A 230,686-nucleotide genomic window follows, 5' to 3' on the forward strand; every position below is an offset into this window, starting at 1 on the left:
ATCGCCGTCATGCGAAAACTCATCGTCATCGCCAACGCCAAAATCCGCGACGCCAGACCTAAACTCCCAAATCAACAAGTGAGTTGATGACGTGGGCGTTCAAAGATAGCTCTGCCGCGTCCCGGTCTGTGCGGAGCGCTCGATCGCCTCGAGCATCCGGTGCCTGACCAGCGCGTCGGCGAAGCTCGGGACATGGTCGGTGCCGAGCTTGATGTCGCTGCGCATCAGCGCATAGGCATGGGCCAGCGTGTAGAACATGTCGGATGGCGAACTGCCGGAGACGATGCGGTAGCTTTCCGGGACCGGCAGATCCTCCAGCCCGCCCGAAGCGGCCGTGCCGCGGATGCGGAAATCGCCATATTGCAGCCGCCCGCTCTCGCCGGTGATGACGAGATCGCCCATGCTGCCATTGATCTCCCAGAAGAAATTCGCGACCTGCGACGAGCCCGAGCGGTAATGCACCGAGGCGACGGCACCGTTCTCGAGGATACCGCTGATCGCGATCTGGTCGTCGATCGTCTTCGCGACCTCCTCACCCGTATCGGTGCGTCTCACCACGGGGAAACGCGTCGCCAGCGTCGCCGAGAGCTCACGGAACTCGCCGAGGCACCAGCAGAAGCCGTCGATCGCGTGGCCGAACTGGACGGTCAGCATCGAGACGCCGTTGCTGCGGTCGAGCCCATAGACCAGGCGCGGCTCGATCGTCGCCCCCCAGGCGCCGGCGGAGGCCGTGAAGGTCGACGAGATCACCTCGCCGATTCGGCCGGAGGCGACGAGGTCGCGGATATAGCGGATCGTCGGCGAGGCATGGCCCTGCAGGCCGACAAAGGCGGGCACCGCCTTCTCCTGCGCCAGCGCCGCCATCTGCTCGGCCTCCTCGCGGCCATTGCCGAGCGGCCATTCGCAATAGACCATCTTGCCGTGGTCGAGCGCGGCCCGCACCAGCTCGAGATGATAGGGCACGCGCACCGCGACCACGACGAGATCGACCTCGGGGCGCTTCACCAGCAGGGCCGGGTCGTGGAAGAACAACGGCACGCCATGGGCCTGTGCGGCTTCGGCCGCCGATTCAGGCCGCGAGGTCGCCAGCGCCCGGATTTCATAGCCGGGCACGAGCTTGAGAGCCGGGACATGCGCCCTGCCAGCCCAGGAGCCTGGCCCGCTCAAGCCGATGAAGCCGAGCCCGATATCATCCGCTGCCATGCGCTGTGATCCGTCTGATGGAAGGCCGCAATCCGCGCGGGATCACCGCGCGAGCGGTCGGAAAGCGGCCCTGTGCCCGCTGGCGAGCTTGATAACAGCCCCCGCACCATCAGAGAAATCGAATGTTTATCGGCATTATGATCGAAAACATCGATAGTCGACGAGGTCGCCGACCGATCTCACCGGCGCCTCGGCCAAGGCGAGCGCTGATACGATCGGATCAGATTACGCATTCGCTATCAATATTTTAGAGCTGGATCCGATCAGATTGATTCAACCTGATCATTCGGGTCTAGGGTTTCGCAGCTGCCATTCGACGCTGCCACTCGGCCAGGAAGCGACGCAGATTCGCCTCGGGCGGCTCCGCCAGGGTCGTGGGCGCGTGCTCGATCGCGGTCGCGATGCCCTGCATGTGGGCCGTCAATTGCGCCCAGTCCGGCCGCGCCCAATTCGCCGTCGGCACGACCGAGAGGACATAGACGAGGTTGTAGCGGCCGGTGCGGGTCAGCCTGCTGAAGCTGTCGGGCTCGGCCATCGCCGCGAGCGCTTCGACGATCTGCATCTGCCCGGCATCGGGGACGCCGCCATCGCGCAGCGCAGTGACGATGCGCTGGGCCGTGGCCGTCCGGTTCTGCGCGGTCGACCCGTCGAGCAGCCGCACCGAGGCGGCGATCTGGGCCGCGTCGCTGGGCTGGGCCTGGACGGTCGGGAGCGGCTTCGCCGCGCGAAACCGCTCGTCGAAGCTCAAACCGGTGAGACGCTCGATATCGGCAACGCTGACGCGGTAGAGATCCGGAATGAACGGCACCCGCTCGCGCTTCTCCCCGGCATCCGAACTTTGCCGGATGAGGAAGGCGTCGACGACGAGGGCCCCGTCCGCGCTCGGCGAGACCGCGATCTTCCAGAAGGCGCGCGGCAGGCGGACATCGCCCATGGCGTCGCGCACGACGACGGGATCATCGTCGCGGAAGACCGGGCCCGAGAAGACCGCGATGCGGCCCGCGCTCTTGTTGTGCTCGGTCAGCACCCAGCGCTCGAGCTCGCTCCAGACGCCGCGGTTGAAATTGTCGAACTGGACGGTGATGTTGGGGAAGACATTGACATTGGCCGAGGCGCGGCTGTCGACGAGATCGTCGCCGCCGGTGAAGAACGGCCCCCAGGTCGCCTCCTGCCGGGTCACGAGATGGCCGCGGTCGAGGTCGTTCTCGGCGAAGACGGCCGGCGTCAGCTGGTCCCGCGCGGGCACGCGCGGATCGCCGACGAAAGCCTCCACGCCACGTGGCAGGACGAGCAGGCTGCGGCGGTCGACATTGCTCGCGGTCACGACCGCCATCCGCCGCGCGCTGTTGAAGACGACGCTGTAATTGACATAGTCGAGCGGCCGGCCTTCGGCGAAGGCCACAGCCTTCACCTCCGGGGAAAGACCGGGCAATGCGAGGCTGGTGCCGAGGAATTCAGGCTGGTAGCCGGCCAGCGCCGGATTGGCGGCCGAGGCCTCGGCCTGCACCCGGGTCTGTTCCTGCGCCTTGGCATAGGCATCCGCGCTCGGCGGCCGCACCAGCTCGCGCAATCCTTCGGGAACCGAGTCGATCCTGATCTGGCCCTGGGCGACCTCCCGGCGCAGGAAATCGGTCGCAAGATCGAGCTGCCCCTTGAGCTCGGCGGCTCCGTCGATCCGCTGCCTGACAGACTGGAGCTCCTGTTCGGACAGCGCCCGCAGGCGCTTGTTCGCCTCCAGCTCGGCATTGGTGAGGGCAAGCTGGTCGACGCTGGACCGCCACGCGAGATAAAGCGCGATGGCGATGGCCGAGACCAGGACGGCGGCAGCGAAATAAAGAAACGAATGGTTGCGCGTCTGATTGCGTTCGCTCGCCGCGATGAATTCGGCGATCTCCGGATCGGTACGTCGGTATTCCGCCGCCTCGGCCAGCGCCCGTCCAGTCAGGCAATAGCCAGGCTGCTTGCCGGAATTGCGCCATTGCCGCGCCAAGGCGCTAAGGCGCACCTGCTCACGGCTGGCCTTCTGCGTATCGGACACCGCAGGAGCTGGGCTCGGCGCGGGAACCGGCTGCGGTGCCTCTGCCACCATCGGCGGAAGGGGTATCGCCAGAGCCTCTTCGATAGCCGACAGCGCCGCTTCGGGATTCGTCTCGGGCGCCATGGCCACGGCGGCTCCGGCCCTCCCCCGGCGGGGAGCCGCCGCGACGGTCGTTTCAAACCTCGGCGGGGCTGCAACTGGTGGCGCGACCGAGGCCGTCGCTGGCGGGGCCGGAGCCATTGGCGCAGGGGCCATTTGCGGCCGGACCGGCGTGGCAGGGGCTGAACCTGCGGTGGCGGGCTCAACCGGGACAGCGGCCCCGACCATCGGCTCGGGCGACGGCCGATACTCCTCGATGACCGGCAGCGTCGCCACGGCCTCGCTGGAGGGAGACAGCACCATCAGCTGCGCCGACCAATAGTCGAGCAGATCCTGGGCGGCGCGCCGTTCGCCATCCTCCGAGAGGATCGCGCCGGTCGCCTTGATGCGGTCGGAGAAGACGCGCAGGTCATGCAGGCCGGGACCGAGCCCCGTCCCGCTGCCTGACTTGCGGCGCAGCGGCCGCGTCGCCTGGATCAGCTCGACATGCTCGCGCCGCAGGGCGGCGAGCGGGCCGGACGTGTCGTCGAACGAGGATTGCATGGGTTCCGGGGTCATGCGTTCAGAAGTCATGGCAGCGCCGCCCGCAGGGTTTGCAATGTCGCGCGCAGGCCGGCGAGCTTGTCGAGCTCGCTCTCGAGCTGAGCGCCGGTCGCGGTGGCCCGCTCGCCGGCCAGGGCGAGATAGTCGAGCATGGCGGCGTAGAGGTCGGCTGTCGCGTCCGGCTGCCTTTGCACGGCAGCGGCGATCGCATCGCCGACCGTGTCGGCAAGCTCCCGCTCCTTCTGGTGCAGCGCCGTGTCGGTATCGAGCAGGCAAAGCGTCCGCACGACCGTGCGCGCGGCCGTCCATTGCTCGTTGACCGGCCCGAGCCAGGCATCGTCCGGGTTGGAATTATCTGATGGGATCATGTCGCGCATGTCGTCGAGCGCATCGCCCGCCTTGATCCAGCGGGCATGGACCTCCTGCCGATGGGCGAGCGCGACCCGGCAGCGCAGGATCGCCGGCGCGATCGCGCTGATCGCAGTGGCCAGCCCGGCCGAGGCGGCCGCGTCGCGCAGCGCCACGGCAACCTGCTCGAATGGCAGGGACGCGGCATAGGCCAGCAGGTCCTCGTCGAAGCGGCCGGCGGTCGCGTCGAGAAAATGCTGCAGGACGTTGCGGGCCGAACGGATGGCGTTGAAGTCCTTGGCGGCGAGCGCGCTGTTATAGGGACCGAGCGCATTGCCGAGCCCGGCGACCCAGCGCGCCTCGATGGCGTCCGGCCTCGCCTCCGACAGGCGCGCGAGCAGGGCGGTGCCGGTCTCGACCGCCTCTTCCAAAGCATCGACATGCTCCTGCGAGGTCGCCAGGAAGAAGGCGCTGGGTGCGGTCTCGTTCTCCAGCAGCGGCATGACCGTGCGCGAATGCTGCTCGAGCTGCTGCGCCGAGTTGCGCATCGCCTTGAGCACATCGGTCCGCTCGACGGAATCGGCGGCGGCTGTGAGGAGCCGTCTCAACCCCTGCGCCGCGGCGTCGCCGTTGGGCGGAGCCAGCCTGGCCTGCTGCGGCCAGGCCGTCGTGATCGCGGTGACCGGCGGGGCGATGTCCTCGAACTGCCTGAAGGCCTGGCGCATCGTCTCGGTCAGCCGGCAGCGCAGCCGGTCGTTCATCTCGATGCGGGTCGCCGCGCCGATCAGCAGATCTACGAGCATGCCGTGCCGGCGCGAATGGTCGACGCATTTATCCGCCATGATCCGCTGCGGCTCGCGGTCGTTGACGATCTCCAGAATGATGTTCTCGCCATGGACGCTGTCCATGACGCGTTTCATCTCGGCGAACTGGAAGCTGTCGCCGATCGCGTTCTTCACCCCGCTGAGATCGATCCCGTCGAAAGGCAGACCCATCAGCGTCCCTACCCGTTCAACTATGCTCAACCCAGAAAGGCGGCGTGGCCCGCGGCAACGAGATCCGCACGGATCAGATGCGCGGGTACGCCCTGGTTGAATTGTGGCGTTCCCCAGGCCGGATCGCCGAAATGATGCAATGCGACGAGCGCCCAGTCCATGTTGAACACCGGCGAGCCCGAGGAACCGCTTTCCGTATTGGTGGAATAGCGCAGCCGTGGCCGGTCGGACGGCGGCGGCAGCGGCAGGACGGCCTGGGTGTCGATCGCCAGCTTCATCGGGCCGCCATCGGGATGCTGCACGATGATCAGCGGCGCGCCCTGGGCGGGATCGGCCGCCTTTGCAGGCAGCGCGACCCAGCCGCGCGGTTGTCCGCCCAGGGCTTCCGCCCCGATCGGACGGGCCAGGCGCAGCAGGGCGAAATCGAGCTCGGTCGCGGTCGGCGCCGGAGTATCCGGCATCTGCGTCAGCTCGGCCGGCGCATAGGGCCGATGATAGACGACGCCATCGGCATGGAGCGGGACGCGGGTGCCCTCGTCCCGCCCGCCGTCCGGGCGCTCGGCATAGTCGAAGCGGCAGGCGATCTTGCCGACAACCCCACGGGCCACGGCCTTCTCGACGACATGCCAATTGGTCAGCACCGCTTCGGGGCCGATCAGGAAGCCGCTGCCCGCCGCGCCATCCTCGATCTCGATGCGGCAGACCTGGCGCTGCGTCCGCATCAGATCGAAGGCCCAGGTCCCGATATTGAGCTGCTGCAGATGCGGCTTGATATTGCGCTGCAGGCCGGGAGCGAAAGCGCCCTCGGCGACGGCCGGTCCCGGCGCGCCGCTCTCCTGCAGGTCGAAGACCGGCGGGCTCTGGCCGGCGAGGCCGATGATCTCCGGATAAAGCAGCGCGATCTGCAGCCTGACATCGCCGCGCTTCGGGCGCTCGCGATAGACCTCGGCCAGGAACTGGCTGGTCGCGCCTTCCTGCTCGAGCGCACGCAGGAGCTCCCGGATGGTCCGGCCAAGGGGCATGCCGCGGCCGACCCAGTGGACATAGAGCTCGTCGCCGGTGGTGAGACCGACGAGGCGTTCGAGATCATAGTCGCTGAGCGTGCCGGCAAGCAGCGCTGTCAGGTCGTCGATCTGCTTGGGCGTCAGAGCCATCTCGCCACTCCGGCAGCTTAAGGCCGGCTCGGGCGACGCGCCCGCGCCCGGCGGCCGACGGCTTCCCCGCGGACGGTGTTGAACTGGTCGGCGGCGAGCAGCGCGGGATCGAAGACGACGCCGGTCTTCGCCGCGATCTCATGCAGCGGCCGCATCACCGCGACGAATTCCGCGGGCACGACGAACTCGAAATCGACATCCGACAGGTCCTGCTCGAGGACGAAGCCATAGGTGGCGAGGCCATCCTCGGTGCGCGCCGCGATGACCTTCCAGTAACTGCCCGGGATCTTGGCGCGGAGCACGGCGCCGCCATCGCCGACGCCGACGAAGACCTCGTCGCTATCGGCGAGCACCGGGCCGGCCAGCACGCAAAGGCGCTCGCTGGCGGCTTCCGAAAGAACATGGTTCTCGAGATCGCCCCAATTATCCTCGCCATCGCTCGAGCGGTTGAAGCCGGCGACCTGCGGCGAGCAATTGGTGACATGGAAGCTGTCGCCATTGGCCCGGCGCACCTCCTGATAGCTGCGGCCCCAGGCGACATCGTCGCGGCGCACGATATGGCCCTTGTCGAAGGCCTTGCGATCCTTGGTGAAGAAGACGTCAGGGAGCTGGAAGGCAGCATCGAGCCGGCTGTCGAAGAACCATTTCTCCTGGTCGTTCTTGCCGAGCCCGCTCAGGCCCCTGCGGGTATAGTCGCCGGCCGGATCGGGCTTCTTCAGCTTCGGCTCCTTGGTAACGTTGGAGGCCGTCACGAAGGCGAGCCGCCGCGCGGCATGCATGCGCAGCGAGAAATTCTGGTAGGAGAGCTCGTCGCCGCCATTCCTGGTCTTCGCGAGCACAGCCTGGTTCGACGCGGTCGGCATCGGCACCGCAAGCACCGCCCTCTCATCGGCGCCGGCATCATCTCCGCCGAGGAAGGCGGGATCATAGCCCTTGCGCGAAGCGTAGTCGGTGTCGTGATCGGGCTCGCGCAGCGCCTCGGTCTCCGCAGCCATCACGACGCTTTCGGCCGCGCCCGTGACGGTGGCGCCGACAAGACGCGGCTCGCCGAAGGACAAGGTGATGCGCAGCGGCACGTCCAGCGTGATCGCTCCGCCCGGCAGGCCCGTCATCGTCACCCCTCCGCCCGATGCTGTCTTGCTGTCGGCCGCGTCATCCCGGCGCGGCGCGGCATCCGCGGCGGGCTGGGCCGCCTCGCTCGCATCGGCGCGCAGCCACCAATCGCCCCAGATATTGGGACCACCGGAGGGCGTGCCGGCGAACCTGACGCCGGCGGCCACGACCCGGCCGTCCTGCGCCAGCGCGGCGCTCGGAACGGCATAGTTCTTCTGCATGTACTTGCCGCCGAAATGCAGGCCGAGGACGCGGCCATTGGCGAGATCGAGGATCGCCGAGCCGGAATTGCCGCCGAGCGTCGAGCAATCATGCGCGGCGGCATCGACGATCTTGCCGAAGCTGCCGACCCGCACCGCCCCCTGCAATTCGCCGGGCTGCAGGCGCTTCACGCCGAAGGAGCCACGAAACAGGCTCTGCTGCTCGGCGCTGGGATTGCGGCCATCGAAGGCGGGATAGCCGATGACGTAGATGTCATGGCCGGCCGGCAGCTCGCGGGCGTCGTCGAGCGAGAGTTCGAGCGGCGTGATCGTCGCCGGCAGGCCCTCGACCTCGAGGATGGCCATGTCCCAATAGGGGTGGATCATCCTGATCTTGCGGATCTTCAGCACCGCCCGGCGCGCATTGTTGAGCTCGCGCAGAAAATCGATCTCGGAGCCGACACCGGGCATGAAGCTGACGCTGCGCTCGCCAAGCCCGGCGGCAAAGATCTCGGCGACGTGCCGGTTGGTCATCAGCAGGCCGGCGCCGACGACGAAGCCGGTGCCACCATAGGGAATGCCGGGAATATTGACGAGCTCGACGCGGCCGATCGCGGGGATCGAGGCCATGATACGGTTCTTCAGGACAGCATCGTCGGACAGCTGGGTCCAGAGCGCGTGGGTCGAGGTGAAGCTGCCATTGACGATATCGATCACCGGCCGGATGTCGGATGCGATCAGCGCCTCCAGGCCGAAGGCGATATCGGGTGCCATCTCGGCATCGGGGCGGCGGAGCGATTCCAGCGCGGCGCCGGGACCTGCCTGACGCTCGAGCCCTTCGAGCCCCGCGGGGCGCTCCTGGCTGCCGGCCGTCAGGTCGCTGACGAGTTGCTCCGCGCCGCCATGCTTCTTCGAGACCATCTCAAGATAGGCGCGGAGCTGGTCCGCATCGACGTTAGACATCCTGATCTCCCCCCAAAGATGATGACTGCAATGCCGAGTGCCGACTGTGACTTATGTCTCACTTCTCCGGGGCCGCCGGCGGCTCGAGCGCACCCGGCCGGCCAACCAGCCAGGCCAATCGATCCCTTGCCGTCTCGGTGCCACGGGCCGGCGCCTCCTCGAGGGAGGTCGCAGCCACCGCCGTCTTCAGCAGCGCGAGGCTGATCTCGGCGTCGCGCCGCGACCAATCGACCGGCAGCAAGGCCGCCTCGGGCCCGAGCCGCCTGACCGCGAGATCGCGAACCGACGCGCCGCGCGACAGCTCGGCGACGGTTTCCGGCCCCTCTTGCAGCCCCTCTCGCAGCCCCTCTTGGCCGAAGCCCAGATCGAAATCGGCCTTGAGCAAGGCTCCAGCATCGACGATGCCGGCGCCCATCTCGGAGGCGTCCCAGCCGGCGGGGGCGCGCGAGGTGGCGCGCAGCAGGCGGCGGAACATCGCCTGCACCGTCTCGCCGCGCTTACGCGCCTCGCCGACGACCTTGGCGCGGCCGTGATGCGCGAGCCAGCAGGCGGCGACGCCAGCGGTCAGCGCAACGGCGAAGCTGGTGCCCTGCCCCTGGCCGGCATCGCCGGTCTGGGCGGCGGCCCGGTAGACGTTCTGGGCGGGGGCGGAGATGTCGACCGCCCCGCCGTGGCATGAGCCCGGCCAGGGCTTGTCATGCGCGTCGGTGCCGCCGACGGCGATGCAATCGTCGTAGCGCGCCGGCCAGACCACCTCGGAGACGCAATTGCCGGCGGCCGCCAGGACGATGACATCGGCGGCGACGGCGCGCTCAAGCGCGCGCCAGAGCATGAAGGAAGCGATGCCGCCGAGCGACATGGTGATGACATGGGCGCCGTTGGCGACGGCATGGTCGATCGCCTGGGCGACCGAGACCTGCGAGAGGCGGATGACGCTCTGGATCGCGCGGATCGGCATCAGGCTGGCGGCGGGCGCCGTGCCGGCGACATCGAGCGTTTCCGGGCTGACCGCGACGCTGGCCGTGGCCGTGCCATGGCCGGGATTGCCTTCCGGCGACATCGGATCGGTCGGGTCGGTCGGCGTCTTGCCGTCGCCGAGCAGGTTGAACGGCTTGACGATGTCGATGCCGCGCAGCTCGGCATGCTTGGTGAGCCCCGTATCGGGCTGCGCGATCACGATGCCCTTGCCCTGGCTCGGCCGGCCCTTGGCCTTGGCGAAGGCCCAGGCCGCCGGCACGGCCATGGTGTCGAGCGCCCAGCGCTTGCGCGCCTTGAGATCGGCCTCCTCCGCGACCCAGCAGCCCGGCAGCAGGGTATCGACGCTCTCGATCGCGGCTTCGTCGGGCGGCGACAGGCGCTGGATGGGCATGACGGCATGGATGATCTCGGGCTCGGCAACGGCGAGGCCGTAAGCGGCGACGAGGGCGTCGGCCGCCGCGAAGGCCGCGACGGCGTTGAGGAACCGGTGATTGGGCAAGGTCAGGATCGCCTCGCCGGTCGGCTGCCGCTCGATCTGCGGATACAGGGCCGCGAGATCGCGCTCGATGGCCGCCAGTGAGTCGGCCGGCTCGGCCGGGCTCGGGAACAATGCGAATCGGGCCGGGGCCTCGGCGGGCGTGCGCGCGACGAGCGCGGCTGTGACGAGGGCTGCGGTCTGCGTCGGCGTCGCCATGGTCGTCCCCTTCCCCTTCGACGAGAAATCAGCAGAAAGCGCGCTGGGTCCGAGACCGGACCCAGATCGTGAACCGGCCTCGCTCCGTTCGGCTCAGAGCAGCGACGCAATGTTGGCGGGAGATTCTGCGGTTGCGCGGGGCCAGGCCAGAGCGACCGCCACGCATCGACATGCCGATCAGGTCAGCTCGGTTCAGCAGCCGCTGCCGGCGCATGACGGCCGGCGAAACAGCAATAGCGAGGCGCATCGGCAATGGCTCCTCCGACCATCACGGCGCTGCGCTCCGAGACGGCCCCTTGTCAGAGTCCAAGCAATTATGACTTCAATTTATGTAGTTTTTTACACAATCCTAATCCAGACTAAACACGAGCGTCGAAAGGCGCAACTGTTCGGAAGTTGCGCCGCGAGGAGAGCGTAGCAGCTGGAGATATATACCGACCCAGCGGACAGCCGGATCATCACATTATTCGACTAAGAAAATCGCGCGCAGTGCGTCCGCTCGATCAACGCTTGATTTCACTGCTTTCAACAATGCGCACGAGGCCAAGCGAAATCACAAGGGCACTGGAAATCCGTAACTCCAACGATTCCCGCCGTGTTCAGCACCGCGACCACGAAACGACCTTGGTGAAACTGGCCCAGTCTTCGGGGTCGACCCAAGCTGACGCTGCTCTAGCGCGGCAATCTTTGCAACAACGTATTTGAATTGCTGGCGCGGCCTACGGGAGTCGAACCCGTCTCCCCAGCGTGAAAGGCTGGTGTCCTAACCGATAGACGAAGGCCGCGGGGCTTCGGTCGCAAATCAATGCAACCCATCGGAAGCGGCGCGAGCTATAGTGCGACAAGGCGGGCTCGGCAAGCCCGAGTTTGGCAATCTCCTGGCCATGCACAGCCGGGTGTGGCGGGCGGCCGGTCAAACCACCCGGGCGAGGTCGAGGATACGCAGCTCGGCCGTCTCGTTGCCGCCCCAGCGGTTGAGGCTGAGATTGGCGGCGAGATGGACCGTCTCGCCCCGCGCAGCCTGCAGCGCCTGGCCGAGCGGCTCCGCCGCAGCGCGGAAGGCAATGCCGCCGATCGTGGCGCCGTCGCCGCTCCTGAGCTTGATGCGGATATGACCGCCGCTGCCGATCTCCATCACGTCGACCAGCCGGTGCGAGGGGAAGACGAAGGCCGGCTCCGGGCAGCCCGCGCCAAAGGGGCCGGCCTTGTCGATCTCGGCGAGGAGACGCGGGTTGGCGCCGCCGGCGCTGAGCGCGGCATCGATCAGCAGGGCCTCGCTCTCGCGAGTGCTCGCGACTTCGGGCGCCAGACGCTGGGACAGGAAGTCGTGGAAGCCGGCACCCTGCCCGGCCGCCAGCGTGATGCCGGCCGCCATGGCGTGGCCGCCGCCCTTCACCGCCAGGCCCGCGTCGACGGCGGCGCGAACGGCCCGGCCGAGATCGACCCCCGCGACCGAACGGCCGGAGCCGGTGGCGCCGCCCTCCCGGTTGAGCGCCAGCGCGAAGGCCGGGCGGCGGAAGCGCTCCTTCAGCCGCGCCGCGACGAGGCCGACAATGCCGGGATGCCAATCCGGGGACGAGGCCAGCAGCACCGCGAGTTCCGGCGTCTTCATCAGCGCGTGGTCGGCCTGCGAGACGGCCTCCTCGACGGCGCGCTTCTCGATCTCCTGCCGCTCCTGGTTGAGGCGGTTCAGCTCGGCGGCGATGCTGCGGGCCTCGACCTCGTCCTCGGTCAGGAGCAGGCGCGCACCCAGGCCAGCATCGCCGATGCGCCCGCCGGCATTGATTCGCGGGCCGATCAGGAAGCCGAGATGCCAGGGCTGGACCGGGCCATCCAGGCCGGCGACATCGAGCAATGCCGCCAGGCCCGGCCGGCTGCGGCCGCGCATCATGGCGATGCCCTGGCGGACGAAGGCGCGATTCAAACCCTTGAGCGGCACGACATCGGCCACGGTCGCCAGGCCAACGATATCGAGCGCGGCAAGCAGATCCGGCTCGCTGCCACGGGACGCCCAGAAGCCGTGGCGGCGCAGCGCCCGATTGGTCGCGACCAGGGCCAGGAAAACGACGCCGGCGGCGCAGAGATGGCCGAGGCCGGAAAGATCGTCCTGCCGGTTCGGATTCACCAGCGCGGTGACCTCGGGCAGATGCTCCGGGGCCTGGTGATGGTCGAGCACGACGACATCGAGCCCGAGCCGACGCGCCTCGGCCAGCGGCTCATGGCTGGTCGTGCCGCAATCGACCGTCACCAGCAGCGTCGCCCCCTCGCCCGCCAGCATGCGGATGGCCTCGCTATTGGGGCCATAGCCTTCGATCAGACGGTCGGGGATGTGGATGCGCGGGCGGGCGCCGGCCTCCTTCAGGAAGCCGGCCAGCAGCGCCGAGGAGCAGGCGCCGTCGACATCGTAATCGCCGAAGATCGCCACCTTCTCGCCGGCCTGGGCGGCGCGCGCCAGGCGTTCGGCCGCCGCGTCCATGTCGATCAGCGTCGAGGGATCGGGCAGCAGGTCGCGCAGCTTCGGCTCGAGATAGCGGTTGGCCTCGGCGGCCTCGACCCCGCGCCCGGCCAGCACGCGCGCGACGATGTCGGGAATGCCCTCGATCTGCGCCAGCGCCTCGGCCCGGCCGAGACCCGCCGCATCGAGCCGATCGCGCCAGAGGCGACCAAGCACGGACTTGGTGACGCCGAGAAACGGGCGCTGGGCGGTGACGTTCATGTCCATGGGGTCGCGCAGCGCAGGGCCCTCGTCAACCAAAACCACCCCGTTTGCCGCGGCCATCCACTGCGCCATAGTGACTCAACGAGAACAAAACAGGGGAATGTACTCATGCCTGACGACGCCGACGTCATCGTCATTGGCGCCGGTCTCGCCGGCCTGGTCGCGACCGCGGAGCTCGCCGATGCGGGCCGCAAGGTCATCCTGCTCGACCAGGAGCCGGAACAGTCGCTCGGCGGGCAGGCCTTCTGGTCCTTCGGCGGGCTGATGCTGGTCGATTCGCCGGAGCAGCGGCGGATGCGCATCCGCGATTCGCGCGAACTCGCCTGGCAGGACTGGCAGGGATCCGCCGGATTCGACCGGCCGGAGGATGAATGGCCGCGGCGCTGGGCGCAGGCCTATGTCGATTTCGCCGCCGGCGAGAAGCGCGCCTGGCTGCATCAGCAGGGCATGCGCTGGTTTCCGATCGTCGGCTGGGCCGAGCGTGGCGGCCATCTCGCCAACGGGCATGGCAACACGGTGCCGCGCTTCCATGTGACCTGGGGCACCGGGCCGGGCGTGCTCGAGCCTTTTGTGAGGCGGGTGCGTGAGGCGCAGGGGAAGGGGCTGGTCTCGCTCCGCTTCCGGCATCGCGTCACCGGGCTTTCCGTAAGCCGCGGCAAGATCGACGGGGTCGAGGGCGAAATCCTGGCGCCGAGCGAGGCCGCGCGCGGTGCTCCGAGCTCACGCGAGGTCGCCGGCGCCTTCGCGCTCGAGGCCCAGGGCGTGATCGTCACCTCCGGCGGAATCGGCGGCAATCACGAGCTGGTCCGGCAGAACTGGCCGAAGCGGTTGGGCGAGCCACCGAAGCGCCTGCTCTCCGGCGTGCCCGCCCATGTCGACGGCAAGATGCTCGGCATCGCCGAGGCGGCCGGCGGGCGGCTGATCAATGGCGACCGGATGTGGCACTATGTCGAGGGCATCCATAACTGGGGCCCGCTCTGGCCACGGCATGGGATCCGCATCCTGCCCGGCCCGTCCTCGCTCTGGTTCGATGCGCGCGGCAACCGCCTGCCAGTGCCCTGCCTGCCCGGCTTCGATACGCTCGGCACGCTCGAGCACATCATGGGAACCGGGTTCGACTATTCCTGGTTCGTGCTGACGCGCAGCATCATCGCCAAGGAATTCGCCCTGTCCGGCTCGGAACAGAACCCGGACCTGACCGGCAAGAGCTGGCGCAAGGTGATCGAGCGCGCGACCAAGGGCATTCCCGGCCCGGTCCAGGCCTTCATGGACAAGGGCGAGGATTTCATCGTCGAGAGCGATGTCTCGCGGCTCGTCGCGCGCATGAACGAACTCAGCGGCGACAGCCTGCTCGACGAGGCGCATCTGCTCGGGCAGATCGAGGCGCGCGACCGCGAGATCGCCAACCCGTTCGGCAAGGACCTGCAACTGACCGCGATCCGCGGCGCCCGTGCCTATCTCGGCGACCGGCTGATCCGGACCGCCAGGCCGCATCGCATCCTCGACCCGGCCCATGGTCCGCTGATCGCGGTCAGGCTCAACATCCTGACGCGCAAGTCGCTGGGCGGGCTGCTGACCGACCTGTCGGCACGCGTGCTCGGTTCCGATGGCACGCCCCTGCCCGGCCTCTATGCGGCCGGCGAGGCGGCGGGTTTCGGCGGCGGCGGGCTGCACGGCTATCGCGCGCTCGAAGGCACCTTCCTCGGAGGCTGCATCTTCTCGGGCCGCATCGCCGGCCGGGAGGCGGCGAAGGCGGTCGGCTGAGCCCGGACATCCGGGCCTATTCGCATATCGCCCGCGCCGGGCTGGCAGTGGCGGGCTTCCTCGCCACGGCGATCGCGCTCACCGGCTGCTAAAAGGGCCGCCACCGTTTTCTTGATCCGGCCCCGCGCCTGGTCATGCGCGACACCCGATCCGGCGCGATCGGTACGGCGCTCGCTTGGGCGGAATCGCTCCGCCTGGATATTCCCTGTTCAGATAGGTTTTGCCGATCAGAGCAGCATGTTGCAGCAAAGCCGCGCCACGGCCTGGGCCCTGGTCCTGGCGCCGAGCTTGCGCTTGGCATTCTCGACATGGGCATGGGCCGTCGCCTGCGAGATGCCGAGCCTGTCGGCGATCTCGGCATCCGACAAGCCGTCCGCGACGAAGCAGAGGCAATCGCGCTCGCGCCGGGTCAGCTTGGGCGGCACAGTCAGCGGGCCGGCGAGCGCCGCCATGCGGTCATGCGCCATCAGCGCCGCGAGCGTGATCGCCCGGATCTCGCGCGGCGCCAGGTCGAAACGCTCGAAGGCCATGCTGACGACGCCGACGCGGCCACCCGGCTCATGGCAGGGCACGGCGAGCCCGTCCGCGAAACCGAGCTCACGCGCCAGGTCCAGCCCGCGCCAATTCTCGAGATCGGGAAAGCCGGGCGCGCTCCAACGGAAGGCGGAGTGACGCCGTGCCGGCGCGAAGATGACCGGGTTGCCGCGGTCGAGCCCTTGCCTGGCATAGGCGTCCAGCCATCCCGGCGGTGAGAACTGGGCGTAGCGACGGCCGGCCTCGACCATGCGACCGGTCGGCAAGGTCTGCGAACGGGGAAACGAGCCGGCGTAAAAGCCCCTTGCGCCGAAGGGTTGCAACGCATTGCGCAGGCTCAGCCCGACTGCGGACGGCGTTTTCTCGGCCTCAAACCCGGCGATCAGTTCGAGAGCCTGGACGAGCACGGAAGTCACGGGCAGCCATCAATTAGGACCTGCGAAAATGCAGATCGCGATCGATACTATCGATTAACCGTGGCTTCGTCGATGACCTTAGGTCAGCAGCAGCGCGCGTGCGCGCAGCACCCGGCATCGTCTCGCAACGTGCCGGGCTCATCTTGCGCGGACCGCTCAGCGCTCGGCCGAGGCGGCCCAGATATTCACGCCACCCTCGCCGGCATGCCGGTCGATCAGCGCCAGTTCCTCGGCGGTAAAGTCCGGATTATCGAGGGCCGCGACGCAATCGACGACCTGCTCCGGCCGGCTCGCGCCGATCAGCGCCGAGGTGACGCGCCCGCCGCGCAGGACCCAGGCGATCGCCATCTGGGCGAGGCTCTGGCCCCGGCCGGCCGCGATCTCGTTCAGGGCCTTGATGCGGTTCAGGTTGTCGTCGCTGAGGAAGCCGTCGCGGAACGAGGGCGCCTTCTTCGCCGCGCGGCTGCCCTCGGGCACGCCGCCAATATACTTGTTGGTCAGCATGCCCTGCGCCAGCGGCGAGAACACGATCGAGCCGATGCCTTCCTGATCGAGCGTGTCGAGCAGCTTGTCCTCCTCGATCCAGCGATTGAGCATCGAATAGCTCGGCTGATGGATCAGGCAGGGCGTGCCGAGCCGCTTCAGGATCGCGACGGCCTCGCGGGTGCGCTGCGAATTGTAGGAGGAGAGGCCGACATAGAGTGCCTTGCCCTGGCGCACGGCGGTGTCGAGCGCGCCCATCGTCTCTTCGAGCGGCGTGTTCGGGTCGAAGCGGTGCGAATAGAAGATATCGACATAGTCGAGCTTCATCCGCTTCAGGCTCTGGTCGAGGCTGGACAGCAGGTATTTGCGGCTGCCCCATTCGCCATAGGGGCCGGGCCACATGCGATAGCCCGCCTTGGTCGAGATCACCATCTCGTCGCGATGATCAGCGAAGTCTCGGCGCAGGATCTCGCCGAAATGGGTCTCGGCCGAGCCTGGCGGCGGGCCGTAATTATTGGCGAGGTCGAAATGGGTGATGCCGAGATCGAAGGCGGTGCGGCAGATCTGGCGGCCGGTATCGCCCGGCGTGGTCTCGCCGAAATTATGCCAGAGGCCGAGCGAGATCGGCGGCAGCATCAGGCCGCTGCGACCGCAGCGGTTATATTTCATCGTGTCGTAGCGGTTCGCGCTCGGCATCGTTCCCCCCAAATCCGGTTGTCGAGTCAGGCCGGCACCCTGCAACCTCCGGCGCGCGGAAGCCATAGCGCGCCGGGACTGGCAGCGATGTCGGACCGGTATGGTAGCGGGATCATCGCACCGGACATCCTTTCCGGCCCGATGATCTTTGTTTCGCATCGGCTTCTTCCGAAAACCGGAATCCACTTTTCGGGCCGATGCGCCGCCCTGCCCTCAGTCGAGCTTGAACTTGCCGAATTCGCGATGCTCGCCATAGATCCGGCGGACCGTGCCGGTGATCGAGCGATAGACGATCGTCTCGGTCTCGATCACATCCTGGCCGAACTTGACGCCGGAGAGCATGCCGCCATCAGTGACGCCGGTGGCGGAGACGATGACGTCGCCCGAGGCCATCTCCGACATGTCGTATTTCTTGTTGGGGTCGAGGACGCCCATGCCGCGGGCGCGCTCGCGCTTCTCCTCTGTGTCGAGGATGAGCCGTCCCTGCATCTGGCCGCCGACGCAGCGCAGCGCCGCCGCGGCGAGCACGCCCTCGGGGGCGCCGCCGATGCCGAGATAGAGATCGATGCCGGTCTTCTCCGGCTCGGTGCAGAAGATCACGCCGGCGACGTCGCCATCGGTGATCAGGCGGATCGAGGCTCCGGTCTTGCGCACAGCCTCGATCAGCGCCGCGTGACGCGGGCGGTCCATGATCAGGGTCGAGATCTCATGCGGCTTGACGCCCTTGGCCTTGGCCAGCGCGTTGATGTTGTCGGCCGGCGAGGCGTCGAGATCGATCAGGCCGGGCGCATAGCCGGGGCCGATCGCGATCTTGTCCATGTAGACGTCCGGCGCGTAGAGCAGCTGGCCGGCGCCGGCCATCGCCATGACGGCGATCGAGCCGGGCATATCCTTGGCGCAGAGCGTGGTGCCCTCGAGCGGGTCGACCGCGATATGCACCTTCGGACCGGTGCCGAGGCCGACCTTCTCGCCGATATAGAGCATCGGCGCCTCGTCGCGCTCGCCCTCGCCGATGACGATCTCGCCGTCGATCGGCAGGCGGTTCAGCTCGCGCCGCATCGCATCCACCGCCGCCTGGTCGGCCGCCTTCTCGTTGCCATGGCCACGCAGGCGGGCGGCGGAAACGGCGGCGCGCTCGGTGACGCGCACCAGCTCCATGGAGAGGAAGCGTTCGATGATCTGGGCGGAGGAGATGGTCAGTTCGGACATGCGGCGATTTCCTTTATCTGGCATCGGGCCTTTGGCGGCAGGCAGATGAATGGCAGCCCAACGGGCTTGCCATGCGCGCTGCCCTATTCCCGTTCGATCCGTATCACCTGCGGAGGCTCGGCAATGTGACCATCGGCCGTGACCTTGTCGAGCGCGGTGCGGATGGCGGATTCGCTGGTCGCGTAGGTGATCAGCACGACCGGCACCGGAGCGCCGGAGCGTCCTGCCGGATCGCGGGCGGCCGCCGCCTCGGAGCGACGCTGGACGATGCTCTCCAGCGAGATATCGGCCTCGGCCATGCGGGTCGCGATCGCGGCGGCGGCGCCGGGACGGTCGGCGACGGCAAGCCGCACATAGTAGCCGCCCTCGTGGCGCTGCATCGGCGCGCGCGTCGGCTTCTCCAGACGCGCCACCGGCAGGCCGAAGGGCAGCCCGGCCGTGCCACGCGCGACATCGGCGATATCAGCGACGACGGCCGAGGCGGTCGGGTCGCCACCGGCGCCCGGACCGACCAGCGTGATCTCGCGGACAGCGTCGGCGTCGATGGTCACGGCGTTGGTGACGCCCATGACCTGCGCGATCGCGGAGGATTTCGGCACCATGGTCGGATGCACGCGCTGCTCGATACCGGTCTTGGTGCGCTCGGCGACGCCGAGCAGCTTGATGCGATAGCCGAGCTCGTCGGCCATCTTCAGGTCGAGCGGCGTGATCGAGGAAATGCCTTCGACATGAATCGCTTCGGCGTCGATCTTCGTACCGAAGGCGAGGCTGGTCAGGATGGCGAGCTTATGGGCGGTGTCGTAGCCCTCGACATCGAAGGTCGGGTCGGCCTCGGCATAGCCGAGGCGCTGGGCGTCCTTCAGGCAGGCCTCGAAGGTCAGCCCCTCCTGCTCCATGCGCGAGAGGATGTAATTGCAGGTGCCGTTGAGGATGCCGTAGAGCCGGGTGACATTGTTGCCCGAGAGCGCCTCGCGCAGCGTCTTCACCACCGGGATGCCGCCGGCCGAGGAGGCCTCGAAGGCGAGCGCGACGCCCTTCTCTTCCGCCAGCGTCGCCAGTGCGACGCCGTGATGGGCGAGCAGCGCCTTGTTGGCGGTGACGACCGACTTCCCGGACGAGAGTGCTGCCTCGACCGCCGCCTTGGCCGCCCCGTCGGACCCGCCGACCAGTTCGACCAGGCAATCGATCTGCGGGGAGCGGGCGAGCTCGACCGGATCGTCGAACCAGGTCAGGCCGGAGAGATCGATGCCGCGGTCGCGGTTGCGGTCGCGGGCCGAGACCGCGGTGATGCGCACGGCGCGGCCGCTGCGGGCAGCGAGCGCATTCTCCTGGCGTCGCAGGATGCGCAGGACGGAGGAGCCTACCGTACCGAGGCCAGCGATACCGATGCGCAGGGGAGCAAGATCGGAGGTGGAAGCGAGCGTCGTCATGTCGCCGGGGTCGCATGCGGCAACGGACGAGTCAACGGAGCCGGTGCGCAGAGCGCCCCCGAGCCCCTCGCGTCGCCCGCAGGTTCAGGGACGAAGCGCCGAGACGACATAGGCCTTGATCTTGCCCTCGATCGGCCCGTTGCCGAAGCGGCGGGTCAGGGCCTCGGCCGCGGCCCTGGTCGCCATATCGAGGCCATCATCGGGCGAGCGCGCCTCGATCTCGCTGCGCAACGGCGTGCCCTGACAAAAGGCGGTCGCGACGTCGAGCGCGGAACGGCCCCGGCTCACGCGGCTCAGCGGCTCGATCGTGATCGCCTCGAAACCTGCCGCGCTCAGGTCCAGGCGAATCCGCTCGGGGTCGTGATAGCCATGCGGCGTGCGCTCCATGAAGCGTGGCGGGTCCTCGGGGAAGACCGGCTGCAGCGCCTCCTGGACGACATACGGGAACTCGTTCTGCGCAATCCTGTCCCAGGCGTTGAAGAGATAGTGCCCGCCGGGGTTCAGCACGCGAAAGACCTCGCGATAGGCCCGGATCCTGTCCGGGAAGAACATCACGCCGAACTGGCAGGCCACGACATCGAAGCTCTGCTCCTTGAACGGGAGAGCCAGCGCATCCGCCTGCCGCCAGTCGATAGCAACGGCCGCATCCTGCCGCGCGGCGGCCCGGTCGAGCATCGCCTGATTCAGGTCGGAGGCCGTGATATGCACCCGCCCATCCAGACGGGACACCATGGCCCGGGTCAGCGCCCCCGTACCGGCAGCGACCTCGAGGATCCGCAGCGGCTTCAGCCCGGCGACGCGCTCGGCGAGATCGGCCGCATAGGTTTCGAAGAGCAGCGGAACCAGCAGGCGGTCGTAGATTTCGGGAATCGGGCCGGCGAAGACCTTGTCCGACGTCGTCATCGCACGCTCCTGTCAGGCAGGACGGTCTGTTGCGACGCCGGAGGGGCGATCGCTCAACCGTCGACATGTCCAGGGGCGGCAACCATACGACCGAGCGGGCTCAGGCGGAACGGGCGGCGGCTGTAAGAAAAGCGACCCAGCGGCCAGGGTCTGTCTAATCGAACCTGCAGACCACTTCCGCCGCCAGCCGGCGCAGCTTGCCCTCACCGAAGGTCAGGTGCAGGCGCAGGACCTGGCTGCCGAAGGCGGTGGTCTTGATGGTGCGTAGCGCTTCCAGCGTGTCGCCGGTCCAGGTCGTGGAATTCTCGATCTTCGGCTGCCAGAACCAGGGCTTTGGCGGCACGATCTCGATCGTCTTGATGACGTCCTCGGCCTGCGCCTGCGTCATGCCATTGGGCAAATAGCGGCTGGCGATCTCGGTATCGTCGCCGCCGCATTCGCCGGAACGGGTCGCGGTCAGGACATCCGCGACCAGCTTGGAATTGGTTTCCGGCGTGCGACCGCGCGAATAGTCGAAGGTGACGATGAGGCAGACCAGCGCGAACAGGCCGATGACGATACCGATCAAGCGGCCTTTGATCATGCGTAGTCCCTGCCCTCTTCAGCCCAGCGCCGTCTTAAAGCGCAATGGTGCCGGGCGGAAGCGGCAATGCTGACGCGGGCTCAGGGTCTGTCCTCCCATTGGAGGACTGACCCTGGAGCATTTCCGCGCTTCTCCGAATCGCGAAAATCCTCTATCCCTTTGTTTTGACGCATTTTCTTGACGCGAACCGGTGTCCACTTCGCTCGAAAATGCTCTAACCCGCCTTCGGCATCTGGATGACGTTGTGCAGCAGCTGGTCGGCGCTCTTCAGGAAGCGGCCGACATTGCGCGCCGCCTGGCGGATGCGCTGCTCGTTCTCGACGATGGCGATGCGGACATAATCGTCGCCATGCTCGCCGAAGCCGATGCCGGGCGCGACCGCGACCTCGGCCTTCTCGATCAGCAGCTTGGAGAACTCGAGCGAACCGAGATGCCGGAATTTTTCCGGGATCGGCACCCAGGCGAACATCGAGGCGTTCGGCGCCGGGAAATCCCAGCCGGCTTTGCCGAAGCTCTCGACCAGCGCGTCGCGGCGCTTGCGATAGACCTCGCGCATCTCGCGGATGCAGTCGTCCGGGCCATTCAGCGCCGCAGCGGCCGCGACCTGGATCGGCGTATAGGCGCCGTAATCGAGATAGGATTTCACCCGCGCCAGCGCCGCCAGCAGCCGCTCGTTGCCGACAGCAAAGCCCATGCGCCAGCCGGCCATCGAGAAGGTCTTCGACATCGAGGTGAACTCGACCGTGACGTCCATCGCGCCCGGTACCTGCAGCATCGAGGGCGGCGGGTCCTTCTCGTCGAAATAGACTTCGGCATAGGCGAGATCCGAGAGCAGGATCAGGTCGTGCCGCTTCGCGAAGGCGACGAGATCGCGGTAGAAGTCGAGCGAGGCGGTATAGGCCGTCGGGTTCGCCGGATAGCAGGTGACGAGCGCGATCGGCTTCGGCACCGAATGCAGGATCGCCCGCTCCAGCGCCGGAAAGAAGGCCGGGGTCGGCTCGGCCGGGACCGAGCGAATCACGCCGCCCGCCATCAGGAAGCCAAAGGCGTGGATCGGGTAGCTCGGATTGGGCACGAGCACGACATCGCCAGGGCCGGTGATGGCCTGCGCCATATTGGCGAAGCCCTCCTTCGAGCCCAGGGTCGCGACGACCTGCGTCTCGGGATTGAGCCTGACGCCGAAGCGGCGCTCGTAATAATGCGCCTGGGCGCGACGCAGGCCGGCAATGCCCTTGGAGGCGGAATAGCGGTCGGTGCGCGGCTTGCCGGCGGTCTCGACCAGTTTCTCGATGACGTGCTTGGGCGCCGGCAGGTCGGGATTGCCCATGCCGAGGTCGATGATATCGACGCCCTTAGCTCGCTCGGCTGCTTTGATCTTGTTGACCTGTTCGAAGACGTAGGGCGGCAGACGTTTGATGCGGTGGAAATCGGTCATTTCGAACAGGTCCTTTGCCGGGATCGGCTATCCTCTACTGTTGCTTCGTGCCGAAAAGTGGACGCCGGTCTTCGGCGGAAACCATGCGACAACAAAAAGCGACAGCACCGGCCGTCCAGACCGATGCCATCACACGCAGATCAGATCTTGCTCAGGCAGACCAGATTTTTGCGCGGACAGTCCTTAGCACCGCATCTTCGGTCAGGGCAGTTAAAAAAACGCAAGATTCGACGAAAGAGCGATCCACTGGCCTGGAAGCCACAGCTGGATCAGCGGACCGGACATTTATCCACGCCGCTGATCCAGCTCCTTATTTCGCAACCTGGTTGCCGGGCCCACCCGCCTAGTGAACAGGCGCCGGAGCCGGCGGCGGGGTGGAGCCGAGCTGCTGGGCCTGCGTGCCGGCGGCCTCGTTGGAGATGCGCTTGGCCTCCAGATCGGTTTCCAGCTTCTTGAACTCGTCAGGCAGCTTGCGCGGCGCGGTGCGGGTCACGCTGCTATTGACCGGGATGTAATCCGCGTCGGCCCGGCGCGTCTCCTTGACGAAGGGCTTCGATTCCTGCGCCGTCGTCGCCATGCCCGTCGCCTCGGCAATATCCTTGGAGCAGCCGGCCATCGCGAGGCCTTGCGCGGCAATGGCGAGCAGCAGCGCCAGGCGCTTCGTCATATTCATGTAGGAGTGCATTGGCAGGTCCGGCGCGTTGCAGAATTCTTTTTTTATACCATATCGTTTAGGTCCTTACTGGGACCAAAATCGGAAGCAAAGGGCTTCTGCAGAAGAAACGGCCAGGGGAGACGAGCCATGTGCCCGCCAGCGGACGACAAGTCGAAAGGTGCGAACGGCGCCGACGACACGCTGGCCCCGGATTTCGACCAGCTCGCCCAGAACATGGGCCGCCTGATGGAAGAGGCCGGCAAGGTCACCGCCGCCTATCTCAAGCCGCTTGAGCGTGGCGAAGCCAAGACCGGAGCGGCCGACGAGGTCAGCGAGATGGTCAAGACCATCGGCCGCGTCGCCGAGCGCTGGGTCAGCGATCCGCGCAGGATCATCGAGGCACAGGCCTCGCTGACCACCGACTTCATGACGCTCTGGAGCAACACGCTGAAGCGCGCCGGCGGCGAGGATGCGCCCGCCGTGGCCGAGCCGGACAAGCGCGACGCGCGCTTCGCCGATCCGGACTGGTCGGCCCATCCGATGTTCGACTTCATCAAGCAGGCCTATCTGATCGGCTCGCGCTGGGCCGAGACGATGGTCGACAAGGCCGAGGATCTCGATCCGCATACGCGCGAGAAGGCGCGCTTCTACGTCAAGCAGATCGCGAGCGCGCTCTCGCCCTCGAATTTCGTCGCGACCAATCCGGAGCTGCTGCGCGAGACCCTGCGCCAGAATGGCGAGAACCTGGTGCGCGGCATGAAGATGCTCGCCGAGGATATCGAGGCCGGCAAGGGCGAGTTGAAGATCCGCCAGTCGGACGCGCGCGCCTTCGAGGTCGGTGTCAATATCGCGACCACGCCGGGCAAGGTGGTCTACCGCAACGAGATCATGGAGCTGATCCAGTACGCGCCCGCGACCGAAAAGGTCTTCAAGCGGCCGCTGCTGATCGTGCCGCCCTGGATCAACAAGTTCTACATCCTCGACCTCAATGCCGAGAAGAGCTTCATCCGCTGGTGCGTGGCGCAGGGGCTGACGGTCTTCTGCATCTCCTGGGTCAATCCCGACGAGCGCCATGCGGCCAAGGATTTCGAGAGCTATATGCGCGAGGGCATCTTCGCGGCGCTCGACGCGATCGAACAGGCGACCGGCGAGAAGAAGGTGACGACGATCGGCTATTGCGTCGGCGGCACCCTGCTCGGCGTCACCCTCGCCTATATGGCCGCGACCAGGGACAAGCGCATCGAGAGCGCGACCTTCTTCACCACGCAGGTCGATTTCTCCAAGGCGGGCGAGCTCTCGGTCTTCGTCGACGAGGACCAGATCAAGTCGGTCGAGGAGCAGATGGCCCAGCGCGGCTATCTCGACGGCTCGCGCATGGCCGGCGCCTTCAACATGCTCAGGCCGAACGACCTGATCTGGTCCTATGCGGTCAACAACTACCTCAAGGGCAAGCTGCCGACGGCCTTCGACCTGCTCTACTGGAACTCCGATTCGACCCGGATGCCGGCCGCGAACCACTCCTTCTACCTGCGCAGCTGCTATCTGGAGAACAGGCTCTCCAGGGGCGAGATGCGGATCGCCGGCAAGCCGCTCGACCTCAAGGCGGTGACGATCCCGATCTACAATCTCGCCGCCAGGGAGGACCATATCGCGCCGGCGCAATCGGTCTTCATCGGCTCGCAGCGCTTCGGCGGACCGGTCGACTACGTCATGGCCGGCTCAGGCCATATCGCCGGCGTGATCAACCCGCCGAGCAAGATGAAATACCAGTACTGGACCGGCGGTCCGCTCAGCGGCTCGTTCGAAGAGTGGACGAAGAGCGCGACCGAGCATCCCGGCTCCTGGTGGCCGCACTGGATCGAATGGATCAAGGCGCAGGCGCCGAAGCAGGTGCCGGCGCGCGAGCCGGGCAGCGGCAAGCTGACGCCGCTCGAGGATGCGCCGGGCAGCTATGTGAAGATCCGGGTGTAGCGCCCTCCAGGACAGGCGCCGTTCCGTCGGGAGATGCCAGGGTCACGTCCGGGCATGATGTACAAAACAAAAAGCCGGCCCGAGGGCCGGCTTTTTTATGCCGAACGGCGTTCGCTCAGTACTTGCGCACGACCGGGGGCGCGGGGATCGTTTCCGTCGGGTCGTCCCAGCGATAGGTGATGCCGGCCGCGACGACATGGACATGCGGCTTGGCCTCGGCCGTATAGAGCACGGCGCCCTGCTGCGGATGCGTGCCGGAATAGTTCACGCTCGCATTCTGGACGTGGAGATAGGTGTAGCCGACATCGAGCTTGATCTTGTTGGTGACCTGATAGCTCAGGCCGGCGGACAGCCAGAGGCGGTCGTTATCAGAGATGAAGACCGTGCGGTTCTCGTCGTTCACGGCCGAGAGCTCGTAGCCGACACCGGCGCGCAGGGTCAGATCGCGGTTGTACTTGTATTCGAGGCCGGCCGAGAAGAACCAGCTGTCGTCATACTGGAAGTTCAGGCTGGTGAAGGGCACGCCGAAATTGCTGGCGACGATCGGAATGCGGCGGAAGCGGCTCCAGTTCGTCCATTCGACGCCGAGATGGGCCTGCCACTGCTCGTTGATGACCTGGGAGAGACCGAACACGACGGAGTCGGGCAGGTTCAGGTTCGCCTCGATCGGGTTGGAGCCGGCTGCCAGGATCGGCGCCACCGCGACCGGCGTCTTGAAGGTGCCGTCCAGCGTATGATGGATCATCGAGCGGTAGGCGAGGCCGATATTGGTTCCCTGCCATGGCGTCAGCGTCACGCCGAACTTGTAGCCGAAATCGACCGAGTCGCCTTCGAGGATGGTGTTTGGCGCCGTCGCGGTGATGCCGGCGGCCTGCTTCAGGTTGGTCTTGATGTACTGGACCTGGAAGGCCGCGCCGACGGCGAGCCAGTCATTGACCTGATAGCCGATCGTCGGAGAGACGTTGATCGTGGCGACGCGGGCCGAGCGGCCATAGATCTGGGCCGCCTGGAAATTATTCTCCGGCTTCGAGCGCAGGCCGTAGGGAGCGCCCGTATGCATGCCGATCCAGAGGCGATCGGTGAGCTGCCAGGCCGAATAGGACGCCGGGACGAAGCCGCCATCGCCGCCGATCTCGCCCGTGCCGAGCGCGCTGCCGCCGGCGGCGGTGATCGGAACGGTCGCTCCGCTCGGCAGCCGCACGCGGGTGATCGAGGTCGGCTCATAGCTGGCGCTGGGAGCGATATAGGTGAAGCTCCAGTAGCTGGTGCGCCCCGGGAACATGGTGATGGTCGCCGGGTTCCAGGCCATCGCGCCCATGCCGATGCCGCCGGACGCGGCACCCGCGAAGGCCATGCCGAGACCTTCCGCGCTCGCGCCGCTGCGCAGCGAGAAGGAGCTGGCTGAGGCGGCGCCGGCAACGAGAAGAGCAGCGACCGAAACGGTCGCAGCGGCAGTGTAGCGAGCGAAGCTCTTCATCGAAGATCCCATCCCAGGCATCGGTTGGCGTTTCTTTCAGGCAAATCACCTGCTTCGATCCGGAGCATGCCGCGCCCGGTTTCTTGCCGCAATCCCGCCTTGAATGCCGCAAAATTGCCGTCCCCCTTCTCGTTAACGCTTCGTCAGCCCTAAAAAACGCGCAAAATGCGCGGTTTTTCGCTGGTGGCGGGAGAAAGCGACTCGAAAAGGATCGTTTACATACGAACTATCATGGGTTTTTGAGTATGATGCTCCCGAACCAGGCAGCAGCGCTGCTTTGTTGATCTGGGCGCTTTCGGGGCAGTCGTTGCATTCGCGCAACAATCTTGCGGTCTGCGCGATGCAGCCGGGCCATGCAGCGGAACGGGCTTGCCTCGCCGGGCCTGGCCGCACAGGATCGCGCCACCTCACCGGAGCCTCCGCTGGACGCTCTTTATATCGATTGAAACGGGGGAAACGACGTGAAACTGGTTCGTTATGGCGCATTCGGCGAAGAGAAGCCGGGGCTGCTGGATTCCACTGGAACGCTGCGCGACCTGTCGGGACAGGTTCCCGACCTCGCCGGCAAGGCCCTGGGCTCGGCCTCGCTGGCGAAGCTCAAGGCGCTCGATCCGGCCTCGCTGCCGGCCGTGGCGGGCACGCCGCGCATCGGCGCCTGCGTCGGTGACGTGCGCAACTTCATCGCCGTCGGCCTGAACTTCGCCGATCACGCAGCCGAGACCGGCGCCGCCATCCCGGCGGAGCCGATCCTGTTCAACAAGGCGCCGAACTGCATCGTCGGCCCGAATGACGACGTGATCATCCCGAAGGGCTCGGTGAAGACCGACTGGGAGGTCGAGCTCGCGATCGTCATCGGCGATGGCGGTTCCTATATCGCCGAGAAGGACGCCATGGCGGCGATTGCCGGCTTCTGCGTCTGCAACGACGTCTCCGAGCGCGAATTCCAGATCGAGCGCGGGGGCCAATGGGCCAAGGGCAAGGGCTGCCCGACCTTCGGTCCGCTCGGCCCCTGGCTGGTGACCACCGACGAGATCGCCGATGTACAGGATCTCGGCATGTGGCTCGAGATCGACGGCGAGCGCGTCCAGAACGGCTCGACCAAGACCATGATCTTCGGCGCCGCCTATCTCGTCCACTATATCAGCCAGTTCATGCGGCTCGATGCGGGCGACGTCATCACCACCGGCACGCCTCCCGGCGTCGGCCTGGGCTTCAAGCCGCCGCGCTTCCTCAAGGGCGGCGAGACCGTGTCCCTCGGCATCGACGGGCTCGGCACGCAGAAGCAGAAATTCGTGCCCTACAAGGGCTGAGGCTTCCGACGCGACGGGTTCGAGCGGGCGACGAGGCCCGCTGGGACCACGATATCAGGCCCGCGGTCGCGACGACCGTGGGCCTTTTTCATGATTCGACCTGGTCGGGTGGTTGCGCCGTCGCGCAGGGTGCAGATCTCAAAAAGACGCCGCCATGGCTGCTTGACCCAGCCATGACGGCGTTGTGTCCACGTCGCGAATCATGTCGCTCAAGCCTGCCGCAAGTGCTGCACATGCAACGTAGACGAGTCCGCTGCCCCTAGGAGGCCCGCAGGCGCCCTCGAAGGCTACTCCCATTTGGGGGTGTATCGCTGGCGCAAATGGGGTCAACTGAGTGGTGTGAACCACGGTTCACGACACCCTGAGCCGGCTCGTCACGCTCTTGCGGCCAGCAAAAAGGCCCGGCCTTTCGACCGGGCCTCGTCTGGATGGCCGCAATCAGAGCTCAGCCTTCAGCGAGGCCGAGCATCAGCCGGATGTTCTGGACCGCCGCGCCCGAGGCGCCCTTGCCGAGATTGTCGAGCTTGGCGACGAGCACGGCCTGGCCGAGTTCGTCATTGCCGAACACCCGCAGCTCGAGCTGGTTGGTGTCATTGAGCGATTCCGGCTCGAGCTTGCCGTTCGCCTCGGCCGGCATGACCTTGACATAGGTCGAGCCGTCATAGCGCTCGGCGAGCGCGGCATGGAGATCGGCCACCTTGGGCTTGGCCGGCAGCGCGTCGAGATGCAGCGGCACCGAGACCAGCATGCCCTGCCGGAAATTGCCGACGGAAGGCACGAAGATCGGCCGCCGCTCCAGCCGCGAATAGAGCTGCAGCTCCGGCAGGTGCTTGTGCTTGAGGCCGAGGCCGTAAAGCTCGAAATCCGGCGCCGTGCCGGCCTCATAGGACTCGATCATGCTCTTGCCGCCGCCGGAATAGCCGGAGACGGCGTTGACCGTGATCGGATGGTCCTTGGCGAGCAGGCCGGCATCGACGAGCGGGCGCAGCAACGCGATGCCGCCGGTGGGATAGCAGCCGGGATTGGCGACGCGGCTGGCATTGGCGACGGCCTCGGCATGGCCGGGCGCCAGCTCGGCAAAGCCGTAGGTCCAGTCCGCCGCGACGCGATGGGCGGTCGAGGCATCGACGATCTTGGGGGCGTCCGAGCCGAGCTCGTCGGCGAGCGCGACGGATTCCTTGGCGGCATCGTCCGGCAGACAGAGCACGACGAGGTCGACGCCGGCCATCATCTCCTTGCGGGCGGCCGGGTCCTTGCGCTTCTCGGGGGCGATGCTCTTGACCACCACTTCCGGCACGGCCGCGAGGCGGTCGCGGATGCCGAGGCCGGTGGTGCCGGCTTCGCCGTCGATGAAGATGGATTTCAGGTTCTGGCTCATCATGGCCCCCGAAGCGCTCTGGCGCGGAATGGTTGGTTGGCTTCAGACATAAAAAAACCGCGCTCTCGGCGCGGTCGCGGACGTGTCGGACTTCAGCCGAGCGTCATCGCGGGCGCGCCGGGGCGGCCTGTTCATCGCGACGTCGGGTCGGGTTCGTGGTCATGGCAGCGTATATGTTCCGAGCTTGACCGGCTGTCAATGCGAGGGCCTTGCGCCAACGTCATTCTCGGACGGAGCGAATCGCAGACCCGAGAAAGCCGGGAAGAACAAGGCGCCGGTCGCCGGCGCCCCGCCGTTCACGCGCCGCCCGGGCCGAGCCCGGGCCTGACGCGCCAGATCAACCCGCCTTCTTCAGCGCCAGCGCCTGGATGTAGTGCTGCGCCACGGCAGCGCCCGCGATAGCGGTCGCATCGGCATGATCATAGGGCGGCGAGACCTCGACGATGTCCATGCCGCGGAAATCGAGGTCGCGGATGGCCCAGACCGTGCGCAGCGCCTCGGCCGCCGTGAAGCCGCCGGCGACGGGCGTGCCGGTGCCCGGCGCGAAGGCGGGATCGAGCGCGTCGATATCGAAGGTGATATAGGCCGGCCCCTGCCCCACCCGCCGCTTGATCCGCTCGACCACGCCGGCATGGCCGAGCTCATGCGCCTCATAGGCGCCGAGCACCTCGATGCCGCAATCGCGCGGCGCGACCGTGCGGATGCCGACCTGGATCGAGCGCTCGACATCGATCAGGTCCTCGCGCACCGCCTCGAGCATGAAGGTGCCGTGCGAGATCGCGCCGACGCCGTCATCCCAGGTGTCCTGATGCGCGTCGAACTGGACTATCGCGAGCTTGCCGTGGCGGGCGACATGGGCGCGCAGCAGCGGCAAGGTGATGAAATGGTCGCCGCCGAGCGTCACCAGATGCGCACCGCCCGCGATGATCGCCGCAGCCTCGTGCTCGATGGCCTTCGCGCAGCCCTGGAGGTCGCTGCGCGGCAGCAGGCAATCGCCATAATCGACCGCTGCGAGATGCTCGAACGGGTCGATGCGCGAGGGATATTGCGCGTCGCCATCGAAGATTGCGCTGACGCGGCGCAGGGCCTGCGGCCCGAAGCGGGTGCCCGGCCGGTTCGAGACGGCAAGATCGAAGGGCACGCCCCAGATCACCAGGTCGCAGCCGGCGACATCCTTGCTGTAGCGGCGGCGCATGAAGGAGAGCGCGCCGGCATAGGTCGGGTCATGGGCCGGGCCGCGCCTGTCTCCGGTGAAGGCGTGGTCGATGGACGGGGTGTCGGCAGGTTCGGTCATTCCAAAATCCGTCGAGATGTCAGCGTTTGCCCGCCGCGAGCCAGACATAGAGGCACCAGGGCAGGATCAGGGCGAGCCCTGTCAGCACCAGGCGCAGCGTGGTCCATGCGACGGGATAGTTGAGGGCGCGGCCGTCGAGCTCGGGCACGCCATGGATCAGGCCGAGCGCGAAGGCAGGCGCCAGGAAGATCAGCAGCGCCCGGCTGATCCGCCAATGACGCGTTTCCCCGGTGCGTGCCAATGCGAGCAGCGCGGGGACGGCGATCATGCCGAAGGCGATGAGGATGAGCAGGATTCGCATGGCGGGCCGGGCGTGAGCGGGAGCCCGCATGTAGCATGAAGCGCTGCGTGCATCAGCCATTGGGAAGCCATGCCACAGCCGATTCTGTCGTTTCATCCAGCCGCATGTGCAGCGCGGACGCCGCCGCCTTCCGACACAGGCCAATGGCGCTGCCCGCGTCGGTGCAATGACCGCGCTCGCGACCAGGGTTGGGCGAGCGGTGAAGCCGCGTCGCGTTGGATGCTTCGGCCCATCAGATCAAGACCTCCCGCACGCCTTCGTTAGTCCTCACACGGCTTCGTGACCCCGGCCCAAGCCACTGCCAATAAAAGCCACAAGTTTGTCGATTTGCGTCTCGCATGCTGGCTCAGCCCTGCCCATCCGAGCAGGGCCGATACCTACGATCGCGGCCCCGGAGGCTGATATGAAGAAGAGATTGTTTGCAGCGGCGTTCGCCCTGACCCTGGCCGGCGGCAGCGCCGCCCTCCACTCCCCGGCTTTGGCCAGCCCGGCCTGGCTGGACCCGGCACTGACCGGCTCGGGCGCTGGTGCGCAGATCATCACCGTCGCCACCACCGCGGCGCCGCACAAGACCCAGACCCTGGTCACCCCGCAGCCCCAGGAGCCGCAGGAATATCCGAAATATCATGACCAGCAGACGGCGACCTATATGAACCCGGGCGCCAAGCCCAATCCGTGCCGCTTCACCCAGGCCATGGTGGAAGGCGTGATGCGGCAAGTCGAGGTTTGCGACTGAGTTCCGCGCCGGGCTCCTGGAGCCCGCAGACCAGGCGAAGCCGGCTTTTGCCGACTTCGCAACCCAAGCCTGCCGTCAGACCGGCCAATGCCGAAGGCCGTCTCGCAGCTCAGCGCCCGCCGCCGACCTTGATGATCGAGCCGACCATGTAGGAGGCGGCCGCCGAGAGCGCGAAGAGCACGGCCTCGGCGATCTCCTCAGGCTGAGCTGCCCGCCGCAACGGGATCGTCGGCGCGATGCGCGCGACGCGGCCGGGCTCGCCGGACGAGAGAGCGTGGATATCCGTCTCCGTCATCCCAGGCGCCACCGCATTGACGCGGATTCCGGCCGGGGCCAGTTCCTTGGCGAGGCCGATCGTCAGCGAATCGATCGCGCCCTTCGAGGCCGCATACCAGACGAACTCGTCGGGCGAGCCGAGGCCGGCGGCGATCGAGGAGATGTTGACGATCGTCCGGTTCTTCGCTCCGTCATTGGCGAGCAGCGCGCGGGCGGCCTCGCGCGCCACGAGGATGGCGCCGGTGACGTTGACATCGATGCAGGTGCGGATGACCTGCGGATCGGCATCGGCCAGCTTGCTGCCGGGGCCGGTGATGCCGGCATTGTTGACGACATGGCTCAGCGGCCCGAGCGCCGCTTTCGCCTCGGCGAAGACATGGGTGATATCGGCCTCGCTCGCCATGTCGCCCTTGAGCGCGACGGCCCTGGCGCCGGCCGCCTCGCAGGCCGCGACCACCTTCGCCGCCGCACCCGCATCGTTCTGATAGTTCACGGCGACATCGTAGCCGCGCCCGGCGGCCATGGTGCAGATCGCAGCGCCGATGCCGCGGCTGCCGCCGGTGACGAGGAGAACGGGACGCGTAGCGGTCATCTGGCCTGGCTCCTGAATTGATTGGCCGGCCATCCAATACGAAAAGGGCGGCTCTTGCGAGCCGCCCTCTTGCATAGCGCAAAGGCTGAAACGATCAGCGCTTCGAGAACTGGAAGCTGCGGCGAGCCTTGGCGCGGCCGAACTTCTTGCGCTCGACGACACGCGAGTCGCGGGTCAGGAAGCCTTCCTTCTTGAGCGGGCCGCGCAGCTCGGGCTCGTAATGGGTCAGAGCCTTGGAGATGCCGTGGCGCACCGCGCCGGCCTGGCCGGAGAGACCGCCGCCCTTGACCGTGACGACGACGTCGTACTGGGTGGCGCGGTCGACCAGCAGCAGCGGCTGCTGCAGGATCAGGCGCAGCACCGGGCGGGCGAAGTAGACTTCCTGGTCACGGGTGTTGACCGTGATCTTGCCGGTGCCGGGCTTGATCCAGACGCGGGCGATGGCGTTCTTGCGCTTGCCGGTGGCATAGGCGCGGCCCTGCGCATCGACCTTCTTGACGTGAACGGGAGCCTCGGGGGCGGCGGCCTTCGCCACCTGGCCGAGCTGCTCGAGCGAGTTGAGAACCTCGGCCATTGTCAGACCCTCGCGTTCTTGCTGTTGAGCTTGGCGACGTCGAGCGTCTCCGGCGACTGGGCAGCGTGCGGATGCTCGGAGCCCTTGTAGACGCGCAGGTTGCCAAGGATCTGGCGGAAGAGCGGGCCGCGCGGCAGCATGCGCTCGACGGCCTTCTCGACGATGCGCTCAGGGAAGCGGCCGTCCAGGATGAACTTGGCGGAACGCTCCTTGATGCCACCGATATAGCCGGTGTGGTGGTAGTAGACCTTCTGGTCGCGCTTGCGACCGGTCAGCACCACCTTCTCGGCGTTGATGACGATGATGTTGTCGCCGCAATCGACATGAGGGGTATAGGCGGCCTTGTGCTTGCCGCGCAGACGCATCGCCACAACGGAGGCGAGACGGCCGACGACGAGCCCGGAGGCATCGATCACAACCCACTTCTTCTCGACATCGGCGGGCTTGAGCGAGATGGTCTTCATCGCGGTACCCCTTCGGTTCGGTTGAGAAAAACGACAAGCCGCCGGAGGCCGGCGGCGATGTGGGGCGGTGGATAGGGATGTGACGGGGAGATGTCAAGCGCGCCGTGATGGCGCCGAGCCAGAAAATCGCATTGTTTTCAGAGAAATGGAAGAAACGGTACCCTGATACCTCATCCCCCTGATTTCTACCGCAACTCGCCGCCGAACGACCGCGTGGACAAGCGATAGCGGCCTCGGCGGCAAGGTCCCCTCGCCGCCGGACGCATCCCTGTCCGCAGTGAATGACCTAGGCGCCAAGCGTCGCCAGGGCCTGGCGCGAGAGCGTCTCGATCGCAGTCCAGTCCTCGGCCTCGATCCGGTCGCGCGGCGCCAGGAAGCCGCCGCCGACGGCGAAGACATTCGGACAGGCGAGGAAATCCTTGGCGTTGCCCGCGTTGATGCCGGCCGTCGGGCAGAATTTCAGATCGGGATAGATCGGCTCGATATGCTTGAGCCAGCCGATGCCGCCGGCGAACTCGGCCGGGAAGAGCTTCAGCTCGTAGAAGCCAGCCTCGCGCGCCCAGAGCGCCTCGCTGGCAGTGCCGATGCCCGGCACGAAGGGCAGGCCCGTCTTGCGCGCCGCCTCGAACAGGGACGGGCTGAAGGCCGGGCCGACGCCGAATTTCGCGCCGGCATCGACGGACGCCGCGAACTGCTCGGGCCTGGTGATGGTGCCGGCGCCGATGATCGCCGGGCTGCCCATCTTCACCATGCGGCGGATGACCTCGATCGCCGCCTGGGTCCGCAGGGTCACCTCGACGAGGCGGATGCCGGCCTTCACCAGTGCCTCAAGCACCGGCTCGGCATGATCCGCGTTCTCGACATGGATGACCGGGATCAGCGGCGGCTGGCCGGCGGCCAGGGCTTCGAAGGGATAGTGCGACATCGGTGTTTCAGCCTCTCGGGGTGGGGAATGCGTGTCTCGCCTCAGCCGCGGCGCATGCGGCGCTTGGGATCGAGCGTCTCCTGCAGCCCGTCGGCAAGCAGCGTCAGGCAGAGGATCAGCACGGCGATGGTGGCGATCGGGACGAGCGCGCCGTAGATCGAGCGCGAGAGATAGAGCAGCGCGTTGCTGACCATGGCGCCGAGCGAGGGATCGGGCGGCTGCGTGCCGAGCCCGAGGAAGCTGAGCGAGGCCTCGGCGATCACCGCCTGCGGCGCGGCGATGGCGAATTGCACGATCAGCGGCGGGATGGCGAAGGGCAGGATGTGGCGGAGCATGATCCGCGGCGTCGAGGCGCCGATCGAGACCGCGGCCTCGACATGGAGCAGGCCGGTATTGGCGAGCGTGACCGCCCGCGCCACCCGCGCGAAGACCGGCAGCTCGGCGAGGCCGATGGCGATGACGATGCCGGTCGGCCCGGGGCCGAGCAGCAATACGAGCGCGAGCGCGATGAAGATCGCCGGCCAGGCGATCAGCAGGTCGAGCACGCGGCCGATCAGCGCGTCGGGAACGCCACGGAAATAGCCGGCGACGACACCGATGGCCGTGCCGAACACGCCGGCGAGCATCACGGCGGCAAGGCCGGAGAGCAGGGAGGGCCGCAGGCCATAGAGCAGGCGGCTGAGCAGGTCGCGGCCGAGATGGTCGGTGCCCAGAGGATATTGCGGCGAAGGCGGCCGCAGCCGCGCCGCGAGATGCTGGGCGTTGGGGTCATAGGGCGCGAGCAGCGGCGCCAGCAGGGCGAGCAGCACGATCAGGCCGACGCCGGTCGCGCCGATCAGCAGGCGGGTATCCGGCAGCTTGATGCGCGTCCTTGCCGGCGGCGCGAGGGCGGCCTCGCCCTGGAGGTCGGTCTGCGTCATCAGCCACCTGCCGTGCGGATGCGCGGATCGATCAGCCCATAGGCGAGATCGACCAGGAAGGTGCAGAGCAGGAACACGGTGGCGGTGAAGAGCAGCGCGCCCTGGACCAGCGGATAGTCCAGGCTCGTCACCGCCTCGATGATCAGCCGGCCGAGGCCGGGATAGGAGAAGACCGTCTCGGTGACGGTCGCGCCGGCGAGCAGGTTGCCGATCTGCAGGCCGGCAATGGTCACCGTCGGGATCAGCGCGTTGCGCAGCGCGTGGGTGATGACGATCGTCCGGCGCGACAGGCCCTTGGCCCTGGCGGTGGTGACATAGTCCTGCTGCAGGGCCTCGATCAGCGATGTCCGGACATAGCGCGCCAGCACGACGATGAAGGGCATCGCCAGCGTCACGGCCGGCATGATCAGAAAACGCAAGGTGTCGAGCGCCGTGTTGCTGGAATTGCCGAGGCCCGAGGGCGGCAGCCAGCGCAGCGTCACCGCGAAGACGATGACGAGCAAGGTGCCGAGCGCGAAGCTCGGCAGCGAGAAGGCGACCGCGGTCAGGGCCGCGATCGTGTTGTCGAGCCATCTGCCGCGGTTGAGCGCGGCGGTGATGCCGAGCGCGGTACCGAAGACGAGGCCGATCAGCGCCGCAAGGCTCGCGAGCTTCAGCGTCTGCGCGAAGGCGTCGGCGATGGTCTCGGAGACCGGCAGGCCGGTCGAGAAGGACTTGCCGAAATCGAGCCGGGCGGCATCGCCGAGCCAGATCGCATAGCGTTCCGGCAAGGTGCGATGGAGCCCGAGGCGGACGCGCTCCATCTCGACCTGCTCGGGCGTCGCCTCGGTGCCCAGCCTGATCAAGGCCGGGTCGCCGGGCGTGTTCTGGATCACGGCGAAGATGACCACCGATGCCAGGAACAGCATCAGGATCAACTGGCCGAGCCGCGAGAGGCAATAGTTCAGCATCGGGTTTAAAGTCGGCTACGCCTTGATCGCGGCGCTTCCCATGGCGAGGTTGGCGACGAGATCCGTCGTCGGCCCCGTGACCTTCTGCGACCAGACGAATTTGTGCGAGGAGGTCATGATCGAGATATTGGCGCAATCCTCGACCGTGATGCGGTTGAGTTCCTGGTAGATCTTCCTGCGCTTGGCCGGGTCGATCTCGACAGCGCCTTCCTTGAGCAAGGTCTCGATCGTCGGGTTGACATAGCCGAAGCGCTGGTTGGCGCCGCGATAGAGGCTGTTGGCGCCGAAGAAGATGGCGCTGTCCATCAGGCAGCGGCCGACGACCCAGGGAACGACGTCGCAGCTCTTGTCCTTGCCGGCGCCGAGATCGCGCCAGCGCCCGTCATCGACGCGCTGGATGCGCAGGGTGACGCCGATCTTGGCGAGATCGGCCTGCCAGATCTCGGCATAGGTCGCGAGGTTCGGGTTCGCGGCGGGCGTCGGATAGGTGATCGTCAGCTTGTCGACCCCCGCCTCCTTGAGCAGCGCCCTCGCCTTCTCCAGGTCGAAGGCCTGGGCATCCACCAGCTCGGCGACGTAGCCGGTCGCGACCGGATCGTAGAACGGGCTCGCCACCGGCTTCTCGAAGCCGAAATGCGCGGCCTCGGCGAAGGCCTTGCGGTTCATCGAATAGGACAGCGCCTGGCGCACCGCGAGCTTGTCGAAGGGCGGCTTGGAGACGTTGACCATGAGCAGCCAGATGCTGTTCGGCACCTGGTCGATGCGGAAATTCTTGTCCGAGCGCAGGGATTCGAGATCCGCGTCGTTGCTGCTCAGCACGCCGTTGACCTGGCCGGAGACGACGTTGTTGAGGACGCTCGAGCCCTGGGCATAGAGGTTGAAGCGGAAGGTGCCGACCTTCGGCGCGCTCGGCAGGTGGTATTTGGGATTGGCGACGAAGGTGGCGTAGCGCCCCTGCACATGCTCGGTCATCCGGAACGGTCCAGTGCCGATCGGCAGGCTGCGCATGAAGATCGTGTCCTCCGGGTTCTCCAGGCGCACGGCATAGAAATAGTTCAGGAGGTCGATGCCGTAGGGAACCGGGCTGGAGAAGCTGACGAGCACGGTCGATGCGTCCGGCGCGGTGATCGACTTCACCGGGGCGAAGACCGCCTTGATCTTCTGCACGCCCTGGTCGCCGGCGAGCGCCGGGTTCGAGAGATAGCCGAACATGTCGACGAAGTTCTGCGCCGTCAGCGGCTTGCCGTCATGCCAGGTGACGTTCGGGCGCAGCTTGAACTCGATCGAGGTGTTGTCCGGCGCGATCTTCCAGGATTCCGCCAGGTCGGCGACGAGTTCGCCCTTGGCATCCTTGTAGACCAGGCGCGAGAACATCTGGTTGGCGGTCGAGAACTGGGTGAAGACCTGCGCCCAGGGATTGAAGGTCGAGAAGGCGCCGGCCTCGCCATATTCGATCGTGCCGGCAACCTGCGCGGCCGCCCCGCCCGGCAGACCGAACGCGGCGGCGCCGAGCGCAGCGCCGGTGCCGGCGAGCATGTGGCGGCGCGTCAGGCCACGCGTAATGAATTCTTTCGAGATGAATTCCTGGGTCTCGGACATCGGTTCCTCCTGCGCTGCGAGCGGATCGTTTCGTGTCCGCCGATCATGTCGCCGCGCATGCCATGGCCGCGCTCACCCCGCAGGCGGGGCGGCGCGCCGGCAGGAACGGCGCTATTTCTCATACGATATTACTGAAATGGGATTCCGGGATTGTCAACGCCCATGAGCGGGAGTCGCCGGCTTGGTGCCGCGGCCCGCGTCAGTCGTCGAGCCCGAGACCGCGGATATGCACGACGTCGGAGGTCGCGTTGCCGATCAGCGTCGTCGCGGCGGCATGGGCCAGGCTCGGCTTCCGCTCCAGGATGGCGCGCAGCACGTCGCCATGCTCGACGATGGCGCGCGGCCGGTGGTCGCCCCGCGCCGCGATCTCGAACATCTGGCGCAGGCCGAAGCTGAAGAGCTGGCCGATCGGCCAGAAGAACTCGTTATGGGTGGCGAAATAGATCGAGCGGTGGAAGGCGAGATCGGCCTCGACCCAGCGGGCATTGTCGGCCCCGGCATCGATCATGGCCTGGAAATCGGCCTGGAGCTGCCTGCGGTCCTCTTCGGTCGCCGCAAGCGCCGCCAGCGCCGCGGCTGCCGGCTCTGTCGCGCGGCGCAGCTCGAACATCTTCTTGAGATAGGTGTCGGTATCGGTGACCTCGACACGCCAGCGCAGGATATCGGGGTCGAGATGGCTCCAATGCCGGGGATCGCGCACCCGCGTGCCGCGCTTCGGGCTCGAGACCAGCAGGCCCTTGGCGATCAGCGAACGCAGGGCCTCGCGCATCGCGGTCCGGCTGATACCGAGCATCTCGCAGAGCTGCGCTTCGGCCGGCAGCGTGTCGCCGGCCTTGTAGTCGCCCCGGACGATGGCGAGGCCGAGCTGGTCGGCGACACGGTGGTGGAGCTTCAGGCTGGCGGCTGCGAGGGGGCGGGTCGGGGCGTCCATCGGGAACGTGGATCCTTGATTCTGCGACGCGGATCTTGCCGGCGACGCTCGCATGCGATTTCGCACGAGTGGCGCCGGGTTGACAATCTCTGTCATATTGTATGAGAAATTGATCACGCGATCGAGTGCCGTCTCGGCCATGTGTCGCGCTCACGCATCGCCCCCACCCCTCGGTTCCGCCGAATGGCCCGGGCGATCTCAAGACAATCGGAACGGCGAGGAAGCGACATGTACGACGTGGCAGGGAAAGTCGCGGTGATCACGGGCGGGACGCGTGGCATCGGCCTCGCGATCGCGGAACACCTGCTCGCCGCCGGCAGCAGCGTCGTTCTCAACGGCCGCAACGAAACGCCCGAAGCCACCGAACTCATGACGCGCTTCGGGCCGGACAAGGTCGCGGTCGAGCTCGGCGACATCGCCGATCCGGCTGCCGCCGCGGCATTGATCGACGCCGCCGCCAGGCGCTTCGGCCGGCTCGACATCCTCGTCCATTCGGCCGGTGGCCCGGCGCCCGGCAAGATCGGCGATCTGACTTCCGAGGCGTGGATGAATGCCTTCGCCGTGCATGTCCACCCGGTGTTCCACCTGTTCCGGGCGGCGCATCCGCATCTCGCCAGGGAGGGCGGTGCGGTGCTGCTGATCTCGTCGGTCGCGGGCCTGCGCGGCTGCCCCGGCACGGTCGCCTACCAGACGGTCAAGGGCGCGCTGATTCCCTTGGCCAAGGCGCTGGCCTTCGACCACGGCCACGAGAATATCCGGGTCAACCTGCTGACGCCGGGCATCATCCGCACCCGCTTCCACGCCGCGATGACGCCGGAGGCCAAGGCGCATAATCTCGAGAAGCGCATCCCCCTGCGCCGCGAGGGCTCGGTCGACGATGTCGCCCAGGCAGCCCTGCAAATGATCCAGAACGAGTTCATCACCGGCGAGTACCTGACCATCGACGGCGGCATGTCGATGCGCGTGACCGGCTAGCCGCGCGGCCGACCGCAGAGATCGCGCTGCCATCTGCCCGACCCCGCGCAGCCGGCATTCCGCTCCCTCCCGCGCCAATTGACGCCGCCGCATTTCCGCCTTACCCGTGAATGCGACGGTTCCCTCACGGGATCAAAAGGGAACGCAGTGCGGGTGAGCAATCACCCCATGCTGCGGCTGCCCCCGCAACTGTAAGCGGCGAGCCTTTCGCCATACGCCACTGGGACCTCGGCCCTGGGAAGGCGGCGTGAAGGCAACGACCCGCGAGCCAGGAGACCTGCCGTCAGCCGTGGTCACACGCGAACACATCGGCCGGGGTGCGCTGGTGGGTGATAGACCTTTGCGCACCCGTTTTCGGGGGCGGAGCGGGACATCTCGTTCGCGGTGACGTGCCACTGACGTTGCCCGCCGAGGTTTCATCGTGATCCGTTCCCCCAGACCCGCAGGTTGCGGGCTTTTCTCGTTCGCCCTTTCCCTCCTCGCCATCTCGACAGCATTGCGCCCCCTCCCCGCTCTCGCGCAGCCTGCCGATCAGCCGATCGCACTCGACGAGATCGTGGTCAGCCCGACCGGCGTGCCGACCCCGGCCAGAGAGATCGCCAGCTCCGTCACCGTCATCACCGCAAGGGAGATCGAGCAGCAGCAGCGCCGGACCTTGCCGCAGGCGCTCGCCACGGTGCCCGGGCTCAATATCGTCCAGATCGGCGGCCCGGGCGGACAGACCTCCGTCTTCATGCGCGGTACCAATTCGAACCATGTCAAGGTGCTGATCGATGGCATCGAGGCGAACGATCCCTCGACCCCGAACCGCTCCTTCGACTTCGGCTCGATGCTGACGGACGATATTGAGCGTATCGAAGTGCTGCGCGGCCCGCAGAGCGGCCTTTACGGCGCCAATGCGCTCGGCGGCGTCATCTCGATCACAACCAGGCGCGGTGAGGGACCGCCGAGGATGACCGGACGCGTCGAGGCCGGCTCGCATGGCACCTTCAACCAGGCGGCCGGCTTCGGCGGCGGCGACGACCGTTTCAACTACGCCTTCAACGTCGCCCATATGCGGACGGAAGCGACGGATTCCGTGCCGTCGAACCTGATCCCGCCCGGCGTCCGGGTGACGCCGAACGCCTATGACAACTACACCTATTCCGGGCGGGTCGGCTTCGCCCTGACCGACACGCTTAGCCTCAACTGGGCTGGGCGCTATACGGACGGGCAGTTCCAGTCGACCTACGATAGTGGCTTCCCCGGCCGCCCGACGCCTTATCGCGCGCTCCAGAACTACGCGCAGACCTTCACGCGCGGCGAAGTGGTCTGGGATCCGCTCGGCGGGCGCTTTGTCAACCGCTTCGGCGTCTCCTATTCTAACCAGGACCGCTCCAACCGCTCGCCCAACGCCTTCGGTATCCTCGGTCGTCCGACGGAGAATCTCGGTGAGCGCAGCAAGGTCGACTGGCGCGGCGACCTCGAACTCGCCAAGGGGCATATGCTCGTCATGGGCCTGCAATATGAGCGCGAGCGGCTCGACACGGCCGCGCTGACCGGCTCCAACGGCAATAAAGCGGCCTTCCTCGAGTACCAGGGCAATATCGCCGACCGCTTCTTCCTGGCCGCGAATATCCGCCGCGACGACGACGACAGCTATGGCGGCCATACCACCTATCGGGTCGCGCCGGCCTTCCTCGTGCCGGGCAGCGAGACCAAGCTGAAGGCGAGCTATGGCACCGGCTTCAAGGCGCCGACCCTGAGCGAGCTCTTCAGCGACAGCCGGCCGGCCTTCAATTTCTTCGGCAATCCCAATCTCAAGCCGGAGGAGAGCCGCGGCTGGGATATCGGCTTCGAGCAGCCGCTGTTCGACAGGCGCCTCCAGTTCGGCGCGACCTGGTTCGAGAACGACATCGAGAACCTGATCGTCACCAACGCGGCGCGCAATTCCTACGCCAATGTCGGCAAGGCCCAGACGAAGGGCGTCGAGGCCTTCGCCGCACTGGAGCTGTCGCCCGAGTTCAAGATCCGGGCGGACTACACCTTCACGCTGGCGAAGGATGAGATCGCGCGGCAGGAGCTGTTGCGCCGGCCGCGGCACAAGGCCAGCTTGACCGCGACCTGGATGCCGATGGAAAAGCTCACCCTCTCCGCGACCTTGCTCTATGTCGGCCCCTGGGTCGATGGAAACCGCGACTTCTCGGTCCCGCGCCTGCGCGCCAAGGACGCGACGCTGGTCAACCTCGCCGCGGAGTACAAGGCGACCGAGCGGGTCACGATCTTCGGGCGGATCGACAATCTCTTCGACAAAAGCTGGGAGAACCCGGTCGGCTTCCTGGTGCCCGGCTTCGGCGCCTTCGGCGGTGTGAAGGTGGCACTGGGCGGATGAAGCGGCGCGGCATCTCGACCATCATGCGCGCGGCGGCGCTGGCATGGATCATCATCGGTGCGGCGCAGGCGGGCGAGCAGCCGCAACGCATCGTCTCTCTCAACATGTGCACGGACGAACTCGTGCTGCGGCTGGCCTCGCCGGGGCATATCGCCTCGGTGACCTGGCTGGCGCAGGACCCTGCCAACGCCAACATGGCGGAGCTCGCCCGCGCCATCCCGGCCAATCACGGGCTGGTCGAGGAGGTCCTGGCGCTGAAGCCCGACCTTGTCGTCGTCGGCGCCTATACGACCCGCAGCACCGTCGCGCTGTTGCAGCGCGTCGGCGCGCCGGTCCGCGAATTCGGCGTGCCGCGCAATCTCGCGGAGATGCGGGCCCAGATCATCGAGATGGCCGCCCTGCTCGGCGAGCCCGAGCGCGGACAGGCGCTCGTCGCCGAGATCGACAGGAGGCTCGCGGCGCTGGCCGGGCGACGCGGCGCCACGCAGCCAAAGGCGATCGTGCTGCGGCCGAACGGCTTCACCACCGGGCGGGGCTCGCTGGTCGACGAAATCCTGTCCACCGCCGGCTTCGTCAATCTGGCCGCCGAGCTGGGCATCGACAATTACGGTCAGATCGCACTGGAGACCGTCGCGCTCGGACGGGCGGATATCCTCATCCTCAACACGACGCCGGACGGCCCGCCCTCGCTGGCGCATGAAATCCTGCATCATCCCGTGCTGACGCGCCTCGGCGATCGGCTGAAGATCGTCGCGCTGCCCGCAAAGCTCTGGACCTGCGCCGGCCCCGCCGTGGTCGATGCGATCGAGCTGTTGATGGACGCGGTGCCTCCGGCAAGGAACACACCATGAGCAGCCTTCCTGCACCGGCCGTCCGGTCCGGCCGCGCCGGCTACTGGCGCCTGGTCGGGCTGTTGGCCCTGGCGACCCTCGCCATGACCTTCGTCTCGCTCGCCATCGGCTATGCCCGGCTCGACCTCGGCATGGCCCTGGCCGATTGGCTCGCCGGACGCCAGACTCTGGAAGCGCTCGTGCTGGTCGAGCTGAGGCTGCCGCGCGCCGTGCTCGGCGCCCTGGTCGGGTTCAGCCTCGGCATGGCCGGCGCGGCGATGCAGGGGCTGCTGCGCAACCCGCTGGCCGAGCCCGGAATCGTGGGGATTTCGAGCGCGGCCGCCTTCGGTGCGGTCGTGGTGTTCTATTCCGGCTTTGCCGGAGCCTTTGCACTCGCGCTGCCGCTCGGCGGCATTGCCGGCGCCATCCTCGCGGTGCTGCTGCTTTACGCCTTCGTCGGTCGCGGCGCCGGGACGATGACGCTGATCCTTGCAGGCGTGGCGATCAACAGCTTTGCAGGCGCCATGACCGCGCTCGCGCTCAATCTCGCCCCCAACCCCTATGCGGCGCTGGAGATCGTGTTCTGGCTGATGGGGTCGCTGGCCGATCGGAGCCTCGCCCATGTCTGGCTGGTGTTGCCGCTGATGCTGCTGGGCTGGGCCCTGCTGCTCTCCTGCGCCCCTGCGCTCGACGGGCTCACGCTCGGGGAAGACACCGCGCGCAGCCTCGGCTTCGACCTCAATTGGCTGCGCGCCCGGCTGATCGGCGGCGCGGCGCTCAGCGTCGGCAGCGCCGTCGCCGTCACCGGCGCGATCGGTTTCGTCGGCCTCGTCGTGCCGCACCTGCTGCGCCCCTTCGTCGGGCACCGGCCGGGCCGGCTGCTGCTGGCGAGCGGCTTTGGCGGCGCCATCCTGCTGCTCGCGGCCGACACGGCCTTGCGCCTGCTGCCGATCCGCCCGGAATTGAAGCTCGGCGTCGTCACCGCGCTGATCGGTGCGCCGTTCCTGTTCAGCTTGATCTATCGCCTGAGGCGGGAAGCGTGATGCTGATCGAAGCCAAGGACATCGCCATCGCGCTTGCCGGCAGGCCGATCCTGCGCGGCATCGATCTCACGCTGAGGACGGGGCAGATCGTCGGCCTGATCGGAGCCAACGGCGCCGGCAAGACCACTTTGCTGCGCATCCTGGCGAACCTCCTCCCGCACGCGGGCAGCGTGCTCTACGATCGCGAGCCCGCCCAAGCCATCGGCCGCAAGGCCCTGGCGCGGCGGATCGCCTTCCTCAGCCAGGGCGGCGCCGTGCATTGGCAAATGCGGGCCGAGGCCGTCGTCGCACTCGGGCGCCTGCCGCATCGCCACCCCTTTGCCGATCTGAGCGAAGCGGATCATGCCGCAATCGAGCGCGCCATGGCGGCAACCGATACGACGGCGTTCCGCGACCGCACGCTCGACTCGCTCTCCGGGGGCGAGCGCATGCGCGTGCTATTGGCGCGCGCACTCGCGGTCGAAGCCGAGATGCTGCTCGCCGACGAGCCTCTGGCCGGGCTCGATCCCCGCCACGAGCTCGAGGCGATGGCGCTGCTCAGGCGGACTGCCCTTGCCGGAACCGGCGTCGTCGTCGTTCTGCACGACCTCACCCTCGCCAGCAGGTTCTGCGACGAGATCATCCTGCTTCACGACGGCCGCATCCTCGCCAATGGCGCGCCGGACGAGGTGCTCGGCGACGAGCAGCTCGGCCTCGCCTTCGGCATCGACGTCACCCGTGGCAGCCGCGACGGCGAGAGCTTCGTGCTGCCCTGGCAACCGCTCGATCAGGGAAAGGTCGCCCGATGACCGCCGGGGATGTGCGGGCGCTGCTCCGCGACCAGCTTCTCACCGAGACCACGCAATGGTCTCTCGGCACATTCGGCGCCATCGCCGAGTTCATGCGCGATCCGGGCGAGCCGGTCGCTCTCATCGACCAGCCCGGCCGCCTCGCTGCCGTGACGGATCGCGGCGGCATCGTCTTCGCTGATCTCACGCAGGTCCGGCCGTTCGCCTCGGAGACGGCCGTGGGCCAGAGCTGGAGCCATCGCGTCGCATTATGCCTGCCCGGCGAAAGCTGCGCGATGAGCCAGCGCACCGTCCTCAGCGAGCTCGGCCCCGATCGCGAAGCGCTCCGGATCCAGGATCGTGACGGCATCCTGTTCGACATGGGGCTTGGCACGTTGCAGGTCGATATCTGCATCCGCGCCAGCGATCCCGGCCTGATCGGGACGTTGCGCGCGGCCGAAGGCAGATCATTGTTCGAAGCCGGCAACCCCGCGATCGGCGCGATCCTCGCGGCAGGTCCGCACCGCGTCTTCATCGCTCGCGCCGGGCGCTGCGAAGTCTTCCAGCCGATACCACCCGCCGACGGCAAGAGCCCGGAGGGGCCGCATACTCATCTCCTGCCGAAATTGCTGGCCGGCGGGCGCACACATGCCGCAACCGAGCCCATGCCGGATGACCTTGTCCCCTTCGCGCATGTCGTGCCCGCGCATCCGCTCAAGGATGCGATGGGGCGACGGAGGGCTTGGGACGACGGAGCCCATCGGCGGTTTCAGGATTTGCTGGCGCGTTACGGCGATGCTGGCCTGGCCGACCTCAAATCACGCTTCGCCGCCTGGGTCCAGGATGGCCGGGAGCCGGACGCGTTCCCGATCCCAGCCGACAAATTTGCCCGGCATGCGCTCAAGGTCGCTCGCTGCCAGCTGGCGGAAGCAAGAACCGCGCTCCCCGTGGTCGGTAACGCCGCGGATAACGAACCGTCCAGAGAATAGAGCGGATCACACGCGTCGAGACGCCTGCCAAGCGCTTCCCGGATCAGCCCCGCCGAAAGCTCTTGCAATCGATCAGCGGCAGCGTTAAACGTTTTACTGTAAAACGTTTAACGGGATGGCGATGCACGGTGCACGCGTAACGATCCGGGATGTCGCAGCGCGCGCCGGCGTGTCCACCGCGACCGTCTCGAACGTTTTCAGCGGCAACAAGCCGGTGAATGCCGAGCTGCGCGAGCGCGTCCTGAAAGCTGCGGAAGAGCTCGCCTATCAGGTGGACCGGGCGGCTTCGCAGCTGCGTTCGGGCCAGGCGCGGGTTGTCGGCGTGCTGGTCCCCGATCTCGACGACGTCTTCTTCACCTCGCTCGTCTCGCAGCTCGAGGTGCTGGCGCAAAAGGACGGCTACGACATCCTCGTCGCCAGCTCGCGCGACGATCTCGGGCTGGAGCAGTCGCGGCTGCGCACATTGCTCGCCTGGCGCCCATCGGGGCTGATCGCCGTCCCCTGCTCCGATGCGGTTCCGGACGTGCTGCGCGGCGAGGTCGGGCGGCTGCCGATCGTCTTCGCCGACCGCGTTCCGCCGGAGGGATCGGTCGTCGACACGGTGGCGATCGACAACCGCGAGGCGGGCGAGATCGCGGCGCGCCACCTGCTCTCCAAGGGGCATCGTGACATCGTCGTCACCGCCTCCAGCCTCGGCATCTCCCCGATCCGCGAACGTATCCGCGGTGCCTGCGAGCTGATCAAGGCTGCGAGCGGCAAGGAGCCGACCGTCGTCGAGCTCGGCTCGAATGCCGACCGCGGCGCTGCGACCTTCCTGCACTGGCTCGAACGGCACCCTCAACCGAGCGCCGTGATCGCGCTCACCAACGTCACGACCCTGAGCACGCTGTCGGCGCTGGCGCGGCTGCGGATCGACATTCCCGATCCGGTCTCGGTGGTCGGCTTCGACGACTATCCCTGGATGAGCGCCCGCAAGACCGGCCTCACCGCGATCCGCCAGCCGATTGCCGAGATCGCCGACGTGGCCTGGCGCCGCCTGCGCGCCCGCATGTCCGGGGACCAGGCGCCGCCCGACCGTTCCGTGCTGCAGACGAGCCTGCAGGTTCGCGACTCCGTGCGCGATCTCGCCGCGCCCGCGGCTGATGGCAGCGAGGCTCGCAACCCCGACCCGCTTCCCAACCCGGAGAGACCGACCGCCTCGCCCAAGGCGGTGCACTGACGAACACCGACTGCGGACGCGCTGCGTCCGAGCCACCGGGCCGTCAGAGCCCGGAGCGAATGAGGTTCTGGAGGAAAGAGTGCAACTAGGAAGAACGGCACGGATATTGCCGCTGCTGGCGCCGGTCCATCTGCTCGTCCTGAGCGTGATCGTGCTGCCGTCGCTCTATGTCGTCTGGCTGAGCCTGAACAGCTCGAGCTTCGGCCAGGCGCCGAGCTTCGTCGGCCTGCAGAACTATTGGCGCGTCCTCACCGATCCGGCTTTCCACAGCGCGCTGCTGAACACGGTCGTCCTCGTCGTCGTGGCCGTGCATCTCGAGCTCGCCATCGGTCTCGGCATGGCCCTGCTCTTCGCCAGCGGCCTGCCCTTCCGGCGCTTCCTGCTCGTCGCCGTGCTCGCACCCTACGCCGTCAGCGAGGTCACGGCCGTGGTGATGTGGCGCTTCCTGTTCGATCCCGATGCCGGGCCGGTCACGCTGGCTCTCCGCGCGCTCAGCCTGCCGACGCTCGACTGGACCTTCGAGCCGTCGCACGCGATGGTCCTGATCGGCCTGCTGACGATCTGGCTGCACCTGCCCTTCACCTTCATCATCGTCTATGCAGCGCGCCTCGCCATTCCCGCCGAGCTGTTCGAGGCCGCGCGGATCGACGGCGCGACGCGCTGGCAGGCGTTTCGGCGCGTGACTCTGCCGCTGCTCGGCCCGGCGATGCTGATCGCCCTGCTCTTCCGCTACATCTTCGCCTTCCGCCTGTTCTCGGAAGCCTGGCTGCTGACCAAGGGCGGCCCGGCGCGCTCGACCGAGGTGGTGGCGATCTACCTCTATCAGGAGGCCTTCAGCTTCAACGCCTTCGGATCGGCGGCCGCGACCGCCTGGATCATGGTGGTGATCTCGCTGCTGCTCGCAGGCGCCTATGTCTACCTGCTCAGGCGCGGAGGGCTTGCCCATGCGCACTGAACGCCTCCTCGTCGGGGCCGGCAAGACACTCGCCGTCGCCGCAATCCTGTTCTGGTCGCTGTTCCCGATCCTGTTCATCGCGCTGTCGTCGCTGAAGCCGGGGCAGGACATTTTCGCCGTGCCGGCGAAATGGCTCTTCACCCCGACGCTGAAGCACTATGTCGAGCTCTGGCGCTCCTGGGGCGTCTTCTTCGAAGGGCTCCTGAACAGCCTGCTGATCACCGTCGGCGCCACATTGCTCGCCATCATCGCCAGCGCCTGCGCCGGCTATGTCTACTCGCGCAATTCCGGGCGCTGGCTCGGGACGAGTATGCTCGGGCTCATCATCGTGCGGCTGATCCCGCCGATCGTGGTGACGCTGCCGCTGTTCCCGATCGTCAATGCGCTCGGGCTCAGCGACACGCATCTCGTGCTGATCCTGCTCTATGCGACCTTCTTCGTCTCGCTGGGCACGGTGCTGATGCGCACCTTCATCGACCAGATCCCGCGCGAGCTCGACGAAGCCGCGTCGATCGACGGGGCCAGCCGCATGACCATCCTGCGCAAGGTCATCGTCCCGCTGGCGATGCCCGGCGTGCTCGCGGTCGCGGTCTTCGTCATCGTCTTCTCCTGGAACGAGTTCCTCTTCGCCTTCATCTTCACCGCGACGAAGGCCAAGACCGCGCCCCTCGTGATCTCCGAGATGATCGGCTCCATCGACGGCGTCGACTGGGGGATCCTCTTCGCCGCCGCGACGGTGCAACTCGTGCCCGTTCTCGTCTTCGTCGTCTTCATGAACCGCTACCTCGTGGCCGGCCTCACCGCCGGTTCAACGAAGGGGTAGCCAACCACAAAGAGGGAGGAAGCCATGTCGAAATATCCGGAAACCAGGCTTACCCGGCGCGGATTCGTCGCCGGTTCCGCGGGGATCGCCGCAGCGCTTGCGGTCAGGCCGGCTTTCGCCGCCGGCAAGACGCTGAACGTGCTCAGCCACAAGGTCCACCAGACCGTGCTCGGCAGCGGCGACGGCGACCTGATGGCGGGTTGGCGCAAGGCCAACGATGCCGAGATCGCCTTCACCACCTTCGACTCGAACCCGCTGCAGGACCGGCTCTTCCGCGAGGCGAGCCTGAAGGAGACCGAGTACGGTGTCGGCTATCTCATCGACAACCGGCCGACCTCGCAGATCGCGGCATTGTTCGAGCCGCTCGACGCTTATCAGAAGCAGGACGCGATCGAGGATTTCGGCGATATCGCCCCCGGCCTCGTCCAGGGCATGACCGTCGACGGCAAGCTGATCGGAATCCCCGTCCGCCACGCGACGCAGGGCCTGTTCTACAACGAGGCGCTGCTGGAGGAGGCCGGCATCCCGGCGCCGCCAGCGACGCTGGAGGAGCTGATCGAGCAGGCGAAGAAGACGACCTTCACCTCGAAGGCCGGCACGCCCGTCACCGGCATGGTGCTGGCGAGCGACCTCGCGGTCTTCCCGGTGATGTTCGCACGCGCCTATGGCGGCGACTTCATCAGCCCCGATCTCAAGCTGGTGCCGAACCGCGAGGCGCTGGAACAGGGGCTAGCGGCCCTGCACGGCATGTTCGAGGCCGGCAGCCTGCCGCGCAGCTACGCGACGACCAAGAACGACGACCAGGTCACCTGGCTGCAGCAGGGCCGCGCCGCCTTCACCGTCCTGCCCTTCGCCCGCGGCGCGCAGCTCAACAATGCTGACCAGAGCAAGTTCCCGGGCAAGATCAAGGCTGTCGAGTTCCCCGGCTCCGCCGCGATCAAGGGCAAGGTGCCGATGGCCTCCGTCGTCGAGGCCTGGGCGATGTCGATCCCCAAGAACGCCAAGGACAAGGCGCTGGCCTGGAGCTTCATCAGGGAGGTGTCGAGCAAGCGCGTGACGCTCGGCATGGCGATCAACGGCAACGGCCCGGTGCGCGTCTCCTCCTATGCCGACGAGGGGCTGAAGGCGAAGAACCCGCTCGCCGCGGTCGAGGCCAAGGTGCTGGCGACGGCGCGCGGCGCCTTCCCGCCCTTCCCCGAGGCCGCCCGCGCCCAGGCGACCTTCCTCGAGGAGGTCCAGCTCGCCGTGCTCGGCCGCAAGCCGGTCAAGGACGCCGTCTCCGCCATCATCGAGCGCGTCAAGCCGATGATGCCGGCCTGATCGCTGTTTCGCTCTGCGGGGCGCCCTGCCCCGCAGACATTCCTGTCTCATCGCATTCCAAGGGAACTTCGCCATGTCGACCGCTGCGACCCGCTTCATCGAGGAGCCGGCACGCTCCATCCCCGTCTCGGCCGAATACGACGTGCTCGTCGTCGGCGGCGGTCCATCGGGCCTCACGGCCGCGCTCGCTGCCGCCGAGGACGGCCTGCGCGTCGGGCTGATCGAGAGCCGCAGCTTCGTCGGCGGCAATATGACGATCGGCCTGCCGGTGCTCGGCTTCCTCGGCCAGAAGGGCAACCAGATCATCGACGGGCTGCCGCAGAAATTCATCGAGCGGCTGCGCAAGGAGCGCGACGGGGCGAGCGAGCACCGGCCCTGCCCGCTGCATATGGGCATCACGCTCGTCGAGCCCGAGGCGGTGAAGACCGTGGCGCTGGAAATGCTGACCGAAGCCGGCGTCGACGTCCTGTTCTACACCTTCTTCGCCGGCGCGCTGGTCGAGAACGACACGATCCGCGGCGTCATCACCGAGAGCAAGAGCGGCCGCACGGCCCTCCTCGCCAAGGTCGTGATCGACTGCAGCGGCGATGCCGACGTCGCCTATAGCGCCGGCGTGCCGACCGAGAAGGGCAATGCCGATGGCGGCATGCAGCCGCCGACCCTGATGTTCTGCCTGGCCGGCGTCGATACCGATGCGCTCAGGCTCTCCATCGCCAACGCGCCGCCGGCCGCACGCACCTATCTCACCGATTTCATCCCGGCCGAGTATTTCGGCCAGAACCACCAGTTCATCGTCGTCGGCCTGCGCGAATTGATGGCCAAGGCCAAGGCCGAGCGCGGCCTGCAGATCCCGAACGAGCGCACCATCATCATCACCGGCCTGAAGAAGGGCGAGGTCTGGATCAACATGACCCGCGTCAAGGGCACGGATGGGACCGATGCCCGCAGCCTGACCAAGGGCGAGATCGAGGGTCGCGCCCAGATCGACGACATCGTCACCTATCTCGTGAACTACGTGCCGGGCTTCGAGAAGGCCTATTTCACCAAGACGGCTCCCTTCCTCGGCATCCGCGAGACGCGCCGTATCATCGGCCAATACGTGATGACGCAGGAGGACGTGCTCGCCTGCAAGCATTTCGACGACGCCGTCGCTGTCGCAAGCTACCCGATCGACATCCACCGCCCCTCCGATGATGGCTGCACGCTGATCTGGTGCGGCGACTGCTACGACATCCCCTACCGCTCGCTGGTGCCGCAGAAGATCGGCAATCTGCTGGTCGCCGGGCGCAGCATCTCCGCCACCCATGAGGCGATGGGCGCGATCCGCGTCATGGCGACCTGCATGGCGATGGGTGAGGCCGCCGGCCGTGCCGCCAAGATCTCGGTCCGCGGCAACCGCCCGCCGGCCGATATCGACATCGAAGAGCTCCGCCGCCAGCAGCTCGAGCGCGGCGTCTATCTGCGCAACCCGGACGGCAGCCGCGCCGGCCCGCCGAACCGTGCCGCGGCCTGACATGGCCGAGCATGTCATCGGGATCGATGTCGGCACCGGCAGTGCCCGGGCCGGCATCTTCGACCGGCAAGGCCGCATGGTCGCGACCGCCAGGCGTGACATCGCGCTCTACCGGGACGGCCCGGATATCGCCGAGCAGTCGAGCGCGGATATCTGGCAGGCGGTCTGCGCCAGCGTGCGCGAGGCGATGGCGCTGGCCGCGCTGGCGCCGGATGCCATTGCCGGCATCGGCTTCGACGCGACCTGTTCGCTCGTCGTGCTCGGGCCCAATGGGACGCCGCTGCCGGTCGGCCGCCATGGCGATTCCAGCCGGGACATCATCGTCTGGATGGACCACCGGGCGACCGAGCAGGCCGAGCGCATCAACAGCACGGGCCATCCGGTGCTGGCCTATGTCGGCGGCACGATCTCGCCGGAGATGGAGACGCCGAAACTGCTCTGGCTCAAGGAGAACCTGCCGGCGAGCTACGATGCGGCCTGGCAGTTCTTCGATCTCGCGGATTTCCTGACCTGGCGGGCCAGCGGCTCGCTGGCGCGCTCGACCTGCACCGTGACCTGCAAATGGACCTATCTCGCCCATGAAGGGCGCTGGGATGCCGGCTATTTCCGCCAGATCGGCCTTGCGGACCTCGCCGATGACGGCTTCGCCCGGATCGGCACGGAGATCGTTCCGGGTGGCACCGCGCTCGGCCGCGGGCTGACCGAACAGGCCGCGGTCGAGCTCGGCCTGAGAGCCGGCACCGCTGTTGCCGCCGGATTGATCGACGCCCATGCCGGAGGCGTCGGCTCGGTCGGCGTGCACTCGCCGCACGGCACGGCCCTGACCCGCATGGCCTATGTCTTCGGCACCTCGGCCTGCACCATGGCGAGCAGCCGCGAGCCGATCTTCATCCCCGGAATCTGGGGACCCTACTTTGCGGCGATGGCTCCCGGTCTCTGGCTCAATGAGGGCGGACAGTCCGGCGCCGGCGCGGCGATCGAGCAATTGATCGGCTTCCATCCCGCGACGCCCGAGGCGCGGCGCCTGGCCGAAGCCGAGGGTCTCTCCCTGCCCGACTGGCTCGCCGCGCAGGCAGCCCGGCATGAAGCCGAACCCTCGCAGGCCGCCCGCCTCGCCGGCGAGGTGATCGTCGTGCCCGACTTCCTCGGCAATCGCTCGCCCCATGCCGACCCGCATGCGCGCGCCGTGATCGCGGGGCTCGGCATGGGGCACGGTCTCGACGATCTCGTCGCGCTCTATGTCGCCGGCCTGACCGGAATCGGCTACGGCTTGCGGCAGATCATCGTGGCGAGCCGCGCCAAGAGCGCGACGATCGAGGCGATCGTGCTCAGCGGCGGCGCCGGGCGGCAGCCGCTGATCCGGCAATTGCTGGCGGATTGTTCCGGACTGCCGGTGCTGGTGCCCGGCGAGGTCGACCCCGTGCTTCTCGGCTCGGCCATGCTCGCTGCGAGCGCGGCAGGGAGCTTTTCTGATCTGGCCGAGGCGATGGCCGCGATGGCGCCGAGCGCCACCGTCTTCACCCCGACCGGCGGTGAGATCGCACAACTGCACGCCGCGCGCCTTGCCGCTTTCGAAACGCTGCAGGCTGCCGCACGCCAGGCGCGCGAGCAGATGCGCCTCCCGCGGCTCGACGCCCCATCGGAGACCACGACGTGACCCAGGACCTGACCGGAAAAACCGCTGCGATCACCGGTGCAGCCTCGGGAATCGGCCTTGCCTGTGCAAAACGGCTGCTCGCCGCCGGCGCGCGCGTCGTCCTCGTCGACCGCGACGGCGAAGCCCTCGCTAGCGCCTGCGCAAAGCTCGGCCCCGAGGCGATCCCGCTCGTCGTCGACCTGACCGATCCGGCCTCCGTCGCCGGAATGATGCCGCAGATCCAGGACAAGGCAGGTCCGCTCGACATCTTTCACGCCAATGCCGGCTCCTATGTCGGCGGGCCCGTGAGCGAGGGCGATCCCGACGCCTGGGACCGGATGCTGAACCTCAATGTCAACGCGGTCTTCCGCAGCATCCATGCCGTGCTGCCGCAGATGATCGAACGCAGGACTGGGGACATCCTGGTCACCAGTTCGGTGGCCGGTGTCGTTCCCGTGGTCTGGGAGCCGGTCTACACGGCTTCGAAACACGCCGTGCAGGCCTTCGTGCATACGCTGCGCCGTCAGGTCATCCCGCACGGCCTGCGCGTCGGGGCGGTCCTGCCCGGCCCCGTCGTGACGGCTCTGATCAGCGATTGGCCCAAGGAGAAACTCGAGGCGGAGCGGGCTCGCGGCGGCCTGATCGAGCCGGAAGAGGTGGCCGAGGCCGTGCATTTCATGTTGACGAGGCCCCGCAACGTCACGATCCGCGACCTCGTGATCCTGCCGCAGAGCACTGACCTTTAGAGGCATATCCGATCTGACCGCCCTCCGATCAGATCGGCGCATTCCCGAGCCGGCAAATCAACCCTCAGGGGCGGTCCGGCGCCGCGCTCGCCAGCACGGCCGCCGCCGTGTCCTCGTCGGTGATGAGGACCGAGGCCAGCCTGGAACGCATGCTGGCTGCGATGACCGCGGCCTTGTTCAGCCCGCCGGACGCAAGAATCACGGTCGGTATCTGGCTGAGCTCGGCGAGCGGCAGGGCGATGGCGCGGCGATTGATCGGGTGCGCGATGGAATGGCCGTCCCGATCGATGAACTGGCCGAGCACGTCGCCGACCGCGCCGGCCTCGACCAGTTCGGCGGCGCCGACATCTCCCGGCAGCCCGTAGCGCATCAGGAGCGAACGTTCGCTGAGATCGCCCGCGCTGAGGATCGCGACATCGGTCGCCCGGATGCGGGCGAAGGCCGCCTCGAACACGTCCTGTGCCAGGATCGTATCGCGCGATTGCGGCGTGCCCGCATAGATCGGCGCCGCGAGATAGTGGCATTCGGCCTCCCAGAGCCCCGCGAAACGGCTGGCGATCTCGAAGGTGTTGATCTCGATGCCGTAGGTCAGCCCGCCCATCATCGAGGTGACCGCGAGAGCGCGATGCTGTCCGGCCCGGACATGTCGGACGGTTTCCCGCAAGGTGCCGCCCCAACCGACCCCGAAGATGCCGGACGGCTTCTCCTCGACGATCCCCGAGACGAATTCGCCGGCTGCCTTGCCGATCTGGGCCGCGATCTGGCCGGGGTCGGCCGGGCTCGGCACGACGATCGCATGCTTGAGGCCGAAGGCGGCGACGAGCGCATGTTCCAGCCGGACACAGCTCTCCAGCGCCGAATTGATCGTGATGTTCACCAGCCCGCTGCCGCGCGCCTCGACGAGGAGCCGGTTGACGCGCAGTCGCGTCAGTTTCAGCCGCTCCGCGATCTCGGCCTGGGTCAGCCCCTCCCTGTAGTAGAGCCAGGCGGCCCGAACCTGTGTCTGCGGATCCTCCGCCATGATGTGCATCCTGATGCGATGGGCGGCCGCCTGCGCCACGGCGCGGTCAGCTCGGTGTTCGACGGGACATCGCGTGGCTTCACGCTTGACGTGAACCAATGTAAACTAGAAAATACATCTGTTAAAAGCCCTTTCGCGAACCGAGTGCCGGCGCCCCATGTCCCATGCCGTCTTCCTTCACGCCGCAGGCGACGCACGCGTCGCGCCATTCAACCTGCGCGAGGGAGTGCCGGGAGAAACCCTGCTCGATGTCGCCGCCGTCGGTCTCTGCGGCAGCGACCTGCACTATTACAAGGACGGCGGCATCGGCTCGGCCGTCATCGCGTCGCCCTTCGTTCCCGGCCATGAATTCAGCGGCTGGCTGACCGAGGACCTGCCCGAACTCGGCCTCGGCAAGGGCGCCCTCGTCGCGGTCGACCCCAACCAGTCCTGCGGCCATTGCGAGCATTGCCGGAGCGGGCATCCCAATCTCTGCCCCGACGTCGTCTTTATCGGCGCCCCCCCGCATGACGGAGCGATGACCGAGCGGATCTGGGTGCCGAAATCGCAGATCGTCGCCGTGCCCCAGAGCTTCTCGCCAAGCGATGCCGTGATGCTCGAGCCGCTCGGCGTCGCGATCCATGCGGTGGATCTGGCCAAGCCGCGCCTGCTCGAACGGGTGGCACTGATCGGGTGCGGCCCGATCGGCCTGCTGATTCTGCAGGTGCTGCGGACAGCCGGCGTCGGAGACATCCTCGCCTGCGATCCACAGGCGCATCGCCGTGACCTTGCGCTCAGGCTGGGCGCCAGCAAGGCCGGCGCGAGCGTCGCCGATATCGCCGAATGGACGAAGGGCGAAGGCCTGCCGCTGGTGATCGAGGCGACCAATGCCCCCGAGGGCTTTCGCGACGCGATCCGCGCCGCCCGCATCGGCGGCCGCGTCGTGCTGGTCGGCATCCCCGATGGCGACAGCTACGTGATCCCGGCCGCGGAAGCCCGCCGGCGCGCGCTCAACATCAAGTTCTCGCGCCGGATGGGCCATGTCTATCCGCGCGCGATCGACCTGGTGGCGCAGGGCAAGGTCGATGTCGAGGCGGTGGTCAGCCATCGCTTTCCGCTTGCCGAGGGGCCGGCGGCCTTCCGTCGGCACGCCGCCAACGAGGCCGGCATGGTCAAGAGCATGATCTATCCGGGCGGTCTGCCCGACCAACAGCGTTGAACCCGCCGGCAGGGCCCTGATGACCTATATCGGCATCGATCTCGGAACGTCGTCGGTCAAGGCCGTGCTGGTCGACGACCGGCAGCGCCTGCTCGCCAATGCCGCGCGGGACCTTGCCGTCGATCGCCCTGCCCCGCTCTGGTCCGAGCAGGATCCGGCGAGCTGGGTCGCCGCCGCGCTGGCTGCCCTGCACAGCCTGAAGGACATCGCCCCAGAGGCCTTCCGTCGCTGCGCCGGCATCGGCCTGTCCGGGCAGATGCATGGCGCGGTTCTGCTGGATGCGCGCGATCGGCCGCTGCGCCCCTGCATCCTCTGGAACGATGGCCGCGCGGCCGGGGAATGCGCGGAGATCGAGGCGGCGGAGCCGGATTCCCTGGTGATCACCGGCAATATCGCCATGCCCGGTTTCACCGCGCCCAAGCTCCTGTGGGTGCGCAAGCACCAGCCCGAGATCTTCGCGCGCATCCGCAGGATCCTGTTGCCAAAGGCCTATCTGCGGCTCGTGCTGACCGGCGAGGCGATCGAGGAGATGTCCGACGCCTCCGGAACGCTCTGGCTCGATACCCGCCAGCGCGACTGGTCGGACCGGATGCTGGCAGCGACAGGCCTCGAGCGCAGCCGGATGCCCGAGCTCGTCGAAGGGTCGCAGCCGGCAGGCCGCATGCGCCCCGAACTCAGCCGCGAGCTCGGCTTCGATACCCCGCCCCTTTTCGCCGCCGGCGCAGGCGACAATGCCGCCGGGGCGATCGGGCTAGGCGCGGTCACGCCCGGCAGCAGCTTCCTGTCCCTCGGCACGTCCGGCGTGCTCTGGCGCACGACGGAGGGTTTCGAGCCGCGTACCGGCAGCGCCGTTCATGCCTTCTGCCATGCGTTGCCGGAGCGCTGGCACCAGATGTCGGTCCATCTCTCGGCCGCCGCGAGCCTGAGCTGGTGGGCCCTGGTCTCCGGACGGTCCGAAGCGTCGCTGATGGACGAACTTGGCCCGAGCCCCAGACGCCCTTCGCCGGTGCTGTTCACGCCCTATCTCTCGGGCGAGCGCACGCCCCACAACGATCCGCAGCTGCGCGGCAGCTTCGTCGGTCTCGGCCACGAAACGGATCGCGACGCCATGACCCTGGCCGTGCTGGAGGGAGTCGCCTTCGCCTTCAGGGACGGCAAGGATGCGCTGGAAGCTGGAGCCTCGCCGATCGGGGACGCCATGGTGATCGGTGGCGGCGCGCGATCGGACCTGTGGCTGTCGATCCTCGCGGATGTGCTGAACCTGCCGCTCAAGCGCTCCCGCCAGGCCGAAACCGGCGCCGCTTTCGGGGCTGCCCGCCTCGCCCGCCTGGCCTGCACCGGCGAAAGCCCGGAGAGCGTCTGCACGCCGCCATCCGGCGAGGCCGACAGCTTCCTGCCCGACCCGGCAAGGGCTGAGGCCTATGCGGAGCGCTACACGGCCTGGCGCCGCGCCGCCGAGATCGGCCGCATGCTGCGCTGAGCGGCGGGAGGTTTGACATAAGTTCGGGTGAATGCTCTTCATGTGAGCATTCGCTCAAATGAACTGTTGTCCGATGACCTCTCCTCGCCAGCCCTTCGACCTCGTCATCCTCGATTGCGACGGCGTGCTCGTCGATAGCGAGATCATCAGCTGCCGGACCCTCGTCGATATTCTCTCGCCTTTCGACCCGGGCTATGATCTGGAGACGGTCATGCGCCGCTATCTCGGGCGACCGTCCAGCGCCGTGACCGAGGATTACGAGAGAATGACCGGCCGCCCGGCTTCGGCTGGCTTCACGCGGGATTGGCGGGCCCAGCTCTTCGCCGCTTTCAGGAGCGACCTCCAGCCCGTCCAAGGCGTTCGCGACGCCGTCGAAGCCTTCGGCAGCGACTATTGCGTCGCCTCATCCAGCGACGAGGAGCGCATTGAGATCTGCCTGCGCAAGGCCGAGCTCTGGGACCTGTTCGAGGGCAGGATCTTCAGCACGACGCGCGTGCGGCGCGGCAAGCCGGCGCCCGATCTCTTCCTGCTCGCCGCCCGCGAACGCGGCGTGGCGCCCGGGCGCTGCCTGGTGATTGAGGACAGCATCAGCGGCGTGACGGCGGCGAAGGCGGCGGGCATGACGGCCTATGGCCTCGCGGCCGGCAGCCATTTCGCCGTCCTCGACCAGCGCCAGGCGCTGCTCGCAGCCGGAGCCGACCGCCTCTTCGAATCCTGGCACGAGATCGCGCTCGAGATCGCGCCGGCACCGGCGCCCCATTGAGGATTCGATGGCCGATAACGACAGCACCCGCCTCGATGACGCAGCCCGGGCCGGCTGGCTCTACTATATCGCCGGCCGCACGCAGGACGATATCGCGCAGATCCTGAACATCTCGCGCCCGGCGGCGCAGCGCCTCGTCTCGCTCTGCCGCAGCGAGGGGCTGATCAGCTTCCGGATGAACCATCCGATCAGCGCCTGCATGGACCTCGCCGCGCAGCTGCGCGACCGCTTCGAGCTGCTGCATTGCGACGTCGCTCCGTCCGACGGCGCCGCCGAGACGGGTGCGGCCGGCGTCGCCGCACTCGGCGGCGTCCTGATCGAGCGCTGGCTGCGCTCGCGCAAATCGCTCGTCATGGCGCTCGGCACCGGCCGCTCGATGCGGGCCAGTATCGAGCGCGTGCCATCGATGTCCTGCCCATTGCACCGGCTGGTCTCGCTGGTCGGCACCATCTCCCCGGACGGTTCCGCCAGCCGCTTCGACACATTGGTCAAGCTGGCCGAGATCACCAAGGCGCAGCATTTTCCGATGCCGCTGCCGCTTTACGTCTCGAGCCCCCAGGAGCGTGCCCAGCTCATCGAGATCGAGCCGATCAGGCGCATCCGCGCCGTCGCCGGCGAGGCCGATCTCTGGATCATGGGCATCAGCCAGATCGGCGAGGATGCCGTGCTTTACCGCGACGGCTTCATGACGCGCGGCGAGCTGCTCGAAATGGTCCGCCATGGCGCCGTCGGCGAGGTGACCGGCTGGGTCTTCGATGCGGAAGGCCGCTTCCTCGATCGCGGCACCAACCTGCGCGTGACCAGCGTGCCGCCGGAACCCGGCAGCACCCGGCTGCGCATCTGCATCGCGCAGGGGCCCGCCAAGGTCGCGCCCCTGCGCGCCGCCCTGAGCGGCAAGATCGTCAATGGCCTCGTCACAGACGAGGACACCGCCCGCGCCGTGCTCGCGGACTGAGCCCTACCCAACACATCCCGCCGTCGATGCCCGCGCGCGAACCATCGCGCGCGGCTGTCATGCCGTTGTCGCCAACGGTTGACATCACATGCTGATGTGCGAGCATATGCTTCAATAAAGAGCAGATGCTCGCAAAAGAACTGACGAGGGAGGCTTACATGCGACCTTTCTATGGTGCGTTGGCGGGTGCCGGCGCTCTGCTGCTGGCGGGGATGTCGACCGTGCAGGCGGCGACGGAAATCGAGTTCTGGCACGCGATGAGCGGCGCTCTCGGCGAGCGCGTCGACGAGCTCGTCAAGAAGTTCAACGACTCGCAGAAGGATTACGTCGTCAAGGCGATCGGCAAGGGCACTTACGACGAGGTCCTGAATGGCACGATCGCGGCCTACCGCGCCAAGCGCCAGCCCGAGATCGTCCAGTCGAACGAGCGCTCCTTTTTGACGATGGTCAATTCCGGCGCCATCGTCTCGACCACGGAACTGATGGCGCAGCAAGGCCACCCGGTCGAGGTCTCGAAATTCATCGCCCCGGTCGTCAGCTATTATGCGATCGACGGCAAGCTCCAGGCGATGCCGTTCAACTCCTCGACGCCGATCCTGTTCTACAATCGCGACCACTTCAAAGCCGCCGGCTTCGACAAGCCCGGCGCGACCTGGCAGGAACTGGAACCGCAGCTCGATGCCATCAAGGCCAAGGGCGTCTCGAAATGCGCGATGGTGCTCCCCGGCGACTATGAGTGGAGCTTTCTCGAGAATTACAGCGCCGTGAACGACATTCCGTATGCGACCAAGCGCAACGGCATGGACGGGCTCGATACCAACTTCGTCTTCAACAAGGGCAAGCTCGTCGGCCAGGTGGAGCGCATGAAGCGCCTCGTCTCGTCCGGCGTGATGCAGCTCGCCGGCCAGGGCATCATCCCGATCCAGCTCTTCACCTCCGGCGAGTGCTCGACCATCATCGCCTCGACCGCCTCGCATGCCGCCGTCGTCGCCGCCGCGAAATTCGACTGGAGCGCGGCCGAACTGCCCTATGAGCAGGGCGTCACCCCCAGGAACAGCGTCATCGGCGGTGCCGCGCTCTGGACCCTGAAGGGTCACACGCCGGAGAAATACAAGGCGGTCGCCGCCTTCTACGACTTCCTCGCGAAGACCGACACCCAGGTCTGGTGGCATCAGGCGACCGGCTATGTCCCGGTCACGACCGCCGCCTATGACGCCGCCAAGGCGCAGGGCTATTATCAGAAGAACCCGACCCGCGAGATCGCCGTGGTGCAGCTGATGCGCGGCACGCCCAGCGACAACTCGCTCGGCTTCCGCATCGGCAACAGCAACCAGATCAATGTCGCGATCATGGAAGAGGTCTCGGCCGCCTTCCTCGGCAAGAAGCCGGTCCAGCAGGCGCTCGATGACGCGGTGTCTCGCGGCAACGAGGCGCTGCGCCGCTACGAACAGCTCAATGCCGGCAAGAAATAATGCGGCGGGCCTAGAGCATTTTCGAGCGAAGTGGACACCGGTTCGCGTGAAGAAAATGCGTCAAAACAAAGAGACAGAGAATTTCCGCGTTTCAGAGAAACGCGGAAATGCTCTCGCGGTGGCGGCTGGCGGGGCCGGCTTTCGCCTCCGCCCGCCGCTGCGGCGTCTCTTGCCCATGCGTCTCTTGCCCAAGAGCGCCGGCGACGGCCGGGCGGAAAGCGGGCTGAAGCGTGCGCATTTCCAGGAATGGCGCCTGCCCTTCTGGCTGCTGGCGCCGCAGCTCTTCATCCTGCTGCTGTTCTTCTTCATCCCCTCGATCAGGGCGCTGATCCAGGCTTTCCAACTGACCGACCCTTTCGGCGCCACGACGCAATGGGTCGGCTTCCAGAATTTCGAGCGGCTGTTCCGCAGCAATGTCTATTGGTCCTCGGCGCAGGTGACGTTGATCTTCACCCTCGCGCAGAACCTGCTGACCCTGTCCGTGGCACTGCTTCTCGCCTTCGCCTCGAACCACATCCTGCGCGGCCGCGGCGCCTATCGCACGGTCCTGCTCCTGCCCTATGCCATCGCGCCCGCGATCGCCGGCATCATGCTCGCCTTCCTGTTCAATCCCCGCGTCGGCCCCGTCGCCCATATGCTGCAGGGGATCGGGCTCGACTGGGACCCGAACCGCAATTCCTGGCATGCGCTCGCCCTGATCGTGATGGCCGCCTCCTGGAAGCACATCTGCTACAACTACATCTTCCTGGTCGCGGCGCTGCTCTCGGTGCCCCAGTCGATCCTCGAATCCGCCTATCTCGATGGCGCGGGGCCGATCCAGCGCTTCCTGCGCATCTCGCTGCCGATGATCGCGCCGACGCTGTTCTTCCTGATCGTCATCAACTTCGTCTACGGGCTGTTCGAGACCTTCGCGATCGTCGACGCCACGACACGCGGCGGACCGGCCGGCGCCACCTCCATCCTCGTCTACAAGGTCTACCAGGACGGTTTCGTCACGCTCGATCTCGGTTCCTCCGCGGCGCAATCCGTCGTGCTGATGGCGCTCGCGCTCTTCCTGACCTTCGCGCAATTCCGCTTCGTGGAGCGGCGCGTGAACTACAGCGTCTAGATGAACGAGCGCACCCCGATCATCGACGCTCTCAGCCACCTCATCCTGCTGGTGGGCGCTGCGCTCGTCTGCCTGCCGATCTATTTCGTCTTCGTCACCGGCTCGCTCTCGCAGGCGGAGATCATGCGCGTGCCGATGTCCTGGCTGCCCGGCAATCAGTTCTTCGCGAACATGCAGACCGTGCTGAGCAACGCCGATTTCGGGCGATTGCTGCTCAATTCCCTGATCATCGCCACCGGAATCACCGTGGGGAAGCTCGCGGTGTCGGTGATCGCGGCCTTCGCCGTCACCTATTTCCGCTTTCCCTTCCGCATGACCGCCTTCTGGCTGATCTTCATGTCGCTGATGCTGCCGATCGAGGTGCGCATCGTGCCGACCTACGAATCCGCCGCGAACGTCGCCCTGCCGCTCAATATCCTCGGCTCCTGGCTCGGCATCGGCGTGCTGGCCGATCTCGACTGGAATCTGGTCAACACCTATTCGGGCCTGATCCTGCCGCTGATCGCTTCGGCCACCGCGACCTTCCTCTTCCGCCAGTTCTTCCTCACGATCCCGGACGAGCTCTGCGAGGCGGCCCGCATCGACGGCGCAACCCCATGGCAGTTCTTCCGGCTGATCCTGCTGCCTTTGTCGCGCTCGAACATGGTGGCGCTGGCGATCATCCTCTTCCTGATGGGCTGGAACCAGTATCTCTGGCCGCTGCTGCTCACCACAGAGCCCGCCATGGCCAATGCCGTGATCGGGCTGAAGAAACTGATGCCGCAGAGCGACTCCCTGCCAACCTGGCATCTCCTGATGAACGCGGCCCTCCTGACGATGCTGCCGCCCACCCTCGTCATCCTCATCCTCCAGCGCTGGTTCGTGAAGGGGCTGGTGGACAGCGGCAAATAACCCGCCAAGCAGCAAGTAAACCCGCCAACAGGCAAGCAGGGCACATCGACATGCGGATCATCGGTCATCGCGGCGCGCGCAACATCTGGGCGGAGAACAGCCTGAGCGGCTTCCGCAATGTCTGCGGGCTCAAGGTCGACGCCGTCGAGCTCGACGTGCATCTGTCCGATGACGGCGAGATCATGGTGATCCATGACCCGCTGCTCGAGCGCACGACCGACCAGAAGGGGCCGGTCGGGCAACTGGGCCGGGAGGCCCTGCGCAAGGTCAAGCTGCGCGATACGCTGAACGAGACGATCCCGACGCTGCCCGCCGTCCTCGACGTCTTCGCGCCGACGCGTATCGAGCTCGAGATCGAGATGAAGATGGATGCTTTCGGCAATCTCTACCCCGGCCTGCTCGACAAGGTGATCGCGCTCGTCAGGGAGCGCGGGCTCGCCGCACGTGTCGTGCTGACCTGCTTCGTCCCCGAGGTCATCGAGGAGATCAGGGCCAAGGCGCCCGAGATGCGCCGGCTTGCCTCGGTCGACCGCCGCTCCTGCGAAGCTTTCGGCGGTGTCGACCGGACCTTGAAGCGCTTCGTCGACCTTGGCTGCATCATCGCCGTCGAGCAGTCGCTGCTCCGGCTGTCGATCGACCGCGCCGTCGCGATCGTCGGGCGCGACAAGCTCGGGGTCTGGGTGCCCAATACGGTGGGCGATCTCGACTACTGGCTCGGCCAGCCCGTGTCCCAGATCACCAGCGACCGCCCGGACCTCGCGCTGCAGCTCCTCGGCGCACGGGCAAGGTGACGCCGATGGCCGTGGTCCTGTCGCGCGCGACGCTTGCCGGGATCGGGGGAGCGGTCGCGACCCCGAGCTATGGTCCCGAACACCTGAGCCCGGGCATCGTCCATATCGGCGTCGGCAATTTCCACCGCGCCCATCAGGCGGCCTATCTCGACGAGCTGTTCGAGCGCGGGCTCGACCGCGACTGGGCGATCGTCGGCACCGGCGTGCGCGCGGGTGACGCCGAGATGGCGCGCGATCTCGCCGCGCAGGATTTCCTGACCACGGTGGTGACGCAGGAGGCCGAGCGCTCGCAGGCGCGCGTCACCGGGGCCATGATCGATTTCGTCCGGCCGGGCGATAGCCGGGCGATCCTGCGGCGCCTCGTCGATCCCCGCACGCGGATCGTGTCGCTGACCGTCACCGAGGGTGGCTATTACGTCGACCCGGCGACCCAGACCTTCGATCCCGCCCATCCCGATATAATCGCGGACGCCGCGGATCGCCTCTCCGATCCGAAAACCGCCTTCGGCCTGATCGCCGCCGCGCTGCTGCAGCGGCGCGCGGCGGCGCTGCCACCCTTCACGGTGATGTGCTGCGATAACCTGCCGGGCAACGGCCATGTCACGGCGGATGCCGTCGCCGGGCTCGTCGCCCTGATCGACAAGGCCGATGCGCGCTGGATCCGCGAGAGCGTCGCCTTTCCCAACGGCATGGTCGACCGGATCACGCCCGCGACGTCGGATCGCGAACGCCGGATGCTGCGCGAGGATTTCGGCATCGACGACGCCCGCCCGGTCTTCTGCGAGGATTTCCGGCAATGGGTGCTGGAGGATCATTTCCCGGCCGGGCGCCCGCGGCTGGAGCAGGTCGGCGTGCAGTTCGTGGGGGATGTCGCGCCCTTCGAGCTGATGAAGATCCGCATCCTCAATGGCGGCCATGCGGCGATCGCCTACCCCGCCGGCCTGCTCGACATCCAGTTCGTCCACGAGGCGATGGAGGATGCCCAGATCGCCCGCTTCCTCTCGGCCCTCCTGGAGGATGAGGTCATCCCCGTCGTCCCGCCAGTGCCCGACACCGATCTGGCAGCGTACAAGCGCACGATCGAGCGGCGCTTCGCCAATCCGAAGATCGGCGACACCATCCGCCGGCTCTGCCTCGATGGCTCGAACCGCCAGCCGAAATTCATCCTGCCCACGCTGCGCGATGCCTTGCGGGCCGGCCGGCCGATCGGCGGCCTCGCGCTCGTCAGCGCCCTCTGGTGCCGCTACTGCCATGGCGAAACCGAAAGCGGGCAGCCGATCGCACCGAATGATCCGAACTGGGAGCGGCTGACGAGCCAAGCCCGCCAAGCCAGGGGCGCGCCGGAGGCCTGGCTCGCCATGCGGGATGTCTATGGCGATCTGGGCGAGGACACGCGTTTCCGAGAGGCCTTCAGTGGGGCATTGCAGGGGATCTGGCAGTCGGGAACCCGCGCGAGCATCGACGCGTACCTCGCCGCGCGCAGGGCGTGACAGTCCCCTGAGAGATCCGCGGCGCCGCACAACACGCGTTCTCTATCAATAGCTTAGAGGCGGATTCGATCAGATTGATTCAACCTGATCGTATCCGTCTAGATGATTGGACCGGATTTCATATCCGGTTCGTTGATCCAGCTTCGTGTCTTTCGCATCGGCTTTTCCGAAAGCCGCAAGCCGCATTTCAGGCCGATGCGACAGGGGCTGCCCTCTTATTTGAGGGGATCGCTGGCCCTTCTGAGACGGTCCACAGCAGTGCCCGGATCGCGAGCAGGCGGATGCGATCAGTTGCGCCTTTTTTCGAGCCGGCCGCGCTCAAACGCAGTTCCCCGCCAGTGCATCGGGGTATTGATCGCAGATCGGAGCGAGATATCGTGGTTCGAAGCTTCGAAAATTCAGTTTCCACTGAGCTGAGAGGCGTCCACTTCAGCTTAGTTTCCCAGAAATGAACGCATAACGTGCACTTGACATAGTGCTTAGACGCACCGCTGTATGCAGCACTCCCTATTTCGAAGGCTGCCATGACCAAGATCATAAATCCGGTTGATCGTCACGTTGGTAGCCGCGTCCGAATGCGGCGGATGCTGGCGGGTATAAGCCAGGAAAAGCTTGGCGAGGCGCTGGGCCTCACCTTTCAGCAGATCCAGAAATACGAAAAAGGCTCGAACCGGATCAGCGCAAGCCGCTTGCAGCAGATTTCCAGGAAGTTGGAGGTTCCGGTCTCATTCTTCTTCGATGGCGCACCCGGCGAGGATGCTCCGCCGAACCCGGGTTTCTCGGATTCGGCGACGCATTCCGAACTCTCCGATTTCCTCGCAACCAGCGAGGGCGTGCAACTCACCAAGGCCTTCGTCCGGATCAAGAGCGGCCGCGTTCGGCGTCGCATCCTCGATCTGGTCGAAGCCATGGCTGACGAAAGCAGGTAAGACCGCCCGTTCTCAATTGACCCGGCGCAGGCTTTCGGGATCTGGAGGAAGCTCTTTTCCCTTTCCCGCCAGGAGCATGACCGACGGACTGAAGCGGAGCGTGCGAACGCCGCCGTCGGATCGCAGAAAGAACTGGACCAGAGCCTCCCGATCGTCCCGCGGCAGGGCCAGCACGCGCGCTGCCAGCCAGACTTCGTCGGTCGTGTCCTTGCCTGCACCCTGGTCAAGCAGGCAAGGGCAATCGGGAAATCGCTCCATCAGCCCTGCGAGGAGCGTCAGGGCATGTTCGAACTGCTCGCGGTCGCGTTCGGTCGCCTGGATTTTGGCGGTGCTCTCAACCATGGAGAATCCCCCTTTGACCCTGGGGGACCGTCGATGCCGCCTGGTGCAGCACCGGCGCGGTGAGCCCCTTGAAGGCGAGCGTGTTCCGCCAGGCCGCCTCGGTGACGCGGATCATGGCGCCCACGCAGCTCATGCCGTCGATCATTGCCGGCAAGCCGAGCGGGACGACATCCCAGCCGAGCTCGAGGAAGCGTGGCATCCACCAGGTCTCCATCACGACGGTGATGGCTGTGATCTCGTTCTGCAGGCAATATTCCAGCATGCCGGCCAGGACGCTGTGGAGCACGGTGTGCGAGGCGCCGCGGCGTTCCGGGATCGCAAAGATCCGCGTCCATTCGACGATATCGGGGCCGCGCTGCAGCCCTCTTACATTGGCGAGGTAGGGAAAGACCTCGCTCATCAGATGCGGCCGCAATGTCGGCACGAGCCGCGTGCCGCCCACGACGCGGCTGCCCTCGAGCGCCAGAAGATAGATCGCATCTTCGTTGTCGAATTGATCGATCTCGCGGCCGTCCGGCCGTTCGAGCGCCTGCCATTTTCGCTCGCCGACATAGATCCGATGCCGGATGAAGAAGTGCTCTTGCAGTTGCGCCTCGTAGCGTGGCGCGTTCGACGCGTCGATTACATGAATCATGATCCTGTCCCCCGACCGATCACGGCAGAGGAAGGATGAGGTGAGGCAAGAATTCCGGGAATCCCGGAATTCCGGGATGTCGCGCACTTTGTTGGAGCTAGCGCATCGGCGCGAAAAGTGGATTGCGGTCTTCGGAAAAGCCGATGCGAACTAGAGCGATATTTCGCCGCGAAGATAGGCCTCGACGACGGCGCGCGTCCTTCCCCTGACGCCGAGCTTGCGGGCGGCGTTTTCGTAATGCGCCTCGACCGTTCCCGCGCTGATCCCGAGGGCATCGGCAACGCCATCGGTCGAACGGCCGACCGCCATCCAGGTCAGCACCTCCCGTTCTCGCACGGTCAAGCTTCGCCGCGGCGCGGGCTTGCTCATGACCGCGCCAGCCTTGGCATGGGCGTAGATCGACATCAGGTGAATGGCCGACCGGGTCGCTTTGGACAGGTCCGGGTGCTGGCCGGCCATGGTGACCACGGCCTTGAAGCCGGCATCATCATGGATCGGGACGCAGAATCCATGCACCATCCGGAAATCGGTTGCGCGCTGCATGACCTCCCGTTGCCTTGGTCCAGCGTCATCGGCGCGATAGACTTCGGACCAGGCGAATGGATTGACCGTCGTCTTGCAATGCGCGGCGATCGGATCGTGATCGGCGAAGCCGCGCTTCACATAAAGCTCGAACCAGCCCTCGGGCCACCCGTTCAACAGGACGAGCGGATCGATACGGTCGCCCTGCTCGGGAAGGCCGGTGATGAGAAAGGCATGGAAGCCGAAGCTCGCCAGCTTGTCCCGAAGCGCAGAGATGACGTCCTGGGGCGCGGCAAGTTGCGTAAGTGAATCGATGAAGTCGAGAGCATCCCGACCGGTATCGAAATGTTGTCCTGACATGAACTCACCCACTCGATACGATCGAGCTCGGCACGCCCCGCACGCGCCGCCTTGATATGATCCAGGGTCTGCCGGTGAACCGCCCTCAAGCCAGCTCGCCCCATGTCTCGCGCGCCAATGCCGTCGAGCGACCGATCGATGTCCCGCGGCTTCGCGTAGGCTCCAGCCTGCAGCCGCCCGACGATCTCGCGCGGCTGCTCCAAAACTCCTGATGCATCGGCGAAAAGCCCATCGGGCGCTTTGGAATCATGGTCCAAGAAAACTTGGTTCAAGAAATCATGATCCAAGCGGAGCTCCGTGCGCGCCGTCCGCAGATGCCAAACCAGGCCCGATCAATTCATAGTTGATCAAAAAAATCAATGGATAAGGGCAATTCCAGCGAAGGCCGACATGGAATTGCTACCCTTACTCAGCGTAGGGTTGTGCTGACCCCTGCATGGTCGATGCAATTCATCGCCGGGGACCGACCGCGGCGGTCTCGGCTATCGGCGGTCTTCGATATCGGCGGTCTTGGCTATCGATCGACGCCGAGTTGCGCCTCGATGATCGCGCAACGCGCTTTCGCCACCGCGGCGATCTCCCGTGCGAGCTCGATCGACAGCTTCGAGCGCGGCTGCCAGGCCGGGAAGATGAAGCCGTAGCGCAGCTCGACGGTCGGCCGGAAGCGCCGGAAGACCAGTCCCGCCGTTCCGCTGGAATGGGCCACGAACGGGTCCGCGACGCAGCAGCCGAGGCCGCGCTCGGCGAGCTGGCAGGCGATCATCCCGTTCGAGGTCTCGAAATTCGAGCGCAGCGCCAGCCCCGCTTCCTCCGCCTGCCGCTCGATCTGCTGCTGCACCAGCGAGCGCCGATGCGTTCCGATGAAGTTCGTCCCGGCGAGATCGGCGACCGTGACGACCTGTTTCCGAGCCAGCGGATGATCGGGGCCCATCGCCGCGACGGCCTCGATCTTCAGGAATTCCTCGGTCTCGAAGCCGGGATGGCGCAGGGGCAGCACGGTGATGCCGAGATCGAAATGCTCCTGCCCGAGCCAGGTCTCGATATCGACGCGCACGCGGGAATCGATCGTGGCGCTGAAGGCGGGCCTGTCCCGCGACAGGGCCGCGATCGCATCGACGACGATGGCGTGGGTGACATGGGGCGCCGTCAGGACGCGGATATGATCGCGCCCGCCCTGGCGCAGCTGCGTGGCGACGCGGTCGAGCCCGTCATGGCCGAGCAGCACGCGCTCGACATGCTGGTAGTAGTCGCGCCCCTCCGCGGTCAGGGTGAGGCGGCGGCTATGCCGGTCGAACAGCGCAAAGCCCAGCTCCTGCTCGAGCGCGCTGAGAAGCCGGCCGACCTGCGGCTGCGTCCGGCCGAGCCGGGCCGCGGCCTGCGATACCGACCCGGTCTCGACGAAGGCTCTCAGCGCTTCGAGGCTGCGAACATTGGGCATGGACAGGGAGATCCTACCATATGCGGATTCCGCATATTTCGTGATATATTACGCATTTGACGCATATATCGGTGCATGTCAACGTCGCGCCCGCAGCCTCTCCCGCTGCGGAAAACGGCAAGTATCGGTCTGTAATGTCTGCGAATTCCGGCGCCTGGCGTGTGACTCCCCAAGCCTATCTCGATGGGCGCGAGCGGCCGTTCGGCGTCTCGAAGACGCCGGTCTCGCGCTATGTGACGATGCCCGATGGCTGCCGCCTCGCGGTCGATGTCTACCTGCCGCAGCGACCCGAGGGCGGCGACGCCGCAGGGCCCTTCCCGGCGATCACGATCTTCACGCCCTATTACCGCCGCTTCGCGCTCGCCGATGCCGCGCGCGGCGACGAGGTCACGCCAGGCTCATTCCGCTATCGCGATCTCTTCGTCCCGGCCGGCTATGCGCTCGTCGTCATCGATGTCCGTGGCACCGGCGCGAGCTTCGGCACGCGCGACAGCTTCCGCTCGCCGCGCGAGCGCGACGACTGCAAGGCGATCGCGGACTGGATCGTGGCGCAGCCCTGGTCGAACGGAACGATCGGCGCGACCGGCGTCTCCTATCTCGGCGCGGCCTCCGATTTCCTCGCCAGCACCGGCCACAAGGCGGTCAAGGCGATCGCGCCGCTCTTCGCGGTCTGGGACACCTATTCCGACCATTACTATCCGGGAGGCATCCTGCTGAAGGAGCTGGCGCGGGTCTATGACGACCTGATGATCGCGATGGACCATGACCGCCGCGACCTGCTGAAGAACATCTCCTATTACGCCAACCCGAATTTCGCCGGGCCGCAGCCGGTCGACGAGGACGGGGACGGCAGCCTGTGCAGGGCGGCGATCGCCGAGCATATCGGCAATTTCCACATGCCGGACTTCATCACCGAGTTCAAATTCAAGGGCGACGCCCTGCCCTATGATCCGAATTTCACCTCGGCCTGCTTCAGCCCCTATGGCTATTGCGAGGGCATCGACCCGGACGTCGCGGTCTATTCGGTCTCGGGCTGGATGGATGGCGCCGGCTATGCCAACGGCTCGCTCAGCCGCTTCCTGACCCTGCCGAACCCGAAGCGCCACCTGCTGCTCGGCCCCTGGGACCATGGCGCACGCATCGACTGCTCGCCCTGGCGCCCCAAGGTCGAGCCCGACTTCCCGATCGTCGGCGAGGTCCTGCGCTTCTTCGACGAATACCTGATGGGGCGCGATACTGGCCTGCGCCAGGAAGCGCCGATCCATTATTACACCATGCATGAGGAGGCCTGGCAGGCCGCGACCTCCTGGCCGCCGGTCGAGACCGAGGAGACGCTCCATCTCGGCGCCGAGGGCACGCTCTCGCCGCAGGCCGGCGTCGATGGCAGCGACGCCTACCAGGTCGATTTCAGCAAGGGTACCGGCGGCCAGACCCGCTACGAGCGCATCGCCGCGATCGACAGCCGCGACTACTACTTCGACTGGCAGGGCCGCGACGAGGCGATGCTGAGCTATACCTCGCAGCCGATCGCGCGCGACTGGCAGGTCTCGGGCCATGTCCTGGCCGATCTCCAGGTCGCCTCGAGCGAGCCGGACGCGGCGGTCTTCGCCTATCTCTCGGAGGTTGAGGCCGACGGCACGGTCCGCTACGTCACCGAAGGCCTGCTGCGGGCGCTCCATCGCAAGCTCGGCGAATGCACGCCGGTCCACAGGACGACCTGGCCCTATCGCAGCTTCACCCGTGTCGACGCCGCGCCGATGCCGATCGGCGAGCCGCAGCGCCTGTATTTCGCGCTGCTGCCGACATCGTGGACCTTCAAGGCCGGCAGCCGGATCAGGCTCTCGATCGCCGGCGCCGATGCCGATCATTGCGGCCAGGTACCGCATGGTCGCCCGCCCATGCTGACCGTGTATCGTGGCGCCGCGCTCGCATCGTCGATCCGGCTCCCGGTCAAGCCGGCAAGCTAGCGCATTTTCGAGCGAGAACTGGATTGCGGCTTTCGGACATGCCGAAGCGAAGAGTGAGAGGCTAGATCATGGCGCCGGATACGATCCGGTCCGATGATCCAGGCGAGAAACAGGCGGCGGCGACGCGGACGGATTGCGTAAAACCGACAAGAAACGCGGTCACAGTGCGGATGCCGCCGGCCGGTTCGAGATCAACGGTCCAAAGGACCACCAGCGGAGGGGAATGATGATGAAGATGTCTCGCGGACTCCTGTCGGCATGCGCGGTCGCCGCCGCCTTGAGCCTGTCCCATACCGGCGCGCGGGCCGACAAGGCCAACGACACGCTGACTTTCGCTACGGCAAGCGAGGTCGACACGGTCGACCTCTACTACCAGAACCTGCGCGAGGTCGTGATCATCGCCCAGCAGATGTGCGATACCTTGATGTATCGCGATCCGCGCTCGAACGAGTACAAGCCGCTGCTCGGCACGAGCTATCGCTGGATCGACGACAAGACGCTCGAGTTCAAGCTGCGCAAGGGCGTCAAGTTCAGCAACGGCAAGGAGCTGACCGCCGCCGACGTCGCCTATACCTTCAACCATACCCGCCAGCCCGATAGCGGCGTCGTCACCCGCCTGCTCGTCGACTGGATCGACAATGTCGAGGCGCCCGATGCCGAGACGGTGATCTTCAAGGCCAAGGCGCCGACGCCGGCCGCGATCGAGTATCTCTCGGGCATCACGCCGATCTATCCGGCAGGCCATTACGACAAGGCGCCGACCGTCCAGACCGGCGGCAAGCCGCGACGCGACTGGGGCGCGGTCGCGCCCGTTTGCGTCGGCCCCTATAATCTCAAGGATTTCAAGTCCGGCCAGTCGGCGACGCTGGTCAAGAACCCCGATTATTTCGCCGAGAGCCCGAAGGGCAAGCCGCAGATCGGCACGCTCGTCTTCAAGACCGTCCCCGACACCGACACCCAGCTCGCCGAGCTCGTCACCGGCGGCCTCGACTGGATCTGGGGTGTGCCCTCCGAGAACGCCAAGCAGCTCTCGGCCATGCCGAATGTCACGGTCAAGGCGGCGCCGACGACGCGCATGTCCTTCCTCTCGCTCGATGCGGTCGGCCGCTCCGGCGACAACCCGATGAAGAACGTGCTGGTGCGCCGGGCCATCTTCCACGCCATCGACCGGCAGGCGATCGCGCGCGATCTCGTCGGCGAGGGCGCCGAGGTGCTGCGCCTGATGTGCGACGCGCGCCAGTTCGGCTGCGCCGCCGACATCAAGGACTATGCCTATGATCCCGCCAAGGCCAAGGCTCTCCTGGCCGAGGCCGGCTATCCGAAGGGCTTCAAGATCCCGATCTATTCCTATCGCGACCGGCCCTATACCGAAGCGGTGATGAACTACCTGCGCGCCGTCGGCATCGATACCGACCTGCGCTTCCTGCAATGGAAGGCGCTGCGGCCGGCGCTGCAGGAGGGCAAGACCGAGCTCGCGCATCTGAGCTGGGGCTCGCAGGGCGTGCTCGACGCCTCCGCCTCGGTGAGCAACTACTTCAAGTTCAGCATCGACGACTATGCCCGCGACCAGCAGGTCAAGGACTGGCTCGACGAGGCCGACAGCGCCATCGACCCGGCCAAGCGCAAGGAGCTCTACGGCAAGGCGCTCGCCCGCATCAACGACCAGGCCTATATGGTGCCGCTGTTCAGCTACGGCCGCACCTACGCCTTCAACAGCGATCTCGACCTGCCGGTGACGCCGGACGAGCTGGCGCATTTCTACCTGGCGCGCTGGAAGAAGTGAGTCTTCCGGAGCAGCCGCCGCAGGATCGTTGAAGCATGTTACGTTTTCTGGCGCGGCGGCTGCTCGTGACCGCCCTGGTCATCGCCTGCACCTCGGTGCTGGCCTTCTCCCTCGTCCATCTCTCCGGCGACCCCGCCGCGGCGATGGCGGGGGAAGGAGCCACGGCCGCCGATGTCGAGGCGGTGCGCCGGATCTACGGCTTCGACCGACCGCTCTACGTCCAATATGGCGACTGGCTCGGCAAGATCGCCTCCGGCGAGTTCGGCCGCTCCTTCTACCTGCGTGAGAGCGTCGTCAACGTGCTGGCCGAACATGCCCCGGTCACCGCAAGGCTCGGCCTGATGGCGCTCGGCTTCGCGCTCTGCCTGTCCATCCCGCTCGGCATCCTGGCCGGGCTCTACCGCAACACCATGATCGACCGGCTGGCGCTCGCGCTTGCCGTGGCCGGCCAGGCGCTGCCCTCCTTCCTGTTCGCCCTGCTGCTGATCTACGTCTTCGGCGTGCAACTGCGCTGGCTGCCGATCTCGGGAGCCGCGACCTGGCTGCATTTCATCCTGCCCGCGATCACGCTCGGCTATTACGCCGCCCCGGCGCTGATGCGGCTGACGCGCTCGGGCATGATCGAGGTGATGCAGTCCGACCATGTCCGCACCGCCCGCGCCTATGGCCTTGCCGCCTGGCGGGTCGTGATCCGCCATGCGCTGCGCAGCGCCATCATCCCCGTCGTCTCGCTCGCCGCGGTCCAGCTCGGCTTCATGCTCGGCGGCTCGATCGTGGTCGAGACCGTGTTCTCGCTGAAGGGGCTCGGCCTGCTCGCCTGGCAGTCGATCCAGCGCTCCGATATCGAGGTCATTCAGGCGATCCTGCTGCTGATCGCGCTGGTCTATGCGGTGCTGACGCTGCTCGCCGACATGCTGAATGCCCTGCTCGACCCGCGGATCAGGATCATATGACCGCCGCCGCTCCCATCGCCGCTTCTGCCATCGCGCTGGCGCCGAGCCCGCGCCAGCTCGCGATGCGCCGCCTGCTGCGCCATGGCAGCTTCTGGATCGGCGGCGGCGCGCTCGCGCTGATCATCCTCGTCGCGCTCCTCGGCCCGCTCGTGCTCGGCCAGGATCCGACGGTCCAGGATCTTGGCAATCGTCTCGCCGCGCCGGTCTGGGCGCCGAAGGGCAGCTGGCTGCATCCGCTCGGCACTGACCATCTCGGCCGCGACCTGCTGGCGCGCCTGATCGACGGGGCGCGGGTCTCGCTCTTCATCGGCTTCGCCACGGTGCTGGTCTCAGGCGTCATCGGCACGGCGCTCGGCATGGCCGCCGGCTATTTCGGCGGGCGGGTCGATCTCGTCATCAATTTCCTGATCACCATCCGGCTGACGCTGCCGGTCGTGCTGGTCGCGCTCGTCGTCGTCGCCGTCGTCGGCAGCTCGCTGACGATCCTGATCCTGGTCATCGGCCTCCTGCTCTGGGACCGGTTCGCGGTCGTCACCCGCAGCGCCACGCAACGCCTCGCCCATAGCGATTTCGTGGTCGCGGCGCGGACCATCGGCTCGTCGACTCCGCGCATCCTGCTGGTCGAGATCCTGCCGAATATCGTCGGCCCGCTGATCGTTGTCGCCACGGTCGAGATCGCCCATGCCGTGCTGCTCGAGGCGGCGCTCTCCTTCCTCGGCCTCGGCGTCAAGCCTCCCCTCGCCTCCTGGGGCCTCATGGTGGCCGAGGCCAAGAACCAGCTGCTGTTCCGCCCCTGGCTGATCGCCATCCCCGGCGCGGCGCTGGTCACGCTCGTGCTGGCGATCAACCTGCTGGGCGATGCGCTGCGCGACGTCGTCGCTCCGGAGGGCCGGGCATGACGCGGCTGATCGAGATCGCCGGGCTCAGGATCACGATCCCGACGGCGCAGGGGCAGCTCTTCCCGGTGCGCGGCATCGACCTGCATGTCGAGAAGGGCGAGACGCTGGCGATCGTCGGCGAATCCGGTTGCGGCAAGAGCCTGACGGCGCTGTCGCTGATGGGGCTCGTGCCGCAGCCCGGCCGGGTCGAGGCGGACAAGCTCGCCTTCCAGGGCTCGTCCCTGCTCGGCATCGGCGAGTCGGCCTGGCGGCGGCTGCGCGGCCCGCGCATCGCGATGATCTTCCAGGATCCGATGACCTCGCTCGACCCCTGCTACACGATCGGCAGCCAGATGACCGAGGTCATGCGCAGCCATATGCGCCTGAGCGCGCGCGAGGCGCATGAGCGGGCGCTGACCCTGCTCACCCGCGTCGGAATCCCATCGCCGGCGGCGCGGCTCGCGCAATACCCGCACCAGCTCTCGGGCGGCCTGCGCCAGCGCGTCATGATCGCGATGGCGCTGTCCTGCGAGCCCGACCTCATCATCGCCGACGAGCCGACGACCGCGCTCGACGTCACCACCCAGGCCCAGATCCTCGGCCTGCTGGCGAAGCTGCAGGACGAGACCGGCATCGGCATCGTGCTGATCACGCATGATCTCGGCGTCGTCGCCAGCGTCGCCCACCGCGTCGCCGTGATGTATGCCGGCCAGGTCGTCGAGACCGGCACCGCCAGCGAGATCCTCACCAGCCCGAGCCACCCCTATACGGAGGGCCTGCTGCGCGCGATTCCCGTTCCCGGCCGCACGGCCCGCGGCGCCCAGCTCGGCTCGATCCCCGGGATCGTGCCGCCGCCGAAAGGCGCCGTGGAGTCCTGCCTGTTCATGAAGCGCTGCCCCTATGCGAAGCCGCATTGCGCCGATGGCCCCGTCCCGCTCTGGGCGACGAAGGGCGCTCACCAGATGCGCTGCGTGCGCCCCGTCGCCGAACGGGCGGCCGAGCCGGGCTATGCCGCCCTGACGGATGCCATGTCATGAGCGACGTTCCTGGTCTCAGCCAAGTGCCTGCCCTCAGCATCGTCGGAGCCACCCGCGACTATGCGGTCAACCTGCCCGGCGGCCGGCGCACGCTGCGGGCGCTGCGCGGCATCGATCTCTCGGTCGGGCAAGGCGAGGTCGTCGCGATCGTCGGCGAATCCGGCTGCGGCAAGACAACCCTGTCGCGACTCTGCCTCGGCATCGAGCCACCGACCTCCGGCAGCGTCGCGCTCGCCGGCAAGCCGATGAACGCCTTCGGCCGGCTGGAGCGGGCGAGCCTGATCCAGCCCGTCTTCCAGGACCCCTATTCCTCGCTCAACCCACGCCAGACGCTGGGCACGATCATCGCGGCGCCGCTCGTCGTCCGCGGCGAAGGCTCGGCGCGCAGCCGGCGGCAGGCGGTGACGGAGATGATGCAGGCCGTCGGCCTGCCGCCGCACCTGCTCAACGCCTATCCGAGCCAGATCTCCGGCGGCCAGCGCCAGCGCGTCGCGATCGCCCGCGCCCTGATCGGCACGCCGCGCATCCTGCTCTGCGACGAGCCGACCTCGGCGCTCGACGTCTCCGTGCAGTCGCAGATCATCAACCTGATCGGGGAGATGCAGTGCCGGCTCGGCCTGACCGTGCTGCTGATCAGCCATAATCTCGCGGTGGTCTACCACCTCGCCGACCGGGTGGCGGTGATGTATCTCGGCACGATCGTCGAGACGGGCGCGACCGAAGAGCTCTACGCCCGCCCGCGCCACCCCTATACGCGCGCGCTGCTCGACGCCGTCCTGCCGCCCGTGCCGGGCGAGCGGCCGCGCTATGCCGATATCGGCGCGGAGGCGCCCAATCCGGTGGATCCGCCATCGGGATGCCCGTTCCATCCGCGCTGCGCCCATGCGACGGATCTCTGCAAGGCCGAGATGCCGGCGCGCTCGGGCAACGACGCCAGCTATGTCCGCTGTCACCACCCCCTGCAGGGTTGAGAGGCCGATCCGGCAGCACGCGAGCGGCAACGTTTCGTCCGGTTTCGCCCCGAGGAGCCCGCCGCACCAGGGTGGGTTGCCTCGCCGGCTCGATATTGTGTCGCGGAAGACACGGTTGCCTAAGAAGCGAGCAGAGTTGGGCGAAGCTGCGCACCCGGCCTTTCGGAGGGGATTCCATCCATCCTAACCTCGGCGAGGCTACGACGGGATTCGGCTATGCGTAACGGCGACGTGAAGGCTTCTGGAGCGGGGAAGCGCGAGGATCGGACGGTTCGTCGGAGACTCTCTTACCGGTCACATTTCGGACGCTCGGTGTCGGTGCTGGCCCTGCTCTGTGGCTTTTCAGCTGCCGGCACATACGATGCGCAGGCGGCATGTTTCGCTGCGGGTGGCACCATCACCTGCAACGGCGCGGCCAATCCGCTGGCGCCGTCCTACGCAAACGGCGGCAATAATCTAACCGTCAATATCAATGCGGGTGCCGGCGTCGGCGTGCTGCTCGGCGTCGGCGGCACCGCGATGACGTTCAGCGGTAACAATGTGTCGTTGAACAATGCCGGCACCATCGATCCGATGCTTCTGGGCCAGGGCTCGATTCTGTCCTCGGGCCTGGTGATCGGCAACGCGAATGCGAGCACCGTGACCGTGAACAATAGCGGCGTGCTGCGCGGCACCAGCGGTCTTCTTGGCGCCAACTTGCCCGGCCTGACCGGAATGGCGCTCGCGCTCCAGAACGGAACCGGCGGCGTTTCGACCGTCACGAACACTGGGACGATCGCGGTATCGCCGCTCGCGGGACTCAGCGTGGCGACGGGCGACATGCCGGCCGTTGCCATCTATGGCGGCGGGCAGGTCAATTTCACCAATTCCAGCACCGGCATCATCAACGGCCGCGTTGCCTTCCAGGCGCCGGGCACGCCCGGAGTGGGCAACAGCTTCATCAACGCGGGCACCATAACCGGCAGCGTCTCGCTCGGCGCCGGGACCACCAACACCTTCACGGCCAGGACCGGATCGAGCGTCACGGCCGGTCTCGGGACGTCCGGCAATACGCTCGGCGTCACCGGCCTCAGCCTGAGCTTCGCCGCGGCAGGTGTCGTCGATGGCGGAGCCGGGGGGAACAACACGCTCCAGCTCAATCAGGCCGTGGGCGGTCCGGCGTCGGGCGCGCTCAGCCTGGCGAACTACATCAATTTCAACACGCTCGACGTTCAAAGCGGCGACTGGACGCTGAGCGGCATCTCGACCGCGTCTTCCGTCACCCTCGGCGGCGGCTCGGTGACAATCGACAATGCCGGGGCGTTCGGCTCGTCAACCATTCAAGCGAGCGGTACGGGCATCGGCTCCTCGGTCGCCGGGCTCGACCTGACCAACGCCATCGTGATCGGCTCAGGTGGCCTGACCGTGCAGGGGGCGCAGGACTTCACCTTGTCAGGCGTGCTCTCCGGCACGGGCGGCCTCACCAAGACCGGCATCGGCACGGTGACCCTGGCCGGCGCGAATACCTATACCGGCAGCACCACGATCGATGCCGGTACGCTGGCGCTCGCGGCCGGCGGCAGCATCGCCGGAACGGGAGCGTTGAACCTCTCCGGTGTCGGCGCGGTCCTGGATATCAGTGCGTCAGGCGCGAACCAGACCATCGGCGCGCTGTCGGGCGTTGCCGGGAGCGCGGTCTCGCTTGGCGTCAATGCGCTGACGATCGATAGCGCGGCCAACGCGACCTTCGCCGGCACGATCGGCGGCACCGGCGGCCTCGTCAAGCAGGGCTCCGGCACGCAGGTCCTGAGCGGCGCGAACACCTATACCGGCGGCACCACGATCGACGCGGGCACGCTCGCTCTCGGAGCCGGCGGCAGCCTCGCCGCGGCTGGCTCCGTCAACGTCGCTGCCGGTGCGACCCTCGACATCAGCGGCTCCGGCACGAACCAGACCATCGGCGCGCTGATCGGCGGTAATGGCAGCAGCGTCGCGCTCGGCGTCCATACATTGACCTTCGGCGATGCGACCAACCAGAGCTTCGGCGGCAGCATCGGCGGCACCGGCAGCCTCACCAAGGCCGGCTCGGGCACGCAGACGCTGACCGGCGCGAACACCTATACTGGCGGCACGACGGTGAGCGGCGGCGCGCTGGCGCTGGGTGCCGGCGGCAGCCTCGCCGCGACGGGCGCGGTCACGCTCAGCAGCGGCGCTTTCGACATCAGCGCCTCCGGCGCGAACCAGACCATCGGCGCCCTGTCCGGCGCTGCCGGCACCGCCGTCACGCTCGGCGCCAACACGCTGACCTTTGGCGATGCGACGAACCAGAGCTTCGACGGCGTGATCTCGGGTACGGGCGGCCTCGTCAAGCAGGGCGCAGGCTCGCAGGTGCTGACCGGCGCGCAGGCCTATGGCGGCAGCACCACGATCAATGGCGGCCTGCTTCGCGTCGAGGGCTCGCTTGCCAGTGCGGCGGTGACAGTCGCGGCCGGCGGCACACTAGGCGGCTCCGGCAGCATCGCCGGCGCGGTCACGGTCGCCGATGGCGGCATCCTGGCGCCGGGCTCGAGCCCGGGGACGCTGACGGTCGGCTCGCTCGTGCTCAACAACCAGTCGCGGCTCGGCTACGAACTCGGCACGCCCGGCGTGGTCGGCGGCAATCTCAATGATCTCGTCGTGGTCAACGGCGCCCTCACGCTCGACGGCGTACTCGACATCACGCCGCAGGCCGGCTTCGGCGCCGGCAGCTACCGGCTGTTCAACTATGCCGGTGCGCTGACCGATGGCGGCCTGCTCTTCGGCATCGTGCCGGCCGGCTACGAATTCAGCGTCGACACCACGCATGCCGGCGAGATCAACCTCCTCGCCAGCGTCGCCACGCTGCAATTCTGGAACGGTGCGCGGACGACGGCCGACGGCAGCGTCCATGGCGGCAGCGGCACGTGGGATGCGGCGAGCACGAACTGGACAGGTTCCTCGGGCAATGTCGCCTCGGCCTGGTCGAACCTGACCGCGGTCTTCGCCGGCCCAGCCGGCGGCTCCGTGACGCTCGCCGGCAATCAGCAGGTCGCGGGCCTGCAATTCGCCACAGACGGCTACGTCCTGAACGGCCCCGGCGCTCTGCAGGTCGCCGGAGCGACCGAGCTGCGCATCGATCCCGGCCTCACCGCGACGATCAACGCCGTGATCGAAGGCACGGGCGGCCTGACCAAGACGGGCGCCGGCACGATCGTGCTCGCCGGCAGCAACACCTATGCCGGCGGCACCACGATCAATGCCGGTACGCTGCAGGTCGCGTCCAACGCCAATCTCGGCGACGCAGCCGGCGGCCTGACCTTCAATGGCGGCACGCTCGCGACCACGGCGGATTTCGCCATGTTCCGGTCGGTCACGCTGGCCGGCACCGGCAGCGTCGATGTCGCGGCCGGCACCCAGTTCGAGCTCGGCGGGGCTGTGGCGGGCATCGGCGGCCTGACCAAGCGCGGCGCCGGCACGCTGGTACTTTCCGGCGTCAACACCTCTTCCGGCGGCACCACGGTGTCGGCCGGCGTGCTGCAGGCCGGCAGCGCTGACGCGCTCGGCTCGGGCGCGCTGGTGCTGGACGGCGGCACGTTCAGGGCCGGCACCAGCTTCATCAACAGTTTCGCCAATGCGATCAAGGTCAACGCCAGCGGCGGCGCGGTCGATGTCAACGGCCAGGTGATGACGCTCTCGGGCGGCATCAGCGACGGCAACGGCGCCGGCGGGGCGCTCGCTTTCGTCAATAGCGATAGCCATATCGGTGCAGTCGAGCTCGGAGGCGCCAACAGCTATAGCGGGCCGACCTCGATCGGTGCGGGCGTGAAGCTGACCGCGCTGACCGACGCCGCCTTCTCGCCGAACTCGGACGTGACGCTCGCGGCAACCGGCGCGCTGATGGTCAATGGCCACAGCACGACCGTGCGCTCGCTCGCGGGCTCGGGCCTCGTCGTGAACGGCCACGACACGCAGCTCGGCACGCTCACCGTCGCGCTGCCCTCGGGCGCCGCCACCTTCGCCGGCACTCTCAGCGACGGCGAGCCGGGCGACGCGGCGCTGACGCTGGTCAAGGCCGGCGCCGGCACGCAGATCCTGAGCGGCCGGAACAGCTATACCGGCGGCACGACGATCAGCGGCGGCACCTTGCAGCTTGGCGACGGCGGCACCTCCGGCTCGATCCTGGGCGACGTCGCCAATAACGGCACGCTCGCCTTCAACCGCTCGGGCGCCATCGTCTTCTCCGGCGCGATCACGGGCAGCGGCGCGCTGCGCCAGGACGGAACCGGGACGGTGGTCCTGACCGGGACGAACAGCTATGCCGGCGGCACCACGATCGCGGCCGGCACTTTGCAGATCGGCAATCGCGGCACCACGGGCTCGATCACCGGCGACGTGGTGAATAACGGCACGCTCGCCTTCAAGCGCGCGGATAATGTCAGCTTCTCCGGCGCGATCTCGGGCAGCGGCGCGGTCGAGCAACTCGGCCCCGGCACCGTCACGCTGACCGGCACCAACACCTATACCGGCGGCACGACGATCACGGCCAGCTTGTTCTCGCTTGCCGACGATGCCGCCAATAGCGGCACGCTTGCCTTCAACGGCTCGGAAGCGCTGAGCTTCACCAGCTCGAACACCTATACCAGCGGCACCACGGTCTTGGGCAGCGGCACGCTCACCCATACGGGGATCCCGGCCGGCACCTTGCAGATCGGCGATGGCGGGACGACCGGCTCGATCCTGGGCGATGTCGCCAATGATGGCACGCTCGCCTTCAACCGCTCGGATGCGGTCAGTTTCGGCGGTGTGATCTCGGGCCGCGGCCAGGTCGCGCAGCTCGGTGCGGGCACGCTCACGCTCACAGGTGCGAATACCTATAGCGGCGGCACGCTGATCTCGGCCGGCACGCTGGTCGGCTCGGCCACGAGCTTCGGCAGTGGCACGATCCTGAACAAGGCCGCGCTGGTGATCGACCAGCCCGGCAACGCGGTCCTCGCCAATGCGATCGACGGCACCGGCTCCTTCACCAAGCGTGGCGCCGGCAGCCTCAACCTGACCGGGATCAGCGGGCTCACCGGTCCGACCACGGTCGCGGCCGGGCGGCTCGCGGTCAACGGCTCGCTCGCCCACTCCACCGTCACGGTCCAGGACGGCGCCATCCTCGGCGGCAACGGCACGCTGGGCGGGGCCATCATCCAGGCCGGCGGCACGATCGCTCCCGGCAACTCGATCGGCACGCTCACTATCAACGGCGACCTCGTGCTGGCGCCGGGCTCGATCTATGATGTCGAGATCGCCGGCAATGGCAGCGCCGACCGGATCATCGTCTCCGGTTCGGCGACGGTGACCGGCAGCGAGGTGACGTTCACCGCACTCGATCCGCAGACGAGTTACCAGCGGGGCCAGCGCTACACGCTGATCAGCGCGACAGGTGGCGTCAATGGCGCCTTCGCCCAGGTCACCACCACATCCGCCTTCCTGGATGTCGGGCTCGACCCGAAGACCGGCGAGGTCGATCTCACCATCAACGTCAAGAACGATCCTGGTGCTCCGACCGGTCCCGGCGCGGCGCCGGCCGTGTTCCAGATTGTGGCGGCGACGCCGAACCAATACGCCACGGCGGTCGGGCTCAACAGCCTGCCGCAGGTCGGCGGGACGCTGGCGCTCTATAACAGCCTGCTGATGCTCGATGCGGCCACGGCGCGGAGCGCCTTCGACCTGCTCTCCGGCGAGATCCATGCCTCGGCCAGGACGGCGCTGGTCGAGGAGAGCTCGACCCTGCGCAACACGATGAACGACCGGCTGCGCTCGGCCTTCGGCTCTGTCGGCGCGGCGCCAATGGCGACCATGAACTATGGCTTCACCGCCGATCTTGCGCCCGCCGTGAAGGGGCCGCTGCCCCGGCTCGCCACCGAACGCTTCGCCGTCTGGGGCCAGGGCTACGGCTCATGGGGAAGGACCGATGGTGACCGCAACGCACAGAAGCTGACGCGCTCGACCGGCGGCTTCCTCATCGGCGCCGATGTCGCCGTGTTCGACACGATGCGGGTCGGCCTGCTCGCCGGCTACAGCCGCTCGGAGTTCGACGCCAAGGGAAGGCTCTCTTCGGGCGAGAGCGACAATTACCATATCGGCCTCTACGGCGGCGGACAGTGGGGCGCGCTCGGGCTCCGAGCCGGTGCGAGCTACACCTGGCATGATGTCGAGACCAGCCGCACGGTCGCCTTCGCCGGCTTCGGCAACAGCCTGAAGAGCGACTACAATGCCGGCACGGCCCAGGTCTTCGGCGAGCTCGGCTACCGCTTCGATGTCGGGCAGGTCGCGCTCGAGCCCTTCGCCGGCCTCGCTTACGTCAACCTCCACACCGACGGCTTCAACGAGACCGGCGGCATCGCCGGTCTCTCGGGCCGTAGCGACGACACCAGCCTCGGCTATTCGACGCTGGGCCTGCGCGCCTCGACCTCCTTCGCGCTCTCGGGCATGGACCTGACCCTGCGCGGCGGCCTCGCCTGGCGCCATGCCTTCGGCGATGTCGACCCGCAGGCGACGCTCGCCTTCGCCGGCGCGAACCCGTTCACGGTCTCGGGCCTGCCGATCGCCAGGAACGCGGCGCTGATCGAGGCCGGGCTGGATGTCGCGATCAGCAAGAGCGCGACGCTCGGTGTGTCCTATACCGGGCAGCTCGCCCAGGACGCGCAGGACCATGCGTTCAAGGCGAATTTAGCCGTCAGGTTCTGACGGCAAGAACGACCGGAGGCGCATGCCGGGCTCCGGTCGGCAAGCCAGTCTTGACGCCGCCCGCGCCGGGCCGTGATACAGCGGCGCATGGCCGAGCGCTTTACCCTCATCGAGCCCATCACCGTGCGGCAGGAGATCAGGAAGAGCCGCTTCATCGGAACGGCCGGCCCGGTCGCCGACGAGGCCGGCGCCCGGGATTTCATCGCGACCTGGTCCGATCCGGCGGCCAATCACAATTGCTGGGCCTGGCGTCTCGGGCAGGGCTATCGCTTCAACGACGACGGGGAACCGAGCGGCACTGCCGGCAAGCCGATCCTCGCTGCGATCGATGGGCAGGCTCTCGATGGCGTCGCCATTCTCGTGACCCGCTGGTTCGGCGGCGTTCTGCTCGGCAGCGGCGGGCTGATGCGGGCCTATGGCGGCACGGCCGCCCTTGGCCTGCGCGAGGGCAAGAAGGTCGCGCTGGTCGAAACCGCCACGGCGACGATCACCTGCCCGTTCGGCGATCTGGCGCGGGTCCAGGCGCGTCTCGAAGCGCTGCCCGGCGTGCAGTTGCGCGATCAGGCCTTCACCAGCACCGGCGCCGTGCTCTCGATCTCGGTTCCAAAGGAGGAAACCGATCTGGTGACCCGGTTGGCGACGGATCTCAGCAGCGGCCGCGCGTTCGTGCGATGGGACGAATGATGGCGCCGACACCGGCCCAAGCCTTCAGCGGTCGATAGCTGCCGGCCAGCTTGTCGGCGCAGGATGCTTGCTTCCAGGCCCAGGTCGAACATGGCGCAAGTCGACCGCGATCGAGCAGATCATCGAAGGCCGAGACTCAGCCGGGCATAGCTTCGCGTTATCAAGCCATGCAGCATTTCGATTTGACCCTCGGCCTCCATCCGCAGCCAATATCCTCGTAGAATTCGAGGAGTTGAAAGCGGTGCTGAGAATTGGCGTCGACGTCGGCGGGACCTTTACCGACTTTGCGGCATGGCGCGACGATCCGGCGAGCCTGACCACCTATAAGGTCTCATCGACCCCGCCGAACTTCATCGACGGCTTCAAGGCCGGCTTCGAGGAGATCGTCACGCGTCTCGTTCCGCGTCCGGGCGAGACGGTCGTCGTCATGCACGGCACCACCGTCAGCACCAATACGGTGATCGAGCGCAACGGCTCGGTGCTGGCGCTCCTGGTCACGCGCGGCTTCCGCGACATCCTCGATCTGCAGCGCTTCCGCCTGAACGACCCGATCCGCATCGATGCGGGCCGGACCGAGCCGCTGGTGCCGCGTCATCTCGTCTTCGAGGTCGACGAGCGGCTGGAGCCGGACGGCTCCGTGCACGCCCCGATCGCGATCGAGCAGGTCAGGCAGGCCGTGCTGGCGGCGAAGGCCGAGGGCGCGACCAGCATCGCCATCGCCTTCCTTCACAGCTATGCCAATCCGGACCACGAACGCGCCGCGGCCGCCGCAGTGGCAGAGGTGGCGCCGGAATTCGACGTCAGCATCTCGAGCGAAATCCTGCCGCGCATCGGCGAATACGAGCGCTCGATCGCCTGCGTGCTCAACGCCTATGTCCGCAAGCGGCTCGGCACCTATGTCGGCCAGGTCGAGGCCTATCTCGCCGAGCGGCTGGCCGGGACGCGGCTGTTCATCACCCGCTCCAATGGCGGGGCGCTCGCGGCGCAGGAGGCCCGCAGCTTCCCGATCCACACGCTGCTCTCGGGCCCTGCCTCGGGTGTGACGGCGGCGCGCTTCTTCGCCGCGGCCGAGCCCGAGCGGCGCTTCCTGACCATGGATATGGGCGGCACCAGCACCGACATGTCGCTGATCCTCGACGGCAGGCCGACCGTGACCAACGAGGCCAAGGTCGGCGATTTCCCGCTGACCATGACCGTCACCGGCATCGAGGCGGTCGGCGCCGGCGGCGGCTCGATCGCCTGGCTCGACGGCACGGTGCTGCGCGTCGGCCCGCGCAGCGCCGGGGCCTGGCCGGGCCCGGCCTGTTTCGGGCGCGGCGGCACGCAGCCGACCGTGACCGACGCCTATCTGCTCTGCGGCTATATCGACCCCGACAATTTCCTCGGCGGCCGGATGAAACTCGACATCGTGGCGGCGCGCCACGCTTTCGAACCGCTGGCGGCGAAGCTCGGCATCCCGGTCGAGGACGCTGCCGAGGCCTGCATCACGGTCGCGAGCTCGAACATGGTGGCGAAGGCCCTGCCCTATTTCGCCCGCCACGGTGTCGACCAGGAGGAGCTGACGCTCGTGCTGTTCGGCGGGGCGGGCTCGCTGCACGGTCCGCTGCTGGCGCATGAGCTCGGGATCAACCGCCTGCTGGTGCCGCGCACGCCTTCGGTCTTCTGCGCCTTCGGCGGACTGGTTTCCGAGCTCGTGCAGGACATGGTCGCCACCGTCTACGGTAGCGATTTCGACGGTCCGGCCCTGGCGCGGCGCTTCGGCGAGCTGGAACAGGGCGCGCAAACCTGGCTCGCGGCACAGGCCGGCAAGAGCGACCTCGTCGCCACCCGCACGGAGCATTGGGCCGAGATGCGCTATCTCGGCCAGTTCTTCTCGCTCAACGTGCTGCTGCCGGCCGAGGCGGTGGCGAAGGGCGACCTGACCGCGATCCACGAGGCCTATCACGCCGAGCACGAGCGGCTCTACAGCCACGCCGACCGCGAGGCGCAGATCGAGATCCTGGAGCTGCGCGTACGCATCGCCGGCGCCCTGCCGATGCCGGCGATGGATGCGATCGCGCTGGCCTCGCAGGAGCCCGGCCAGTCGCAGACGGCGCGCTCGCTGCGCTTCGACGGGACGCTCTATGAAGGCGCCCCCGTGCATGACCGCGACACGCTCGGCGTCGGCACGCGGGTCATAGGCCCCGCGATCATCGAGCAGAGCGACACGACGATCTTCGTGATCCCCGGCTTCGTCGCCGAGACGCAGGCCTCCGGCGACCTCCTGATGACGCGGGCGAACTGACGATGGATCCGATCCGCACTGCGATGATGAACAACCGCTTCACGGCGATCGTCGAGGAAGCCTCCGCCACGCTCTACCGCACCGCCTTCACCACCTATGTGAAGCTGGCGCAGGACTTCCAGTGCGCGCTGGCGACGCCGGAGGGCGAGCTGTTCTCGCATCCCGAACAGTCCGGCGTGAACATCTTCATGGGCCTGCCGCTGCACTCGACGCTCGATTTCATCGGCCGCGAGACGATGCAGCCTGGCGACGTCTACATCACCAACGACCCGTTCACGACGAACGGCATGGTCACGCATCTGATGGACGTGACGATGCTGCGGCCGGTCTTCCACGAGGGCAAGCTGATCGCCGTCGGCTGGACCTTCATCCACGCCTCCGACATCGGCGGCGGCGTGCCGGGCAGCATCTCGCCCTCCTTCACCGAGGTCTTCCAGGAAGGGGTGCGCGTCAGGCCGATGCGGCTCTGCCGCAACGACGAGATCGTGCCCGAGGTGCGCGACATCTTCCTCTACAACAGCCGCATCCCCGACGACATGTGGGGCGACTTCAAGGCCATGCTCTCGGCCTTGAAGGGCATGGAGCGGCGCCTCGTCGAGCTGTGCAAGCGCTACGGCGCCGAGCAGGTCTCGAGCGGCATGCGCGACGTGCTCGACTTCGCCGAGGCGAAGGCGCGCACGGTCATCGCCGCGATCCCGGACGGGACCTACTCGTTCTCCGACTATGTCGAGCTGCTGAAGCCCGGCCACTACGCCCATATCATGACCACGCTGCGGATCGAGGGCGACGGCATCGAGGTCGATTTCACCGGCTCCGACCCGCAGGTGCCGGCGGCGTATAACTACACGACGGGCGACCGCACCCATCCCTATCTCGTGCAGGCGCTGCTCAACTTCATCCTGACGCAGCAGCCCGACACGCCCCGCAATGGCGGCCTGCTCCGGCCGATCAAGACGATCGCGCCGCGCGGCACCATCGTGAATGCGGAGCTGCCGGCCGCGGGCGGCGCACGCGTCGCCTCGAGCGCCCGCGTGTTCGACTCGATCATGGCCTGCCTCAACCAGGCGGTGCCCGGCGGCGTGCTGGCGAGCGGCCCCGGCCAGATCGGCATCATGGCGCTGAGTGCGCCGCATCCGCGCACGGGCAAGACGACGGTCGGCGTCGTCAACCCGCTGATCGGCGGCAGCGGCGGGCGCGCCACCTGCGACGGCGTCAACGCGGTTGACCCGCGCTTCGGGCAGGTCAAGAGCGTGCCGACCGAACTGATCGAGGCCGACACCGTGCTGCGCGTGCGCCGCTTCGCGCTGGTGCCGGACAGCCAGTCGCCCGGCGAGCGCCAGGGCGGCGCGGCGCTCATGATCGAGCTGGAGAATACCGGCTTCGAGGCACTGACCACGGTGCGCGGCATGAACCGCTTCCATTTCCGCCCCTGGGGCTTCAAAGGCGGCGCCCATGGCCGGCTCGGCCAGGCGATCCTCAATCCCGGCCGCGCCGACGAGCGCAATCTCGGCAAGATCGACGTGCTCAAGCTTGCCGCCGGCGACGTGCTGCGCATCACGACCTCGGCCGGAGGCGGCTTCGGGGATCCGCTGGACCGCGCGCTCGACGCGATCGCGCGCGATTTGCGCTCCGGTCTCGTCACCGCAGCCCATGCCGAGCGCGTCTACGGGCTCGTCTTCGGCGCGGACGGCACGATCGATGCCGACGCCACGGCGGCGCGCCGGGCGGTGCTGCGGAAGGCGGCGCCGGAGCTTTTCGACTACGGCCCCGAGAAGGAAGCCTACAACAGGATCTGGCCGGCGCAGATGCGCTCGAGCCTCGCCATCAAGGTGCTCGCCCAGAAGCCGGCGCTGCGCCAGAACCTGCTCGTGCTGGTCGAGCAGGCACTGACCCGGCGGGGCGCCACCGTCGACGAGACGAGCCTCGACGCTGCGCTGGCCGAAGCGCTCGACGAGCTGAGCGGGCGGGCAAGGCGGCGCGAACCTGCCCCGCGCATGGCGGCGCAGTGACCATGACGGCAGCCGCGGACATCACGGTGATCGGCGGCGGGCTCGTCGGAGCCGCGATCGCCTTCGGCCTCGCGCAGCAGCCCGGCATGCGGGTCGCGGTGCTCGACGAGGGCGATATCGCGCGCCGGGCCTCGCGGGCGAATTTCGCGCTGGTCTGGGTCTCGTCCAAGGGCGTCGGCATGCCCGAATACGCGACGTGGTCGATGGACTCCGCCGATGGCTGGGCCGGGCTCGCCGCATCGGTGCGCGAGATATCCGGCATCGACGTCGCCTATGAGCGGCCCGGCGGCTTCCTGATGTGCTTGTCGGATGCCGAGATGGATGCGCGCATCCGCACCATGAAGGTGATGCAGGCGCAGACCGGCGCGCCGCAATATGCCTACGAAATCCTCGACCATGCAGGCGTCAGGAAGCGCCTGCCCGCGATCGGCCCCGACGTGGTCGGGGCGATCTATTGCGATCTCGACGGCCATGTGAACTCGCTGCGCCTGTTCCGCGCGCTGCATGTCGCCATGGCGCGGCTCGGCGTCTCCTACCGGCCCGAGCACCCGGTCGACACCATCGTGCCCGGGCAGGACGGCTTTCGCATTCGCGGTCCCTGGGGCGAGTTCACGACTGGACGCGTCGTCCTGGCGGCCGGGCTCGACAATGCGCGGCTCGCCGCCATGGTCGGCCTGTCGGCGCCGGTCGTGCCCAGCAAGGGGCAGATCATCATCACCGAGAAGGCGGCGCCCTTCCTGAACTACCCGGTCCAGACCGTGCGCCAGACCGACGAGGGCGGCGTCATGGTCGGCGACAGCCAGGAGGACCTGGGTTTCGACACGCAGGTGACCTACCCGGTGATCTCGGTGATGGCGCAGCGTGCGGTGCGCATGTTCCCGCTGCTCGCCGGGCTCAACGTGGTGCGCACCTGGTCGGCCTCGCGCGTGATGAGCCCGGACGGCTTCCCGATCTACGAGCAGTCGCGCGAATGGCCCGGCGCCTTCGTCGCCACCTGCCATTCCGGCGTCACGCTGGCGGCGGCGCATGCGCAGATCCTGGCCCCCGCGATCCGCGCTGGACGCCTGCCCGACGACCTGGCCTGTTTCTCGGCGAGGAGGCTGAATGTTCCGAAGGCTGCCTGAGAGCGAAGAGGTGACGGTCCGCTTCTCCATCGACGGCCGATCCGTCACGGCGCGGGCCGGCGAAACGGTCGCGGCCGCCCTTCTCGCGACGGGCGTCGTCTCCTGCCGGACGACGCCCGTCGGCGGGCAGAAGCGCGCGCCCTATTGCATGATGGGCGTCTGCTTCGAATGCCTCGTCACGATCGACGGCATCGGCAACCGCCAGGCCTGCCTCGTCCCGGTGAGCGAGGGCATGGCGGTCCGCAGCCAGCACGGCGCCCGCGCCATCGCCGACGAGCCTCTCGCGGAGGGCGCGCGATGAAGCAGCCGGGCACTGTCGGCGCGCTGGACGAGCGCTACGATCTTGCGGTCATCGGCGCCGGGCCGGCCGGGCTGTCCGCGGCGGCGGAGGCGGCAGAGGCCGGTCTTTCCGTGTTGCTGCTCGACGAGAACGGCGCCCCGGGCGGCCAGATCTATCGCGGTATCTCGGGCATGCCGGCGAAGCGCCGCGCCATCCTGGGCGCGGATTTCGTGCGAGGCGACGCCGTCGTCGAGCGCTTCGAGCGCAGCGCGGCGAGCTATGCCCGCCACGCCACGGTCTGGAGCCTGGCGCCCGACGGGCCGAAGGGCTTCGAGATCGGCGTCTCGCTCGCGGGGGCCGCCCGCCACATCCACGCGCGCGAGGTCGTGGCCGCGACGGGCGCGCATGAGCGGCCCTTCCCGATCCCGGGCTGGACCTTGCCGGGCGTCATGACGGCCGGTGCCGCCCAGATCGCGCTCAAGGCGAGCGCGCTCGTGCCGGCCGGGCGCGTCATCGTCGCCGGCTGCGGGCCGCTGCTCTTCCTCGTCACCGCCCAGCTCCTTGCCGCCGGCGCGGACATCGTCGCGGTGCTCGACACCGCCGAGCGCGGCAACTGGCGCCGGGCGCTGCCGCATCTGCCGGACTTCCTGCGTTCGCCCTATCTCGCCAAGGGCCTGCGCCTGATGCTGAAGGCCCGGCGGGCCCATTTCGCCGCCGGCGTGACCACGCTGAGGGCGGAAGCCGATGCGGACGGCAATCTCTCCCGCATCGTCTATGGCCAGGACGGCCGCGAGACGACGCTCTCCTGCGAGACGCTGCTGCTGCATCAGGGCGTCGTTCCCAACATCAACCTCGCCAATGCGGTGGGCTGCGAGCAGGACTGGGACGAGGCCGGGCTCTGCTTCGTTCCGCGCACCGATGCCTGGATGCAGACCAGCATTCCCGGCCTCAGCATCCCCGGCGACGGCGCGGGCATCCGCGGCGCGGAGGCCGCGACGCTTGGCGGCACGCTTGCTGCGCTCGGCGCACTCTGCCGGCTCGGCCGGCTGACCGCTGAGGAGCGCGACCGGCGCGCGACGCCGATCAGGGCGGAATTCGAGCGCTACTCGGCCGGCCGCGCCTTTCTGGACGCGCTCTATCGTCCGCCCAAGGCCTTCCGGGTGCCGGAGGTGGCCGAGACCATCGTCTGCCGCTGCGAGGAGGTCACGGCTGGCGAGATCCGCGAGGCCGTCGCCGGCGGCGTCACCGGCCCGAACCAGCTCAAGATCTTCCTGCGCTGCGGCATGGGTCCCTGCCAAGGCCGGCAATGCAGCCTCACGGTCACCGAGTTGATCGCCGATGCGCGCGGCAGCGATGCCGCGACGGTCGGCTCCTATCACCAGCGCCCGCCCTTCAAGCCGGTCACGCTCGGCGAGCTCGCCGCGCTGCCGACGACCCCGGCGGCGGTCAAGGCGGTGGTGCGATGACGCACGCGCCCGCCCTGTCCAGAGCATTTCCGTGTTTCCTCGAAGCGCGAAAATTCGCTGGTTCGCTGTTTCAACGCATTTTCTTCACGCAAACCGGCATCCACTTCGCTCGAAGGCGCTCCAGCTCAGCCGAGCTTGCGCGCCAGCGCGGCGAATTCGCGCCTGAGATGCGCGATGAACTCGTCGCGGACGGCGGATGGCGGCCGGGCGCTCGGGGTGAGCAGCGTCAGCTCGAACTGCACGGGATGGTCAAAGGGCCTGGCGACGAGATCGGCATTGGTCGGCGCCGCGGCGGTCAGCGGGTCGACGAGCGTCACGCCGGCGCCGACGCGCACGAATTCGCAAGCCGCCATGGAAAGCTGGGTGCTGGTGCGCAGGATGCGCGCGACGCCCTCCATCGCGAAGATATCGTCGATGAGATGGCGCATCCGGTCCTCGTCGCCGAGCGAGATGAAGGGCTCGCCGGCGAGATCGGCAGGGAGGATCACATCCTTCCGGGCGAGGCGATGGCCGGGCGGCAGGACGCAGGCCCAGCGCCCACGGAACAGGTTCTCGCTGCTCACGGCCGGGTCGTCGACCGGCAGCACCGAGACGGCGGCATCGATCTGCTGGGAGATGGCGAGATCGATCAGCTTCGGCGTGTTCTGGACCTGCAGCGACACCGAGACGTCCTGCCTTTCGGCCTGGAACTGGCTGATCATCGCCGGCAGGACGCTGAGGCCCGCCGTCGGCACGCCGGCGACGACGAGATGGCCGAAGCCCGCTCGCTTGAGATTGCTCGCGAGATGCTCGAGCCGGTTGAACTGGCCGAACACGCTCTTCGTCGCCTCGTAGAAGACGCGGGCCTCCGCCGTCGGCACCAGGCGTTGATGCTCGCGCCGGAACAGCACGAAGCCGAGCCGCGCTTCGAGCATGGTGATCAGCTTGCTCACGGCCGGTTGGGAGAGATTCATGCTCGCCGCTGCCCGTGAAATCCCTCCCGCTTCCATGACGCATCTGAAGGCGTCGAGCTGGCGCGTATTCAGCACGTGTGAAACCCCGGCATTCGTTCCCCGTTCTTCGGTGCCCCGTTTTCGGCCAGCCTACAGGCAGCTCCCGTGCTTGGGGAGCCGGCCGGCTGCCCGGCATGCAGCCTTCATGCCGTCAAACCGGGCGCGCCCTGGCGCGATGATGACCTTCCCCGCGATTGCCGGCGCTCACCTGCCGACCCTACCCTCACCCCGGCGGTACCGCCGCGCCATGAAAGGAGCTGCCAGATGACGTCTGCGATCCATCGGTCCAAGCCTGCATCTCGTCTGTGGAAGCCGACCCGGCGCTCACTGCTCGCCATGGGCGGCGCGGCCATCTGCGCGCCCTATCTCGGCTCCACCTCGCTGCGCGCCCAGGGCAAGGAGCTCGTCGTGCCGATGAGCGGCGGCTCGTTCATGACGATCTGGGGCAGCGAGGTCGCCGATACCTTCAAGAAGAAGACCGGCATCAGCGTGAAGATGGTGCCGGGCAACATGAAGACCCACGCCATGTCCTCGCTGGCGGCGAAGGGCAACCCGCCCTTCGATCTTGCCTTCGGCAATGGCGACGATTTCATCCAGCTTCTCGACTCCGGCAAGCTGCTGCCGCTCTCGCCGGACAAGGTGCCGAATATCGACGACATCCACGTCAAGTTCAAAGAGCAATGGCAGGGCCACGGCTCGATGTTCGACTATTTCAGCATCGGGCTCGCCTACGCGACCGACCAGGTGAAGAACCCGCCGGCCTCGTGGAAGGAGTTCGTCGAGCGCACGGTGAAGGGCGATTTCGGCGCCAACGTCTTCTTCAACGGGCTGAATGCCGGCGTGCGCGGGCCGGAGGTTCTGGTCAACCTTGCCCGCGCCCTCTCCGGCAGCGAGCAGAACGTCGACGCCGCCTTCGACGCGCTGAAGCGCATGAAGCCGAACGTCTTCAAGTTCTTCGGCTCGATCAACGACCCGATCCTGATGCTCCTAAACGGCGAGGGCATCATCGGGCCGAGCTGGGACGGGCGCACCTTCGTCGCGCAGGACGAATCGAACGGCAAGGTCGCCTTCGTGAAGCCGAGCGACGGCCTTGCCTCGAACGGCCCGGCGATCGGCGTGATCAAGGGCGGCAACGAGGACGCCGCCTATCAGCTCGTGAACCACGCGCTCAGTGTCGAGGTGCAGAAGCCCTTCTGCGAGAAGATGTTCTACGGCGCGGTCAACACCAAGGTCAGCTATAGCGGCTCGCTGGCCCAGCGCATCCCGAAGCCCGACGAGGTCAACGTCCCGAGCGAGCGCTTCATGGCCACCAACATGGGCGCCTGGATCAAGCGCTGGAACCAGGAGATCGCAAGCTGAGCGCGCTCGCCCAACCAGCCGCGGCGGCGCTGCCGGCGCGCGAGGCCGCACCACGCAAGGATCGCTCGCCGGTCTTCGCCGCGGTCGGCCCCGCCTGCCTCTATGTCGCCGTCCTGCTCGTCCTGCCCTTCGCCTATCTCGTCTATCTCAGCCTGCATTCGGGCGAGTCCGACGGGCTCACGCTCGCGAACTATGTCGAGATCTTCACCGGCCGGATCTATCTGGAAAGCCTGTGGGGCACGTTGCAGCTCGGCGTCAGCGTGACGCTGCTGACCTTGCTGCTCGGCTATCCCGTCGCCTATTACATCGCCCAGTCCGGCTCACGCTTCGCCATGTTCACCATGGCGGTGATCATCCTGCCGCTCTTCGTCAGCGTCGTGGTGCGCAGCTTCGGCTGGATGATCCTGTTCGGACGGCAGGGCAACGTGAACCGCCTGCTGATCTCGCTCGGCATCACCGACAAGCCGCTGCAGCTGCTCTACACCCCCGGCGCCGTCACGGTCGGCCTCGTGCATATCCTCGCGCCGCTGATGATCCTGCCGATCGCCTCGGTGCTGCGCGGGCAGGATCCCGCCCTGCGCGAGGCGGCGAGCAGCCTCGGCGCCTCGCGCGCCAAGGTGTTCTGGACCGTCACCCTGCCGCTCAGCCTGCCCGGCATCGCCGCCGGCTGCGTGCTGGTGCTGGCGCATGTGATCGCGGCCTTCGTGCTGCCGGCCCTGATCGGCTCCGACCGTGTCCGCCTGATGGCGACGATGATCTACCAGCAGGTCATGACCGCCAATAATCTGGCGCTCGGCGCGGCGCTTGCCGTGGTCATGGTCGTCGCGACCTTCGCCCTCCTGGCGCTTGCCGGCTTCGTCACGCGGAGGTCCCGTGACTGACAGCGCAACCGCCTCGACCCCGACGATGCCGCGCCGCACGACCCGGCGCTTCGACCTCGCGCGCACCGCCCTCTTCGCCTATGTCGTGCTCTTCCTGCTGTTCATCCTCGCGCCGCTCATCGTGGTGATCGGCTCCTCCTTCGAGCCGCGCGAGCTCCTGCGCTTCCCGCCGCAGGGCCTGTCGCTGCGCTGGTACCATCAGGCGCTGAACAGCGACCTCTTCGTCGGCGCGGCCTGGAACAGCCTCATCATCGCCGTGCTGGCGACGCTGGGCGCGCTGCTGCTCGGCGTGCCTGCCGCCTACGGGCTGGCGCGCTTCGATTTCAGGGGCCGCGAGGCCGTCTCCGGCCTGCTGAACTCGCCGCTGCTCGTGCCGGAACTGGTCATGGGCCTGGCGCTGCTGCAGATCCTGGCCGGGCTGCACATCGCCTCCTCGCTCGTCACCCTGACTTTCGGCCACATCCTGATCTGCCTGCCCTATGTCGTGCGCACCATCCATTCGGCCGTGCTCGGCGTCGACCGCTCGATCGAGGAGGCCGCCGCCAATCTCGGCGCCGCGCGCTGGCGGATCTATCTGACGATCCTGCTGCCGATCATCCGCCCGGCGCTCTACGCGGCGATCCTGTTCTCCTTCCTGATGAGCTTCGACAACGCGGTGCTCTCGCTCTTCCTCGTCTCGGCGCGGACCTCGACCCTGCCGATCTCGGTCTACAACTACGTCCAGTACAGCCTCGACCCGGCCATCGCCGCGGTCTCGACCCTCCTGATGGCGGTTTCCGTCGTCGCCCTCTTCACGGCGAGCCGTCTGGTTCCCCTCGATCGGATCAAGCAATGAGACTGGAGCAGGCCCCTCGTCCCGCCCCTGCCGGCGCATCGGTGCGCGTCGAGGGGCTGCGCATCGGCTATGGCACGCTCGAAGTGGTCAAGGGCATCGATCTGGACGTCGCGCCGGGCGAGATCATCACCCTGCTCGGCCCGAGCGGCTGCGGCAAGACGACGACCCTGCGCGCCATCGCGGGCTTCGTCTCGCCGAGCCACGGCGCCATCCGCCTGAACGGCCGCGACGTCACCGAGGTGCCGCCGAACAAGCGCAATATCGGCCTCGTCTTCCAGGGCTACGCCCTGTTCCCGCATATGAGCGTGTTCGACAACGTCGCCTATGGCCTGCGCATGCGGAAGGTGCCGGCGCCGGAGATCCGCGAGCGCGTCGGGCGCGCGCTCGCGCTGGTCAAGCTCGAACGCTTCGCCGAGCGCAAGCCGCGCCAGCTCTCGGGCGGGCAGCAGCAGCGCGTCGCCATCGCGCGGGCGCTGGTGATCGAGCCGGACGTGCTGCTGCTCGACGAGCCGCTCTCCAATCTCGACGCCAAGCTGCGCCACGAGATGCGCGTCGAGCTGCGCCGCCTGCTCAAGGACATGGGCATCGCCTCGATCTTCGTCACGCACGACCAGGAGGAGGCGATCGTGCTCTCCGACCGCGTCGTGCTGATGAACGAGGGCCGGATCGAGCAGGAAGGCACGCCGGAGACCATGTACAACCGCCCCGGCAGCCTGTTCGCGGCTGCCTTCCTCGGCCAGGCCAATTTCCTCAAGGGCACCGTCCACGAGCTCGGGACCGACGGCATGGCCACGATCGACGTCGAGGGAGAACGCTTCCGTGCGCCGACGAGTGGGCCGCTCGCGCGCGGCGCTGCCGCGACGCTCGTCGTCAAATGCGAACGGCTCGAGCTCGCAGCCGCGCCGCGGCCCGGCTGGAGCCAGGCGCAATGCAGCTTCGAGGCCGCGAATTTCCTCGGGCCCGCGGTCCAGTTGCAATGCAGCTTCAGGGGCCAGCGCCTGGTCGGCCTGCTCTCGGCGACAACGGGCAGCGACATCGCACTCGCGCCCGGCGCGCCGATCACGCTGTCATGGAACGAGGCCGACGGGCTGATCTTTCCGCGCAGCGAATGAGACCTGCTCCAGCCCCTGTGCAGCCGATCGGGAGCACGACATGAGTGCCGAACACGCTTTGCCCGAGGTCCGCGTCGAGACGGAGTGCGGCGGCTTCACCATCCGCGTGAACACGGACAAGGCGCCGGTCAGCTCGGCGACGTTCCTCGCGCATGTGCGCGGCGGCCATCTCGACGGCAGCTCCGTCTTCCGCATCCTCAACGAGCGCAACCAGCCCGACGACCTTCACAAGGTCAGCACCGTGCAATGGGGCTGGTACGAGCAGAAGGACAACACCCTGCCCTTCGAGCGGCCGCCGATCGAGCCGACCAGCGTCACCGGCCTGCGCCATGTGCGCGGCACGATGTCGATGGCGCGGCGCGGCACCGGCACGCCGGGCTCGGAATATTTCATCATCCTGCGCGACGAGCCGGAGCTCGATTTCGGCGGCAGGCGCAATCCGGACGGACAGGGCTTCTCCGCCTTCGCCCGGGTGATCGAGGGTTTCGATACGCTGGAGCGCCTGCACGCGCGCGGCGAGGACGGGCAGTTCGTGAAGCGACCAATCCCGGTGCTGTCCGTCCGAGAGCTTTAGCGCATTTTCGAGCGAAGTGGATACCGGTTCGCGTGAAGAAAATGCGTCAAAACAAATAGATAGAGCATTTTCGCGGTTCGAAGAAACGCCGAAATGCTCTGGCGCATCGGCCCGAAACGTCGCTCGCGGCTTTCGGAGAAAGCCGATGCGAGCTAAGCGGGCTTGCCCGACTGCTCCTCCTCGAACGTGACGGCGACTGCCGCATTGGCCGAGAGGCGCACTTTCTGCCCCTCGACATCCGCGACCAATCCCAGGTCGATGAAATGATGGTGGCCCTTGTGCCGGCCCTCGCCGCTATCGGCCTTGGTCAGCTTGATCCTGCCGTTCTCGACGCGATCGACGGTGCCGACATGGACGCCGTCCGCCCCGATCACATCCATATGCTCCTTGATGCGCGTGTCGTTCATTTGCGGACCCCTTGCTCCTGGATGGTGGGTGTGACGCCAGCGATCGGCGGTCACCGCGTTGAACGCGCAAGCTCGTGATGTTGTTTCGTCAGGCGGGCAAGCTCCGCCTCGTGATCGGCAATCCCCCGCTGCGCTGGCATGACATGCCCCCTGCCCGCGTAGCGCCTCAGGCCACCCTTTGGCCGCTGGCTGAAAAGAATTTGAGCTTCGGACGATCGAAATTGAGCCATAGCGTCTCGCCTGGCTGCCAGTCTCGCCCGCCGCGCTGCTCGACCGTGACGATATCGCCGCTTGCCAGCGCGCAATGCAGATATCTGGTGCTGCCGAGGTACTCGGCGAATTCCAGTCGCGCCGGCAGGGAGGCGTCCTGGCGATCCTGGACGATCCAATGTTCCGGGCGAATTCCGAGTTTGACGCTCTCGCCCTCGCCGGCCGGCACGGGATCCCCGAGCGCGATCTCCGACTGGGCGATCCTGACCCGATCGCCGGCGAGGCGCACGCCGTCGATGATGTTCATTCGCGGTGAGCCGATGAAGCCCGCGACGAAGAGATTGGCCGGGTTCTCATAGACGTCCCGGGGCGATCCGACCTGCTCGATCCTGCCGTCGCGCAGGACGACGATCCGATCCGCCAGCGTCATCGCCTCGGTCTGATCATGCGTGACATAGATCATCGTGTTGCCGAGCTCGCGATGCAGCCTCGCGATCTCGACGCGCATGCTGACGCGCAGCTCGGCATCGAGATTGCTCAGGGGCTCGTCGAACAGGAAGACCAAGGGCTTGCGCACGATGGCTCGACCAATCGCGACGCGCTGCCGCTGCCCGCCGGAGAGCTGGCCAGGGCGCCGATCGAGCAGCGGGCCGATCTTCAGGATCTCCGCCGCGATGTCGACCTGCCGCGCGATCTCGGCCGCCGGCGTCCTGGCGATCTCCAGCCCGAAGGCGAGGTTCTCGCGCACGCTCATATGCGGGTAGAGCGCATAGGACTGGAACACCATGGCAATGCCGCGCTTGGCGGGATCGAGATCGGTGACGTCCTTGCCGGCGATCAGGATGTCGCCATTGCTGACATCCTCCAGCCCCGCGATCATGCGCAGGAGGGTCGACTTGCCACAGCCCGAGGGCCCCACGAAGACGACGAACTCGCCGCCCTCCACCTTCAGGTCGAGATTGTGGATGACGTCGACGGAGCCGAAGCTCTTGCGGACGCCCTTGAGCTCGATCGTTGCCTTGTCTCGGGGGTTCGTGTCGTGCGGGCTCATTGTCCGGTCCTGAGCCAGACCAGCATCTCGCCGGGCTCGCGGTTGTCCCAGAGGTGATAGGGCACCAGCCGTGCCGTGGTCCGCGCGAGTTCCGGAGGCCTGGAATCATAAAGCTTGCCGGCACGCTGCGGCCATTGCTCACGCTGTACCGGTATCTCGATCGCCACCGTGCCGGCGAGGCCTGGCAGTTCCGCGGTTCGCGCCTGCGAAAGGTCAGCCGGCACGATCAGCGCGTTGAGATCGGCATCGTTGTCGACCTCCTCGGCGCAGTAGATCAGCGGACCGCGCGCGATCGCGACACGGCCGAGATCGGCCTTCACGGCCGGATGCGCTCGCAGAGCGCGCACCTGCATGGGCAGGTCGAGCTCGAGCCTGTCGCCGTCGCGCCATTCGCGCGTGAGATGAATATAGCCGCCGCGCATCTCGCCCGGTTCGACGCCCTGCCCGTTCAGCGAGAGCCCGGCCGTCTCGCACCAGCCGGGTACGCGCAGGGCCAGGTTGAAGCTCGCCGGGCTGTCGAGGCGGATGGCGATGGCGACACGGCCATCGGCCGGGTAGCGCGTCTCCTGCGTCAAGGTCACCGCCGTCGCGCCGACGTTGAGCCGCGCCGTATTGGCGCCGTAGAGATGCACTGCGATACCGTCGCCCGAGACGCCGTACATGTAGCTGCCGATCGCGGCGACGGTGCGCGCGATATTCGGCGGGCAGCACGGGCAGCGATGCCAGGTCCAGCGATGATGGCCGCCGCGGCTTTCGAGCGGATTGTCGTAGAAGAAGCGCGAACCGTCGATCGAGAGCCCCGACAGGGCGCCGTTATAGAGCGCCTGCTCCATGATGTCGGCATAATGCCGGTCCGGCCCGCGCCCGAGCATGCGGCTCGCCCACATCATCAGGCCGACGGCGGCACAGGTCTCGGCATAGGCGCTCTCGTTGGGCAGGTCGTAATAGTCGGTGAAGCCCTCGTTGCTCGCCGCCGGGCCGATGCCGCCGGTGACGTACATCTGCCTGGAGGTCAGGTCCTCCCACAGAACTTTCAGCGCATCGGTGAGCGTGTCGTCGCCGAATTCGGTCGCGACATCGGCCATGCCCGAATAGAGATACATCGCACGCACGGCATGGCCGATGACCTTGGTCTGCCCGCGCACCGGCAGATGCGACTGGTTGTACTGATAGGTCTTGTGGCGGAACTGCGCCGGGTCGGCGCCGCGCGCCGCCGCCTCGACGTCGAAATAATGCGGCTGCTGGCCGCGCGCATCGATGAAATAGCGGGCGAGGTCGAGATAGCGCTGCTCGCCGGTCGTCCGGCCGAGGCGGATCAGCGCGAGCTCGATCTCCTCATGCCCGCAATAGCCCGGCTTCTGGCCGGGTCGCGGCCCGAACATCGCGTCGATATGGTCGGCATAGCGGCACATCACGTCGAGCAGCTTGCGCTTGCCGGTCGCGTGGAAATAGGCGACCGCGCCCTCGACCAGGTGCCCGGCGCAGTAGAGTTCGTGGCAGTCCCGCAGATTGGTCCAGCGCTGTCCCGGCTGCATGCGGATGAACCAGGAATTCATGTAGCCGTCCGGCAGCTGCAGCCCGGCGAACATGTCGATGATCGCATCGACCTTCGCCTCGAGATCGGGATTCGGCTTGCGGTAGAGCGCATAGGCCGCCGTCTCGATCACCTTGGCGACGTCGGAATCCCAGAACATCTGGACATTGACCGTGTCGGGCGAGCCGTCGGCGCGCGCGTGCCACGGCATCCTCACCGGCGGCACCGGCCGCGCCGGGTCGATCTGGTCGAACATGCCGGCTGCGACGCAGCGCTCGTAGAGGATCATCGCAGTCCTGTCGGCGACCGCGTCGATGCGCTCGCCCCAGAATCCGCGAACGTCGACATCGGGCACGGCCGGAGGCCGGTATCCGCTGGCTTTGGGCTGGTCGAGAGAGGTCATGGCTTCACCCGTCGATGTCGTGGAAAGGTTCACTTGACTGCGCCCGCGGTGAGTCCGCGGATGTAGTAGCGCTGCAGCAGCAGGAAGAGGGCGAGGCACGGCGCCATCATCAGCATCACGCCGGATTGCACCGCCCCCCAGTCGATGGTGCCGAACTGGCCCGAGCGGACGGCGGCCATCATCACCGGCAGCGTGTATTTCTTCTGGTCGGTCAGCAGGATCAGCGCCGCCAGGAACTCGTTCCAGGAGGCCAGGAAAGCGAAGATCGCGACCGTTGCGACGCCCGGAAGCACCAGCGGCAGCATGACCCTGCGCAGCATCAGCAAGACCGATGCGCCATCGACGCGCGCCGCGTCCTCGATCTCCTTCGGCACGGCGTCGAAGGCGTTGCGCATCATGAAGATCGAGAAGGGCAGATGCAGCGTGACATAGATCAGGACGATGCCCGGCAGGGTGTTCTGCAGGCCGAGCCAGGTCAGGATCAGGAAGAGCGGCGTCAGGATCGATTGGAACGGGATCATCACGGTCGAGATGATCAGCACGAACAGCACGTTCTTGAGCGGGAACTGGAAGCGCGAGAAGCCGTAGCCCGCGAGCAGGCTGATGATCACGGTGACGACCACGGTCGCGGCGGCGACGGTCAGGCTGTTGCCGGCATAGGTCCAGATGCCGACCCCGTATTTCGCGAGGTTCTCGTAGCTCTGCGTGCTGAAGCCCTCGACCGGCCAGGGCGGCAGCGGCGGACGCGCGGCCTCGGAAGAGGGCTTGAAGCTGACCAATGCGCTCCAGGCGATCGGCGCGACGAAGAGCAACGAGATGAACAGCCCGGCGGCGTGGTAGCGCGTGGCTTGCCAGGCCTTGCGGCGGGCGGTGGCGGCCTTGCGGGACATCACGCGCCCTCCGGCGTGCGCAGCAACCGCAGCTGCACGACGCTGATCGTGACCAGGATCGCCAGCAGCACCATTGACATCGCGGCGCCATAGCCCAGCCGGAACGAGACGAAGGACTGGCTGAAGATCCAGTAGACGGCGGTGACCGTGCTGTTCTGCGGCCCGCCATCGGCGATGATGTAGAACTGGTCGAAGGCCAGGACCGAGCCGGCGACCGAGAGGATCAGCGCCAGCGCGATGGTCCGCCGCATCAGCGGCAGCGTGATGCGGCGGAAGCGCTGCCAGGACGAGGCGCCGTCCATTCGCGCCGCCTCCTGCACCTCCGAGGAGATGCCCTGCAGGCCGGTGAGCAGGATGATCATGTTGAAGCCGGCCGTCTTCCAGACCACCATGACGATGATCGACCAGAAGGTCGTGTCGAAGCTGGCGAGCAGATTGACCGGTTTCTCCGTCAGTCCGAGCCGATAGGCCAGCGGCGAGAACAGCCCGACATCGACATTCATCAGCCAGGCCCAGAGCAGGCTGGCCGAGCCGAAGCCCACGACCACCGGCAGGAAGATGGCGGTGCGGTAGAGTTTCGTCAGCGGCCGCGCCTTCTCGACGAAGAGCGCCAGCGGAAAGGCGACCGCGAAGATCGCGATGGTGACGATCACCGTGTAGTAGCCGGTGAAGCGCATCGCGCCCCAGAAGCGCTGGTCGTTCATCAGGTTGAGGTAGTTGGTGAAGCCGATGAAGCGGGACCGGCCGAGCAGTGGCCAGTTGTGCAGCGACATCCAGAACGCCATCCCCAACGGAAGCAGGAAGAAGACGATCACCAGCAGCACCGCCGGAGCCACGAACAGGAGGCCGGCGAGTTGCTTGCGACGCAGGCGCGCGCTTGTGCGCCGCGACGATCGTCCCTGTATCATCTGCTGCTGGGTCATCGGGCTCATCCGGCGAGGCTGTGGCCGGTCCGGGCGGCGAGCCGCCCGGACGCTTGCGTCAGATCATCGGTCCGATGATCCGAGTTCTTGTTTCAGCATCGGCGCTTCCGAAAACCGCAATCCACGTTTCGGGCCGATGCATTAGAGAGGAGCGCCCGGCTATTTTCCGGAGGAGTCGATGATCGACTGCATCGTCTTCTCGGCCTTGACCAGCGAGCCCTCGACATCGTTGCCGAAGAAGACCTCGTTCAGCATCTGCTTCCACGGGCCGGTGCTGCTGTTGATCATGTCATTGTAGACGGGCGAGGACGGGGTCCTGCCGATCTTCATCGCTTCGGTCGCCGTGAGATAGCGCTGGTCGAGCGGCTTCACCGCCTCCGCGGCGACATCGGCCCGCGTCGGCAGGCTGCCCAGCCGGGCGAGCAGGGTCTGGCCTTCCAGCGAATAGACGAAGGTCAGAAATTCGCGCACGGCCGGCAGGTTCTTGCGCCCTGCCGTGACGACGAAATTGTCGCCGCCGGCGAAGGAGGCCTTGCCGCCCGCCTTCCCGGGCAGGAAGGTGACGCCGAATTCGACATTGGGGTAGTTCTTGACGAGGTTGCCGATCGCGAAGGCGCCGATTGGCGACATGCCGATCCGGTCGGTGGCGAAGCCGCCGAAGAAATTGGCGCCCGGATCCGTCCTGGCGCTTTCCGGCACGTAGCCCTTGGCGACGAGGCCGCGATAGAGCGCCACGGCATCGCGCATCTGCGGCGTGTTCAACGTCGCGCGCTTTGCGCCGTCGACGAGGATCTCGCCGCCGGAGGCCCAGACCAGCGGCATGAAGGTGAAGGCGTTGCAGCCGCCGCAGGCGCCGGAGAAGTAGAAGCCGCGGATGTCGCCGCCGAGCGCGTTGACCTTGCCGGCATAGTCCTCGATCTCGGCCCAGTTGGTCGGCCCCTTCTCGGGGTCGAGCCCGGCCTGGCGGAACAGCTTCTTGTTCCACAGCATGACCGAGGCGTCGGCCGACATCGGCACGCCGTAGATGCGTCCCTCATAGGTGCCGGCGCCGAGATGGGCCTTGGACAGGTTCTCGAAGAACGGGAAGCCCTTGACCAGATCGGTCAGGTCCTCGAGCTGCCCCGAGGCGGCGAAGGCCGGCGTATAGACGAGATCGAGCGAGAGCAGGTCCGGAGCGGAGCCACCGGCGGCCGAGATGGCGTATTTCTGCACCATCTCGCTGTTGGGCACGATCTGCAGCTCGATCTGCGTCTTGTGCGCGGCGTTGAACGCCTTCACCAGCGCCGGCATGAAGGCCTCGCTGCTGGAGCGTGACCACATCGTCAGCTTCTGCTGAGCGAGCGCCACGCCCGCCGATGCCTGCATCGCGACGAGGGCGAGCAAGGCTGCCTTGAATCCCTTCATTTGCGTCTCCTCCGGATGCGGCCGCGTTCTTGGCGGCCATTCTTGATGGTTAGGATGAGCGTACGATCAGGCTGCAGGGCAGCCGCCAGATTCCCTTGTCCACGGGCTCGCCCGTCACGAGACGGACGAGCGCGAGCCCCGCCTGTCGACCCAGTTCCTTGAGGTTCATGTCGACCGTCGTCAGCGGCGGGCGCGTCTCCTTGGCGACGATCTCCCAATTGTCGAAGCCGACCACGGAGACATCGCCGGGCACGCTGACGCCGCGCTCGCGCAACGCGTCGACGACGCCGCGCGCGATCTGGTCGTTGCCGCAAAAGATGCCATCCGGCCGCTGCGCCTGCGACCACAGCTCGGCGACGGCCTCGTGCCCCCAATGCTCGGACCAGGAGCCGTAGAGAGCTCCCGCATCGCTTGCGCCCGCGGTCTCCGCCAGGACCTGCGCGCAGGCGAGCGCGCGCTCGTGGACGACCTCGAAATCCCTGGGTCCGGTGATATGGGCGATGCGCCGGCGCCCCTGCGCGAGCAGGTGCCGGACGGCCTCCCCCGCCCCCTGCCGATCATCAGGGAGGATCGTGAGCCCCTCCTCCGGGCCAGCGGTGAGCGCATAGACGACCGGGACCGGCATCCTGGAGAGATCTACGGGCAACGGCCTGTCGACGCGTTTCCCGGTCGCGATGATGCCGTCCACCCGCTTGTCGAGCATGGCCTCGACATGGACCTGCGCCAGCTCGGGTTTGTCCCCGACCGCACAGAGAAAGACCGAGACGCCATGGTCGATCAGGCCTTCGGAGATGCCGGCCATGACCGGAAGGGTGAAGCGGCCGTAACTGTCATTGGTCAACAGCCCGACCGTGAAGCTCCGCTTGCGGGTCAGGCTCTGCGCCAGCGAATTGGGGCGAAAGCCGAGCTCCTGCGCCACGCGCTTGATGCGCGCCCGCGTCTCGACCGCCATCCGCCCGGAATCGTTGAGCGCCTTCGACGCCGTCGCCGTGCTGACGCGCGCGGCCTCAGCCACGTCGTAGATCGTCACACGTTCGCCCGGCACCATAACCGACACGGCCAACCTCGATTGAGAAAACGGTTTCTCATACCAAGATCGCGCAAGCCACGCAATGAGAAAACGGTTTCTCACAATGAGGGCCATGCGGAAGGCAGCTTTCGCAGTCGGGCGCTCAGCCGCCTCAGCTCGTGGCGACTGAAGACTGCTCGAAACACTCGATCAGCATTTCGGTGAGGACACGGACTTTCCGTGCCGGCTGCTGGCCTGGCGGGCGGATGACATACACACCAGCCGGAGGCGGCGGGTAGGATGTCATGATCGGGACGAGCGCGCCGGACGCGACATGATCCCGGGTGATGCCATCGGGTATCCAGGCAATGCCAAGCCCGGCCAATGCGGCGGCACAGAGAGCGACCGCATTATCCGCCTTGAACCGCCCCCGCGGATGAACCGTGACGACTTTGTCGCCATCGAGGAACTGCCAGGTTTCCGTGCCCTGCATCAGGGCCTGATGGCCGGCGAGCTCTTCAGGTTTCTCGGGGCAGCCATGGGCTTCGATATAATCCGGGCTCGCGAGCAGCTTTCCATAGATCGGCCCGACACGTCGTGCGACCAGCGTCGAATCCTGGAGATAGCCGACCCGGATCGCGCAATCGAAACCCTCGGCGATGAGGTCGACGAAGCGATCGCTGTAGACGGTATGGACGTGGAGCAGCGGATGGCGCCTGGCCATCTCCGCCAGAACGGGAGCAAGGTGGGTCGGCCCGAAGGATAGCGGCACCGCGACTCGCAGGCGCCCGCGAAGATCACCCGCCGGCAGGATCGTTTCCCTGGCCGCATCGATTTCGGCGCAAGCCCTGGCCGCATGGTCCCGAAACGTGATCCCGGCCTCCGTGAGCGCGGCGCCGCGGGTGGATCGTGCCAGAAGTTGAACGCCCAGTTCCGCTTCGAGCCGGATGAGCCGCCGGCTGACGATCGATTTGGAGACGCCGAGCCGACGCGCGGCGGGCGAAACGCCGCCTGAGTCAGCGACCTCCACGAATGTCCGGAGTTCCTCGATTTCCAATTCGGCGTTCCCCTTTGCGCGACACAGCGTGCAGGAGGACAGCGCTATCGTATCCCGAATCGCAATGACAGTGTCCGCGTCCTGGCAGCGCCGCAGTCGGCGCAGGCCTACCGGCGACCCGGCTCGATCCAAGCCGGCAACAGAGGATGCATCGATGACATTTCGTAACGGGCTCACTTCACTCCTTCGTCCCGAGGAGTCGGTACTCGTTCTGATCGACCACCAGCCCTACCAGCTCGCGAATTTGAACAGCCACGACCCGCAGATGGTGGTCAATAATGCCGCGGCTCTGGCAAAGGCCGCCAAAGCCTTCGGCGTCCCCACCATCCTGACGAGCGTGGTCGCCGATCGAGGCGGCCTCATCTTCCCGCAGATCACCGACGTGTTCCCCGGCCAGGAGGTTATCGACCGGACATTCATCAACACCTGGGAGGATCCGAAGGTGGTGGATGCAGCCAAGGCGACAGGCCGCAAGCAGTTGATCATTGCCGGCCTGTGGACCGAAATCTGTGTCGCAATGCCGGTGATCCAGGCCCTCGGCGAAGGCTGGGATGTGACGGTGATCACCGACGCTTCGGGCGCCGTCTCCGTCGAGGCGCACCAGGTCGCGATCCAGCGCATGATCGCTGCTGGGGCAAACATGATGACCTGGCTGGCGCTGGCCGCTGAATGGCAGCGCGATTGGGCCCGCACCGAAACGGCAGGCGCGCTGACCGAAGTGATCAAGCAGCATGCAGCCGGAAGCGGCATCGCCTATCTGTGGGAGCAGCAGCTGCTCAACACGCCGGTGCCGCGCGCCGAAACGGCCCGCTGACCTCAGCAGGGAATGACGCGTTGCGGAACGGGGCGGCGCCGAAACGCCGATCGTTCATCGCGCCTCGTCATCCCCCGTTGGAGCATCTCCGCATGTCTCCGAAACGCGGAGATGCTCCAACGATTTGTGCCGATGTATTTCCTTCGCGCGAACCGGTGTCCGCTTCGCTCGAAAATGCTCCAGCCGCTGTCACGCCGCGGGAGCCGGCGCTGTCACTCGGCCGGGGTCAGCAGGGGCTCGTCGAGCGGGTCCGGCACGTTGCCGCTGAGGGCCGCGCGAAGCTGCTCCTGGTCGAGCTCGCCCTCCCAGCGCGCCACCACGATCGTCGCGACGGCATTGCCGATGAAGTTGGTCACCGCCCGGCACTCCGACATGAACCGGTCGATGCCGAGGATCAGCGCCATGCCCGCGACAGGCACGGCCGGAACGACCGACAGCGTCGCCGCGAGCGTGATGAAGCCTGCTCCGGTGATGCCGGCCGCGCCCTTCGAGCTCAGCATGGCGACGAGCAGCAGCAGGATCTGGTCGCCGAGCGGCAGGTGGATGTCCATCGCCTGGGCGATGAACAGCGCCGCCAGCGTCATGTAGATATTGGTGCCGTCGAGATTGAAGGAATAGCCGGTCGGCACCACCAGGCCGACGACGGAGCGCTTGCAGCCCGCGGCTTCCAGCTTCTCCATCAGCGTCGGCAGCGCCGCCTCGGAGGAGGAGGTGCCGATCACCAGCAGGATCTCCTCCTTGATGTAGCGGATCAGCGCCAGGATCGAGAAGCCGTTATAGCGGGCGACCGCGCCGAGCACGATGAGCACGAAGATCGCGGAGGTCAGGTAGAAGGTGCCGATCAGCATTGCGAGATTCGCGACTGAGCCGATGCCGTAGCGGCCGATGGTGAAGGCCATCGCACCGAAAGCGCCGAGCGGGGCGGCCTTCATCAGGATCGCGACCAGCTTGAAGATCGGCGCCGACAGCGCCTGCAGGAAGTCGAGCACCGGCTTGCCGCGCTCGCCGACCAGCGAGAGCGACAGGCCGAACAGCACGGAGAAGAACAGCACCTGCAGGATGTCGCCGGAGGCGAAGGCGCCGACGATCGTGTTCGGGATGATGTTCTGCAGGAAGCCGACGACGCTGGCGTCATGGGCCTGGGTCGCGTAGCCCTGCACCGACTTCATGTCGAGGCTGGCGGGATTGATGTGCAGGCCGCTGCCCGGCTGCACGACATTGCCGACCACGAGGCCGACGACCAGCGCCAGCGTCGAGAAGGTCAGGAAGTAGATCATCGCCTTGCCGGCGACGCGCCCGACCTTCTGCATGTCGCTCATCCCGGCGATGCCGGTCGAGACCGTCAGGAAGATCACCGGCGCGATGATCATCTTCACTAGCTTGATGAAGGCGTCGCCGAGCGGCTTGAGGGCCGCGCCCTGCTCGGGCCAGAAATGGCCGAGCAGGATGCCGGCCGCGATGGCCGCGAGCACCTGCACATAGAGATGCTGATAGAATTTTCTGGGTCGGGCCGGCTGGGCCGGCGCCTGGTCGATGGTGATCGCCATGGCTTCCTCCTTGGGGCTGGCTCGCGGTGTTCTTGCTGTTCTGGACGCCGCTGGGCCACGCCTTGGCAATCGCCATGCCAGGTGAGCGATAACTGATTAAGCAAATAAATTCAGATACTTGGTTCTCATCGACCCACTTCCGGATTCACATTCTGGCGACTGGCCGCACAAGACCTGCTTGCTTTGTGCGGAATCTCGCACATCATGGGGCATGGCCAGATCCTTGCCGGAGGAGCGCGATCGACGAGATGCGAGGCGCCATTGGATCGCCTTCGCGCTCCTGATCGCCGTCATCGCCATCACCGCCTTGGTGATCGCCGGCGATATCGGCCGAAACCGTGCCATAGCGACGACGCGCGCCCGCGCCGAGGATGCCGGCACGCTGGCGCTCGCCATCCTGCGCGGCGAGCTGGAGAAGCAGCGCGCGCTGCCGGTGATCCTGGCGCGCGATCCCGATGTGCGCTCGGCCCTGGTCGATGGAGACCGGCACGCGCTCGACCTCAAGCTGGAGGCGATCGCGCGGGAGACGCGGGCGGCGGTGATCTACGCCCTCGGCAAGGATGGCGTCGCCATCGCCGCCAGCAACTGGCGGGAGCCGACCAGCTTCGTCGGCAACGACTATGCGTTCCGCGACTATTTCAGCGGCGCAGTCGCGGGCGGCACGGCCGAGCAGTTCGCGCTCGGCACCGTCAGCAAGCGCCCTGGCCTCTATATTACCAGTCGTTTGGATGACGAGGGCGGGAATGCGCTCGGCGTCATCGTGGTCAAGGTCGAGTTCGACCAGGTCGAGGCCGATTGGCGGGCGCTGGGCGGCGAGACCTATATCGTCGACAGCCGCGGCGTCGTGCTGCTCTCCACCGTGGCGGACTGGCGATTCCAGGTCGAGAACGCGCTCGCGCCGAATGTCGCGGCGGAAATCCGGCAATCCCTGCAATTCGGAGCCGCTCCCCTCACGCCGCTGCCTTTGCGGAGCGACAGCGAAGTCGTGCGCGGCACGGACGCGGCGGCCGGCACGCATGTCGCCGCGCGCCTCCCCGTCCCGACCACGGACTGGCAGCTCGAAGTGCTCATGCCGGTGGACCGGGCGATCCGTGACGACCGGGCCAGGCTGCAGACGCTGGTCGCGCTCCTGCTCATGCCCGGCGCGGCTCTCGGCGCACTTGCATTGCGCCGCCGGCAGGTCAATCTCGCCCGGCTCAGCGCCGAGGCGCAGGTCAAGGCCGAGCTGGAACGCCGTGTCGCCGAGCGCACATCGGCACTGGCCGGTGCGAATAAGCGGCTCGTCGAGGAGATGGCGGAGCACACCCGGGCGCAGGAGCGCCTCTCCGACGCGCGCGAGGAACTGGCCAAGGCCAATCGGCTCGCGACCCTGGGCCAGGTCACGGCCGGCGTCGCCCATGAGATCAACCAACCTCTCGCCGCGATGCGCACCTATGCCGAGAACGCCCGGACCTTTCTCGGCCGGGCCGATCCGGCCAGTGCGGACGGCGCGCTCGCCAGGATCGTCGGGCTGACCGAGCGCATCGGCGCCATCACCGACACGCTGCGCGGCTTTGCCCGGCGGGGCGGCGGGCCGCTCGGGCCGGTCGACCTCAAGGAGGCGATCGACGGCGCGCTGATGATCCTCGACGCCGCGCTGCGCCAGGCCGGAATCGTGCCGGTGATACCCGCGCTGATTAGCCCGGTTTCGGTGCTGGCCCGCCCGGTCGAGCTGGAGCAGATCCTCGTCAACCTGATGCGCAATGCGATCGAGGCCATGGCGCAGGAGAACGGCGCGCGGGCGCCCCGGCTCGCTATCGACATCGCGCTCCAGGGTGAGGTGGTCGACATCGCCATCACCGATAATGGGCCGGGCCTCGACGACGAGGCACTGGCTGCGCTGTTCACGCCATTTCGCACGACCAAGCCACGTGGACTCGGCCTCGGGCTGGTGATCTCGCACGACATCGTCTCCGCCTTCGGCGGCACGCTTTCGGCCACGAGCACCCCGGGCCAGGGCAGCAGTTTCACGATCAGCCTCAAGAGAGCGGCATGACCGATCCCGATAGCGCCAAGGCCATGATCGAGGTCGCCTTCGTCGACGACGATCCGGATCTGCGCGACGCCAACGCCCAGGCGCTGCGCCTCGCGGGCTTCGCAGCGGTCCCGCTTGCCTCCGCCCAGGCGGCGCTCGAGCGCATCGGCGAGGACTATGCCGGCGTCGTCGTCACCGACGTGCGCATGCCCGGCATGGACGGCATCGCGCTGTTCAGGCGCCTGCGCGCGCTCGACGCCGATATCCCGGTGGTGGTGATCTCCGGCCACGCCGATATCGCCATGGCGGTCGGTGCGATGACCGAGGGCGCCTATGATTTCATTGCCAAGCCCTATTCGACCGATCGTCTGGTCGAGACCCTGCGCCGGGCGGTCGAGAAACGCGCGCTCGTCATCGAGAACCGGCGGCTGCGCGCGCTCGCCGCCGCACCGGGCGACGACACCGCTCTGCTCGGCGAAGCGCCTGCGATCATCCGCCTGCGCCAGACCATCCGCGATCTCGCCGATATCGATGTCGACGTGCTGGTCCTGGGCGAGACCGGCACCGGCAAGGAGGTCGTCGCCAACCTGCTGCACCGGCAGGGCCGGCGCCGCGACAAGCCCTTCGTCGCCCTGAACTGCGGCGCGCTGCCCGAAAGCGTCATCGAGAGCGAGTTGTTCGGCTACGAGGCCGGCGCCTTCACCGGCGCGCAGAAGAAGCGCATCGGCCGCATCGAGCATTCCAGCGGCGGCACGCTCTTCCTCGACGAGCTGGAAAGCATGCCACCGGCGGCGCAGGTCAAGCTGCTGCGGGTTCTGGAGGGGCGCGAGATCACGCCGCTCGGCTCGAACGATCTGCGCCGCGTCGATCTGCGCGTCGTCGCGGCGACGAAGCTCGATCTCGGAGACCCCGCGCAGCGCGGCGATTTCCGCGAGGACCTCTATTACCGCCTCAATGTCGTGACCCTGCGCATTCCTCCGCTGCGCGAGCGCCGCCGCGACGTGCCGCTGCTCTTCGCCCAGTTCCTCGCCCGCGCCGCCCGGAAATATGGGCGCGAGGTGCCGATGCTGGATCGCAGCGTCGAGCGCCATCTCGTCGAGAATGCATGGACGGGCAATGTCCGCGAACTCGTCCATTTCGCGGAGCGGGTGGCGCTCGGCGTCACCGCCGATACACCGGCAGCCCCGGTGCAGGACGATGTCGCCGCGGCGAGCCTGCCCGAGCGTCTGAATGCGATCGAGGCCAACCTGATCCGGGAGGCGCTGGAGGCCAATCGTGGCGATGTCCGCGCGACCCTCGAGATGTTGGGCATCCCGCGCAAGACGTTCTACGACAAGCTCGTCCGCCACGGCATCGACCGGGCCTCCTATGTGGTGACTGAATAAGGCTTCCAGGCGCAAAGACCGTCTTCCGATTGTATTCCCCGGGAGGCGCTTCGGCCCTGGGCCAGGCCTTGGCTCGTTTCCATCCTTGACGCCGCGCGTCTTATGAGTCCGCATTCTGGCAGGGAGCCAGAGCTTGACCTGCCGCTACGCCCGGAGACGCCGATGCCCGACTATCTGATCGACCCGATGCCGCCGCAGCTTTCCGCGGCGTTGGTGGCCAAACTCCAGCGCGTCGAGACCGCGACAGTCGGGCATTCACGGCATTGGGGCTTCATGGATCGCGGCATCCAGCCCTTGCTTCGCGGCAAGCGGATCGCGGGCGCGGCCGTGACGCTCGCGATCCCAGGGCAGGATTCGACCCTGCTCCATCACGCGCTCGGCCTGCTGCGCCCCGGCGACATCCTCGTCGTCGACAGGCTCGGCGATGACAAGCACGCCTGCTGGGGCGGCGGCGTCACGATTGCCGCGAAGGCGGCGGGCGCCATCGGCGGCATCGTCGACGGGCCCTGCACGGACCTCGCCGAGATCGAGGATTCGGATTTTCCGATGTGGTGCCGCGGCATGACGCCGATCACCACCCGGCTCTACAATCTCGGCGGCACGATGAACCGGCCGATTTCCTGCGGCAATGTCCCGGTCAGTGCCGGGGACGTCATCCTGGCCGATGAATCCGGCGTGCTCGTCCTGCCCGTGGCGGAAGCCGAGGCCATCGCCGATGCGGCCATCGCCCGCCAGGAGCGCGGCGAACGCAATCAGGAGCGGGTCAAGGCCGGCGAGAAGCTCGGAGATATTTCCGGCGCCACCAAAATGGTGCTCGAGGCCATGAAGGCCGGGACCTGACCGTCGGAACGGCCGCGCCCGCTCAGCTGCGTGGCCTGTCGACGAGTCGTGAGGGGATCATAAGGGGGACCACGTCATGTCGCTGATGCGCTTTCTGAAAATCACGTCGCTGGCCGCTGGCCTGATCGGCGCCAGTGCCGTATCGGCCCAGACTCTCAACATGGGCGTCCGGGCCGGGCCGGAATCGATGGACCCGCATTACAGCGCGCTCGGCGTCCATGTGGAGGCGCTCAAGCATGTCTTCGACACGCTGGTCCGCTCGAACGAGAAGCTGCAGGTCGAGCCGAGCCTGGCCGAATCCTGGAAGCCGATCGACACGACGACCTGGGAGTTCAAGCTGCGCAAGGGTGTGAAGTTCCACGACGGTTCGGAGTTCACCGCCGAGGACGTGAAATTCTCGATCGAGCGTATTCCGAACGTCACCGGCCCCAATCCGGCGACGCTCTACACCCGCCGCATCAAGGAGGTGCGGATCATCGACAGCCATACGGTGCATCTCGTCACCGACAGCGCCGCGCCGACCCTTCCCAGCGATCTCGTGCGCCTGTTCATCGTCTCCTCGAAGGCGGCCGCCGGCCTGACGCGGGAGACCGCGAACGAGGCCTTCAACTCCGGCAAGGCCGCGATCGGCACCGGCCCCTACAAGTTCGTCTCCTGGACGCCGAAGGCCGATCTGACGCTCGACCGTTTCGACGGCTACTGGGCCGGGCCCCAGCCTTGGCAGCGCGTCGTCCGCAAGGAAATCTCCAACGACGCCGCCCGCGTCGCGCAGTTGCGCGCCCGCCAGGTCGACATGATCGCACGCGTCTCCGCGACTGATGTCGCGGCGCTGGCGAAGGACAGCAAGCTCAGTGTCCCGACCCAGGACACCATCTTCGTCTTCCTGCTCGATCTCGACCTCCGCGAGAAGACGCCGCAGGTCAGCGCCAAGGACGGCTCGCCGCTCGCCGCCAATCCGTTCCGCGATCCGCGCGTGCGCGAGGCTCTGGATCTGGCCATCGACCGCCGCCAGCTCGTCGAGATCGCCATGGACGGTATGGGCTCGCCCGCGACGCAATTGGTCTCGCAGGGCATCTTCGGCTTTAATCCGGAGATTCCGGAAGTGAAGGCCGATCTGGCGCGCTCGCGGCAATTGCTCGCGGAAGCCGGCTATCCCAACGGGTTCAAGTTCACCCTCAGCTTCACCGTCGATCGTCTGCCGGGGGATCGCGAGATCGGCACGACGCTGGTGCAGATGCTGGCACGGGTCGGCGTCGAGGTGCAGGCCAACGGCGTTCCGGTCAGCATCCTGTTCTCGGCGCGGCCGCGCGGCGAGCTCTCGGCGACGATGGCCGGTTGGGGCACGATCACCGGCGAGGCCTATTACACCCTGTCCGCGATCGCCCATTCCGCCGATGCGGAGCGCAAGCTCGGACAGTTCAACTGGCGCGGCTATGCCAATCCCGCCGTCGACAAGCTGATCGACAGCGCCGGCAGCGAACTCGACGATACCAAGCGCCGGGCTCAGCTCAGCGAGGCGGGGGCGCTGTTCGTGAAGGACCGTGCCACCTTCCCCTTGACCGTCATCAAATACGGCTGGGCACTCTGGCGGGATCGCGCCCAGACGGTGCGTCTGCGCAGCGACGAGGAGACGCTGGCGATGGACGTCGTGCCGGCGAAACCGAACTGAGGCGAAGCCGCCCGACTGGAGTATTTCCGCGCGTCCCCGAAGCGTGGAAATACTCTATCCCTCTGTTTTAGCGCACTTTCTTCACGCGAACCGGTATCCACTTCGTTCGAAAATGCTCTTGCCGAGGGCCGGCCCGTTCGGGCGGAGCCACTCAATCGAGGCGCGCGACGATTCCCTTCGCCTCGGCCGTGGAGGGCGGGAAGCGGGTCATGATCTGCGGATCATGACCCGGTATGACCAATGCCTCGGCAGCGGCGAGCTCGCGCAGGCGCCGGAAGCCCTCGAGCGTCGCCCCGACGTGATAGACCCAGGGAAAGGGGATGTTGCGCTCGAAATTCTCGAAGAAATGGGTCGCGTCCGAGGCCAGCACCAGCCAGCCCTTGCGCGTCATCACGCGCACGACCTGCTGGCCGTCGGTGTGCCCGCCGACACGGTGGAGCGTGATGCCGGGCGCGACCACACCCTCGCCCTGGTGATAGACGACGCGCCCCTCGAACAGCTTGCGGACGGTCTCCGCGATGTCGTGCGGATCATAGCCGCCGCGCAGCATGCCGTGGCACATGCAGGGCCCGGTCGCATAGGCCATCTCGGCTGCCTGCAGATGGAAGCGCGCCTTCGGGAACAGGTCCTGGTTGCCCGAATGGTCGTAATGCAGATGCGTCAGCACGACGTCTGCGACGGTCTGCGGATCGATGCCGAGCAAGCGCAGGCCGTCGCTGGGGCAGCGCAGGAATTCGCGGCCGCGCTTGCGGGCGACCTCCGCATTGAAGCCGGTGTCGACGATGACGGCGCCGGCCGGGCCCTTGATGACGAAGACGAAATAGTCGAACGGCATCGGCCCGTCATGGGCATCGCCGCCGAGGAAATTCTCGACCCGGCGGCGCGGCGCGTGATGCGCGAAACGGATCGCATGGACCTCGTGGACCGGATGGTCGCCGGCAGGGAGCGTGGTCATCGCAGCAGCTTTCGTTCAGGTGATGGTCAGGCCGCCATCCACGACGATCGTGGCGCCAGTGACGTAGGAGGCGGCCTCGCTGGCGAGATAGGTCACGGCGCCGGCGACGTCCTCGGGCAGGCCGGCGCGGCGCAGCGGCACGGGCGCGAGCTTGCGGGCCCGGAATTCGGGGTCGGCCAGCATGTGCCGGTTGATGTCGGTCTCGATGGTGCCGGGAGCCACGAGGTTGACGGTGATGCCGTACGGCGCCAGTTCCAGCGCCATCGCCCGGCCCAGCATCATCACGCCGCCCTTGGTGGCGACGTAATGGGCGATATCCGGGTTGGCATGGGCCTGGTTCACCGAGGAGACCATGACGATTCGGCCGGGCTCGCCCTGCGCGACCATGATCCGCGCCGCCTCCTGCGCGCAGGCGAAATAGCCGTGCAGGTTGACGGCATGGATGCCGGCCCAGTCCTCGTCCGTGATCTCGAGGAAGGCCTTGCGCTGGATCCTCGCCGCGTTGCAGACGAGGATGCCGAGACCACCGAGCGCGTCGCGCGCGTCGCGGACGGCGGCGCGGGCCGCCGCCGCATCGCCCATGTCGGCATGGACCAGCGCCGCACGGCGCCCCATGCCCCTGATCGTGGCGGCGAGTTCGTCCGCCAGCTCGCGGCTGCGATACCAGTGCAGGGCGACGTCGGCGCCGGCCGCCGCGAGGGCGAGCGCGACGGCCCGGCCGATGCCCTGGCTGTCCGCGCCGGTTACGAGCGCGGTCGATGATGCAAGCGTCACGGCGCAAGTCCTGTGATGGCAGACCGGCTGGCCGGTCGTTGCGGGGGCCTGATCGACCCGTCGACTCTGTCCCGCACTGTCGCCCGACGACGCCCCGGCATGCAAGACGCCCGCGCTTCGGGGGTGCGTGCTCCGCCTGTTGGCAGCATGCGGACTGGGCATTGCGAAGCGCGCCGATTTAGACCCAAATGGCACGATCCCTGCCTGGTGCAGGCACCGCTCGCTGGCCTTGAGAGATGATGGACAAGCACAGGATTTTCCTCACCTCGCCGATCGAGCCGGAGCATGTGGAGAGCATCCGTGCCGCCGCGACGGACGCGGTCGAGGTGATCTACGAGCCCGACCTGCTGCCGCCTGTCCGCTACATCGCCGACCACAAGGGCGATCCGGCTTTCCGGCGCGATGCCGGGCAGGAGACGCGCTGGCGCGAGCATCTCGCGCGCGCCACCATTCTCTGGGATTTCCCGGGCGGGCCTGTGGGGAATGGCGGCGCGCTTTCGCTCGCTCCTCATGTCCGCTGGGTCCAGACGACGAGTTCAGGCGTCGGCCAGATGGTCAGGGATTTCGGCCTCGCCGACAGCGATCTCATCGTCACGACGGCACGCGGCGTCCATGCCAGGCCGCTGGCGGAGTTCGCGGTGATGGCGCTGCTGCTCCAGGCCAAGCGCTATCCTTTCCTGAAGAGCGAGCAGGCCGGGCACCGCTGGGAGCGTTATTGCGGCATCTCGCTCGCAGGGCAGACCCTGCTGGTGGTCGGCGCCGGCAAGGTCGGCGCCGAGGTCGGTCGTTTCGCGAAGGCCTTCGGCATGACCGTGCTGGCGCTGGTGCGGCGGCCCTCGCAGGATCGACGGACGGAACTCCATGCCGACGAGGTCCACGGGCTCGGTGAGCTGGAGCGGCTGGTCGCCCGCGCGGATGCGGTCGTGCTCGCGGCGCCGCATACGCCCGCGACGGACGGCATGATCAGCCGCGCCGTCATCGCGCGCATGAAGCCCGGCGTCGTCTTCGTCAATATCGGGCGCGGCCAGCTCGTCGACGAGGAGGCGCTGATCGAAGCGCTGCGCTCGGGCGCGATCGGCCTGGCGGCGCTGGATGTCGCGCGGGTCGAGCCGCTGCCGGACGGCTCGCCGCTCTGGGACCTGCCGAATGTTCTGGTCTCGCCGCATTCCGCCAGCACCGTCGCCGGCGAGAACGCGGCGATCACCGACATCTTCTGCCGCAATATCCCGCTGTTCCTGGCGGGACGAACCTCCGAAATGACCAATATCCTCGACAAGGCGCAAATGTACTGAACGCGGCTCGCGGTCGCCCGTGGCGCCCGCGGACCGGCAACCATGGAAGGGACAGATCATGCTGCCGAAACTGACTGCATGGCTTGCGGCGCTCGCCATCTCCGGCGGCCTCGCTTCAGGCGCCGCCTTCATTCCGAACGCCGCCTTGGCCCAGGATGCCGGAAAGCCTCAATATGGCGGCCAGCTGATCTATGCGCAGTCGGGCGAGAAGTTCACCCTCTTCATGGGCCGCAGCACCGACCAGTCGGGGCAGGATGTCTGGCTGCATGCCTGCGAGACGCTGGTCGACCTGAACGCGAGCAACGAGATCAAGCCGCTGCTCGCCAAGAGCTGGACGGTCTCGCCGGACGGCAAGACGGTGACGTTCAAGCTGCAGGAGGGCGTCAAGTTCCACGACGGAAGCCCGTTCAACGCCGAGGCCGCGGCCTTCGTCTTCAATGAGGCGAAGGCGAAGAAGTTCATCTACCTGCCGCTGCTCGAGGGCTTCGAGCGCGCCACCGCCGATTCCGAATACGAGATGTCGTTCCATCTCTCGGCGCCGTTCCCTGCCCTGCTGCCGACGCTGGCCTATCGCCCGCTCTGCATCTTCAGCCCGACGACCTACAAGGCCGTCGGCGAGGCCGGGATGGCGACCAAGGTCGTCGGCACCGGCCCCTTCGTCCACACGCAGTTCGTCAAGGGCGAGTACACGATCTTCGAGAAGAACAAGGACTATTGGCAGGCCGGAAAGCCCTATTTCGACAGCGTCAAGATCGTGATCGTCCCCGACGCCGCGACGCGCACCGCCATGTTGGAGCGCGGCGAGATCGACCGCACGGTGCAGCTCGGCGATCTCGAGCTGGCCAGGCTGGAGCGCAACAAGAACGTGCTGGTGCGCACCGTGCCGAGCACGCGGCAGTTCTATGTCGTGCTGAACCACAAGATCCCGATGCTCGCCAATCCGACCGTCCGCAAGGCGCTGAACTACGCCATCGACAAGGCCGGTATCGTGGAGAGCGTGTTCGCCGGACGCGGCGCGTCGCTGATGACGGCACCGACGCTGATGCAAGGCGTCGTCCACTATACCGACATGCGTGCGCCGGGCGAGGACACGATCTTCCCCTATGATCCCGACAAGGCGATCGCGCTGATGAAGGAGGCCGGCTACACCTTCGCCGGTGGGGTGCTTAAGGACCCGCAGGGCCAGGCCGTGAAGCTGAAGCTGTTCACGCCGCGCGGTGCCACCAAGGGCGATTATCAGATTGCCCAGCTGCTCCAGACCTTCCTCAAGCAGATCGGCATCACGGTCGAGCTCACGGTGATGGAGAGTGCCGCGTTCAGCGCGGCGACGAACCAGGGGCCCGACGACGCGAAATACGACATGGCGCTCCTGTCCTGGGGCATTCCGACGGCCGATCCCGACCAGCCGATGATGTATTTCACGCATACCAATGCCTGGAAGCCCTACGGCGCCAACCGGATGTTCTTCTCGGATGCCGAGATCGACCGTATCGCCAACGCCGCGCATATCGAGACCGACCCGGCCAAGCGTGGCGAGCTGGTCAAGCAGTGGATGGCGCGGCTCCTGGTGACGGCGCCCGTGATCTACCTGCCGACGCTCAATCTCGGCCTCGCCGGTCGCACCTATCTCAAGGGCGACGAAATCCTGGCGGTCGACAATTATCCGGCTCATTTCGCCTGGTTCGACAAGGCCGAGATGGAGCGCCAGGGGGTGAAACGCTGAGCCGGTCGCCCCAAAACGAGGGTGCCGGCCGGCTCCTTGCCGGTGCCCTCATGGCTTCGTCTTTCCGCTCGCCCGCCTCGTTGCTGGCCTACCAGGACGTCACGCCGTGCTGAGAATGATCATCGGACGGATGGGCTTCATCATCCTCGCGGGCTTCCTGCTCCTGACCTTCCTGTTCACGCTCTTTCACATGATCCCGGGCGACCCCGCCGTCCTGCTGGCCGGCGACAATGCGCCGAAGGATGTCGTCGACGGAATCCGCAAGGCCTATGGTTTCGACCGGCCGCTGCACGTCCAGTACGGCACCTATATGGGCCATGTCCTGCTCGGCGATTTCGGCGTCTCGAACTACAACCGCCAGCCCGTCCTGGGCATCGTGCTGGGACGGGTTCTGAACACGGCTCAGCTCGCCACGCTCGCCATGATCTTCGCCGTCGCCGTCAGCCTGACGCTCGGCTGCCTGTCGGCGACGCTCTGGGGCAGCTCCCTCGACAAGATGGTGACCATCGGCTCGCTCGTCGGCATCTGCCTGCCGGTCTTCGTCACCGGAATCGCCGGCATCTACTTCTTCGGTGTCCATCTCGAATGGCTGCCGATCGCCGGCAAGGAGAGCTGGGCCAATTACGTCCTCCCGGTGGTGACGCTGGGCTCCTATCAGGCGGCGATCTTCGCGCATGGTGCGCTCCTGCATGATCGACGCGCTCGGCAAGGAGTTCGTGGTCACCGCGCGGGCCAAGGGCGTGGCGGAATGGCGGATCGTGATGACGCATGCCCTGCCCAACGCCTTCCTGCCGATCATCACGCTGTTCGGCCTGGGCTTCGGGCACACGCTCGGCGGCTCGGTGGTGATCGAGTCGATCTTCAACTGGCCCGGTCTCGGCCGCCTGATGGTCGAATCCGTGCTGACGCGCGATCTGCCGATCATCCAGGCGTCGATCTTCTTCTTCGCGATGATCTTCATCACGCTCAACCTGATCGTCGACATTCTCTACACGTGGTTCGATCCGAGGATTTCACTGTGAACCTGGCCTGCCTGCAAGGCGCGGTGCGCTGATGGAGTTTCTGCGCAGCTTCGCCCGGGACCGTGTCGGTCTGTTCTTCGCCTTTGTGCTGCTGGCGCTCCTGATCGTGGCGCTGACGGCGCAGTGGATCACGCCGAGCGACCCGTTCCGGATCAACCTGCGCCAGGGGATGCGGCCGCCATCCTGGGCGAACTGGCTCGGCACCGACCAGTTCGGGCGCGACGTGCTGTCCCGGGTCATTCTGGCGACGCAGGTGACGACCAAGATCGCCATCTCGTCGATCCTCTTCGCCGTCGTGCTCGGCGTGCCACTCGGCATGTTCGTCGGCTATCGCGGCGGAGTCTGGGACGCCGTCGTGATGCGCGCCACCGACATCATGCTGATCTTCCCGATCATCCTGCTGGCGATCGTCATCGTCGTCGTCGCCGGCCCGTCCGAGCAGGGCGTCGTCATTGCGCTCGGCCTATCGCAGATGCCGCAATTCATCCGTGTCGCACGCGGTGTCACGCTGTCGGCTCGGGAGGAGCTCTATGTCGAGGCGGCGATCGCCGCCGGCGCGACCTGGCCCCGCATCCTCCGGCGCCATATCTGGCCCAATATTTCGACCCCCATCATCGTCCAGGCGACGCTCACCCTGCCGGTCTTCGTGCTGAATACGGCGGCACTGAGCTATCTCGGCCTCGGCGTCCAGCCACCGACGCCCGAATGGGGCCAGATGCTGAACGAGGCCAAGGAGGTGCTGACCAGCGCGCCCTACCTGATCATCGGCCCATCGGTCGCGCTGTTCCTTTTCGTGCTCTCGGCCAATCTCGTCGGCGATACGCTGCAGGAGACGCTGAACCCGAAGCTGAAGGGCCGGCGCCAGGCACTGATGGGGCTCCCACGCTTCGGAGCCAAGAAGAGCGGCTGACGCTCGCCACCCGAACGAAAGTGACGTCATGACCAACCGCGAGGCCATCCACGACCATATCGACGCCCATCTCGACGCGCATGTCGCCAATATCCAGCGCCTCGTCCGGCAACCGAGCGTCAGCCTGGAGAAGTCCGGCCTGCGCGAATGCGCCGAATTGCTGGTCGCCAACATGGCGGCGGCCGGGTTCACGGAAGCCGAGGTGGTCGATGTCGGCGACGATTACCCCGGCGTCTGGGGCGCGGTCGATTGCGGCAAGCCGGCGACCCTGCTGATCTACGGCCATTACGATGTCCGCCCCGTCGGCACCGAGCCCTGGACGCATCCGGCCTTCTCCGGCGAGGCGATCCCGTTCGGCGGCTTTCCCAAGGTCGTTCTCGGCCGCGGCGCCGCGGCGCAGAAGGGGCCGTTGCAAGCCTGGATCAACGCCGTCTCCTCGATCCTCGCCGTCGACGGCGAATTGCCGGTGAACCTGCTCTTCCTGATCGAGGGGGCCGAACTCCTCGGCAGCCCCAACTACGGCAAGCTCGTCGAACGCTATCGCGACCGGCTGGCCAGGGCCACGGCGCTCTACGGTCCCAAGACGGCGCAGGATGCGGGCGGCGGCGTCAGCATGACACTGGGCTACAAGGGCCTGATCTATCTGGAGTTCACGGCCTCCACGCAGAATTCTGGTCTCGGCCCGCAGGGCGGCGCCGTCCACAGCGCCACCAGCATCATCGTCGACAATCCCGCCTGGCGCCTGCTCCACGCCATGGCCTCCATGACCGACGCGACCGGCCGGACCATCGCCATTCCCGAGCTCGCCGCCATCATGGCGCAGGAGAAGCCGATCGCCGACTGGGAGCGCCCGCTGCTGGACACGATGCGCGCCAGCGTCGACGGCAAGGACCCCAACGGCTTCATCCCCGGCCTCGCACCGCAATTCCCGGTGAAGACCTTCAAGGAGGAGATGTCGCCCGCCGATCTGCTGCAGCGCTACATGTATGGCGCCTCCTTCAACATCAGCGGGTTGCGCAGCGGCTATACCGGACCCGGCACCAAATCCTTCCTGCTGCCGGATACGGCGACCGCGACCTGCGACCTGCGGGTGATCAGCGAGACCGGCGCGCATGACATCATCGCGATCATCCGCCGCCATCTCGATTCAGCCGGCTTTCCCGATATCGGGATCAAGGTCATGGCCGCCTATGACTGGTATCAGACCTCGGTCGAATCCAGCCTGATCCGGGCCACGCTGGCAACGCTCGATGCCTACAGCTGCAAGCATACGATCTGGCCGGTGCAGGGCTTCGGCGGCCCCTGGGCGCATTTCGCCAAGGTCCTCGGCATTCCCTCGCTACAGGGCGGCTCGCCGGGCCACGGCGCGCGCATGGCGACCAGCGACGAGTTCCTGGTGGTCGAGGGCGACGGCAAGGTCGCGGGCCTGGCAACGATCGAGCGCTACTATGTCGACCTCATCCACGCTTTCGCAGCCGAAGCGTAGCTGATGACACAATAATGCTCGTGCAAGCCGGCCGCGGTCCAGACATGGAGACCGGACGCTGCCGGATCTGATCCCGGCGCGCCCTGCTCAAGTTCGATATTCGAACAGGTCGGCGTGCTCGGCCTCAATCCTGGGGAGCGTCCGCAGGATTTCCGTCAGATGCTTTCGTATCTCGGCGGCTGCCGCCTCGGCATCGCGGGCATCGATCGCCGTCATGATGGCATGGTGCTGCTCGATCAGCGGCAGCATCGCAGTGCGATCCGCGATCGTGAGCTGACAGAGACGGTCCATGTGGGACTTGATGTCCCGCAAAGCCTCCCAGGCGAGCGGGCAGCCGGCGCCTTCGCACAGGGCGGCATGGAACATCTCGTCGTAGCGCTGGAAGCTCGCGTGGTCGTCGGCCAGGGCAAACTGCTCCTGCATGGCGATGAGTCCGGAAATGCGCTCGCGCACGCTGCTGTCGAACGAGGCGCAGGCGCGCTGCACCACGGCCGTCTCGACCGCCTCGCGAACGAAGCGGGCCTGCATCATCTGGCTCACCGAGATCTTGGCCACGACTGTGCCGCGCTGCGGCAGGACATGGACGAGCTTCGTCCGCGCCAGGCTGATCAACGCCTCGCGCGCCGGCTGCCGCGAGACGCCGTGGCGCTCCGCGATATCGGCCTCCGACAGCCGCGTCCCCGGCCGCAATTCCATGGCGACGATGGCGCGTTTCAGCTCGGCTTCCAATTGCAGCGCGGTCGATCCCTTGTCGTTGCCTGTGCCGAGCACATGATCCTCCTTGACAGCTGGTGTCGCGTTGTCCACACTACCATACAATGCCATGGCGCTGAATGCCACGGCGAATCCGAGGTCAGGAAACACCAAACACCAATCAGTTGAAAGTAGGCCCGTCGGCATGGCCTGGTTGTTTCGCTCCAGCGGGCGAATACGGCAGGGCTTATCGGCCGAACAGGCGCGGGCCGTATCCGGGCGTGCTCCCCGGCGTATTCACGCCGATGAGGAAAGATTTCGCCTGGCAACACCACACGGGATCATTGGCGCCGCGGCGTGATCTCCAGGCCGAAGACTTGTGTAAGCGCGATACGGCAATACGCGCATTGGAATTGGGAGGAAGACATGGAAACGCGTTCTCGGACAATCGTGAGTGCCCTGGCGGGCAGCCTCGCCCTCTCCCTCCTGTGCGGCGCGCCGAGCGCAAGCCTGGCGAAGACGCCCGCCGATCAGATCGTCCTCGGCTTCAGCATGCTCAACATCCTGACGATGGACCCCGGCGCCATGAACGGCGCCGAGATGGAATACATCGCCAACATGTACGACTACCTGATCGAGACCGACCCGACCGACAAGAGCAAGATCCTGCCCGGCCTGGCGACGAGCTGGACCGTGAGCGACGACCGCCAGACCCTCACCTTCAAGCTGCGCGACGGGATCAAGTTCCAGTCCGGCAACCCTTTGACGGCCGAGGACGTGGTCTGGTCGTTCCGCCGTATCCTCCAGCTCAATCTCGGCCAGGCGACCTTCTGGAAGAGCTTCGGCTTCACCGCCGACAACGTCACCCAGCTGGTCACCGCGCCCGATCCGCTCACCGTCGAGATCAAGCTGCCGGCGCCGACCGATCCGCAGCTGATGCTCTACAACCTCACGATGGGCGGCGCAGTCGCCGTCGATCGCAAGCTCGTCGCCCAGCACGAGAAGGACGGCGATCGCGGCGCCGCCTGGCTCAAGACCAACAGCGCCGGCTCCGGCGCCTTCAAGCTGCAGAACTGGCAGCCCAACAACACGCTCGTCCTGGAGCGCAACGCCGATTACTGGCGCGGCGCGCCCAAGATGCGTCGTGTGATCTACCGCCACCTGCCGGAATCACAGGCGCAGCGCCTGGCCATCGAGCGCGGCGACATCGACATCGCGATGACGATGAACGCCACCGATATCGGCGCGCTCAAGGACAACAAGAATGTCCAGATCGAGAGCACGGTGATGGGCACCGTCTACTATCTCGGCGCCAGCATGAAGGACCCCAAATTCGCCGACAAGCGCGTGCGTCTCGCGCTGCGCCATCTCGTCGACTATGACGGCATCAACAACACGCTGATGCCCTATTACGGCATCAAGCACCTGCGCCCGATCCAGAAGAAGGCGATGGGCTCCCTGCCCGACCCGGACTACAAGCTCGACGTCCCCAAGGCCAAGCAGCTCCTCGCCGAGGCCGGCTATCCGAACGGCTTCAAGACGACGCTGCGCGTCCTCTCCGACGCGCCTTTCCCGAGCGTCGCCGCCGCGATGCAGAGCACGATGGCCCAGGCCGGGATCGACGCCCAGATCCTGATGGGCAATGGCGAGCAGGTCTACGGCGCCATGCGCAAGCGCGAGTTCGAGCTGATCATCGGGCTGGGCGGCGGCGGCAGCGACCCGCATCCGCATTCCAACCTGCGCAGCCAGATCTTCAACCCCGACAACAGCGACGAGGCCAAGATGTCGGCGTTCCAGGGCTGGCGGGCGGCCTTCCACAGCCCTGAGCTCAACAAGGACATCGAGACGGCGCTGCTCGAGCGCGATCCCGAGAAGCAGAAGAGCATGTACGAGGACATCCAGCGCAAGGTCGAGGATGTCGTGCCCGCGCTGCAGCCCTTCTCGCAGGTGGTCATCACCAACGTCGTCGCCAAGGACGTCCAGGGCTACCGCTTCCACCCCGGCTACACGACCCGCTTCAGGGACGTCGCCAAAGCGCGCTGAGACGCGTCCAAGGACGCAGACAGCCCGCAGCATCTAGTCGGACGCTGATCATGACTGAGGCCACCAAGTCGCTGCGCGCGGGAACCGGGACGATGCGCCCCGGCCCCGCGTCCCTGCCGGCCGTTTCCCTGAAGCTCTGGCAGGCGGCGAAGTTCGTCGGCGGCATCGCCCTGACGATCCTGTGCCTGATGGCGCTGACCTTCTTCATCGGCCGCGTCATGCCCGCGGACCCGGCCCTGCACATTGTCGGCCAGGACGCGGACCAGGAAACCTACCGCATGGTCTATGAGCGGCTGGGCCTCGACCAGCCGATCATCGTGCAGTTCTGGCGCTATCTGGTGCAGCTCGCGAGCGGCGATTTCGGCGTCGCGCTGCTGACCGGCCGGCCGGTCATCGACGACATCGCCCGCGTCTTCCCCGCCACGATCGAGCTCGCCACGTTCAGCATCATCTTCGGCGCCGGGATCGGGATCCCGCTCGGCGTCGTCGCGGCCGTGAACAAGGGCAAGTGGATCGACCATCTCGTCCGGCTGATCAGCCTGACCGGACACTCGATCCCGATCTTCTGGCTGGGGATGATGGGGCTCGTGGTCTTCTACGGCTGGCTCGGCTGGCTCGGCGGCCCGGGCGAGGTCGACGTGTTCTACAACGACATGGTCGAGAGCCGCACCGGCATGCTGCTGATCGACTCCCTGATCGCCGGCGAGATGGACGTCTTCTGGAATGCGGTCAGCCACATCATCCTGCCCGCCTCGGTGCTCGGCTATTCCTCGATGGCCTATATCAGCCGGATGACGCGCAGCTTCATGCTGGCGCAGCTCAACCAGGAATACCTGATCACCGCCCGCGTCAAAGGCCTTTCCGAGAGCAACGTCATCTGGCGCCATGTCTTCCGCAACATCCGCGTCCAGCTCGTCACCATCGTCGCGCTGACCTATGGCAGCCTGCTCGAAGGCGCAGTGCTGGTCGAGAAGGTCTTCGCCTGGCCGGGCTTCGGCCAGTACCTGACCAACAACCTGCTTTTCGGCGACATGAACGCGATCATGCTCTGCGTCACGCTGGTCGGAATCATCTTCATCGGACTGAACATCCTGTCCGACGCGCTCTATCGCGTCTTCGATCCGAGGACCCGGACATGACGCATGGTGTCTCCCAGGGATCGGGTACGATGACGCGCGCGCGCGGCGGCAAGGGGGCGGTCATGCTCGGGCGCCTCGGCGCGGCGCTGCGGCACTTCCTCGGCAATCCCCTCGCGACGCTCGGGCTCGCGGTCATCCTGCTGCTGGTGCTGGTCGCGATCTTCGCGCCCTGGATCGCGACGCACGACCCGATCACGCAGAATCTCGCCAACGCGCTGAAGCCGCCATCGGCCGCCAATTGGTTCGGCACCGACGAGCTCGGCCGCGACATCTACAGCCGCATCATCTACGGCTCCCGCGTCACGCTTTATATCGTCGCGCTGGTCACCGTCGTGGTCGGCCCGATCGGGCTCGCCGTAGGCGTGGTCGCCGGCTATTTCGGCGGCCTGACCGATGGCATCCTCATGCGCATCACCGACATCTTCCTGTCGGTGCCCGGCCTCGTCCTGACGCTGGCCTTCGTCGCGGCGCTCGGCCCGGGCCTGGGCAACGCGGTCATCGCGATCGCCCTCACCTCCTGGCCGCCGATCGCGCGCCTGGCGCGGGCCGAGACGCTGATGATCCGCTCGGCCGACTATATCGCGGCGGTGCAGCTCCAGGGCGCCTCCTCGCTCCGCGTCATCACGCGCCATGTCGTGCCGATGTGCATCCTCTCCGTCATCGTCCGGCTCACGCTGAACATGGCGACGATCATCCTGACCGCGGCCGGTCTCGGCTTCCTCGGGCTCGGCGCCCAGCCGCCGACACCGGAATGGGGCGTCATGACCTCGACCGGGCGCGAATACATGCTCGACCATTGGTGGCTCGTCACCATGCCCGGCCTGGCGATCCTTTTGGTCAGCCTCTCGTTCAACCTGTTCGGCGACGGGCTGCGCGACATCCTGGACCCCCGCAATGAGTGATCAACAGGCTCCCGAGGCAGCGCCGCTGCTCGACATCAAGGACCTCTCGGTCCGCTTCGGCGCGCGCGGCGGCGGCGTCCACGCGGTACGCGGCGTCTCCTTCGATGTCGGACGCGAGCGCGTGGCCATTGTCGGCGAATCCGGCTCCGGCAAGTCGACCGTCGGCCGCTCGATCCTGCGGTTGCACTCAGCCAAGACCGAGGTGACCGCGACCGCCCTGCGCTTCGCCGGCACCGACCTGCTGAGCCTCTCCGAGAAGCAGATGCGCGCGATCCGCGGGCGCCGCATCTCGATGATCATGCAGGACCCGAAATATGCGCTGAATCCGGTCATGACCGTCGGCGAGCAACTCGCGGAGGCCTTCGTCGCCCATGGCGAGATCAGCCGGCGCGAGGCGCGCGAGCGCTCGCTCGAGATGTTAGAGGCCGTGCGCATCCGCGATCCCCGCCGCGTCTTCGACCAATATCCGCACCAGATCTCGGGCGGCATGGGCCAGCGCGTCATGATCGCGATGATGCTCGCGCCCGAGCCCGACCTGATCATCGCCGACGAGCCGACCTCGGCGCTCGACGTCACCGTGCGGCTGCAGGTGCTGGCGGTGCTCGACGATCTCGTGGCGAAGCGCGGCCTCGGCCTGCTCTTCATCAGCCATGACCTGAACCTGGTCGCCACGTTCTGCGACCGCATCCTGGTGATGTTCGCCGGCCAGATCGTCGAGTCGATCGCCTCCGCCGATCTCGCGAACGCGGCCCATCCCTATACGCGGGGCCTGCTCGACGCCGTGCCGAAGCTCGAGGCACCGCGCGAGCGCCTGCCCGTGCTGCGGCGCGATCCCGCCTGGTTCCAGTCGGGGGCGCAAGCGTCATGAATGCGATCAGCGTCGACGAACTGAGCCTGCATTTCGGCCACGGAGCGGCCGCGACCCAGGTGCTGCACGATGTCAGCTTCACCGTTGCGCCGGGCGAGGCCTTCGGCCTGGTCGGCGAGTCCGGCTCCGGCAAGTCGACCATCCTGCGCTGCATCGCCAATCTCTACGGCCATTGGTCCGGCACGATCACGCTGGATGGCCGGCCGGTCGACCGGCGTCCGTCGCGGGAACAGGGCCGCCGCGTGCAGATGGTGTTTCAGGACCCCTATGGCTCGCTGCATCCAAGGCACACGGTGAACACCGCCCTGTCCGAGCCGCTGCGCATCCACGGCATCGGCAAGGTGCAGGACCGGGTCGAGCGCATGCTCGTCGATGTCGGCCTCAGCCCCGATTTCGGCCCGCGCTATCCGCATCAGCTCTCCGGCGGGCAGCGCCAGCGCGTCGCCATTGCCCGCGCCCTGATCACCGAACCGGGCATCCTCCTGCTCGACGAGCCGACCTCGGCGCTCGACGTCTCCGTCCAGGCCGAGATCCTCAACCTGCTCGCCGACCTGAGGGCGCAGCGCGACCTGACCTACATCCTGGTCAGCCATGACCTCGGCGTCGTCGCCCATCTCTGCTCGCGGCTCGCCGTGATGCAGTCGGGGCGGATCGTCGAGACCATGACCACGGCGGCGCTGATGTCCGGGATCGCGACCGAGCCCTATACGCGGACCCTGATCCAGGCGAGCAAGGGCTATGACCGGGCCCTCGTCGACGAACTGGCGCGGGGCGCGGCATGAACCCGAACGACCTCCTGGCGCCACGCCTGCCCTATGCCGACGAAAACGCGCCGGAGGTGGCCGCGCTCGCCGACCGTATCCGCGCCGAACGCGGCGGGCGCCTGCCGAACCTCTACCGCATGCTGCTGCACAGCCCGGCCCTGGCGCAGGGCTGGCTCGGATTCCTGACCGCGGTCAGGCAGCAATCCAGCCTCGACCCGGCCCTGCGCGAGCTCGCGATCCTGCGTGTCGCGATCCTCAACCGCTCCCAGCCCGAATACGACGCGCATGTGACCTTCGCCCTCAAGGTCGGGCTGTCGCAGGACAAGATCGACGCATTGCCGCACTGGACCGGCGCGACCGCCTTCGACGAGCGGGCGCGCGCGGCGCTGGCGCTGGCCGATGCGATGACCCTCGACGTCCAGGTCTCCGACGAGGCGGTCGCGGAGGTCGTGGCGCGCTTCGGCGAGCAGCAGGCAACCGAGCTCATCATCACCATCGCCGCCTATAACATGACGACGCGCTTCCTCGAGGTGCTACAGATTGACCAGGAGGCGGGCCGCCAGGTGCCAAGCGCCGGTTGAACCGGCTCCCCTCCCCGCGTGACCCGGAAAGTTCAGGATATCAGGATGATACGCACAGCCGTCATCACCGGCGCGGCGGGCACCATCGGACGGGCCGCGGCGGCGGCGCTGCTCGGAGCCGGCCGGCGCGTCGTGCTCGTCGATCGCGACGAGGCGACGCTTCAGCAGGCGCTCGCCTCTCTCGGCTCGGACGAGGTCGAGGCGCTCGCGCTCGACATCGCCAGCCCGGCCGCCGGCGCGGCGATCCACGAGGCGGTGCTCCGGCGCGGCTGGGAACCGGTCACGATCCTGATCAACAATGCCGGCATCGCGCCCCGTCCCAACGGCGTGACCGCCTCGGTGATCGAGATCACCCGCGAGACCTGGCAAACGACCTTCGACGTCAACGTCACCGCGCCGCTGTTCCTCGCCCAGCAATTCCTGCCCGGCATGCGCGAGGCGGGCTGGGGCCGCATCGTCAACATCTCCTCGGCGGCGGCCCGCTTCAAGCCGATCAATGCCGGCCCAGCCTATGTCGCGAGCAAGGCGGCGCTGCTCGGCCTGACCCGCTCGATCGCCTCCGCCTACGGCCCCGACGGCATCACCTGCAACGCCATCGCGCCCGGGCTGATCCCGACCGCGCTCTCCGGGGAAATCCCGGCCGAGCGCAAGGAGCAGATCCTGGCTGGAACAGCTGTGCGCCGGCTCGGCAAGCCCGAGGAGGTCGGCGAGACGATCGCCTTCCTGGCCTCGGATGCCGCCGGCTATATCACCGGCGCCTGCCTCGACGTGAATGGCGGCGCGGGCATGGCCTGAAGCCGCGCCTCAGGGCATCACACTACGGCGCGGGCGCCGTTGCGACACTGGCTATGGAAGGATCGAGCCATGAAGATCACCGCCGTCACCCTCGAGGAATATCGCTGGCCGCGGGTGAAGCCGATCACCAACGGCAAGCACACCTACACCCATGTCGACTATGCCATCGTCCGCATCGCGACGGATGAGGGCCTGGAGGGCATCGGGCTCGGCAAGGGCGGCATCGTCGAGCGGGCGATCGTCGAATCGCTGACGCCGTTGCTGATCGGCCAGAATCCGCTGAACGTCGAGCGGCTCTGGAGCACGATGTGGGTGCCCAAGCTGGTCGGGCGCCGCGGCCAGTCGACGCGCGCGATCTCGGCCATCGATATCGGCCTGTGGGACCTGCGCGGCAAGGCCGCGGGGATGCCGCTGCACACGCTGCTCGGCGGCTATCGTGACCGCGTCCCGACCTATGTCGCCGGCGGCTATTACGAAGAGGGCAAGGGTCTGCGCGAACTCGCCGCCGAGATGGAGCAATATGTCTCGCTCGGCGCACGCGCCGTGAAGATGAAGGTCGGCGGCGTCGCGATCGGCGAGGATGTCGCGCGCGTGAAGGCCGTGCGCGAGGCGATCGGGCCCGAGATCAAGCTGATGGTCGACGCCAACTGCGCCTATCGCCATTACGAGGCGATCCAGCTGGCGCGGCGGATCGAGCCGTTCGACATCTTCTGGTTCGAGGAGCCGGTGGCGCCCGACGATTATGACGGGCACCGCAAGGTCGTGACCTCGACGGTGATCCCGATCGCGACCGGCGAGAACGAATATACCCGCTACGGCTTCCGCGACCTGATCCGCGCCGACGCGGCCGCCATCCTCAACGCCGACGCCAAGATCGTCGGCGGCATCACAGAGTTCATGAAGGTCGCGGCGCTGGCCCAGGCCCACGATCTCGACATCTCCCCGCACGGCTCGCAGGACGTCCATGTCCATCTCGTGGCGGCGATCCCGAACGGCCTGATCCTCGAATTCTACGGGCCGAGCTTCGACCCGATGTGGGGGCAGATCTACGAGGATACGATGGCGCTGAACGATGACGGCACCGTCACCGCGCCGTCCGGCCCGGGATTGGGACTGACGCCGAACTGGAAGCATCTGGCGCCGTACAGGATCGGCTAGGACGTTCGGGCGCGACGCGGCGGGGCGGCACGCCCGCGCCGAGGGAGGGCAGCGCCCCCTGCGTCGACGAGAAGATCGTAAGCGCTGCGTTACCAGTGCAGCCGCACGCCATTCGGCCCCGGCGGCAGCCTGACGACGACGAAGCCCTCGCGATCCCACCACCAGGTCGGGGCGCTCGCCCCCTCCCCCTGCGGGACCGTCCCGCCCGCTTCGAGCTCGACGCGGCGCGGTTCGCTCGCGGCACGGATCCGGAAGACGTAGCGCCGGGCCTCCGGTATGACCGCGGCACCGCCGCGTTGCGGCGAGACGCGGCAGCTGACGGTGGCCGCGTCGGCCTCGCAGCTCAGCTCGGTCAGCGCGTAGCGGCCGCCGAGATAATCGTTCGTCTCGCCATCGTCCTCGTAGAGCACGAAGCCCGAGCGCCCTTCCGGGTAAACGAGCACGGTCAGTTCGGTAAGCGGCTGTTCGCCGGCATATTGCATGACCGGTCCCATCGGCAGGATGGCGCCGCCGCGGACGAAGAGCGGCAGGCGCTCGAGCGGCGCCGCAACGGTCACGCCAGCGGGGCCTTCATAGACCTCGCCCGTCCAGAAATCGTGCCAGCGCCCTTCCGGCAGGTAGACGGTCCAGCTGGTCGCGCCTTGCCGCGTGACCGGGGCGACGAGCAAATCGTCGCCCCAGAGATATTGCGTGCCGAGGTCCCAGACGCGGGCGTCGTCGGGGTAATTCAGCACGAGCGGGCGCATGGTCGGCAGGCCGTTCTGCCGGGCCTGCCAGGCCAGCGTATAGGTGTAGGGCATCAGCCGGCTGCGCAGCTCGATGTAACGGCGGCAGATGGCCTCGATCTCGCCGCCATAGGCCCAGGGCAAATGGCGCCGCCAGAGATGCCCATGCGCGCGAAACAGCGAGCAGAAGGCGCCGAACTGAAGCCAGCGGACGAACAGTTCGCCCTCGTCGGTGATGACGTTGAAGAAGCCGCCAATATCGGTGCCCCAATGCGGCACGCCGGACAGGGCCAGGTTCAGCCCGGTGCGGATCTGCGTCTCGAAGGTCTCGAAGGTGGTGTTGATATCGCCTGACCAGGGCACGGCGCCAAAGCGCTGCATGCCCGGCCCGCCGGAGCGGCAGAGCAGGAAGGGACGCGTCTTCGGGCGGTCGCGCGCCTCGCCCTCGGCGAAGGCCTGCTGGCGCAGAAGGTCAAAGCGGTTATGCAGCACCGTGGCCGGGCCGGCATGGAGCGAGACATCGGCGGGCGGGCCTTCGCCCCCGTCCAGCCACCAGCCCTCGATGCCGCACTCGCGCAGCTCCTGATGGTGCTTCCACCACCAGGAGCGCACCTCGGGCCGGGAGAAATCGAGATAGAGCTGCCCCTCCTTGTAGGCCACGGCGTTCTGGCCGCTGGTCGCCTTTTCAGGATAGCCGTAGTCGAGCAGAAAGCCCTCGCGCTCGGCTTCCGGAAACAGGGGCGAGAGCCGGTGCAGCACCGGATATTCGTGGCTGAACACCCGGAAATGCGCGTCGCGCAATTCGCCCAGGGTCGCGGCGGGATCGGCGAAGAGCGCCGGGTGAAACGCGAGATGGCCGACGCCGCTATTCAGGCCCTGGGCCTGGCCGTAGGTGGAGAGGAAGATGATCGCGTCGCAGGGGATGCGCTTGTCGCGGAAGCTGCGGGCAAGGCCGAGCACCTCCTCGGTGCTCTCGAAATGGCGGGTGGATTGCAGATAGCCGAGGGCCCAGCGCGGCGGCATGGTGGCACGGCCGATCAGCGCGGCGAAATCCTCCAGGACGCCGCGCAGCCCGCCGCCCCCGAACAGATAGAGGTCGAAGCCACCGCCCTCGCCACTATAGTCCAGCCACATCCCGTCATTGGAATCGCCCGGCGCCAGCGTCGCCTGGGCGGAATTGTCGATGAACAGCCCATAGCCGGCGTTGGAAAGCAGCAGCGGAATCGCGATATCCGCCCCCTGCGCGCGGCTCGACTGGAAGTTCCACAGCCGGCGGACCGTGCCGAGGCGATCGAATTGCGGCCCGCCCTCGCCCAGGCCGTAGAAATGCTGCAGGCCCGCGATCTCGAGGCGCAGCCGCACCCGCGGCTCGAGCTGCAGGGATTCGAGCGAGAGGCGAAGCCAGTCGCGGCCATCCGGCGCGCCGATCGTCACGGTCGTCCCGTAGGCGGCAACACGGATGCCGCCCGCCTCCGCCCGAGCCGGTCCCGACTCGTCTGCCGGGCCAGCGCCGACATAGGAGGATGCTGCGTCGGCGGGACGCGTGCCCAGGCTTATCCGCAGCACGCGCGGCGAATGGCGCCGGATCCGCACGGGGATCTTGCCGGCAGCCAACAGGCTGATCTCACCTGGCACTGTTTCAGCAGCCATTCCCACTCTCCCGCATATCGCTCGTCGGACAGGCGGTCGGAGCGACCAATGTCCGCTTGCGTGCGGGCAGGATGGCAGAACACGCTTCGAATGCCAACGGAAAACGCTTTCCGCGACATCATCCGCTGGAATCAGCCCCGATTTTGGCTCATCTGGCCACCGCAGGATTCCCTCACCACGAGCGAGCACGGCAGCCGCTGGACGCCCCGCACCTCGCCGCCATCGATCATGGTGAGGAGCTGAAGGCCGGCCTGACGCCCCAGTTCGTGCAGGTTCATATCCACGGTCGTGAGCGGCGGACGCGTCGCCGCAGCGATGATCTCCCAATTGTCGAAGCCGACCACCGCGATATCGGCCGGCACGCGCACGCCCCGGGCGCGCAGCGCATCGACGACGCCGCGGGCGATCTGGTCGTTGCCGCAGAAGATCGCATCGGTCGACGGCCATGCGGCGAGGATCCGGTCCACGGCCTCGTGGCCCCAGGCCTCGCTCCAGCTGCCGGTCAGCACGCGTTCGGGAGGCAGGGCGAGCCCATGTTCGGCCAACGCGTGCTCGAGCCCCTGCCGACGGTGCTGCACCGCCTCGACATGAGCGGGACCGGTGACATGGACGACATGCGAGCGGCCGAGGCGGCAGAGATGCTCGCCGGCAAGCTGGCCGCCACCGCGGTCGTCAGGCAGCAGGCACGGGTAATCCGGATCGACGACGCGAGAGAACGCGTAGAAGACCGGCAAGTGCTCGCCCTCCAGGTTCAGCGGATGGCGCGGCGTGGCGCGGGTTCCGGTGACGATGATGCCGTCGACCCGGTTCGCCAGCAGAGAGTGGATGTGCTGCCGTTCGCGTTCGGGATCACCCGCGGCATTGCACAGGAACACCGAGATGCTTTCCGCATCCAGCGTATCCTGGATGCCCTCCAGGACGGGCAGGCTGAAGCGGCCATGGTGATCGGAGGAGATCAGCCCGATGGTGCGACGCTGCCGGCCCGACAGCGAGCGCGCGATCTCGCTCGGCCGGAAGCGCAGCTCCTCGGCCACGCGCCGCACCATGTCGCGCGTCTCCTCGCGCAGCTGCCCGGTGCCGTTCAGTGCCTTGGAGACAGTGCTGAGGCTGACCTGCGCCGCCTTGGCGACGTCATGGATCGTGACAGGCCCCGAAGGCCGCACCGGTCGTCTACCAAGCATCGCCATCTTTCGCGGTGGAACCCTGCCGGATCGGAAGGCCCTCGTTATACACCATTGCCCGCAGGAGGAGCGAAATACCGGCTAAAAATCGGCCCCGCAGTCACGGAAAGCGTTTTCCGTTGTGAGTTGCGGGCAATTCTGCCATCGTGACCTCAAGCAAGCGGGCGGTGGCCGTTCCGACGGCATGCCCGGATAAAACATGCGGGAGGGTGAGGATGGCTGCTGAAACGTTGCCAGGCGACCTGCTGGCTGCCCGGCAGAAGCGCGCCGCGCTGCTTTTCATGCTGCCTGCGATGATCTTGCTCGTTGCCGTCTACGCCGCGCCGCTGGGCTATGCGCTCAAGGCGAGCTTCACGGGCTGGCTTCTGACCCGTCCCGCCACCGCCAATATCTTCGTCGGCCTCGACAATTACACCGAGCTGCTCTCGAGCCCGGAGATGTGGTCGGCGATCCGCGTCACGCTCATCTACGCGGTGGCCGCCGTCTCCCTCGGGCTGGTCTTCGGCACGCTCCTCGCCCTGATGCTCGATGCGGATTTCTACGCCCGCTCCTTCTTCCGCTCGATCATGATCATCCCGATGGTGATCACGCCCTCGGTGATCGGCATCTTCTGGAAGCTGCTCTACGAGGAGGATAGCGGCGTGTTCAACGCCGTGCTCCAGGCGGTCGGACTCTGGAAGGTTGCCTGGCTCAATCTCGACATGGCCCTGCCCGCCATCATCATCATGGATGTCTGGCAGACGACGCCCTTCTTCATGCTGATCATGCTCGCCGGGTTGCAGGCGATCGACCGCAACACCGTCGAGGCTGCCAGGGTCGACGGCGCAACCTCGCTGCAGCTCTTTCGCTACGTCATGCTGCCGCATCTCGTGCCGTATATGCTGATCGCGACCTCCTTCCGCACCATCGCGGCGATGGGCGACTTCGACAAGATCTGGCTCCTGACCAGCGGCGGCCCCGGCAACCGGACGACGACGGTCACGATCTTCGCCTACAAGAACGGCTTCTCGGCCTTCGATATCGGGCGCACGACCGCGATCGCCTGGATCCTCGTCGCCATCGTGCTGACCGCGAGCGCGCCGCTGCTGGTGCGGCTGTTCCGCTCGGCAGTGGAGGAGCGCTGATGCAGTCCTCGCGCCGGCGCAGGATCCTGGTGACGCTGCTGTGGATCGCGGTCGCGTTCGTCTATCTGTTTCCCTATACGTGGATGGTGATGACGGCATTCCGCTTGCCGATCGACACGCTCTCGATGCGCTTCGTGTTCACGCCGACGCTCGATGGCTTCCGCGAAATCCTCGTGAACGCGAACTTCCTGCGCTATGTCGGCAACAGCATCCTCACGGCTGTGCCGACGACGCTGCTCGTCGTGGCGATTGCCGCGCCCGCTGCCTACGCGCTCGCCCATCTCGACCGGCGCAACCGCACCTTCCTCGGCGCCGTGCTGATCGTGCGCATGGTGCCCGGCATCGCCATCGTGGTTCCGCTCTATCTCGTGGCCTCGGGTCTGGGGCTGCTCGATCAGCGGCCGACCCTGATCTTCGTCTACAGCGCCTTCAACCTCCCCTTCGCGATCTGGCTCCTGCGCGGCTTCCTGCGCGAGGTTCCGGTCGAGCTGAGGGAGGCGGCGATCATCGATGGCTGCTCGGAGCTGCAGGTCTTCACCAAGGTGGTGCTGCCGCTCGTGACCGGCGGGCTCGTTGCGACAGGCGTCTTCGTCTTCATCGCCGCCTGGAACGAATTCCTGTTCGCACTCGCCCTCACCCAGTCGCGCGCCGCCACGGCGCCGCTCGCGATTACGGGCTTTCGCAATGAATACGGCACCCAATGGGGCGCAATCGGCGCTGCTGCGCTGATGATCTCGACACCCGTCGTGATCTTCGCGGTCGCAATGCAGCGCTACCTGGTGCGCGGCCTGACCATGGGAGCAGTCAAGGGCTGAACCAAACGCGGCAGCAAGCCGCTCGCAAGGGAGGACGACCAATGACACGGATCGATCGCAGAGGTTTCACCTTCGGCGCCGCCGCGGCCGCGCTCGCAGGCGCTGGCATGCCGGCCCGCGCGGCCGATGGCCTGCACAAGCGCTTTGCCGGCACGACGCTCAACATCCTGTCCCGCACCAGTCCCGCCTTCGATGTCACGGTGCGGATCGGCGAGGCCTTCACCGAGGCCACCGGCATCAATCTCCAGATCACACGGGTCGCTCCGAGCGATCACTACACCAAGCTGATGCTGGACTGGACGAGCGGCACGAACGCCTATGACGTCAGCCTGTTCATCTACCAGTGGAAGCCCGATCTCGCACAATTCCTCGCCGATCCGACGCCATCAGGCGAGGCGCCGCCGCTCGATCTCGACGACTATCCGACCAAGGTCCTCGACGTCTACGGCCGCTACGAGAACCGGCTGGTGGGCCTGCCCCTGCTCGGCGATGTCGCCTTCCTTCTGTCCAACAACGCCATCTTCGAGGCGCGCGGCCTGCGCGATGTCGGCGCGGCAAAGAGCTGGGAGGAGGTCGTCGATCGCGGCCGGCGCGCGGCCGGCAACGATGTCTACGGCTACGCCCTCCCCGCCGGCAAGACACCGCAATGCTACGTGACCTGGTCGATCCTCTACCACGCCATGGGCGGGCGCTATTTCGACGCCGCGGGCCGCATCGATCTCGGTGGCGAGGCAGGAATCAAGGCGACCCGGCTGATGGCGGGCGATCTCCAGTCGATTGCCCCGCCCGGAAACCTGACCTGGGATTACAATGAGGTTCTCAACAGCTTCTCGACGGGCAAGTCGGCGCAGGCCGTGATGTGGGCCGGCGGGCTCGGCGCGCTGTCCAATCCGGCGAGCTCGGCCGTCGCGGGCAAGTTCATGGTCAATTCGACGCCGGGAAGCTCGTTGCTTGGCGGAACCTCGATCGGGATCAACGCGAAGTCGCGCAATCTCGAGGCGGCGCGGCTCTATCTCGCCTGGCTCACCTCCCGCGACGTCGCGCGGCGGACCGCGGCCGGAGGCCTCTCGCCGGCCCGGCTGTCGCTCCTCGGCGATCCGGAATTGTCAGCCCGCTTCGTGCATTACGCCGCGGTCAAGGCGGCCTTTTCCGGCGATACGTTCGGCTATGTGCCGATCATGGAAGCCGAGCAGATCCTGCAGATGATCGCCGACGAGGCGAATTCCGCCTGTGCCAGGACGAAGTCCGCCGAACAGGCCGCGGCAGACCTGCAGCGCCGGTCCGAACAGTTCATGCGACGTCGGGGATACTCGAAATAACGGCATCCGCCGTCGGGCCCTGGATCTTCGGGCCGGATATCGTATCCGGTCCGATGATTCAGCGAGACCTGCCACGATGATGGCCGGACAAATCCCGACGACGCCGAGCGCTTCACAGGTCGATCGCGACATCGCCCTTCGGCCGCGAGCAGCAGATCAGGACATTGCCGCTTGCCGGTGCTTCGAGCGGATCGGGCCGATAGGCGACTGCGCCAGTCACGAGCCCGGTTTCGCAGCTGTGACAGACCCCTGTCCGGCACGACCATCGCGTGGGGACGTCGCAGGCTTCGGCAAGCTCGAGAAGGCTCTGAAACGCTGGATCCCAATGGACGTTCAGGCCACTCCGGACGAACGAAACCAGCGGCCCCGTCTCGGAAACCTCGCGAGGCGGATGCGGCGGCGGCAGCGGAGATGCCGCGATGCCCGGGGTGCTGGCTGCGCCTGCGCCGAACAGTTCGGTATGGATATGGCTGGCGGCGATGCCCCAGGCCGCAAGGCCAGCGCTCAGGTTTTCCATGAAGGCCGGCGGGCCGCAGATCAGGAAATCGGCATCACGCGGCACGCCCAAGCGCCGAAGCAGCGCGATATCCAGTCGACCACGGGTGTCGAAGTCCACACCCGGCCTGTCCTGCGGATCGGGCGAGGTGTAGCAGATGTGGTGATGGCCATGGGCCAGCGCCTTGAGCAGGGTTCGGGCCTCCCGGGCAAAAGGGTGCTCACGGCCATTGCGGGCGCCGTAGAGCCACCAGACCTCCCGCCGCGAGGCCGTGCCGCCCAGGGCGTGGAGCATCGCCATGACAGGTGTCGCCCCCACGCCCGCGCTGAGGAGGACAACGGGACCATCGTTCAGCGGGAGGGTGAAGCTGCCTCGTGGCGCGCTCACGTCCAGCACGTCGCCGACCTGGACGGTGGTGTCGATATAGGCGCCCGCCGCGCCATGCGGCTCGCGCTTGACACTGACGCGATAGCAGCGGTCGCTGGGTTCGGCCGACAGGGAATAGCTGCGCAGCAGCGCCGGCGTATCAGGCGCCGCCTGCAGGCGCAGCACGACAAACTGGCCGGGAAGCGCCGCGACCAGGGGGCGTTCATCCGCGGGCTCGAGGACCAGCGAGATCACGCTGCCGCTTTCGCGGATCTTTTGCAAAACGCGCAGCGGGCGGAACCCCGCCCAGGCCGGAGGTGGTCCGGACGACGCGACGAGGCCGGCATTTCCCGCCCCACCGCCCGCCTGCTCTTGCGTGAGCAGCGCCTGAAACGACGATCGCCAGCCCGAGCTCAGCGCGGGGATGCGCAATGCACGCTCGATCTGCTGCTGGGAGCGACCGGGCAGGTAGAGCAGCGCGTCGATCTCGGCGACGGTCATCCGTTCAGGCCCTGCCCCGACCTGGACGATCTCGTCTCCTGCCTCGATCTGGCCTTCCTCGAGAACGCGCAGATAGAAGCCGGGCCTGCCGCGCGCGACCAGCAGCGCGGCCATTCGCGGCTCGTTCATGTGGATGCCGACCCGGTAGCAGGTGACGCGCGGCTGCGTCACTTCGAACAGAGCCGTGCCGATCAGATAGCGATCGCCAATGCAGACATCCCGGTCCGACAAACCATCGACCGTGAAGTTCTCGCCAAAGTTTCCGTAGGTGAGGTCGCTGCGTTCGAGCTCCTGTTGCCAGAAGCGGTAGGAGTCCAGCTGATAGACCATGACCGCCCGGTTCTCGCCGCCATGCCCGGCCAGGTCGCCCTGCCCGTCGCCGTCGATGTTGAGCCGACGAACCGTATGCGGGCCTTGGACCGGCGTTTTCCAGATTCCGGTGTGAACGGTCCTTCCCTGCCAGGGAATGTCGCGCGGCAGGCCGATATTGACCGAAAGCAAGCGAGCCATCAGCCCCTCCTCCCGCTCTGAGCAAATCGTCAGGAGCGTACCGTCCGCGACATCGCTTATCGTGCGGTCGCGCGGCGCGCTTTCGCCTCCAGATGGCGGCCTACGCAATTCAGCACGTAGCACATCAGGAAATAGACCGCTCCCGCGAAGAAGTACCCCTCCCAGAGAACGTTGCCCCAGGCAACGTCGCCGATGGCCAACTGCGTCGAACCGAGAAGATCATGGACGCCCACGATGATCACCAGAGACGTGTCCTTCACGAGGGCGACCATGGTGTTGATCAATCCCGGCAGGGAAATCGTCAGCGCCTGCGGGAAGACGACGAGCTTCTGGGTGTTCCAGTTCGATAGTCCAAGGGCATAAGCGGCCTCGCGACTCCCGGTCGGCACCGCATCGAGCCCGGCCCGGATCGCCTCGGCCATATAAGACGAGGTGTAGAGGCAAATCCCGATCACGATGCGCAGAAACAGGTTGGCATCTGCCCCAGACGGCAGGAACAGCGGCAGGAGGATGACGGCGACGAAGAGGATCGCGATGAGCGGGACGCCGCGCATGAACTCGACATAAACCGAGGCGATCGAACGAATGACCGGCCGTTCGGATCGGCGGCCCATCGCCAGCAGGCCGCCGAGGAGGAAGGAGACGCCCACTCCGATGCTGAACAGCAGCAGCGTAAGCGTGAGCCCTCCCCATTTCTCCACCGCGACCTGGGTCAGACCCGGCAGCCTGCCGCCGAAAATATCGAAGCTCAACACGACCGAGACGGCATAGACGGCAGCGGCCAGTGCGACCTGGTAGCGACGGGCCGCGGCGAAGGCGCCAACGAGGCCCAGTGCCGAAACCGCCATGGAGATGTTGACCTGCCATCTCAGGTCTTGCGGGTAGAAGCCATAGCCGAGTTGCCCGGCCTTCTGCGCTATGAAGACCCAGCAGGCCCCGACGCGCCGGCAATCGGCGGGGCCATTCCCGACGAAATCGGCGTTGAAGAGCGCCCATTCCAGGAATGGGACGCCGCCGCCCACCAGGATGATCAGCGCCAGAACCGTCACGATGCCCGTGCGACGATCCGAAAAGCTGCGCCGGATGAAATCCGAGACAGCATTGCGCCCTGGAGTCCGATCCTGGTTCGCGGTGCCGGCTTGAGCGGTCATCAGCGTTGCCCTACCGCCTTCAGCTTCGCGGCGTAGAGATGCATGAGCCCTGCCGCCGTAAGGCTGATGATGAGGTAGACCGAGGTGACGATCATCAGTGACTCGATCGCCTGCCCTGTCTGGGTCAACACCGTCTTGCCCATGATCAGCATGAGATCAGGAAAAGCGATCGCCGCCACGATCGCCGTCTGCTTGATCATATTGACGTACTGGTTGGTCAGGGGCGGAATCACCACCCGAATGGCCTGAGGGAAAACGATCAACCTCGAAATGGCTCCAGCGTGCAGTCCCAGAGCCTGCCCCGCCTCCGTCTGTCCCCGATCGATCCCCTGGATGGCACCGCGCAGAAGCTCGGCAATGAATGCCGACGAATAGGTGCACATGGCCACGATGACAGCCATGAGTTCGGGAATGACGAGAGCACCGCCTCGCATGCCCAGGCCGGCACGAACCGGAACCTCCCAGCTCGTTGCGGCGATGACGACGACAGCCACGAACAGCACCAGCCCCAGGAGCAGCGACAGATCGATCCGCGCGAAAGCCGATGTTGGGTGCTGCCTGCGCATCCATCTGGAGGCGGCAATCGGCAGCAAGGCAAGGACACAAGCGATCAGCCAGCCCCACCCGGATAATTGAGGCCAGGGAACGAACAGCCCGCGATTGTTCAGGAAGATCGCGTCCTCGAGCACCAGGCCGTTGCGAATGTTCGGCATCGCGGCGAAGACCGCGAAGTACCAGAACAGCAGGTGCAGCAGGATCGGGGTGTTGCGAAAGAGGCCGATATAGCCGGCGGCGAGGCCCGAGGCCAATGGGCTCTTCGACAGGCGGAAGGACACCACCGCGAAGGCGAGGAGCGTCCCGAGTACCATGCCGGTGACCGCAAGGAAGAGCGTGTTCGTGATGCCGACGAGCAGTGCCATCCAAAGCGGGCTGGCGGATGTAAAGGGCAGAAGCGAGAAGGCGACGTCGAAGCCGGCGGGCCGCGACAGGAAGGCGAAACCGGTGGTTATGCCCCGGGAGCTGAGATTGGCCATCGTCGAAGAGACGATGTACCAGGCGCCGCCGGCCAGAGCGGCGACGAGGGCGATCTGGACGAGAGAGCCGACCAGATCGCCCCTCGCGAGGACACGGCGCATCCAGCTCGCCTTCGGTGCCGTGGCCTCAAGATGCGCGAGCATGTGTGTCGCCCACCGCTCTCGGTGATTACTGGAACGATGGCGCGATCAGCGCGCCGCCATTCTTCCACAGGGCGTTCAGGGTCTTCTCGCGGGGAATGCTGACCTTGCTGCCGGAACCAATGTTCCGATCGTAGACCTCGCCGTAATTGCCGACGCTCTTGATGATGCGATAGCCCCAGTCATCGGACAGGCCGAGCATCTGGCCGAAACCGCCTTCGGCGCCAAGCATGCGACGAACCTCGGCCGGCGCATTGGCATCCGCCTTCATGGCGTCGACATTCGTGGAGGTGACGCCGAACTCTTCGGCCGCGATCAGGACGTATCCGGTCCAACGAACGATGTCGGCCCAGTTATTGTCGCCATGGCGGACGGTCGGTCCGTTCAGGGATTTCGAGATGGTCTCGTCGAGCACGGTGAAGCCGTCCGGATTGGAGAGCGCCGACCTGTAGGCGAACAGGGTCGAGCGGTCGGACGAAAACACGTCGCAACGCCCCTTCTCGAAGGCGGCGAGCGCCTGATCGCGGGAGTCGAACACGACCGGCTTGTAGGTCAGGTTGTTCGACTTGAAGTAGTCGGCGATGATGACCTCGGTCGAAAGCCCGGTCTGCGTGCAGACATTCGCTCCGTTGAGGTCCTTGGCCGTTTTCGCTCCGAGCGATTTGGCGACCATCAGCGCATGGCCGTCGTAGAAAGTGATGATCGGAAAATCCAGGCCGAGGCTGGTGTCGCGAGAGAAGGTATCCGTCACTTCTCGCGAAAGAATATCGACCTGCCCCGATTGCAGCTGCGGAAAGCGGGCCGAAGGCGTGGCGGAGAGGAACTTGACCTTCTGGGCATCGCCAAGTGTCGCGGCAGCGACGGCGTGACAGAAGTCGATGTCGAAGCCCGTATACTTGCCGGTCGCATCGGGTGAGAAGAATCCGGCGAAATTCTCGCCGACACCGCAAAGCAGTTCGCCGCGCGCCTTCACGGCAGCAAGTGTCGCCTGCGCCTGGGCTCCGCAATTCCATGAAACGAGCACGCCGACGACGGCAGCGAAAAGACCATAACGCATGAGCACTTCCCCTCTCCCAAAGGCACGTATCTCAGCTGCGCGCCTGATCCCGTACCACAGCATTTCCGGAGGTTTTGGTCACGATCGAAAACTGTGACGCTCTATGTCATGACAACATGAATTGCGTCTGCCGGGCTGCTGACATTGCCGACGCAACCTATGGGAGTGCTTCCGATTTCACGGACACTCATAGCCTGATGACAACTCGTACAACCAAATTGGAATTCGCTGACCAGCATCGCGCGCTGCACAGTCGCGATGCGTCACGCCGCGCGCTCCCACCTCTGGAGCGCGGCGAAATCAGAGGTCAGCATGAGCGCGGCGACATCACAATTCGAATGCGACGTGGCTATTCTGGGCGCAGGGTCGGCCGGCGTCGCAGCCGCGATCGGAGCGTCGAAAGCCGGCGCCAGGACGATCCTGATCGAACGCTATGGTTTCGCCGGCGGTGCGGCGACGAACTCCTCGGTGCTCGCCTATTGCGGGCTCTTTGCGAACACGATTGAGGCCAGGCGGGTGGTCGGCGGCGCTGCCACGGAGGTTCTGTCCAGCCTGGAAACCCTGGGCATGGACGTTTCTCCCCGGCGCATCAGATCGACGGGCAACTGGATCATTCCCTTGAACCCGGAGGCGCTGAAGGTCGCCCTGGACCGCGCGGCGGCCGGAAGCGGGATCGAGATTCTCTATCGCGCTGCGCTTTGCGGCGTCGCGACGGTCGACGGCGCCATGCGCTCCATCGACATTTGCGGCGATTTCGGGGTGGCGCGGATCAGCGCGCGCACGTTCATCGATGCGTCGGGAGATGGCAACCTGTGGCATCTCGCCGGAGATCGGACGCTCACCGGCCCGCATAAATCCCAGCCTGCGTCACTCCCGATCCGGGTGGGCGGCATCGAGGCTGGATGGCAGGAATCTCGAAGCGCGTTCCAGGCGGCCTCAGCCATCTACAACGCGCAGGCCCCGCTGATCCGCGCCCGCGGGAATGGCGGAGTCGTTCTGGAGATCCCCGGCAGCTCCGAACTCTGGTGGATGACGCTGGACCTCGAGGCCGACCCGACGGACGCCATTGGGTTCGGGCAAAAGGAAATCGCGGCTCGTGACGCCGCGTGGCATCTCGTTTCCGCGCTGAAGAGCACTGGCCCCGCATTCCGCAACGCCAATGTCGCCTCCACCGGCCCGCAGATCGGCGTGCGTGAATCGCGCAGACCCGCGACCGTCAGGCGTATCCTGGCCGAGGAGATCATCACGGGCAGCATCCCCGAGGACACGATTGCGCTGGGGGGCTGGCCCATGGAAATCCATCACGCGCCGGGCGTGCAGGAATACATCCCGGTCGGAGGCGACGGCGTCTTCGGAATTCCGCTCGACGCGCTGCGGGTCGCAGGCATCGCCAACCTGCTGGTGGCGGGACGCCTGATCGGAGCCGATAGCCGGGCTTTCGGTTCCATTCGCGTGATGGGCACGGCGTTTGCCACGGGACAGGCGGCGGGCGTCTATGCGGCCCATATCGCCTCGTCCGCGGCAGATATCCGCTTCCAGGACATCACAAGGTCGCTTTCGGCTCAGGGCGCCATCCTCGCCGCTTAAATGTCCTGAGCGCCCAAGTTTTCTGGTCGTTTAAGTGCTTTCGTTGGCGACCGACGACCTTCACCGAACCGGGCCAGCTCGCCATCGACTTCGGCGCGAACCGCCTCCTTGAGGATACGACCGAAGGATGACAGGCCGCGCTCGACATGAACATGCACGAAGACGTTCATCTTCGGCGCGTCAGGCAGCCTGATGATCGTGAAGCCGGCACTCTGGAAGCTGGCAGCCGTGAAGCTGTCGACGAAGGCGAAGCCCAAGCCGACCTGCACCATTTGACAGGCCGCTTCGGCGAAGCGGACGATGGTGGTGGGCTCGTAACGGATGCCGCGCGCATTCAGATATTCGGATATCGCTCGCCCGTGCGGCGTGGTCGCTTCAAAGCCGATCAGGTTCCCGTGCATCAGCTCGGCCACATCGGAGATCGCGCCCGAGGGATGGTCCGCCGCATCGGCATCGGGCAATACCGCGACGATCTCGCCGGCACCCAGCAACTGCGTCGAGAGCGAAGGGTGATCCTGCTGGAACACGCCGATCACCATCTCCCCCTCGCCGAAGAGCAGGTAATCGTTCACCTGGGCGACTGACAGCGTGTCCAGCCGCATGACGAGCTTGGGGTAACGTTTGCGGAGCTTGAGCATCGCCTTGGGCACGATGCGAGCGGCGAGGCTCGGAGATGATCCGATACGAAGAGTCATATCGTCGCCGGACGACATCCTCTCCATGGACTGCTGCAAGTTCAGGATATTTTTGAATATCGAGGCGACTTCACCGTAAATCAGTGTCGAATTATAGGTCGGCTGAAGTCTTCCCTTGGATCTCTCGAAAAGCGGAATCTTGGCCTGGTCCTCGAGATGCCGCAGAATTCGGCTCACGACGGGCTGAGACACGTTCAGCATTTTCGCGGCGCCAATGACGGATCCGGTCTGCATGACCGCGTTGAAGACTTCGATTTGTCGAAGCGTGAACATGATCGCCGGTCTCGAAATGTCTTAAAGGCATACGGTAGAGAGCAGATGGTCGTTGTCAACGCGACAGGTGACACCTAGGGATTCCCTGTTCCGAAATCGGAGTTTGCCCGTGGCTACCGCGCAATTCACCGCCATCAGCCAAGAATTCGCCCTGGATGCCGCCGCATTGAGCGAGCTTGCGCGCGGTGCCGTGGCAGAAGCGCGTTTCTGCATGGAACGCTCCGCCGGCGGCGGCTCCGAACCCGAATTCACCTATTTCGGCCTGGACGTCGAAGCGCTCAGTCACGAGGCCGCCTCGCGCCATGTCGACGGCACATGTGATCTGCCGGGACTGCCCGACGGCGTTCCGTTTGCCGGCGGCATATTCGCCTATTTTCCCTATGATTTCGACAGCAGGGAGCCCGACGAATCCGACGCCATTTTCTGGCTGGTCAGGACGCTTTTGATCATCGACCACGGGGCGAGCAAAGCGATCCTCGTCCGCCTGGCCACTGGTGCGCCTGACGAGATCGTCGAGCGCCAGAATCTCATCGATCGGCTCAGGACTGTTTCGGCTCGGCTCGGCCGCACCGGCTCTCGTTCGGCGCTCCCGGCTGAACGGGATTGGCGGGTCGATATCTCGACCGCCGACTATTTCATCGCCGTGGGCAAGGTTCAGGATGCGATCGAGCGGAACGAGATTTCGCAGGCGATCCTCTCGATCGGCTTCTCGAAGTCCACCTCCGCCACCATCGAGACTGTTTTCGAGGCTCTTCGAGAGCGCCGGCCCTCCCCGCATGTCTTCATGGTCAAATCCGGGCAACTCGCCCTCGTCGGCGCCTCGCCGGCCATGCACCTGCTGAAGCAGGGACAGGTCCTGACCATCGAGACGGATGCCGGCACGCGTCAAATCGGTGGGAGCGCCGAGGAGACGGAAGCGATCAAGCATGAGCTTCTCAACTCGGCCAAGGACCGGGAGGAGCAGAAGATGCTCGTCGACGAGACGTGCATGGATCTTCGGGCGGTTGCGGTCGACGCGAAGGTGTCGATGCCCGTCGAGCTGGAAGTCCGGCAACTCGGCAACGTGATGCATCTGTTCACGGTCCTCGAAGCGACGTGCCCCGCAGAGCTTGGCGCCATCGAAGCCATCACCGCGTGCCTGCCGGCGGCGGCGGTCACCGGCACACCCAAGAAGGCGGCGATGGCCACGATCCGAGCCGTCGAAGGTATCGAACGGGGACCATATGGCGGCGTCGTCGGCTTGATCGGCTTCGATGGGTCGGTCGATTCCGCCATCATCCTCCGGTCGGCCTGGCTGAAAGGCGGTTCGATAGCGATGCGCTGCGGCGGTGGCATCACCCATGCCTCGGTTGCGATCGACGAGTACAACGAGTGCCTCAACAAGGCGCGCGCGATCATGGACGCCGTCAAGGAAGCCGAAGGCGCCTGAGGTCCTGCCATGCGGCGAGACCTGAGCGCCGGAACGTGCAACCCTGGAGCCGCGCATGCATGATATCAGGATTTCCGGCGCGACCCGATTGAACCTGATCATCGGCGATCCCATTGCCCAGGTTAAGTCGCCTTCCGGCCTGTCGAAGGCCTTCGCGGCCGCCGGCATCGACGCGATCGTCGCCCCGGCGCAGATCGGCGCGGACCGGTTGAGCGCTTTTCTGGACGCTCTCGGCGCGGTCGGGAATCTCGACGGGATCGTCGTGACGCTACCGCACAAATTCGCGTGCCTGGCTCATTGCAGCAGCATCAGCGAGCGGGCGCGCCGCTTGCAGGCGGTCAATGTCATGCGGCGCAATCCGGACAGGAGCTGGCACGGTGACATGCTGGACGGTATCGGCTTCGTCGAGGCGGCACATCGCAAGGGCTGCGATTTTCTCGGTCGACGGGCCCTCGTCACCGGAGCGGGCGGTGCGGGCTCCGCCATCGCCGAGGCCCTGCTGGAAGCGGGTGTCCATTCCCTCCGCGTGCATGACGAGGATCCCGGCAGGCGAGACGCGCTGATTTCGAAATTGCGGCCGATCTCGCCGAATGTCACTGCCGGCAGCGCGGATGCAACCGGGCTCGATGTTATCGTGAATGCTTCGCCGGCTGGAATGAGAGGCTTCGCCGAATCCGCGATCGACCTTGGAAGCCTGTCTGCGCAGGCATTCGTCGGCTGCGCGGTCACCGAGCCAGCAATCACGCCTCTGATCGCCCATGCCCGCGAGCTCGGCTGCATGACAGTGTCGGGCAGCGAGATGTACGAGGCCCTCGAAGGGCGCATGCTTCGGTTTCTCACCGGCGGCTAGTGCGCGGGGCACGACAACGCGGCCCCGCGCAAGGTCGTGCGTCAGCTCATCGCCGCTTTCCGCTTTGCCAGGTTCTTGATCACGTTCTCCACAATCGACTGACCAGCCCCCTGCCCGAATGTCATGAGGGATTCCGGGTGGAACTGGACAGCCGCGACCGGCTCCGTCTCATGCTCGATCGCCATCACGACCCCGTCCTCGGACAGCGCCGTCACGATCAGTTGGGGCGGCAGCGCGTCCCTGTCGGCATGAAGGGAGTGATAGCGGCCGACGGTGATGGGATCGGAAAGCCCTTCGAAAAGGCGGCCCTGCTTCAGGATCGCGATCCGTGACGGCTTTCCGTGGACCGGGACGGAAAGCTCCGCAAGCGTGCCGCCATAGGCTTCCGCCAGGGCCTGCAGACCCAGGCATACGCCGAAAATCGGGATGCCGCGGCCTCGCGCCTTTTCGATGGTCGCCTGGCAGTCGAAATCCCCCGGTCGGCCCGGGCCCGGCGAGAGAACGATCAGATCCGGGGCGATCGCGTCGAGCTGGCTTTCGGGAACAGGGCTTCGCAATGTCGCGACGCTGGCCCCGGTCTGGCGAAAGTAATCGGCGAGCGTGTGGACGAAGGAGTCCTCATGGTCGACCAGAAGCACCGACAGGCCATCGCCCCGTCGAGGAATGGACGCCGCCGCCTCCGGGCGGCCCGCCGCATTGGCTTGCCTGATGGCGGCGATCATCGCGGACGCTTTCAGCTCGGTCTCGGCCTCCTCTTCGGCCGGGTCGGAATCGAAGAGCAGCGTCGCGCCGGCGCGCACCTCCGCAACGCCGTCCCTGATCCGGATGGTGCGCAATGTCAGGCCGGTGTTCATGTCGCCGTTGAAGAACATCATTCCGACCGCGCCGCCATACCAGGCACGCGGGCTCTTCTCGTTTTCCTCGATGAAGCGCATCGCCCATAGCTTGGGCGCTCCGGTGACCGTCACGGCCCAGGCATGGCTCAGGAAGCCGTCAAAGGCGTCCATGCCATCCCGAAGCCTGCCCTCGATATGATCGACGGTGTGGATGAGCCGGGAATACATTTCGATCTGACGCCGGCCGATGACACGAACGGAGCCCGGTTCGCAGACGCGGCTCTTGTCGTTCCGGTCGACATCCGAGCACATCGTGAGCTCGGCCTCGTCCTTTTTCGAATTGAGCAGCTTGATGATCTGCTCGGAGTCGGACATGGCGTCCTGGCTGCGCTTGATTGTTCCCGCGATCGGACAGGTTTCGATGCGACGGCCGCTCACCCTCACGAACATTTCGGGCGAAGCGCCAACCAGATACTCCGCCTCCCCGAGATTGATGAAGAACGAGTAGGGCGACGGATTCGTCGCGGCCAGATGGCGGAAGATCGCCGAAGGCGCGGCGCCGCAGCGCTCGTAGAAAATCTGCCCGGGAACGACCTCGAACAGATCGCCGCGCTGAAAGCTGCCTTTGGCGCGCTCCACCAGGCGGGCATATTCGCCCGGCTGATGATCGCCCCTCGGCACTGGCTGGTTCGAGGGCGCGAATTCGAGGGCGGACGTCCCGCGCGCCAATCCGCCAGTGTTCTGGTCGCCATAGCTGAATTCGTACCGGTCGACCCAGGCTTTGGCGGTGTAGTGATCCACCACGCAAATCTCGTCCGGCAGGAAGAGCACGAGGTCACGCTGCCCGGCCGAGCGCGCGAGCTTGAGGTCGATCGGATCGAACTGGAACGCGAGGTCATAGCCGAAGGCCCCGTAAAGGCCGAGATTGGGATCCTCCTTCGAGGAAAACACGGCGACGATGGCCCTGAGCACGGTGAACACCGAGGGGACGCGAGACCGCTCCTCCTCTGCGAAGGCCTGCGTGGGAAGCTCGACCGAAAGCTCCAGGAGAGCGGCGTCGCAGCGCGAAAAATGAATCTCGGGCAAGGCGCGCAGCGCCTCGACGATGGGGTGAAGCAGAATCTCACCGCGTGGGTTGAGCGCCTCGATGCGCATCTCACGCTGGCGCGCGGTGATCGCAAGCGGGGGATCGACGATTGCGGTGTCCCAGCGGCGATAGCGGCCGGGAAACTCGTAATTCGACGAGAACAGGGCACCGCGCCGGGAATCGAGGGCGTCAATATAACTGCTGAGCGCGGTCGCGTAGGGGATATCATGTCGGCTTCGTTCGACCTGTAAGCCGCCACCGGTTCTGTAAGTCAGGGCTTCGCCCTCGTTAAGCTTCTGATCCATTGTAGATTTCCTGGCGGGTTGCGGTGGCTGAGCATTTCGCAGGCTTCACGCGCCACATGGATCACCGAACAAAAAAGGCCGCCCGGTCATCCCGGCGGCCCAACTCTTCGACGCAAGACAAACTATGCGCGAGGCCGCCCTTCAGGGCCGCCACCAAACTCCGTCGAAGATCGTGTTCGAAATGTTCATCACGCATAGGGTTAGCCCCGAGCTCGGGGCTGCGCAACTCGAATGTCGCTCATCTCATCCATTCAGCGCCTGCGGTCATGGCTCGACGGGATAGTCCCGCGACCAACGCAACAGACCCGGCCACGCCTAGCCCCGCGACTTGAGCCAGATCGCCTTCAACGTCGTGTAGAAAGCCTGCGCGGCGGGCGAGAGCGCGGAGTTGCGCTTTCTCAGGATTCCAACGCCACGGAACAGCGTCGGGTCGACGATCGGTCTGAAGACGATGTTGGGGTTGTGGTTGATCAGCCGCAGCAATGTCGAGACCACGCTGATCCCGAGCCCGGCCTCGACCAGCGGCAGCGAGGAGTTCAGGTGCTGGACCTCGTAGAGCCAGTTCGAGGGCGAGCGGTCCTGCAGCAGGTTGAGATCGATCAGCAGTCGGTTGCCGTTCTTGCTGCCCGGCACGATCAGCGGATAGGGGCGCAGTTCCGACCAGGCGACCCGCTCCTTGGCGGCGAGAGCGTGGTCCGGACGGCAGGCGACGACATAGGGATCGTCCATCAGCATCTCGAAATCGATGTCGTCGCCGAGATTGCGGCCGAACGCCAGGCCGATATCGGCATCGCCCGCCAGGACCTGGGTCAGCACCACATTGGCCGGCTCGTCGACGATCCTGACCCGCATCCGCGGATACTGGGTCGCATAGGTCGCAAGCACCCGCGGCAGGAAATAATGCGCGGCGGTCGGCACGGCGGCGACCGTGATCTGGCCGGCCGTCTTTTCGGCCATGGCCGAGATCGACAGCAGGGAACTGTCGAATTCCTCGAGCAGCGCCTGCGCCTTCGGCAGGAACTCGCGCCCGACCTGCGACAGCGCGACATTGCGCGTGTCACGGTCGAAGAGCTGGACGCCGAGCGTCTGCTCCAGCTTCTGGATCCGGCGCGTCAGAGTGGGCTGCGATACGGCCAGCGCCAGCGCCGCGTGATGATAATTGCCGCTATGGGCGAGCACGACGAAGCTGCGCAGGTCGGGGAACGAGATATTCATGTCGCGGCTGATGCGTAATCTGCATCAAATTTGCAAATAAATTCATTTCACAAGAATGCCGCGGCGAGCCCACATTGCCGCGATCGCTTCGTCGAGCGAGGCCACCCGCGGATCGTGCGAATGCCGTCCGAACCGCGGGAGCGGCTCCCTCCGCATCCGACGCGACGAGAATAACAGACGCCCACGAGCTGGCGCGATCCAGGAGAGGAACATCATGGCTGTGCTGAAGAGATTGGCGGGCGCCATGCTCGCGCTATGTGCAGGCTTGGGCGCGGCTCATGCCGAGGACTGGACGCCGCGGCGCACCGTCAACGTCGTCGTCCATACCGGCCCCGGCGCCGGCGGCGATGCCTTCGCGCGCGCGGTCATCAACGTGATCGAGAAAGAGAAGCTGAGCCCGGCCCGCTTCGTCGTCGTCAACAAGACCGGCGGCGGCAGCACCAACGCGATCAACTTCGTCGCGAGCAAGGAAGGCGACGACACCACGCTCGCCGTCTATGCCAGCAACTGGACGACGGATTATCTGGTCCAGAAGGATGCGACGACCTCGCTGCAATCACTGACGCCGCTCGCCAACCTGATCTTCGAGCCGGCACTGCTCGTGGTGCGGGCCGACTCGCCCTTCAAGACGCTGAAGGATTTCATCGACGCCGCGAAGGCCGCGCCGAACAAGTACAAGCAGGCCGGCGGCACCCCGCTCGGCCGCGACGCGATGCTGCGCCATATCCTCGTCGCCAATACCGGCGCCCAGTGGCCGCTGATCTCCTTCCCGAGCGGCGGCGAGCGGCTCTCGGCGATCCTCGGCGGCCATGTCGAGACGCTCGTGCTGGATGGCTCCGAGGTCGGCGACTTCATCGAATCCGGCAAGCTGCGGGCGCTGGCCCAGGTCTCGGACGAGCGCATCCCGACCTTCCCGAAGGACGTCCCGACGATCAAGGAGGCGGGCTACGACATCCGCATCCCGCTGCAGCCGCGCGGCATCGTCGGCCCGCCCAAGATGTCGCCCGCCGCGGCCGAGTATTATCGCAAGCTCTTCGCGAAGGTCGTGGAGACGCCGAGCTGGAAGAAGTACGTCGAGGAGACGCGCGTCCAGACCTCCTATATCGCCGCCAACGATCTCGCCGACTTCCTCGCGAAAATCGCCGATGGCACCCGCAGCGCGCTGAAGAGCGCGAATATCGAAGTCATCCGCTAGGTCATCTTTCTCGCATCGGCTTCTCCGAAAACCGCAATCCGGTTTTCATGCCGATGCGCGAGCGCCCCGCTTCCAGCCAAGACCGGGCCGCGCCTCTCCTCGGGGGAAGCCGGCCCGGATCCTGCGCCAGCCCGCCATCTCGGAACGACACCATGCTGAGCCAGAAGCTCGCACTCGGGGACGTGATCTCCGGCCTCATCCTGGCGCTGCTCAGCGTCTACATCATCTCGGCCTCGCTGCACTGGAGCGTGCTCGGCGAGATGGGGCCGGGTCCCGGCTTCTTCCCGATCATCTACGCGGCCGTGATGCTGCCGGCGGCGCTCTGGCTCTTCCTGCGCGGCATGCGCGGGCCGCGGCCCGTGGCCGCCCCGCCCGAGGCGGCCGAGGACGATGCCGAAGCGGATGGTGAAGGCGGCGGCACGCAGGCGGCGCTCGCGACCTGGCTGGCGCTTGCCGTGACCGTCCCGGTCATGTCGCTCGCCGGCTTCGCGGCCGGCTGCTTCGGCCTGTCCTTCTTCGTGGCCAAGATCGTCTTCCGCCGGCCGCTGCTGGCGAGCCTGATCTCGTCGGCGAGCATCGCGCTCGGCCTCTATGTCCTGTTCCAGGTCCTGCTCGACATCGACCTGCCGGCCGGCCTGATCGGAGGTCGCTGAGCCATGGACGTCCTCTCCGGTCTCGCCCACGGCTTCGGGGTTGCGCTGGCGCCCGCGAACCTGATGTGGTGCTTCGTCGGCTGCTTCCTCGGCACCGTCATCGGCATCATTCCCGGCCTCGGCCCCGCCGCGACCATCGCGATCCTGCTGCCCGTCACCTACAACATGGATCCGACCGGCGGCATCATCATGCTGTGCGGCATCTATTACGGCGCGAAATATGGCGGCTCGACCACCTCGATCCTGCTGAAGATGCCAGGCGAAGCCTCCTCGGTCATCTCCTGCATGGATGGCTACGAGATGGCCCGCAAGGGACGCGCCGGCCCGGCGCTCGGCATCGCCGCGATCTCGTCCTTCGTCGCCGGCACCGTGGGCGTGGTGCTGCTGAGCTTCCTCGCCCCGCCCATCGCCGATTTCGCGCTCTCCTTCAGCTCGCCCGAATATTTCGCGCTGATGCTGATGGGCCTGTCGCTCGTCGTGCTGCTCGCGGGCGACGACCTCGTCAAGACCATGCTCTCGCTGCTGCTCGGCCTCTGGCTGACCAGCATCGGCACCGACCTTTTCACCGCACAGACGCGATTCACCTTCGGCCAGACCTCGCTGCTCGACGGCATCGACTTCATGTCGCTCGCGATCGGCGTCTTCGCGATCTCCGAGATCATGCTCAGCATCGAGGCGCGCGAACGCGTCCGCCTGCTGACGATCCCGAAAGGCTTCAGGAACCTCCTGCCCAGCCTCGAAGAGCTGAAAGCCTGCCGCTTCGCCTTCTTCAACGGCTCGGTAACCGGCTTCATCATCGGCGTCCTGCCCGGGGCCGGCTCGACGATCTCGTCCTTCGTCGCCTATGGCGTCGAGAAGGCGGTCTCGCGCCATCCGGAGAAATTCGGGACCGGCGTGCCGGAGGGCCTCGCCGCGCCGGAGGGCGCGAACAATGCCGATACGGGCGGCGCCCTGCTGCCGGTGCTGACGCTCGGCATCCCCGGCGGCTCGTCGACGGCGATCCTGATGTCGGCGCTCGTGCTCTGGGGCGTGAAGCCCGGCCCGCTGCTGATGACGCAGCAGCCGGACATCTTCTGGGGGCTCGTCGCCAGCATGTATGTCGGCAATGTCGTGCTGCTGATCATGAACCTGCCGCTCATCGGGCTGTTCACGCAGATCCTGCGCATTCCGCTCTATGTGCTGTTCCCGATCATCATGGGCGTCGCCATCGCCGGTGCCTATAGCGTCTCCGGCAACATGTTCGGCGTCGGCCTGCTCGCCGCATTCGGCCTGCTCGGCTACGGCATGCAGAAGCTCGGCTTCCCGGCCGCACCGCTGATCCTCGGCTTCGTGCTGGGCGACGCCATGGAGCGCGCCCTGCGCCAGTCGCTGACCATGTCGAACGGCGACCCGTCGATCCTCGTCACCCGGCCGATCTCTGCCGTTCTGCTCGTGCTCGCAGCGCTGATCCTGCTGTCGCCGCTGCTGCGCCGGTTGCGAAACCGGCGGCGCGCGGCGCCTGGGCTGCCGGCGGCCTGATCGCGCGCCCTCACATTTTCCCTGCCTCAGCTCATCGCCTTCCGGAGACCTTGATGTCGTCGCTCAGCCTGACTCTCGCGCAATTCGCCGTGGACCTCCGTTACGAGGATATCCCCGAGAGCATCGTGGCGGTGACGCGCAACGCCCTGATCGACTCCGTCGGCGTCATGGTCTTCGGCTCGACCCTGCCCTGGAGCCAGATCGTCATCGACTACGCGACAGCCTATGGCGCCGCCGGCACCAGCACGATCATGGGCACGCAGGCCAAGGTCGCCACGCCCTTCGCGGCGCTGGCCAACGGGACGCTGGCGCACGCCTTCGAGATGGACAATCTCAGGCAGCCGAGCGCAGGCGTGCACCACGGCTCGACGATCGCACCGGCGCTGCTCGCCATGGCGGAGGAACGGGGCTCCAGCGGGCGGGAGGTGATCACGGCCTTCGTCGCCGCCTCCGAAGTGATGTCCCGGATCGGGCTCGCCGCCGACAACACCGCCGAGAAGCTCGGCTTCCACTCGCCCGGCCTGACCGGGACCTTCGGCTCGGCGATCGCGGCCGGACGCCTGATCGGCCTCTCCGCCGAGCAGATGGCGCAGGCCTTCGGCATCGCGGGCTCGCTCTGCTCGGGCCTCCTCGCCTTTTCCAAGGCCGGCAATGGCGGCATGGTCAAGCGGCTCCATACCGGCCGCGCCTCCGAAGGCGGCGTGCTCGCCGCCCGGCTCGCGGCAGGCGGGTTCCAGGGGCCTTCCGTCGTGTTCGAGGGCAAGTTCGGCTTCTTCGAGGCCTTCACGCGCAGCCCCAAGATGGAGGCGCTCTTCGCCGGGCTGGGCGAGACCTGGGAGACTGCGCGCATCTGCACCAAGCGCTATCCCTGCCATATCACCGCTCACACTCCCGTCCGCGCCCTCGACGAGCTCAAGACGGCGCATGGCTTCGGCGGCGACGACATCGCCGAGATCCATGTCGCCAGCAGCGAGAAGGTGCTGAGCCATCACAACCTGACCAAGGCGAGCGACATCACGACGGTGCAGTACAGCCTGCCCTTCTGCCTGGCGACGACGGCCTATCGCGATCCGGGCGATCCCAACTCGTTCCTCAACAACCCGCATGAGGATGCCGGCATCGTCGCGCTGGCGCAGAAGGTCCATGTCACGCTGAACGAGGAGAGCCTCCAGCCCGGCTTCGCCTGGGCGACGCGCATGCGCATCGTGCTGAAGGACGGGCGCGAGCTCAGCAATGCCCGCCGCGACTTCAGGGGCGCGCCGAGCGACCCGATGTCGGACGAGGAATTCGACCAGAAGTTCCTGGCGACGACCGGCAGCCTCGGCGAGCGCGCACCGGCCCTGCTGTCGCGCCTGCGCCGGCTGGAGCAGCTGACGGATCTGCGGGAGCTTTGTGCCGCATAGAGCATTTTCGCGCGAAGCGGATGCCGGTTCGCGTGAAGGAACTGCGATAAGACAAGTGGCCAGAGCATTTTCGCGATTTGGAGAAACGCGGAAATGCTCTAGGACACGGCATGCACGACTACATCCGCAAGATCCTCGGCGCGCGTGTCTACGACGTCGCGATCGAAAGCCCGCTCGACCGCATGCCGCGGCTGTCCTCCCGGCTCGGAGCGCGTGTCAGCCTGAAGCGCGAAGATCTTCAGCCCGTCTTCTCGTTCAAGCTGCGCGGCGCCTATAACAAGATGGTCCAGCTCTCGCCGGAGCTGGGCGAGCGCGGCGTGATCTGCGCCTCTGCCGGCAATCATGCGCAGGGCGTCGCGCTCGCGGCCCGCAAGCTGGGCCTGCGGGCGACGGTCGTCATGCCGCGCACCACGCCCGATATCAAGGTCCAGGCCGTGCGCGCGCTCGGCGGCCATGTGCTCCTGCATGGCGAGAGCTTCGACGACGCCTATGCGCATGCCCGCGATGTCGAGGCCGAGAAGGGCCAGACCTTCATCCACCCCTATGACGATCCCGATGTCATCGCCGGCCAGGGCACGGTCGGCATGGAGATCCTGCGCCAGCATCCGGACCCGCTCGAAGCGATCTTCGTTCCCGTCGGTGGCGGAGGTCTTGCTGCGGGCGTCGCAGTTTACGCGAAATTCCTGAGACCCGACATCAAGGTGATCGGCGTCGAGCCCGACGAAGCCGCCTCGATGGCCGGCGCCATCGCCGCGGGCAGGCGCGTGGTGCTCGATCAGGTCGGCCTTTTTGCCGATGGCGTTGCGGTGCGCCAGGCCGGGGAAGAAACCTTCCGGCTCTGCCGCGACCTGCTGGACGAGGTGATCACGGTTTCGACCGACGAGATCTGCGCCGCGATCAAGGACATTTTCGAGGATACGCGCGCCGTGGCCGAGCCCGCGGGCGCGGTCAGCCTGGCCGGGCTCAAGGCCTATGCCGCACGCGGCGCGGTGGGGGGGCATTCGCTCGTCGCGATCAATAGCGGCGCCAACATGAATTTCGATCGGCTGCGCCACATCGCCGAACGCGCCGAGATCGGCGAACAGCGCGAGGCGCTGCTCGCCGTCACCATTCCCGAGCGGCCGGGCAGCTATCGCAACTTCATCCGGCTGCTGGGCAAGCGCGCCATCACCGAATTCAATTACCGCTACAGCGACCCGCAGGAGGCGCGGATCTTCGTCGGCGTGCAGTTGAACGAAGGTGACGAGGAGAAGCGCCGGATCATCGCCATGCTCGTCGAGCAAGGCTATGCGGTGCTCGACATGAGCGACAACGAGCTCGCCAAGCTGCATGTCCGCTACATGGTCGGCGGCCGCTCCGGCGGGCTCGACGACGAGATGATCTATCGCTTCCAGTTTCCCGAGCGCCCGGGCGCGCTGCTGAAATTCCTGAACTCCCTCTCCAGCAGCTGGAACATCTCGCTGTTCCACTATCGCAATCATGGCGCCGATTATGGGCGGGTGCTCGCAGGCATCCAGATCCCCGCAAAGGAGCGGGCGAAGCTGACCCATAACCTGGACGCGCTCGGCTATCCCTATTGGGACGAGACGGCCAACCCCGCCTATCGATCCTTCCTGTCGAGCATGCCTGCGCGCGTTAGGTGACATCGAAGACGCAGACATCAACGTCGCGCCGGGCAAGATAAGCCGCGATCGAGCCGTCGATGGTGCCGGTCCGGACGCTGGCGACGCGAGGGTTCGTCGTTAGCGCTGGAGGTTTCTGCGTGACCTCAGGATTTCCAGAAGGGCTTGGCGAGCTCGGCTTCGGCCAAACTCCGGGTCAAGCCGAAATCGGCGAGGGTCTCGTCCGGCATCGCATGCAGCTCGTGTCCGAAGTCCCGCCGCTCCCGATGGCGCCGAAGCCAGATCCGGACCAGCGTGACGAGGCCCGTCCACAGGCCTGCCCGCGATGAGGCAATGGCAGCGCGCGCAGGTGTTGGCTGTGAGTAAAGCTCACGCAGCAGCGGCAGCCTCATGACCCGAGGCGTTCGAGGATCATTCCCCGACGCGAACCGCATATGATCCATGCGAGCCTCCCCTGTCGCCACGAGCATCATTGCCTGCGTCGCGCTGGAGACCTATGCACTTGCCGAAGCGAATCGCGCCATCGACAAATTCGCAGCTCTTGGTGAGAATCGCTGACGAAGGAAGCCTCGCAGATGGCCCGCTCTCTACCGCCTCTATCGGCCTTGAAGGCGTTCGAAGCCACGGCTCGGCTCGGCTCCGTCGGCCGTGCCGCCCGCGAGATCGGCAGGACGCATGGAGCGGTCAGCCGCCAGTTGAGCGCCTTGCAGCAGCATGCCGGCGTCGCCATGTTCGAGAAGAAGGGCACGGGCCTGCAATTGACGCCCCTGGGGCAAGCCTTCCAGCGCACGGTCGCGGAGGCGTTCGATACGTTGGAGCGCGGCTACCGAAAGCTGAGGGACGATGCCAGGGGCGCCAGCATCCACGTGGCCTGTTCGGCGACCTTCGCAATGCGCTGGCTGGTGCCGCGTCTCGGCAACTTCTATCGCGCGCATCCCGATATCCTGATCCGCCTGTCGATGTCGTCTCCCCGCGACACGCGGGAGGACGACGCCGATATCATGCTGACCTGGGACCGCCTGGCGTCCCCCATCCGCGATCCGGACCGGGCGGTGAGCCTGGCGGACGTCGCCTTCGGACCGGTCTGCGCGCCCGGCTGCGCCGTCGCGATCGAGCCCGGCAGCTTTGCCATGCCCTCTCGCATCGCGCATGACTACAATCCGCTTGCGTGGAAGAACTGGGAGGCGCTATCCGGCTTGCGCGTCACGGCAGCAAGCGAGCGCACTTTCCCGCACACTTATCTCTGCATCGAAGCGGCATTGGCCGGTATCGGTGTCGCGTTGGTCGAGCGCCACCTGGTCCTGTCCGAGATCGAGCAAGGCAAGCTCCTGGCGCCTTGCGGCTGGGCCTCCTTCCCCGGCGGATTCGCCGCGATCCGGCTCTCCGACCGGGCCGCTCAGGAGCCGGCCCGGGCATTCATCGGCTGGCTCAAGGCAGAGCTGGAGCAAGTCGACGGTGATGGTGAGCGCGGGCGAGAGGCGACCTGAGAACGCCGCGCCGCGCGCCACCGTTTTGGCACGTCGAAGCTGTCAGCGGGCGTCCACCCCATCGCCTTGCTTTGAGGAGCCGATGCCGCTTCCGGGATGAGCCCAAATCCGCACCTGGCGCCCCCGCAGACGTCAGGAGCGTCTGCAGAGGGCGGTAGGATCGGCCTCGCAAAAGGAGGCGTTGTACGCTGCCGCCCGGCCTCAGAAGCTGACTTTGAGCTGTGCTGATCCGCCGTATCGGTTCGTCGTTCCGGAGAGCTCGCCGTCGAAGCGGGCGCCGAGCGTGACGTTCGGGGTCAGCCTGACGTCGAAGCCGGTGGTGATCAGGGCGGCGTTGCGCGCCGGCTTGGCGCCCTGGACGGCGAAGCTGGCGCCGGGCAGGCCGATCAAGCTCGCCGAGAGGTCGGCGTCGCGCTGGAAGTAGTGCGCCCAGCTCGCCCGGACATAGCCGGAGACCGGGGTCGCGCCGAGCATGGCCTGGACGTCGAGCTGCAGGCCGAGCTCGGAGCGCGAGGTCACCTCGTTGCGCCGGGCGAGGCTGAGCGCGCCGGCGCTGGCGCCGGACCAGCTCGCCTCGGCGACGCCGGGGCTGCGCACCTGGATTGCCTGCAGCGCCGCCAGCGGCGACAGGGTCAGGCCGTTCCAGCTCGCGACCGCGGCGCTGGCCTGGAATCGGCCGCTCCAGGCGGTGGTGACATAGGACGAGGACAGCGCGCTGCCGAGCGCCGGGGCCGAGCGGTTCACGTCATTCTCGAGCCTTGCATAGCCGAGCGCGGCGGCGAGGTTGATCGGGCCGAGCCGGGTCATTCCGTAGAGGCCGGCCTGGAAGGCCTCCGCATCGGCCTTGCCGAGACCGCCCGCCAGCGAGGTCCGCGCGCTGCCGCCGGCGACGGCGAAGCCCGCGACGGTGCCGGGCGCCAGCCTGACATCGGCGCCGACCGCGAGATGCGCGTCGTCGAGGTCGCGCCTCGCCGAGCCGGCGCGTACGTCACCATCGGTGCGGCCGACCGAGCCGAAGGCCGCGCCCCAGACCGAGTAGCGCGGCGGGTTGAGAACGACCGGAACGTCATGGCCCTTGGTGACGCTGCCGGAGAACGTGGCGGCGCCCGGTGCCGGGCTGGCCTCGCCGAGCCGCCCGGCCGCGGACGGATCGAGCATGGCGCGCAGGAACTGGTCGGCGGCGGAGACCGCCATGGCGGGCGCTGCGGTGTGGACCTCGCCGGAGAGCTGGTTGACCGCGGCGGGGATGGCGGCGGCAGGCAGGTTGTAGAGGCCGAACAGCGCCGACGGGTTGGCGCCGGCCGCCACCGCCCGGTCGATGCCGGCCGCGACCGCATAGGCGTTCGCAGGGCGGCCGACACCGAGGCGCGAGCCCGGCTCGGCCGGCGTCACGCCAGGCGTAGCCGGCGGCTCCGTCGGCGGGACGACGGGATCGACGATGGGCGCCAGCGGCTTCGGCGCAAGGGTGAGCTGCACGTCGCTCGCGGTATAGGCGACCGTGGTCGCGACGCCGTCGCCGAAGCTGCCGGTCGTGTCGACGGTGCCGAAGGTGCCGCTGCGGCCGCCCTGGGCCGAGAGCAGCGTGTAGGGCGTCGAGAACACGTAGGAGCCGCCGAGCGGCACGATCCGGAGCGTGCCGGCGAGTGAGGCCGTGCCGGTGACGTTGACCCGGTCCGAGACCGCGCCCTGAATCTCGGCGAGATACAGCGAGCCGGCACCGAGCGTGAGGTTGCCGTTCACGGTCAGCGTGCCGGGCGAGTTGCCGGGCGAGATCGTGCCGTTGACCACTGTCGACGGCAATTGACCCGAACCGGCGATGGTCCCGCCGGCATCGACCGTCAGGCCGGAGGAGGAGGCGATCGAGCCGTTCACCACCAGCGTGCCGCGCGTCACGAAGGTGGCGCCGGTATAGCTGCTCGTGCCGGAGACCGTGGTCTTGCCGACGAAATCCTGCTTGAAATCGCCCGCGCCGGCGATCGCGCCGGCGAAGCTCGCGCCGCTATTGTCGCTGGTCGTCAGGGTCTGGCCCGCGGCGAGCGTGACGATCGATCCGGCATCGCCGACGAGCGAGCCGATCGTCTCGCTCTGGGCGACGTCGAGCGTCGCGCCGCTGGCGATCGTGACCCGGCCCTGATCGCTGATCGCGCTGCCGCCCATCACGGTCAACGTGCCGGCGTCGATTTTCGTCGTGCCGGTATAGGTGTTGACGCCGGACAGGGTGAAGGCGCCGGTGCCGGTCTTGGTGAGCCCGCCCGTGCCGGAGATCGCGCCCGAGAAGGTGGTCGAGGCGTTGCTCGAACCCGTGGTCAGCGTGGCCGCGCCGAGCGTGACCGAACCGGCGCCGGCGAGCGAGCCGATCCCCTGGTTGAACCCGGCGAGGTCGAGCGTGGCGCCTGCGCTGACGCTGAAGGCCGAGCCGGAAGCAAAAGCCTCGGCCGCACCGGCCCGCAAGGTGCCGGCCTGGACCGACGTCGCGCCGGCATAGCCGTTGCTGCCGGAGAGGCTGAGGCTGCCGCCGCCGGTCTTGGTCAGGCCGCCGCTGCCGGTGATCGCGCCGGAGAAGGCGGTGTCCTGGCCGTTCGAGCCGAGCGACAGCGTAGCAGCCCCCAGCGTGACGGCGCCGGCGCCCTCGAGCGAGGCGATGCTGTGGTCGAATCCGGCGAGGTCGAGCGTGGCGCCTGCGCTGACGCTGAAGGCCGAGGCCGATGCGAGGGTGCCGGCCGCGCCGGCCCGCAAGGTACCGGCCTGGACCAGTGTCGCGCCGGTGTAGTTGCTCGCACCGGAGAGCACGAGCGTGCCTGCCCCGAGCTTGGCCAGGCTGCCTGGGCCGGAGACAGGGCCGCCCAGCCCCAGCTGGGTGCCGGTCGACACATCGACGCCGCCCGCTCCGGTGAGCGTGACGGAACGGGTCGTGTCGAAGCTCGCCGTGGTCGCGAGCGTGCCGCCGTTGAAGGTCACTGCGCCGGCTGCGTCGCCCAGATTGGCGTCGGACGAGACCGAGAGGGTGCCGCCGGCGATCGTCGTCCCGCCCGTATAGCTGTTGCTGCCGGAGAGCACGAGCGTGCCGGCTCCGACCTTGGTCAGGCCGCTGCCGGTGCCGTCGACCAGGCTGGAGGCGATCGTGGTGGTGACGCCGGCCGAGATGTTGATCGTACCGCCACCGGCGACGCCGAAGCTCAGCGAACCGCCGCTGAGCGCATAGCCGTCGCTGTTGAACTGCAGCGTGTCGAAGCTCTGCGTGCCCGCGACCGTGACCGCGCCGGCCGTGCCCTGGAAGACGCCGACCGAGCCCGCCCAGGGCGCGTTGAAATCGGCCTGGCCCGGCGCGCCGGTCCAGTTCGCGTTGCCGGCGCTCCAGGTCCCGGCGCCGCCATCGACGGTGCCGTTGCCGAGCTGGTCGCCGCCATCCCAGAACTGAATCGTCTGGCCGGTGCCGAGCACCGAGAGGTTGACCTGCGTCGGCGCGCCCGAAGGCGCGTTGTAGACCGTGCCGACGGCGCCCGCGACCGAGGGTGCCGTCAATGCCAGCGTGTCGAAGCTGCCGCTGACCGTGCCGCCGCCGGTGACGTCGAACAGGCGGTAGTAACCGGCCGAGCCGACATTGGCCGTCAGCGTGCCGCCGAGCGCGAGGTTGCCGGCTGCGCCGACCCCGTTGACGATGACGTAGTCATTGCCGGGGCCGCCGATCGCACCGGGATTGTTCAGCTCGAACACGGTGTTCGAGCCGCTGTCCAGCACCAGCGAGCCGACGGTCAGTGTGCCGGGCGAGCTACCCGCCGACAGCGTGCCGCCCGAGGCGACCGTCACGGCTCCGCCGATCGCGCCCGAGCCCGACAGCGTCGCGCCGCTGGCGACACCGACCGCGCCCTGGATCGAGCCGTTGACCCGCAGCTCGCCGCCATTGACCTGCGTCGCGCCGGTATAGGTATTGGTGCCGGACAGCGTCATGGTACCGCTGCCGGCCTTCACCAGGCTGATCGCGCCCGAACCGGCCATCGCGCCGGAATAGGTGGTGCTGGTGTTGTCGCCGCCGACCGTCAACTGGCGCGCGCCCACGGTCACGTTGCCGGCCCCGGCCAGGGAGCCGATCGTCTCGTCATGATTGGCGATGCGGAATGTCGCTCCCGACGCCACCGTCACCGCGCTCAGATCACCGATGCCTGCGCCCGCGCCGCTGACGAGCAGCTCGCCGGCCATCACGTTGGTGGCGCCGCTATAAGTGCTCAGCCCGGTGAGGGTGAGCGTGGTCGAGCCCATCTTGGTCACCGAGCCGGTACCGCTGATGACGCCCGACAGCGTGGCATCGGCCCCCTGGTTGAAGACCAGGGCCCCGTCATTGGTCACATTGGTGGCCGTGGGAAGCGAGCCCGATATGCCGTCGCCGACCTGGATCGTGCCCCGGGTGATCACCGTCGAGCCGCCATAGGTGTTGGCTCCGGTCAGCAGCAGCGTGCCGGTGCCGCGCTGCTCGAGGCCGCCGGTGCCGAAAATGGCTCCCGGGAACGTCACGAGATCGGAGCGGTTGAACGCCACGGTGCCGGCGGGGTTCGACGGGAAGCTGGTCTGGATATCGCCCACCACCGAACCGGAGGTGGCGCCATCGCCGATGATCAAGGTGGCGCCGGTGATGAAGGTGCCGCCCGTATAGGTATTCTCGCCCGTGAGGGTCAGGCTGCCGCCGCCGCCAACGCCCACTTGCCCGGTGCCGGAGATCACGCCGCCATAGGTGCTCGCATTGGTGCGGAAGAACGCGACGCCCTTGCCACTGTTCACGCCGCCGACGATGACGGGTGCATTGTTGACGATATCGCCAGCGATTGCGCCGGTGGTGGTGCCAAAGCCGACATACAGCACGCCGTCAGTCACGGTCGTCAGGCCGGTATAGGTATTGTCGGCCGTGAGCTTGAGGGCGCCTGTGCCGTTCTTCGTCAGCGTGCCCGGGCCGGAGATCACGCCGCTGATGGTCAATCCGCTGGGGGTGACCGTGTTCGCGTTGACGATCAGGGCACCGGAATTCGCCACGGCGCCGCTCAGGACCGGGTTGCCGCCCACATCCATCTGCAGCGTGCCGGCGGAGATGGTCGTGGTGCCGGAATAGGTGTTGAGGCCGGATAGGGTCAGCTTGCCGGCGCCGCTCTTGGTCAGCGAACCGGCGCCGGTGATGTTGCCCGCAAAGGTCAGGTCGCTCGAGGGACTGAAGACCAGCGTGCCGCTATTGGCGACATTGCCGAGGATCGAACCCGTACCGTCGATCTGCAGGGTGCCGGCGCTGATGGTGGTGTTGCCGGTATAGGTGTTGGTGCCGCTGAGGACCAGCGTGCCGGCCCCGGTCTTGTCGAGGCCTGCCGTGCCCTCGATCACCGACTGGATGGTGGCGGTCGCGCCCGAGGTCACCTCGACGATGGGCTTGGCGGCGCTGACACTGGCGAGTGTGAGCGGATCAAGGTTCACCACGTAGCCGTCTGTCAGGAAATGCAGCAGATAGGCAGTGACACCGCCATTGTCGATGCTGACCGTGCCGGCGTCACCCTGGAAATAGGCTTCGTATCCGCCCCATGTCTTCGAGACGATGCCGGTGGCGTTGGTCCAGTTGTTCAGGGAGTTCTTCCAGACGCCCGAGCCGCCGTTGACTATGCCGTTCGCCACGCTGTGCGCACCGTTCCAGTAGCCGACATTGGGCTCGACCACGAGGTTGACCTGCGTGCTGGTGCTCGTGTCGATCTGATAAGCGAACTGGATCGGCGCGGTGCCGATGACGATCGTATTGTCCGTCAAGACGGACGTGTTGAACAGGCGATAAGTGCCCGCCGCCAGCGAGTTGGCACTGTTGGTGATATTGAGGGTGCCGTCGAGCGTCAGGCTGGTCGCCGTTGCCAGCGGCGTGGTGTTGCCGGCCCGTGTCACCGTCATGTTGAGGTTTGACGTGCCGTTCAGCGCCAGCCCGCTCAGCTGGGTATTGGGATTGGCGGTCGTCGCTGCCAAAGCCGCGCCATTAGCGATGGTCACGGTGCCGGCGACACTGTTCGCCACCGACGTCGCCCCAAAGGACAAGGTTGCGCCGGATGCGACATCGATATTGCCAGTCCACTGGGCACCGTTATTCAGCGCCAGCGTGCCTTGCTGCACGTTCCAATCGCCGACGGCGACATTGGCGTTGTTCAGCGACCAGGTGGAGGTGCCGGTCTTCGTGTAGGCGGAGAATCCGGTGAAGCCGTTGCTGCTGGAGCCGATGCGGCTCGCATCCAGCACAGCATTGGTCGTCCCGCCGAGGGCGAGCGTACCGCCCGTTCCGTTCACCTTGGCGCCCCCATTGAGGGCGTAGCCGGCGCGCAATTCCAGCGTGTTGTTGTTGCCGTCGAACTGGACGGACGGGACGCCTGTGGCGCCACGGTTGATCGTGCCGCTGGTGACGATGAGATTGTTGCTGCCGGTGACGAGAACGCCCGCCACGCCTGATATGCCCGCGCTGCCGCCGTTGATCGTTCCGGCGTTGTACAGGGAGTTGTAATCCCCGGTGATGGAGACGCCCGCGGCGCCATTGTCCGACCCGAATGCCGCGGTGCTCAGATTCCGGCTCGCGCCGGTGATGACGCCCGTAACACTATTGGTCAGGACAGTGCCGGTGGCGAGCGATGTGCCGCTGCCGCTCAGCCTCACGCCGACGCCGCTGGCTCCGCCCTGTGTGACATTCGAGTCGACATCGTAGCCGCCTGCGCCGCCCAGGATCGTCCCGCTGTTGTTGACGATCCCGCCCGCCCCCGCGATGACCAGGCCCGCGCCGCCGTCACCACCCACACCGCTGCCGGTGAAGGAATTGATCGTGTTCAATAGGCCGCCGGCGCCGCCGCGCACCGTGCTGGTGTTGGTGAATGTCACGGAATCCCCCGACAGGGAGACGCCGGCACCGCCCGCACCGCCCACGCCGTTGATGGCGCCGGATCCCAGAAAGCCGAGGAAACCGGCATCGCCACCGGCGCCGCCGGTGATCGTTCCGCTGTTCGAGACCTGCAAACCGGTGCTCGCCGAGGCGATGCCCGCGCCGCCCGCGCCGCCATTGCCCAGATAGCCGCTGAAGGAAGAATTCGCGCCGCCGCCGGCGCCGCCGGCACCGCCGGTCACGGCGCCGCTGCTCGTGATGACCAACGACGCGCCGTTGATGACGAGGCCTGCGCCGCCGCCGCCGCCACCGCCCAGGCCGCCGTCGATCCCGTTATCTGCCGCCCCGGCCCCGCCGCTGGCGCCGCCGCCGCCGGTGCCACCCGATCCGCCCACGGTACCGCCGCCCGCGCCGCCAATGCCGCCGGCCGTGCCGCTCCCGCTGCCTCCCGCGGAACCGGACAAACCTTCACCGCCGCCCGCACCACCGGCGCCGCCTGTCACGGTGACGCTGAGGCCGTTGGAGGTGGTGAGCTGCAACCCGGCACCGCCGCCACCGCCACCGCCGCCGCCGTTGCTGAAGCCGCCCCCACTGTGCCCGCCCCCAGATCCATCCGGCGGCAGCGTCTGGGCCCGGGCCGGCGAGATCGTCAGGACGCCTGCGGCCGCCACCATCGCGAGCAGCAGGACCGGCGCGAGGCATGATGTCCCAAGCAGGTCACGGCGACGCTTCGCGAGGCAGAGCCGCGACTTGCTCGAAACCGCCGGGCGGCCCACGGACGACTTGCCACGGACGGCCGCCTGATCAACTTGCGCGCGCTTCACCGAAATCCCCCCAGACATCGGATTCAACCAACCGACGCCATGCCGCGGGAGAATCAGCGGCAGTCTAGCGGTGCGTGCGCCCGGACAGCTTTGAACGGCCGTTCGCAATCCTCTGGTTTTCCGCTTTGGGGGCTAGTGTTGCCGTTGGGTAACGGAAGGACCGGCTCAACCGCATCCGTGCCAAGCCATCGAGGCTTTCGCGCGCGGCGACGGCGCCGTCCAATCGAAGCGCTGCGGCCCTCCCGCTCTCTGCCGAGCGACTTTGCCGCCGGTCCAGCTTGGCGTTCAGGCATAGGCTACAGCGCAACGCAGCTTGCGCGCCTCTTGACCGACTCGCGCACCGGGCTCCAAGTCCTATGGGCGGCGATCGACGACGTTGGGGAATACGATGAAGAGTGTGATCGCGGTCTTGGGGCTCACAATAGCGGCAATCTCGGTCGCCGGCCCTGCCGGAGCTGCACAGGTGACACGGCAAGGCACCACGGTCACGGTGCGCGGCCTTATCGGGCCAGGCGATGATATCGCCTTTGAACAGGCGGCTCCGCAGGGCAGTTACCGAACGGTGGTTTTGTCGAGCCCGGGCGCAGGCGAAGGTGGGCTTCCCGCGGCGATCGCGATGGCCCGGTCTATCAGGGCGGCCGGCGCATCGACAGTGGTGAACGCCTCTGGAAGCAATTGCGGAAGTGCGTGCACCCTGCTCTTTGCCGCCGGTGCGCAACGCTACTACGTCGGTGGTGAGCGGATCGCTGAAGGCGTCCGCCCCAAAGGCCAATCCGGGCTAGGCTTTCATCAGGCGCGGTCGCCTCGCGGCACGGCTCAGATGGCTTCCGTGTATTCCGAGATGGGCGCATCAGCCGGCGCCGACTTGTCGAGCAAGTCGCCCTTCGAGACGCTCTATTACGTATCTGGTGCCACCGCACTCTCGACGGGGATCGCCACAAGCCTGAAGCGGCCTTAGGCGAGCAGGCTGGGAATGCTCTGGCGGGTCGATGGCTGTCGCTCCAGGCATGGATCGAGAGTTGCCATGCCAATGAGCGCGAAGTGTCCGCTTCCGGGCCGTGACTTAATATCCGCAAATGGAGCGTTTCGGTATGAGCGCTCGCCGTCGCACCGGTGCCACCACGCGATATCGCCCCGCCTCAACTGCGATCGACCTTGAGATAGTCGATCGCGTCCAGCACCTTCTGGATCGACTTGAGCATCGCATCGACGGGAGAGGTCAGCCCGCCTTCCGGATAGCTCGCATAGACCCGGCCATGGATCAGGTCGGGCACCGGCCGGAGGATCTGGACGCGGCCGGCGGCGACGTCCGGCTCCATCATCCGGACGGGCAGGACGCCGAGCGCCGCGCCCGAGGAGACCAGATGGCCGATGACGGCGACGCTGCTGCAGATGTCGTGGCGCAGCGGCTCGATCCCGGCGGTCGCGAACCAGTCCTTGATCTGGCGGAACATGGCGGAGCGCGGCGGATTGCTGACGATCGGCAGGCGGTGCAGTTCGGCGGGGGCGACGTTGTCGCGAAGGCCCCAGTTGACGCCGGCGACCCAGGCCGTGTCCTGGATGCCGAGCGGCACGAGGCGCATGCCGGGCCGCCCGGTCGGATTGACCAGCACGGCGAGATCGAGCCGGCGGTCGCTCAGCTCGCGTTCGAGCTCATAGCTGATCGAGACGACGAATTCGGCCTTGAGCAGCGGATAGTCGGTCCGCACAGTCTCCAGCAACCTGGGCAGGCAGGTCATCGCGAAGCCCTCGGCGAAGCCGACCCGGATGCTGCCGGTCACGGTCGCCGGATCGGTCTGCAGCATGATCCGGTCAGCCTCCTCCAGCAGCGCCGAGGCGCGCGGCAGGAGCGCAAGCGCGTCGGCCGTCGGCGCCAGTCCGCGACCGTTGCGCTGGAACAGCTTGACATTGAGGGCCTGCTCGAGATCGCGCAGCCGCAGCGAGATGGTCGGCTGCGACATGTGGAGATGGCCGGCGGCCTTGCCGAGCGAGCCCAGGCGCACGGTCCAGAAGAAGGCTTCGAGCTGCGCGATCGTGAAGCGCATAATTTGAGAATCCAAATCAGTTAGCCTCAAATAATCAAATTAGATTGGCTTTGCAAAAGCCCTTAGCGTCCCGTCGCGTTACGTCACCGCCGCGCAGGACAGCCCTTGGACACCGTCGTCGACCGCATCGAACTCTTCCATCTCGGCTATGAGCTCCCCGAGCGCATCGGCAACGCTGCCCGCTTCTTCCAGCGCCGCGAGACGCTGCTGGTGAAGCTCACCACCCGCGGCGGCGCGGTCGGATGGGGCGAGACCTGGGCCCTACCCGCCCCGGCCGCGGCCTTGATCCAGGCCACGCTCGGGCCGGCCCTGCTCGGCGAGGATGTGCAGGCGCCGCAGCGGATCTGGCGCAAGCTCGCCCGCTTCATCGTCAACGACCGGCGCGGCCTGTCGAACATGGCGATCGCCGCGCTCGACATGGCGGTCTGGGATGCCCGCGCGCGCTCAGAGGGCGTGCCGCTCGCCACAGCCCTGGGCGGCGCGCTGCGCGACCGGGTGACGAGCTATGCCAGCGGCCCCTTCGTCAAGCCGGGCGAAGAGCCCTATGGCCACTATCTCGACGAGGTCGGCTTCTATCTCGAACGCGGCTTCCGCAACGTGAAGATCCGGGCCGGGATCGGCGCCCGCGAGGACGCCGCGATCGTGAAAGCCGTCCGCCACGCGATCGGCGACGATATCGGCCTGATGGTCGACATGAACGAGGCCGGCGATATAGCGCAGACGCTCGATTTCGCCGGCAAGGTCGAGGATTGCGACCTGATCTGGCTCGAGGAGCCGGTCCTGCACGACGACCTGCCGTCCTGGAGCCGTGTCGCCGGCAAGACGCGCCTGGCGCTGGCGGGCGGCGAATCCCTCTACAGCATGGCCGGCTTCCGCGACTTCCTCGCGGCCGGGGTCTTCGCCATCGCCCAGCCCGATCTGGCGCTGTGCGGCGGGCTGACCGAGGGCCTGCGTATCGCCGCACTGGCGGAGGCGTTCAATGTCCCGGTCGCGCCGCATGTCTGGGGCAGCGCCGTCAATTTCGCCGCCTCGCTGCATTTCGCTGCCGTGCTGCCGGATCGCACGCGGCCCGGCCAGCGCTTCCCCTTCTTCGAGTTCGACGCCTCCGACAACCGGCTGCGCGACGCCTTCATCGACTGTCCCGTGCTGGCGGACGGAACGATGCCGGTGCCGCAAGGCCCGGGCCTCGGCTTCGAGATCGCGGAGCGCGAGCTGCAGCCCTTCCTGATGACGCGCGGCGAGCTCGGCCGCGCACAGCCAGCAGACATCAAACAATACCGAGCGATGGGAGAGAGACCATGAGGACGATATTTGGAACATTGGGGTTGGGCGCAGCGCTCATGGCGGCGAGCCCGGCCCTGGCGCAGACCGAGATCCAGTTCTGGCACGCGATGGCGGGCGAGATGGGCCAGCGCGTCGAGAAGCTCGCCAACGACTTCAACGCGACGCAGAAGGACTTCAAGATCGTCCCGGTCTACAAGGGCACCTATCCTGAGGTCATGACCGGCGGCATCGCGGCCTTCCGCGCCAAGCAGCCGCCGCACATCCTGCAGATCTTCGAGGTCGGCACGGCGACGATGATGGCGGCGAAGGGCGCGATCTATCCGGTCTACGAGCTGATGAAGGAGAACAACGTTCCCTTCGAGCCGAAGAGCTACCTGCCGGCCGTCTCCGGCTATTTCTCCGATGTGAAGGGCAACATGCTGTCCTTCCCGTTCAACTCGTCGACGCCGATCCTCTATTACAACAAGGACCTGTTCAAGAAGGCCGGGCTCGACCCGAACTCGCCGCCGAAAACCTTCGCGGATGTCGAGAGCTACGCCAAGAAGCTGCAGGCGGCCGGCGTCTCCTGCGGGTTCACGACGGAATGGCCGTCCTTCATGCAGTTCGAGAATTTCTCGGCCTATCACAACCAGCCGATCGCGACGAAGGCGAACGGGCTCGACGGCCTCGATGCCGAGCTGAAGCTGAACGGGCCGGTGCAGGTCAAGCACCTGCAGAACCTGGTCGACTGGCAGAAGACCAAGGTGTTCGACTATGGTGGCCGCGGCGACAATTCGAAGACCAAGTTCTTCTCGGGCGAATGCGCCATGACCGTCTCGTCGGCGGCGGCGCGTCTCGGCATCGTCACCAACATGAAGGCCGATGTCGGCATGGCGCTGCTGCCCTATTACGCCGACGTGCAGGGCGCGCCGCAGAACTCGATCATCGGCGGCGCCAGCCTGTGGGTGATGCGCGGCCAGAAGCCGGCCGACTACAAGGGCGTCGCCCAGTTCTTCGCCTATCTGTCGCAGCCCGAGGTCCAGGCCTGGTGGCACCAGCAGACCGGCTATCTGCCGATCACCACCGCCGCCTATGAGCTTTCGCGCCAGCAGGGCTTCTACGACAAGAACCCCGGCACCGATGTCGCGGTGAAGGAGATCAACCTCAACCCGCCGACCGATAATTCCAAGGGCCTGCGGCTGGGCAATTTCGTGCAGATCCGCGCGATCGTCGAGGAGGAGATCGAGAACGCGCTGCAGGGCAAGAAGACGCCGCAGCAGGCGCTCGACTCAGCGGTCTCGCGCGGCAACGAGCTGCTGCGGCAGTTCCAGAAGTCGAACTCCTGATCGGGACTTACCAGAGAATTTCCGCGCTTCTCTGAATCGCGGAAATTCTCTATCTCTTTGTATTGACGCATTTTCTTCACGCGAACCGGTCTCCACTTCGCTCGAAAATGCTCCAGGGGGCCGCGGGTTCATCCGCCGCCCTTTTCAAGCGAGGTCACGGTTCATGCGCGGCAAGCGCGTCACTTTCCCGGGCATGGCTGTGCCGGCGCTGCTGCTCGCGCCGCAGCTCGCCATCACCATCGTCTTCTTCGTCTGGCCGGCCTTCCAGTCGCTGCGCAGCGCCCTGTTCCGGCAGGATGCCTTCGGCCTCGGCGAGGAATTCGTCGGGCTCGACAATTTCACGAGGCTGTTCGGCGACCCGGCCTATGCGACCGCGTTCGGCTTGACGCTGGTCTTCGCGCTGGCGACGACCGTGCTCTGCATGGCGCTCGCGCTGCTCTTCGCGGCGCTGGCCGATAGCGTGGTCAAGGGCGCCACCATCTACAAGTCGCTGCTGACCTGGCCCTATGCCGTCGCGCCCGCCATTGCCGGCGTGCTCTGGTGGTTCCTGTTCAACCCGACGATCGGCCTGTTCGCGCGCGGGCTCAATGCGCTCGGCATCGAGTGGAACCATTATCTCAATGGCGGCCAGGCGCTGACCCTGGTGATCATCGCCTCGGCCTGGAAACAGGTGGCCTACAGCTTCCTGTTCTTCCTGGCCGGGCTGCAGACCATCCCGAAATCGCTGCTTGAAGCAGCCTCGCTCGACGGCGCGGGCAGCTTCACCCGCTTCCGCGTGATCGTGCTGCCCCTGCTGATGCCGACGACCTTCTTCCTCGCCGTCACCAATCTCGTCTACGCCTTCTGCGACACGTTCGGCGTGATCCACGCGACGACCGCGGGCGGGCCGGGCACGGCGACGACGACGCTGATCTACAAGATCTACCAGGACGGGTTCGAGGCGCTCGACCTCGGCAGCTCGGCGGCGCAGTCGGTCGTGCTGATGGCGCTGGTCGGCACACTGACCCTGATCCAGTTCCGCTACATCGAACGCAACATCCATTACTGACATGACCGTAACGCGTCTCCGCCCGGGTAAGGTCGCCAGTCACGCAGTGCTGATCATCGGCTCCGCGCTGATGGTCCTGCCGGTCTACATGGCCTTCGTCGCCTCGACCCATGACCTGTCGCGCAGCCTGACCGGCCTGCCGCTCTGGCCCGGCCCCCAGATCATCGACAATTACAAGCTCCTGCTCGGCGAGGGCATGCGCTCCTATGGCCTGCCGCCGATCGGGCCGATGCTGTTCAACAGCCTCGTGGTCGCGCTGGCGATCACCTTCGGCAAGATCGCGATCTCGCTGCTCTCGGCCTTCGCGATCACCTATTTCCAGTTCCCGTTCCGGGTGCTCGCCTTCTGGATCATCTTCGCCACGTTGATGCTGCCGGTCGAGGTCCGCATCCTGCCGACCTATGAGGTGGTGGCGAGCTTCGGCCTGCTCGACAGCTATACCGGCCTGTCGCTGCCGCTGATCGCCAGCGCGACCGCGACCTTCCTGTTCCGGCAGGTGTTCATGACGGTGCCGGACGAGCTGACGGAAGCGGCCCGCATCGACGGCGCCGGGCCGCTGCGCTTCCTCTGGTGGGTGCTGATCCCGATGTCGCGGACCAATATCGCCGCGCTCTTCGTCATCACCTTCGTCTATGGCTGGAACCAGTATCTCTGGCCGCTGCTGATGACCAAGGATACCGGCTATTACACGGTGATCATGGGCATCCAGCGCCTCGCCCGCGCCTCGGACTTCCAGCCGCAATGGCACCTCGTCATGGGCACCGTGATCCTGGCGCTGCTGCCCCCGGTCATCGTCGTCGCGGTCATGCAGAAGCAGTTCGTCAAGGGACTGTTCGAGACCGAGAAATAGCGCATCGGCCGTGGTTTCGTGCATGGACTGCACGCTTTTCCGGCCCTTAGCCGCAACTCAAGGACCTGCCGATGTCGTTCTATGGTGCTCCCCCGGTCATCGAGGCCGAGATCTACGCGACCTTGCCCCCTGCCCTGCGCGAGCCGTCGCGCATCGCGACCGGCTTCGCCGAGGGCCAGCCGCCGGGCTCGTCGATGACCTGCGTCCTCGAAGGCCCCTCCTTCGACCGGGACGGCAATCTCTGGTGCGTCGACATCCCGAACGGGCGCATCCTCAAGCTCGATGCCGAGCGCCGCTTCCATGTCGTCTGCGAATATGACGGCTGGCCGAACGGGCTGAAGATCCATCGCGACGGGCGCATCTTCGTCGCCGACCACAAGCACGGCATCATGCTGCTCGACCCGGCGAGTGGGCGTATCGAGCCCTATCTCGTGCGGGCCGGGATCGAGCGCTTCCGCGCCGTCAACGACCTGTTCTTCGCGGGCAATGGCGATCTCTACTTCACCGACCAGGGCCTCAGCGGCCTGCAGGATCCGAACGGCCGGGTCTACCGGCTGACGCCGGAGGGTCGGCTCACCTGCCTGATCGACAATGTCCCGAGCCCGAACGGGCTGGTGATGAACGCCGACGAGAGCGCGCTCTATGTCGCGGCGACACGCGGCAACAGCGTCTGGCGGATGCCGTTCCTCAAGGACGGCTCGACGGCGAAGGTCGGCATCTCCATCCAGCTTTCGGGCGGCATGGGGCCGGACGGGCTGGCGCTCACCGCCGATGACGGGCTGGTCGTGGCCCATATCGGCATCGGCGCGGTCTGGATCTTCGACCGGACCGGGCAGCCGCTCTATCGCGTCCAGTCACCGCACGGCCTGCATACCACCAACATGGCCTTCGGCGGCCCGGACGGGCGCGAGCTCTTCATCACCGAGGGCGAGACGGGCAGCATCCTGCGCGCCAGGCTGCCCGTCGCCGGCCAGCCAATGTTCTCGCATCGAGGCATGTGAGCTTAAGCGGCGCCTTCGTCGCGCACTCGTAGAGCCTTTAGCCGGCTGATCAGCTGGCGAGCCCCCATCAGGATGTGCTGCTCCAGGTGATCCTTGGCGCGCTCGATATCCCCCTGCCGGCACAGGTCGAGCAGGAGCTGATGCTCGCGGTGCATACGCTCCCGTCCGCCGGTCAACCGGATCGGCAGCGGGAAATGGCGGTAGGCATTGAGATAGAGCTTGCGAATGAGCTCCAGGGTCTGCGGCCGATTCGCCGGGGCATAGAGCGCCGCGTGGAAACGCCAGTTCAGGCTCGACCAGTGCTCGTCCTGCTGGTTGGCCTCCATCTCGGCGAGCAGTTCCTCGGCCCTGGCATAGTGCTGCTGCGTCAGCAGCGGCATCGACAGCTCCAGCAGCCAGGTCTCGAGGCGCGCCCGGATCTCGTAGGCCTCCTCGAGATCGTCGATCGACAATCCGGAAACGACCGCACCCTTGTGCGATTCCTGCGTGACGAGCCCCTCGGCCTCGAGCTGGCAGAGAGCCTCGCGGATCGGAACCCGACTGACGCCGAGCTCGCTTGCCAGCTTCTCCTGACGCAGTTGCATCCCCTCCGGCAAAGCGCCGGACAGGATCTGATCCCGCAACAGCGCTACGACGCGCGCCGTCGTCGTCTGGCGCTGAAGTCCGGATATTCTGTTCGAAAGAATGGTATCGGTCATGGTCCGAGCAGGTTCATTGCGATTGGCGCCTGAGGCGATCGCTGCCCCGGCCCACCGCCAAATTCGATTTTCAGAGGCGACGAGGCTAGCACGCAGATTGGATTGCATCCAGTCGCGGCACGCCGATATTGCGGATTGCCAAGCATAATCCTGAGATATCCGGGCCTCACGCCACTGTCTTGCGCTCCCGAAAGAGTCGCCGTAATGAGGATTGAATTCAATATTCAATCGCGACGGACAACGAACCTGTGATCGCCATCAGCAATAACGAGGGGGCCTGCGGCATCGCGGCCACGGCCGCGGCGCTCGCGGGCGGTGCGGCGGCCCTGGATGCGATCGAGGCCGGCATCCGGCTCGTCGAGGCGAGCGAGACGGTGCGCACGGTCGGGCGCGGCGGCTGGCCCAATCTCCTGGGCGAGGTCGAGCTCGACGCCTCCATGATGGACGGCACCAGCCTGCGCACCGGCGCGGTCGGCGCCCTCACCGGCTATCTCCACCCGGTCAGCATCGCGCGCCAGGTCATGGAAAGGCTGCCACATGAATTGCTGGTCGGCGCCGGCGCGCAGCGTTTCGCCGCCGAGATCGGGGCCGAGGCCGGCGAGTTGCTGATGCCGCATGCGCGCAGCGCCTGGCAGCGCTGGTTCCGCGACGAGGTCGGCAAGGCCGAGCAGGCCGCATGGCCGGATGTGCCGATGGCGGAGCTCTGCAAGCAGGCGATCGACCCCGAGATCGGCCGCGACACCACCGTCTTCCTCGCCCGGGACGCGCAGGGCCACATCGGCGCCGGCACGAGCACTTCGGGCTGGGGCTGGAAATATCCGGGCCGGCTCGGCGACAGCCCGATCATCGGTGCGGGCTCCTATGCGGATAGCAGCTACGGCGCCTGCGCCTGCACCGGCGTCGGCGAGATGAGCATCCGCGCCGGCACCTCGCGGGCGGTCGTCCTCTACATGAAGATGGGCATGAGCGTCGAAGCGGCGGTGCACGAAGCCGTCGAGGACATGCGCGCGCTCAAGGGCGGCCTGATCGGACGCGTGACGATCCACGCGATCGACGCTGCCGGCGGCCACAAGGTCGTGGCCGTCAACGGCCTGCCCGAGAATCATTACTGGCTCTGGCGCGAGGGCGAGGCCGCCCCGTCGAGCCATCCCTGCGAGATCATCGCGATCAGCGAAGACCCCGCCCCCAAGCCGACCGCCCATCGCCGCTACGAGCAGATGGGCCTTTGACCCAGCGCTCCCCTTCGAGGACACCGATCATGTTCACGCCAAGCAGGCTTCTCCTGACCGCTTTCGCCGGGTCCCTCCTGATGGGCACGGCCGCGCGCGCCGAAACCACGCTGGAGCGCGTCAAGCAGCGCGGCCAGCTGGTGTGCGGCACGAGCACCGGCATTGCCGGCTTCAGCCTGGCGGACGGACAGGGCAACTGGACGGGGCTCGACGTCGACGTCTGCCGGGCGCTGGCTGCGGCGATCTTCGACGACCCCAACAAGATCAAGTTCGTCCCGCTCGCGAGCAAGGACCGGCTCACGGCACTGCAGACGGGCGAGATCGACGTTCTCCCGCGCACGACGACCTGGACGCTCAGCCGAGATGCCGGCCAGGGGCTGAACTTCACGGCGGTGAACTATTATGACGGCCAGGGCTTCCAGGTCCGCGCCAAAAGCGGAATCAAGTCGGTGAAGGAGCTGGACGGCGCGTCGATCTGCACCGTGCAGGGAACGACCAACGAGCTGAACCTCGCCGACTATTTCCGCGTCAACAAGATGAAATATGAGGTCGTGGCGTTCCAGGGAATCGACGAGACCGTCAAGGCCTATGAGAGCGGGCGCTGCGATGCGATCTCGACCGATATCTCCCAGCTCGTCTCATATCGGCTGAAGATGGCCGACGCGGCCGAGCACGTCCTCCTGCCCGAAATCATCTCCAAGGAGCCGATCGGCCCCTATGTCCGCCAGGGCGACGACGAGTGGTTCGACATCGTGCGCTGGACCGTCTTCGCCATGATCAATGCCGAGGAACTCGGCGTCACCCAGGCGAATCTGGCGGAGATGCTGAAGTCGGAGAATCCCGAGGTGCGCCGGCTGCTCGGTGTCGAGGGCAATTTCGGCACGGGGCTCGGCCTGACCCAGGACTGGATCGCCCGGATCGTCCGGCATGTCGGCAATTACGGCGAGTCCTATGAGCGCAATCTCGGGTCAAAGAGCCGGATCAACCTGCCGCGCGGGCTGAACAACCTCTGGTCCAAGGGCGGCATCCAGTTCGCCCCGCCGGTGCGCTGATCGCGGCCGGACCCTCGAGCGGCTCGGCGATGACCTGTCGAGCCGTTCCGGCGACGAATTCGCAAGGCCCCAAACGCTCGGCCGTCATTGCGAGCACCCGGGTCTTGCATTCGGCAAGCCCGAGTGCAGGCTCCGCGAAGCAATCCAAGGGCGACAGCGCGCTACGTCCCCCTGGATTGCTTCGGAGCTTGCGCTCCTCAGTGACAGGGGAGCGCCCGAGCATCAGCCAGAAACCTGGATTGCGGAACCCCAGCCTCCTACGGCCGGGCAAAGCCCTGGACGCTCAGCCCCATCGCCTCGACATAGGCGATCCCAGCAGCATCGGCCTGACGCGGCTGGCTCAGAGCTGTGCATCGCGTTCCGCCAGGATCTCCCTCATCCGCGCGCAATAGCCGGCGAGATCAGGCCAGGCGGCCTCGACCGCATCGAGCGCCGCGAGGCGTTGCGCCGTGTCCGCCTGAGCGGCCCCAGCGTGGAGACGCCCTTGGGCCTCCATCAGCGCACGGCCGCCATCGCCCGCACGCCCGGCGGCCGGGCCGAGCACCGTGAAGATCGGCGTCGCCTGGCTGCGACCGCGAACCGCTATCCGGTCGAGTTCGAAGACGAAGAAACTGTCCTCGATCGCGCGGGCGGTGCCTTCGCCGATGATGATCGTAACGGCATAGTCCTTGGTCATTCCTTCGAGGCGCGAGGCCAGGTTCACGGCGTCGCCCAGGACGGAATAGTCGTAGCGCCAGCGTGACCCGATATTGCCGACGACGCAGCTGCCTGTGTTGACGCCGACGCCGACAGCCAGAGGCGGCAGATCGAGGCCCTCGGCCTGAAGCTCGGCATTCAGGCGTTCGACCGCCCGTGCCATCTGCATGGCCGCCGCCACCGCCGCCTTTGCATGGGCCGGTTCCGGCAGCGGCGCGTTCCAGAAGGCCATGACGCAATCGCCCATGTATTTGTCGATCGTACCGCGCGCCTCGAGCACCTGCTCGGACAGCGCATCGAGCAGCCGGTTGATGATACCGGTCAACTGGACGGGATCGTCCTTGAGCCGTTCGGAGAGGCTGGTGAAGCCGCGCACGTCGCAGAACAGGATGCTGAGCTCACGCCGCTCGCCGCCGAGCTTGAGTGAATCCGGGTTGCGGGCAAGCTCCGCGACGAGCGCGGGCGTGACATAGCGCGAGAACGCCTCGGACACCGCGGCGCGAAGCCGGCGCTCGCGCGCATAGTCCAGGCCGAAGCGCGCCCCAAAGCCGGTGACGGCTGCGAGTGCCGGCGTCACCGGCGGCAGCCAGACCCGGCCGAAGCGCAGCAGCAGCCAGCTCGCGCCGATGATCGCGACAAGCCCGGCCGCCGCGACGACGCCGGTCCGCCAGGTGATCGCGCCCGAGCCGGTGCCGCAGCCGAGCAAGGCACAGGCGAGGACCGCCAGGCCGATCGCGCTGAGCGGCGCCGGCGTGATCCAGAGGCCGTGGCGCAGGTTGTCGAGGATCGTGGCATGGATTTCGACGCCGGCCGTGAGCGTGCCCGACTTCATCGAGAACGGCGTCTCGAAGGCGTCATTGCCACCGCTCTCGACCGTCGGCGCCGCCTTGAGACTCAGCCCGACCAGGACCGTCTTGTCCTTGAAGATGCCGGGCGGCAGGAAGGCGGCCGGATCGAGCGCCTGATAGTAGGACACGGTCGGGTAGGTCCTGGCGCCGCCGAGATACTGGATCAACGGGCGTGCCGGGGTCGCGGGCACCGCCTCGCCATTGGCGCGCAGGATTGCCGCGGCAAAACTGTCTTCGATCGACGGCATGCGCCGCAGGACGCCGTCGCTGTCGAGATCGACCGAGGTCACGCCCGAGCCCGCGCCGTTGGCGGTCAAGGCCGCCAGGGGCCCGATGCGGGAGACCTGGGTGCCCTGCTCCATCGCGATCACCTCGCGATCGGCGGCGAGCACCTGCCCGGGGCCGAGCGCGGCGGCGAGCGCCCCGTCGGCGGCAGGCGTCGAGGGTTCGGCGAAGACGATGTCGATGCCGATCGTCCGGGCGCCCGCGTGCTTCAGGCTTTCGACGAGCCTGGCATGAAGGTCCCGCGGCCAGGGCCAGCGCTCCGAGAGCTCGGTGAAGGAGGGTTCGTCGATGGCGACGATGATCGCGCCGGGCGCGGCCGGCTGCGGTGGTGCGATCGTCGCCAGGATGTCGAAGACCCGTGCCTCGACGATGCGGATGCCGGCGCGCCCATGCAGCCCGATCGCAAGAACCGAAACCAGGGCGGCGAGCAGCAGGTTGCGCAGCCGAGGCCGGTCGCGCAGCCCCTTTTGCAAGGCCCGATAGCGCTGATGGAGCGCCGCGGCGGCCCTGCCCCGGACAGACGCGGCGCCGGTCATCAGAGCCCTTCCGCTTTTCTCCGAATTGCGGAAGGGCTCTATCTCTTTGTCTTGACGCATTTCCTTCACGCGAACCGGTGTCCACTTCGCTCGAAAATGCTCTAGAAGCGGACCTTGATCGAGCCGGCGATCGTGCGGCTTGCGCCCGGGATCGCCTCGCTGGTGGCGGTTGCCGCGACCTGCTCGTAGCGCTTGTCGAAGACGTTGAGCAGGGACAGGCCGAACAGGAAGCGCCGGTCCGGCGTCTCGTAGCTCGCCGTCAGATCGGTGGTCCAGAACGGGTCGAGCTTGAGCCCGCTGACGCCGTCATAGCGCTCGCCGATATAGTTCTCGATCACCGAGAAGGTGATCCGGCTGGGATGGACGAAGGTGACGCCCGCCCGGGCGAAGCGGCGCGGCACGAAGGGCACGTCGACCTTGGCGCCGCTGCCGTCGAGCGTGCTGGAATCGGCCATGCCGACCGTGCCGAAGACGCCGATGCCATGGGTCAGCCAGATATTGGCGGTCGCAGTGAGATAGTCGATCCGGGCCTTGCGCAGGTCGATGCCTTCGAGCGTATCGGAGAAATCGAGGCGCAGGTTGCCGGCGCGCTGGCTCTGGTACTCAACCGCGGTGAAGATGTGCTTCGTCCACTCGGCATCCCAGCGCAGCGCCATCGTCTCCTTGCTGCCGCCGAGCTGGACCGGCAATGCGTTGGGGATGAGCCCGACTGTGGTGATCGGCGACAGGGTGAAGCCGCTGAACGCCTCGGTATCGCGCCGCCAGGCCGCGCGGAGCCATTGCCCATCGACCGGCGAGACGGCGACGCCGATGCGCGGATCGACATAGGTCTTGGAGGCCGAGGTGCTCAGGTCGAGCCCGAGGACCTGGATGCCGCCCTCGACCTGGAACCTGTCCGAGGGCTGCCATTGCAGGTTGGTATAGGCGCGCCCGGCGCGGAAGCTGGAACGGGTGCCGTCGAAGGTCTCGTCGCTTTCGGAATAGCCGGTGTCGGGGATGGTGCCTGTCAGGCTAGCCCGGCTGAAATTCCGAATGCGCCCGCTCGAGCCCTCGAGGCCGCTGCGCAAGGTGAAATCGCCGAAGCCGTAGGTATGGCCCAGCGCCGCGGTCAGCGCATCGACCTTTGCGTCCCTGCGCTGCCGGCCATCGAGCAGGTAGAACAGCGGAACGACGGTGTTGGTGAACCCGCCATCGATGGCGAACCGGCGCTCCGACTGGTCGGCGCGGCTCGCCACCACCGCTCCCGTCAGGACGTTGCGGTAGCCGAAGGTGTGGCTCCAGCCCGCGCCGGCCTGATAGGCCTTCACGCTCTTGCTGTCGGCGTCGAACAGGGTGATCGCCGGGGCGATGATGTCCGGCTTCGCCGAACTCGCCGTACCCCAGAGCAGGAAGCGGTCGGCGGCGCTCGGCGCGATGCCGACGAAGGCGGCTGCCGTCTGGGCGTCCTCGCCGCCGGCCCGGCCACGGCGATTGCTGCTGTCGATCCGGTTATAGGACAGCGACACCGAGGTCGGCACGGGCTCGTTGCTGAAGGCCGAGACCGTCGCATCGCTTTGCCAGCCATTGCGGCCGTTGCGGCGGATCAGGGAGCCGCCGATCTCGGCATCGATGAAGGGCCGGCGCAGCAGGTCGATGCGGCCGAGGCGCCCGGCGACGGCCAGCGGATCGAAGAAGAGGCCCTGAAGCACCAGGTTCCCGGCGCCGTCGGCGGCGCTGCCCTGGATCTGCTCGAGTGTCGGGCGTGTGAAGAACGGGCGTCCCTGGCGCGCCAGCGACTGGTCGAAATAGCTGGTGGCGCTGAACGGATCGGCGACGCGGTCGGTATAGAAGCGGCCCCATTCCTCGAGGTTGAGCAGACGATAGGCCTGGCCGAGATAGGAGCCGCCGGTCTTGGTGGTGGCGATGCCGGCGAAGAAGCCGCCACGGTTGCGGTAACGCCGCACCGCCTCGCGCGCATTGATGATCGCGGCATCGGCCTCGAGCTGATCGACCGCGATCGCGGTCCGCACGATCGAGGTGACCGGATCGCTCTTGTCGAGCCGGTCGGCATTGTCGAGCGCCTGACCGGCAAGCTCGAGATCGCCGCTTTGATATTGGGTGATCGCCACCGCCAGCAGGCCCTGCGCACTGGCGGGGTTCGCCGCGCTGCCGGCGAGCACGAATTCCATGGCTTTCGCCATGTCGCCCTTCTGCAGGTAGTAGCGCCCCTTGGCCGTGTAGGCGGCGTCGAGCGAGGGATCGAGCGCGAGCGCCTTGTCGATCAGCTTGCCCGCCTCGTCGACGCGGCTCTGGTCGAGCAGCAGGATCGCCAGATTGGCATAGGGGACCGGGTTCTGCGGATCGACGGCGATGGCCTGCCGGAACGCGCGTTCGGCTTCGAGTGCTGCGTCGCGGGCGGATTCGGCGAGGCCGAGCCCGTTCCACAATTCGGAATCGCCCGGCGCCACCGCGACGCCGCGCGTGAAATCGGCGACGGCCCCGTCGACGTCGCTGTCGATGGCGCTCTTCAGATAGCCCGAAGCCAGCAGGGTTTCCGGGGCGTCCGGGTCGGTCGCACGCATGCGCTCGACCGTGCTCCTCATCTCGTCCCGCCGGTTCAGCAGCAGCGAGACCTGGGCGGAGAGCATCGAGGAGAGCAGATGCCGGGGCGCGCTCTTCTCCGTCTGCCGCAGCACCTTCTCGGCATCGTCGAGCCCCTTGCCGAAGCCTATGACATAGGCCGCGCAGACATTCTGATCGGCGCCGCCGACGCGCGGCATCGGCAGGACATGCTTGGGATTGGCCATGGTCGCGGCTGCGTAATAGCCGCATTGCGCCGTCAGGCGCTGACGGCCGGAGGTCCCCTTCTCCGCGCGGGCGAACAGGGCAGCGGCCTCCTTGTAGCGCTTGGCCGAGCCCGCGAGCATCGCCTCGACCAGATCGAGGCGCGCGCTCAGGCTGGCGCGGTTGCCCGCCGGGCGCCGGGCGCCGGTTCCGCCCGCCGTCCAGTCGTCATCGGGGCCGGGCTCGAAGGCGGGGCGCTGGCCCAGGCGGCGGCGAGCCTCGGCCACTGCCTGCAGCACCACATCGCGCGGGTCCTGCCCGAAACCGTTCTCGGCGATCGCCACCCAGTCCTCGGTTGTCCGGGCTGAGACCGGGATGGCCGCGAGCCTTGCCCGCTCGTTGCGCCGCGCCGCGCCGTCGAGCCGCGTCGCCGGAAGCCCGCGGAACAGGCCGCGCAGCTCCATGTAGAACAGCATCTGCTCGCGGTCGTCCGGCCGCACCAGAATCGTCTTGGTCGGGCGCTCGCCGATACGCGCGCTCGCGCCCTCGCCCTGGTAGACGGTGACCGAGCCCTGGGGGTTGCTGAACTCGACGACGCCTTCGAGCACGACCAGCGAGGTCCGGTCGCCCTGGACAGAGAGCGACCAGTCGGTGCCACGGATCGCGGCCGAGGCCGCCGGCGTCTTCACCGTCACGCCTGTGCCGCCGCGCGAGGCGCGGGCCCAGACATTTCCGGTCGGGAGCGTCAGCTCCGTATTTCCCGTCGCCGTGGCGATCTGGTTGACGACGAGCGTCGACTGGCGGCCGACGCGGATGGTCGTCTGGTCCTGGAAGGTGATGCCGAGCGTGCCGATCTCGCCCGTCCGCAGCGTGTCGCCGCCGATGACGTCCTGCCGCACGACGGCAGGATGCCAAAGCGCCTCGCGCGGCAGCTGAAGCTCCTCGCCGCCCTTGGCGGACACGATCGCGCCGGCGCGAGCCGTGGACCGTGGCAGCGGCTCCTGCGCAAGCGCCTGCGGAGCAATGGTCACGAGGAGGAGGCCGGTCAATCCCCGGCTGACAACGCTACGAAACATGAGGCCCCCCAAACCGCCCTGTAACCGTCTAAATGATTTATGCCAGTTACAGCCTATAAGACGCAGCACGGCGTCCCGCTGTATCGTCCAGGCAACACCTGCCCGGCGATCGCGTCGCCTGCTGCCCTAAAGTGATTTCGCCAGTGATATCGCCCAGGCCCACGGGATCGCCGTCAGCAACAAGCTGATCAGGCCTCGCTTCAAGCAACGAAACTTCGAGCGAAGAATTCGCGCGTTGACGTAGCACTGGCTCAGGAGGTCATCGAGGTATTCTTCCTCGGTCATCGCAACGAACCGGCTGCGAAACTCGTCCTGCGGCATCGCCGCCACGGTCCCAAAGAAGGACAGCGACGGTTTTCCTGCCCGCATGCGGGGAATCTGGCCGCGCATCAATTGGTAGAGAACCATCGCAAAACCACAGGCCGTTACAATCAAGGCGAAGGTGAAGAGGTTGCTCCACTGCTTGATTGCCGGTGTTGCCGCCGACAACGCCCCCATCATCGCCACGGTGATACCCATGAGACCGGCGCTGCGACTATCATGCCGGCCGATCCAATCGATCATCTGCGAGAGCGATTTCTCAGCCCGCTCCCTGGCCCAGTCTTCAGCCATTCTAGCCCGCCCCTTTTATACGCGGCATTTGCGTCAGCCCGCGCCCGCTTGCAAGTTATTTTTGGGATACATCAACAACGCGCCACGCCTTTCGGCAGGTTGGCGCGCAATGTCAGCCTCTGTTCTTTCGATAACTTGAGGTGCCGTCAGGTTGCTTCGAGCTTGCGCGCCCTGAAGGCCCGTATTTTGGCGCGATTGCCGCAAACCTCCATCTCGCACCAGCGCCGCCGCCTGTTCTTGGTGGTGTCGAAGATCAGCCAGCCACAATGCTCACCCTCGCAGCGCTTGACCCGGGCGAGATCCTGCTGCGTGAGCATGCTCAGGGCAGAGAGCGCGATCGGTCCGAGCACGGCCTCGATGAGCGCTGTGCGCGGCTCCCAGGTCCAGGCGAAGCTGTCATTGCTGGCGGAGAGCCTTGCCTTGCCGAGACAACGGGCGTGGAACGCCGTCAGCGCGGCCCGGTCTTCCTCCCGTGGCGTCTCGCGTCGGGCCAGCGCAGCTCCGATCTCATAGATCGTCTCCCGCAAGGCATGCGCTTCGGCGAGCAGCAGGGAGCCCAGCGCCTCGTCGGCGCCGACAAGCGCCAGGGCTCCATCCCTGTCGTCGTCGCTCAGCAGCTGGGCGTGGTGGGCCCACAGGATGATGTCGCTGCCGCTATGCAGGTATTCGGCATGCTGCGGCCCGCCCCGGTCGGCCACCGAATTGGTGAAATCCAGCGCCAGCTCGCTCGCGATCAGCGGCAGGCTCGCAGCGCGGCTGGCAGGGAGAGGTGCTTCGGACATGAAGTAACCGCCTATATATATTTAAGTGGTTTTTCAAGCAGGTTGTGACGCCTGCGAGCCCGGCAGCCTGGAGCGATCTCCGGACCGCTCCGGACTTATTGCCGGCGATCGCGAAGCGGCGCTCGCCAGGCGCTGCTCATGCGTGCCCGCCATTGCGGCTCGAGCCGGGGCTGAGCGCCAGCGCGATCGCGTCGAAAAGGGCCGCATTTCGCAAGGGCTTCGAGAGCACCGCGACGATATCCGACGGCTGGGACATGTCCCGAACGCGGGCATCCTCATAGGCCGTGATCACGATCGTCGGGATATGGACGCCCGTCCGCGCCAGGTGATGGTGAAGCTCAAGGCCGGTCATTCTCGGCATCTGCACGTCGACGATCAGGCAGGATGGGAGCTCCGTGGCCAGGGCGGCCAGGAAGTCGCGCGCCGAGCTGAAGGTCCTGGCCTCGAACGCGCGAATGCGCAGCGCCCGGCTCAGCGATTTCAGCACGGACGGATCGTCGTCCACGATAGCGATCCATGAGGAACCGTGGGCCATGGCCAACCCTGTGGCTGTTCCCATCGGTTGTCGAGCTGACCGTTGGACTAGGGTCTGTCCTCATAGGGGAGGACAGCCCCCAGGGGCCGACGCTCATTTGGAAATGCCGGCCTTCTCGGCCAGCCGCACGAGGTCGGCGACCATGCGGACGCCGAGCTTCTTCATGATCGAGCCGCGGTGAAACTTGATGGTCTTCTCGACAGTGCCGAGCTCATAGGCGATCTGCTTGTTCAGCCGTCCCGCGACGACATGGGTGAGGACCTCGCGCTCGCGCGGCGTCAGCTTCGCAATCCTGCTTTCGGCCAGGTCGAGCTCGGCCTGGGCTTGCCGGGCCCGTGAATCCACGTCCTGCGCACGCTCGATCGCGGCCATGAGATCATCGACACTGACCGGCTTGGTCAGGAAATCGACGGCGCCCGCCTTCATCGCGCGCACGGTCATCGGGATATCGCCATTCCCGGTGAGGAATATGATCGGACGGGCGATACCCCTGGCCGTCAGCGCCTGCTGAAGCTCGAGCCCGTCGAGATCGGGCATGGCGACGTCGAGGATGGCGCAGCCGGGGACGGCGGCATCGTGATCGTCGAGAAATGCCCTGGCGCAGGTATAGGGTGCCGCGCTGTATCCCCGGACCTGGACGAGGCGCGACAGCGCCTTGATCACACCGGCATCGTCATCGACAAGAAAGACCGTGAACATCGGCACTCACTCGGCTGCTATCAGCGCTTTTCGCGCGGGCAGGACAAGTCTCGCCACCGCCCCGCCTGCTTCATCATTCGAAAGCACCATCTCGCCGCCATGGGCCTCGACGATCGTCGAGCAGATGGCGAGCCCCAGGCCCAGGCCGTTCGGCTTGGTCGTGTAGAAGGGTTCGAAAATCCGGCTCTCCACGTCCGGCTGGATGCCGGAGCCATTATCCTTCACACGGATCTCGACCCTGCCCCCCGCTGCCATGAGCGTCGATACGGCGATATGCCGGCCGGCGCTCATCGGGGTGGACGCCATCGCGTCCATGGCGTTCATCAGCAGGTTGAGCAGAACCTGCTGCAATTGAACGGCGTCCGCCATCGTGGCGGGCAATCCGGCTCCCAGCACGAGATCGACGCTGATCTTGCGGCCGATCAGTTCATGGTTGAGCAAGGCCAGCGTCGAGGTGACGAGCTCGTTGATGTCGATGGCGACCGGCGTGGTCTCGCCCTTCCTGAGCAGGTTGCGCAGGCGCTGGATCACTGCGCTGGCCCGGCGGTTGTCGTCCACGATATCCTGCAGGACATCGCGGAGCTCGGCGAGGTCCGGCGCGCTGACCGCAAGCAGGCACAGGCCGGTTTCCGCATTCGACTGGATTGCCGTCAGCGGCTGGTTGATCTCATGGGCGATAGCGCCCGAAAGCTCGCCGAGCACGGAGACCCGCATGAGATGCGCGACCTCCTGGCGCTGCAGCGCAGTCTCCATTTCGGCGGTCTTCTGCTCGGTGATGTCGATGAAGATGCCGCTGAGCTGTTTCGGAGCGCCTTTCTCGTCCGCGTGCGCGTGAGCCCGGATGCGGATCCAGCGCGGCTCGCCCTCGCGCGCGACACGAACATCCGCGACGGCCGACCGGTCGGCGCCGGCCGCCCGGCTGAGCGAGGCCAAGGCCGGCCCGCGATCCTCGGGATGGATCGCGGCCAGGAGCGCATCACGGGTGAGCGGAACATCATCGGCGAGCCCGAAGAGAGCCCGGGAATGCCCGGTCGCCCAGAGCTCGTTGGTCTTGCGATCGAACTGCCAGAGCCCGAGATTGACGGAGGCGGCCGTGACGGTCATGCGCTCCTCGCTCTCCTTGAGCAGGGTCTCGGCGCGTTGCCGGCGGCGCCTCTGGATCAGCAGGGCGCCGGCAACGGTCATCTGCAACGCGGAGACGCCGAAGGCCGCGAGCACGAGGTCACGGTGCTGATCCCAGATGCTCTGATGCTTGAACAGGATGGCGGTATCGGCCGGGAGATCGCGCTCGCGCAGGTTCCAGCGCGCCATCGCCCTGGAATCAACCCGGTAGGCCTGCCCGGGATTGACCCGTGGCGGCAGCGTCGCCGGATCCTTGCCGCCGATGATCTCGAGGGCGAGGTCGGCCGCGGCGACGCCGACGGATTCGAAGGTCTCGATGAAGCCGCCGACGGTGCCATGGCCGAGATAGGTGTCATAGGGCGAATAGACCGGAGCCGGCGAGAGCGCAGAGAGCGCAGCGGCCACTTCCGCCGGAACGAAGGTCTTGCCGGTTGCGTCGGCGAAGACCGTCAGCACGATCACGATCGCGTCGCGCGGAACCTGCGCCAAGGCGGCGACAAGCGCGTCATAGGACAGGTCGAACAGATAGGTCGGCTCGAATTTTCCGTTCCGGCCGGCCATGGTCTTGCGCGCCTCTGCCTGCCAGCGGCGGTCGACGACGCCGCTGCCCGCTATCACCACGACCTGGCGCGCCTTGGGCTGGAGCGCCTCTGCCAGGGCCAGCGTCTTGTCGAGATTGAACTCGGTGACGATTCCGGTGACGTCGGCGGGGGCGTTCGAGGCCGAATAGGTCGCTGGCGAGATGCTGGTGAAGACGACCGGGGCCGCGGGCGCGATCGCAGGGCGATGCTTGACGATGAACGGCAGGGCCAGGCTACCCAATGTCATCACGACATCGGGGGGCGAACGGGCATATTTCTCGCGCAGGAAGGAGGCCACGCGCTCTTCATGCCCGGCATCCGACGGGCGCGCGAGATCGAGGAACTCGGCGTCGATCTCGATCTTGCGGGGGGCTCGTTCGAGCAGCCGCTTGCGCGCGGCTTCGCTGATCGCGCTCGTGGCGGGGAAGGTATAGTTGAACGCGTGCAGGAACAGGATCCGCGATGGGCTCTGCTGCGACCGGGCCGGCCCAGCCAATCCGAGCACCAGCAGGGCCAGGCCGCCCGCCGCAAGGAGAGACGCGATAGTCCAGGCTCGAGGCTGCAGCCGAACTTCCATCTTTCCCATCGCAGCGCCATGTGGAAGGTTTCGAAGCCCAAAGCAGCGCCATTATTCAGCGCTGCTTTCATCTTGTCGAGTTGCTTTCGAATAGCGCTCGGATTCAATCGACCCCGCTCTTCCTTGCTAGCCGGCGCAGATCAGCCGTCGCGTGCGAACCGTCATTCGCATCGACCCGGACAGCCCGGGGCCGCGATGACGGGCCGATACTGGGCCATGGTCCAGTAGAGAGCCGCCCGCTTTACCGGTAGAGCCTGACTGATCGCTCTCGCACATCGTCGTCAGGCGCCACGGATGCCGTGCGCGTCGACGGGAGAGACATGGCCAAATCGAGCGCAGAGGGAAGCCCGACATGAAGATCTGTCGACGCAACTGGCTCGGTCTGTCTGCCGGTATCGCCCTGATCACGGGTTTGAGCCTGCCGGCGCTGGCGCAGCAGCCACAGCCCCAGCCGCAGCAGCAACGGCCGAACATCGTCGTCGTCATGGGAGACGATATCGGCATCTGGAATATCGGCGCCTACCATCGCGGCATGATGGCGGGGCGCACGCCCAATCTCGACAAGCTCGCCGCCGAAGGCATGCTCTTCACCGATTACTATGCCGAGGCGAGCTGCACGGCTGGCCGCGCCAATTTCATCACCGGCGAGCTGCCGATCCGCACGGGCATGACGACGGTCGGCCAGGCGGGCGCGCCCACCGGCCTGCCGGCCCAGGCGGTCACGATCGCGACCGCGCTCAAGGGCATGGGCTACGCTACCGGCCAGTTCGGCAAGAACCATCTCGGCGACAGGAACGAGTTCCTGCCGACCGTGCATGGCTTCGACGAGTTCTTCGGCTATCTCTACCATCTCGACGCGATGGAAGACCCCTGCCATCCCAATTACCCGCAGGATCTGCGGGCGCAGGTCGGACCGCGCAACATGCTCCACTCCTTTGCGTCGGTAACCGACGATGCGACGGTCGATCCGCGCTGGGGCAAGGTCGGCAAGCAGACGATCGCGGATGCCGGCGAGCTCTGCCCGAAGCGCATGGAGACCGTGGACGACGAGATCCGCGACCTGTCCTTCAAGTTCCTGGACAAGGCCAAGGCGGACAACAAGCCGTTCTTCCTCTGGCTCAATCCGACCCGGATGCACATCGTCACGCATCTCTCGCCGAAATATGAGGCGATGCGCAATTCCAGGAACGGCTGGTCCATCCACGAAGCCGGCATGGCGCAGCTCGATGACGATGTCGGCCTGCTGATGCAGAAGCTGAAGGATATGGGCGTCGACGACAACACCATCGTCGTCTTCACCACCGACAATGGCACCGAGGTCTTCACCTGGCCCGATGGCGGACAGACCCCCTTCGCGCAGAGCAAGGGCACGATCATGGAAGGCGGCTTCCGCGCGCCGGCGATGATCCGCTGGCCCGGCCGGGTGCCGGCCGGCAAGATCGAGAACGGCGTCATCTCAGGGCTCGACTGGTTCCCGACATTCCTGGCCGCCGCCGGCAATCCGAACATCACCGAGGAGCTGAAGAACGGCAAGCAGATCGGCGACCGCACCTACAAGGTCTATCTCGACGGCTACAACCAGATGGACATGATCACCGGCAAGGGTCCGTCGAACCGGAACGAGATCTGGTATTTCGGCGAGAGCGAGCTCGGAGCCGTGCGTATCGGCGACTACAAATACCGCTTCATCGACCAGCCCGGCGGCTGGCTCGGCGACAAGACCAAGGTGGACGTGCCCTACCTGACCAATCTTCGCCTCGACCCGTTCGAGCGCACGGGCTGGCCGGAGAACGGGACCAAGTCCGGGTCGCAGGAATACTTCCAGTGGTTCAAATATGAATTCTGGCGCTTCGTCTTCGTCCAGAGCGAAGTCGAGAAGCTGGCAATGACCGCGATCCAGTTCCCGCCGATGCAGCGGGGCGCGAGCTTCAACCTCGATGCCGTCAAGGCAAAGATCGAGGCGGCCAGAGCGGCGATGGCCAAATAGGCGGCCATGTTCGAGATGGAGTGGCGGGCGCCGAGTCGTCCGCCGCCCCAGGACGCCAGGACGTCCCGGCGCAGGCGCTGAAGGCCCCCTGGCATTTTCCAGCCTGAATCAAGGGAGGCGGTCATGAAGGCATATTTCGTCGTCGGCTGCGTGCTCGCTATCGGACTGGCCCTGCCAGCCTGCCAGACGCCGCAATCAAGGCAGGCCGAACTCGCCCAGATCTGCGCCAATCCCGTCAATCGGCAGCCTGGCAATCTCTACTTCAGCGAATGCCAGTCGCTCTATCCCTCGTCGAACCGGCAATTGAGGCGGGACTTCCAGCTCAATGCGCCGACCGGCGGCGACGATTGAGGCCAGCCAAGCCTTTGTTTCATCGCATTTTCCTCATGCGAACCGGTGCCCGCGAAAATGCTCCGGACGCGACCATCCGCGCCGCGTGCGCGCAACCTAACTGTGGAGGCGATTCATGACCAGGCATGCCGTCATCGGGCTTGCTGTCGCGATCGGGCTGGTCCTGGCCGGATGCCAGACCGCATCGGTCGAGCAGAAGGAAAACCTGCTCTCGGCAGCCGGGTTCGTCCCGCAGCCCGCCAACACGCCGGAGCGAATCGCCGCGATGAAAAAGCTGCCGCCGAACAAGTTCGTTCAGCAGGCGCAGAACTCGCAGATCGTCTATCTCTATGCCGATCCGATCGTCTGCCAGTGCGTCTATTTCGGCAACCAGGCGGCCTATGCCCAGTACCGCCAGATGGTGTTCCAGAAGAACCTCGCCGACGAGCGGCAGATGACGGCGATGATGGCCCAGAATTCATTCGAATTCGGGCCTTGGAACGCGCCCTTCATGTATTGAACGACATCCCGACCGAGGAGGAATATTGCAATGTCGAGGACACTTGCTGCGGTGAGCGCCGCGTTGATCCTTGCCGGCTCCGGCATGATGGCGAAGGCCCAGGTGCCGCTCACGAGCTATGTCGACGCCAAGGGCTTCATCGACGTCCAGGCCTTGACCTGCGCCCAGTTGGCCGGCACCTTCCAGGAAGACGCCGACGCCCTCTCTGCCTGGTATAGTGGTTGGTATAACGGCCTTGCCAAGAAACATTTCATCGATCTGAAGCGCGGCAAGGTCGTGGAGCATGAGGTCATCATGTACTGCAAGGCCAACCCCGAGAAGAAGATCATCGAAGCGCTCGCCGTCATCTTCAAGGACGAGCGCATCAAGGATGGCGTCCAGATGAAGTGAGGGGCGGCTTGGTTTCGGCGGCGCGGGGAATTCCGCTCCCGCGCCATCGCGTAGCTGCTGGAGGAAGAATGCGAGCGAAGATCGGCAAGCCTTGTCGAAACCAGTTGCCTCGTCGAACCTGGTTGTCTCGCCGAACCTGGCTGTCCTGCCTGGTCGCACCGCTCGCGCTTGCGGCGACGGCGGCCGCCGGCGCGGATCTGCCGCCTGTGCCGGTCATGGTGCAGCAGCCGCTGCCATCGGCGTGGCAGTTCCAGCTCACCGGCTATGGCTGGGCCACGGCGATCAATGGTCAGGTCGGGGTGCGCAACCTGCCGCCGGTCAATGTCAACGTCACCTTCGCCGACATCCTGCAGAACCTCAACGGCGCCGTGATGGGCTCGTTCCTCGCCAAGAAGGACGACTGGCTGATCCTGACCGATCTGGTCTGGGCTGCCCTCTCCGACGATGCCACCGTCCGGCTCCCCGGCACGCGCCACCCGACCCTCGCCGCGATCTCGCCGGGGACGAAGGTCGACTTCAAGCTGCGGCAGTTGATCGGCTCGGCGCTCGTCGGCTATCGCCTGCCCTTCGGCACTCCCGACCTCGACATCTACGCCACGGCCGGGGTGCGCTATCAGCGCCTGACAGCCGAGCTCGATGTTTTCCCGGGGCTGATCCCGGTCGGCCTTAGCCGGCGAAGCATAGAGCAATGGGTCGACCCGACGGTCGGGGTTTCCATGACATGGCGGATCAACGATCGCTGGTTCGTCAATGCCCTCGCCGATGTCGGCGGCTTCGGCGTCGGGTCGCGCTTCACCACCCAGGGTTTCGCCTCGGTCGGCTATCGCTGGAGCGAGTCGCTCTCCACCGCCCTCGGCTACCGGGCGATCTATACCGACTACCGCAATGACGGCTTCACCTATCGCGCCACCGAGCACGGCGTGTTCTCGAGCATCGCCTATCATTTCTGAGTCGCCGCAAGGCGGAGCGCAGGCGAAGGGCTCGACCACGCGATGGAGGTTGAGATGAACCAGGCCCTCGCTCTCGCCGGAACGACTATCAGCCGCCGTGTCCTGCTCTCGGCGCTGGCCGGGCTGCCCGTCCTGATCGGGCAGGCCCGGTCCGGCCTGGCGCAGGCCCAGGGCGATCAGCTGCCATCCTGGAACGATGGCCAGACCAAGCGGTCGATCGTCGAATTCGTCACCCGCGTCACCACCCAGGGCGGGCCGGATTATGTCGCGCCGGCGGAGCGCGTCGCCGCGTTCGACAATGACGGGACGCTCTGGGTCGAGCAGCCGATGTATGTCCAGCTCGCCTTCGTGCTCGACCGCGTCAAGGCGCTCGCCCCGGCCAATCCCGGCTGGACGACACAGCAGCCGTTCAAGGCCGTGCTCGACGGCGACCTGCGTGCGCTGGCTGAATCCGGCGAGAAGGGGCTGATGCAGCTGGTCGCGGTCACCCATGCCGGGATGACCTCTGAGGAGTTCGCGACGATCGCCACCGACTGGCTGGCGAGCGCGCGCCATCCCCGCTTCAAGCGCCCCTATACCGAGCTGGTCTACCAGCCGATGCTGGAGCTGCTCGCCTATCTCAGGGCCAATGGCTTCAAGACCTTCATCGTCTCCGGCGGAGGCGTCGAGTTCATGCGCCCCTGGACGGACCGGGTCTACGGCATCCCGCCCGAGCAGGTCGTCGGCTCCTCGATCAAGACACAGTACGAGATGCGCAGGGGCCTGCCGATCATCTTCCGCCTGCCGGAGATCAACTTCATCGACGACGGCGCCGGCAAGCCCGTCGGCATCAACCAGCAGATCGGCCGCCGGCCGATCGCCGCTTTCGGCAACTCGGACGGCGATCTGGAAATGCTGCAATGGACGACCATGTCCGGCGGCGTGCGCTTCGGCCTGATCGTCCACCATACCGATGGCGAGCGCGAATATGCCTATGACCGCCAGTCCCATTTCGGCAAGCTCGACAAGGCGCTCGATGCGGCGGCCGTCGACCGATGGACCGTCGTCGACATGAAGCGCGACTGGAAGAAGATCTTCGCCTTCGAGGGGTGAAAGCCTGGCGGGACCATGGCTCGACATACTCCGAAGCCCGGCTTCGGAGTATGTCGTCTACCTCCGCTCCCGGCGCAGTCAGGCCTGCGCGGTCACTTCGACCGGTGCCTTTTGCCGATCGAAGAAGATCTCGCAGGCCTCACTGACCCGCTCGACCGAGGCATCGTCCACATCCAGATGGGTCACCCAGCGCAGCGTCCCGTAGCGCCCGCTCACGGCGATGCCGCGGCCGCGCAGGAACGCGGCGAAGGCGCTGGTGTCGAGCCCCTTGGGCGCCATGAACACCATGTTCGTGCGTGACGGTGCCGCGCCAAGATCGGGAAAGCGCGCCAGCACCTGCGCAAGCGCCGCGGCGCGACGATGATCTTCGCCGAGCCGCGTGACATTGTGCTCCAGGGCGTAGATGGCAGCCGCGGCGAGCACGCCAGTCTGGCGCATGCCGCCGCCCAGCATCTTCCTGATCCGGCGCGCCTTCGCGATGAAATCGACCGGGCCGACGAGCACCGATCCGACCGGCGCTCCAAGTCCCTTGGAGAGGCACATGGAAACGCTGTCGAATTGCGCCGCGATCCAGGCCGCCTCCCGGCCGCTGGCCGATGCGGCGTTCATCAGCCGGGCGCCGTCGAGATGGGTCGCAAGCCCGTGGGAGCGGGCAAGCCGGGTCGCCGCCTGCAGATAGGCGTCGGGCAGAACCAAGCCGTTGAAGGTGTTTTCCAGCGCGAGCAGCTTGGTGACGGCGAAATGGAAGTCGTTCGGCTTGATCGCCTTCTCGATGGCATCCAGCGCGATCGTCCCGTCGGGCTCGTTGGGCAGGGGCTGCGGCTGGATCGATCCCAGGACCGCGGCGCCGCCGCCCTCGAGCCGATAGGTATGCGCCATCTGGCCAACCAGATATTCCTCGCCACGGCCGCAATGCGCCATGAGCCCGGCCAGGTTCGCCTGCGTGCCGGTGGGAAAGAACAGGGCCGCTTCCTTGCCGAGCCGCTCGGCGACCATCGCTTCCAGGCGCCTGGTGGTCGGGCAGTCATCATAGACGGCGTCGCCGACCTCAGCCGCCGCCATGGCGGCACGCATCCCCGCGTCGGGGCGGGTGACCGTATCGGAACGGAAATCATCCACTATCATTCGATCCAATCCTCGTTGGCCGCATCCGATCGAGCCACGATCCCGCCGGCACCGCCTGCTCGATCTTTCCCGCGTACCATTTTCACATTGCCGTTTCCGCCGGAAGCCTGTCGCAACGGATGACGGTGGTGGTCGAGCTGCAGAGCAGTCTCAACGCCCGGCCGGGATCGAATAGGTTCCGGTGGCGTGGCAGACGAGATCGCTCTCGCCCTGCGAGGTCAGCAGCACCTCGCCGACCGCCAGCCTCTTGCCGAGCTTCAGGAGCCTCGCCTCGGCGATCAGCGCGCACTGGCCGGGCTTGCGCAGGAAATTATAGTTGAGGCTCGTCGTCACCGCGAGCTCGACCGGGCCGATCTGGGCGAGGATCGCCACATAGAGCGCAAGATCGGCCAGCGCCATCATGGTCGGGCCGGAAATGGTGCCGCCCGGGCGCAGATGCCGCTCATGGTAGTCGCAGCGCATCCGCGCCGTCAGCGGCCCGACCTCCTCGATGAAATAGGTGCGCCCGCCATAATGGATCTGCGGGAAGACCTTATCGAGAAAGGCCTCCAGCTCGGAGACGCTCATGCGGGTGGTCATCGTGCGGAAAACCGGAGGCTTTGTGACAATCCCTCCCCTTGCAGCATGCCGGCCCGGCTCCGACAATAGGCAGCGATGCGAAAGGCCATGCCATGAACCTGCACCACAAGCCCGAGGCGGCGCCCTTCCTGCTGCGCGAGGATGCCGAGGGCATCGCGGTCCTGACGCTCAATCGCGGCCAGGCCCGCAACCCGCTGAGCGAGGGCATGCTGGCGGCGCTGAGCGAGGCCTTTGCCGGGATCGCGCCGGACCGCGCGGTCAAGGCCGTCATCCTCGCCGCCGACGGCCCGGTCTATTCGGCCGGGCATGATCTCAAGGAGATGAGCCCGCGCCGCGCCGATCCCGACCGCGGCCGCGCCTATTTCACGGAGATCATGGGCCGCTGCTCGGCGTTGATGCAGCAGATCACCGCCCTGCCCCAGCCGGTCATCGCCGCGGTCGAGGGCACCGCGACCGCCGCCGGCTGCCAGCTCGTCGCGACCTGCGATCTCGCCGTCGCTGGCGCGAACGCGAAATTCTGCACGCCCGGCGTCCATATCGGGCTGTTCTGTTCGACGCCGATGGTCGCACTCTCGCGCAACCTTTCGGCCAAGCATGCGATGGAGATGCTGCTGCTCGGCGAGATGGTGCCGGCAGAGGAAGCGGCCCGGATGGGGCTGGTCAACCGCGTCGTCGCGGCCGGCGGCGCGCTCAGCGAAGCGCGCCGCCTCGCGGCGGTGATCGCCTCGAAATCGCCGGCGACGATCAAGATCGGCAAGCGCACGTTCTACCAGCAGCGCGAATTGGGACTCGCGGCCGCCTACGACCATGCCTCGGCCGTGATGGTCGAGAATATGCTGGCGCGGGACGCCGAGGAGGGTATCGACGCCTTCATGCAGAAACGCCAGCCGGTCTGGCAAGGCGAGTAGCGTTCGCGCTGTTGGCAGGTGCCGCACGCGGCTCGGATCCAGTTTCCGCGTGCGACAGGCTTCGATGCGATCGGCATCCGCCGCGTGTCCGGCCTTTCGGCCGACGGAACGCGCGTCAGATGATCGTCGCCGGGTGGTGATGCGGCGCCTCTTCGGGAACCGCCCTCGCCTCGCCGTGATGATGATGATCGTGCGGCTCCGGATGGGCCGGAAGCTGCAGCACGGTCACCGTCTGTCCCTCGGACAGGTTCGTCACCATGATGACCTGCCCATCGGGCAGCTCGAGCGCATCGTGATGCGCATAGGGCTTATCCAGATCGACCTGCCTGAAGCGGGCGACCCGGGCTGCGATCTTGCGATGCGGCAGGAAGCCGACCACACGGTCGCATTCGATGTCGTGTTCGAATGCCAACTCCGTGCCGGGCATCACGCACACTGCGACATCCGGTTGCCCGGCAGCGCAGAATCCGCGTGTGCTCGAGTTGGCGAAGCTTGTGCTCTTCAGCACATCGCCAACCTTCGCGGGAGTGGACATCACATGGTGCAGACTATAATCGCACATGACAGACCCTCCTTTCACGATGAACGCCAGGGGTGTCCCCGAGCGTTCCCCGATTGGACCAAAAAAGCGTGGCGAACCTGTGTTCGGGCGGGCGCAATCGCGCCTTGTTCGGCGGGCAGCCGTTCACGATTTCAGGATTCCGGCCTTGAATCACGATTCCTATAATGATGCGCTCATCCGCCGCATCCTGCGCGAGGTGAAGACGATCGCGCTGGTCGGCGCCTCCGCCAACGAGGCGCGGCCGAGCTGGATCGTGACGAAATACCTGCTCGATCGCGGCTATGACGTCATCCCGGTCAATCCCGGGCTCGCCGGCCAGACCCTGCTCGGCAAGACCGTCTATGGCTCGCTGAAGGACATCCCCAAGCCGCTCGACATGGTCGAGATCTTCCGCAATTCCGAGGCGGCCGGGCCGATCACCGACGAGGCGCTGGCGCTCGACCCGCTGCCGAAGGTCATCTGGATGCAGCTTTCGGTGCGCAATGACGAGGCTGCGGCGCGCGCCGAGGCCAGGGGCGTCACCGTGATCATGAACCGCTGCCCGAAGATCGAGTACGGCAGGCTGTCCGGCGAGATCGGCTGGCAAGGCATCAATTCGCGGATTCTTTCGGCCAAGAAGCCGGCCCTCGCCGGCAAGGGCTTCCAGAAGCTGACGATCAACCGACCGGGGACCTGACCCGGCAGCACAAGGGGCGGCGATGCGCGAGGAGTCCACGACCTGTTGCATCGCCGGCGGCGGCCCGGCTGGGATGATGCTCGGCTTCCTGCTGGCACGGGCCGGGGTCGACGTCATCGTGCTCGAGAAGCACGCCGATTTCCTGCGCGATTTCCGCGGCGACACGATCCATCCCTCGACCTTGCAGCTGATGTACGAGCTCGGCCTGCTCGATGAGTTCCTCAAGCTGCCGCACAACAAGGAGAGCGAGGTCGCGGTCCGCTTCGGCGACGAGGAGATCACGGCCGCGGATTTCAGCCACCTCAAGGTGAAGGCGCCCTATATCGCCTTCATGCCGCAATGGGATTTCCTCGATTTCCTGGCGGACCACGGCAAGGCCGAGCCGCATTTCAGGCTGCTGGTCAATGCCAGGGCCGACGGGCTGATCGAGGAGCACGGCCGCGTGACCGGCGTCAATGTCGCGACGCCCGACGGCCCGCTCGCGATCAAGGCCGATCTCGTCGTCGCGGCCGATGGGCGCCGCTCCGATCTGCGTGCGGCCTCCGGTCTCTCGGTCGAGGTGCTCGGCGCCCCGATGGACGTGCTCTGGTTCCGGCTCTCGCGCAAGCAGGGCGACCACAACCACACATTCGGGCAGATTGCCGGCGGACGCTTCTTCATCATGCTGAACCGCGGCGACTATTGGCAATGCGCCTTCGTCATTCCGAAGGGCTCGCTCGAAAGCCTGCAGGCGAAAGGCCTCGATGCGTTCAAGGACGGGCTCGTGGCGCTGTCGCCCGCCCTCGCCGACCGGGTGCCGGAGCTCACGAACTGGGACGAGATCAAGCTGCTTTCGGTCGCGGTCGAGCGCATGCAGCGCTGGTGGAAGCCAGGCTTCATCTGCATCGGCGATGCCGCCCATACGATGTCGCCGATCGGCGGCGTCGGCGTGAATCTCGCGGTACAGGATGCGGTCGCGGCGGCCAATCTGCTGGCGAGGCCCCTGCGCGAGAAGCGGCTGGCCGATTCCGATCTCGCCGCTGTGCAGAAGCGGCGTGAATTCCCCGCGAAGATGACGCAGATGATGCAGATCGCGATCCAGAACCGGATCATCACACCCCTGCTCGCCAGCCAGGGGCCGATCGCGCCGCCCTTTGCCCTGCGGCTGGTCCAGCGCTTCCCGATCCTGCGACGGATTCCGGCGCGGCTCATCGGGATGGGCGTCAGGCCCGAGCATATCGGGCCTGAGCTCAGGCCGGTGCAGCGCTAGGTTATCGATGCTGGCGCACCCTACTTGAAGCCGCGTCCGTAGGGCTTCAGCCAGCCCGGCGCGGCCTGCGGCGACTGCGCCGGGATCTCGTAGACCCAGGGGCCGGGCTCGCGCCAGGTGATGCGGACAATGTAGTTCTTCGGCCGCGGCTGACCGAGCGCGCGCGCCATGTTGCGCGACATCCGCTCGAAGCTCAGGTCGCTGGCATAGCTGTAGTTCGGGTCGACCTTGTCGTTGAAGACCAGCACATTGTTGCTGAACTTGACGAAGAGCTTGCCGCTGTCGTTGCGGCTGGGCTCGATCGAGACGGTGCCGGTCATCTGGAAATCACCGGCATCGCGGTTGCTGCCGTGCAGCACGAGATAGCCGGTGGCATAGCCGCCGGTGGCGGCGCCGACCTCGGCATGGAACTGCGTCTGATACGGCCGGAACGCCAGGCTGGCCCGGCCGTCCGGCGCCGTCTTGCCCTCGCGCAGGACCTCGTCGCGCAGGAAGGCGGCATAACGGACGAGATGCTCGTCGATCTGCCGTTCCAGGTTCTTGTCGGCCTTCATGTAGGCCGCCCATTTCGGATCGTCGATCACCTCGACATCCCCGGCCCGGCCGCTGAACCAGAGATCGAACAGCTCCTGCGCATACTCGTCCATGACGATGCGAACGCCGGTGAGCAGCAATTGCGCGGCGATCGGTTCGAAAGTCTTCTTGAGATCGATGGACGAGCGCGGCAATGATCATCTCCAATTCAATTCAGAGGCTATCGAATACAAGAAAAAATTCACGCAGCATGCTGTAATGCCGCGCGCAGAGCGTTATCGGACATTCCCGCAAGCTCAAATTGGACCAATTTCCACTCCGGCAGCCCCTCGTTCCTCCTTCGAACGAAGGTTGACAGGGTGGGGTCGTTCGATAAAAAGAACACTCCGATCGCCAAGGCTGCACAGGAGCCGCTTCATGACCGACCGCGCCCCGGGTTTCCACACGCTCGCCATCCATGCGGGCGCTGCCCCTGACGCAGCCACCGGCGCGCGTGCGACGCCGATCTACCAGACGACCTCCTTCGTCTTCGACGATGTCGACCATGCCGCCTCGCTGTTCGGGCTGCAGGCCTTCGGAAACATCTATACGCGCATCGGAAACCCGACCAACGCGGTGCTGGAGGAGCGTGTCGCGGCGCTCGAAGGCGGCACGGCGGCGCTGGCGGTCGCTTCCGGCCATGCGGCCGAGTTCCTGACCTTCCACGCCCTGCTGCAGCCGGGCGACGAGTTCGTCGCCGCGCGCAAGCTGTATGGCGGCTCGATCAATCAGTTCAACCACTCGTACAAGAACTTCGGCTGGAACGTGATCTGGGCCGATTCCGACGATCTCGAGGCCTTCGCCGCCGCGGTGACGCCGCGCACCAAGGCGATCTTCGTCGAGTCGATCGCCAATCCCGGCGGCGTCATTGTCGACATCGCCGGCATCTCGGCCATCGCCAAGAGGCACAACATCCCGCTCATCGTCGACAACACGATGGCGAGCCCCTACCTGATCCGCCCGTTCGAGCACGGCGCCGACATCATCGTGCATTCGGCCACGAAATTCCTCGGCGGCCATGGCAACTCGATCGGCGGGCTGATCGTCGATGGCGGCTCGTTCAACTGGCTCGGCGACGAGCGCTACCCGATGCTGTCCAAGCCGCGGCCGGAATATAACGGCATGGTGCTGGGCGAGACCTTCGGCAATTTCGCCTTCGCCATCGCGACCCGCGTGCTCGGCCTGCGCGACATGGGCCCGGCGCTGTCGCCCTTCAACGCCTTCATGATCCTGACCGGCATCGAGACGCTGCCGCTGCGGATGCAGCGCCATTGCGAGAGCGCGCTCGCCGTCGCGACGCATCTCTCCAAGCATCCGGCGGTGAGCTGGGTCAGCTATCCCGGCCTGCCCGGCGACAAGTATCACGAGCTCGCCAAGCGCTATTCGCCGAAGGGCGCCGGCGCGGTCTTCACCCTCGGCCTGAAGGGCGGCTACGATGCCGGCGTCCAGCTGGTCTCGAAGCTCGGCCTGTTCTCGCATCTCGCCAATATCGGCGACACGCGCTCGCTGGTGATCCACCCGGCCTCGACCACCCATCGCCAGCTTTCGGACGCGCAGAAGACGGCGTCCGGCGCCGGGCCGGAAGTGGTCAGGCTCTCGATCGGCCTCGAGGATGTCGCCGACCTGATCGACGATCTCGACCAGGCTCTGGCATAGGCGTCGCCGTCACACTCGGGCGACGGACAGCACCTTCTGCGTCATGGTCGGGCTTGTCCCGACCATCCACGTCTTCGCCGGTCGAAGGCGGTGTTCAAGACGTGGATGCTCGGCACAGGGCCGAGCATGAGGGCGTGGTTCAGGCGCTCGCGCTGTTCCGCGTCAGATGCACCACGACCATCGCCAGCACCATGAAGGCGAGCGCCTGATGCGCCAGGCCGGCCCAGAGCGGCACGACCAGCACGAGCGTGACGATGCCGAGCGCGGCCTGCGAGAGCGTCAGCCCCGCAATCGCGGTGGCGCGCCTGGCCGTGCCTGACCCCGGCGCGGCGCCGCGCATCGAAAACGCGTGCCAGAGCGCAGCGGCGAGCAGCAGGTAGGCGCCGAGGCGGTGGTTGAACTGCACCAGCGCGACATTGTCGACGAAGTTCTCCCAGAAGGAGGGCTGCGCGAACAGGGTCGCGCCCGACGGAACCAGGGCTCCGTCCATCAGCGGCCAGGTGTTGAAGGTGAAGCCCGCCTTCGAGCCGGCGACGAGGCCGCCAAGCGCGATCTGGATAAAGGTCAGCGCCAGCAGCAGCCAGGAGAACGCCTGCCCCCTCGCCTGCTCGACCCGCCGCGGCGGCGTCAGCGAGGTGGCGAAGGCGATGACCGAGGCGAAGAACAGCCCGGCAAAGGTGAGATGCAAGGTCAGCTTCACCGGCGCGACCGCGATCATGCCGGGCTCCAGGCCGGAGGCGACCATGATCCAGCCGATCGCGCCCTGCAGACCGAGCAGCAGGCCCATGCCGAACAGGATCGCGGTCTGGCGCCAGGGCAGCAGCCGGCGCAGCGCCACCACAAGGAAGCCGGCGAGATAGACCAGGCCGATGAAGCGGCCGAGCTGGCGATGGCCCCATTCCCACCAGTAGATGAACTGGAACTCGCCAAGGCTCATGCCAGTGTTGAGCAGCTGGTATTGCGGGCTGGCGCGGTATTTCTCGAACTCGGCCACCCAGCTCGCGCTGGAGAGCGGCGGCAGCGCGCCGGTGATCGGTTTCCACTCGGTGATCGAGAGGCCGGAGCCGGTGAGTCGCGTCGCGCCGCCGACCACGACCATGGCGAAGACGAGCGCCGCGACCACCCAGAGCCAGCGGCGGATGCCGGCATGGTTCGCGGTGCCCGAGACGGTTTCGAGCGGTTGTTTCAGGGCAATCGTCACGGAACCGAGGCCTCTGGTCGCAGGAAGCGCGCTTCACAAGCGCGGTCGGCGGTGACAGATAGACCCGCATCATCCGCCGAACAACGCTCGCGATGCCGCAGCCGGAGCAGACATGACCCAGAGCCACCGCAAGCTGATCGGCACGGTCGCGATCCTGATCTTCGTTTGCGTCTATGCGCTCGTCGCCATGGCGCTGGCGCAGGGGCGGATCACCGAGGCGTCGAAGACCGTGCAGGCGATCGCCTATATCGCGCTCGGCCTCGCCTGGATCCTGCCGCTGCTGCCGCTGATCAAGTGGATGGAGCGGAAGGACAAGGACCACGGCGGAGCGTGATCGCTTTCACAGCGGCCCTGGTTCAGAGATACGAGACGGCGAACACGGTGCCGATGATCGCAATAACACCGAATACCCTGTGCTTCTCGAGCAGGTAGCCCCCCAGGAACCCCAACACATTCGCAATCACGGCGCCGACGGCGAACTTGAAGCCGTTCTGAAGAGCAGCCAGGACGATCATGACGGCTATAGCTATCATCATTCCGATGTCGGACCGCTCGACGCCTAGATGTCGCGACACTCTGAAGCCAAGAATGATCGGCCATATGCCGAACATCAGGAAATAGAAAAGTACCATCCAGCCCTTCCCCTACCCGACATTCACCTTCCGCCCCTTGTTCCACACGAGGAACGGCAGCCCCGACAGCAGCGCCCGCAGGGCCTCCTCGCTCTGGTGATAGCCGTTGAGCGAGACGCGCGGCAGGGCGTGGAGATGGCTCGCATGCGGCTCGAAGAGCTGGCCCGGACGCGTCGTCACGGCGCTGACGAAGCCCGCCTCGCGCGCCAGGGCGAATTCGCGCGGCCCGGCCGAGCCGGGATCACCGACCGGATAGGCGAGATGGCGGATGGGCAAGCCGAGCTCCGCCTCCAGCCGCGCCTTGCTCTCGGCGATCTCACGACTGGCGACCTCCGGCGGATGCTTGGCCAGCATCGGGTGGCTCATGGTATGGGCGCCGATCGTCACGTCCGGTGCGCCGGCGAGCGAGCGCAGCGTCTCCCAGGGCACGCATTCGCGCTCCACCAGGGCGGCGCTGGCGATGCCCGCCTGCCCCGCGAGATCGGAAATCGCAGCAAGCAGAGTCGCTTCCGGGCCTTTGCGCAGACGCCAGTAGAGCCTGGAGAAGGCGAGCCGCTTCTCCCCATCGCTTTCGGTGCGGGCCGAGAAGCCGCCATCCGGCAGGTCGAGCGAGACGCGCGGCAGTGCCCGGATCGCCTCCTCCAGCTCCAGCCACCAGAGCCGCGCCGTGCGCTCGGCGAAGCCGGGCGTGACGAACAGGGTCCAGGGCGCGCCATGCCTGGCCAGCACCGGCCAGGCATGATCGAGATTGTCGCGATAGCCGTCGTCGAAGGTCAGCGCGACGAAAAAGCGGCCCGGCTTGGACTCGCTCAGCCGCACCAGCGCCTCGTCGAGCGAGACGATGTCGTAGCCCTCGCCCCGGATCAGGCCGAGCGTCCGGTCGAGGAAATCCGGCGTGACCTCCAGCAGCCGGTTCGGCGCGAAGCCGCGCTCGCGCCAGGGCCGGACATTATGCATCGTCAGGATCACGCCGCGCCCCTGGGCGACGCCCCTGCCCCAGCGATCGGCGCCGGTCAGGGCGATAGCCTTGAAGGCGGCAGAGAACATGTGGTGGCGCAGGCTCATCAGGCTCGTCATATCCGCTGCATCTTTGAGCATTTCCAGAGGTGAGGCCAAAACCGCCTCGCTTGGAAAACCTTAACGCTGTTCGCCGATGCTTCGGCTGCTCACGATCATCTTGGCAGGTCCGTTCACAATGCCGGGTTAAGGGAGGCTGATGGAAGTGCCGAAGGATCCGTCACCGATGTCCGCCCTTGCCGAACGCCCTGCGGGTTTGCCTCTGGCCGAGAGCCGGAGCCTATCCGGTGCGCGGCCCTGGCGCAGCATCGCGATCGCGTCCGACATGGCCGCGATCGAGGCGGAGTGGCGCGCGCTCGAAGCCCGCGCGCTGGTGACGCCCTATCAGTCCTATGGCTGGGTCCAGGCCTTCGTGGCGACCGTCGGCGCAGCACATGACATGGCCTTCCGTCATGTCGTGCTGCGCGATGCGGCCGGCATCGCGCAGGCGATCCTGCCGCTGACGATCACACACCGTCGCGGCATCCGCTTCGCCGAGTTCGTCGGCGGCAAGCACGCCAATTATCATATGGGCCTCTATGCCCCGGATTTCGCCGCTTCTGTCGATGCCGACGCGGCGCGCGCCATGCTCGCCGAGATCGGCGCCGCCATTGGCGGGCTCGACGGACTGATCTTCGTCAACCAGCCGACCATGTGGCAGGGCGTGCCCAATCCGACCGCCCTCATCGCCGCCGGGCCGAGCCCGAGCGGCGCCTACAAGCTCGCGCTCGACCAGGGCGATTGCGACGGCACTCTGAAGCGCTCGATGAGCGCGCATGCGCGCAAGAAGCTGAAGAACAAGCGCAACCGCTTCGCCGGCTTCGGCAAGTCCACCCTGGTCCGGGCCGAGGAGCCGGCCGAGATCGAACGCGTCATCGACGCCTTCCTGGCGCAGAAGGCGGTGCGCTTCCAGGCGATGGGCGTGCCGGATCCCTTTGCCGAGCCAGCGGTGCGTGAATTCCTGCGCCAGGCGGCGACGCCGGGCCTCAGCGTCTCGCCGCCGCTCGAACTCTATTCGCTCGATGTCGATGGCCGCTCGGTCGCGACCTATGTCGGCGCCGTGCAGGGCAGCCGCTTCTCGGGCATGGCGACCTCCTTCGACATGGAAAGCGAGATCGCCAAGACCAGCCCGGGCGAGATCCTGCTGGTCGACCTGATCAAGCTGAAATGTCATGCCGGCATCACGGTCTTCGATCTCGGCGTCGGCGAGGCGCGCTACAAGACAACGATCTGCGATGATCGCGACGAGTTGGTCGACACCTTCCTGCCGCTGACGGCCAAGGGCCGGGCCTTCGCCCTGTTCAGCCGGGCGAAGCGCGTGGCGAAACGCCGGATCAAGAGCTCGCCGCTGGCACTGAAGATCGCGCAGCGCGCCTCGGGCTGGCTCAACCGGCGCCGCGGCACTGAGGCGGAAGACTAGAGCATTTCCGCGTTTCCTCGAATCGCGAAAATGCTCCATCTATTTGTTCTGACGCATTTTCTTCACGCGAACCGGTATTCACTTCGCGCGAAAATGCTCTAACCGTCATTGCGAGCGAAGCGAGGCAATCCAGGGGCGGCAGTGCTCTACGCCCCCTGGATTGCTTCGTCGCTCTGCTCCTCGCAATGACGGCTCCAGGACCTGTCCTCACATGGAAGGACTGACCCTACGCCATCGCCTCGTCGGCCTCGCGCTCCGAGAAGGGCAGCGGCACGGACGGGGCATCCAGAACCAGCGCGACCGGGGCCTTGGTCAGATCGGCGACCCGATAGGCAGCCTCGACGGCATGGCCGTTGCCGACCTGGCCGGCCATGACCAGCACGCCCTGGGAACGGCTGACGAGCGGGGTGAGCTCGGCATTGTCGTCGCCGGTGGCGGCCACGACCAGAACCCAGTCATAGGTCTCGCAGAGCGCATCAAGCGCGACCTCGATCAATCCCGGCGCGGCGAAGACCGCCGCACGCCCGGCCCGGCCGGCGCTGATGCTGTGCAGGCGCGAGCCCGGCTCGCGCATGATGATGTCGGAGAACAGCGCCTCGCCGGCGAGTAGCTCCGAGAAGCCGGGGCGGGTGCGGTCCTCGTCCTTGCCGAGATCGATGACGATGCAGCGGCAGCGCTGCGCCAGCAGCTCGGCAAGGTCGCGCGCGGAGGTGGCGCCCGGACCGCCGCCATCGAGGATCGCGACAAGCGGCGCCATGCCGCGCGGCGGCTCGGCGATGCGCTCGGCGAGATCGCCGAGGGTGCCGTCGGGATCGGCGCGATCGAGCGTGATCTGGCCGAGGCGGCCGGTATGGGTCAGGAGCCCGGCGACGCGCTCGCGGCGCTGCTCGCCCTTGCTCGGGCGGGTCGCGCCGGCGGCACCGCCGCCGACCCAGCCCGGCGCGCGGCGCGGCTCGGTCGGCGTCGGGGCGCCGGCCTGCCCGTTCAGCAATTCACGCGAGGCGACCGTCGCGAGCGCGACCAGGAAGGTCGCCAGCGTCGAGACGATCATGATCGGGACTTTCTTCGGGAAGGACGGCTCGGTCGGCTCGATGGCGCGCGAGATGATGCGTGCATCGGCCGGCGTCGCATTCTGGGCGTCGCGCGCGATCGCCTCGCGATAGCGGCCCATATATTGCTCGAGCTGGTCGCGCAGCGTGCGCGCCTCGCGCTCCAGGGCGCGCAGCTGGACCTCGCTGTCATTGGCGCTGGAGACGTTCTTCTTCTGGCCGTCGAGCGCGGCGGTGAAGCTCTCGACCCGCTGAGAGGCGATCTTGGCCTCATTCTCGAGCGTGCGCACGGCGCGCTCGGCGGCGCCGCGGATCTGGCCTTCGAGATCGGCGAGCTGGGCGTTGAGCTCCTTGATGCGCGGATGCTCCGGCAGGAGCGTGCGCGATTCGAGCGCGATCTGGGCGCGCAGGTTGACGCGCTGCTCGATCAGCCGGCGGACCAGGTCGTTATTGGCGACATCCGGGATCTCGAAGGTGCGGCCCTGCTTGATCGCGTCGCGGATCAGCCCGGCCTTGGCCTGCGCCTCGGCCTGCTGGCTGCGGGCGTTGGAGAGCTGGGTCGAGAGATCGGCGAGCTGCTGCGAGGTGATGGTCGTGTTGTTGGAGCCGACGAGCAGGCCATTGCGCGAACGGAAATCCTCGACCTTGGCCTCGGCCTCGGCAAGGCGCTTGCGCAGCGGCTCGATCGTGGTGGACAGCCAGGAGGAGGCGCTGCGGGCGGTGTCCTGCTTCGCCGCCTCCTGCATCTCAAGATAGAGCGCGGCGATCTCATTGGCGCCCTTGGCGGCGAGCGCCGGGTCCTGCGAGGTGAACTCGACGGCGACGATGCGCGAGCGGCCGACCGGATAGACCAGCAGCCGGTCGTAGAATTTCTCCAGCACGCGTTCTTCCGGCGAACGGTCGGCCGGATGGGCGCCGAGCCCGACGAGGACGCCGATCTTCCTGAGCGCATTGAGCGCCCCGGCGCCGGAATCGAATTCGGAATTGCCGACGAGCCCGATCCGCTTGATCGCCTCGCGCGCCAGGTCACGCGACATGATGACCTGGACCTGGCTCTGCACGCCCTCGGCGTCGAATTGCTGGCTGGAGGATTCGCCGCCCAACTGCCCCGGCCGCGTGAAATAACTGTCGCGGTTCTCGAGCAGGATGCGCGCCTCGCCAGTATAGCGCGGCGTCACCATGTTGACGGCGACAAAGGAGAGGCCCAGCGCCAGCAGGCTGGGCCCGATGATCCAGAGCTTGCGGCGCTTGATGGCGGCCCAAAGCGCGCCGAGGTCGAGCATGTCGCCGCGACCTTCGCCGGCATCCCGCACTTCGCTGTCGGTTCGAGCGGTCATGACCCATCCATTCACGCAAAACACGTGCGCCCAGGACAGGGCGCGATTGGGATGAAAGCTGATTAAGGTTAGTGGCGGGTTAAGATGAACCGCGAAGCAGAAGGTCGCGACATCGCGGGCAATCAGTCTTTGTTAACCATATCGCCCTACCCATGACCGTAGGTTATGCATGGGTTTCGCACGTAATGAGTCGACCACTCGCCTCTCTTGCACTGGCCGCCGCGCTGGCGGTGAGCGCCTGCGCGCCACGCTATGTCGTGTCCGAATTCGCGGTCGCCGATGTCCATGCGCCCTATGTGCTGGCGAGCGGCGACAGGCTGCGCATCATCGTCTTCGGCCAGGATAATCTCTCGAACATCTATGCGGTCGATGGCTCCGGCCGGATCTCGATGCCGCTGATCGGCGCGGTCGAGGCGCAGGGGCGCACCACCCAGCAGCTCGAGCGCGCCATCGAAGGCCGCCTGCGCGCCGGCTTCCTGCGCGAGCCCAAGGTCTCGGTCGAGGTCGATGCCTACCGGCCCTTCTTCGTGCTCGGCGAGGTCACCAGTTCCGGACAGTTCCCCTTCGTCAACGGCATGACCGTGCAGACCGCGGTCGCGATAGCCGGCGGCTTCACCCCGCGCGGCCAGCGCGACTGGGCCGAGGTCACCCGCCAGATCGACGGGCAGCTCATCACCAGCGCCGTGCCGATCACCTTCCCGGTGCAGCCCGGCGACACGATCGTCATCAAGGAACGCTGGTTCTGAGCCGGGCGAGGAAACGGTCATGACCGACGGCTCCGAGTACCGGCCGCTACGCATCCTGCATGTCTTCCGCGCCCCGCTCGGCGGCTTGTTCCGGCATGTGCTCGACCTTGCACGCGGCCAGGTCGAGCGCGGGCACGAGGTCGGCATCTTCTGCGATTCGACAACAGGCGGAACGCGCGCCGACGAGGTCTTCGCCGAGCTCTCCGGCAAGCTCGCGCTCGGTGTCACGCGCGTGCCGATGTCGCGCTATCCGAGCCTGACCGACGCCAAGGCGCAGCTCAGCGCCATCTCGACGCGGGCGAAGCTCGATCCCGATATCGTGCACGCCCATGGCTCGAAAGGCGGCGTCTATGCGCGGCTGCCGGCCCTGCTCTCGCCCGGGCGGCGCTATGCCACCGCCTATACCCCGCATGGCGGCAGCTTCAACTACAAGCCGGGCAGCACCGAGCACCGCATCTACATGGCGGTCGAGCGGCTGCTCGAACGCGCCACCGACATGTTCCTGTTCGAGAGCGCCTTCATCGCCGGGCGGTTCGAGGCACATATCGGCCATCTGCCGCGCACCGACCACCGCATCGTGCTGAACGGCATCTCGGAGGCCGAGTTCGAACCGATCGACCATGACGAGGCGAATTTCGACCTGCTCTATCTCGGCGAATTGCGCCAGGCCAAGGGCGTCGACACGCTGATCGATGCGCTCGCGCTCCTCAGGCAAAGGGACAAGCTCGAGCCGCGTGTGCTCATCGTCGGCTCCGGCCCAGACGAGCAGAGCCTGCGCCGGATGACGGTCGAGCGCGGCATTGACGGTCAATGCGTGTTCGAGCCGCCGGGACCGATCCGCCGGGCGCTGTCCAAGGCCCATGTCATGGTCATCCCGTCGCGGGCGGAATCGCTGCCTTATGTCATCCTCGAAGCGGCCGCGGCCGCGCAGCCGCTGATCTCGACCGATGTCGGCGGCATCAAGGAGATCTACGGCCCGCAGCATTCGCACCGGCTGATCCCGGCCAACGAGCCTAAGATCCTGGCCGAGGAGATCGCGATCATGCTGGCGACGCCGGCCGGGGAAAGACGGGCGCAGGCCGCCGATCTCGCCAGCCATGTCCGGCGGCATTTCTCGCTCGACTCGATGATCGACGGCGTGCTGGCGGCCTATCGCATCGCGCTGCTGACGCGCGGCAGCTAGATCGCCGCGCGTCCTTCCGGACGCACACTGGCGATCCAGCTCCTCGTTCCGGCATCCGCTCTATCCGAAAGGTGCGTCCCACTTCTCGGGCCGATGCCAGGCTGCACTTACATCAGCTTGAGCGCCAGCACGCCCGACAGCACCAGGGCGATGCCGAGCCAGCCGGTGAGGTAGATGCGCTGGCCGAAGGCGAGCGCGCCGATGATCGCGGTCAGCACGAGGCCGGCCCCGCCCCAGACGGCATAGGCGACCGACAGGTCCATACCGCGAATGGCCTGGGCCAGCGCCGCGAAGGCGCCGATGACCAGCGCGGTGCCGAGCAGGCCGGACAAGCGGCGCTTGAAGCCATCGGACAGCTTCAGCAGATAGGTGCCGCCGAGTTCGAGCACGACCGCGAGCGCCAGCCAGAGCAGCGCCAGCGATTGCGGCAGGAGAGCGCTGGTCACGCCAGCCTCCCCTCGTCGTCATCCGGACCATGGCCGACGCCACGTTCGAGCAGGACGATGCCGGCGATGATCGCCGCCAGCGCCAGGATGCGCTCGGGCGAGAGATGTTCGCCGAACAGGAGGTAGCCGGCCGCGGCGATGCCGACGATGCCGAGCCCTTCCCAGACCGCATAGGCCACGGCCATCGGAATGACGCGCAGCGCGATGCTGAGCAGGGCGAAGGAGAGTCCGATCAGCACCAGGGGCAGAAGCCCCAGGAGCCAGGGCGCGGAGACGACCGATTTCAGCGCGGCCGTCGCGACGATCTCGACGGCGATGGCCGCGAGCAGAATCAACCAATGAAAAGACATGTTGCACACGGGCGAAGCCGGCGCTGGACGTCGCGGGTGCGACTCTAGGCAGCTAGGCAAAGTTCGAGTTTGAAAGACGATGTCCGGACCAGATAACCGGGGCGGCCATGAACCGCGACGGCAGCACGAGGGGTTTTCCCTGGGTCAAACAAAACCCAAAAGAGCTTCCGCTCAAAAATGTGCTTCTCAGACACTCATCGTAGCCAGATATGGCCGCATTTATGCTTTCTGTCAACTCGAAACGACTTTTTCAGCGGAAACACGCAGGCAAAAGCACCGAAAAACACTTCGCAACACCTGCGCTAATACCTTGACCGACCGAGGAAAAATCGACCTTTCCGGAGAACGGCGTTTTCAGCGCCCCTGACGGGGCTCCGCTCAGGCCGATCTTCCCTAGAGTCGTGGCGATTCCTGCGAAACAACGAAGCTTCCGATTAAGTCTTCCGAGAGCTTTTTCCGCTACTCGCAACGGTCAGGCTTGGGGCACGCATCAATCCGGCCTGGCGTAAGGGTGAGTAGTATGGGTGCTTTCGATGTCCGCGACCTGATCAAGGTCGATGCGGCGGCGGCCGCGACCTCCGACATGATGGGCAGGAGTCCGGTCGGCACGACGCGTGCCTTCCATCCGCTGGCCGAGCGCATCGCCGCGATGCCGGTCAAGCCGACCCTGTCTCCGGTGATGATCGAGGGGCTGGTCCGGCTGTTCGACGTGCTCGCGATCGCGGGCGTCGGCGGGCTGGTCTACTGGCTCTATGTCTCCGGCAATGTCGAGAACACCCTGCCCTACCAGCTCACCATCCCGCTCATGGCGGTCGGCGCGCTCACGGTGTTCCAGGCGCTGCATCTCTACCATGTCGGCGCGCTCCGCCATTTCATCTCGACCGCCGTGCGGCTGACCGCCGGCTGGACGGTGCTCTTCCTCGTCGCGCTGGCGGCCTTCTTCTTCCTCAAGATCGGCGACCAGGTCTCGCGCGTCTGGCTCGCAGGCTTCTATGCCGGCGGTCTCGCCACGCTGCTCGGCGAGCGGCTCGTGGTCACCTTTGGCGTGCGCCACCTCACCCGCATGGGCCGGCTCGAGCGGCGCACCGCCATTGTCGGCGGCGGCGAAGCGGGCGAGGCGCTGATCCGCGCGCTCGAAGCCCAGCGCGATACCGGCCTGCGCGTCTGCGGCGTCTTCGACGACCGCAACGACGACCGCTCGCCCGATCTCGTCGCCGGCTATCCCAAGCTCGGCACGATCGACGATCTCGTCGAATTCGCGCGTCGCACCAAGCTCGACCTCGTGATCTTCACCTTGCCGATCTCGGCCGAGGCGCGCCTGCTCACCATGCTGCGCAAGCTCTGGGTGCTGCCGATCGATATCCGGCTCTCGGCGCATATGTCGAAGCTGCGCTTCCGGCCGCGCTCCTATTCCTATATCGGCGCCGTGCCCGTGCTCGACGTGTTCGACCGGCCGATCGCCGATTGGGACATCGTGGTGAAGTGGCTGTTCGACAAGATCGTCGGCACCGCCGCGCTGATCCTGCTCTCGCCGCTGATGATCGCGACCGCGATCGCGATCAAGCTCGACTCCAAGGGGCCGATCTTCTTCAAGCAGAAGCGCTATGGCTTCAACAACGAGCTGATCGAGGTCTTCAAGTTCCGCTCGCTCTACCACGAGATGACCGACTATGCCGCCGCCAAGCAGGTGACCAAGGACGATCCGCGCGTCACCCGCGTCGGCCGCTTCATCCGCAAGACCTCGATCGACGAATTGCCGCAGCTGCTCAACGTGGTGTTCAAGGGCAACCTCTCGCTGGTCGGCCCGCGTCCGCATGCGATCCACGCCACCGCGCAGAACCGCGCCTATGAGCAGGTGGTCGACGGCTATTTCGCCCGTCACAAGGTCAAGCCCGGCATCACCGGCTGGGCCCAGGTCAATGGCTGGCGCGGCGAGACCGACACCGAGGACAAGATCCAGCGCCGTGTCGAGCACGACCTTTATTACATCGAGAACTGGTCGGTGCTGCTCGACATCTACATCCTTTTCAAGACGCCGCTCTCGCTGGTGACCAAGAACGAGAACGCCTATTGAGCGCGCTCGCCGACCGGCAGGGCTATAGCGAAGGCCGCCGCCGGGGCGGCCTCCGGATTTCGTATGCCGACCTCAAGCGCGGCACGCTCTGGCTGCTGACGGCCTGCAGCGGCATCGCGCTGATCGAGCCCTCGCCCTATGAATTCGTCTTCCTGATCACGCTCTTCGTCTTCGCGCTGACCGGGATCCGCTTCTCGCAGAAGCTGGTGCCGATGGCGCTGCTGCTGCTGCTCTACAATATCGGCGGCGTGATCTCGCTGATCCCCTGGATGGCGGAAGAGGAATCGGTCCGCTTCACCGCGGTCTCGGTCTATCTGATGATCACCGCGATCTTCCTCGCCGCGATCATGGCGGAAGACCCGCTCGCCCGGCTCGAGATCCTGCGCAAGGGCTATCTCTTCGCGGCCTGGTATGCCGGGCTCGCCGCCCTCCTCGGCTATTTCGACGTCGGCGGTCTCGCCAGCGTCTTCACCCGCAGCGCGCGCGCCGCCGGCACCTTCAAGGATCCGAACGTGCTCGGCCCCTTCCTGGTGGTGCCGATCGTCTATACCTTGCAGCATGTGCTGACCGGGCGGCTCGGGCTGGTGCGCGGCTTCCTGGTGATGAGCGTGCCGCTGATGGCAGTGTTCCTGTCCTTCTCGCGCGGCGCCTGGGGCAATCTCGCCGGCTCGGCGCTGCTGATGGTCGGGCTGATGTTCCTGACCGCGCCCAACGCCCCGCGCCGGGCGCGCATCGTCGTGCTGACCCTCAGCGCGCTCGTGCTCGTCGTCGCCGCGCTGCTGATCGCGCTGTCCTTCGAGAACATCCGCAGCATCTTCGAGGTCCGCGCCAGCCTCGACCAGAGTTACGACCAGGGCGTGACCGGCCGTTTCGGCAGCCAGCTCCGCTCGATCCCGCTCTTGCTGGAGGCGCCGAACGGCTTCGGGCCGCTCCGCTTCCGCTGGTACTTCCCGGAAGACCCGCACAATGTCTATGTCAACGCCTTCGCGTCCTATGGCTGGCTCGGCGGCCTGTCCTATCTCGCGCTGATCGCCATCACCTGCTACGCCGGCTGGAAGCTGGTCTTCACCCGCTCGCCCTGGCAGAACCACGCGATCGCGCTCTGGTCGGTGCTGTTCGTCACCATCCTGCAGGGCGTCCAGATCGACACCGACCACTGGCGCCATTTCTACCTGATGTTCGGGCTGATCTGGGGCCTGGCCGTGCTGAGGCCGCCTGCCCCCTCCGCGCGTTGAACTGCGGTATGATTTTATGCTACCGTCACTGGCGTTTCGCGTCAGGGAGAGGCCGATGGCGGAAGCAGCTGAAAAGATCAGCATTACGATGACCCCGGACATGATCCGGGAGCTCCGCGCGAGCGTCGAATCCGGCGAGTATGCCTCGACGAGCGAGGCGCTTCGCGATGCGGTGCGGCTCTGGCGGCGCGAGCGGACCGAGCATGCCGAGCGCCTGGCCGCGATTCGCGCGCGCATCGCACGTTCCGTCTCGGACGAGCGTCCCAGCCTTAGCCTTGCGGACGCTCGCAAGCGGCTGAGCGATCACCACGAGCGCATTCTCACCGCGCATGATGATGAGGCCTCTTAGCGTCGTCCTTCGGGAAGAGGCAGCAAGCGATCTTTCCGAGATCTACGACTACGTCTACCGCGCCAGCCTCGACCCATTGACGGCAGAGCGCTTCACGACGCGGATCCTCGATTTCTGCGAGACAATCGGGACGATGCCGCGGGGCGGACGGCCGCGCGATGATCTCCTGGCGGGATTGCGCACGTTTCCGTTCGAGCGGCGGACGGTGATCGCCTACCGCGTCGTCGACGACGTTGTCGAGATCACGAATATCTTCCATGGCGGCAGGGATTTTGAAGCCCTCTACCGCCAGGCCCCTGGAAAGGCCGACTAGCGGATTTTCAAGCGGATACCGGTTGGCGTGAAGAAAATGCGTTAAATCAATGAGCTCCAGAAGCGGGAATGCTCGATAGATCAGCCCCGCGCCTTCCGCACCACGACATAGGCATGCGTGGTCACGAAATGCCAATGGGTCTTCGCCGCCAGCGCGTTGAAGGCGTGATCGGCCTCGCGGATGCCCGGCATGCGCTTGAAATATTCGTGGCCCCAGAACGGCTGGACGTGGATGTCGCTGAAGCCGGCGCGCTGCAGCATCGGCCCAAGCAGGGCCGGGTTGCCGCGGCACCAGTCGTAGAAGGCCGGGAATTTCGGGTCGCCGCCGCCGTCGCGCCGGGCCGGATAGAGCGCATGCACGATGGCGCGCGAGGCCTTCTCGGGCAGGATATGGTTCAGCGTGAAGACCGGCGCCCAGAGCGTCGGGAAGAAGGCAAGCGCGACGCCCCCCGGCGCCAGCAGCTCGTGGATGTTGTGCCAGGCCTGCGCGACGTCATGGACATGCTCGAAGACCATGCGCGAGACCATCAGGTCATAGGCGCCGCGGGCGGCATCGGGCTCGGAGAGATCGCCGGCGATATCGAAGCGGGCGGTCTCGAGACCGGCCGGCGTGAGCGCGAGCTCGCCGGCATCGATATCGTTGACGATGAGCTCGACACCGTGCCCTGAGGCCTGCTCGGCCGTGAAGAGCGGATCACGCCCGCCGCCGATCTCGCAGATGCGGCGCAGGCCGAACTGGCGCGAGAGGGCGAGGATGGTCGGCTCGTAATTCTCCCAGGCCCAGCGCGCATGCCAATCCGGGCGCAGACCCTGGAAGAAAGGCGTGAGCGAGCCCTGCCCTTGCGCGCTCGCAGCCGGAATCTGCGCGGCCCGCCGCGGCGTCGTCGCAATCACCAATGACATGGCGCTTCTCCGGTTGCTGATGTCGATCCAGCCGGAACCATGCGGACAAGGCCGTGCCGCAGCAACAAGAGCCTTAAGAGACAGTTAATGAACGGGAGGCGCCGCTGTGTCGCTTCGGGGCAAAAGGCGGAGCAGTGGATAGTTCGGCGGATCGACCACCAAAGCGCGTTGCATCCCGGCGCGCCCGCCTCTATAAGCCGGCCAGTCGGAGCGTAGCGCAGCCCGGTTAGCGCACTAGTCTGGGGGACTAGGGGTCGGAGGTTCGAATCCTCTCGCTCCGACCATTTTTCTCAAAGAGTCGGATATCGTTCGGAAGCTTGGCTAATAACCTCGTAGCCAGACTATAGCCGCATCCCCTCTCGGGACGAGAACCAGCCCCCTCTTCGTCGCGCCAGTCCGGCAAAGCGATTCGCTCCAAGCGGAACGCAACGCGCCCAAACCCGTTCCTCTGATCGCGAGATATCAGGAGGACCGGACAAAGATGCTGCGATTCGTCTTAGGCCAGGCGTTAGGCGCCTATTTCACCAAGGTTGCCGCCAGTGGTCGCTACCCGCGGATTGTTTCGGCCGCCCTGAGCCTGGCCGCAACACGGATGGGCGGGCCGAGCAAACTGCTCGGCATCTGGGGACTGCTTTCAGCTTTGGCGCGCCGCGGGCGATAGGGAGCGGCTCCCCTTCCCTCACGCCGCCCGGATCTCGCGGATAGTCGAGGGAATGGCTTGACGCTCGCCGACGCCAGGGTACCGCAGGTCCATGTTCAGCGTTGGCGGAACGGTTGGCGTCCGTGGCATGGGACGCGCATTTGACTCGCCCACAAACCAGAACAATAAGAGAACATGCAGATCACGGGGCGAGTCGCGCGATGAACGTCGATACCTTCATCATCCAGGAGTTCGTTACGCGCCGGAAGCGGCTCGTCCCGGGCCAGAAGGCTCCGGCCAGGACAAGGCACCACGCGTTGAACGATGCCGAACGCCTGGCCAAGCGCGCCGAGGGCGTCGCCGTGATCCATGTCGTCGCAGATGACGAGACGGGCGAGGTCAGCTCCATCGACGTGCTGGCGAGGCACGGCGCGATTCCAGAGGAATTCGAGGAACAGATCCGGGCGGCGTGAGCATAGCGACTGCGCCGCTCCTGGCCGGGTTGGCGCCCGGACCATGATGAGGCGTCAGTGGATCGTCGGCTCCGCCGGTTTCCAAAACCGCAAATCGAAAAGCGGATCGGCTTCCGCGACCCTCCATGGCTCGATCTTGTCCCCCGACGGCGAGATCAAATGATCCAGATAGCCGAAAGAGCCGCCCTGTTCATAGAAACAGCATACCTTCCAGCCGCCCCGGCCGGCGAATTCGACCATGCGGGCCCGCCTCCCGTATCGGGCAGGGGGACCGGCGCTCGCGACGATTTCCGAGTAATAATGCTGCATGTTCTCACCTGATGCGAAGCAATTAGCATTAAACAACACGCCCGGCATCAGCTTTTGAAGTTATCACTCACCGCCGAATGAGTAATTTTACGCAGAACATCACCCCGATTTCCGTTGACATGGCGGCTCTCAAGGCGACTGCTCACGTGAGCCAGTTCCCCCAATATGGGTTGCTTACGCCCCTCGATCGTCGCCGCCATGCCGCGACTGACCGGATTGGCACCAAATACGTCCCCAGGACGAGACGTACGCAGTCGCGATGCCGTGGTACGAAGAATCGGAATTCGCCGAATTATGGGCGCTTGCCCATGATCGAGACCAGATGCCGAAGCACTATTCGGTCTGGCTCTCTCACGCGACCCAGGCCCTGCATGAAATGCTCAGCAGCGGACGTGCCGTCGAAATCATTACGGTGCGGCTGGCACCCTACCGCGCCTGGCTAGCCGAACGCTCACTCGAGAATACCGCCATGACCCGGCGGCGCTATGTCGAAGAACTCGCGACACGCGGCGGCGAAATCCGTCAGGGTGGAGCGCCTGGTCTGTCGGACTCGATCGCCGCCAAGCGGGACGACTAGCGCATCGGCCCGAGAAGTCGATTGCGGCTTTCGGAAATGCCCATGATCGAGCCGGCTACCTTAGTGCGGCATTCAGTCGAGCAGTTGAACAGAGCCGCACGGACCGGCCTCGTTCTTAACGAGGCGACAAGAACTTGACCTGCGCCAAGCTCGATTGGCCTGAAGCATCGCTGTAGAACAAATCCGCGCAGTTCGCCTTACCCGATATTCCAGCCCGCCTCCCCTTGCCCCAAGCGAGTGCCGATGGAGGCCGCGGTGGAACGAGCGCAGCCATGAGCCGTTGAATCGCCATGGCGAAGACACCGCTCACGATCCGCAATGACGACGAGCTGGCGAAAGCGCTCGATCGCGCCGCGGGAGCGAGCGCTCGCCGAGATCTGCGCGGCCATCGAGACCTATACCGAGAGCATGCGGGTCCTGCGGATGGTCAACCGCAACCCCAACCAGACGGACGAACTCGCCTCAGACGATTGAGGCCCAATGGACAGGAACAGCTGACGATGAAGACCCGGATTGAGCACGACTCTCACAATGGCGGCAGCGGCAAGCCGGACTTCTCGATCGAAACCGCGGAGGACCATCATGTCGCCAAGGAGCGGATCGAGGCCCTGCAAAAGAGCACGCTCGACGAGGAGGCCGAGCAGGAGCTTGAAGCGCTGAAACAGGCCGTCGCGCGCTGGCACGAGAAGCGCGCGACGATCTGAGGCGCGGCGGCCGGTGGGCGTTTACCGCGGCAGCTAGAGGATGAGAATATCTGCGACTGTGAAGGCCGTGCTCTGCAAGCCGATGAAGGTGATTGTGTTACCACCCGTGAGGTCGAGCGTTGCGACGCCGCCAACATCGTGGAATGCGGCCAGGATGTCAGCCTCCGTCATCCAGCCGGTGCCATTCACGTCGGCGAAAATTGCGAGGTGATCACTCCCTGGCCTGAAGTCGAGGATGGTGTCGCGCCCGCTACCGGAGCGGAATACAAACCAATCGCTGGCAGGAGAGTACTCTGTCCCGGCGGCGAGCGTGTCATCGCCTGTGCCGCCGTCGATATAGTCCGCACCGACCCCGCCCCCGATCCGATCGTTGCCGGCGTCACCCATCAGGATGTTGGAGCTGCTACCGCCGAACTGGTCTTCGATGATGACGTCGTCGCCATCGCCGCCATAGACGGTGTCAGTCCCCTGACCGCACGTGATCTGATCGTTGCCTCCCCCCGCATAGACCGTATTATCCCCCTGCCCCGTATCAATGAGGTCGTCGCCGGAACCTCCTGACTGGCCGTCTGGGAGCACGTCGTCACCATAGATCGTGTCGGGCCCGATACCGCCGACGATCACGTCGTTTCCTGAGCCGCCAGCGATGAACGTGTTGGACGAATAGGGGTGAGCCGTGATCTGGTCGTTGCCGGCTCCTCCGAACAACATATCCCGGCCAATTCCGTAGCCGTCACCTTCGTAGAGAATATCGTCGCCAGCACCGCCATAGAGCGTATCGGAGCCGTTCCCACCGGCCAGGTGATCATTTCCGTCGGAGCCGATGAGGATATCGTCGCCGTCCAGGCCGGCAAAAAAGTCGTCGCCAGCGCCGCCAATCAGCAGGTCGGCGAAATTCGAGCCGCGGACACGTTCGATCGAGACAAACGTGTCGCCGTCGGCATCGGTGCCGGCTTCGATGCCGAGATCAAAGCGCACCACAGCCCCCACCGAAGCGGTCTCATAGCTGACCGTATCGACGCCGTCCCCACCGTCCAGCCAATCGATACCCGTCCCACCGATCAGGATGTCATCGCCCTGCCAGCCGAAAATCTGGTCATCTCCGGCGCCACCCTCGAGAATATTGGCCGCGTCATCGCCGCCGATCAAATCGGCGAAAGCCGAACCGACCGCGCCCTCTATTTCGATGAAACGGTCGATCATGCCGCCCCAATCGAAGGCGTACCCGGATGCCAGCGACACGCTGACGCCAGCGGCTGCATCCGCATAGGAGATTCGATCAAGACCCGGGCCGCCATGGACCAAATCCGAACCCAGGCCCGGCGCAATCAGGTCATTGCCGGCATAGCCCGGAATGTAATCGTCGAAACTGGTACCGATTACGGCATCGTCCCCAAGCATGAGCTGGGAGATGGCAGGATAAGTGGAGGGATATGGCAGTGCGCTGATCGAGATAGCAATACTGAGTGAATACAAGGTCGTCGTGTCATAGGATGCGCCGATCGAGTGGATGGTTTCGAACGGAGCTCCTCCACGTGGATTGGACACCCTGGTCCAACCTGTTTCGGTAAAGACTCCGTCGGGCGCGAACAGTCTGCTGCTATTATTGGTAATTTGTGAGAACCGATCAAAGAACGATATCGTTGACCCGGACGAAATCGCATTGGCGGCGCGTGAAATCACATCGTCCAGCCAGGCCTGATCAAGCGACAGGGGGGCGTCGGGGCGTCCTTTGATCTGAACCATCGCCAGTGCCTGCTCTCGCTGGAAGTAGCTTCACAGTAGACTGCTGGCGACCAGCGCGAAAGCAGCAGACGCTCGACGCATTTCGTCCGAAGCTGATCGTCGGCCGGATGGCGCTTTTTGCAGGCCTCGACGATCTTCTGCTCGCCATTGCAGCCCGCCAAGGTGCGCCCGTCACCACGAGCAACAGGGTCAGGCGGTGGGCTGATTCGAGCCTCGCTGGCGTCACCGACGACAGCTTCTATCGGGCGTGCCAACCAGGCCAAGCATGATCTGGGCGGGGGACCTACCCATACCTGCATCAGGCGGAAGAGCGTCTCGCCCCAGATCCCGGGCCAGCGCTCCGCCATTCAACCCGTCCTCGGGCCATTCGCGCGCGCCTCGATGATCCGGTCGAGCCGGTCGGCGAGGCGGTCGATCGCGCCGACGACGCGCTCCTCGAGCTTCGACATCATCTCGACCGTGACGAAGCGCTGCGCCGCCGCTTCCCTGAAGGTCGAGAGCTCGCGGCCGAGCGCGTCGCAGCGCTCGTCGAGCCGGGCGATGCGCCTGTCGTGCTGCGCCGCCTGGAAGCGCACCACGCCCCAGCTGGCGGCGACGGCGCAGATCGCGGTCACGACCGAGACCACGACCGGCAGAGAAAGCTCCTGCCCGAACATCATGGCGCCGCCCCTTCGCTTGCGGAGACCGCGGCGGCGCGCCGCTGCTCGCAGATCCGCAGGCCGGCGCGATCGCGCGACCAGAGGCTCGTCACCTCCTGCGCCTTCAGGGCGCGATCGGGCAGCGAGACCGGATCGGCGCAGTGCTGGCGCGCCTCGGCCGGGATGGCGGGGCGGATGAACTCGGTCCGCACGATCGGCTTATCGGGCGTCGAGCAAGCGGACACGGTCACGGTCGAGGCCGCAAGCATCAGCATTCGGCAGGGTCGCATTGCGGCGCTCCAGGTCGGCAAGATCATCGGAAAGGCTGGAAATTTCGGCGCGGGCCCGGCTTTCGGCCGCCGCGGTCTGCTGGAGCTGCTCGGCCCGCTCGCGCTCAGCCACGGCGTTGCTGGCAGCGATCTCGGCGCGCCAATGCGCGTCGCGCTCGGCCCTGGCCGCTTCGGCCGCGCGGCTTTCCATCCGGTCGAGCGCGGCCATGCCGGCCCAGAAGGCGAGCCCGGCCAGGACGAGCCCGATGATGACGGCACTGATGCGCAGGAGCGTCTTGTCGAGGCCGAACATCACAGACCCTCCAGGCACATGGCGCGTTCCTGCTGGCGCCGGCGCGTCAGCCCGGGCAGGACCACGCCGGCGGCCCTGTTCCATTTCAGGAAGGCGTCGCAGCTCGCCCGGGTCTGCCGGGCGTTCTGCAGCCGCGCCACGGACGACTTGCAGTAGGCGCCTGTGCCGATGTTGTAGGAGAGGCTGAGATGGGCGACGTAGCGCTTCGCCGGCATCTCCTTGGCCGAGGGCACGCAGCGCTCGAGCGCATCGGCGAACTCGTCGGCCCGCTCGACCAGCATCTGCTTGCACTGGTCGAGCGTGAACTTCATACCGGGCCGCACGGGCGAGCCGTCCTCGAGGCGGGTCTCGCCATAGCAGACGGTCCAGGGATAGGCCTTGGTCGCGGGATCGGGATAGGCGGCAAGCCGCAGCCCTTCGAACCCGCCGAGCACGGTCGCGGCCAGCGCCGCGGCCGCGGCACTCTTCTTCAGGCGGCTCATGCCTCACCTCCGGAGACCGATTGCTGGGCCACGATGCGCGAGACGAAGGCGCCGGCCGTGGCGAGAAAGGAGAGCGCGGCGAAGACGCCCTCGGGGATGTCGAGCACGCCGTCGAGCAGCGGCAGCGCGACCTCGGCGCCGCTCAGGACACCGGCGACGACGAGCAGGCGAATGCTCCAGGCATGGCGGAGTACGGCCTGCCAGTTCCAGACGAGGCGCATCAACAGCTCCCGTTCTGTTTGCAGACCAGGACCTTGAACAGATTGCCGGCACCCTCATCGGGCGGGCGGGCGCAGGCCGACAGACAGGCGAGCGCGAGCGCCGCCAGGACGAGGCGTTTCATCGTGGTCTCCGAGGTGGGAGTGTCAGAAGGTCGGGCGCGGCACGAACAGGCAGACGCCCGCGCCGGGGCTCCGAACGCGGTAATACCCGCAGAAGCGGACGAAAAAAGCCGCCATGCGGCGGCTTGCAAGAACGACGAGAGCGTTAGCCGATCGGCCGGGTCAGGCGCCGCTCGGCACCAGGCCTTCAGGTGGAGCGGGGCTCTTGGTTCGACGAGCCCAGCGCCTGACCGGCATCTCGAAGTATTGATGCGAGAGCAACGCGACAATCGCTGTCAGTGCGAGCACCAGCACCGGAACGTACGCTTGTGCCAAGCCCATCGACTTGGGTTCGTGGCCATAAAGCCACCCCCAAAGCGCATAGTTGAACACCTGATGATACATGTACGCGCCGTAGGAGATCATGCCGGCGGTCATGAGTATTTTTGTTTTCAAGAGCCAGCGAAACGGCCCGGCCTCACGGGTGAAGACGTTCAGCAGCAGGCACGCCATCGCAAGATTTATCAGCGGGTACTGAGCGCAGATGAGGATCAGCGCGACCTTCGAATTGCCGCCCCGCTCCCAGATTTGGCCGACCGTGCCCCAGAAGTCACCGAGTTGCAGCGCGATGAGGACTAGCGCGAGCCAGTTCAGCCCCCGCTGCGCACGTCTTGCAATCTCCAGCGCCCGCTCGCTCCGGACGATGCATGCGATCAGAAAGCCCATCATCAGCGCGTCCAGCCGGCACACCGTGAAGATGTAGCCGGCGTTCCAGCTGACGTTCTGGACAACCCAGCCTCGAATGACGGGTGTCGCGACGATGATACCAATGGCCAGAGCCACAAGCGCCTGCCGTCGCAAGAGGAACACCAGGAACGGCAGCACCAGGTAGAACTGCTCCTCGATCGCCAGCGACCAGGTGACTCCCAGGGAGGCGCGCCCTCCCGGCAAGAGCGCCAGGGCAAAGTTCTGCACGAACCCGACATAATACCAGACCGACAACGTCGCATGGCCGACGAGATGAGCCGTTACGGAGGGGTAGTTTGCATTGACCCAGTTCATGACGATCGAGAACACGATCATCAGGTAGTAAACCGGAAAAATCCTCGAGGTTCGTGCGAGCCAGAATGACCTGAAGTAGCTCGGCGACGTGCGACTATCCATCAGGATGCCGGAAATCAGGAACCCCGACAGGATGAAAAACAGATCGACGCCGCCGTTCAAAAACGGCTGCACGCGAAATCGAGCTAAATCAAACCAACTCCCGGGAAACAGCGGAAGCGGCGCGACCACGACGTGAAGAAAGATGACCAAGAGGCAGGCAAGACCGCGCACGCCATCCAATTCCGGGATGTGACCCCGCCGCATCATGTCCCCTCGGTTGCACGATCCGCATTACATGGCTCAACCACTTGATGGCCAGTGGGCTGGCTGGCGCCAAGCTAAAAATACGCCAGGTGTTGCGTGAAATCCGGGTGAGCGGTGGCCAGGATCGAACGTGGCTGCCTCGGCTAGACGTCGGCCCCGTAGGGGTCGTTCATCAGGTAGCAGTGCTTGCAGACGTCCGCGACGGGGCCTGGGCGTCTTTTAGACCAGCGCAGAAGGCGTCAGGCGGATGCGGCCGAGATAAAGAGCTGATCGACCTGCTCTGACGACAAGCCGAAGGCGAATGCGCCCCACGTGATAAACTCGCTGTGGCGCTGCCATGTCGGCTGCTCCAGCCGAATCCGCGTCAGTTCGCGGTCGGTGAGACCCTCGATCTCCTCCATTTTGTCGCGGATCATTCGCTCGGTAATGCCCTGCTCAAGGAGAAGTGCAATCAGCCCTTGGTGGCGTTGGATTTCCAGCGGAACAGCCGGGGCCGGCGGCTCAAAGGGTTCGATCTCAAGCCCGAGACGCTGCATTTCCGCGAAATGCGCGTTCTCCGGGAGGGCCGGGATCGAAAGCACAACCGGTCCCTGTGACGATGCGAGGCTTTCGCCTTCGTCGATGGTGGCGCAAATCTCGGTTCCGCTGGATAGATAGACGAAGCGCATGGCGGGCTCACATTCTGGCGTTGTGAAAGCGAACGCGATCAGCGACAAAGCCATTTGCTGCGGTCGCGGTCACTTGGAACGTGGTGCCGCGAGCGGTTACGTTCCCTGCTTCGGTCGCGACCGACGCGTTCGTCGCCGTGCCGGTGGTCGTGACCGTCGTCGTCGGTGCGGCTCGCATTTCGACCGGGAAAGGGATGCGAGCGAGCAACGAACCGATGGCCGGCACCTGCAAGCCAACTTCGGTGAAGCAGGCGTAGCGCTTGCAGCGAACCAGCTCGGCGATCTCGTCCGGCATCTCATAGGTAGGGAAGATGCCGAGATTGTCCTGATCGACGTGCAAGCTGCAATCGAACAGCTCGAACGTGTTGCTCGTCGAGGCCATGAAATTGACCTGCGTGGCCAGCGTGACGAAGCTGCCGCTCTGCCACCCGCCACCGCCGTGGAAGGTCGATCCAACCGCGAGCGCGACGGACACATACATCCCCACCACGTTGCCCATGATCCAAGTCCCGCTCGTATCGCCGGGAATCGTGAAGGTGAACGAGAGATCGGTATTCACCTGCCCGGAGAGGATTTCGAATGTGCCCGTCCATGACCGATTGAGGCCGTTATTCCTCAGCGCTACGCCATAGAGGCCGGCCAGGTTCGCCCGAACGCCGATGCGAAGCAGAATCGAGTTCGCCGCGACAGTCCCGAACAGCGCATCCGAAATCTCGATGCCTTCAATCGGTTGCTGGATCAGGTAGATGTCGCCGGCAGCGATGGATGTATCAGCTGCTTGAACCGACGCACGCAGACGATAGGTGTTGCCTTGGGGTGTGATGCTGGCCACACGCTGACCGCGCAGGATGCCGCCCGGAGTAGATGCCGCCGCGATCAACCACTGATCGACGGGATAGGCCACTCCGTTGGTGACATCGACTGCGGTCGAGCCGTTTTCAATGCTGCACTGCATGCCGCCGTTGATCAGACGGTCACGCAGGCGATCATTCTTGCTGGCGGCCACAACATTGGTCCGCGCCTGGGCTGCTTCGCTGGCCGAAAGCAACTGCGAGGCGCTATACCGAACCGCGCCGATGACGGCGGCGGCTTGCGTCGCCGTCAGGTCTTCAGGATCGCCAGTGCCTGCAGCCGTGCGCCCCTTGATCGTCTGCGTCGCGACATTGGCGAGCTTGGCGTTGGTCACGGCATCGTTAGTGATGCCGGCGGTATCGGTGGTACCGAACCCGAGCGTCGTGCCCGACCGCCGAAGCACAAAGCCGTCCGTGCCGGCCGCGATATCAGCCGGATCGCCTGGGCTATTCGCCGAGCGGCCGATAACTGAGAGCCCCGCCGAATCGCGCAGATTGGCGTTCGCGACCGCATTGTTGGCTGAGGACAGGGCCGCGATATTGTCGCGAGCCTGCTGCTGCTCGGCTCCACTGAGGCTCTGCGCTACGTCCCAGCGTACGGCCTGCGTGACAGTGCCGCCGATGAGGTTGGCCGCTTCTTCCGCGCTATCTTCCGCCGATGCAGCGCTAGCCGCCGCATTCGTCTCGCTGGTGGCGGCATTGCCGGCGCTTGTCGTCGCGGCCGATGCGCTCCCGCTCGCGGAACTCGCGTAGCCCGCTGCCGCCGTGGCGCTGCCCGCCGCAACGGTTTGGCTCGCGAGGGCGGCTGCCGCGGCGGCCTCCGCATCGGCGAGCGCTTGCAGCGCCGCGGGTGTCACATCGCCGGTATCGCCCTTGTCGCCTTTCAGGCCGGGCGTGTAGCGAAACTTGAAGGTCGGCGTCCCTTTCAGCCGAAACGTGACGTTCATCGCAGATTGCCCTCGCTCACTGTCACGGTCCCGTCGAAATGCTGCGTCGTCACGCCCGAGCTGATATGCGTCATGGCGAAGCCGTGCCTGTAATGCCCCGGCCGCAGCCGGTAGCTCCGATCTGACGGGCCGATGGTCAGCGCAGCCGTCGCCTCGTCGATCTCGATCCCGTCAGCTTCCGTGAGCGTCAGGCAGACGCCGCAACCGACGAGCGAATAGGCGTAGGAGAAATTGGCCCAGGTCGGCGCGTTGCCGCCCGCGTCCCGCGGCAGGATGCTGAACAGGAATGTCTCGTCGTCAGTGGTTTCGAGGGTGCACTCATATGCTGCGCCCATAGGCGGCTCCTTATAGAAATGCCGCCGGGCAAGGGGCGGCTGGCATGGCGGGGAATGCCTGGGATCCGGTCCCAAATGGCGTGGACTTAGCGCTTAGGTTGCGGCACGATCGGCGCGGGTCGGACCGGGCTGGGAGTTTCGGGTTTCATGCGGGACGAGGAGAATGCAGGACAGGACGTTCCCCCGATGATGAAAGACATCACGCCGCCACCCATCTTCGACCATGACCCGCATGCGCCCATGCGGCCGAAGCCGAGTTCGCCGCTGCGGCGCGTGGCCTGCGGCGTCGTTGGCGTTGCGCTCGTCCCGCTGGCGCTGGAATTCCTGAGCATGGCCATCAATGGCCACAAGATCTTCTTGCCGCTCTCTGCGGCCGGCGTAACCGCCTTCTGTGCCCTGGTCCTGCTCGGATCGGCGCTATTCCCGAGTTTCACGCTCGCCAGGGAGCATCTCGACCGCCGCGGGAATCGCTAGACGCGAGGTGGCGATCTATCCCTTTGATCTGGCATCGGATTTATCCGAAAAGTGGATTCCACTTTTCGGTCCGATGCTCTAGGCGCCACCCTGTTCCAACCACAGACGCCACCGCTCTTGCGAGTCAGGGGCCGGCAGTGCCGGCCCCTGACCAAGCGCCGCAAGGCTGCCCGCCCGGCCGACATTCAAGGCGATCGGGAAGTTCGGCCGCAATTCCATAGCAGGGCGGCCGAGCATATCCAGATACAGCGGCGAGCGCGCGCGGGTAGCCGCATCCAGAGAGCCTAGTTCGGCTAGCGAGATTCGGTTCGCGGCGCCCCTGGCAGCCATGCCGGCAAGGGGAGCGGCGGCTCCGCTCGCTATTCCTACGGGACCACCAACAGCGCCGCCGGCCGCGCCGCCGATGGCGCCGGACACTGCCGCGCCCAGGCCGCCGCGGCCGCCCATCAGGTTGCCAGCTGACCGGAGAGTATTTCGAACGGTGCCGCCCTTGATGATCGCCTTCAGGGCTTCTCGTTCGTCCTTGCTGAAACCGGCAACTTCCCGGGGGTTGCTGAGAATGGAGTCTGCGCGTTCCCGAACGGCAGTGTCGGCGTCGAAGCCTGAGTTAGTTCGCGCGGCTTTAAGCCTGGCCCCCTCCTCGACTCCCTGGAACTTTTCAGAGCGCTCCGCAGCGGCGCGATTTCCTCGCGCGGCGGTAAGGGTTTCTGCCGCGGCGGCAGCGGGACCAGCCACAACACTTCTCGGATCAGCTCGCCCCACGAACTCAGCCAACCCATCAACGAGTCGCTGAGCGGCTTCCTGCTCGGTTTCGTTGGTGAAGTCCTTTGCGACTTTCTGGGCTGCTCTACGGGCAGCTTCGAGCCCGGCGCTGGTGACGACGCTGTTGGCAGGCGGGTTGTCGAATTTGCTGAGGATTTCGAATGTCTTAGGGGCAAGTACATCAAGAATGCCATCCTGTTCGAGCGCTGCGCGCAAGCCGCCAACATGGCGCGTCACAGCGTCAGGTGAGTACTGAACGCCCATGTCGCGAAGCGCATCAAAGCCCTTGCTGGCGGCTTGCTTCAATGCCTCTGCGGTAGGCGGCACCACCTTGGCTTCCCGAAGCCCGTTGATGACGCCGGGTATGGCGTGGTCACCGGCCCGGATCGCCGGATTCATCGGTGAGAACGTGGCCGCCATTTCCATCGCGCGTTTACGGCCCTCTTCAGAAAGAGGGTCAAGCTTGCCCGAATATACGTCTCCAGGGGCCGTAAACGTGCGTATGAAATCGCCCAGGATACCGGCATCGCTATCGAACTGAAGCTTTCCGTCGGCTCGTTTACTGAGAGGCAGTACAGAGCCCTGCCACCGCTTCGCTGGCGGCTTCTCAGGCTGTACCGGCGCATATACCGACCATTGGTCAGTCTCCGGCTTGGCGGCGGGCTGCTTGACTACGGGGAAACGGTCCCAGGGGCTGGTCATGGAATTCGCCTTTGCACGCCGTTCGGATCAATGAAGATGGTGCCGCTCGGCAGGCCTTTGAGCTGCTCCGGAGAGGACACCTTTCGGGGGCCCTCATCTGCCTTATGAGCCTCCGGGAAGAGCGGGTTCTTCTCGGAAAACTCGGCGAGCTTGTCGAAGAAGCCTTCGTCGAGCCGCTTGTTGGTCCGGACGTAGTCGCGGCGCATGCGCTCGACTTCGACACTGCGCTGATTGATGCGGCGCATATAATCGATGAGAAGGCGGTTGCCTTCCGGGTCGCGCTCCAGCCCCGGCGTGCTCGACATCAGGAAGTCGCGGTCTCTGCCCGCCAGCGCGCCAGGCATGCCGGCTCCGCCGGAGGGATTGCGCAGTTCAAGGGCAAACTGGTTTGCAATGGCGTTGATGGCTTCCGAGGGGCCTAGCCCTTCCGTCTCGATGCCGAATACCGACTTGCCGAGGCGGGCGGCCTGCAACGCCATCTGAGCGCCGGCGCCTGTATGCACTGAGGGGCTGGTCAGCAGCGTTTCCAGCCGGTTGAGCGTTGCGATCTTCTGGTTTGCAAACTGCGCGCCCTTGATGAGGTCGCGGTTCATTTCCGCGAAATCCTTGGCCGCCTGCTTGTCGTATTCCGTCTCGCCTTCCGGCATCCTGCTGGTGGTGCGCGGGCCGGTCGACCTGCGGAATTCCTGAAAGCCCATCGGCTTGCGGCCGGCGGCCTGCTCCTCCTGCCGGTAGAAGCGATAGTTGCGGACGGCGTCGGTCGGGGCGTTCGCAGCCTGACGCTGCTTGGCGTCGGCAATCTCAAGATCCAACTTCGCCTTGATGGCATCGCGCGCCGTTTCAGTCTTCGCCAGCGCCAGACCCCGCGTCAGGTTCAGGATTTTCGGGTTGTTCGATAGCGTCTCCTGGTCGACGACGGTGTTCGTGCCGGGGATGACGAACTGAGCCGGCGCTCCCTGCGCGGGGACATCAGCGATTGGTCCTGCTGGCGCTGCCGGCGCCTGCGTCACCTGCACCGGCTGTTGCCCGCCGGCGCGCTTTGAAAGCTCGCCCTGCATCATCTGACGCAAGTTGTCGGGCACGTTCGGGTTGTCGATATAGGCCTGGAGCTGGTCGGAGTGGAGATCGGAGTACGAGCCCTGCCCATTGCCGAACTGCGGTGCAGTCTGCGCGACCTGTGCGCCAGGGGCCGAAAACGGCGAGCCGCGCTGCACCGGCGCGACGGGCGCCGCAACCTGTGTCTGGCCGTCATTTCCCTGATGGCGCGCCAGATAGTCCATCAGCGAAGTACCATTGCGATCCGTGGGATTGTACCGGCCACCACTGGCGATGAACTTGGCCAGCCCCTCCTTTCCGCCGAGATGCGCAACGGCGCGCATTCCCTCCAGCGTGACGGGGACGCCGTTCACCGTGCTGCCGACAGCCTGATCAAGGCCATTCTGCGCAATGAAGTTGTCGATGTCGCCGAAGTGCCAGCGCTCGGCTCTCTGCTGCAACTCGGGCGACCCCATGAACTGCTGCGGCGTCGTGCCCTGCGGGATCGCGCCGGCCGCTGCCGCCTCCTGCAAGCGAGCCTGCCCGAACTGAGCCCGGCCGAAGTGCCCGACCTGGCCGCCAGCCCCTACCGCGTTGTTCTGAGCGCGATAGTTGCCGCCGCTCTCGAAGTTGATCAGCGAGGATGGAGACGAGCCTGCCGGTGATGTTGGTGCGGCCATGGCAGCCTGTGAGCCGCCGCCGAACAGACCGTTCAGGAGGTTGGCGTCCGAGCGCTGATCAAGACGGGACTGCCCAAGCTTCGCGAGGCTGATACCCGTATCGAGATCGCCTGCGGCAAAGGCCTTCTGCGCAGCGCCGGCATAGTTCCCGGCCTGGATATCTTCGCCGAGCTCAGCATAGCGCTCGCGCCTGCGATTGAGCTCAAGTTGCTTGCCGAGGTTGCCGAGAGCCGAGTTGATGCCGGTGAAGCTGCTGGAATAGTCAAAGGCCATCGTTGCGCCCCTCTATCGCTTCGCAGCGGCTGCCGTCCCGCCC

General features: G+C 66.6%; 198 protein-coding genes, 2 tRNA genes, 1 pseudogene and 1 riboswitch (1 of these 202 cut by a window edge). Of the genes and pseudogenes, 109 read left to right on the top strand and 92 right to left on the bottom strand.

What is annotated here, in order from left to right; translation table 11 throughout:
- Nucleotides 1-99: 99 nt before the first annotated feature.
- The 8 genes from EV560_RS15970 to recJ form a co-directional block, all read right to left on the bottom strand.
- A complete protein-coding gene (locus tag EV560_RS15970; RefSeq protein ID WP_131856796.1) occupies nt 100-1,203 on the bottom strand; it encodes a Gfo/Idh/MocA family protein in 1,104 nt (367 codons plus the stop codon).
- A 292-nt stretch (nt 1,204-1,495) separates the two neighbouring features.
- Complete coding sequence (locus tag EV560_RS15975) at nt 1,496-3,898, bottom strand: DNA/RNA non-specific endonuclease (RefSeq protein WP_165923489.1); 2,403 nt, start codon at nt 3,896-3,898, stop codon at nt 1,496-1,498.
- A gap of 11 nt (nt 3,899-3,909) precedes the next feature.
- Complete coding sequence (locus EV560_RS35785) at nt 3,910-5,226, bottom strand: hypothetical protein (RefSeq protein WP_165923490.1); 1,317 nt, start codon at nt 5,224-5,226, stop codon at nt 3,910-3,912.
- Nucleotides 5,227-5,252: 26 nt separating this feature from the next.
- A complete protein-coding gene (locus EV560_RS15980) occupies nt 5,253-6,380 on the bottom strand; it encodes a trypsin-like serine peptidase (RefSeq protein ID WP_131856798.1) in 1,128 nt (375 codons plus the stop codon).
- 17 nt (nt 6,381-6,397) lie between these two features.
- The gene (locus EV560_RS15985; RefSeq protein WP_131856799.1) at nt 6,398-8,656 is read right to left on the bottom strand and encodes a DNA/RNA non-specific endonuclease; all 2,259 of its coding nucleotides are present in this window, start codon (nt 8,654-8,656) and stop codon (nt 6,398-6,400) included.
- A gap of 58 nt (nt 8,657-8,714) precedes the next feature.
- The gene (locus tag EV560_RS15990) at nt 8,715-10,328 is read right to left on the bottom strand and encodes a S8 family peptidase (RefSeq protein WP_131856800.1); all 1,614 of its coding nucleotides are present in this window, start codon (nt 10,326-10,328) and stop codon (nt 8,715-8,717) included.
- Nucleotides 10,329-11,038: 710 nt separating this feature from the next.
- Nucleotides 11,039-11,113: transfer RNA gene (locus EV560_RS15995), tRNA-Glu, on the bottom strand.
- A 128-nt stretch (nt 11,114-11,241) separates the two neighbouring features.
- Nucleotides 11,242-13,050 carry a single-stranded-DNA-specific exonuclease RecJ gene (gene recJ / locus EV560_RS16000; protein WP_131857248.1) on the bottom strand — a complete coding sequence of 603 codons (1,809 nt, stop codon included), beginning with the start codon at nt 13,048-13,050 and terminating at the stop codon, nt 11,242-11,244.
- A 105-nt stretch (nt 13,051-13,155) separates the two neighbouring features.
- On the opposite strand from recJ, the gene EV560_RS16005 reads away from it, so the two are divergent.
- Nucleotides 13,156-14,811 carry an FAD-binding dehydrogenase gene (locus tag EV560_RS16005; RefSeq protein ID WP_131856801.1) on the top strand — a complete coding sequence of 552 codons (1,656 nt, stop codon included), beginning with the start codon at nt 13,156-13,158 and terminating at the stop codon, nt 14,809-14,811.
- Between the two features lie 227 nt (nt 14,812-15,038).
- Here EV560_RS16005 and EV560_RS16010 read toward each other — a convergent pair whose 3' ends face one another.
- The 8 genes from EV560_RS16010 to EV560_RS16045 all read right to left on the bottom strand — a co-directional run bounded on the left by EV560_RS16010 (nt 15,039) and on the right by EV560_RS16045 (nt 23,173).
- The gene (locus tag EV560_RS16010) at nt 15,039-15,761 is read right to left on the bottom strand and encodes a helix-turn-helix transcriptional regulator (RefSeq protein WP_131856802.1); all 723 of its coding nucleotides are present in this window, start codon (nt 15,759-15,761) and stop codon (nt 15,039-15,041) included.
- A 156-nt stretch (nt 15,762-15,917) separates the two neighbouring features.
- On the bottom strand, nt 15,918-16,940 hold the full coding sequence (gene mgrA / locus EV560_RS16015) for an L-glyceraldehyde 3-phosphate reductase (RefSeq protein ID WP_131856803.1): 1,023 nt from the start codon (nt 16,938-16,940) through the stop codon (nt 15,918-15,920).
- A 213-nt stretch (nt 16,941-17,153) separates the two neighbouring features.
- Nucleotides 17,154-18,149 carry a class II fructose-bisphosphatase gene (gene glpX / locus EV560_RS16020; protein ID WP_131856804.1) on the bottom strand — a complete coding sequence of 332 codons (996 nt, stop codon included), beginning with the start codon at nt 18,147-18,149 and terminating at the stop codon, nt 17,154-17,156.
- Between the two features lie 83 nt (nt 18,150-18,232).
- Nucleotides 18,233-19,579 (bottom strand): homoserine dehydrogenase, encoded by a 1,347-nt coding sequence (locus tag EV560_RS16025; RefSeq protein WP_131856805.1) that lies wholly within the window; start codon nt 19,577-19,579, stop codon nt 18,233-18,235.
- A gap of 84 nt (nt 19,580-19,663) precedes the next feature.
- Nucleotides 19,664-20,482, bottom strand: coding sequence for a class I SAM-dependent methyltransferase (locus EV560_RS16030; RefSeq protein ID WP_131856806.1), 819 nt, complete (start codon nt 20,480-20,482; stop codon nt 19,664-19,666).
- Nucleotides 20,483-20,636: 154 nt separating this feature from the next.
- Nucleotides 20,637-21,065 (bottom strand): hypothetical protein, encoded by a 429-nt coding sequence (locus EV560_RS16035; RefSeq protein WP_131856807.1) that lies wholly within the window; start codon nt 21,063-21,065, stop codon nt 20,637-20,639.
- Nucleotides 21,066-21,279: 214 nt separating this feature from the next.
- On the bottom strand, nt 21,280-22,500 hold the full coding sequence (locus EV560_RS16040) for an LL-diaminopimelate aminotransferase (RefSeq protein ID WP_131856808.1): 1,221 nt from the start codon (nt 22,498-22,500) through the stop codon (nt 21,280-21,282).
- A gap of 343 nt (nt 22,501-22,843) precedes the next feature.
- Complete coding sequence (locus EV560_RS16045) at nt 22,844-23,173, bottom strand: hypothetical protein (protein WP_131856809.1); 330 nt, start codon at nt 23,171-23,173, stop codon at nt 22,844-22,846.
- A gap of 129 nt (nt 23,174-23,302) precedes the next feature.
- On the opposite strand from EV560_RS16045, the gene phaC reads away from it, so the two are divergent.
- Nucleotides 23,303-25,126: a class I poly(R)-hydroxyalkanoic acid synthase gene (phaC, locus tag EV560_RS16050; RefSeq protein ID WP_131856810.1), complete on the top strand. Its 1,824-nt coding sequence runs from the start codon at nt 23,303-23,305 to the stop codon at nt 25,124-25,126.
- 115 nt (nt 25,127-25,241) lie between these two features.
- Here the strand turns inward: phaC and EV560_RS16055 are convergent, their stop codons facing one another.
- Nucleotides 25,242-26,603: an OmpP1/FadL family transporter gene (locus EV560_RS16055; protein WP_165923491.1), complete on the bottom strand. Its 1,362-nt coding sequence runs from the start codon at nt 26,601-26,603 to the stop codon at nt 25,242-25,244.
- 461 nt (nt 26,604-27,064) lie between these two features.
- Between EV560_RS16055 and EV560_RS16060 the strand changes: the two genes are divergently transcribed.
- On the top strand, nt 27,065-27,913 hold the full coding sequence (locus EV560_RS16060) for a fumarylacetoacetate hydrolase family protein (protein WP_131856812.1): 849 nt from the start codon (nt 27,065-27,067) through the stop codon (nt 27,911-27,913).
- A gap of 445 nt (nt 27,914-28,358) precedes the next feature.
- Here EV560_RS16060 and argC read toward each other — a convergent pair whose 3' ends face one another.
- The 3 genes from argC to EV560_RS16075 form a co-directional block, all read right to left on the bottom strand.
- Nucleotides 28,359-29,291, bottom strand: a complete 933-nt coding sequence (argC, locus tag EV560_RS16065; protein ID WP_248312076.1) for an N-acetyl-gamma-glutamyl-phosphate reductase — start codon at nt 29,289-29,291, stop codon at nt 28,359-28,361.
- A 337-nt stretch (nt 29,292-29,628) separates the two neighbouring features.
- Nucleotides 29,629-30,585, bottom strand: a complete 957-nt coding sequence (gene speB, locus EV560_RS16070) for an agmatinase (RefSeq protein WP_131856814.1) — start codon at nt 30,583-30,585, stop codon at nt 29,629-29,631.
- A 19-nt stretch (nt 30,586-30,604) separates the two neighbouring features.
- Complete coding sequence (locus EV560_RS16075) at nt 30,605-30,886, bottom strand: hypothetical protein (protein WP_131856815.1); 282 nt, start codon at nt 30,884-30,886, stop codon at nt 30,605-30,607.
- A gap of 403 nt (nt 30,887-31,289) precedes the next feature.
- On the opposite strand from EV560_RS16075, the gene EV560_RS16080 reads away from it, so the two are divergent.
- The gene (locus EV560_RS16080) at nt 31,290-31,622 is read left to right on the top strand and encodes a hypothetical protein (RefSeq protein WP_131856816.1); all 333 of its coding nucleotides are present in this window, start codon (nt 31,290-31,292) and stop codon (nt 31,620-31,622) included.
- Between the two features lie 109 nt (nt 31,623-31,731).
- Here the strand turns inward: EV560_RS16080 and EV560_RS16085 are convergent, their stop codons facing one another.
- The 8 genes from EV560_RS16085 to EV560_RS16120 form a co-directional block, all read right to left on the bottom strand.
- On the bottom strand, nt 31,732-32,490 hold the full coding sequence (locus EV560_RS16085) for an SDR family oxidoreductase (RefSeq protein WP_131856817.1): 759 nt from the start codon (nt 32,488-32,490) through the stop codon (nt 31,732-31,734).
- Between the two features lie 94 nt (nt 32,491-32,584).
- Entirely contained in the window at nt 32,585-33,064 is a 480-nt protein-coding gene (gene rpsI, locus EV560_RS16090) for a 30S ribosomal protein S9 (protein ID WP_131856818.1), read from the bottom strand.
- Between the two features lie 2 nt (nt 33,065-33,066).
- Entirely contained in the window at nt 33,067-33,528 is a 462-nt protein-coding gene (gene rplM / locus EV560_RS16095; RefSeq protein WP_131856819.1) for a 50S ribosomal protein L13, read from the bottom strand.
- A gap of 286 nt (nt 33,529-33,814) precedes the next feature.
- Complete coding sequence (locus EV560_RS16100; RefSeq protein ID WP_131856820.1) at nt 33,815-34,453, bottom strand: bifunctional 4-hydroxy-2-oxoglutarate aldolase/2-dehydro-3-deoxy-phosphogluconate aldolase; 639 nt, start codon at nt 34,451-34,453, stop codon at nt 33,815-33,817.
- Between the two features lie 41 nt (nt 34,454-34,494).
- On the bottom strand, nt 34,495-35,373 hold the full coding sequence (locus EV560_RS16105) for an ABC transporter permease (RefSeq protein ID WP_131856821.1): 879 nt from the start codon (nt 35,371-35,373) through the stop codon (nt 34,495-34,497).
- A complete protein-coding gene (locus tag EV560_RS16110) occupies nt 35,373-36,323 on the bottom strand; it encodes an ABC transporter permease (RefSeq protein WP_131856822.1) in 951 nt (316 codons plus the stop codon). The genes EV560_RS16105 and EV560_RS16110 overlap by 1 nt, the downstream gene beginning before the upstream one ends.
- A gap of 15 nt (nt 36,324-36,338) precedes the next feature.
- Nucleotides 36,339-37,922, bottom strand: a complete 1,584-nt coding sequence (locus EV560_RS16115; protein ID WP_131856823.1) for an ABC transporter substrate-binding protein — start codon at nt 37,920-37,922, stop codon at nt 36,339-36,341.
- Between the two features lie 199 nt (nt 37,923-38,121).
- Complete coding sequence (locus EV560_RS16120) at nt 38,122-38,853, bottom strand: FadR/GntR family transcriptional regulator (protein WP_165923492.1); 732 nt, start codon at nt 38,851-38,853, stop codon at nt 38,122-38,124.
- 228 nt (nt 38,854-39,081) lie between these two features.
- Here EV560_RS16120 and EV560_RS16125 point away from each other — a divergent pair, with 228 nt between their 5' ends.
- The 13 genes from EV560_RS16125 to EV560_RS16185 all read left to right on the top strand — a co-directional run bounded on the left by EV560_RS16125 (nt 39,082) and on the right by EV560_RS16185 (nt 54,040).
- On the top strand, nt 39,082-39,828 hold the full coding sequence (locus EV560_RS16125; RefSeq protein ID WP_165923493.1) for an SDR family NAD(P)-dependent oxidoreductase: 747 nt from the start codon (nt 39,082-39,084) through the stop codon (nt 39,826-39,828).
- Between the two features lie 99 nt (nt 39,829-39,927).
- A riboswitch (cobalamin riboswitch) is annotated at nt 39,928-40,127 on the top strand.
- 197 nt (nt 40,128-40,324) lie between these two features.
- A complete protein-coding gene (locus tag EV560_RS16130; protein ID WP_248312077.1) occupies nt 40,325-42,199 on the top strand; it encodes a TonB-dependent receptor plug domain-containing protein in 1,875 nt (624 codons plus the stop codon).
- Nucleotides 42,196-43,050 (top strand): ABC transporter substrate-binding protein, encoded by an 855-nt coding sequence (locus EV560_RS16135; protein ID WP_248312078.1) that lies wholly within the window; start codon nt 42,196-42,198, stop codon nt 43,048-43,050. Before EV560_RS16130 ends, EV560_RS16135 begins: the two co-directional genes overlap by 4 nt.
- Before the next feature lie 83 nt (nt 43,051-43,133).
- Nucleotides 43,134-44,072, top strand: a complete 939-nt coding sequence (locus EV560_RS16140; protein WP_248312122.1) for a FecCD family ABC transporter permease — start codon at nt 43,134-43,136, stop codon at nt 44,070-44,072.
- Nucleotides 44,072-44,860 carry an ABC transporter ATP-binding protein gene (locus EV560_RS16145; RefSeq protein ID WP_131857251.1) on the top strand — a complete coding sequence of 263 codons (789 nt, stop codon included), beginning with the start codon at nt 44,072-44,074 and terminating at the stop codon, nt 44,858-44,860. The genes EV560_RS16140 and EV560_RS16145 overlap by 1 nt, the downstream gene beginning before the upstream one ends.
- Nucleotides 44,857-45,828 (top strand): DUF6925 family protein, encoded by a 972-nt coding sequence (locus EV560_RS16150; protein ID WP_465247014.1) that lies wholly within the window; start codon nt 44,857-44,859, stop codon nt 45,826-45,828. Before EV560_RS16145 ends, EV560_RS16150 begins: the two co-directional genes overlap by 4 nt.
- Before the next feature lie 121 nt (nt 45,829-45,949).
- The gene (locus tag EV560_RS16155) at nt 45,950-47,047 is read left to right on the top strand and encodes a LacI family DNA-binding transcriptional regulator (RefSeq protein WP_282568859.1); all 1,098 of its coding nucleotides are present in this window, start codon (nt 45,950-45,952) and stop codon (nt 47,045-47,047) included.
- 79 nt (nt 47,048-47,126) lie between these two features.
- Nucleotides 47,127-48,002 carry a carbohydrate ABC transporter permease gene (locus tag EV560_RS16160; protein ID WP_248312079.1) on the top strand — a complete coding sequence of 292 codons (876 nt, stop codon included), beginning with the start codon at nt 47,127-47,129 and terminating at the stop codon, nt 48,000-48,002.
- Nucleotides 47,992-48,825: a carbohydrate ABC transporter permease gene (locus EV560_RS16165; protein ID WP_131856829.1), complete on the top strand. Its 834-nt coding sequence runs from the start codon at nt 47,992-47,994 to the stop codon at nt 48,823-48,825. The genes EV560_RS16160 and EV560_RS16165 overlap by 11 nt, the downstream gene beginning before the upstream one ends.
- Before the next feature lie 24 nt (nt 48,826-48,849).
- On the top strand, nt 48,850-50,145 hold the full coding sequence (locus EV560_RS16170) for an ABC transporter substrate-binding protein (RefSeq protein ID WP_131856830.1): 1,296 nt from the start codon (nt 48,850-48,852) through the stop codon (nt 50,143-50,145).
- A gap of 73 nt (nt 50,146-50,218) precedes the next feature.
- Complete coding sequence (locus EV560_RS16175; protein WP_131856831.1) at nt 50,219-51,658, top strand: FAD-dependent oxidoreductase; 1,440 nt, start codon at nt 50,219-50,221, stop codon at nt 51,656-51,658.
- 1 nt (nt 51,659) lies between these two features.
- A complete protein-coding gene (locus tag EV560_RS16180; RefSeq protein WP_131856832.1) occupies nt 51,660-53,315 on the top strand; it encodes an FGGY-family carbohydrate kinase in 1,656 nt (551 codons plus the stop codon).
- On the top strand, nt 53,312-54,040 hold the full coding sequence (locus EV560_RS16185) for an SDR family oxidoreductase (RefSeq protein WP_131856833.1): 729 nt from the start codon (nt 53,312-53,314) through the stop codon (nt 54,038-54,040). The genes EV560_RS16180 and EV560_RS16185 overlap by 4 nt, the downstream gene beginning before the upstream one ends.
- Nucleotides 54,041-54,104: 64 nt before the next feature.
- Here EV560_RS16185 and EV560_RS16190 read toward each other — a convergent pair whose 3' ends face one another.
- Nucleotides 54,105-55,061, bottom strand: a complete 957-nt coding sequence (locus EV560_RS16190) for a sugar-binding transcriptional regulator (protein ID WP_131856834.1) — start codon at nt 55,059-55,061, stop codon at nt 54,105-54,107.
- 157 nt (nt 55,062-55,218) lie between these two features.
- Between EV560_RS16190 and EV560_RS16195 the strand changes: the two genes are divergently transcribed.
- From EV560_RS16195 to EV560_RS16240, 10 genes are all read left to right on the top strand, one after another.
- The gene (locus EV560_RS16195) at nt 55,219-56,259 is read left to right on the top strand and encodes a zinc-dependent alcohol dehydrogenase (protein ID WP_131856835.1); all 1,041 of its coding nucleotides are present in this window, start codon (nt 55,219-55,221) and stop codon (nt 56,257-56,259) included.
- 19 nt (nt 56,260-56,278) lie between these two features.
- Nucleotides 56,279-57,739 (top strand): xylulokinase, encoded by a 1,461-nt coding sequence (xylB, locus tag EV560_RS16200; RefSeq protein WP_131856836.1) that lies wholly within the window; start codon nt 56,279-56,281, stop codon nt 57,737-57,739.
- A 73-nt stretch (nt 57,740-57,812) separates the two neighbouring features.
- Entirely contained in the window at nt 57,813-58,502 is a 690-nt protein-coding gene (locus tag EV560_RS16205; protein ID WP_131856837.1) for an HAD family hydrolase, read from the top strand.
- Nucleotides 58,503-58,509: 7 nt separating this feature from the next.
- On the top strand, nt 58,510-59,457 hold the full coding sequence (locus EV560_RS16210; RefSeq protein WP_131856838.1) for a sugar-binding transcriptional regulator: 948 nt from the start codon (nt 58,510-58,512) through the stop codon (nt 59,455-59,457).
- A 158-nt stretch (nt 59,458-59,615) separates the two neighbouring features.
- A complete protein-coding gene (locus EV560_RS16215) occupies nt 59,616-60,929 on the top strand; it encodes an extracellular solute-binding protein (RefSeq protein WP_248312080.1) in 1,314 nt (437 codons plus the stop codon).
- Between the two features lie 175 nt (nt 60,930-61,104).
- Nucleotides 61,105-62,037, top strand: a complete 933-nt coding sequence (locus EV560_RS16220; RefSeq protein ID WP_131856839.1) for an ABC transporter permease subunit — start codon at nt 61,105-61,107, stop codon at nt 62,035-62,037.
- A complete protein-coding gene (gene ugpE / locus EV560_RS16225; RefSeq protein ID WP_131856840.1) occupies nt 62,038-62,928 on the top strand; it encodes a sn-glycerol-3-phosphate ABC transporter permease UgpE in 891 nt (296 codons plus the stop codon).
- 50 nt (nt 62,929-62,978) lie between these two features.
- Nucleotides 62,979-63,719 (top strand): glycerophosphodiester phosphodiesterase family protein, encoded by a 741-nt coding sequence (locus tag EV560_RS16230; protein WP_131856841.1) that lies wholly within the window; start codon nt 62,979-62,981, stop codon nt 63,717-63,719.
- A 5-nt stretch (nt 63,720-63,724) separates the two neighbouring features.
- Nucleotides 63,725-65,209, top strand: a complete 1,485-nt coding sequence (locus EV560_RS16235) for a mannitol dehydrogenase family protein (protein WP_131856842.1) — start codon at nt 63,725-63,727, stop codon at nt 65,207-65,209.
- 524 nt (nt 65,210-65,733) lie between these two features.
- Nucleotides 65,734-66,138, top strand: a complete 405-nt coding sequence (locus tag EV560_RS16240; protein ID WP_131856843.1) for a helix-turn-helix domain-containing protein — start codon at nt 65,734-65,736, stop codon at nt 66,136-66,138.
- A 12-nt stretch (nt 66,139-66,150) separates the two neighbouring features.
- On the opposite strand, the gene EV560_RS16245 is transcribed toward EV560_RS16240, so the two are convergent.
- The 4 genes from EV560_RS16245 to EV560_RS16260 form a co-directional block, all read right to left on the bottom strand.
- Nucleotides 66,151-66,480 (bottom strand): hypothetical protein, encoded by a 330-nt coding sequence (locus EV560_RS16245; protein ID WP_131856844.1) that lies wholly within the window; start codon nt 66,478-66,480, stop codon nt 66,151-66,153.
- The gene (locus EV560_RS16250) at nt 66,473-67,114 is read right to left on the bottom strand and encodes an acyl-homoserine-lactone synthase (protein WP_131856845.1); all 642 of its coding nucleotides are present in this window, start codon (nt 67,112-67,114) and stop codon (nt 66,473-66,475) included. The genes EV560_RS16245 and EV560_RS16250 overlap by 8 nt, the downstream gene beginning before the upstream one ends.
- A gap of 150 nt (nt 67,115-67,264) precedes the next feature.
- The gene (locus EV560_RS36700; protein WP_131856846.1) at nt 67,265-67,996 is read right to left on the bottom strand and encodes a LuxR family transcriptional regulator; all 732 of its coding nucleotides are present in this window, start codon (nt 67,994-67,996) and stop codon (nt 67,265-67,267) included.
- Between the two features lie 514 nt (nt 67,997-68,510).
- On the bottom strand, nt 68,511-69,434 hold the full coding sequence (locus EV560_RS16260; protein ID WP_131856847.1) for a LysR family transcriptional regulator: 924 nt from the start codon (nt 69,432-69,434) through the stop codon (nt 68,511-68,513).
- A gap of 161 nt (nt 69,435-69,595) precedes the next feature.
- On the opposite strand from EV560_RS16260, the gene EV560_RS16265 reads away from it, so the two are divergent.
- The 13 genes from EV560_RS16265 to EV560_RS16355 all read left to right on the top strand — a co-directional run bounded on the left by EV560_RS16265 (nt 69,596) and on the right by EV560_RS16355 (nt 91,602).
- Complete coding sequence (locus tag EV560_RS16265; protein ID WP_248312081.1) at nt 69,596-71,401, top strand: CocE/NonD family hydrolase; 1,806 nt, start codon at nt 69,596-69,598, stop codon at nt 71,399-71,401.
- Nucleotides 71,402-71,636: 235 nt separating this feature from the next.
- Nucleotides 71,637-73,184 (top strand): ABC transporter substrate-binding protein, encoded by a 1,548-nt coding sequence (locus EV560_RS16270; protein ID WP_165923494.1) that lies wholly within the window; start codon nt 71,637-71,639, stop codon nt 73,182-73,184.
- Between the two features lie 35 nt (nt 73,185-73,219).
- Nucleotides 73,220-74,137 (top strand): ABC transporter permease, encoded by a 918-nt coding sequence (locus EV560_RS16275; protein WP_131856850.1) that lies wholly within the window; start codon nt 73,220-73,222, stop codon nt 74,135-74,137.
- Nucleotides 74,134-75,036, top strand: coding sequence for an ABC transporter permease (locus EV560_RS16280; protein ID WP_131856851.1), 903 nt, complete (start codon nt 74,134-74,136; stop codon nt 75,034-75,036). Before EV560_RS16275 ends, EV560_RS16280 begins: the two co-directional genes overlap by 4 nt.
- Nucleotides 75,033-76,052, top strand: a complete 1,020-nt coding sequence (locus tag EV560_RS16285) for an ABC transporter ATP-binding protein (RefSeq protein ID WP_131856852.1) — start codon at nt 75,033-75,035, stop codon at nt 76,050-76,052. The genes EV560_RS16280 and EV560_RS16285 overlap by 4 nt, the downstream gene beginning before the upstream one ends.
- A complete protein-coding gene (locus tag EV560_RS16290; RefSeq protein WP_131856853.1) occupies nt 76,049-77,023 on the top strand; it encodes an oligopeptide/dipeptide ABC transporter ATP-binding protein in 975 nt (324 codons plus the stop codon). The genes EV560_RS16285 and EV560_RS16290 overlap by 4 nt, the downstream gene beginning before the upstream one ends.
- Before the next feature lie 312 nt (nt 77,024-77,335).
- The gene (locus EV560_RS36420; protein ID WP_248312082.1) at nt 77,336-83,755 is read left to right on the top strand and encodes an autotransporter-associated beta strand repeat-containing protein; all 6,420 of its coding nucleotides are present in this window, start codon (nt 77,336-77,338) and stop codon (nt 83,753-83,755) included.
- An 87-nt stretch (nt 83,756-83,842) separates the two neighbouring features.
- Nucleotides 83,843-84,439 (top strand): IMPACT family protein, encoded by a 597-nt coding sequence (locus EV560_RS16330; protein WP_131856854.1) that lies wholly within the window; start codon nt 83,843-83,845, stop codon nt 84,437-84,439.
- A gap of 241 nt (nt 84,440-84,680) precedes the next feature.
- Nucleotides 84,681-86,723, top strand: coding sequence for a hydantoinase/oxoprolinase family protein (locus EV560_RS16335; protein WP_131856855.1), 2,043 nt, complete (start codon nt 84,681-84,683; stop codon nt 86,721-86,723).
- A gap of 2 nt (nt 86,724-86,725) precedes the next feature.
- Nucleotides 86,726-88,732 (top strand): hydantoinase B/oxoprolinase family protein, encoded by a 2,007-nt coding sequence (locus EV560_RS16340; RefSeq protein ID WP_131856856.1) that lies wholly within the window; start codon nt 86,726-86,728, stop codon nt 88,730-88,732.
- Nucleotides 88,733-88,734: 2 nt separating this feature from the next.
- Nucleotides 88,735-89,856, top strand: a complete 1,122-nt coding sequence (locus EV560_RS16345; protein WP_131856857.1) for an NAD(P)/FAD-dependent oxidoreductase — start codon at nt 88,735-88,737, stop codon at nt 89,854-89,856.
- A complete protein-coding gene (locus tag EV560_RS16350; protein ID WP_131856858.1) occupies nt 89,837-90,157 on the top strand; it encodes a (2Fe-2S)-binding protein in 321 nt (106 codons plus the stop codon). The genes EV560_RS16345 and EV560_RS16350 overlap by 20 nt, the downstream gene beginning before the upstream one ends.
- The gene (locus EV560_RS16355; protein ID WP_131856859.1) at nt 90,154-91,602 is read left to right on the top strand and encodes an FAD/NAD(P)-dependent oxidoreductase; all 1,449 of its coding nucleotides are present in this window, start codon (nt 90,154-90,156) and stop codon (nt 91,600-91,602) included. The genes EV560_RS16350 and EV560_RS16355 overlap by 4 nt, the downstream gene beginning before the upstream one ends.
- Before the next feature lie 125 nt (nt 91,603-91,727).
- Here the strand turns inward: EV560_RS16355 and EV560_RS16360 are convergent, their stop codons facing one another.
- Complete coding sequence (locus tag EV560_RS16360) at nt 91,728-92,630, bottom strand: LysR substrate-binding domain-containing protein (protein ID WP_131856860.1); 903 nt, start codon at nt 92,628-92,630, stop codon at nt 91,728-91,730.
- Nucleotides 92,631-92,858: 228 nt separating this feature from the next.
- On the opposite strand from EV560_RS16360, the gene EV560_RS16365 reads away from it, so the two are divergent.
- The 5 genes from EV560_RS16365 (at nt 92,859) to EV560_RS16385 (ending at nt 97,355) form a co-directional block, all read left to right on the top strand.
- Complete coding sequence (locus EV560_RS16365) at nt 92,859-93,953, top strand: extracellular solute-binding protein (RefSeq protein ID WP_131856861.1); 1,095 nt, start codon at nt 92,859-92,861, stop codon at nt 93,951-93,953.
- 242 nt (nt 93,954-94,195) lie between these two features.
- Complete coding sequence (locus tag EV560_RS16370) at nt 94,196-94,834, top strand: ABC transporter permease (protein WP_165923496.1); 639 nt, start codon at nt 94,196-94,198, stop codon at nt 94,832-94,834.
- Entirely contained in the window at nt 94,827-95,669 is an 843-nt protein-coding gene (locus EV560_RS16375; RefSeq protein ID WP_207908045.1) for an ABC transporter permease, read from the top strand. The genes EV560_RS16370 and EV560_RS16375 overlap by 8 nt, the downstream gene beginning before the upstream one ends.
- The gene (locus EV560_RS16380) at nt 95,666-96,781 is read left to right on the top strand and encodes an ABC transporter ATP-binding protein (RefSeq protein WP_131856863.1); all 1,116 of its coding nucleotides are present in this window, start codon (nt 95,666-95,668) and stop codon (nt 96,779-96,781) included. Before EV560_RS16375 ends, EV560_RS16380 begins: the two co-directional genes overlap by 4 nt.
- Before the next feature lie 40 nt (nt 96,782-96,821).
- Nucleotides 96,822-97,355 carry a peptidylprolyl isomerase gene (locus EV560_RS16385; RefSeq protein WP_131856864.1) on the top strand — a complete coding sequence of 178 codons (534 nt, stop codon included), beginning with the start codon at nt 96,822-96,824 and terminating at the stop codon, nt 97,353-97,355.
- 152 nt (nt 97,356-97,507) lie between these two features.
- Here EV560_RS16385 and EV560_RS16390 read toward each other — a convergent pair whose 3' ends face one another.
- The 8 genes from EV560_RS16390 to EV560_RS16425 form a co-directional block, all read right to left on the bottom strand.
- Nucleotides 97,508-97,762 carry a DUF2171 domain-containing protein gene (locus tag EV560_RS16390; protein WP_131856865.1) on the bottom strand — a complete coding sequence of 85 codons (255 nt, stop codon included), beginning with the start codon at nt 97,760-97,762 and terminating at the stop codon, nt 97,508-97,510.
- A 166-nt stretch (nt 97,763-97,928) separates the two neighbouring features.
- A complete protein-coding gene (locus EV560_RS16395; RefSeq protein ID WP_131856866.1) occupies nt 97,929-99,023 on the bottom strand; it encodes an ABC transporter ATP-binding protein in 1,095 nt (364 codons plus the stop codon).
- On the bottom strand, nt 99,020-100,960 hold the full coding sequence (locus tag EV560_RS16400) for a glycoside hydrolase family 127 protein (protein ID WP_131856867.1): 1,941 nt from the start codon (nt 100,958-100,960) through the stop codon (nt 99,020-99,022). The genes EV560_RS16395 and EV560_RS16400 overlap by 4 nt, the downstream gene beginning before the upstream one ends.
- Before the next feature lie 29 nt (nt 100,961-100,989).
- Entirely contained in the window at nt 100,990-101,853 is an 864-nt protein-coding gene (locus EV560_RS16405; RefSeq protein WP_465247015.1) for a carbohydrate ABC transporter permease, read from the bottom strand.
- Nucleotides 101,850-102,773 carry a carbohydrate ABC transporter permease gene (locus EV560_RS16410; RefSeq protein ID WP_248312083.1) on the bottom strand — a complete coding sequence of 308 codons (924 nt, stop codon included), beginning with the start codon at nt 102,771-102,773 and terminating at the stop codon, nt 101,850-101,852. The genes EV560_RS16405 and EV560_RS16410 overlap by 4 nt, the downstream gene beginning before the upstream one ends.
- A gap of 159 nt (nt 102,774-102,932) precedes the next feature.
- A complete protein-coding gene (locus EV560_RS16415) occupies nt 102,933-104,177 on the bottom strand; it encodes an ABC transporter substrate-binding protein (RefSeq protein WP_131856870.1) in 1,245 nt (414 codons plus the stop codon).
- 49 nt (nt 104,178-104,226) lie between these two features.
- On the bottom strand, nt 104,227-105,225 hold the full coding sequence (locus tag EV560_RS16420) for a LacI family DNA-binding transcriptional regulator (RefSeq protein WP_131857255.1): 999 nt from the start codon (nt 105,223-105,225) through the stop codon (nt 104,227-104,229).
- Nucleotides 105,226-105,358: 133 nt separating this feature from the next.
- On the bottom strand, nt 105,359-106,243 hold the full coding sequence (locus EV560_RS16425; RefSeq protein ID WP_131857256.1) for a LysR family transcriptional regulator: 885 nt from the start codon (nt 106,241-106,243) through the stop codon (nt 105,359-105,361).
- 154 nt (nt 106,244-106,397) lie between these two features.
- On the opposite strand from EV560_RS16425, the gene EV560_RS16430 reads away from it, so the two are divergent.
- Entirely contained in the window at nt 106,398-107,057 is a 660-nt protein-coding gene (locus tag EV560_RS16430; protein ID WP_131856871.1) for a hydrolase, read from the top strand.
- Nucleotides 107,058-107,269: 212 nt separating this feature from the next.
- Here EV560_RS16430 and EV560_RS16435 read toward each other — a convergent pair whose 3' ends face one another.
- The gene (locus EV560_RS16435) at nt 107,270-108,604 is read right to left on the bottom strand and encodes a dicarboxylate/amino acid:cation symporter (protein WP_131856872.1); all 1,335 of its coding nucleotides are present in this window, start codon (nt 108,602-108,604) and stop codon (nt 107,270-107,272) included.
- A gap of 211 nt (nt 108,605-108,815) precedes the next feature.
- On the opposite strand from EV560_RS16435, the gene EV560_RS16440 reads away from it, so the two are divergent.
- The 4 genes from EV560_RS16440 to EV560_RS16455 all read left to right on the top strand — a co-directional run bounded on the left by EV560_RS16440 (nt 108,816) and on the right by EV560_RS16455 (nt 114,512).
- Complete coding sequence (locus EV560_RS16440; protein ID WP_131856873.1) at nt 108,816-110,639, top strand: sensor histidine kinase; 1,824 nt, start codon at nt 108,816-108,818, stop codon at nt 110,637-110,639.
- Complete coding sequence (locus EV560_RS16445; RefSeq protein ID WP_248312084.1) at nt 110,636-112,003, top strand: sigma-54-dependent transcriptional regulator; 1,368 nt, start codon at nt 110,636-110,638, stop codon at nt 112,001-112,003. The genes EV560_RS16440 and EV560_RS16445 overlap by 4 nt, the downstream gene beginning before the upstream one ends.
- Before the next feature lie 162 nt (nt 112,004-112,165).
- Nucleotides 112,166-112,843, top strand: a complete 678-nt coding sequence (locus tag EV560_RS16450; protein WP_131856874.1) for an RraA family protein — start codon at nt 112,166-112,168, stop codon at nt 112,841-112,843.
- Between the two features lie 76 nt (nt 112,844-112,919).
- The gene (locus tag EV560_RS16455) at nt 112,920-114,512 is read left to right on the top strand and encodes an ABC transporter substrate-binding protein (protein ID WP_131856875.1); all 1,593 of its coding nucleotides are present in this window, start codon (nt 112,920-112,922) and stop codon (nt 114,510-114,512) included.
- Between the two features lie 151 nt (nt 114,513-114,663).
- On the opposite strand, the gene EV560_RS16460 is transcribed toward EV560_RS16455, so the two are convergent.
- Together EV560_RS16460 and EV560_RS16465 are read right to left on the bottom strand one after the other, a co-directional pair.
- Nucleotides 114,664-115,467 (bottom strand): N-acyl homoserine lactonase family protein, encoded by an 804-nt coding sequence (locus tag EV560_RS16460; RefSeq protein ID WP_131856876.1) that lies wholly within the window; start codon nt 115,465-115,467, stop codon nt 114,664-114,666.
- Nucleotides 115,468-115,482: 15 nt separating this feature from the next.
- Complete coding sequence (locus EV560_RS16465; RefSeq protein WP_165923497.1) at nt 115,483-116,241, bottom strand: SDR family NAD(P)-dependent oxidoreductase; 759 nt, start codon at nt 116,239-116,241, stop codon at nt 115,483-115,485.
- A gap of 239 nt (nt 116,242-116,480) precedes the next feature.
- Here EV560_RS16465 and EV560_RS16470 point away from each other — a divergent pair, with 239 nt between their 5' ends.
- From EV560_RS16470 to EV560_RS16495, 6 genes and pseudogenes are all read left to right on the top strand, one after another.
- The gene (locus tag EV560_RS16470) at nt 116,481-117,533 is read left to right on the top strand and encodes a D-2-hydroxyacid dehydrogenase (RefSeq protein ID WP_165923498.1); all 1,053 of its coding nucleotides are present in this window, start codon (nt 116,481-116,483) and stop codon (nt 117,531-117,533) included.
- Between the two features lie 58 nt (nt 117,534-117,591).
- Complete coding sequence (locus EV560_RS16475; RefSeq protein WP_131856879.1) at nt 117,592-119,256, top strand: ABC transporter substrate-binding protein; 1,665 nt, start codon at nt 117,592-117,594, stop codon at nt 119,254-119,256.
- A 130-nt stretch (nt 119,257-119,386) separates the two neighbouring features.
- Nucleotides 119,387-119,644, top strand: a pseudogene (locus tag EV560_RS36875) (ABC transporter permease); the annotation flags it as partial.
- Between the two features lie 286 nt (nt 119,645-119,930).
- Entirely contained in the window at nt 119,931-120,278 is a 348-nt protein-coding gene (locus tag EV560_RS16485) for an ABC transporter permease (RefSeq protein ID WP_131856881.1), read from the top strand.
- Between the two features lie 31 nt (nt 120,279-120,309).
- Nucleotides 120,310-121,188: an ABC transporter permease gene (locus tag EV560_RS16490; protein ID WP_131856882.1), complete on the top strand. Its 879-nt coding sequence runs from the start codon at nt 120,310-120,312 to the stop codon at nt 121,186-121,188.
- A gap of 28 nt (nt 121,189-121,216) precedes the next feature.
- Complete coding sequence (locus EV560_RS16495; protein ID WP_131856883.1) at nt 121,217-122,674, top strand: M20/M25/M40 family metallo-hydrolase; 1,458 nt, start codon at nt 121,217-121,219, stop codon at nt 122,672-122,674.
- Between the two features lie 87 nt (nt 122,675-122,761).
- On the opposite strand, the gene EV560_RS16500 is transcribed toward EV560_RS16495, so the two are convergent.
- Nucleotides 122,762-123,499, bottom strand: coding sequence for a GntR family transcriptional regulator (locus EV560_RS16500; protein WP_131857258.1), 738 nt, complete (start codon nt 123,497-123,499; stop codon nt 122,762-122,764).
- A 294-nt stretch (nt 123,500-123,793) separates the two neighbouring features.
- On the opposite strand from EV560_RS16500, the gene EV560_RS16505 reads away from it, so the two are divergent.
- The 8 genes from EV560_RS16505 to EV560_RS16540 all read left to right on the top strand — a co-directional run bounded on the left by EV560_RS16505 (nt 123,794) and on the right by EV560_RS16540 (nt 131,617).
- Complete coding sequence (locus tag EV560_RS16505; protein WP_131856884.1) at nt 123,794-125,410, top strand: ABC transporter substrate-binding protein; 1,617 nt, start codon at nt 123,794-123,796, stop codon at nt 125,408-125,410.
- Nucleotides 125,411-125,502: 92 nt separating this feature from the next.
- On the top strand, nt 125,503-126,549 hold the full coding sequence (locus tag EV560_RS16510) for an ABC transporter permease (protein WP_131857259.1): 1,047 nt from the start codon (nt 125,503-125,505) through the stop codon (nt 126,547-126,549).
- Between the two features lie 29 nt (nt 126,550-126,578).
- Nucleotides 126,579-127,451 carry an ABC transporter permease gene (locus EV560_RS16515; RefSeq protein ID WP_207908046.1) on the top strand — a complete coding sequence of 291 codons (873 nt, stop codon included), beginning with the start codon at nt 126,579-126,581 and terminating at the stop codon, nt 127,449-127,451.
- Entirely contained in the window at nt 127,444-128,319 is an 876-nt protein-coding gene (locus tag EV560_RS16520) for an ABC transporter ATP-binding protein (protein WP_131856886.1), read from the top strand. The genes EV560_RS16515 and EV560_RS16520 overlap by 8 nt, the downstream gene beginning before the upstream one ends.
- The gene (locus tag EV560_RS16525; RefSeq protein WP_131856887.1) at nt 128,316-129,101 is read left to right on the top strand and encodes an ABC transporter ATP-binding protein; all 786 of its coding nucleotides are present in this window, start codon (nt 128,316-128,318) and stop codon (nt 129,099-129,101) included. Before EV560_RS16520 ends, EV560_RS16525 begins: the two co-directional genes overlap by 4 nt.
- On the top strand, nt 129,098-129,664 hold the full coding sequence (locus EV560_RS16530; protein ID WP_131856888.1) for a carboxymuconolactone decarboxylase family protein: 567 nt from the start codon (nt 129,098-129,100) through the stop codon (nt 129,662-129,664). The genes EV560_RS16525 and EV560_RS16530 overlap by 4 nt, the downstream gene beginning before the upstream one ends.
- A 45-nt stretch (nt 129,665-129,709) precedes the next feature.
- The gene (locus EV560_RS16535; RefSeq protein WP_131856889.1) at nt 129,710-130,459 is read left to right on the top strand and encodes an SDR family NAD(P)-dependent oxidoreductase; all 750 of its coding nucleotides are present in this window, start codon (nt 129,710-129,712) and stop codon (nt 130,457-130,459) included.
- Between the two features lie 69 nt (nt 130,460-130,528).
- Nucleotides 130,529-131,617: a mandelate racemase/muconate lactonizing enzyme family protein gene (locus EV560_RS16540; RefSeq protein WP_131856890.1), complete on the top strand. Its 1,089-nt coding sequence runs from the start codon at nt 130,529-130,531 to the stop codon at nt 131,615-131,617.
- 89 nt (nt 131,618-131,706) lie between these two features.
- On the opposite strand, the gene EV560_RS16545 is transcribed toward EV560_RS16540, so the two are convergent.
- Both EV560_RS16545 and EV560_RS16550 read right to left on the bottom strand, forming a co-directional pair.
- Nucleotides 131,707-133,992: a glycoside hydrolase family 31 protein gene (locus tag EV560_RS16545; protein ID WP_131856891.1), complete on the bottom strand. Its 2,286-nt coding sequence runs from the start codon at nt 133,990-133,992 to the stop codon at nt 131,707-131,709.
- Between the two features lie 131 nt (nt 133,993-134,123).
- Entirely contained in the window at nt 134,124-135,173 is a 1,050-nt protein-coding gene (locus EV560_RS16550; protein ID WP_248312087.1) for a LacI family DNA-binding transcriptional regulator, read from the bottom strand.
- A gap of 215 nt (nt 135,174-135,388) precedes the next feature.
- Here EV560_RS16550 and EV560_RS16555 point away from each other — a divergent pair, with 215 nt between their 5' ends.
- From EV560_RS16555 to EV560_RS16565, 3 genes are read left to right on the top strand one after another with little or no spacing between them, the layout of a single operon-like run.
- Nucleotides 135,389-136,297, top strand: a complete 909-nt coding sequence (locus tag EV560_RS16555; RefSeq protein ID WP_131856893.1) for a carbohydrate ABC transporter permease — start codon at nt 135,389-135,391, stop codon at nt 136,295-136,297.
- Nucleotides 136,297-137,112, top strand: a complete 816-nt coding sequence (locus tag EV560_RS16560; RefSeq protein WP_131856894.1) for a carbohydrate ABC transporter permease — start codon at nt 136,297-136,299, stop codon at nt 137,110-137,112. The genes EV560_RS16555 and EV560_RS16560 overlap by 1 nt, the downstream gene beginning before the upstream one ends.
- 41 nt (nt 137,113-137,153) lie before the next feature.
- Complete coding sequence (locus EV560_RS16565) at nt 137,154-138,431, top strand: ABC transporter substrate-binding protein (RefSeq protein WP_165923499.1); 1,278 nt, start codon at nt 137,154-137,156, stop codon at nt 138,429-138,431.
- 112 nt (nt 138,432-138,543) lie between these two features.
- Here the strand turns inward: EV560_RS16565 and EV560_RS16570 are convergent, their stop codons facing one another.
- The 4 genes from EV560_RS16570 to EV560_RS16585 are packed head-to-tail and all read right to left on the bottom strand — an operon-like array spanning nt 138,544 to nt 143,687.
- Nucleotides 138,544-140,304, bottom strand: coding sequence for an MOSC and FAD-binding oxidoreductase domain-containing protein (locus EV560_RS16570; protein WP_131856896.1), 1,761 nt, complete (start codon nt 140,302-140,304; stop codon nt 138,544-138,546).
- A gap of 56 nt (nt 140,305-140,360) precedes the next feature.
- Entirely contained in the window at nt 140,361-141,455 is a 1,095-nt protein-coding gene (locus tag EV560_RS16575; RefSeq protein ID WP_131856897.1) for an amino acid ABC transporter permease, read from the bottom strand.
- Nucleotides 141,455-142,633: an ABC transporter permease subunit gene (locus tag EV560_RS16580; protein WP_131856898.1), complete on the bottom strand. Its 1,179-nt coding sequence runs from the start codon at nt 142,631-142,633 to the stop codon at nt 141,455-141,457. Before EV560_RS16580 ends, EV560_RS16575 begins: the two co-directional genes overlap by 1 nt.
- Nucleotides 142,634-142,658: 25 nt before the next feature.
- Nucleotides 142,659-143,687 (bottom strand): amino acid ABC transporter substrate-binding protein, encoded by a 1,029-nt coding sequence (locus tag EV560_RS16585; protein ID WP_131856899.1) that lies wholly within the window; start codon nt 143,685-143,687, stop codon nt 142,659-142,661.
- Between the two features lie 312 nt (nt 143,688-143,999).
- Between EV560_RS16585 and EV560_RS16590 the strand changes: the two genes are divergently transcribed.
- On the top strand, nt 144,000-145,274 hold the full coding sequence (locus EV560_RS16590; RefSeq protein ID WP_165923500.1) for an FAD-dependent oxidoreductase: 1,275 nt from the start codon (nt 144,000-144,002) through the stop codon (nt 145,272-145,274).
- Here EV560_RS16590 and EV560_RS16595 read toward each other — a convergent pair.
- A complete protein-coding gene (locus EV560_RS16595) occupies nt 145,271-146,242 on the bottom strand; it encodes a LysR family transcriptional regulator (RefSeq protein ID WP_131856901.1) in 972 nt (323 codons plus the stop codon). The genes EV560_RS16590 and EV560_RS16595 overlap by 4 nt on opposite strands.
- A 109-nt stretch (nt 146,243-146,351) precedes the next feature.
- Here EV560_RS16595 and EV560_RS16600 point away from each other — a divergent pair, with 109 nt between their 5' ends.
- Together EV560_RS16600 and EV560_RS16605 are read left to right on the top strand one after the other, a co-directional pair.
- Nucleotides 146,352-147,671, top strand: coding sequence for a chorismate-binding protein (locus tag EV560_RS16600; protein ID WP_165923501.1), 1,320 nt, complete (start codon nt 146,352-146,354; stop codon nt 147,669-147,671).
- A 55-nt stretch (nt 147,672-147,726) separates the two neighbouring features.
- Nucleotides 147,727-148,521 (top strand): shikimate dehydrogenase family protein, encoded by a 795-nt coding sequence (locus EV560_RS16605; RefSeq protein ID WP_131856903.1) that lies wholly within the window; start codon nt 147,727-147,729, stop codon nt 148,519-148,521.
- A gap of 41 nt (nt 148,522-148,562) precedes the next feature.
- Here EV560_RS16605 and EV560_RS16610 read toward each other — a convergent pair whose 3' ends face one another.
- Nucleotides 148,563-150,749 (bottom strand): anthranilate synthase component I, encoded by a 2,187-nt coding sequence (locus tag EV560_RS16610; RefSeq protein ID WP_131856904.1) that lies wholly within the window; start codon nt 150,747-150,749, stop codon nt 148,563-148,565.
- 315 nt (nt 150,750-151,064) lie between these two features.
- Nucleotides 151,065-151,964 carry a LysR family transcriptional regulator gene (locus tag EV560_RS16615; RefSeq protein ID WP_131856905.1) on the bottom strand — a complete coding sequence of 300 codons (900 nt, stop codon included), beginning with the start codon at nt 151,962-151,964 and terminating at the stop codon, nt 151,065-151,067.
- Nucleotides 151,965-152,178: 214 nt separating this feature from the next.
- On the opposite strand from EV560_RS16615, the gene EV560_RS16620 reads away from it, so the two are divergent.
- The 5 genes from EV560_RS16620 (at nt 152,179) to ilvA (ending at nt 158,376) form a co-directional block, all read left to right on the top strand.
- A complete protein-coding gene (locus EV560_RS16620; protein ID WP_165923502.1) occupies nt 152,179-153,159 on the top strand; it encodes a Bug family tripartite tricarboxylate transporter substrate binding protein in 981 nt (326 codons plus the stop codon).
- Nucleotides 153,160-153,311: 152 nt separating this feature from the next.
- Nucleotides 153,312-153,812, top strand: coding sequence for a tripartite tricarboxylate transporter TctB family protein (locus tag EV560_RS16625; protein ID WP_165923503.1), 501 nt, complete (start codon nt 153,312-153,314; stop codon nt 153,810-153,812).
- A 3-nt stretch (nt 153,813-153,815) separates the two neighbouring features.
- Nucleotides 153,816-155,330, top strand: a complete 1,515-nt coding sequence (locus EV560_RS16630; protein WP_131856908.1) for a tripartite tricarboxylate transporter permease — start codon at nt 153,816-153,818, stop codon at nt 155,328-155,330.
- Between the two features lie 53 nt (nt 155,331-155,383).
- The gene (locus EV560_RS16635) at nt 155,384-156,733 is read left to right on the top strand and encodes an MmgE/PrpD family protein (protein ID WP_131856909.1); all 1,350 of its coding nucleotides are present in this window, start codon (nt 155,384-155,386) and stop codon (nt 156,731-156,733) included.
- 110 nt (nt 156,734-156,843) lie between these two features.
- Complete coding sequence (gene ilvA / locus EV560_RS16640) at nt 156,844-158,376, top strand: threonine ammonia-lyase, biosynthetic (RefSeq protein WP_131856910.1); 1,533 nt, start codon at nt 156,844-156,846, stop codon at nt 158,374-158,376.
- A gap of 125 nt (nt 158,377-158,501) precedes the next feature.
- Here ilvA and EV560_RS16645 read toward each other — a convergent pair whose 3' ends face one another.
- Nucleotides 158,502-158,747 (bottom strand): DUF1127 domain-containing protein, encoded by a 246-nt coding sequence (locus EV560_RS16645; RefSeq protein WP_165923504.1) that lies wholly within the window; start codon nt 158,745-158,747, stop codon nt 158,502-158,504.
- Nucleotides 158,748-158,930: 183 nt separating this feature from the next.
- On the opposite strand from EV560_RS16645, the gene EV560_RS16650 reads away from it, so the two are divergent.
- The gene (locus tag EV560_RS16650) at nt 158,931-159,842 is read left to right on the top strand and encodes a LysR substrate-binding domain-containing protein (protein ID WP_131856912.1); all 912 of its coding nucleotides are present in this window, start codon (nt 158,931-158,933) and stop codon (nt 159,840-159,842) included.
- A gap of 201 nt (nt 159,843-160,043) precedes the next feature.
- Here EV560_RS16650 and EV560_RS16655 read toward each other — a convergent pair whose 3' ends face one another.
- A complete protein-coding gene (locus tag EV560_RS16655) occupies nt 160,044-167,543 on the bottom strand; it encodes an autotransporter-associated beta strand repeat-containing protein (protein ID WP_165923505.1) in 7,500 nt (2,499 codons plus the stop codon).
- Nucleotides 167,544-167,931: 388 nt separating this feature from the next.
- Between EV560_RS16655 and EV560_RS16665 the strand changes: the two genes are divergently transcribed.
- Nucleotides 167,932-168,501, top strand: coding sequence for a hypothetical protein (locus EV560_RS16665; RefSeq protein WP_131856914.1), 570 nt, complete (start codon nt 167,932-167,934; stop codon nt 168,499-168,501).
- Nucleotides 168,502-168,682: 181 nt separating this feature from the next.
- Here EV560_RS16665 and EV560_RS16670 read toward each other — a convergent pair whose 3' ends face one another.
- The gene (locus tag EV560_RS16670) at nt 168,683-169,588 is read right to left on the bottom strand and encodes a LysR family transcriptional regulator (RefSeq protein ID WP_131856915.1); all 906 of its coding nucleotides are present in this window, start codon (nt 169,586-169,588) and stop codon (nt 168,683-168,685) included.
- Between the two features lie 105 nt (nt 169,589-169,693).
- Between EV560_RS16670 and EV560_RS16675 the strand changes: the two genes are divergently transcribed.
- The 5 genes from EV560_RS16675 to EV560_RS16695 all read left to right on the top strand — a co-directional run bounded on the left by EV560_RS16675 (nt 169,694) and on the right by EV560_RS16695 (nt 175,096).
- Nucleotides 169,694-170,890 carry a mandelate racemase/muconate lactonizing enzyme family protein gene (locus EV560_RS16675; protein ID WP_131856916.1) on the top strand — a complete coding sequence of 399 codons (1,197 nt, stop codon included), beginning with the start codon at nt 169,694-169,696 and terminating at the stop codon, nt 170,888-170,890.
- A complete protein-coding gene (gene ugpB / locus EV560_RS16680; protein ID WP_131856917.1) occupies nt 170,887-172,197 on the top strand; it encodes a sn-glycerol-3-phosphate ABC transporter substrate-binding protein UgpB in 1,311 nt (436 codons plus the stop codon). Before EV560_RS16675 ends, ugpB begins: the two co-directional genes overlap by 4 nt.
- Before the next feature lie 163 nt (nt 172,198-172,360).
- Nucleotides 172,361-173,245 carry a sn-glycerol-3-phosphate ABC transporter permease UgpA gene (ugpA, locus tag EV560_RS16685; protein WP_131856918.1) on the top strand — a complete coding sequence of 295 codons (885 nt, stop codon included), beginning with the start codon at nt 172,361-172,363 and terminating at the stop codon, nt 173,243-173,245.
- 1 nt (nt 173,246) lies between these two features.
- Complete coding sequence (ugpE, locus tag EV560_RS16690; RefSeq protein ID WP_131856919.1) at nt 173,247-174,095, top strand: sn-glycerol-3-phosphate ABC transporter permease UgpE; 849 nt, start codon at nt 173,247-173,249, stop codon at nt 174,093-174,095.
- A 71-nt stretch (nt 174,096-174,166) separates the two neighbouring features.
- Nucleotides 174,167-175,096, top strand: a complete 930-nt coding sequence (locus EV560_RS16695) for an SMP-30/gluconolactonase/LRE family protein (RefSeq protein ID WP_131856920.1) — start codon at nt 174,167-174,169, stop codon at nt 175,094-175,096.
- Between the two features lie 2 nt (nt 175,097-175,098).
- On the opposite strand, the gene EV560_RS16700 is transcribed toward EV560_RS16695, so the two are convergent.
- Nucleotides 175,099-175,794 (bottom strand): GntR family transcriptional regulator, encoded by a 696-nt coding sequence (locus EV560_RS16700; RefSeq protein WP_131857260.1) that lies wholly within the window; start codon nt 175,792-175,794, stop codon nt 175,099-175,101.
- Nucleotides 175,795-176,042: 248 nt separating this feature from the next.
- Here EV560_RS16700 and EV560_RS16705 point away from each other — a divergent pair, with 248 nt between their 5' ends.
- Both EV560_RS16705 and EV560_RS16710 read left to right on the top strand, forming a co-directional pair.
- Nucleotides 176,043-177,023: a glycosylasparaginase gene (locus EV560_RS16705; protein WP_131856921.1), complete on the top strand. Its 981-nt coding sequence runs from the start codon at nt 176,043-176,045 to the stop codon at nt 177,021-177,023.
- A 29-nt stretch (nt 177,024-177,052) separates the two neighbouring features.
- The gene (locus EV560_RS16710) at nt 177,053-178,075 is read left to right on the top strand and encodes an amino acid ABC transporter substrate-binding protein (RefSeq protein WP_131856922.1); all 1,023 of its coding nucleotides are present in this window, start codon (nt 177,053-177,055) and stop codon (nt 178,073-178,075) included.
- 340 nt (nt 178,076-178,415) lie between these two features.
- Here the strand turns inward: EV560_RS16710 and EV560_RS16715 are convergent, their stop codons facing one another.
- From EV560_RS16715 to EV560_RS16745, 7 genes are all read right to left on the bottom strand, one after another.
- Nucleotides 178,416-180,440, bottom strand: coding sequence for a CHASE2 domain-containing protein (locus EV560_RS16715; protein ID WP_131856923.1), 2,025 nt, complete (start codon nt 180,438-180,440; stop codon nt 178,416-178,418).
- A 101-nt stretch (nt 180,441-180,541) separates the two neighbouring features.
- Nucleotides 180,542-184,279 (bottom strand): FecR domain-containing protein, encoded by a 3,738-nt coding sequence (locus tag EV560_RS16720; RefSeq protein ID WP_131856924.1) that lies wholly within the window; start codon nt 184,277-184,279, stop codon nt 180,542-180,544.
- Nucleotides 184,280-184,405: 126 nt separating this feature from the next.
- Nucleotides 184,406-184,891, bottom strand: a complete 486-nt coding sequence (locus tag EV560_RS16725) for a Pycsar system effector family protein (protein ID WP_131856925.1) — start codon at nt 184,889-184,891, stop codon at nt 184,406-184,408.
- A 146-nt stretch (nt 184,892-185,037) separates the two neighbouring features.
- The gene (locus EV560_RS16730; RefSeq protein ID WP_131856926.1) at nt 185,038-185,673 is read right to left on the bottom strand and encodes a CGNR zinc finger domain-containing protein; all 636 of its coding nucleotides are present in this window, start codon (nt 185,671-185,673) and stop codon (nt 185,038-185,040) included.
- 136 nt (nt 185,674-185,809) lie between these two features.
- Complete coding sequence (locus EV560_RS16735; protein WP_248312088.1) at nt 185,810-186,178, bottom strand: response regulator; 369 nt, start codon at nt 186,176-186,178, stop codon at nt 185,810-185,812.
- 123 nt (nt 186,179-186,301) lie between these two features.
- Nucleotides 186,302-186,907: a response regulator transcription factor gene (locus EV560_RS16740; RefSeq protein ID WP_131856928.1), complete on the bottom strand. Its 606-nt coding sequence runs from the start codon at nt 186,905-186,907 to the stop codon at nt 186,302-186,304.
- A gap of 6 nt (nt 186,908-186,913) precedes the next feature.
- A complete protein-coding gene (locus EV560_RS16745) occupies nt 186,914-189,187 on the bottom strand; it encodes a sensor histidine kinase (protein ID WP_165923506.1) in 2,274 nt (757 codons plus the stop codon).
- A gap of 352 nt (nt 189,188-189,539) precedes the next feature.
- Here EV560_RS16745 and EV560_RS16750 point away from each other — a divergent pair, with 352 nt between their 5' ends.
- The 6 genes from EV560_RS16750 to EV560_RS16775 all read left to right on the top strand — a co-directional run bounded on the left by EV560_RS16750 (nt 189,540) and on the right by EV560_RS16775 (nt 194,456).
- Nucleotides 189,540-191,174: an arylsulfatase gene (locus EV560_RS16750; protein WP_131856930.1), complete on the top strand. Its 1,635-nt coding sequence runs from the start codon at nt 189,540-189,542 to the stop codon at nt 191,172-191,174.
- A gap of 123 nt (nt 191,175-191,297) precedes the next feature.
- Nucleotides 191,298-191,525 (top strand): hypothetical protein, encoded by a 228-nt coding sequence (locus tag EV560_RS16755; RefSeq protein ID WP_131856931.1) that lies wholly within the window; start codon nt 191,298-191,300, stop codon nt 191,523-191,525.
- Nucleotides 191,526-191,640: 115 nt separating this feature from the next.
- Nucleotides 191,641-192,024, top strand: a complete 384-nt coding sequence (locus EV560_RS16760) for a hypothetical protein (protein ID WP_131856932.1) — start codon at nt 191,641-191,643, stop codon at nt 192,022-192,024.
- A gap of 30 nt (nt 192,025-192,054) precedes the next feature.
- The gene (locus EV560_RS16765) at nt 192,055-192,414 is read left to right on the top strand and encodes an HdeA/HdeB family chaperone (protein ID WP_131856933.1); all 360 of its coding nucleotides are present in this window, start codon (nt 192,055-192,057) and stop codon (nt 192,412-192,414) included.
- A 122-nt stretch (nt 192,415-192,536) separates the two neighbouring features.
- The gene (locus EV560_RS16770; protein ID WP_131856934.1) at nt 192,537-193,364 is read left to right on the top strand and encodes a hypothetical protein; all 828 of its coding nucleotides are present in this window, start codon (nt 192,537-192,539) and stop codon (nt 193,362-193,364) included.
- A gap of 54 nt (nt 193,365-193,418) precedes the next feature.
- Nucleotides 193,419-194,456: an HAD family hydrolase gene (locus tag EV560_RS16775; RefSeq protein ID WP_131856935.1), complete on the top strand. Its 1,038-nt coding sequence runs from the start codon at nt 193,419-193,421 to the stop codon at nt 194,454-194,456.
- A 78-nt stretch (nt 194,457-194,534) separates the two neighbouring features.
- On the opposite strand, the gene ltaE is transcribed toward EV560_RS16775, so the two are convergent.
- Complete coding sequence (gene ltaE / locus EV560_RS16780) at nt 194,535-195,581, bottom strand: low-specificity L-threonine aldolase (protein WP_131856936.1); 1,047 nt, start codon at nt 195,579-195,581, stop codon at nt 194,535-194,537.
- Between the two features lie 150 nt (nt 195,582-195,731).
- On the bottom strand, nt 195,732-196,148 hold the full coding sequence (locus EV560_RS16785; protein WP_131856937.1) for a PaaI family thioesterase: 417 nt from the start codon (nt 196,146-196,148) through the stop codon (nt 195,732-195,734).
- Between the two features lie 104 nt (nt 196,149-196,252).
- On the opposite strand from EV560_RS16785, the gene EV560_RS16790 reads away from it, so the two are divergent.
- A complete protein-coding gene (locus EV560_RS16790) occupies nt 196,253-197,068 on the top strand; it encodes an enoyl-CoA hydratase (protein WP_131856938.1) in 816 nt (271 codons plus the stop codon).
- Nucleotides 197,069-197,183: 115 nt separating this feature from the next.
- Here EV560_RS16790 and EV560_RS16795 read toward each other — a convergent pair whose 3' ends face one another.
- Complete coding sequence (locus tag EV560_RS16795; protein ID WP_207908047.1) at nt 197,184-197,630, bottom strand: hypothetical protein; 447 nt, start codon at nt 197,628-197,630, stop codon at nt 197,184-197,186.
- A gap of 145 nt (nt 197,631-197,775) precedes the next feature.
- On the opposite strand from EV560_RS16795, the gene EV560_RS16800 reads away from it, so the two are divergent.
- Complete coding sequence (locus EV560_RS16800) at nt 197,776-198,306, top strand: CoA-binding protein (protein ID WP_248312089.1); 531 nt, start codon at nt 197,776-197,778, stop codon at nt 198,304-198,306.
- A gap of 22 nt (nt 198,307-198,328) precedes the next feature.
- Complete coding sequence (locus EV560_RS16805; RefSeq protein WP_131856939.1) at nt 198,329-199,555, top strand: FAD-dependent oxidoreductase; 1,227 nt, start codon at nt 198,329-198,331, stop codon at nt 199,553-199,555.
- Nucleotides 199,556-199,575: 20 nt separating this feature from the next.
- On the opposite strand, the gene EV560_RS16810 is transcribed toward EV560_RS16805, so the two are convergent.
- Nucleotides 199,576-200,283, bottom strand: a complete 708-nt coding sequence (locus tag EV560_RS16810; RefSeq protein WP_131856940.1) for a hypothetical protein — start codon at nt 200,281-200,283, stop codon at nt 199,576-199,578.
- Between the two features lie 223 nt (nt 200,284-200,506).
- Here EV560_RS16810 and EV560_RS16815 point away from each other — a divergent pair, with 223 nt between their 5' ends.
- Nucleotides 200,507-201,784 carry an O-acetylhomoserine aminocarboxypropyltransferase gene (locus tag EV560_RS16815; RefSeq protein WP_131856941.1) on the top strand — a complete coding sequence of 426 codons (1,278 nt, stop codon included), beginning with the start codon at nt 200,507-200,509 and terminating at the stop codon, nt 201,782-201,784.
- 139 nt (nt 201,785-201,923) lie between these two features.
- Here the strand turns inward: EV560_RS16815 and EV560_RS16820 are convergent, their stop codons facing one another.
- Nucleotides 201,924-202,985, bottom strand: a complete 1,062-nt coding sequence (locus EV560_RS16820) for a COX15/CtaA family protein (RefSeq protein ID WP_248312090.1) — start codon at nt 202,983-202,985, stop codon at nt 201,924-201,926.
- A 112-nt stretch (nt 202,986-203,097) separates the two neighbouring features.
- Here EV560_RS16820 and EV560_RS16825 point away from each other — a divergent pair, with 112 nt between their 5' ends.
- Nucleotides 203,098-203,319 (top strand): DUF2842 domain-containing protein, encoded by a 222-nt coding sequence (locus tag EV560_RS16825; RefSeq protein ID WP_131856942.1) that lies wholly within the window; start codon nt 203,098-203,100, stop codon nt 203,317-203,319.
- Between the two features lie 22 nt (nt 203,320-203,341).
- On the opposite strand, the gene EV560_RS16830 is transcribed toward EV560_RS16825, so the two are convergent.
- Nucleotides 203,342-203,617: a hypothetical protein gene (locus tag EV560_RS16830; RefSeq protein ID WP_131856943.1), complete on the bottom strand. Its 276-nt coding sequence runs from the start codon at nt 203,615-203,617 to the stop codon at nt 203,342-203,344.
- A 12-nt stretch (nt 203,618-203,629) separates the two neighbouring features.
- A complete protein-coding gene (locus EV560_RS16835; RefSeq protein ID WP_465247016.1) occupies nt 203,630-204,694 on the bottom strand; it encodes a polysaccharide deacetylase family protein in 1,065 nt (354 codons plus the stop codon).
- A 166-nt stretch (nt 204,695-204,860) separates the two neighbouring features.
- On the opposite strand from EV560_RS16835, the gene EV560_RS16840 reads away from it, so the two are divergent.
- Entirely contained in the window at nt 204,861-206,093 is a 1,233-nt protein-coding gene (locus EV560_RS16840; RefSeq protein ID WP_131856944.1) for a GNAT family N-acetyltransferase, read from the top strand.
- Between the two features lie 226 nt (nt 206,094-206,319).
- Here EV560_RS16840 and EV560_RS16845 read toward each other — a convergent pair whose 3' ends face one another.
- Nucleotides 206,320-208,479, bottom strand: a complete 2,160-nt coding sequence (locus EV560_RS16845) for a GumC family protein (protein WP_131856945.1) — start codon at nt 208,477-208,479, stop codon at nt 206,320-206,322.
- Nucleotides 208,480-208,664: 185 nt separating this feature from the next.
- Between EV560_RS16845 and EV560_RS16850 the strand changes: the two genes are divergently transcribed.
- Nucleotides 208,665-209,225, top strand: a complete 561-nt coding sequence (locus tag EV560_RS16850) for a polysaccharide biosynthesis/export family protein (RefSeq protein ID WP_131856946.1) — start codon at nt 208,665-208,667, stop codon at nt 209,223-209,225.
- A gap of 19 nt (nt 209,226-209,244) precedes the next feature.
- Nucleotides 209,245-210,408: a glycosyltransferase gene (locus tag EV560_RS16855; RefSeq protein WP_131856947.1), complete on the top strand. Its 1,164-nt coding sequence runs from the start codon at nt 209,245-209,247 to the stop codon at nt 210,406-210,408.
- 107 nt (nt 210,409-210,515) lie between these two features.
- On the opposite strand, the gene mdtI is transcribed toward EV560_RS16855, so the two are convergent.
- Both mdtI and EV560_RS16865 read right to left on the bottom strand, forming a co-directional pair.
- Nucleotides 210,516-210,854: a multidrug/spermidine efflux SMR transporter subunit MdtI gene (gene mdtI / locus EV560_RS16860; protein WP_248312091.1), complete on the bottom strand. Its 339-nt coding sequence runs from the start codon at nt 210,852-210,854 to the stop codon at nt 210,516-210,518.
- Nucleotides 210,851-211,204, bottom strand: coding sequence for a DMT family transporter (locus tag EV560_RS16865; protein WP_131856948.1), 354 nt, complete (start codon nt 211,202-211,204; stop codon nt 210,851-210,853). The genes mdtI and EV560_RS16865 overlap by 4 nt, the downstream gene beginning before the upstream one ends.
- Nucleotides 211,205-211,724: 520 nt before the next feature.
- Between EV560_RS16865 and EV560_RS16870 the strand changes: the two genes are divergently transcribed.
- The 4 genes from EV560_RS16870 to EV560_RS16885 are packed head-to-tail and all read left to right on the top strand — an operon-like array spanning nt 211,725 to nt 215,175.
- The gene (locus tag EV560_RS16870; RefSeq protein WP_131856949.1) at nt 211,725-213,278 is read left to right on the top strand and encodes an undecaprenyl-phosphate glucose phosphotransferase; all 1,554 of its coding nucleotides are present in this window, start codon (nt 211,725-211,727) and stop codon (nt 213,276-213,278) included.
- Complete coding sequence (locus tag EV560_RS16875; RefSeq protein WP_131856950.1) at nt 213,275-214,513, top strand: O-antigen ligase family protein; 1,239 nt, start codon at nt 213,275-213,277, stop codon at nt 214,511-214,513. The genes EV560_RS16870 and EV560_RS16875 overlap by 4 nt, the downstream gene beginning before the upstream one ends.
- A 55-nt stretch (nt 214,514-214,568) precedes the next feature.
- Entirely contained in the window at nt 214,569-214,862 is a 294-nt protein-coding gene (locus EV560_RS16880; protein WP_131856951.1) for a ribbon-helix-helix domain-containing protein, read from the top strand.
- On the top strand, nt 214,849-215,175 hold the full coding sequence (locus EV560_RS16885) for a type II toxin-antitoxin system RelE/ParE family toxin (protein ID WP_131856952.1): 327 nt from the start codon (nt 214,849-214,851) through the stop codon (nt 215,173-215,175). Before EV560_RS16880 ends, EV560_RS16885 begins: the two co-directional genes overlap by 14 nt.
- An 80-nt stretch (nt 215,176-215,255) precedes the next feature.
- Here EV560_RS16885 and EV560_RS16890 read toward each other — a convergent pair whose 3' ends face one another.
- Nucleotides 215,256-216,077, bottom strand: a complete 822-nt coding sequence (locus tag EV560_RS16890) for a class I SAM-dependent methyltransferase (RefSeq protein WP_131856953.1) — start codon at nt 216,075-216,077, stop codon at nt 215,256-215,258.
- Nucleotides 216,078-216,283: 206 nt separating this feature from the next.
- Between EV560_RS16890 and EV560_RS16895 the strand changes: the two genes are divergently transcribed.
- The 3 genes from EV560_RS16895 to EV560_RS16905 all read left to right on the top strand — a co-directional run bounded on the left by EV560_RS16895 (nt 216,284) and on the right by EV560_RS16905 (nt 217,190).
- A tRNA-Pro gene (locus EV560_RS16895) sits at nt 216,284-216,361 on the top strand.
- Between the two features lie 197 nt (nt 216,362-216,558).
- A complete protein-coding gene (locus EV560_RS16900) occupies nt 216,559-216,738 on the top strand; it encodes a hypothetical protein (protein WP_131856954.1) in 180 nt (59 codons plus the stop codon).
- A 200-nt stretch (nt 216,739-216,938) separates the two neighbouring features.
- Nucleotides 216,939-217,190 carry a hypothetical protein gene (locus tag EV560_RS16905; protein ID WP_131856955.1) on the top strand — a complete coding sequence of 84 codons (252 nt, stop codon included), beginning with the start codon at nt 216,939-216,941 and terminating at the stop codon, nt 217,188-217,190.
- A 54-nt stretch (nt 217,191-217,244) separates the two neighbouring features.
- On the opposite strand, the gene EV560_RS16910 is transcribed toward EV560_RS16905, so the two are convergent.
- Nucleotides 217,245-217,430 (bottom strand): hypothetical protein, encoded by a 186-nt coding sequence (locus EV560_RS16910; protein ID WP_131856956.1) that lies wholly within the window; start codon nt 217,428-217,430, stop codon nt 217,245-217,247.
- Between the two features lie 328 nt (nt 217,431-217,758).
- Here EV560_RS16910 and EV560_RS16915 point away from each other — a divergent pair, with 328 nt between their 5' ends.
- The 3 genes from EV560_RS16915 (at nt 217,759) to EV560_RS16920 (ending at nt 218,780) form a co-directional block, all read left to right on the top strand.
- Complete coding sequence (locus tag EV560_RS16915) at nt 217,759-218,076, top strand: hypothetical protein (protein ID WP_131856957.1); 318 nt, start codon at nt 217,759-217,761, stop codon at nt 218,074-218,076.
- A gap of 318 nt (nt 218,077-218,394) precedes the next feature.
- Nucleotides 218,395-218,550, top strand: coding sequence for a hypothetical protein (locus tag EV560_RS35795; RefSeq protein WP_165923507.1), 156 nt, complete (start codon nt 218,395-218,397; stop codon nt 218,548-218,550).
- 26 nt (nt 218,551-218,576) lie between these two features.
- Nucleotides 218,577-218,780 carry a hypothetical protein gene (locus EV560_RS16920; protein ID WP_131856958.1) on the top strand — a complete coding sequence of 68 codons (204 nt, stop codon included), beginning with the start codon at nt 218,577-218,579 and terminating at the stop codon, nt 218,778-218,780.
- A gap of 33 nt (nt 218,781-218,813) precedes the next feature.
- On the opposite strand, the gene EV560_RS16925 is transcribed toward EV560_RS16920, so the two are convergent.
- The 11 genes from EV560_RS16925 to EV560_RS16970 all read right to left on the bottom strand — a co-directional run bounded on the left by EV560_RS16925 (nt 218,814) and on the right by EV560_RS16970 (nt 226,717).
- Nucleotides 218,814-220,526, bottom strand: a complete 1,713-nt coding sequence (locus tag EV560_RS16925; RefSeq protein WP_131856959.1) for a calcium-binding protein — start codon at nt 220,524-220,526, stop codon at nt 218,814-218,816.
- 347 nt (nt 220,527-220,873) lie between these two features.
- Nucleotides 220,874-221,185 carry a hypothetical protein gene (locus EV560_RS16930; RefSeq protein ID WP_131856960.1) on the bottom strand — a complete coding sequence of 104 codons (312 nt, stop codon included), beginning with the start codon at nt 221,183-221,185 and terminating at the stop codon, nt 220,874-220,876.
- Complete coding sequence (locus tag EV560_RS16935; RefSeq protein ID WP_248312092.1) at nt 221,182-221,415, bottom strand: hypothetical protein; 234 nt, start codon at nt 221,413-221,415, stop codon at nt 221,182-221,184. The genes EV560_RS16930 and EV560_RS16935 overlap by 4 nt, the downstream gene beginning before the upstream one ends.
- On the bottom strand, nt 221,384-221,746 hold the full coding sequence (locus tag EV560_RS16940) for a hypothetical protein (protein ID WP_131856962.1): 363 nt from the start codon (nt 221,744-221,746) through the stop codon (nt 221,384-221,386). Before EV560_RS16940 ends, EV560_RS16935 begins: the two co-directional genes overlap by 32 nt.
- Complete coding sequence (locus tag EV560_RS16945) at nt 221,746-222,228, bottom strand: lysozyme (RefSeq protein WP_131856963.1); 483 nt, start codon at nt 222,226-222,228, stop codon at nt 221,746-221,748. Before EV560_RS16945 ends, EV560_RS16940 begins: the two co-directional genes overlap by 1 nt.
- The gene (locus tag EV560_RS16950; protein ID WP_131856964.1) at nt 222,225-222,449 is read right to left on the bottom strand and encodes a DUF7940 domain-containing protein; all 225 of its coding nucleotides are present in this window, start codon (nt 222,447-222,449) and stop codon (nt 222,225-222,227) included. The genes EV560_RS16945 and EV560_RS16950 overlap by 4 nt, the downstream gene beginning before the upstream one ends.
- Nucleotides 222,449-222,571, bottom strand: a complete 123-nt coding sequence (locus tag EV560_RS36705) for a hypothetical protein (RefSeq protein ID WP_282568860.1) — start codon at nt 222,569-222,571, stop codon at nt 222,449-222,451. Before EV560_RS36705 ends, EV560_RS16950 begins: the two co-directional genes overlap by 1 nt.
- Before the next feature lie 160 nt (nt 222,572-222,731).
- Nucleotides 222,732-223,919 carry an acyltransferase family protein gene (locus tag EV560_RS16955; RefSeq protein ID WP_131856965.1) on the bottom strand — a complete coding sequence of 396 codons (1,188 nt, stop codon included), beginning with the start codon at nt 223,917-223,919 and terminating at the stop codon, nt 222,732-222,734.
- Between the two features lie 236 nt (nt 223,920-224,155).
- A complete protein-coding gene (locus EV560_RS16960) occupies nt 224,156-224,584 on the bottom strand; it encodes a hypothetical protein (RefSeq protein WP_131856966.1) in 429 nt (142 codons plus the stop codon).
- Between the two features lie 7 nt (nt 224,585-224,591).
- A complete protein-coding gene (locus EV560_RS16965) occupies nt 224,592-226,382 on the bottom strand; it encodes a hypothetical protein (protein ID WP_131856967.1) in 1,791 nt (596 codons plus the stop codon).
- Entirely contained in the window at nt 226,379-226,717 is a 339-nt protein-coding gene (locus EV560_RS16970; protein WP_131856968.1) for a hypothetical protein, read from the bottom strand. The genes EV560_RS16965 and EV560_RS16970 overlap by 4 nt, the downstream gene beginning before the upstream one ends.
- A 147-nt stretch (nt 226,718-226,864) precedes the next feature.
- Between EV560_RS16970 and EV560_RS16975 the strand changes: the two genes are divergently transcribed.
- Entirely contained in the window at nt 226,865-227,191 is a 327-nt protein-coding gene (locus tag EV560_RS16975) for a hypothetical protein (protein ID WP_131856969.1), read from the top strand.
- A gap of 78 nt (nt 227,192-227,269) precedes the next feature.
- On the opposite strand, the gene EV560_RS16980 is transcribed toward EV560_RS16975, so the two are convergent.
- The 3 genes in view from EV560_RS16980 to EV560_RS16990 are tightly spaced (at most 12 nt apart) and all read right to left on the bottom strand, a layout consistent with a single transcriptional unit that may run on beyond the window.
- Nucleotides 227,270-228,655 carry a hypothetical protein gene (locus EV560_RS16980; RefSeq protein WP_131856970.1) on the bottom strand — a complete coding sequence of 462 codons (1,386 nt, stop codon included), beginning with the start codon at nt 228,653-228,655 and terminating at the stop codon, nt 227,270-227,272.
- Nucleotides 228,652-230,643 (bottom strand): hypothetical protein, encoded by a 1,992-nt coding sequence (locus EV560_RS16985; RefSeq protein ID WP_131856971.1) that lies wholly within the window; start codon nt 230,641-230,643, stop codon nt 228,652-228,654. The genes EV560_RS16980 and EV560_RS16985 overlap by 4 nt, the downstream gene beginning before the upstream one ends.
- A gap of 12 nt (nt 230,644-230,655) precedes the next feature.
- Nucleotides 230,656-230,686, bottom strand: the 3' end of a protein-coding gene (locus EV560_RS16990) for a hypothetical protein (RefSeq protein ID WP_131856972.1). The gene runs 806 nt beyond the window's last position; 31 of the gene's 837 nt are visible here — the last part of the coding sequence; its start codon lies beyond the right edge, outside the window — the gene reads right to left on this strand; its stop codon occupies nt 230,656-230,658.

Source organism: Allobosea sp. BK604 (genome assembly GCF_004341515.1).
Lineage (GTDB): Bacteria > Pseudomonadota > Alphaproteobacteria > Rhizobiales > Beijerinckiaceae > Allobosea.

Bases quoted from the DNA above. Each gene is read 5' to 3' on its own strand.
- EV560_RS16815 (WP_131856941.1), top strand. From the start codon at position 200,507: ATGACCGACCGCGCCCCGGGTTTCCACACGCTCGCCATCCATGCGGGC.
- EV560_RS16450 (WP_131856874.1), top strand. From the start codon at position 112,166: ATGCCCGACTATCTGATCGACCCGATGCCGCCGCAGCTTTCCGCGGCG.
- EV560_RS16355 (WP_131856859.1), top strand. From the start codon at position 90,154: ATGAAGCAGCCGGGCACTGTCGGCGCGCTGGACGAGCGCTACGATCTT.
- EV560_RS16715 (WP_131856923.1), bottom strand. From the start codon at position 180,440: ATGACCGGCGCCGCGTCTGTCCGGGGCAGGGCCGCCGCGGCGCTCCAT.
- ugpB (WP_131856917.1), top strand. From the start codon at position 170,887: ATGAGGACGATATTTGGAACATTGGGGTTGGGCGCAGCGCTCATGGCG.
- EV560_RS16755 (WP_131856931.1), top strand. From the start codon at position 191,298: ATGAAGGCATATTTCGTCGTCGGCTGCGTGCTCGCTATCGGACTGGCC.
- mgrA (WP_131856803.1), bottom strand. From the start codon at position 16,940: ATGCCGAGCGCGAACCGCTACGACACGATGAAATATAACCGCTGCGGT.
- glpX (WP_131856804.1), bottom strand. From the start codon at position 18,149: ATGTCCGAACTGACCATCTCCTCCGCCCAGATCATCGAACGCTTCCTC.
- EV560_RS16535 (WP_131856889.1), top strand. From the start codon at position 129,710: ATGATACGCACAGCCGTCATCACCGGCGCGGCGGGCACCATCGGACGG.
- EV560_RS16365 (WP_131856861.1), top strand. From the start codon at position 92,859: ATGACGTCTGCGATCCATCGGTCCAAGCCTGCATCTCGTCTGTGGAAG.
- EV560_RS16945 (WP_131856963.1), bottom strand. From the start codon at position 222,228: ATGAGCCGCCTGAAGAAGAGTGCCGCGGCCGCGGCGCTGGCCGCGACC.
- EV560_RS16385 (WP_131856864.1), top strand. From the start codon at position 96,822: ATGAGTGCCGAACACGCTTTGCCCGAGGTCCGCGTCGAGACGGAGTGC.
- EV560_RS16520 (WP_131856886.1), top strand. From the start codon at position 127,444: ATGAGTGATCAACAGGCTCCCGAGGCAGCGCCGCTGCTCGACATCAAG.
- EV560_RS16645 (WP_165923504.1), bottom strand. From the start codon at position 158,747: ATGAGGCTGCCGCTGCTGCGTGAGCTTTACTCACAGCCAACACCTGCG.
- EV560_RS16880 (WP_131856951.1), top strand. From the start codon at position 214,569: ATGGCGGAAGCAGCTGAAAAGATCAGCATTACGATGACCCCGGACATG.
- EV560_RS16625 (WP_165923503.1), top strand. From the start codon at position 153,312: ATGCTGAGCCAGAAGCTCGCACTCGGGGACGTGATCTCCGGCCTCATC.
- EV560_RS16975 (WP_131856969.1), top strand. From the start codon at position 226,865: ATGCGGGACGAGGAGAATGCAGGACAGGACGTTCCCCCGATGATGAAA.
- EV560_RS16270 (WP_165923494.1), top strand. From the start codon at position 71,637: ATGTCTCGCGGACTCCTGTCGGCATGCGCGGTCGCCGCCGCCTTGAGC.
- EV560_RS16400 (WP_131856867.1), bottom strand. From the start codon at position 100,960: ATGACCTCTCTCGACCAGCCCAAAGCCAGCGGATACCGGCCTCCGGCC.
- EV560_RS16960 (WP_131856966.1), bottom strand. From the start codon at position 224,584: ATGCGCTTCGTCTATCTATCCAGCGGAACCGAGATTTGCGCCACCATC.
- EV560_RS16940 (WP_131856962.1), bottom strand. From the start codon at position 221,746: ATGTTCGGCCTCGACAAGACGCTCCTGCGCATCAGTGCCGTCATCATC.
- EV560_RS16220 (WP_131856839.1), top strand. From the start codon at position 61,105: ATGCGTCTCTTGCCCAAGAGCGCCGGCGACGGCCGGGCGGAAAGCGGG.
- EV560_RS16560 (WP_131856894.1), top strand. From the start codon at position 136,297: ATGCAGTCCTCGCGCCGGCGCAGGATCCTGGTGACGCTGCTGTGGATC.
- EV560_RS16795 (WP_207908047.1), bottom strand. From the start codon at position 197,630: ATGTGCGATTATAGTCTGCACCATGTGATGTCCACTCCCGCGAAGGTT.
- EV560_RS16545 (WP_131856891.1), bottom strand. From the start codon at position 133,992: ATGGCTGCTGAAACAGTGCCAGGTGAGATCAGCCTGTTGGCTGCCGGC.
- EV560_RS15980 (WP_131856798.1), bottom strand. From the start codon at position 6,380: ATGGCTCTGACGCCCAAGCAGATCGACGACCTGACAGCGCTGCTTGCC.
- EV560_RS16825 (WP_131856942.1), top strand. From the start codon at position 203,098: ATGACCCAGAGCCACCGCAAGCTGATCGGCACGGTCGCGATCCTGATC.
- EV560_RS16410 (WP_248312083.1), bottom strand. From the start codon at position 102,773: ATGACCCAGCAGCAGATGATACAGGGACGATCGTCGCGGCGCACAAGC.
- EV560_RS16670 (WP_131856915.1), bottom strand. From the start codon at position 169,588: ATGCGCTTCACGATCGCGCAGCTCGAAGCCTTCTTCTGGACCGTGCGC.
- EV560_RS16380 (WP_131856863.1), top strand. From the start codon at position 95,666: ATGAGACTGGAGCAGGCCCCTCGTCCCGCCCCTGCCGGCGCATCGGTG.
- EV560_RS16785 (WP_131856937.1), bottom strand. From the start codon at position 196,148: ATGAGCGTCTCCGAGCTGGAGGCCTTTCTCGATAAGGTCTTCCCGCAG.
- EV560_RS36705 (WP_282568860.1), bottom strand. From the start codon at position 222,571: ATGAAACGCCTCGTCCTGGCGGCGCTCGCGCTCGCCTGTCTGTCGGCC.
- EV560_RS16145 (WP_131857251.1), top strand. From the start codon at position 44,072: ATGCTGATCGAAGCCAAGGACATCGCCATCGCGCTTGCCGGCAGGCCG.
- EV560_RS16430 (WP_131856871.1), top strand. From the start codon at position 106,398: ATGACATTTCGTAACGGGCTCACTTCACTCCTTCGTCCCGAGGAGTCG.
- EV560_RS16115 (WP_131856823.1), bottom strand. From the start codon at position 37,922: ATGTCCGAGACCCAGGAATTCATCTCGAAAGAATTCATTACGCGTGGC.
- EV560_RS16275 (WP_131856850.1), top strand. From the start codon at position 73,220: ATGTTACGTTTTCTGGCGCGGCGGCTGCTCGTGACCGCCCTGGTCATC.
- EV560_RS16165 (WP_131856829.1), top strand. From the start codon at position 47,992: ATGCGCACTGAACGCCTCCTCGTCGGGGCCGGCAAGACACTCGCCGTC.
- EV560_RS16290 (WP_131856853.1), top strand. From the start codon at position 76,049: ATGAGCGACGTTCCTGGTCTCAGCCAAGTGCCTGCCCTCAGCATCGTC.
- EV560_RS35785 (WP_165923490.1), bottom strand. From the start codon at position 5,226: ATGGGTCTGCCTTTCGACGGGATCGATCTCAGCGGGGTGAAGAACGCG.
- EV560_RS16260 (WP_131856847.1), bottom strand. From the start codon at position 69,434: ATGCCCAATGTTCGCAGCCTCGAAGCGCTGAGAGCCTTCGTCGAGACC.
- EV560_RS16215 (WP_248312080.1), top strand. From the start codon at position 59,616: ATGCGACCTTTCTATGGTGCGTTGGCGGGTGCCGGCGCTCTGCTGCTG.
- EV560_RS16515 (WP_207908046.1), top strand. From the start codon at position 126,579: ATGACGCGCGCGCGCGGCGGCAAGGGGGCGGTCATGCTCGGGCGCCTC.
- EV560_RS16235 (WP_131856842.1), top strand. From the start codon at position 63,725: ATGGCCGTGGTCCTGTCGCGCGCGACGCTTGCCGGGATCGGGGGAGCG.
- EV560_RS16525 (WP_131856887.1), top strand. From the start codon at position 128,316: ATGAATGCGATCAGCGTCGACGAACTGAGCCTGCATTTCGGCCACGGA.
- EV560_RS16140 (WP_248312122.1), top strand. From the start codon at position 43,134: ATGACCTTCGTCTCGCTCGCCATCGGCTATGCCCGGCTCGACCTCGGC.
- EV560_RS16210 (WP_131856838.1), top strand. From the start codon at position 58,510: ATGGCCGATAACGACAGCACCCGCCTCGATGACGCAGCCCGGGCCGGC.
- EV560_RS16415 (WP_131856870.1), bottom strand. From the start codon at position 104,177: ATGAAGGGATTCAAGGCAGCCTTGCTCGCCCTCGTCGCGATGCAGGCA.
- EV560_RS16720 (WP_131856924.1), bottom strand. From the start codon at position 184,279: ATGTTTCGTAGCGTTGTCAGCCGGGGATTGACCGGCCTCCTCCTCGTG.
- EV560_RS16435 (WP_131856872.1), bottom strand. From the start codon at position 108,604: ATGGCGATCACCATCGACCAGGCGCCGGCCCAGCCGGCCCGACCCAGA.
- EV560_RS16280 (WP_131856851.1), top strand. From the start codon at position 74,134: ATGACCGCCGCCGCTCCCATCGCCGCTTCTGCCATCGCGCTGGCGCCG.
- EV560_RS16100 (WP_131856820.1), bottom strand. From the start codon at position 34,453: ATGTCGCACTATCCCTTCGAAGCCCTGGCCGCCGGCCAGCCGCCGCTG.
- EV560_RS16980 (WP_131856970.1), bottom strand. From the start codon at position 228,655: ATGACCAGCCCCTGGGACCGTTTCCCCGTAGTCAAGCAGCCCGCCGCC.
- ugpE (WP_131856840.1), top strand. From the start codon at position 62,038: ATGAACGAGCGCACCCCGATCATCGACGCTCTCAGCCACCTCATCCTG.
- EV560_RS16590 (WP_165923500.1), top strand. From the start codon at position 144,000: ATGAGCGCGGCGACATCACAATTCGAATGCGACGTGGCTATTCTGGGC.
- EV560_RS16440 (WP_131856873.1), top strand. From the start codon at position 108,816: ATGGCCAGATCCTTGCCGGAGGAGCGCGATCGACGAGATGCGAGGCGC.
- EV560_RS16035 (WP_131856807.1), bottom strand. From the start codon at position 21,065: ATGATCAAAGGCCGCTTGATCGGTATCGTCATCGGCCTGTTCGCGCTG.
- EV560_RS16475 (WP_131856879.1), top strand. From the start codon at position 117,592: ATGCTGCCGAAACTGACTGCATGGCTTGCGGCGCTCGCCATCTCCGGC.
- EV560_RS16085 (WP_131856817.1), bottom strand. From the start codon at position 32,490: ATGACCGCTACGCGTCCCGTTCTCCTCGTCACCGGCGGCAGCCGCGGC.
- EV560_RS16570 (WP_131856896.1), bottom strand. From the start codon at position 140,304: ATGGCTCGCTTGCTTTCGGTCAATATCGGCCTGCCGCGCGACATTCCC.
- rplM (WP_131856819.1), bottom strand. From the start codon at position 33,528: ATGAAGACCATCTCGCTCAAGCCCGCCGATGTCGAGAAGAAGTGGGTT.
- EV560_RS16045 (WP_131856809.1), bottom strand. From the start codon at position 23,173: ATGAATATGACGAAGCGCCTGGCGCTGCTGCTCGCCATTGCCGCGCAA.
- EV560_RS16490 (WP_131856882.1), top strand. From the start codon at position 120,310: ATGGAGTTTCTGCGCAGCTTCGCCCGGGACCGTGTCGGTCTGTTCTTC.
- EV560_RS16930 (WP_131856960.1), bottom strand. From the start codon at position 221,185: ATGATGTTCGGGCAGGAGCTTTCTCTGCCGGTCGTGGTCTCGGTCGTG.
- EV560_RS16445 (WP_248312084.1), top strand. From the start codon at position 110,636: ATGACCGATCCCGATAGCGCCAAGGCCATGATCGAGGTCGCCTTCGTC.
- EV560_RS16740 (WP_131856928.1), bottom strand. From the start codon at position 186,907: ATGTTCACGGTCTTTCTTGTCGATGACGATGCCGGTGTGATCAAGGCG.
- EV560_RS16470 (WP_165923498.1), top strand. From the start codon at position 116,481: ATGGACAAGCACAGGATTTTCCTCACCTCGCCGATCGAGCCGGAGCAT.
- EV560_RS16985 (WP_131856971.1), bottom strand. From the start codon at position 230,643: ATGGCCTTTGACTATTCCAGCAGCTTCACCGGCATCAACTCGGCTCTC.
- EV560_RS16745 (WP_165923506.1), bottom strand. From the start codon at position 189,187: ATGGAAGTTCGGCTGCAGCCTCGAGCCTGGACTATCGCGTCTCTCCTT.
- EV560_RS16790 (WP_131856938.1), top strand. From the start codon at position 196,253: ATGAACCTGCACCACAAGCCCGAGGCGGCGCCCTTCCTGCTGCGCGAG.
- EV560_RS16840 (WP_131856944.1), top strand. From the start codon at position 204,861: ATGTCCGCCCTTGCCGAACGCCCTGCGGGTTTGCCTCTGGCCGAGAGC.
- EV560_RS16245 (WP_131856844.1), bottom strand. From the start codon at position 66,480: ATGGTTGAGAGCACCGCCAAAATCCAGGCGACCGAACGCGACCGCGAG.
- EV560_RS16630 (WP_131856908.1), top strand. From the start codon at position 153,816: ATGGACGTCCTCTCCGGTCTCGCCCACGGCTTCGGGGTTGCGCTGGCG.
- EV560_RS16965 (WP_131856967.1), bottom strand. From the start codon at position 226,382: ATGAACGTCACGTTTCGGCTGAAAGGGACGCCGACCTTCAAGTTTCGC.
- EV560_RS16175 (WP_131856831.1), top strand. From the start codon at position 50,219: ATGTCGACCGCTGCGACCCGCTTCATCGAGGAGCCGGCACGCTCCATC.
- EV560_RS16565 (WP_165923499.1), top strand. From the start codon at position 137,154: ATGACACGGATCGATCGCAGAGGTTTCACCTTCGGCGCCGCCGCGGCC.
- ilvA (WP_131856910.1), top strand. From the start codon at position 156,844: ATGCACGACTACATCCGCAAGATCCTCGGCGCGCGTGTCTACGACGTC.
- EV560_RS16135 (WP_248312078.1), top strand. From the start codon at position 42,196: ATGAAGCGGCGCGGCATCTCGACCATCATGCGCGCGGCGGCGCTGGCA.
- EV560_RS16750 (WP_131856930.1), top strand. From the start codon at position 189,540: ATGAAGATCTGTCGACGCAACTGGCTCGGTCTGTCTGCCGGTATCGCC.
- EV560_RS16495 (WP_131856883.1), top strand. From the start codon at position 121,217: ATGACCAACCGCGAGGCCATCCACGACCATATCGACGCCCATCTCGAC.
- EV560_RS16635 (WP_131856909.1), top strand. From the start codon at position 155,384: ATGTCGTCGCTCAGCCTGACTCTCGCGCAATTCGCCGTGGACCTCCGT.
- EV560_RS16180 (WP_131856832.1), top strand. From the start codon at position 51,660: ATGGCCGAGCATGTCATCGGGATCGATGTCGGCACCGGCAGTGCCCGG.
- EV560_RS16970 (WP_131856968.1), bottom strand. From the start codon at position 226,717: ATGGGCGCAGCATATGAGTGCACCCTCGAAACCACTGACGACGAGACA.
- xylB (WP_131856836.1), top strand. From the start codon at position 56,279: ATGACCTATATCGGCATCGATCTCGGAACGTCGTCGGTCAAGGCCGTG.
- ugpE (WP_131856919.1), top strand. From the start codon at position 173,247: ATGACCGTAACGCGTCTCCGCCCGGGTAAGGTCGCCAGTCACGCAGTG.
- EV560_RS16950 (WP_131856964.1), bottom strand. From the start codon at position 222,449: ATGCGCCTCGTCTGGAACTGGCAGGCCGTACTCCGCCATGCCTGGAGC.
- EV560_RS15990 (WP_131856800.1), bottom strand. From the start codon at position 10,328: ATGGCGACGCCGACGCAGACCGCAGCCCTCGTCACAGCCGCGCTCGTC.
- speB (WP_131856814.1), bottom strand. From the start codon at position 30,585: ATGACCGAACCTGCCGACACCCCGTCCATCGACCACGCCTTCACCGGA.
- EV560_RS15985 (WP_131856799.1), bottom strand. From the start codon at position 8,656: ATGTCTAACGTCGATGCGGACCAGCTCCGCGCCTATCTTGAGATGGTC.
- EV560_RS16195 (WP_131856835.1), top strand. From the start codon at position 55,219: ATGTCCCATGCCGTCTTCCTTCACGCCGCAGGCGACGCACGCGTCGCG.
- EV560_RS16905 (WP_131856955.1), top strand. From the start codon at position 216,939: ATGAACGTCGATACCTTCATCATCCAGGAGTTCGTTACGCGCCGGAAG.
- EV560_RS16540 (WP_131856890.1), top strand. From the start codon at position 130,529: ATGAAGATCACCGCCGTCACCCTCGAGGAATATCGCTGGCCGCGGGTG.
- argC (WP_248312076.1), bottom strand. From the start codon at position 29,291: ATGAGCCAGAACCTGAAATCCATCTTCATCGACGGCGAAGCCGGCACC.
- EV560_RS16920 (WP_131856958.1), top strand. From the start codon at position 218,577: ATGAAGACCCGGATTGAGCACGACTCTCACAATGGCGGCAGCGGCAAG.
- ugpA (WP_131856918.1), top strand. From the start codon at position 172,361: ATGCGCGGCAAGCGCGTCACTTTCCCGGGCATGGCTGTGCCGGCGCTG.
- EV560_RS16530 (WP_131856888.1), top strand. From the start codon at position 129,098: ATGAACCCGAACGACCTCCTGGCGCCACGCCTGCCCTATGCCGACGAA.
- EV560_RS16665 (WP_131856914.1), top strand. From the start codon at position 167,932: ATGAAGAGTGTGATCGCGGTCTTGGGGCTCACAATAGCGGCAATCTCG.
- EV560_RS16345 (WP_131856857.1), top strand. From the start codon at position 88,735: ATGACGGCAGCCGCGGACATCACGGTGATCGGCGGCGGGCTCGTCGGA.
- EV560_RS16700 (WP_131857260.1), bottom strand. From the start codon at position 175,794: ATGACCGATACCATTCTTTCGAACAGAATATCCGGACTTCAGCGCCAG.
- EV560_RS16005 (WP_131856801.1), top strand. From the start codon at position 13,156: ATGCCTGACGACGCCGACGTCATCGTCATTGGCGCCGGTCTCGCCGGC.
- EV560_RS35795 (WP_165923507.1), top strand. From the start codon at position 218,395: ATGACGACGAGCTGGCGAAAGCGCTCGATCGCGCCGCGGGAGCGAGCG.
- EV560_RS16855 (WP_131856947.1), top strand. From the start codon at position 209,245: ATGACCGACGGCTCCGAGTACCGGCCGCTACGCATCCTGCATGTCTTC.
- EV560_RS16605 (WP_131856903.1), top strand. From the start codon at position 147,727: ATGCATGATATCAGGATTTCCGGCGCGACCCGATTGAACCTGATCATC.
- EV560_RS16190 (WP_131856834.1), bottom strand. From the start codon at position 55,061: ATGGCGGAGGATCCGCAGACACAGGTTCGGGCCGCCTGGCTCTACTAC.
- EV560_RS16710 (WP_131856922.1), top strand. From the start codon at position 177,053: ATGTTCACGCCAAGCAGGCTTCTCCTGACCGCTTTCGCCGGGTCCCTC.
- EV560_RS16870 (WP_131856949.1), top strand. From the start codon at position 211,725: ATGGGTGCTTTCGATGTCCGCGACCTGATCAAGGTCGATGCGGCGGCG.
- EV560_RS16340 (WP_131856856.1), top strand. From the start codon at position 86,726: ATGGATCCGATCCGCACTGCGATGATGAACAACCGCTTCACGGCGATC.
- EV560_RS16105 (WP_131856821.1), bottom strand. From the start codon at position 35,373: ATGACGCAGACCGACCTCCAGGGCGAGGCCGCCCTCGCGCCGCCGGCA.
- EV560_RS16395 (WP_131856866.1), bottom strand. From the start codon at position 99,023: ATGAGCCCGCACGACACGAACCCCCGAGACAAGGCAACGATCGAGCTC.
- EV560_RS16250 (WP_131856845.1), bottom strand. From the start codon at position 67,114: ATGATTCATGTAATCGACGCGTCGAACGCGCCACGCTACGAGGCGCAA.
- EV560_RS16420 (WP_131857255.1), bottom strand. From the start codon at position 105,225: ATGGTGCCGGGCGAACGTGTGACGATCTACGACGTGGCTGAGGCCGCG.
- EV560_RS16155 (WP_282568859.1), top strand. From the start codon at position 45,950: ATGCACGGTGCACGCGTAACGATCCGGGATGTCGCAGCGCGCGCCGGC.
- ltaE (WP_131856936.1), bottom strand. From the start codon at position 195,581: ATGATAGTGGATGATTTCCGTTCCGATACGGTCACCCGCCCCGACGCG.
- EV560_RS16725 (WP_131856925.1), bottom strand. From the start codon at position 184,891: ATGGCTGAAGACTGGGCCAGGGAGCGGGCTGAGAAATCGCTCTCGCAG.
- EV560_RS16830 (WP_131856943.1), bottom strand. From the start codon at position 203,617: ATGGTACTTTTCTATTTCCTGATGTTCGGCATATGGCCGATCATTCTT.
- EV560_RS16285 (WP_131856852.1), top strand. From the start codon at position 75,033: ATGACGCGGCTGATCGAGATCGCCGGGCTCAGGATCACGATCCCGACG.
- EV560_RS16125 (WP_165923493.1), top strand. From the start codon at position 39,082: ATGTACGACGTGGCAGGGAAAGTCGCGGTGATCACGGGCGGGACGCGT.
- EV560_RS16890 (WP_131856953.1), bottom strand. From the start codon at position 216,077: ATGTCATTGGTGATTGCGACGACGCCGCGGCGGGCCGCGCAGATTCCG.
- EV560_RS16805 (WP_131856939.1), top strand. From the start codon at position 198,329: ATGCGCGAGGAGTCCACGACCTGTTGCATCGCCGGCGGCGGCCCGGCT.
- EV560_RS16845 (WP_131856945.1), bottom strand. From the start codon at position 208,479: ATGACCGCTCGAACCGACAGCGAAGTGCGGGATGCCGGCGAAGGTCGC.
- EV560_RS16055 (WP_165923491.1), bottom strand. From the start codon at position 26,603: ATGAAGAGCTTCGCTCGCTACACTGCCGCTGCGACCGTTTCGGTCGCT.
- EV560_RS16610 (WP_131856904.1), bottom strand. From the start codon at position 150,749: ATGGATCAGAAGCTTAACGAGGGCGAAGCCCTGACTTACAGAACCGGT.
- EV560_RS16025 (WP_131856805.1), bottom strand. From the start codon at position 19,579: ATGACGACGCTCGCTTCCACCTCCGATCTTGCTCCCCTGCGCATCGGT.
- EV560_RS16585 (WP_131856899.1), bottom strand. From the start codon at position 143,687: ATGCGTTATGGTCTTTTCGCTGCCGTCGTCGGCGTGCTCGTTTCATGG.
- EV560_RS16240 (WP_131856843.1), top strand. From the start codon at position 65,734: ATGACCAAGATCATAAATCCGGTTGATCGTCACGTTGGTAGCCGCGTC.
- EV560_RS16550 (WP_248312087.1), bottom strand. From the start codon at position 135,173: ATGCTTGGTAGACGACCGGTGCGGCCTTCGGGGCCTGTCACGATCCAT.
- EV560_RS16925 (WP_131856959.1), bottom strand. From the start codon at position 220,526: ATGGTTCAGATCAAAGGACGCCCCGACGCCCCCCTGTCGCTTGATCAG.
- EV560_RS16500 (WP_131857258.1), bottom strand. From the start codon at position 123,499: ATGGCATTGTATGGTAGTGTGGACAACGCGACACCAGCTGTCAAGGAG.
- EV560_RS36700 (WP_131856846.1), bottom strand. From the start codon at position 67,996: ATGTCAGGACAACATTTCGATACCGGTCGGGATGCTCTCGACTTCATC.
- EV560_RS16075 (WP_131856815.1), bottom strand. From the start codon at position 30,886: ATGCGAATCCTGCTCATCCTCATCGCCTTCGGCATGATCGCCGTCCCC.
- EV560_RS16865 (WP_131856948.1), bottom strand. From the start codon at position 211,204: ATGTCTTTTCATTGGTTGATTCTGCTCGCGGCCATCGCCGTCGAGATC.
- EV560_RS16350 (WP_131856858.1), top strand. From the start codon at position 89,837: ATGTTCCGAAGGCTGCCTGAGAGCGAAGAGGTGACGGTCCGCTTCTCC.
- EV560_RS16170 (WP_131856830.1), top strand. From the start codon at position 48,850: ATGTCGAAATATCCGGAAACCAGGCTTACCCGGCGCGGATTCGTCGCC.
- EV560_RS16030 (WP_131856806.1), bottom strand. From the start codon at position 20,482: ATGACGACGTCGGACAAGGTCTTCGCCGGCCCGATTCCCGAAATCTAC.
- EV560_RS16080 (WP_131856816.1), top strand. From the start codon at position 31,290: ATGAAGAAGAGATTGTTTGCAGCGGCGTTCGCCCTGACCCTGGCCGGC.
- EV560_RS16730 (WP_131856926.1), bottom strand. From the start codon at position 185,673: ATGTCCGAAGCACCTCTCCCTGCCAGCCGCGCTGCGAGCCTGCCGCTG.
- EV560_RS16650 (WP_131856912.1), top strand. From the start codon at position 158,931: ATGGCCCGCTCTCTACCGCCTCTATCGGCCTTGAAGGCGTTCGAAGCC.
- EV560_RS16765 (WP_131856933.1), top strand. From the start codon at position 192,055: ATGTCGAGGACACTTGCTGCGGTGAGCGCCGCGTTGATCCTTGCCGGC.
- EV560_RS16955 (WP_131856965.1), bottom strand. From the start codon at position 223,919: ATGATGCGGCGGGGTCACATCCCGGAATTGGATGGCGTGCGCGGTCTT.
- EV560_RS15975 (WP_165923489.1), bottom strand. From the start codon at position 3,898: ATGACCCCGGAACCCATGCAATCCTCGTTCGACGACACGTCCGGCCCG.
- EV560_RS16595 (WP_131856901.1), bottom strand. From the start codon at position 146,242: ATGTTCACGCTTCGACAAATCGAAGTCTTCAACGCGGTCATGCAGACC.
- EV560_RS16555 (WP_131856893.1), top strand. From the start codon at position 135,389: ATGGCTGCTGAAACGTTGCCAGGCGACCTGCTGGCTGCCCGGCAGAAG.
- EV560_RS16580 (WP_131856898.1), bottom strand. From the start codon at position 142,633: ATGCTCGCGCATCTTGAGGCCACGGCACCGAAGGCGAGCTGGATGCGC.
- EV560_RS16915 (WP_131856957.1), top strand. From the start codon at position 217,759: ATGCCGTGGTACGAAGAATCGGAATTCGCCGAATTATGGGCGCTTGCC.
- EV560_RS16900 (WP_131856954.1), top strand. From the start codon at position 216,559: ATGCTGCGATTCGTCTTAGGCCAGGCGTTAGGCGCCTATTTCACCAAG.
- EV560_RS16760 (WP_131856932.1), top strand. From the start codon at position 191,641: ATGACCAGGCATGCCGTCATCGGGCTTGCTGTCGCGATCGGGCTGGTC.
- EV560_RS16150 (WP_465247014.1), top strand. From the start codon at position 44,857: ATGACCGCCGGGGATGTGCGGGCGCTGCTCCGCGACCAGCTTCTCACC.
- EV560_RS16775 (WP_131856935.1), top strand. From the start codon at position 193,419: ATGAACCAGGCCCTCGCTCTCGCCGGAACGACTATCAGCCGCCGTGTC.
- EV560_RS16505 (WP_131856884.1), top strand. From the start codon at position 123,794: ATGGAAACGCGTTCTCGGACAATCGTGAGTGCCCTGGCGGGCAGCCTC.
- EV560_RS16485 (WP_131856881.1), top strand. From the start codon at position 119,931: ATGGTGCGCTCCTGCATGATCGACGCGCTCGGCAAGGAGTTCGTGGTC.
- EV560_RS16455 (WP_131856875.1), top strand. From the start codon at position 112,920: ATGTCGCTGATGCGCTTTCTGAAAATCACGTCGCTGGCCGCTGGCCTG.
- phaC (WP_131856810.1), top strand. From the start codon at position 23,303: ATGTGCCCGCCAGCGGACGACAAGTCGAAAGGTGCGAACGGCGCCGAC.
- EV560_RS16835 (WP_465247016.1), bottom strand. From the start codon at position 204,694: ATGACGAGCCTGATGAGCCTGCGCCACCACATGTTCTCTGCCGCCTTC.
- EV560_RS16850 (WP_131856946.1), top strand. From the start codon at position 208,665: ATGAGTCGACCACTCGCCTCTCTTGCACTGGCCGCCGCGCTGGCGGTG.
- EV560_RS16460 (WP_131856876.1), bottom strand. From the start codon at position 115,467: ATGACCACGCTCCCTGCCGGCGACCATCCGGTCCACGAGGTCCATGCG.
- EV560_RS16615 (WP_131856905.1), bottom strand. From the start codon at position 151,964: ATGAATATCTCGTTCCCCGACCTGCGCAGCTTCGTCGTGCTCGCCCAT.
- EV560_RS16230 (WP_131856841.1), top strand. From the start codon at position 62,979: ATGCGGATCATCGGTCATCGCGGCGCGCGCAACATCTGGGCGGAGAAC.
- EV560_RS15970 (WP_131856796.1), bottom strand. From the start codon at position 1,203: ATGGCAGCGGATGATATCGGGCTCGGCTTCATCGGCTTGAGCGGGCCA.
- rpsI (WP_131856818.1), bottom strand. From the start codon at position 33,064: ATGGCCGAGGTTCTCAACTCGCTCGAGCAGCTCGGCCAGGTGGCGAAG.
- EV560_RS16620 (WP_165923502.1), top strand. From the start codon at position 152,179: ATGGCTGTGCTGAAGAGATTGGCGGGCGCCATGCTCGCGCTATGTGCA.
- EV560_RS16885 (WP_131856952.1), top strand. From the start codon at position 214,849: ATGAGGCCTCTTAGCGTCGTCCTTCGGGAAGAGGCAGCAAGCGATCTT.
- EV560_RS16110 (WP_131856822.1), bottom strand. From the start codon at position 36,323: ATGCTGAACTATTGCCTCTCGCGGCTCGGCCAGTTGATCCTGATGCTG.
- EV560_RS16390 (WP_131856865.1), bottom strand. From the start codon at position 97,762: ATGAACGACACGCGCATCAAGGAGCATATGGATGTGATCGGGGCGGAC.
- EV560_RS16330 (WP_131856854.1), top strand. From the start codon at position 83,843: ATGGCCGAGCGCTTTACCCTCATCGAGCCCATCACCGTGCGGCAGGAG.
- EV560_RS16040 (WP_131856808.1), bottom strand. From the start codon at position 22,500: ATGACCGATTTCCACCGCATCAAACGTCTGCCGCCCTACGTCTTCGAA.
- EV560_RS16205 (WP_131856837.1), top strand. From the start codon at position 57,813: ATGACCTCTCCTCGCCAGCCCTTCGACCTCGTCATCCTCGATTGCGAC.
- EV560_RS16910 (WP_131856956.1), bottom strand. From the start codon at position 217,430: ATGGTCGAATTCGCCGGCCGGGGCGGCTGGAAGGTATGCTGTTTCTAT.
- EV560_RS16120 (WP_165923492.1), bottom strand. From the start codon at position 38,853: ATGGACGCCCCGACCCGCCCCCTCGCAGCCGCCAGCCTGAAGCTCCAC.
- EV560_RS16510 (WP_131857259.1), top strand. From the start codon at position 125,503: ATGCGCCCCGGCCCCGCGTCCCTGCCGGCCGTTTCCCTGAAGCTCTGG.
- EV560_RS16575 (WP_131856897.1), bottom strand. From the start codon at position 141,455: ATGACCGCTCAAGCCGGCACCGCGAACCAGGATCGGACTCCAGGGCGC.
- recJ (WP_131857248.1), bottom strand. From the start codon at position 13,050: ATGGACATGAACGTCACCGCCCAGCGCCCGTTTCTCGGCGTCACCAAG.
- EV560_RS16695 (WP_131856920.1), top strand. From the start codon at position 174,167: ATGTCGTTCTATGGTGCTCCCCCGGTCATCGAGGCCGAGATCTACGCG.